Raw genomic sequence first — 224518 nt, 5'->3', positions numbered from 1 at the left:
TCAAACCGCTCATCATTCCCAGCGCATCCTGAAGGCGAGGAACACCATGTCGGAAACACCAAGCACCCCGTACGTTGGGGGCGTGCCAAAACGGAAGTTCTCCAATGAGGAGCTGCGGGCGCGTATTCCCGGCTGGGGCGCGGACCTGGATCCAGGCGACCGGCCCTCGGTGCCGAAGGAACGCACGGATCTGGTGACCGGTGCGCACTGGGACTTTCCGGAGCGGCAGCCGGAGAAACAGCCGAGGGAACGCTCCATCGAACATCAGTTCGTGACTCCCGTGTTTGGGACCGCCGTGCCGCTCAAGGGAGTTTCCGGCGCGATGCGGCGGTATGCCTACCGCTACGGTGAAGCCCGGGCAGCCCACTGGCTTATCCTGATCGCCGCCGACCGCGTGGACGCAGGCGGGAGCCATCTGCGTTCCTTCCTCACCTTGCATCCGGACAACCCGGTCACCGAGTCGGGTGTGCGAAGCGAATTCACTGCCCACGGATTCTCCTCCCGGTTCGGGAGGAAACGGGCGGATTTGAAAGAACAGGCAGTGGTTCCCTTTGTTGCTGCAGGACCCTGGATTCTGGGCGGGGCGGCGGCCTTCGCCGGTCTTCGAGCCCTCGTCCGCGCCGCCAGAAGCTGAGGTTCGGGCGGGACTGATGTCAGACTGGGGGGATGCGAGAATCCCGGGGGCTTGATGATGTGCGGCTGGTCCGAGAAGTACGGGTTCGGCAAGACGCAGACATCCCGAAGGACCGCTGGCCGGCGAACATTCCCGCAGTGGCCGCCGTCGTGGACTCCGGTTTGGAACTGCCCCCGGGGGTAACCTTCCTGGTGGGCGAGAACGGAAGCGGAAAATCCACCCTTGTGGAGGCAGTGGCGGCAGCCTACGGTCTCGGGCCCGAGGGCGGCAGCGTTCATTCGGCCCACTCGACGCACGGAACCGAATCACCGCTGAGCAGCTGGATTTCACTGGTCCGGCAGCCGGGTGCGCCCAAGTGGGGGTTCTTCCTCCGGGCCGAGACCATGCACGGTTTCTACACCTTCCAGGACCAGCTTGAGGGCGGCCACGATTTCCACACCATGAGCCATGGAGAGTCCTTCCTCGCGGTAGCCGAGACCTACTTGGATTCCCCCGGCTTCTACTGCTTGGACGAGCCGGAGGCGGCGCTGTCCTTCAGCTCCACGCTGGCCATGATCGGCGTGTTGGACGATCTGGCGGCCAATGGCTCCCAGATCCTGTGCGCAACCCACTCCCCCGTGCTGGCTTCCCTGCCGGGAGCCACCATCTATGAAACGGGCGAGCATGGAATTGCCCGGCGGAACTGGGAGGACCTGGACCTGGTTTCGAACTGGAAGTCCTACCTGAACGAGCCACGCCGGTACCTGCGGCATATTCTGGACCGATGACGGAGCACCGGGCAGCTCATGCCTGGACCGCGTTCTGTTCCGGACTTTTGACATTACGGGTATGTTCCCGATGTGATGGGGCTCATGACTGACCGCTACCGCATTGCACTCATTCCCGGCGACGGCATTGGGCACGAGGTGCTGCCGCCTGCCCGCGCGGTGCTCGACGCCGTCGCGCGCCGCCACGGCATCGACCTCACCTACGACGAATTCGACTGGTCCTGCCAGCGCTATCTGGAGCAGGGCGCCATGATGCCCGCAGACGGACTGGACCAGATCCGCGGGCATGACTCGATTCTGCTCGGTGCGGTCGGCTGGCCCGGGGTGCCGGACCATGTCAGCCTGTGGGGGCTGCTCATCCCCATCCGCCGCGAGTTCCGGCAGTACGTGAACCTGCGCCCTATCCGGGTCCTGGACGGCGTTCCCAGCCCGCTGCGAAGTGAGCTGACGGACCCCGGCGTCGACTTTGTGGTGGTGCGTGAAAACAGTGAAGGCGAGTACTCGGAGATCGGCGGCCGGCTGAACCGCGGGCTTCCGTCTGAAATGGCCATCCAGGAATCGGTCTTCACCCGCGAGGGTGTCACCCGCATCCTTGATTACGCTTTTGACCTTGCGGGGCAGAGGCGGGGTGTACTGACCTCCGCCACCAAATCGAACGGCATCATCCACACCATGCCTTTCTGGGACGAACTCCTGCAGGAACGCGCGGCGGACTACCCCGGGGTGCAGTGGAACCAGGAGCACATTGACGCGCTCGCCGCGAAGGTGGTGCTGAACCCGTCCCGCTTCGATGTGATTGTTGGCTCCAACCTGTTCGGGGACATCCTCAGCGACCTGGCGGCGGCCATTGCCGGCAGCATCGGCATCGCCCCCTCCGCCAACCTCAACCCCGAGCGCGAGTTCCCCTCCATGTTCGAGCCCGTGCACGGCTCCGCTCCTGACATTTACGGCCAGGGTGTGGCCAATCCGCTGGGGGCGATCTGGTCCGCATCCATGATGCTGGACCACCTCGGGCATCCGGAGGCCGGAGCCGAGGTGCTCGAAGCCGTGTTCGGTGTGCTGGCGGAGTCGCCGGTGCGGACCAGGGACCTGGGCGGCACCGCCGGCACCGAGGAATTCACCCGCGAAATCCTGGGCCGGATCGGTTAGCCGGAAACCGAACCGGACAGCTCGGTGAGTCGCAGCGCCTCGATGACGGCGTTGGTGACCTCTTCGGTGTCCGCGGATCCGCCGACGTCGCGGGTACGGATGCCGGCGGCCGTGACTGCTGCCACCGCGGCTTCCAGCCTCCGGGCCGCGGCGGGCAGGCCCAGATGGTCCAGCATCAGCGCGGCACTCAGGATGGCTCCCACGGGGTTGCAGATCCCGCGTCCCGCAATATCGGGAGCCGATCCGTGCACCGGCTCAAACATGGACGGAAACCTGCGCTCCGGGTTGAGGTTCGCGCTCGCCGCCAGGCCCAGGCTGCCTGCGAGCGCCGAGCCAAGGTCTGAGAGGATGTCGGCGAAGAGGTTGGATGCCACCACCACTGAGAGGTCCTCCGGATGCAGGACAAACTTGGCGCTCATCGCATCCACCAGGACGCTCTCGGTTCCCACGTCCGGATAGTCGGCAGCCACGCGCTTAAAGACATCGTCCCAGAGCACTGAACCGTACTGCTGGGCATTGGACTTGGTGACACTGGAAACCTTGCGCACCGGGCGGGTTCGGGCCAGGTCAAAGGCGAAACGGATGATGCGCTCGCAGCCCTTTTCCGTGAACAGCGCCGTTTGTACGGCCACTTCGTTGCCCGGTCCCCGGCCGGAGAGATTGCGCCCTCCCAGGCCGGCGTATTCGCCTTCGCTGTTCTCCCGGACCACCACCCAGTCCAGCGGCACCCGGTCGGCCTTGCGCAGCGGGGACTCGATGCCCGGCAGGAACGTCACCGGGCGCACATTAGCCCACTGGTCAAAGTTCTGCGTGATGTTCAGCCGCAGCCCCCACAGGCTCACATGGTCCGGAACGTTTTCCCACCCCACGGCTCCGAAGTAAATGGCGTCGAAGCCGCGCAGCACATCAAGCCCCTCCGGATCCATCATGCGGCCGTGCTCGGCGTAATACTCGGAGCCCCAGGGGAACTCCCGCCACTCAAAACCGAAGGAGCTTTCCGCGCCCCCGGCCGGATTTCCCCCGGACTGATCAGCCAGGGCATCCAGGACCCGCCGCCCTGCGGCAATCACTTCCTTACCCACTCCGTCGGCCGGAATGGCGGCTATTCGAAAGCATTTTTGTGCCCGCATCATTTGCTCCTTTTGGCTCTTTCTTCAAGAAAGTCCATAACAGGTTCTGGACGCAGCGCAAGGTACTACGCCATAGTGAACGCATTCAACGAGGAAGGACCCCGATTGTGTATACGCAACAGCCGGCTCCAACCGAAGATTCGGGCGCCCCGCAACGCACAGATGTACGCGCAGCGCTTCTGGGCGGGACCACCTTCCGCAGCCTCAGCGAACAGACGCTCTCGCCCCGGGAGGAGAAGTTTGAACGCGTCCGCCAAACCACCGGCCTGTTCCTGGCCCCCGTCGTCGCCGTCGTTTTCGCCCTGCTCCCCCTAAACCTGGATCTACAGCAGCACATGCTCGCCGCAATTCTGCTGGGGGTCATTGTCCTGTGGATCTGCGAACCCGTACCCATCCCGATCGGCGGGCTCATCGGCGTCGCGGCCATCGTAATCCTGGGCGTGGCCCCGGCCAGCGCCGTCCTGGCTCCGTTCGGATCCACCACCATCTTCACCTTCATCGGCGCCTTCATCCTGGCGCAGGCCATGCTCAAGCACGGCATAGCGCAGCGCCTGGCCTTTGCCGTGCTCTCCGCGCCCGGGGTAGGGAAATCCACCTATCGGGTGGTGATCGCCTTCGGTGTGATTACCTGCCTGCTGTCGGCCTTCGTTTCAAACACCGCCACGGTCGCCATGCTGATGCCCACCGCGCTGGGCGTGCTGGTGGTCATCGCCAAACTGATGCAGGACCGGGGCATCGTCAAAGCTGATTTCGATCCGCTGCGGATGCGCGTCGGTGCCGCCCTGCTCCTGATGCTGGCCTATGGCGCCAGCGTGGGCGGACTGCTCACGCCTGTCGGATCGCCACCGAACCTCATTGGCCGCGGACTGATCGAAGAAGCAACCGGTGTCCGCATTTCCTTCGCCCAGTGGATGGCCATTGCCGCACCCGTGTGCCTGGCGATGTTTGTGGTGCTGTCCCTGGTGATGCTGCTGCTGAACAAGCCGGAAATCCGCCGCTTGGAGGGAGTGGAAGACTATGTGCGCGAGCAGCGCGAGGCCCAGGGAAAAATGACACGCGCGGAGGTCAACACGCTCATAGCCTTCGGCGTGACCGTCACCCTGTGGCTGGCCCCCGCCGTCGCAAGCCTGATCGGTGGCACGGAATCCGAGGCGTACATCTTCCTGGACGACCGCCTGGATGAAGGAATTGTGGCCGTCCTCGGCGCCTCCCTGCTGTTTATCCTGCCCGTGAACTGGAAGCAGCGGCAGGCCACCCTGACCTGGTCCGACGCTGCCAAGATCGACTGGGGCACCATCCTGCTCTTCGGAACCGGCATTATCTTCGGTGCGCTGCTTGCCTCCACCGGCCTTGCCGAGACGATCGGCAAGGGTGCCTCGGAGAACCTGAACATCACCAACATCGTGGCCATCACAGCGTTCTCCGCAATCCTGGCCATCCTGATCTCGGAAACCACGTCCAACACCGCTTCCGCCGCGGTGATCGTGCCGATCGTAATCCCCCTGTGCCAGGCCATCGGCGTCGACCCCTTTGTGCCGGCTCTGGCAGCCACCTTCGCCGCGTCCTTCGGGTTCATGCTGCCGGTGTCCACACCGCAGAATGCCATCGTTTACGGAACCGGCGCCGTACCCATCACGCGGATGATCCGCACCGGACTGTTCTTCGACATTCTTGGAGCCGTCCTCATTATTGCCCTCGTGCCCGTGATGATTGCCGTCGTAGGAATTGGCGGTTAACTCCCGCAGCGCAAAGTCAGGACACTGCAGTCTTCACCAGCCCGAAATGACGTCACCCTCGAAAGGAACAGCCATGCCCCATGTCACTGTAGGGACCGAGAACACCGGAGACATCAACCTCCATTACCAGGACCAGGGGTCCGGCCGGCCGGTGCTGCTGATCCACGGCTATCCGCTGGACGGAGATTCCTGGGAGCGGCAAACCCGTGCCCTTCTGGGCGGAGGCTACCGGGTGATTACTTATGACCGGCGCGGATTCGGACGGTCCAGCCAACCGAACTCCGGCTATGACTACGACACTTTCGCCGATGATCTCTCCACGATCATCAATGAACTGGACCTGCGGGACGTGGTACTGGTGGGCTTCTCCATGGGCACCGGGGAACTCGCCCGCTACGTTGGCCGGCACGGCACCGAGAGAATCGGCGGCCTGGCCTTCCTCGCCTCGCTTGAACCGTTCCTGCTGCAGACCGATGACAATCCAACCGGTGTGCCGGCCGAGGTCTTTGAAGGTATCGCAACGGCCGCCCAGGTAGACCGGTTTGCCTGGTTCAACAGCTTCTTTTCCGACTTCTACAACCTGCCGGAAAACCTGGGCACCCGCATCAGCGAAGAGGCCGTCCGGGGCAGCTGGAACGTGGCCGCGGGAAGCGCGCCGCGGGCGGCATACGCCGTGGTGCCGTCCTGGCTTACGGATTTCCGGGACGACGTCGTGAAGGTCCGGGAATCAGGGCTTCCGGTCCTCATCCTGCACGGCACTGCCGACAACATCCTTCCCATCGACGCAACCGGCCGTCCGTTCTCGGAGGCGCTTCCCGACGCCCGCTACGTGGAGGTTGAGGATGCGCCGCACGGCCTGCTCTGGACCCACGCCGACGAGGTTAACGCCGCCCTGCTGGACTTCCTGGACAGCTGAAACAGGAAGTCCAGCTGAACAGGAACTGCAGCGGCCGGACGGCTAGCCGGTGATCTTGTACTTCTCCCGGTCCTGTTCATCCAGGACGAGCTGCTCTTCCACGGTCATGGCGCTGCCGCCGCGGCTGACGGGCATCCACCAGGCGCCCGGTTCAGGTTTCACCGGATAGGTGTCGATGCAGTGGTCCATGCCGGCCTGGAGGGTTTTCTGGAGCAGCTCGGTTGCTTCGGGTACCGACGCATCAGGGGAAACCCGCATCATCGGACTGACATGGATCCGCACCGGGTTCTTCCACACGGATTTCAGGCTCAGTCCGTGTCCGCCGCGGGTGAGCATGCGGTGGCTGCCCCAGACCGAGACGGGGATGATGGGTACGCCGGCTTCGGCTGCCATCCGGACCGCACCCGTCTTGAGCTTACGCACGCTGAAGCTGCGGCTGACGCCGGCTTCGGGGAGCACGGCAAGATACTCGCCGCGGCGCAGGGCCTCGACGGACTCGGTGTAAGCGGCGGCGCCGTTGGACCGGTCCACAATGATGTGCTCACACATCTCACAGACGGCTTTGACGAAGGGTTTACGTGCCGCTTTCTTGGTGACCAGGAAGCGCATGTGTGCCCGGAGCTTCTTCCACACCAGATACTCGGCGAAAACAAAATCCAGATAACCGAAATGAGTGATGGCCACCACCGCGCCTTTGCCGGGAACAGCTGTCCGGGTCAGCCCGTGGATCTCTTCATCACGGGGAAGGTTTTCGAGGCCGGAGGGCAGGACGGGTATCCGGAAGACCTTGGTCGAGGCGATCCCGGTCAAAACGATGCTGCGGTAGACGTACTTGTTGGGGGGAAACTTCAACGTCATCTCCTCGTGAATTATCCGGGCAGGACAATGATTCTATCTGCTTCGGGGCCACACTCCCGCACGGAAGTACCGGCGGTCACAGCCGGCTTTTGGTCGTCCTCCCTGCCCCCGGGCCATGCTCCGTGGTTACTGTGGCGTATGGCATGGCGAAACCTGGCACGGGTGCGCGGAGGCCGGGGTGCTCTCAAAGCACATCCGGTCCTTCTCGACGACGCCCAGCGGCTCGATGCCCAGCTGGGAGAGATCGACTGGGCAACGCCCCCGGCAGGATCTGTTGACCGCCCCTTTTCAGCGCCCAGCGGAACACTGGCCATGCGGACCATGGGAGCGCCGGCAGATCCACCCGTGGTCCTGGTGCCCGGAGCAATGGGATCCAAGGAAGACTTTTCCCTCATGATGCCGATACTGGCTGCTGCGGGATACTACGTCATCAGCTTCGACCTGGCCGGGCAGTATGAGTCAGCCGGGGCAGGACCGGAGAACTTGACGCCGCCGCAGAGCCACTACGAATATGACCTGTTCGTGAATGACGTCCTAACCGTCCTGGATTCCCTCAGCGGGCCGGCGCATGTGCTGGGCTACTCCTTTGCCGGCATCGTGTCCCAGATTGCCCTCACCCGCCGTCCTGACCTCTTCCGTTCCCTGTGCCTGCTGAGCTGTCCTCCGGTTCCGGGCCAGAGCTTCCGCACCGTGAGCCGGGTGGGCAGGTTTAGCCCCCTGGTCAATGACAAGATGCAGGCCGGACTCATCGTCTGGGGCATCCGCAAGAACTTTGTCGGGGTGCCGGCATCCCGCATGGACTTCATCAGTCACCGCTTTGACTACACGCGGAATGACTCGCTCCGGGACATTGTGGGATTGATGAAGCGGTCACCGGACCTGCGTGCCGCCCTCAAGGCGGCTCCGCAGCCCAAGCTGGTGGCTGTGGGCCGCGCGGATGTGTGGCCGCAATATCTGCATTACTCGTTCGCTGAATCCATTGGCGCCCGCTTTGCCGCCTACGGCGCGGGTCACGGACCCTGTGAGGACGCGCCGCACCAGCTCAGCCGTGACCTTCTGGCGCTCTATGCTTCTGCGGGTTGATCCGGCGGAGCGATTCCGGTCTGTTGGCGGGCACGACGGCGGGCACGTCTGCGGACGCGCGGTGATTCGGCGCGGAAATCCAGGTCGAAAGTTTGCCAGGCCATGACAACGCGGCGCTTCAGCCCGCTCCAGCTGTCGAAGGGACGGGCTGAAACTCCCACCCGCAGGGTCGGGTCGTACAGCACGGACATCCAGGGGCGGATCTGGTAACTCAGGTCCAGATCGTCATGGACCCGGCGCAGGTCCCGGTGCACCAGCGGGCGCAGCTGCGCCCACATCGAAGCGGACATGCCAAAGTTGGATCCAAAGAGCGGCGGGTGGCCCAGGAACGCTCCCACGACGTGAATGTAGCCCGCTATGTAAATGTTCTCGCCAATCCAGCGTGTGAGACGGTTTCCGCCGTAAAAATCTCCCGGTCCGGTCACCGCAGTCATGGGACCCTGGGCAACCAGGATCCTCTCGACGCGCTCAACCCAATCAGGCGGCGGAACCGAGTCGGCATCCAGCCGGGCCAAAAGGTTGCCGGAGGCTGCGTCGAACCCGGCCGCTGTTGCTCCGGCGATTCCGGGAACCGACAGGAACAGGCGCCGAACGCCGGCAGCAGCACAGACGGCCGCCGTGTCATCGGTGCTGCCGTTGTCCACCACCAGCACCTCGTCCGGCCGCCGTGTCTGCCGCTGGAGCGCAGCCAGGCAGGCAGCGAGCATGGTGGCGTCGTTGCGGGACGGGATAACCACAGAGATAGTCGGCATGGTGCTCCGACTGTAGCGGCGTCCGTCCCCGGCGGATATGCCCCTGCCCGTTCTGTGCGTTCGGACCCGTAATTCTCCCTGACGCGGGGCCTCAGCCCTGGCGGCCCTGCTGGTAGACGTCGGGAACGCCGTCGGCATCGGCGTCGACGTTTTCCTCCGCCTCGACGGTGCGGTAGTGCCGGTTGCGCGGCGTCAGCACCAGGGAAGCCAGCAGTGCGGCCACGATCGATGCCGCCAGGATGCCCACCTTGGCGTGGTCGTTGGGGATGGTGCCGTGGCCAAAGCTCAGGTCCGCAACCAGCAGCGAGACCGTGAAGCCGATACCGGCCAACACCGCCACGCCGAAGAGATCGACCCAGTTGAAGGACGCATCCAGCTTGGCGCGGGTGAGCTTGGTGAGCAGCCAGGTGGTTCCCAGGATCCCGATGGGCTTACCCAGCACCAGGCCGGCAATGATGCCCAGCGAGATGGGATCGGTCAGCGAGGACATGAAGCCGTCCCATCCGCCCACGGCGACGCCGGCGGAGAAGAACGCGAAAACCGGTACCGCAAATCCGGCCGAGAGCGGGCGGAAGCGGTGTTCGAAGATCTCCGAGAGGCCGGGGCCTGCCTCAGGACCGCCGCTGGCCTGGCTGCGGATCACGGGTACCGCGAAGCCCAGCAGCACCCCGGCCACCGTGGCGTGGATGCCGGAGGCATGCACCAGAGCCCAGACGACGACGCCGATCGGCAGCAGGATGAACCACGCGGCGGAGGCTTTCAGCCCGAAGAAACGGCGGTACTTTTGCGCCAGGAAGGTATAGAGGGCAAGACCGGCGACGGCGAGGAGCAGCGGCGTGATTTCGAGGTCTTCGGTGTAGAAGACGGCAATGATGGTGATAGCGAGCAGGTCGTCAACCACGGCGAGGGTCAGCAGGAAGATCCGCAGGGCGGACGGCAGGTGGGAGCCGATGATGGCGAGCACGGCAACGGCGAAGGCAATGTCAGTGGCGGTGGGAATGGCCCAGCCGTTCAGGCTTTCGGGGTGACCCCAGTTGATGGCGGCATAGATCGCGGCCGGGACCACCACACCTCCCACGGCAGCCGCCACCGGCACAATGGCCTTGCTGATGTTCCGCAGGTCGCCCGCGACGAACTCCCGCTTGAGTTCCAGGCCCACGAGGAAGAAGAACACGGCAAGGAGCCCGTCGGCTGCCCAGGCGCCCAGGCTCAGCTGCAGATGCCACGGCTCGTAACCTATTTCAAAGTCACGCAGCGCAAAGTAGCTGTCCGACAGCGGTGAATTGGCCCAGACGATGGCGATCAGTGCGGCCGCCACCAGCAGCATGCCGCCGACGGTTTCCTTGCGCAGGATCTCGCCGATGCGGACTTTCTCGCTGTAGCTGCCGCGGCTCAGGACGCCGGGGCGGTCAGCGGAGGTCTTGGATCCGGGCGACTGAGGCTCCGGTGAGGTGTTGGACGGCATGAAAGCTCCTGAAAAAGCGGTCGACAATGTTGTTGCCGACCAGACTTCCCGGCGCACCTTCGCTCCACTTTACGGGAAACTAAGCCTTCTTGCGTGCACGGCTAGTCCTTTTTGCGTGCACGGCTGGGCTGGACCCGCATCGGTTCACCGGGCATCTTGGGGTAATCCGGCGGGAACGGCATCTCGCCCAGACCGTCGTCCACGTCCCGCTGCCACCACTGCAGCAGCACGTCAATGCTGCCGGGGCTGGAGCCCATGTCTGCCCATGGGTCCCCCACCGTTCGCAGGCGTTCCGGGACTGTGAGGACGGTGAACTTCCGGGGGTCAGCCTTCTCCAGCTCATCCCAGCGGAGCGGAGTGGACACCGGTGCATGCGGCAGCGCCCGCGGGCTGTATGCACCGGCAATGGTGCGGTCCCGGTTGGCCTGGTTGAAATCCACAAAGATCTTCTGGCCGCGCTCTTCCTTCCACCAGGCCGTGGTGACGTGCTCCGGCATGCGGCGTTCAAGCTCACGTGCCGCCGCGATGACTGCGTGCCGGACGTCGAGGAACTCGTGGTCGGCGGTGATCGGGGCATAAACGTGAAGGCCGCGGTTGCCCGACGTCTTGATGAATGCTTCCAGACCGGCTTCGGCCAGGACCGCACGCAGCTCAAACGCGGCGGGAACGGCGTCGTCGAAGTCGGTGCCGGGCTGCGGATCCAGGTCTATGCGCAGCTGGTCCGGATTGTCGGTGTTCTCAGCCCGGGACGGCCAGGGGTGGAACACCACAGTGTTCATTTGCACGGCCCACACGGCAGCCGCAGGCTCGTCGAGCACCAGTTGCGGGTGGGACCGGGCGCTCGGGTAGGTCACGGTGACGGCGCGGATGAAGTCCGGTGCTCCCTTTGGCGGGTTCTTCGAGAAGAACTGTTCGCCGTCGATCCCTTCCGGGAATCTCTGCAGTGACACCGGGCGGTCACCGTTGGCGGTGATGAAGGCGTCACCAACCTCCGCCACATAATGCGCGAGGTCAAGCTTGGTTAGCCCCTGTTCGGCCCACAGCACGCGGTCCGGACTGGAGATGCGCATCTCGCGCTCGCCGTGGGGGCCAGGGACAGTCAGGGTGGTTGCTTTGCCGGCCATGGCCATAACCTACTCGGAAATGCCGGTGCCGTCACGGTTCGGCGCCGGTGGGTACGCGCCGGTTGCCTGCCGGGGGTCAGACGGGGGCAGGTCAGGCAGGTACGTCAACCGGCACTTCAGTGCTGCGGCGGTAGCGCTTATGGCCGTGGACAAAGTGGTAGAGCACCGTGGCGGCTAAGATGCACCCGGCCAGCAGCCAGTACATGCCGTGGAACCCGGTGACGGACACCAGCGCACCCAGGGCAAGCGGGCCGAGGCCGACGCCGGCGTCCATCATGATGAAGTAGGTGGAGGTTGCCAGGCCAATGCGGTGCGGCGGCGCCATGGTCACGGCGATGGCCTGGGCGGTGGGAACCAGGGCACCGAAGCCGATGCCCACAAACACTCCTGCCGCTGCCAGCACCAGGCCGTTGGGTGCCCAGGCCAGCATGGCCAGGCCGGCGGCAAAGGAGACGAGCGTTGGATAAATGACGGCGTTGTCCCCGTACTTGTCCTGCAGCCGTCCCATGAACAGCCGTGAAAGCAGCACCACGGCGGCGTACACCAGGAAGAAGGCGCTGGCTGCGCTCACCAAATTCTCCTCCTTGGCATAGGAGTTCAGGAACGTCAGGATGCCGGCGTATGAGGCACCTGCCACAAACATCACGGAGGCAATGGGCAAGGCTGCAGGATCCAGAATGTCCGCAAAGCGAAGATGCCACTTACGCGCCTGTTCCGCCGCCGTCGGCGTGCGTTCGGGCAGCCGAAGCATCAGGGCAACAACCAGGGCCAGGGCTGCGCAGGCGGCGCTGGTCAGGAACAGGAAATCGTAGGTCATGGTGTCCACAATCAGCACGGCCAGGAAGGGGCCGACGGCGGTGGCCAGTGTGGTGGAGATGCCGAAGTACCCGGTGCCTTCTCCGCGGCGGCGGACCGGAATCAGACCCATGACGGACGCGGAAATGGAAGTGCTGGCTGCACCGAAGGCAGCACCGTGGAACAGCCGGATGGCCAGCAACACGGCCAGGCTGTCCGCCAGCGGATAGAGCAGGGCGGCCGCCGTGAAAACCGCCAGGCCGCCCAGCAGCAGGCGCCTCCGCCCGATGAAGTCCAGGAACTTTCCGCTGAAAACCCGGGCCACGAGAGCCCCGATGACGAAGGAGCCGGAGGCAAAACCGGCGGCGCTGTCCGAGGCGGAGAACTGCTCAACGGCATAAAGCGCCATGGTGGTCATCAATAGGTAGAACACCAGGGAGAGGAAAAAGTTGGTGATAATGGCCAGGACGAACCCCTTGGTCCACAGTCTCTGGCCGGATTCCGAAACGCCGCGCGTCACCGCATACTCCTGTTGTCTTGTCCCGGGGTCATGGTGAGAAGGATATTGTGCCGGGCAGGCCCCTGATGAACCGGCGGAACAACGTTACGCCTCCCGAAAATCGAGAGTGAAACAAAGACCGGTAAGTGTGGCTCTTCTCTCATGCCTGCGGGGGGACCGGCCGCAGGTTTTCTCCGGGCAGCAGACGCCGCAAGACTCCCCTTCCCTGTTCGGTGAGCTGCCGCGGACATAAACTTCTACCCATCCGGCCTGCGAAAGGACCGCCGCCCCATGAGGAACCCGTATCTGCCGGCATGGTGGACCAGCGCCGTCGTCTACCAGATTTACACCCGGAGTTTTTCGGACAGCACGGGGGACGGCATCGGCGATATCACGGGTGTCATTGAGCGTCTGGACTACCTCAGCGAGCTGGGGGTGGACGTCATCTGGCTCTCCCCCATCCACCAGTCTCCCCAGCATGACAACGGTTATGACATCTCCAACTACCGGCGCATCGACCACCTGTACGGCACCGAAGAGGAGTTCGACCATCTGCTGGCCGAAGTGCACCGGCGCGGCATGAAACTGATCATGGACCTGGTGGTGAACCACACCTCCGATGAGCACTCGGCCTTTGTGGTCTCATCGTCATCCCGCAGCAACGTGTCGCGGGACTCCTACTTTTGGCGGGATCCGCGGCGGGGATTCTCTCCCGATAACCCGGGCGCCGAACCGAACAACTGGGGATCCATCTTTGGCGGCAGCGCATGGGAATATGACCCCCGAACGGAGCAGTACTACCTGCACCTGTTCAGTCCCCACCAGCCGGACCTGAACTGGGAAAGCACCCGCGTCCGTACCCGTGTCTACGAAATGATGAACTGGTGGCTGGACCGGGGCATTGACGGGTTCCGCATGGACGCCATCAACTTCATTTCCAAACGGCCCACCCTGCCGGACAGCCCGGTGGGAAGCGGCGGGATGTACGCGAACGGGGCTCCTTTCTACGTCTCCGGTCCCCGGGTGCACGAGTTCATCCAGGAGATGATGCGGGCGGTCTTCGATTTCCGGACCAGCGAGTATCTGGTGGTGGGAGAGACCGACGGCGTGACGGTGGAGGAGGCGGTGCTGTTCACCGACTCCCTGCGCGGGGAGCTGGACATGGTCTTCCAGTTCGAGCACATGCGCCTGGATCACGGGCCGGGCGGCAAGTGGGACCACCTGCCCATGAAGCTGCGCGACTTCAAGACGATCGCGAACCGGTGGCAGCGCTCGCTGGCGGACCGCGGCTGGAACAGCCTCTATGTGGGAAACCACGACCAGCCCCGGTCGGTGTCGCGTTTCGGCGATGACGCCGAGTACCGATATGAATCAGCCACCCTGTGGGCAACGGTGATCCATCTGCAGCGCGGCACGCCGTTCATTTACCAGGGCGACGAAATCGGAATGACCAATGCCGGCTTCACGTCACTGGACCAGTACCGGGATGTGGAATCGCTCGCCTACTATGACTACGCGGTCGCCAGGGGCATAAACGAGGAACATGTGCTGGACACACTGGGAAAGGTCAGCCGTGACAACGCCCGAACTCCCATGCAGTGGGATGACTCCCCCAATGCGGGTTTTAGTGCAGGCAAACCCTGGATCGACGTCAATCCCAATTACCGGTCCGTTAACGCCGCGGCGGACAAGACCTCCGAAAAGTCAATTTTTCGTTACTATCAGCGGCTGATCCAGCTGCGTCACGAATCCTTGGTGGTATCCCTGGGGGACTTTGAAATGCTGGAACCCAACGACCCGCAGCTTTTTGCCTTCCGGCGCCGCCTGGGCAACGAGGAACTGACCATCATGTGCAACGTCTCCGCCGGTTTGCTTCCCGTGCCCGCCTATCTGGGCGGTCCGGAACTGGTGCTGGGTAACTACAGGGAACCCGGCGACCCCAAGGTGCTGCGGCCGTGGGAAGCCCGAGTGCACCGTCTGACGCGGGTTTCCCCCACTGCCCGGGTCTGAATCCGCTGGGCTCTTAGCGCCGGATGATCCGCCGCTTCCGCGCTTCATTGACGGCAGCCGTACGGTTGTCCACGCCGAGCTTTTCGTAGATGTGCACCAAATGCGTTTTGACCGTGGCCTCGGAAATGAAGAGCTGCCGGGCCATCGCGCGGTTGGCCATTCCATCGGCCAGCAGCTGAAGCAGTTCCAGTTCACGCGGACTCAGCGTAGTTTCCGGACTGCGCAGCTGACCGAGCAGGCGTCCGGCAACCTGGGGAGCAAGCGCCGTCCGCCCCTGCGCAGCTGCTGCGACAGCAGCACGGATTTCTTCCGGAGCCGCGTCCTTCAGCATGTAACCGGCGGCGCCGGCGTCGACGGCGGCAAGAATGTCTGCGTCGCTGTCATACGTGGTGAGAATAAGGACCGGCGGACCGCCCGCTGCCCTGATCCGCCGCGTCGCCTCCGCGCCGTCCAGGCCGGATCCCATCTGCAGATCCATCAGCACCACATCAAACGGCGTACCCAGGGCTTCCTGGCGGGCCACCTCTGCGATGGCTGCAGCTCCGTCAGCCGCTTCTGCCGCTACCTCCAGTCCGTCGAAATCACCGAGCATGGCCCGCAGCCCGGCCCGGACCACCGGGTGGTCATCCACCAGCAGGACGCGGAGGCCGGTCATGCGTTAGCCCCCGGAATCACGGCGGAGTCCGTGGCTGCATCCAGCGGAAGCCGCAACGCCACCACAGTTCCCTCGCCCGGCGCCGACTCCACGCTCAGGGAGCCGTGCAGGTCGGCTATCCGCTCGCGCAGGGAGAGCAGGCCAAAGCCCGAGCCGTCAGCCCGGGGGCCGGTGGGGAGCGCCTCCGGATCAAAGCCTCCGCCGTCGTCGAACACATCCAGCGCCACGGAGTCCGGTGAGTATTCCAGGGTAACCACCGCGTTGGACGCGCCGGCGTGGGCCTCAATATTGGCCAGCAGCGACTGAGCTGCCCGCAGCAGAGTGGCTTCATAAGCGGGATGCAGGGGAACCGGCGTCCCGTCCACCCGGAACATGCACCGCAGTGACCCGACGCCGGCAGCGGCCCGCCGCGCAGTATCCGAACACAATGCAGCGAGGCGCGCGTCGAGGGAACCCCGCTCCAGCGGCGCCGCAGCAAGGCCGCGGACAAACCTCCGGGCCTCGGCGAGGTTCTCCGCTGCGGTGCTCTGGACCAGCCCGATTCGTTCTTTGGCCAGCGCCGGGTCACCTGCATCAAGGGCGCTTCCGGCCGCACGGGAGAGCAGGACGATGCTGGACAGGCCCTGGGCCAGGGTGTCGTGGATTTCCCGGGCCAATCGTTCGCGCTCCGTCAGTACTCCGGCATAGTGCTGGGACGCGGCCAGCTCGCCGCGCGTGCGGTGCAGCTCCGCGAGCGCAAGGCGCTGGTTGACGCTTTCACGGTGGAGGGATGAATACGCGCTGCCCATGACGACCGCGAACAGTGCACCGATCACCGGGCCGAGGAAGGCGGCTGCACTCGGCTGCCCGGTGCGCGCCCACTGCGCCAGAATCACGGCGGCAGTGGTGACCAGAACGGCGGCGAGCGCCGGGATGGTCCGCAGCAGCTGAAGGTCCAGGAAGAACAACGGGAAGGCCAGCCAGGAGAACTCCGGGCTGATGACCAGCAGGCACAGCCACAGCACTGTCACCACAGCGAGCCAGGCTGCGCCGTAGCGGCGGGGATCCGGTCCCCTGCCGGTGGAGGCGTGCCGGCTCTCAATTACGGTGCCTGCGACGTACACAGCGGCCAGCAGCGCACTTCCCGCATAGGCGCACGCGCGCACCGGCCAGGCCTGCGCAGTCATGCTCATCTGGATCACCGCCAGCAGGAGCAGACCGGCAAACGCGGTGTGCAGGGCGATGCGCAGTGCCCGCAGCACCACGTCGCCGGGGGAAGCGCCGTCGGTCCGTGGGTAGGCAGCACTCATATGGTCCAGCCTAGGCTCCCCCGATCCCGGGCACATCAACCGTTTGGTGGAGCGCAGGCTCAGCCCAACAATCGGTGCGGATCGACCGCTCGTCCGATGGAACGGTGCCGGTTTAGCGGGACGGTGGAAGACAAGGACAACAGGCCGGACATACCGGCCGACGATCTGGAAGGAACTGCCGTGTATCTCGCACTTCGTGACATCCGCTTCGCCAAGGGGCGTTTCGCCCTGATGGGAAGCGTCGTGGCGTTGATTTCGCTGCTGTTGGTTTTGCTTTCCGGGCTGACTGCCGGGCTGGGCAACCAAAACACCGGTGCGGTGGCCGGGCTGCAGGACCACGGAATCAACTCCGTTGCCTTTGGCGCTCCCGGCAACACCGAGGCCAAGGCCTCCTACACCGAATCTGTGGTCACTGCCGGGCAACTGCGGGACTGGCGGAACACCGAAGGGGTTCAGGGAGCTGAGCCCCTCGGCATTACCCAGACCCGGGCGGTGGCACAATCCACCGCGAACGTGGCCGTCTTCGGCGTCGAGCCCGGTTCCGCACTGGCTCCCCAAAGCGTGGACGACGGCGGAGTCATCCTCGGTGCCTCCACCGCACAGGACCTGGGTGTGGAGGTGGGCGGAACCGTAGCCCTGGGCGGCCGCACCCTGACCGTAAGTGCCGTCACCGAAGACTCCTGGTACAGCCACACCCCCGTGGCCTGGGCGTCCCTGGAGACCTGGCAGCAGGTGGCCCACACCGATGATGCGTCCCTGCCGGAAGCCCCCGTTGCCACGGTCATCGTCTCCACCGCCGCGTCCGACGCCGCAGAGGCCGCCAATGCATCGGCCCGGACCGTGTCCACCGACGTTCGCGGTTCCTTCAATGCACTCGGATCCTACCGCTCAGAAAACGGATCACTGCTCCTGATGCAGGCGTTCCTCTACGGCATCTCCGCGCTGGTGATTGTCGCGTTCCTGACCGTCTGGACCGTGCAGCGAACCCGGGACATCGCAGTGCTGAAGGCTCTGGGCGGTTCATCGTCCTATCTGCTCCGGGATGCACTCGCCCAAGCCGCAATCGTACTGGTCAGCGGTGCGCTCCTGGGCGGCCTGGCCGGCGTCGGCATCGGCGCTGTTGCGGCTCAGTTGGCCCCGTTCAGCGTCACCGCAGCCACCACGGTCCTGCCCGTTCTGGGAATTGTCCTGCTTGGCCTGGCCGGAGCTGCGCTCGCCGTCCGAAGCGTGACCAAGGTGGACCCGCTCACCGCCCTGGGCGGGAACTAATGATGGCCGCCTCAGCAAGCCCCTCTCGAAAGGACTCAACAATGTCTGTTTTCCCTGCCCTGTCACTGACCGGCGTCACCCTGGAATACCCTGACGGCGGGGGAACGCTCAAGGCCCTGGACAATGTCAGCCTGAACGTTCCGGCCGGCGGGATACTCTCCCTGGTGGGACCCTCAGGCTCCGGCAAGTCCTCCCTCCTGGCCGTGGCCGCTACCCTGATCCGTCCCACAGCCGGCCGGGTCGAAGTGGCCGGCGTGGATACTTCAACGCTGGACGACGCCGGCCGCACCACCCTGCGCCGCGGCCGGGTGGGACTGATTTTCCAGCAACCCAATCTGCTGCCCTCGCTGACGGCGGTGGAGCAGCTGATCATCACTGATCGGTTGCGCGGACAACGCACTTCAGCATCCGGACCGCGGGCACTGGACCTGTTGGATCTGGTGGGCCTTACCTCCGCGGCGGACAAGCGCCCGCACCAGCTCTCCGGCGGCCAGCGGCAGCGGGTCAACATCGCCCGTGCCCTCATGGGAAGCCCGGCGCTGATGCTGGTGGATGAGCCTACAGCGGCACTGGACCATGAACGCTCCGAGAGCATCGTGAAGCTGCTGGTTCACCTGACCCGGGAGTTTGGCTTCGGAACGGTCATGGTCACCCATGACATGGACTTTGTGCCGCTGACCGATGCTGTGGCCGGCATGCGCGACGGCCGCCTCAGCTCCGCTGTGATGTCGTCCGCCGCGGCGCAGGAGTAGGGTCTCCACAGGTAAACTCCAAGGTGCGCGGAGAATGCGCTCCTTCCGCACCTTCAAACCCCGCCCCGACAGGAATCGCCTTGAATCGTGCAATCAGCCCCAATGGCCGGATCATTTCGCTGGAGGCCGGTGCCTACACGGCTGGAATAGCCACGGTGGGTGCCGGGATCCAAAGCCTGTCCTACGGGGGGCATTCCCTGGTGCTCCCCTTTGATCCCGACAAAGTGCCGCATGCCTATGCCGGAAAGACGCTGGCTCCGTGGCCCAACCGGATTGGCGGCGGCAAGTATGTTTTCCGGGGCCGGACCTACGAGGTCCCCGTCAACGAGGCATCCACAGGCACCGCCCTTCACGGCCTGGTGGTGTGGGACGAGTGGCAGGTCGCCGGGGAGTCCGCCGGTTCAGTGATCCTGACAAATGTGCTGCACGGGCAGCCCGGTTATCCGCACCAGCTGCACCTGTGGGCGGAGTTCTCGCTTGATGCGGACAGCGGCCTCACCGTGACGATCCAGGCCACCAACGCGGGCCGCACCGCCGCCCCCTACGGAGTCTCCTCACATCCGTATCTCGTTGCGGGAGACAAAGCCGTGGACGAGTGCGAGGTCAGCTTCACGGCAGCACAGGTCCTGATGACCGATGACCGGCTCCTGCCGCTGGAGCTGAAGGAAACCGCTGGGTCGGAGTTTGATTTCTCGCTGCCCCGGATCCTGGGCGGGATGAGCCTGGACCACGCGTTCACGGGATTGCCCGACGACGGCTGGCAGGTCACCCTGCGCGATCCCGCCACCGGCGCGGCGACGGTTCTCTCAACTCCGGCCGGCCGCGAGGGATCCGTTTGGCTGCAGATTTATTCCGGTGAAGAACTCGGCCGGCGCGGTATGGCTGTTGAGCCGATGACGTGCCCGCCGGACGCGTTCAATACCGGTACGGATCTGATCGTGCTGGAGCCAGGCGACGAACACAGGTTCTCCTATTCGATCAGCGCCGGATAGTTTCACGGCAGCCAGCCACCGCAATCCGCAGCAGCTGATGACAGCCCCCGGCTGATTCCGGCTGTGCCTACTGGAAGAAATCAATGCCTCCGTCACGCCGCGCCCTGTCCCGACCTGTCCCGACCATGGAAGACGTTGCCCGGGTTGCCGGTGTCTCCCACCAGACGGTTTCCCGGGTGCTGAACGATCACCCCAATGTCAGGCCGGACACCAAGGAACGGGTATCGGCTGCCATAGATGAATTGGGTTACCGGCGGAATGCTGCGGCCAGGTCACTTGTCACCCGCTCCTCCAAGGTCATTGGCGTGATCATCACGGAACTGGAGCAGTACGGACCGGCGAGTACTCTGCTCGGCCTGCAGGAGGCGGCTTTCCGGAACGGATACTTCGTCAGCGTGGCAGGGCTTCGTGAGATGACCCGCACCGCCATGGTGGAATCAGTCAACCACCTGCTGAATCAGGCCCCGGACGGCATTGTGGTGGTGGCTCCCGTCCAGGCCGGGGTCGATCTCTTCCGCACCCTGGAACTGAAAATCCCGCTTGAGATTGTAGCCAGCGGTTTGGCGCCCGAGGGCAGCCAGGAGCACGCCGCGCGGATGGCCGTGGCCCACCTGGCCGATCTGGGACATCGCTCGATTGCCCATTTATCCGGACCTGCACAGTGGATGGACGCCCAGCGGCGGGCCGCGGGCTGGCGGGACGAATTGGAGGAACGGGGGCTGGCTGCTGCCACGCCCATAGCCGGCGACTGGGGGGCGGAATCCGGCTACCGGATCGGCCTCGAGTTTGATGCGGCAACCTACACGGCTGTGTTCGTGGCCAATGACCAGATGGCACTGGGCTTCATGCGTGCCCTGCACGAGCGCGGCATCAGCGTACCCGGCGACATCAGCGTGGTGGGTTTCGACGACCAGCCCGAGGCAGCGTACTTTCTGCCGCCGCTGACCACCATCCGCCAGGACTACCGCCGTATGGGCAGCTACTGCATCGATCTGCTCCTTGAGGAAATCGCCGGGGCCGGTGATCCAGCGGTGCACAACCAGGAGGGTCCCGGCATACCGCTTCCGGAGCTTGTCATCCGGGCCAGTACTGCTCCCCCGCGCCCCTAGGGAGGAATAGGCGCACCATCACCGCCCTTGACATCGTGACGCAGCCCACGTCTAATTGTTAGCGCTAACACGACTGATCAATGACGATTTCTGCGGACCCCGCGCCAGGAGGCACCATGAGTAACCCCCAACCGGACGAGAAGTACGTGCTGGGGGTCGATTACGGCACCTTGTCAGGACGTGCCGTGGTGGTGCGGGTCTCGGACGGAGCGGAACTGGGCTCCGCTGTTCATGAGTATCCGCACGCCGTCATCACACAGACCCTTCCCGGCTCGGACGTCCGGCTGCCTCCGGACTGGGCCCTTCAGGTGCCGCAGGATTACGTGGAAGTGCTGCAGAGTGCTGTTCCGGCAGCACTGCGCAGTGCCGGTGTCGATGCCGCGGACGTCATTGGCATCGCCACCGATTTCACTGCCTGCACCATGGTTCCCGTCATCGAAGACGGAACACCCCTGAATGAGCTCCCGGAATTTGCCACACGGCCGCACGCATTCGTAAAGCTCTGGCGCCACCACGCTGCCCAGAGCCAGGCCGTGAGGATCAGCACCCTCGCAGCCGGGCGCGGTGAGTCCTGGCTGGGACGCTACGGCGGCCTGATTTCCTCGGAGTGGGAGTTCGCGAAGGGCCTGCAGGTTCTTGAAGAGGACCCCGAAGTGTACGCCGCCATGGACCACTGGGTTGAGGCTGCGGACTGGATTGTCTGGCAGCTCACCGACACCTACGTCCGCAACGCGTGCACCGCCGGTTACAAGGGCATTTACCAGGACGGCCAGTATCCGTCGGAGGATTACCTCGCCGCCCTTAACCCGGGATTTGCCGGATTCGTCCGGGACAAGCTGGAGCACACCATCGGCCAGCTCGGCTCCCCCGCCGGCACGCTGTCGGCCCGTGCAGCGGCCTGGACGGGGCTCCCCGAGGGCATCGCCGTCGCCGTCGGAAACGTGGACGCCCACGTCACAGCGCCCGCAGCCAACGCCGTGCAGCCCGGTCAGATGGTGGCCATCATGGGCACCTCCACCTGCCATGTGATGAACGCCGAGGAACTCGCTGAAGTCCCTGGCATGTGCGGAGCTGTGCAGGGCGGCATCGTGGAAGGTCTTTGGGGCTACGAAGCAGGACAGAGCGGAGTGGGTGACATCTTCGGCTGGTTCGTGAACAACTGCGTTCCGCCGCGGTACGTGGACGCGGCCGCCGCAGCAGGCCTCGGAGTCCACGAGTACCTGACTGAACTTGCCTCCGAGCAGGTCATAGGCCAGCACGGTTTGGTGGCCCTGGACTGGCACAGCGGGAACCGCTCGGTCCTTGTGGATCACGAACTGTCCGGCGTCTTTGTGGGACAAACCCTGGCTACCCGGCCTGAGGACATGTACCGGGCGCTGTTGGAAGCCACGGCCTTCGGCACCCGCACCATCATTGAGGCGTTCAACGCCAGCGGTGTTCCGGTCACGGAATTTGTGGTGGCCGGCGGACTGCTAAAGAACCCGCTGCTGATGCAAATCTACGCTGACGTCATCAACCTGCCGCTGTCCGTGATCGATTCGCAGCAGGGCCCCGCGCTGGGTTCCGCCATCCATGCCGCAGTTGCCGCCGGCGCGTACCCGGACGTCCGCACAGCCGCTGCCGCCATGGGACGGGTTCGCCGCGGCGTGTACCGGCCCATTCCGGAAAATGTTCGCGCCTACGACGAGCTCTTCGCCGAATACACCACCCTCCACGACTACTTTGGCCGCGGCGCCAATGAAGTCATGCACCGGCTCAAGGCCATCCAACGCACAGCTGCCGGCCATGCCCCAACAACCGCCTCAGAAGAAATGGAACCCGCGCTGTGACGGCCACTCAGGACGTATTGGGCACTGTTGACCGGCTCCGCAGGCAGGTCAGTGATCTGCACGGCGAACTGACCCGCAACGAACTGGTGGTGTGGACCGCAGGCAACATCTCCGCCCGCGTACCGGGCCGGGATCTGATGGTCATCAAGCCCTCCGGGGTCTCCTACGACGAGCTCACTCCCGAGAACATGGTCCTCACCGATCTGTTCGGCACAGCGGTCGACGGCGGGGGCTCGCCGTCGTCGGACACTGACGCCCATGCCTACGTCTACCGGCACATGCCGGCTGTCCACGGCGTCGTGCACACCCATTCCACCTACGCCACCGCCTGGGCCGCCCGAGGCGAAGCCATCCCCTGCGTCCTGACCATGATGGCCGACGAATTCGGCGGGGAAATCCCGGTGGGGCCGTTTGCCCTGATCGGTGACGACTCCATTGGCCGCGGCATCGTGGACATCCTGGACGGGCACCGTTCCACCGCCATCCTCATGAAGAACCACGGGGTATTCACGATCGGCAAGGACGCCCGGTCCGCCGTGAAATCCGCAGTCCTGTGCGAAGAGGTGGCCCGCACCGTTCACATCAGCCGCCAGCTCGGCGAGCTGCTGCCCATCGCGCAGACGGACATTGACCATCTGTACCAGCGCTACCAGAACGTATACGGCCAAAAATAGCGTTCCTCCCCACCCCGCTCACGAAAGACACCATCATGACCATTGACACCATTCCTGCCCGCGAAATCTGGTTCCTCACCGGAAGCCAGGGGCTCTACGGCGAAGACACCCTGGCCCAGGTCCGCGAACAGGCCTCCGACATTGCCCGCCAGCTGGACGACGCCGAAGCCATCCCCTACCGCATTGTGTTCAAGCCTGTCCTCAAGGACTCCGATGCCATTCAGGACACCATCCTTGAGGCGAACTCCTCGGAGGCCTGCATCGGGCTCATCACGTGGATGCACACCTTCTCCCCCGCCAAAATGTGGATCCGCGGACTGACCAAGCTGCAGCGCCCGCTGCTGCACCTGCACACCCAGCACAACGTTGAGCTGCCGTGGGCGGACATTGACATGGACTTCATGAACCTGAACCAGGCCGCCCACGGTGACCGCGAGTTCGCCTACATGGCCTCCCGCCTGGGCATCAGCCGCAAGACCGTGGTGGGACACGTCTCCAGCCCCCGCGTTCAGGCCAAGATCGATTCCTGGGCACGCGCCGCAGCCGGATGGCATGAAATCCGCAACCTCAAACTGGCCCGCTTCGGCGACAACATGCGCAACGTCGCCGTCACCGAGGGTGACAAGACCGAGGCCGAGGTGAAGTTCGGGGTCTCCGTCAACACCTGGTCCGTGAACGAGCTCGCCGAGGCCATGGACGCGGTGAGCGAAGAGGCCATCGATGCCCTGGTTGCCGACTACGAAGAGCAGTACGACGTCGTTCCCGAACTGCGGCGCGACGGCGGACGCCACAAGTCCCTGCGCTACGGCGCCCGGCAGGAGCTGGGGCTGCGCTCCTTCCTGGAGAGCGGCAACTTCGGTGCCTTCACCACCAACTTCGAGGATCTGGGCGCCCTGCAGCAGCTCCCCGGCCTGGCCGTGCAGCGACTGATGGCCGACGGTTACGGATTCGGCGCCGAGGGCGACTGGAAGACCGCTGTCCTGGTCCGTATTGCGAAGGTCATGGGTGAAGGCCTGCCCGGCGGCGCGTCCCTGATGGAGGACTACACCTACAACCTGGTTCCCGGGAGCGAGGTCATCCTCGGCGCCCACATGCTGGAAATCTGCCCGTCCCTGACCACCTCCAAGCCCGCGCTGGAAATCCACCCGCTGGGCATCGGCGGCAAGGATGACCCGGTTCGTCTGGTGTTCACCGCTGACCCGGGCCCCGCCGTCGTCGTTTCCCTGGCGGATATGCGCGAGCGGTTCCGGCTCACCGCCAACCTCGTGGAGAATGTGGTGCCCGAGCAGGACCTGCCCAACCTTCCGGTGGCCCGCGCCGTCTGGAAGCCCGCTCCGGACCTCGAGACTTCTGCCGAGTGCTGGCTCTCCGCCGGCGGCGCGCACCACACCGTCATGTCCACGGCCCTGGGACGGGAAGTGTGGGAGGATTTCGCGCAGATTGCGGATGTGGAACTGGCTATGATCGATGACTCCACCACCACGTCCGCGTTCGTCAACGAATTGAAAATGAACCAGGCGTACTATCGCCTGGCACAGGGGTTCTAGGGCCTGCGGCACTGTTTATCGCGGCACATTCAGTCCGGGTTGCCGGCCTGCACATAGGGAAGGCATCAAAAATGCTTGAGGAATACAACTGGGCCGGCAACCTGCGCTACTCCGCGGCGGAAATCGCGCAGCCCGCCACCGTGGAGGAACTGCAGGCACTGGTGGCCGCAGCTCCTGCCGTGCGGGCCGTCGGCACCCGGCACTCGTTCAATGACATAGCGGACTCCGCCGGCCTGATGGTCAACCTGGAGAAGCTGACCGGTACACCGGTGCTGGATGAGGCTGCTCTGACGGTGACGGTGCCCGCGGGCATCCGCTACGGAGATCTGGCCGGCTTTCTCGTGGAACGCGGTTATGCCCTGCATAACCTGGCCTCGCTGCCGCACATTTCCGTAGCAGGTGCAGTGGCGACGGCAACGCACGGGTCCGGCAACCGGAACGGGAACCTGGCCACCGCCGTGGCCGCGCTGGAACTGGTGACCGCCGACGGCGAGCTCCTGCAGGTGGATAGGTCAAGTCCCGATTTCAACGGCATGGTGGTCTCCCTTGGGGCGCTGGGCATCGTCACCCGGATAACCCTCGATATTGAACCGGCGTACGAGGTCCGCCAGGATGTCTTTACCGATGTGCCCTGGAGCTCGGTGGCAGAGAACTTCGATGAGATCACGTCTGCGGCCTACAGCGTGAGCATCTTCAGCTCCCTGGCCGGGCCAAACGCTTCACAGGTGTGGCTCAAGAGCCGCACGGATGCCGAACTGCCGTACGCCGGGAAACCGGATTTCTTCGGCGGGACTGCCGCAGTTGAACCAATGCATCCGCTGCCGGGCATCAGCGCCGTGAACTGCTCGCAGCAGATGGGCGTGCCCGGTCCCTGGTCGGACCGCCTGTCACACTTCCGGCTCGCCTTTACGCCAAGCAACGGCGACGAGCTGCAGAGCGAGTACCTCATGGACCGCCGCTTTGCCGTGGAAGGGATCGAAATCCTGCGCGGAATGGCAGATCAGATCGCTCCCCTGCTGCAGGTCTGCGAAATCCGGACCATGGCCGGTGACGACCTGTGGCTGAGCACCAATTACGGACCGGACTCAGTGGCGTTCCACTTCACGTGGAAGCCGATGCAGGCGGATGTCGAGGCCCTGCTGCGGCGCATGGAGGCTGCTCTTGCTCCCCTTCGGCCGCGGCCGCACTGGGGGAAACTGTTCACCCTCCAGCGGCCGCAGCTGCAGGAACTCTATCCGCGGTTCGGTGACTTCTCCGATCTTGCCCGCCGCATGGATCCCCAGGGCAAGTTCGTTAATTCGTTCCTGACGCGGACTGTTCTCGGCTAAGTACTAGCGCTAAGTACTAGCCTCGAACCTGTCCCTTGCCGCGTCCGGACATAGTTTCGGCGACGCCGACCAGCAGGACTGAAGCAATCACGGCAACAATGAAGCCGAAAACGTTGAGCTCGAAGATGTCTCCGGTGCCCACCAGATTCGCGATCACACCGCCAATGACGGAGCCGGCGAGACCGAGCAGCAGCGTTGCCAGCAGGCTCAGGTTCTGCTTTCCGGGCTTGAACAGCCGGGCGAGTGCGCCGATGATGAGTCCTGCAACAATGAAACCGATCATCTTGAATTCCTTTACTGAAGGGTCTGAACCCCGCCGGTAAGCTCCGGAGGGTGCTTAGTGCCCCTGCCATCTTAGGTGCAGGCGGGCTTTGGCCACGAACGGGGGGCGGCGTCTCTGACCGGCCAGGGGAAGTTGTTACAGTCCCAGCTCGGGTCCGGTGGACTCCACCACCACGAGCTCGTCCACCTGGAGCCGCCCAACGTACAGCTCCTTGATGTCGGCCCGGCCGACGGAGGCTTTGCCGATGGCCAGGGCTCCTACCGCTACCGCGCCCATGGCAACAGCTCCCAGCGAAAACGCACCGATGGCCAGTGTCTTGGCACTGACTGCGGGCAGGACGAGCTCCCGGCGCTGGGACGGGACAGGGAAGTTGCCGTGGTGCTGCATGAGTTTCATGCATCCAGAGTGCGGGGAGTTCCACTGCGGCACAAGGCACTGCTTTCCACCGGTGGCGTCCGGAACAGCAAAATGCTCCGCAGCCTGATGGCTGCGGAGCATTTTTTTGCCATGACCGGCGCCGTTAAGGACCATCCGCAGGCGCGGGTGCCGGTGCGGGGTCGACGGGAGGCTGCACCGGCGCAGGAGCGACGGGCGCAGGCGCGGCCGGAGCAGATGCGGCGGGCGCAGACGGTTCCGGCGTCTGCGGGGCTGCCGGCGCAGGTTCGCTGGTCGGAACCGGGGCAGGTTCGGTTTCCGGCGAGGCTTCCGGGGCAGGCGCCGGATTATCCTGTTGTTCTTCCTGCGGTGCCTGCTGCTGTTCCGGCTGCGGGGACGGAACCGGAACCCGGTTGGGATCTGTCAGCTCACCGGTGGAATAAAGAGGAGCCACGGCCCGCATGTATTCAGTCCACTGCGCGCCTGCGATGGTGGAGCCGTCCACGTAGCTGCGTGCGACGCCGTTGATGGGCAGATTGTTCAGCGATGAATAGGACGTCCAGTTGCCCACCCATGAGGCGGTCGAGATGCCCTGGGTGTAGCCCACGGTCCAGGTCTGCTCGGAGACGTCGGTGGTGCCGGTCTTAGCGGCCGCGGGAACACCCAGGGGCTCCAAGGCGCCGGGACCGCTGTTCACCAGGTTCTGCAGTGGTTCTGACACTTCCTTGGCAATCTCCTCGGAAATGGCACGCTCGCACTGTTCCTCGGGGACTTTGTAGGCATTGCCCCGGGAATCGCTGACCTGGGTGAGCGCGATGGGTTCGCAGTACTCTCCGCCGCTGGCGAAGGTCGCGTAAGCAGCCGCCATGGTCAGCGGCGTTACTTCCTGACTGCCCAGGACGAAGGAGGGATTATTCACTTCCAGGGGTTCGCCGTCGACGGCGCGGTGCACGCCCATGCGGGTGGCGGCGTCACGGATGTCGCACAGGTCCAGCTGCGAGGCCTGGGCCACGGTGGCCGTGTTAGCGGACCAGGTCAGCCCGTCACCCACGGTCATGGAGCGTTCGTAGCCGTCCTGCGCGTTCTTGAACTTCCATTCGTCGAAGTATGCATCTTCCGGCAGGCAGCTGGCAGTCCAGTCATAACCGGCCGGGTATGTGGTGCGGGAAGCATCAACAACGTCGTCGATGCTTCCACCGGCCTCAAGGTAAGCAACAGTGGTGAACGGCTTCATCGTGGATCCGGGCTGGAAACCATTAGCGGTGCCGCCCATTTCCGAGTCAACGTTGAAGTTCAGCTGCGTGTTTCCGGCGCCTTCTTCAGGCGTGTAATTGGTGTTCTGGGCCATGGCCAGGATTTTTCCCGTTCCCGGTTCCACAGAAACCATGGCCGAGCCTGCTCCGGATTCATCACCAACGGGCACCTGGGCCTCGATTTGGGTCTGGGCCTGTTCCTGGAGCCGCGAATCAAGCGTGGTGGTAATCGTCAGGCCGCCGCGGGCCAGCAGTTTGGCACGGGCTGTTTCATCCACGCCAAACTCTTCGGACGACAGGATGACCTGCTCCACGTAGCTGCAGAAGTACTCGGCCATGTCGGCACCCACGCAGCCGGAGTGGGCTGCGGGCTGGGGGTTCAGCTGCAGATCGGAGGCAACTGCGGCGTCGTACTCCTGCTGCGTGATCTTGTCGTAGCGCAGCATCGCAGCGAGCACCGCGTCGCGGCGGTCCCGGGTGCCTTCCGGGTTGGTGAACGGGTTGAAGTTATTCGGTGACTGCACCATGCCTGCGAGCATGGCCGACTGGGCAACGTTCAAGTTGGCGGCGGGAATACCAAAGAAGTTCTGGGCCGCGGCTTCAATGCCGTAGGTGCGGCCGCTGAAGAGCACGATGTTCAGGTAGCCCTCCAGGATCTCGTCCTTGGAGTACTCCTTCTCTACGGCGAGGGAGAGCTTTGCTTCACGGATCTTGTCGGTGAAGTTCTTGGTTCCGCTGATGGTGAGGTCTTCGCCGCTCTTGCCTTCAGCAACACCCTGATCGATGAGTACGTTGTTCACGTACTGCATGGTCAGTGTGGAGGCACCCTGTGTGCTGTCCTTGGTCAGGTTGGAGGCCAGTGCGCGTGCAACGCCCTTGGCATCAACTCCCCCGTGTTCGTAGAACCGGTTGTCCTCGATGGAGATGATCGCGTCCTGCATGGACGGCGAGATCTGGTCCAGCGTCACCGGGATCCGGTTCTGGGCGTAGAACGAGGCAAGCAGCACGCCGTCTGCCGAGTAGATCTTGGAGCCCTCATCCAGCGGTCCGGTTTGGAACTCATCGGGAAGGTCTTCCATGGCATCGAGGACGATGTTTGCACCCGTGGCACCGACGGCAGCCGTGGGGATGAAAATCCCGGCCACCAGTGCGCCGCAGAAAGCACTTACCAGCAGGAACAACACCAGCCGGCCGGAGGTGCCGAGTCTGCCCAGCATGGAGGAGTTGTTTTGTCGCATCCGCCCAAGATACAACGGGTTTCTGTGATCTGTCTTGACGGCGGCACTGTTACAGATGTAGAAGCCGGCCCGCATTTGGCTGACCCGCGCGCATTTCCATCTGCTGGACCCAACATGAGCGCAAAGTTCCGTGAGAATAAGATCACATCACCGGAGGCGTGCCGGATACAAAAGGGGCCGCCTCCGGTATACGCTGTATACATGTTGACGCCCCCTGGAGCACAGCACCGCCCCGAGCTGTCCGCCCGTGCCATCGCGGCGTGCGGCGTCTCCCTGGCCGACCAGGAGGGGCTGGAGTCCGTCTCCATGCGGCGCATCGCCGAGACACTCGGCGTGTCTCCCATGGCCTTGTACCGGCACGTAGGAAACAGGGAGTCCCTGCTGCTGGCAATGGCCGGCCTGGCTGCCCGCCGCACTGAGCTCATCCCGCCTCCCCCGGCGTCCTGGCAGGTAATGCTTCGGACCATGGCGGAGTCGCTTTGGGAGGGATTCGTACAGCATCCCTGGCTGCTGCAGATTGTCCTTGGTCCAAGCCGTCTTCTGGATATGGCCCCGACCGGTGAGCTGGAGCATCTGCTTCGTGCGCTGCAGGACGCCGGATTGTCCGATGAGGAGTGCTTCGACTGCGTGGTGGGGATCTCCGCTGTCGTGATAGGAACGTCAACCCTGGCCCTTGCTGCCAACCCGGGACCCGGCGTGCACCGCCCGTCCCGGCCCAACGCCGTCGTCCGCTTTAATGATGACGACGACGGCGGTGCGGGACCTGAAAGCATGGCCAGCGCTTTCCGGAGGCGCGGCATCACCTATGACGCTTCCCGAAGGAGCCTGGACTATGCCGTGGACAGTTTTCTGCGCGGCATACAGGCTCGTACCCATGAAAACCTCCGGACAGCGCAGAATACGCCGTCCGACCCGGAGAAGGAGCAACAATGAAACTCAGCAACAAAACGGCCATCGTCACCGGCGGTGCAGGCGGGATTGGCCAGGGAATTGTCCGCCACTTCCTTTCCGAAGGTGCCAAGGTGGCCATTGTGGACATCAACCAGGAACAGGGCGACAAGCTGGTGGCGGAGCTGGCCGATCTGGGTGAAGCCATCTTCATCTGCAAGGACATCTCACTGCCCGAAAGCGCTGCGGAAATCGTCGCTGAAACCGTGGGGCGCTTCGGCAAGCTGGACATTCTGGTCAACAACGCGCATGCCTCAAAGCAGGCTCCCATTCTGGAAACGACCCCGGAAATCTGGAACCTTTCCTTCGGCACCGGAACCATGGCCACCCTGTACCTGATGCAGGCCGCGCACCCCGAGCTGAAGAAGACTCACGGCAGCATCATCAACTTCGGGTCCGGTGCCGGCATCAAGGGTCTGCCAAACCAGGTTGCCTATGCCGCGGCCAAGGAAGCCATCCGTGCGATCACCCGTACGGCAGCGAACGAGTGGGCGGCGGACGGTATCCGCGTCAATGTTGTCAGCCCGGTGGCGCTGACTCCCGGCATCGTCCAGTGGAGCAAGGCCTACCCCGAGGCGTACCAGGAAGTTGTGAATGGTGTTCCGCTGGGACGCCTGGGTGACCCGGAGACTGACATTGCTCCGATCGTGGCTTTCCTGGCCAGCGACGAGTCGCGCTACCTGACGGGACAGACGCTGATGGCTGACGGCGGCAGCATCAAGCTCTACTAAAACAGCGTCAAGCTCTACTGACGGGAATCATTCAGCGGATGTGCCGGATCCGGAAGATCCGGCGCATCCGCTGAATACCATTCTGCTTAGTTCCCTGCCCCTCCGGGAACTAGGTAGTTGCCGAGAAAAGACGGGTATTTGCAAAGCTCGGAAGAGGCCTGTTTTCCGGCTTTTGGGGCTGTTTTCGGGACAGAAATGTCGGTGGCAGGTGAAAGCCTGAAGACATGGATCAGAACGGATCTTTTCGACGCGGCGGCACCGGTGATTCCGCCGGTACCGGCCAGCATGGTGTGTCCAGCCGATCGGTCTTTGACGCCGCGCTCGGTGCCGGTCAATCCGGGGTCGTTCAGTCCGGGGTCGTTCAGTCCGGGGTCGCTGATCGTGGAACTGTTCAGAGCCTAGAGGGTTTGACCGGAGCTATACTCCTGCAGGGTACGGAGTCCCTGACCCAGGACGAAGCCGGGGCTGTGTTGTCCCGGTTGGATGCTTTGGTGCGGTGGGCTCAAGCCCAGCAAGCGAAAACCCTGCACCGGATGGAAACAGTCTTCCGCGATGACCTACTCGAAGACATCGGTAGGGAGGATCCGGGACTGACGTTCAGTCTTGCTGCGGAGGAAGCCGCCGCGATCCTGCGCTTGCCCACCAACACCGCGAAGATGCTGATGAGCGACGCCGGACAGTTGTGTTCCACCCACACTGCAACGCTGGCCGGCCTGGAAGCGGGCACCCTCAGTTACGGGCATGTGCAGACGGTGCTGGACCAGTCCCAGAATGTCCCCGAGGCTGAGCTGGCTGGCTTTGAAAAGGATCTGCTGGCGGTTGCGGCCGCGGGTCAGACGCCGAGCCAGTTCCGGGTGAAGGCCCGCCGGATGCGGGAAAAGGCGCATCCGGAAACAATTAGCGTCCGGCATAAAACAGCGTTTGAGCGGCGAAGGGTTTGTCTGGCGCCGGATGAGGATGGCATGTCATGGTTGTCGGCGTTGTTGCCGGCGGCACGTGCCCAGCTGATTTATACGCAGCTGACGACCGCTGCCCGGGGTGAACAGGCTGCCGGAGATCCGCGGCGGGTGGATGAGCTGCGGGCGGACATCCTGGCTGACCTGCTCGACGGTGGAGACTGCGGAAGCAGAGAAGGCGGCCATGCGGCTGCTGACGACGGGGCTGCTGTGGTTGTTGGTGTTGACACCCACGAAAACCCCATCAAGGGCACCAAAGCCCGGGCCCGAACCGAAATCCTGGTCCTCATCACCGCCGAAACCCTCTTCGGTGCCGACGAACAACCGGCCGAACTCCACGGCTACGGGCCCATCAGTCCCGAAACTGCCCGCCGACTTGCCCGGCAGGCAGCGCACTGGACGCCGGTGGAACGGCATCCGGACACCGAGGAGATCCTGCGGGTCGGACGCCGCCGGAAAGTCCCGGCCGGACTGCAACGCTGGCTCCGTGCCCGCGACGGGACCTGCCGGTTTCCCGGCTGCCGGACCAACGCCGTGATCGCCGAGATTGACCACACCAAACCCTGGTCCCACGGCGGAACCACCGACCATGACAACTTGGAACATCTCTGCCGACGACACCATATGTTCAAAACCCGCGGCTTCTGGAAAGCCCGACAACACGCACCCGGGATCATCGAGTGGACCTCACCCGGCGGGCGGACCTACCGCACCGATCCACACCTCACCCTGGCAACGGGGGGACTGCAGCCTGCCATGCCTCCCCCGAAAGGGCTCCCGGCATTGAAACGAGTGGATGCGGGCGGGGCAGGTTCAGGTCCGGACGATTACGGGGATACTCCCCCGCCCTTCTAATCATTCTCCTCATCTCCGTAACCGGCCGGCGGTAAGCTCAAGACATGGCACGATATTTCGACATTCACCCTGAAAATCCGCAGCAGCGCACCATCGGCCAAGTGGTCGCCATCCTGCGCTCCGGCGGGCTGATCGCCTACCCTACAGATTCCTGTTACGCATTTGGCGCCCAGCTGAGCAATAAGGACGCACTGGATCGCATCCGCTCCATCCGTAATCTGAACGACAAGCACCACTTCACCCTGATGTGCCATGACTTCGCGCAACTCGGCCAGTTCGTAAAGATGGACAATGACATTTTCCGCAGCATCAAGGCCGTCACACCGGGCAGCTACACCTTTATCCTGCCGGCGGTAAAAGAAGTTCCGCGCTGGCTGTCACAGCCCAAGAAGAAGACAGTGGGTGTGCGCATTCCGGACAACAAAGTTGTTTTGGCGTTGCTGGAAGAACTCGGCGAGCCGCTGATCTCCAGCACCCTCCTGCTGCCCGGCGAGGAGGATCCGTTGACCGAGGGCTGGGAAATCAAGGAACGGCTGGACCACCAGGTGGACGCGGTCCTGGATGCTGGGTTCTGCCCGCCGGAACTCACCACCGTCATCGACTTTTCGAGCGGTGAACCGGAAATCGTGCGCTACGGTACCGGCGACCCCACACGCTTCGAGTAGGACACAGCGCGGGCAAACGGTAAACGGCGAGGCAGGCTAGGGGCATGGTTCTATACATCGGCACTTCCGGGTGGAGTTACACCGATTGGCGGAACGTCCTGTACCCGCCTGGACTGCCAAACCGTCTTTGGTTGGAGACCTACGCCGCGGAGTTCGACACCGTCGAGTTCAACGGAAGCTTCTACCGGTGGCCGCGCGAGCCCGCCTTTGCTGCCTATCGGGACAGATTGCCCGAAGACTACCGTTTCTCAGTCAAGGCACCCAGAGGCCTGACCCATGCGCGAAAGCTGCGTGAACCTGAAGAATGGATCGGCAGAATCAGCCGATGCTGGAATGAGCTGGGGAAGAAAGCCGGCGTCCTGATTGTCCAGTTGCCTCCCAACATGGAGCGCGACGACGCCCGTTTGGACTACTTCCTCAGCTCCCTGCCCGACGGGATAAGGACCGCGGTCGAATTTCGGCATCCGAGTTGGGAAACCGAAGACGTCTACAGCCTTCTTGAACTCCATGATGCCGCATATACCGTTATGAGCGGAGCCAACCTTCCCTGCAACCTGCGTGCCACGGCGTCGTTCGTTTATTTGCGTATGCACGGGCCTGATCATGAGCACCTCTACGCAGGCTCCTACAGCGACGATGACCTGCAGTGGTGGGCGGACCGGATCCGGGAGTGGGAGTCCATGGACAAGGATGTGTACGTCTATTTCAATAACGACGGCGAGGGCCACGCCGTCCGCAACGCCAGGACACTGCGGTCCATGCTTGGGGTCGGGGACTGACGGCAGACAGGCGGTTGCCGGACCGCGAGTTCGCGGAGCACAAACGGCGCACCAAAGGACACACAGAAAAGTTGCTGCCGGTCGTTGGCGGCGACACCTTCTCCGAGTATCCTCAAATGCGAAGAGTGACCGTTATGAACACTGCGGACCACAACTCTCGATATTCAGGCCTAACCGTCTGCAGCTGCCGCGGCAGCCCCGGAAGCATCTCCGTTCCTCTTCGTCGACGTCTGCCGCACCGCGGCGCGTCCAACCCTGATTGGTGCCATGACTTTCTCCAGCAGACTCACTCCCCAGGACCAGTTTCCAGAGCAGCTTGAGGCCCTGACTACAGACGCCCTGGAAATCCTCAACAGCAAGCTCCACCGCCAGGCCGAACTCGAATACCAGCAAGAGGGGGAGCCGGAACTGGAAACCCGGTTCCGGCTGGAGTTCCTCGCGGAAGAACTCGACAAGCGCGATTCTTCGGGAACTGAGTCCGCACAGGATGCCGGCTGTCATGGAACTCAGGCGCCGGCAAGCCCGGAGTCCGCCCGCATGGCAAACGCGTAGCGTTCTTCCGGCACAACCAAACTGAGCAGCTATTGCCGCTCGGCCGCCTGCCAATTTGTGTCATTTCCCTTGACACTTCTTCACTGCATACAGACTGTTGACGCCACAGGGCATCGGGGGCGCCCAACGGCCGGGACACTGCCGGCCGCCGTCGCATTCTGGGAGGTCGTCGCTGTGAAGTATTCAAACGCAGGAAAGAGTATGGTCCGGGCGGTGACGACGGCGGCCGTCGCCGCCGTCGTTTTGTCCGGAACGGCTCCGCTAACCGGGCTCCAGCTGCCCGGCCAACAACCGGCAGTAACAACGGTTGACGGTAAGGGCCACGGCAAGGGCAACGGGCACGGAGGCGGACACGGAGGCAGAGACGAATCCCCCTCGGCCCAAAATGTCATCCTGATGGTCGGTGACGGGATGGGACCAGGGCAGCGGGAGGCCATCCGGCTGGCGCTCGTGGGCCTTACCGGAGAACTCGAGATGGATTCCATGCCGGCGGCCGGCCGAGTGCACACCAACTCCGCCGACCCGGGCACATTCGTCACCGATTCAGCCGCGGCCGCCACCGCAATGGCCACCGGAGTGAAGACATACAACGGTGCCATCGGGGTCGACATCGATCAGCGCCCCGTTACCACCGCACTTGAGGTGGCTGAGGAACTGGGCAAGTCGACCGGCCTCGTCACCACCAGCAACGTCACCGATGCAACCCCGGCTGCATTTGGTTCGCACGTGCTGGACCGGGATGAACAAAGCGCCATTGCCCGGCAATTCCTGGAAAGCAGCCGCCCTGAAGTGATCCTTGGCGGAGGCGAGGACTACTGGTATCCGGAAGGTCATCCGGGCCGTTACCCGGACAACCCGGCCGAAGACCCGTCCGAGGAAAGCGCCGGCACCGAAGGAAACCTGGTGGAGCAGGCTCAGTCCATGGGGTATGAATATGTCTGGGATCTGGCCGGCCTGCAGGCAGCGGATTCCTCGAAGGTGCTGGGCCTCTTTGCCAATGAAGAAATGTTTCAGTACGGGGACGAGTTCGAAGCCCGGTACCAGCCCACGGTGCCGCTTACGGACATGACCGCCAAAGCCCTGGAGCTACTCACCTCGGGCGACGAGGGCTTTTTCCTGATGGTGGAGGAGGAAGGAATTGATGCCTTCAGCCACGTCAACAACGCCGAGCTCACCATCGAATCAGGCATCGAGTTTGACCGTTCGGTGGCGTTGGCCAAGGACTTCGCGGAGCAGGACGGAGAAACCCTGCTGATTGTGGTGGGCGACCACCAGACCGGCGGAATGACCATTGAATCCGTGGACGTCCCGGAACCCGGAGAGGAACCCGATGAGTCGGGAGACGGTCCTTCCGCTGAAGACGGGCCACTGCCCGTTGCCGGAGCGGAGCAGGAATTCATGGTGGATTGGAGCACCGGAGGGCACACCGCACTGGATGTTCCGCTCACAGCCATGGGGCCGGGGTCTGATCTGCTGACCGGTGTCTATGAGAACACCCGCATCTTTGACATCATGGTCCAAATGATGCGTGCAGGAAATGAAACTGGCGATGACGACGGCGACGGCAACAATCCGCCGGCTTGGCATCCTGGAAAGACCCGCTTTGATCTGCAGGCGCACCGCGGCGGACGCGGTGAATATACGGAAGAATCCCTGACCGGCTTTGCTCATGCATTGGAGCTGGGGGTCAGCACCCTGGAACTGGATCTCCACCTCAGCAAAGACGGCAAGGTGGTGGTCTGGCACGACGACACCATTGATGCCGAAAAGTGCCGGGACACTGCACCTGTGCAACCGGGAGATCCTCAGTTCCCGTACGTCGGCGCCCGTGTGGCAGATCTGACCCTGGCGCAGTTGAAGACCCTGGACTGCGGCTATCAGCAGCTTCCCGGGTTCCCCGAACAGGAAGTGGTGCAAGGCAACCGCATTGCCGAACTGCGCGATGTCTATGAATTGGCCGATGCCTACGGTGCCCGGAAAATCCGGTTCAACGTGGAGACCAAGGTTGAGGACGGCCAGGCCGGCGGTTCGGGCATGGAAGCCCTGACGCGGGCGGTGGTGGCTGAGGTCCAGGCATCCGGGCGGGATCGGTACACCACCATCCAGTCCTTTGACTGGGCTTCCCTGAACCTGGTGAAACAAATTGCACCTCGGCTGACGCTGGTTGCCCTGGCCGGAGATGCCGCCGAACTCGGGGTGGGCCAGCCGGGAGCCGCACCCCAGCTGGGCGGCATCGACATTGACGACTATGACGGATCGGTTGCCCGGGCAGCCGCTGCTGCCGGATATGACGTCCTCTCCCCCATCGCCACCACCGTTACCGCCGAAATGATCCGGGACGCCCACCGGGCCGGCCTTCCTGTTATCCCCTGGACCGTAAACACTGCCGAGGACATGAACGACCTGATTGACGCGGGCGTGGACGGCATCATCACCGACTACCCCACTCTGCTGCGCGCAGTCATGGAGGAACGAGGCATGAAACTGCCGAAGGCTTACAGCATCTCTTGACCGGTACCGCTTGAGCGAACCAGCGAACTCCAGGAGCACGATGGACAAGAAACCTTCCCACCAGGAGCAGAGTCGTCACCAGGAGCAGAACCAGGACCAAGAGCAGGACTTGGCCGCCCTGGCTTCGCTGAGTCCGTTTGAGCTCAAGGACCGGCTGATCGCTGCCGCCTCCGGAACCGAGCGGTTGATGCTGAACGCCGGGCGCGGCAATCCCAACTTCCTCGCCACTCTTCCGCGACGGGCGTTCCTGGCGCTCGGAGACTTTGCCGTGTCGGAGTCCGAACGTTCATATTCATACCTGGACAGTGGTTTCGGCGGGCTGCCGGAGCAGAAGGGGATGCTGGGGAGGTTCAACGCGTTTGTGGTGCATGATCCGCAGCGGGAGGGTTTGCACTTCCTGCGGTCCGCAGTGAGCTACGTGCACGATCAGCTGGGCTTGGACCGGGAGGCGTTTCTTGAAGAGATGGTGACAGCCTTCCTGGGCTGCATCTATCCGACACCGCCACGGGTGCTGCCCCAGACCCAGGAGGTTCTGCGCGCGTATCTGGGGCAGGAACTGTTCGGCGGGCAGATCCCTGCAGGCGCCGTCGATGTGTTCCCCACCGAAGGCGGAACGGCGGCGATGACCTACATTTTTTCTTCGCTTGCCGTTAACGGACTCATCACCCCCGGAGACCGGATTGCCCTGGCCACTCCAATCTTCTCGCCGTACCTGGAAATCCCGCTGCTGCCGGATTACGGCCTGGACGTGGTGCAGGTGGTCATGGACGAGTCAGCGGACTGGCAACTGCCGAACACCGAACTGGAGAAGCTGCTGGATCCGGCCATTAAGGTGTTCTGCCTGGTTAATCCGAGCAATCCGCCCTCTGCCAAGCAGCCGCAGGCGGTCCTTGAGCGGCTTGCACGGCTGGTGGCGGATCAGCGACCGGACCTGATCATCATCACCGATGACGTGTATGCCACCTTCGCCGATGACTTTGTCTCCGTCTTTGCCGTCTGTCCGCGGAACACGCTGTGCGTTTATTCCTTTTCCAAGTACTTCGGAGCCACGGGCTGGCGGTTGGGTACCATCGCGCTGCACCAGGAAAACGTGATCGATGATCTGCTGGACGCCTTGCCTGCCGGGGAGAAGCAGCGGCTGAACGCGCGGTACTCCTCCCTGACCACTGACGTGCCCGGCTTGAAGTTCATTGACAGGCTGGTGGCCGACAGCCGTTCCGTGGCCCTGAACCACACCGCCGGGATTTCGGGTCCGCAGCAGCTGCAGATGGTGCTCTTTGCCCTGCACGGCCTCATGGATCGGCTGGACCGCTACCAGGACGCAGCAAAAGCCCTGATTCGGGGGCGGTACAACACCCTGTACCGGAACATGGGTGTGGCGCCCACTCCGGCGCCCGACGACGTGGGGTACTACAGCCTGATAGACCTGCGGAAACTGGGGTCACGTCTCTATGGTGACGAGTTTGCCGCCTGGCTGGTCTCCCGGGAGGACCTCGGGCTCCGGTTCCTGCTGCGGCTTGCCTCGGAGACCGGCGTGGTGCTGCTCCCGGGCAAGGGGTTTGACGTCGTCGTTCCCTCGGTCCGGGTGTCACTGGCGAATTTGACCGATTTTGAGTACCGGGCCATCGGCGCAGCAACGCGGCGCATCCTCGAGGATTACCACCGGTCATTCACGGAGGGCGGCTAGCCTGCCGCCGAGTCCGGTACAAAGCGGCAGCCTAATCCATGCTCGGTGATCAGATGGACCGGAGCCGCAGGATCTGCTTCCAGTTTCCGCCGCAGCTGCCCCATGTACAGGCGCAGGTAACCGGTGTCGGTGGTACCGGGACCCCACACCGCGGACAGCAGGGAGGATTGGCTGATCAGCCGCCCCGGGTATTGCACCAGTGCCTCCAGCAACCGCCACTCGGTGGGGGTCAAGCGGATCGCGGAACCGTCCGAGATGCGGACCACAGCCTTGGCGGCCAGGTCCACCCGTACCCCGCCGAAGACCACTTCGGACTGCTCAGGAGCCGCCGGGCCGCGGCGGGTCAAAGCACGAATCCGGGCCATCAGCTCCTCGGTGGCGAATGGCTTGGTGACGTAGTCGTCGGCACCCAGATCCAGGGCACGGACCTTGTCTGCGGAATCCGTGCGGCCGGAGATCACGAGGATCGGCGCGCGGCTCCAACCCCGAACGGCTTCGATAACCTCCATGCCGCTGAGCCGGGGCATGCCCAAATCCAGCACAATCAGTTCCGGATGTTCCTCGACTGCCTTGCGGACAGCAGCTGCGCCGTCGGCCGCCGTCACCACCTCGTATCCGTATGCGGAAAGGGTAATGCGCAGCGCACGGAGGATTTGAACGTCGTCGTCGGCCACCAGAATCTTCACAGCGTGCCGCCCGAACTTCCGGCACTCTGCTCCGTTGTTTCCTCTACGGCAGCGGCAGGAAGCGAAAGCACCATGGTCAGTCCGCCGCCCGGGGTGTCCTCGGTTTCCAGCGTCCCCATCATTCCTTCCATGAAACCCTTGGCAAGTGCCAGGCCCAAGCCCAAACCGGTCAGATTGTCGGTATCCCCGAGCCGTTGAAAGGGCAGGAACACATCTTCCAGCCGTTCCGCCGAAATCCCGGGCCCACAGTCTATGACGCGAATTTCCACCCTGCCGGCAAACGCACTTGCAGCCAGCACCACTTTGGCCTCCGGCGGTGAGAAACGCACCGCGTTGGCCAGCAGGTTGACCAGCACCCGCTGCAGCAGCACCGCATCAGCCAGCACCGGGGGCAGGGCGGGAGGTATCTCCAGCTCGACTTCCGCAGGACCCAGCCCCAACTCCTCCAACGCCGGCAACACGGCGTCGGCGGTATCGAGCGGAGCCAGGCTGACGCCCAGCACTCCGGCCTGCAGGCGGCTCACGTCCAGCAGGGACGTCACCAGCTCCGAGAGTGTTGCCAGTGACTCCTCGGCAGTGGCCAGCAGTTCGGCGCGGTCCTGTTCGCTCCACTGCACGTCCGGTGCCCGCAGACCGGTTACCGCTGCGGTGGCTGCCGTCAGCGGGCGGCGAAGATCGTGCCCGACGGCGGCCAGCAGCGCGGTGCGGACCTTGTCCGCAGCGGCCAGTGACCCCAACCCTTTGGCTGTTTCGGCAAGGTCTCCAAAGTCCAATGCCGCCTCGAGCTGGGCGGTAATCACCGCGAGGAGGCGGCGGTCTGCCGCTTCCAGATCTCTGCCGTACAGTTCCAGCACCGCGTGTTCCCCCACCGGCAGGACCAGAGATGCGGCGCCCGGCGGCGTGCGGGCTCCCGCTGCGGCGAGTTGAACGCCGTCGGCCATCAGGTGCACCGACTCCAGGCTGAAAGCTTCCCGGGTGCGGCTCACCAGTGCGGCGGTGGCGTCCTCACCGCGCAGGACGTTTCCGGCTACCGATGCCAGCAGTTCGGACTCCGCGGCGGAACGGCGTGCCGCCCGGGAACGCCGGGCCGCGCGGTCCACTACAAAGCTGACCAGCATGGCATTGACGAGGTACAGCACCAGGGCCAGGATGTGCGCGGGCGTGGCAACGGAGACGGTGTACAGGGGCTGGATGAAGAAATAGTCCAGGGTAATGCCGGAGAGCAGCGCGGCGAACAGCGCCGGCCAGATCCCGCCAACGAGCGCAACGAGGATCACCAGCAGCTGGTAGCTGAGCACATCTCCGGTAATGGATTCCGGCGTGCTCATGAGCACCAGCGCCCAGGTCAGGAGCGGACCGCCGGCCAGCGCCAGAGCCAGCCCCCAGAGCCTGCGGCGCACCGTCAGGGCGCCGCCGAGCCGCGGCAGGACCGGCCGTCCGCCAGCAGAGGCATGGTTGACGATGTGCACGTCAATGTCGCCGGATTCACGCACCGCTGTGGCGCCGATTCCCGGACCGGTCAGCAGTGCCTGGATCCGCGGCCGGCGGCTGACACCAATGACCAGCTGGGTGGCGTTGACGCCGCGGGCAAAATCCACCAGTGCGTGCGGAATATCCGAGCCCACCACTTGGTGGAAGGTGCCGCCCAGTTTCTCCACCAGTGCCCGCTGGGAGGCCAGCTCGCCCGGATCTCCGCCGCGCAGGCCGTCCGGGCTGGTCACATGAACCGCCAGGAGCTGCCCGCCGGCGGATCGGGCGGCAATCCGGGCTCCGCGGCGCAGCAGGGTTTGCCCCTCCGGTCCGCCGGTCAGGGCCACCACCACCCGTTCGCGGGCTTCCCACTTATTGCGAATTCCGTTTTCGGCACGGTACTTGTTCAGTGCACTGTCCACCTCATCCGCCAGCCACAGCAACGCCAGCTCGCGCAGCGCCGTGAGGTTGCCCAGCCGGAAGTAGTTGGACAGCGCGGCATCCACCCGCCCGGCGGGATAAATGATGCCCTGTGAAAGCCGGCCGCGCAGCAGCTGCGGCGCGATGTCCACCAGCTCCACCTGGTCCGCTGTCCGAAGCACCGAATCCGGCACAGTTTCGCGCTGCACGGTGCCGGTGATTTGTTCGATGACGTCGTTCAGGGACTCGATGTGCTGGATGTTGACGGTGGACAGGACGTTGATGCCGGCGTCCAGCAGTGTTTGGACATCCTGCCAGCGCTTGGCATGGGCCAATCCGGGAGCGTTGGTGTGGGCGAGTTCGTCCACCAGCGCGTAGTCCGGCCGCCGGGCGAGGACGGCGTTCAGATCCAGTTCTGACAGGACCAGTCCGCGGTGGTTTACCTGTACCGGAGGAACCATTTCCAGGCCTTCGGCCATGGCGGCCGTGGCGGCGCGGCCGTGGGTCTCCACCACCGCCACCGCCACGTCCCTGCCCTCGTCCCGCAGGCGCCGCCCCTCCTCGAGCATGGTGTAGGTCTTGCCGACTCCGGGCGCAGCGCCCAGGAATACCCGGAGTTGTCCTCGTGTCATCTCCTAAGTGTCCAACTCCAGGAGGGCAATATTGAGCTGCAACACGTTGACGGTCTGTTCTCCGAGCACTCCCCCGCGCCGCCCTTCCACAGCGGACTCCACCAGCGCCCGGACATCGACCGGGTCCAGTTCGCGCTCGGCCGCCACCCGGTCCACCTGCAGCAGGGCATATTCCGGGCTGATGTGGGGATCCAGCCCCGACGACGACGCCGTCAGGGCGTCCGCGGGCACGTCGCCGGGATCCACGCCCTCCAGTTCGCTGACCGCGGCGCGGCGCTCATCGACTGCCGCCGCCAGATCCGGGTTTGTGGGGCCCAGGTTGGAACCGCTGGAGGCACCGCCGTCGTACCCGTCGCCGGCGGCAGAGGGCCGGGACTGGAACCACTCAGGCAGGGCGGCGCCGTCCGCATCGGTGAAGGACTGGCCGATCAGGGCGGACCCCGCGTCCTCCCCGTTCACGGAGACCACCGAGCCGTTTGCCTGGTGATTGGCCGCCACCTGCCCCGCACCCGTAACCGCCAGCGGATAAACGATTCCCAGTGCCGCTGTCAGGACCAGGACGCTGCGGACCGCCACTCCCACCTGGCGCGCCGACGTTCGTGCAGTACTCATGATGCTTCCTGTTCGTTGTGTTTGGAGATGTTGGGACCGGTCATCAGAACCCCGGAATCAGGGCCACGGCGAGGTCGATGAGCTTGATGCCGATGAACGGCGCCACCACCCCGCCCACACCGAAGACCAGCAGGTTCCGGGTCAGCACTCCGGAGGCACCGGCTGCCCGGTACTTCACGCCGCGCAGCGCCAGCGGAATCAGGGCAATGATCACCAGGGCGTTGAAGATGACCGCGGAGAGGATTGCCGACGCCGGAGAATGCAGGCCCATGACGTTCAGGACGGCCAGTCCCGGGAAAACGCCCATGAACATGGCGGGAATGATCGCGAAGTACTTGGCCACGTCATTGGCGATCGAGAACGTGGTCAGTGCCCCGCGGGTGATCAGCAGCTGCTTGCCGATCCGGACAATATCGATCAGCTTGGTGGGGTCCGAGTCCAGGTCCACCATGTTGCCGGCTTCCTTCGCTGCCGACGTTCCGGTGTTCATGGCCACGCCCACATCGGCCTGGGCCAGGGCGGGGGCATCGTTGGTGCCGTCCCCGGTCATTGCCACCAGCTGGCCGCTGGCCTGTTCCCTGCAGATCAGAGCCATCTTGTCCTCCGGAGTGGCTTCGGCCAGGAAGTCATCCACCCCGGCTTCCGCGGCAATCGCCTTGGCGGTGCGCGGATTGTCTCCCGTGATCATGACGGTGCGGATACCCATCCGCCGCAGCTCGGCGAAGCGGTCCTTCAGCCCGTCCTTGACCACGTCCTTCAGGTGCACGACGCCGAGTACCCGGCTGCCGCCGTCGGCCTCCCGGATGGCCACCACCAGAGGCGTGCCGCCGCCGGCGGAGATCTTGTCCACCTGGTAGGTCAGGTCGGACAGTACGTCGACGTCGATTCCGCCGGACTCGGCTACCCAGTCCATGACGGCCGAGCCGGCACCCTTCCGGATCTGTGTTCCGGTGGCCCCGTTTGTTCCATCTGCATAGTCCAGCCCGCTCATGCGCGTCTGGGCCGTAAACGGAACGCTGACGGCGTCGACGTCCTTCACCGGTGTGATTCCCATGCCGGCGGCAAGGTCCACAATCGATTTGCCCTCGGGGGTCGGGTCCTCCGCCGAGGACAGGACGGCAGCGAGGATCAGCTTGTTGCGGTCCGCTCCCGCCACCGGGATGAACGCGGCAGCCTGCCGGTTGCCGTAGGTGATGGTGCCGGTCTTATCCAGCAGCAGGGTGGTGACGTCGCCGGCGGCTTCAACGGCGCGGCCGGACATCGCCAGCACGTTGTGCTGGACCAGCCGGTCCATGCCGGCAATGCCGATGGCTGAAAGCAGTGCACCGATCGTCGTGGGGATGAGGCAGACCAGCAGGGCCACCAGCACTGGAATGCTGACCGCTGCGCCGGCGTATCCGGCCAGCGGATTCAGCGTCACCACCACCACCAGGAAGATCAGGGAAAGGGTGGCCAGCAGGATGTCCAGGGCGATCTCGTTCGGCGTTTTCTGCCGGGCTGCCCCTTCCACCAAGCGGATCATCCGGTCCACGAACGTCTCACCGGGCTTGCTGGTTATCCGCACCACAATGCGGTCCGAGAGCACCCGGGTTCCGCCGGTGACCGCAGACCTGTCGCCGCCGGATTCGCGGACCACGGGAGCGGATTCGCCGGTAATCGCGGATTCATCCACGGAGGCAATGCCGTCGATGATGTCGCCGTCGCCGGGGATGATCCCGCCGGCGGTGACCACCACGACGTCGTCGAGCACCAAATCAGCGGACGCAACTTCTTCCACCGCGGTGCGGGACGCGGAGGGGTCGCCGGCTGCGTCGTAGCCGGTCACCCGCTGGGCCGGAGTGGTGGTCCGGCTGGCCCGCAGCGAGGCCGCCTGGGCTTTGCCCCGGCCTTCGGCAACGGATTCCGCCAGGTTGGCGAAGATGACGGTCAGCCAGAGCCACGCCGCAATCAGCCAGGTGAACGCGCCCGGCACCGTGCTGCCGCCCGAGGTTCCCGCGTCGCCGGTGACGGACTCCGCCACTGCAATGACGGTAATCAGCGCGGCGCCCACCTCCACAATGAACATGACGGGGGTGTGCCACATGATGCGCGGATCGAGCTTGCGCAGGGCGCCGGGGAAAGCCTTCCCCAGCTGGGCTGCGGAGAAGCCGCTGCGGGCCGGTGCCCGGTTTGCTGACGCCGCGTCCTGGCCGTCCGGTGCTTCCCCGGATTGTTGTGAGTCCGGCCGAAGCGGGGACTTGTCGGTTTTGCTTGTCACTGTGGACATGGTCAGAGCAACCCTTCCGCCAGGGGACCCAGCGCGAGTACGGGAAAGAAGGTCAGGGCGGTCACGATGACGGTGACGCCGCACAGCATGACCACGGCCTGGGGCCGGTGGGTGGGAAGTGTTCCCGCAGTGACCGGGACACGGTCCTGAGCTGCCAGCGAACCGGCCAGGGCCAGCACAAAGATCATCGGCAGGAACCGGCCCAGCAGCATGGCCAGGCCCAGCGCGGTGTTCAGCCACGGTGTGTTCGCCGTCAAGCCGGCAAACGCCGATCCGTTGTTGTTGGCCGCCGAGGTGAAGGCGTACAGCACTTCGCTGAAGCCGTGCAGTCCGGGATTGTAGATGGAGGTCCCGGTGACATCCTCGCGGATGCCGGGGACAGCGAAGCTCAGTGCCGTACCGGCCAGGACGAGGGTGGGCATGGTCAGCAGGTAAAGGCTGGCCAGCTTGATCTCGCGGGGGCCGATCTTCTTGCCGAGGTACTCGGGCGTGCGCCCCACCAGGAGACCGGCGATGAAGGAGGCCACCAGGGCCAGGACCAGCATGCCGTAGAGGCCCGATCCCACGCCGCCAGGAGCCACTTCGCCGAGCATCATGTTCAGCATGGCCATCATGCCGCCCAACGGACTGAAGCTGTCATGCATCGAGTTCACGGCGCCGGTGGAGGTGGCCGTGCTGGTGGTGCCGAACAGGGTGGATCCGGCTATGCCGAACCGCTGCTCCTTGCCTTCCATGGAACCGGCCAAGGCCGATGAAGCAGAATATTCAAGGGCTGTCATGGCCGCGAGGGAAACGGTGAAGATAGTAGCCATGGCCGCCAGGATCGCGTATCCCTGCTTCCGGTCTCCGATCAGAGTTCCGAAGGTGCGCGGCAGGCTGAACGGAATGACCAGCATCAGCACCACCTGCAGCAGGTTGGTCCAGGCGGACGGGTTCTCGAACGGGTGCGAGGAGTTCGCGTTGAAGAATCCGCCCCCGTTGGTGCCCAGGAGCTTGATGGCTTCCTGGGAAGCGACGGGACCGCCAGGAATCGTCGAGCTGCCGCCGGCGAGGCCGGTTACCTGCGTGAAGCCGTTGAAGTTCTGGATGACGCCGCCCAGAAGCAGCAGCAGCGCACTGACGAAAGCGATGGGGAGCAGCAGCCGCACCACTGACCGAGTCATATCCGTCCAGAAGTTGCCGATCGTCGCTTCCTTCCGGGATGCGAAGGCCCGGACCAGGGCAACGGCCACGGCCAGGCCCACAGCTGCCGAAAGGAAGTTCTGTACAGCCAGTCCTGCCATCTGGACCGTGTAACCCACCGTTACTTCCGGCGAATAGGACTGCCAGTTGGTGTTCGCCACGAAGGACGCCGCAGTATTGAAGGCCAGGCCTTCGGGTACGGCCGGCAGACCCAGAGACCCGGGCAGCAGGTGCTGGGTGCGCTGGAGCGCGTAGACCAGCAGCAACCCGACGGCGGAGAAGGCCAGGATGCTGCGCAGATAGGATTGCCAGGACTGACGCGATCCGGGATCCACTCCGATCACGCGGTAGAACCCCCGTTCCACCGCCAGGTTTTTGTCCGAGGCGTAAAACCGGGCCATGTAGTCGCCCAGCGGCCGGTAAAGCGCTGCCAACAGCAGTGCCACCATCAGGAAAGAGGCCACTGCCGGCCAAACGCCCATCAGAACCGCTCCGGACGGATCAGTGCCGCCAGCAGATAGCCGGCCGCGGCAACGGCCAGGGCAAGGGCAAGAAAGTCGAAGAAGATCACAGCTTCTCCACCGCCCTAATGCTCAGGAACAATGCGGCAAAAAATGCCGCAACGCCCAGGACAACAACTACATCCAACAAGGGAACCCCCGGGAATCGATCTCATGCCGCCGAACAGACGGCATGGACGCAAACGGCGTCTTTTCGATTAGATGCCTTGCCAGAGCCGGTTTTGGATATCCTCATGGTTTCCTCACGACCGAAGGGCGGACCATAACAAAAACCCCTCGATCACCTCTTCGAAGAACCACCCCCTCTGCTCCCGAAAACGGCTTATAACACGATGTGAATGCAGTGACAAGGTATTTAGGACTCGATCCGTATGGCCCCTGACCGGGCATGGGAATCGCGGAGTTTTGTGACATGGTTGGCGGCATGAATGGCAGCGATGGGGACTGCCATCACATGTTAAAAAGGGGTTAGGAATGAGCCAGCTAGCGTCCACCAAACCCGCAGTGCGGCAACAAGCACCGAGGGAATCAACCAGTACGCAAAAAACCAGGACTCTCAGGTGGTGGGTGCTGACCATCAAGCCCACGCACAAGGATTACTGCGATGCCGTCGTGGGGCACATTGTCACACCCCTCGTGGCCCAGGCCCGGTTGTGGGGGGCGGAACGTGGGACTTTTGCCCGGAATCTGGACCCGAAGAGGCCGCAGGTGGAGGTCCACGTGCTGGCCTCCGATGATATCGTGAACCGTTTGCGGACGTTCGCCCTCGCTCTGACCCGCCAATCGGCAGACCTGCTGGGCGACCTGGAAACCTCCGAGGTGCAGCCCGGCTGCTATCCCCCACGCCATGATGAGCAGCCCTTGCCCCGCATTGAAGCGGCGCTGGCGAAGTATGGCGGGATCCAGGGCATTGCGCTCACCTTGGAGGTATCTGAGGTGTCCTGTGACCTGGCAGCCTGGGCCATCGGCCGGTTCCCCAATACCAATACGCGCTCTGCCCTCGCCGCCCTGTTGCTCTTCGATGCCTGCCACTCGATGATGTACGGGCCTCGCTCGGCCGTATGGCCCGATCGCAAAGCCCTGAGCTGGGACTACTACTGGGACAGTCACCTCCGCAGCAGCACCGCTGCCTTTGGGGACCGTGCCGCACACGCCCGCACCTCGCTGACAAGGGCATTGGCGCCGCGCATTGTGCCTGCCCACCGGTCAATGATCGCAGTTGCTTCCGAGCCCTCGGTCGAAAACTGGCGCAAGCGATGGGTCCGGGCCATCGACTCGTATTTGTACCGGGCCGACAAGTCACGCATCAGCCGCAGTGCTCAGCACCTGGCCATGATTCAGAGCCGCCACCTGCTAAACCGGCTGGGCATTCCCCTGCGGGACGAGGCGGCGCTCGGGCTCTACGCCCGGGCATGGAGCAAGGAGCGGGAAGAGGAACTGGTCCGCATGCACTCCTGACCAGCGCTGTCCAGCTGTCCAACACCGCCTGTAGGGTCACTAGCGTGAAGACGACAGCAGAACCGTATCCCTCGGCTTTCGAGGCACCGTTGGCAGCCCAGTTTCAGATGTTCATCAATGAACATCGACAGGCCCTCTATCAGTGTTTGGAGGGGATGAGCGACAGCGAAGCGCGCCGCCCTCTGGTCCCCTCCAAGACCACTCTGCTGGGATTGGTCAAGCACGCAGCCTTTGTGGAACAGGTCTGGTTCAACGAGGCGATCACGGCTCGTTCCCGGGCGGACATCGGTTGCCCCGCCGGGCCGGACGAATCCTTCGACCTCACATCTGAAGACAGCATCGAATCAGTGCGGGCGGACTACCGCCGGATCTGTGCCGAGTCTCGGACTGCAACAGCAGGTCTCGGACTGGATGACGTCGTCAGCGGGAACCGTCGGGGGCCGCTTCCCATGCGGTGGATCTATTTGCATGTCCTGCGCGAGCTGGCCCAGCACTGCGGCCACGCGGACATCCTCCGCGAACAGATCCTTGCAGACCGACCCGGCTAGTCCTGGCCCGGCCCGAGCACGGCCCAGCTGTTGGGCGGCAGGGCCAGCTTCCCGGCCCCGGCGTCCAAGCCGGACTCACCGGCCAACACCTCGCGGGCGGCGGCCGGTACCGGTACGGCAGCCGCCTGGCCTGAAACGTTCAGGGCGACGAACAGCGAGTTGCCGCCGTCGTGCACCTCATAGACCAGCTGCTCGTTGCTGAGCGAATGCACCCGGGTTCGGGCCGCATGCACCCAGGAATGGCGGCGGCGCAGCCCGATGAGTTCCTGGTGCAGCCGGTACAGCGGCTGGCCCACCGCGGAAAGCTCGTCCGGCGTGGCAGGGAAGGAAGGGCGGACGTCGTCGTCTCCCCCGGCCCGGTCCTCCTTGACGCCGCGGTAGCCCTGCTCGTCTCCGTAGTAGACGGAAGGAGTGCCCGGAAGGGTGAAGAGCAGCACCAGGGCCTGAGCCAGCCGGAATGCGCTTTGCCCCGGGGCCGGATCCAACCGGCTGGCAATGCGGGTGACATCGTGGTTGCCCACGAAGCTGAGCGGCACAAAGGTGTCCAGAAACGTGTTGTGCCGCTCCAGGGCGGCAGCCAGCTCATAGAAGTTGGCGTCCACGAGAGAACTCCAGATCGCCTTCCAGAGTTCGTACTGGGTCACCGAGTCCAGTGTTCCGTCCGTTACTTCAGCCGGATAATCGCCGTGAATGTACTCACCCACAAAATAGGCGTCAGGGAATTCGGCACGGACATTGCGCAGCACCCGCGCCCAGAACGACGACGGCACCGCGTACGCCGCGTCCAGCCGCCATCCGTCGACTCCGCGGCGCAGCCAGTGCTTCATCACATCGGCAACGAAGTCCTCCACTGCCGGTTCGTCATGGTTCAGGGCCACCAGCTGGTGGTGGCCTTCAAAGTCCGCATAACCGGGTTCGGTCTCCGGCGTCCACGCATCGGGCCAGGTGAAGGAGAACCACTTTGCCGTTGCCGCGCCGGGTCCCTGCTCAAGAGCCTCGGTGAAGGGCCCGAAGGAACGGCCGGCGTGGTTGAAGACGCCGTCCAGCAGCACCCGGATGCCGCGGGAACGGGCTTCGCGGATGAGTTCGTCAAAGTCGCCGTCATCGCCAAGCCGCGGGTCGATCCGGTAGTAGTCGGCGGTGTCATAGCCGTGGGTCTCCGAGGCGAACACTGGCCCCAAAGCCAGGCCGGAGGCACCCATTTCCACGATGTAATCCAGCCAGGAGGTGAGGTGGGCCAGCCGGTGGCGGGGCTCCGCATCCGCAGGCAACGCCGTCTGTTCCGCGCCGGTGAAGCCCAGCGGGTAGACCTGCCACCAGATGGCGTGCTGCACCCAGTCCGGTGTTGTCCTCATGAGAATTCCCTTCAGCCGCTAATGTCCCTGGAGCCAATGTCCCTGTACCAGTGTGTCATCCGCCAACTGGCCCGGACACCAAAAGGAGGGGACGGCGTCGTCGTCCGACACCGTCCCCTCCTCGGTTTCCCTTCAGCTACCGCTGAGGGAAAGCTGCTGCTTTAGGCATCCACAACAATGGCCGTGATGGCCGGCGTGCGGTTGTAGAAGCGGCGCATCCAGTTTGCCGTGGCGCGCTCAATGATCGCCTCGGGGTCCTCGCTGCGGCCACCGCGGCCGCGGCCGGCGGCGTCGTTGATGGCCTTCTCGATGGCGGCTTCAGCCTTCTTGATATCACCGGGGCTGCAGGCGAAGCCCTTGATGAAGAGCTCCGGCGGCTCGGCCACCGTGTTGGTGTCCGGATCGATGAGCGCCAGGACCGTGACGGAACCCTGCTCGGAGAGCTGCATGCGCTCCTTGAGGTCATCCTCGGTGGTGTGGCCGACGCTGTCGCCGTCCACGAACACCAGTCCCACGGGGATCTTGCCCGAAACCGTGGCACGGCCGCGGCGCAGGTCAACTGTCACGCCGTCTTCGGCGATAACGACGTCGCGCGGGTCCATGCCGGTGGCGACGGCGATGGCTGCGTTGGCCTTCAGGTGGCGCCATTCGCCGTGGACCGGCATGACGTTGCGCGGCTTGACGATGTTGTAGCAGTACGCCAGTTCACCGGCGCTGGCGTGGCCGGAGACGTGCACCTTGGCGTTGCCCTTGTGCACCACATTGGCGCCCAGCTTGGTCAGGGAGTTGATGACGCCGTAGATGGCGTTCTCATTACCCGGAATCAGCGAGCTGGCCAGCAGGACGGTGTCGCCCTCGTGGATGCGGATCGCGTGGTCCTTGTTGGCCATGCGGGACAGCGCTGCCAGCGGCTCGCCCTGCGAACCGGTGCAGATCAGCACCACCTTGTGGTCGTCGGAGCGCTGCAGCTGCTTGAAGTCCACCAGGAGGCCCTTGGGGATGTTCAGGTAGCCCAGCTCTTCGGCGATCGTCATGTTGCGGACCATCGAACGGCCCACAAACGCCACCTTGCGCTTGTAGCGGTCGGCAGCGTCGATGACCTGCTGGATGCGGTGGATGTGGCTGGCGAAGCTGGAGACAATGATCCGGCGCGGCGCGGTGCGGAACACCTGGTCGATGGCCGGAGCAAGTTCCTTTTCCGAGGCCATGAAGCCGGGAACATCGGCGTTGGTGGAGTCGGTCAGGAACAGGTCCACGCCTTCGGCGCCAAGCCGTGCGAAGCCGGCCAGGTCGGTGATGCGGCGGTCCAGCGGGAACTGGTCCATCTTGAAGTCACCGGTGTGCAGGACCATGCCGGCCGGAGTGCGGATGGCAACGGCCAGGCTGTCCGGGATGGAGTGGTTGACGGCCACGAATTCCAGGTCGAATCCGCCCATGGTGCGGCGGTCGCCTTCCTTGACCTGGATCAGCTTCGGGGTAATGCGGTGTTCCTTGAGCTTGGCTTCCACAAACGCCAGCGTCAGCTTGGAACCAATCAGGGGAATGTCAGCGCGTTCGCGCAGCAGGTACGGGACACCACCAATGTGGTCTTCGTGGCCATGGGTCAGGACAACGCCCACAACGTCATCCAGGCGGTCACGGATGTAGGAGAAGTCAGGCAGGATCAGGTTGACGCCGGGGTGGATTTCCTCGGGGAAAAGCACGCCGCAGTCGACAATCAGCAGCTTGCCGTCAAATTCGAAGACGGTCATGTTTCTGCCGATTTCACCGATACCACCCAGCGCAACAATGCGCATGGTTCCATTGGCGAGTTCCCGGGGGGCTTTCAGTGCGGCAGGTGTTCTATTCACGGATGGAGTTTCTTTCGTCGGGTACGGGTTTTGCTGGGGCGCTGCAGCACTGTGCTGCTGCGCCAAAAGGTCTTGGGTCCGTTTCAGAGCCGACTCCGCCGGGCCCGCGCAACCGTGCGCATCCTGGGCCTCAGGCCGCCGCCGGTGTGAAGCTGAGCGGACGGGGGCCATACGGCGAAGTGGTCCAAAACCTATGGACATCTCTTATCATCTCATTATCTTGCGGCTTTACCGCATTGGCTAAATCACGGCGGCGGCACGAGGCCCGGCGCAGGGTCCGTCGCGGGGCCCGGAATGGAGCAGCGGTGGACGGCACGCATCCCCTGCTCCAGGGCGCGAAGGTCCTCCAGCGGCAGGCGGTCAAGGATGTCCGCGCTCAGCTCAGGCCGGGCCGACATGAGGCGCCGCACGAGTGCCTGCCCCAGCGGCGTGGCCCGGACCCGGCGCACACGCCCGTCCGCTTCATCCTGGGAACGGACAGCAGCCCCCTGGGCCACGAGGCGGTCAACCAGTCCGGACATGGAGGCCAGGGACACCCCAAAGGTATCGGCCAGGCCCCGGCCGGTGGCGCCGTTCTCGGTGGTGGCCAGCACTGCCAGCACCTTGAGTTGCTGAATGGTCAGTTCCGTGGAGAGGAGCGAGTCAAGCAGCACGGGAAGCGTGGTTGCCTGGAAGGCGGACCCGAGATTCTCAAGGCTGCGGACCAGCCGCCGGCGTTCCTGCCGGGTATCACTTCCGTCGGTCATGTCCTCACCGTAGTTCGCCGCTGGACGAATCAGGAAACGTTCAGCCCAGATGGTTAGGGTGGCCCTAACCATTTTGTCGTGGTTGTTATCACACGGCGTTCCGGCGACGGGCTGGGGGCCCTGCCGGGAATGCTCTCATGCAACGTTAGGACTACAGATGAGCACGCATGACCCTGTCCAAGATGTCTCAAAAGAACTGCTGCGCAAAGGCTTGGACGTCGACGCGCTGCGGGCACGCTACAAAGCCGAACGTGACCGGAGGATCAGGCCCGACGGCGCCGCCCAGTACCAGCCGGCCACCGGCACTTTCGGTTACTACGCCACCGATCCGTACACCGAGCGCCGCGAGCGGGCGCCGTTGAACGATGCCGTTGAAGTGCTGGTGATCGGCGGTGGATTCGGCGGACTGCTTACGGGCGTGCGCCTGCGGCAGGCCGGAATCGAAAGTCTCCGCATGCTGGATGAAGCGGGCGATTTCGGCGGAACCTGGTACTGGAACCGCTACCCCGGAATACGCTGTGACATTGAATCGTATGTGTACATGCCGCTGCTGGAGGAAGTCGGCACGATGCCCAGTGAGCGGTACGCCCCCGGCGAGGAAATCCGCAGGCACGCGGTGGCAATTGCGGAAAAGTTCAACCTGTACCGCGACGCCCTCTTTCATACCCGGGTCACCAGTCTGGCGTGGGACGCGGATGCCCTGGAATGGAGCGTTGAAACAGACCGCGGAGACCGGATGCGTGCCCGGCATGTGATCACCTCTTCCGGGACCCTCACCCAGCCCAAGCTTCCGGGCATCCCCGGGGTCGATTCCTTCAAGGGACACACCTTCCACACCAGCCGGTGGGACTACGGATACACCGGCGGAGATCAGTTCGGCAACCTGCACAAACTGGCGGACAAGAAGGTTGCCGTGGTTGGCACCGGAGCAACCGGCATCCAGGTGGTGCCCATGGTGGCCCGCGACGCCGAGGAGCTCCTGGTCTTCCAGCGCACACCGTCCTCCGTGGATGTCAGGGACAACCGCCCCACGGATCCTGCTTGGGCAGCATCACTGACCCCGGGCTGGCAGCAGGAGCGCATGGAGAACTTCCTTGCCGTGGTCTCCGGAGAACCGGTGGAACAGGACCTGGTCCGCGACGGGTGGACCTCTGTGCCGCAGCTGCACCGCAAAATGATCAGCGGCGCCGTGGACCGGACGGTCTCCGCTGCGGAACGGGAGCGGCAGGATGAAGTGCTGGACTTCGCCAAGATGAATCAGATTCGCGCCCGGGTGGATGAGGTGGTGAACGATCCCGCCACAGCGCAGATGCTGAAGCCGTGGTACCGCTACATGTGCAAGCGCCCAACCTTCAGCGATACCTATCTGCAGTCCTTCAACCTTCCGAACGTCACGCTGGTGGACACTGCGGACACCGGCGGGATCACCCGCATGACCGAGACGTCCATTGTGGTGGGTAATAAAGAGTACGAGGTGGACTGCGTCATCTTCGCCACTGGCTTCAACGTCGGTGTCTCCGGGGTGACCTCGGGGGCTCTGCCGGTAACCGGACGCGACGGACAAACACTGCTGGAAGCGTGGAGCCGGGGACCCCGAACCCTGCACGGCTTCTACACCCACGGCTTCCCGAACCTGTTCCACCTGGGGTCGGCACAGAACGCAAACTCGGTGAACTTTGTCCACATCCTGGCGGAGCAGGCAAACCACATTGCAGCCGTCATCGCCAAGGGGCGCGAGACCGGAGCCGCCTTCATCGAGCCAACGGCGGAAGCGGAAGATGCGTGGTGCCGGACCATCCGGGAAACGTCGCTGGATAACCGGAAGTTCCAAGCCGAATGCACCCCGGGCTATTACAACCGCGAGGGGAATCCCCCGCCCGTCAGCTTCTCCTACGGGCCGGGTCCGGTGGCCTTCCACCGCCTTCTCGACCGCTGGCGGACCGAAGAAATCTCCCAGGTGCTGGCCGTCGGGGAGCCTCAGAAGGTGTAAGCCCGCAGCTCTGCCGGCGGGGCAAAACAAGACCTCCGGTCGGCGGCCGTACAGCCGCTGACCGGAGGTCTTCCCCTAATGGATTGTTCTGCGGGTTGCGTGAAGCTAGCGTCCGACCTTCCCGAAGAGGGAGGCGATGGGTGCAAGAACCAGGGGGCGGGCTGCGAACCAACCCCCGGCTATCACCAGCAGCGACGCAAAGAACATCCAGAACCCGAACCAGTTGACCGCGTCCTGGCCGCCGTACATGTGGTTCAGATTCCGCAGTGCACCGGTGGACAGCACCAGTGCGACGTGCACAATGATGAACCCCACGAAGTACAGCATCACGGGGAAGTGAATCGCCCGTGCCACCTCAACGGGATACACCTTGCTCAGACCCTTGGCCTTGGCCGGCCACAGGTTGGACATGCGGTACCCGCTCAGCGCAGCCAGTGGAGCCGCGATGAAGATCGTGACGAAGTAGGCCAGAACCTGCAGGCTGTTGTAGTTGACCCAGCCGTTTTCGGTGGGCCAATCCAGCGAAAGATACTGAAGGCCCGCCGAGAGCGCGTTCGGGAACACATCCCAGCTGGTCGGAACAACCCGCATCCACTGGCCGGTCACCGCGAGCAGCACTATGAAGATGCCTCCGTTGACCAGCCACAGAAGGTCCAGTGACTGGTGCAGCCAGAGGGTGATGCTGATCTTCTTTGGGCTTTTCCCCCGCCGCGGGGTCCACGATGCCGGCGGCTTGCGCTGGGTGCGGACCTGCCATCCTGACCGGATGATCAAAACCATGAGGAAAACGTTGAAGAAGTGCTGCCATCCCAGCCAGACCGGCAACCCCACGGGTGCCCCGTCCGGCAGGTGGCTCTCCCCCGGGTAACGGTCAAGGAAGCCCTGCACTGACTCGAGGGTTACCAGCCATCGTGCCAGCAGCACGGCCGCACCAAACAAGACGAGAAGCCCCACGGCCGCTATGCCCGCTTTGCCAAGTCGGCTGCGCACGGGGGCAGGGCTCGACGACGGCTTGGCGGGTGCGGCACCAGCTGCCAAACCGGTGCGGGTACCGCGGGCCGGTGCGGCTGCCTCAGATGAAGCTGCTGAAGGTGCGGTTGCGCCAGCTGCAGGTGCGGCAGGCGACGTACCGGCGGCCGGACGCGGCATGCCCTGGCGCCGGCCGGGCTTAGCCGGAGTTGCGGCCGGAGACGCAGCATTCACTGCCGGACTGGCTGCAGACGCCTCCGGAGCTGCCGGTTGGACAGCAGCGGGTTGGGCAGCAGGTCCAGCCGGCTGGGCATTAGCGCCGGGGCGGGGCAGTCCCTGCCGACGGCCGGCGGGCTTGGCCTGCGGTGCTGCAGCCGCCGGAGCTCCGGCGTTGGCGACGGATCCGCTGGCCGCTGCGTCCCGCACAGTCCCGTTGGATGCGGGCTCCTGCGCAGCCCGCGTTTCACTCTGTTCCGTGGCCGGGCCCGCCCCGGGAGTCCGGGGCAGGCCCTGTCTTGTCAAACTGCCGCCCGTTTCGCTTCGATGGCCTTCACCAGCTGCGGCACAACAGTGAACAGATCCCCCACCACGCCAAAGTCGGCAATCTCAAAGATGGGCGCATCCGCGTCCTTATTGATCGCGACGATGGTTTTGGCGGTTTGCATGCCGGCGCGGTGCTGGATGGCACCGGAGATGCCGAGCGCAATGTAAAGCTGCGGGGCAACGGTCACCCCGGTCTGTCCAACCTGCGAGGTCTGCGGCACGTAGCCGGCGTCCACTGCAGCGCGCGAGGCACCGATGGCCCCACCCAGTGCATCGGCCAGCTCCTCTACCAGCGCAAAGTTCTCAATGGAACCCAGGCCGCGGCCTCCGGAAACCACTACGTCCGCACCGCGCAGCTCCGGCCGGGCGGAAGCGACGGCGGTTTCCTCGTAACTGGAAATGACGCCGTCGGGCACACCGGATGCCTGGACGGAAAGCAGTTCGATGCTCGCTTCCTTCGCCTCGGCCCGCACGCTGGAGGAACCCTGCCGGAGCGTGATCACGAGGGTTCCGGTGGTCGCCGCGGAATCCACGGAGTAGGCCCCGCCGTAGACCGAATGGTGGGCAACGATGCCCTCTTCGTCACGCGAAACCCCAACCGCATCCGCCGCCAGTGCGGAACCGGAACGGGCTGCGAAGCGTGCTGCGGCATCACGGGCCTGGATGGAGTTGGAAACCAGCACGGCTTCGGGAGCGACAGCGGCTGCCGCTGCACTGAGCGCATCAACCACGGGGGAAACCATGGCGGTGGCCAGCTCGTCGGATTCAGCAACCAGGACGTGTGCCGCACCGAGAGCGGCCAGTTCGGCACCGATGAGGTCTGCGCTTCCGGGGGCTGCTACGGCAAGCACAACAGGCGTGCCTACCGCTGAAGCCGCACCGATTACTTCGGCTGCGCTGGAGCGGAGCTTGCCCGACGGCGCAACGTCAACAAGCACGAGTACGGAGTCACTGGGGTAGCCGGTCATTCTGAGCGTCCTTTGATGAGTTGGTTCTGGGTGAGGAAATCGGCCAGCTGCTGGCCGGCGTCGCCGTCGTCTTCAATCTTGATGCCGGCCGTGCGTGCCGGGCGCTCGGCCACAGCCAGGATGATGGACCGCGAGGCGGACTCATCGGGGGCCAGGCCCAGATCCGCGAGGGTTCGGGTTTCGAACGGCTTCTTCTTCGCAGCCATGATGCCCTTGAAGTTGGAGAAGCGGGCATCCGGAAGTGCTTCCGTGATCGAGATAACCGCAGGAAGTGCGGCACTTACTTCAAACGTTCCCGATTCAATATTCCTGCGCCCGGCAACAGCGGAATCGCTGATCTCTACGGTGCTGAGGGAAGTGAGGCCGGCGACGCCGAGCAGTTCGGCAATCATCGACGGCAGAACGCCGCCTCCGCCGTCGGTCGAAATGTTGCCTGCGATGACCAGATCAAAGCCGATCTGCCGGACAGCTGCAGCGAGCACCTCGGCAGTGAGGGTCATGTCTGCGCCCAGCAACGCGTCGTCCTGCACATGGACGGCGCGGTCCGCTCCCATCGCCAGCCCCTTGCGCAGGCTGGCAGGCACTGTTGACGGGCCGACGGCGAGCAGGACCACCTCGGCGTCTTTCTGGCTGTCGCGGTGCGTCAGTGCAACCTCGAGTGCCCGTTCGGTGATCTCATCAAGCACCAATTCGCTTCCGGCCCGGTCCAGCAGGCCGGTCTCCAGATTCAGGGTGCGGTCCCCCCAGGTATCCGGAACCTCTTTCATTAGAACGATAATCTTCATCATTTTCCCTCTCGCATCGTCGTCGACGACTCCTTGTTGAAGGCCTTTGAGACCTCAGTCACCGTTCGGCAGACGTCGCCGCGATCGTATCGCAGACCGGCCAATTCTTTGTGATCGGGGTCATACCCCTTGATTGTTCCGTGACCTTTCACCGTCACTGGAACACCGCCAATCCATCGCTGATGACGGGCTTGTCCCCCACCAGGGCGTCGAAGCGTCCGTTGTCCCACGCCCGGACGGTCATCTCATCGCCGGGAAAGACGACGCCGGAAAACCGGCCCGCCAGCTGGACGAGGTCCGCCGGGTGGGCTCCGGCCATGCCTGCCAGCGGCAGTGTTGCCGCAGCCAGTGAGGCAAGCCCGTGCAGGATCGGACGGTCCTGGCCAATGCGCTGCGCAGCCTGCGGATCAATGTGGATATGATGCCGGTCCCCGAGGAGGCGGTACAGAGCGGCCTGGTTGAGGCTGGACTGAAAACCTGCGGTGCCGGCGGGCTCACCGAGAGGTGCCGGGGTTCGTCCGGGGCCTCGGTCCCCGCCGTAACCGCCGGTTCCCGGGGCGAAGATGCTCCAGACGGCCACAAAATAGTCACACTCCACGAGCACATTGAAGACGGCCGCCGAGCCCTTGTCCCATACCTCGCCCACCCGGGCGGCCAGCGTGAGCTCGCCGGAGCGCGGGAGCGGCTTGAGGACCGTCAATTCCTGGGAACCGTGGACGGCGCGGTTGTCGAAGGCGCCCTGCCCGGCCAGCACGTCGGGTGCCCATTGGGCCAGGGTCAGGCCGAATGAGGGAAGGACGCGCAGCCGGTCCTCAAAGACAAGGTCGAGTTCATTGGCGGGAGCGCCGACCGCCAGGGCGTAGAGGATCGCATCGGTCTCGGAGTAGCCAAGGGTGCGCTCTCCCAGGAAGCGCCCTGCCCACGCGGCCGCCGTTTCGCGCCGATCCGGAGTGGGGGTTTCCTCGGCCCGCGTCTGCGCGCTCATGCCCCGTACACCCCTTCGGGCAGGGCGGCGTCGACAAGCAGTTTTTCAATGGCTTCACCGGCAGCCGCGGCCTCCCAACGCTCGCCCGCATCGATTGCAGGACCGTGGTTCCAGCCCTCTTCGATGCAGATCCGGCCGCCTTCAATCTCAATGACGCGGCCGGTGACCGCCGCGGAAGAGCCGCTGGCAAGCCATGCCACGACGGGGGAAACATTCGCCGGGTTCATCGCGTCAAAACCGCTTTCGGGAACGGCCATCGCCTCGGCAAACGCACCTTCGGTCATCCGGGTCCGCGCTGAGGGGGCAATGGCGTTCACGGTGACGCCGTAACGGCCCAGCTCGTGTGCGGCTACGAGCGTCAGTCCGGCGATGCCGGCTTTTGCAGCCGAGTAACTCGCCTGCCCAACACTGCCCTGCAGACCTGCGCCGGAAGAGGTGTTGATGACGCGGGCATCCGGCGTCCGCCCGGCCTTGGCCTCCCCGCGCCAGTATTCGGCTGCGTGGCGCAGCGGCGCAAAATGACCCTTGAGGTGCACGCGGATGACCGCGTCCCATTCCTCTTCCGAGGTGTTCACCAGCATGCGGTCCCGCACAAATCCGGCGTTGTTCACCAGGACATCCAAGCGGCCGAAAGTCTCAATGGCCTGCCGAACCAGTCCGGCGGCCTGCTCGAAATCCGCAACGTCGGCACCGTTGGCCACAGCTTCTCCGCCTTCGGCCCGGATCAGGGCAACGACGTCGTGGGCCGGGCCGGAGGCTTCCTGGACGCCGTTGAGGGTGGTGCCGAGGTCATTGACGACAACCTTGGCGCCCTGGCGTGCGAGTTCAAGGGCGTGTTCACGTCCCAGACCGCGGCCTGCCCCGGTCACAATGGCGACTCGTCCTTCACAGATGCCGGTCATGTCTTTGCTCTCCTTTGAGATTGTTGCGGTGCCTGGAGTGTACCGTGTACCAAGCAAATGCTAGGGTATCAAGCAAACGTTAGGTAGGTACAGGATGTCAATTACATCGAAGATGCACCACGACGGCGTGCGTGCGGTAACAATGAGCTATCCCCCGGTGAATGCGCTGCCCGTTGCAGGGTGGTTCGCTGTTGCCGAGGCAATTCAGGCGGCCGGTGAGGATCCGGACACGCGCGTGGTGGTCCTGCGGGCTGAAGGGCGCGGGTTCAACGCGGGCGTCGACATCAAGGAAATGCAGGCAACGGAGGGATTCGATGCCATCCTCGCGGCAAACCGGGGCTGCTATCTCGCTTTCAAAGCGATTTATGAGTGCCCGGTTCCCGTCATCGCCGCGGTCAACGGCTTTTGCCTTGGAGGCGGAGTGGGCCTGGCCGGAAGCGCCGACGTCATCGTGGCCACCGAGGACGCCTACTTTGGCGTCCCCGAAGTTGACCGCGGCGCACTTGGCGCGGCAACCCACCTTTCGCGCCTGGTTCCGGCACACCTGCTGCGCACGCTCTACTTCACCAGCCGCACGATCACTGCGCAGCGCCTGGCCGAATTCGGCAGTGTTGCCCAGGTGGTTCCCGCCGACCAACTCGATGAAGCGGCCTTTGCCATTGCCGATGAAATCGCGTCCAAGGACACCCGGGTGATCCGTGCCGCGAAGGAAGCCCTGAACGGCATCGACCCGGTGGACGTGGTGAAGAGCTACCGCTGGGAACAGGGTTTCACCTTTGAGCTCAACCTTCGGGGTGTTGCCGATGAACTGCGCGACGACTTCGTCGCCACGGCGCCCTCCTCCGCCGAGTGAGCAGCAAAGTCCTCGGGGCTGAGGACGTCCCCGGGCTGTTCAGCGACGGAATGACCATCGGCGTCGGCGGCTGGGGGTCGCGGCGAAAGCCCATGGCCCTGGTGCGCGCACTGGTCCGTTCCGGCGTGCGCGGCCTCACCGTTGTCAGCTTCGGCGGTCCGGATGTTGGGGTGCTCTGTGCCACCGGGCAGGCCAAACGCGTGATGTTTGGGTTTGCCACCCTCGACTCCATAGCCGTCGAGCCGCATTTCGCGGCTGCCCGGCAGGCGGGCGGCGTCGACATCGTCGAACTGGACGAATCCCTGCTGGTCTCCGGGCTTCGTGCCGCCGGGCGCCGGCTTCCTTTTGAGGTGACGCGCTCCGGACTGGGATCGGATGCCCTGGCGGGCAATCCGCAGATCCGCACCGTCATCTCGCCCTACGACGACGGTGAGGAGCTCGTGGCCATGCCGGCGATTCACCTTGACCTGGCCCTGGTGCACCTGAACCGCGCCGATGAATTCGGCAACGCCGCGTGCCTGGGGCCGGACCCGTACTTTGACGACCTGTTCGCGCGGGCGGCGTCGCGCACCGTGGTGAGCGCGGAGGCCGTGGTTTCGACGGCGGAGCTCACCCGGGACGCGCATCCGTCCACGCTGCTGCTGAACCGCACCATGGTGGATCACGTCGTCGAGCTCCCCCGCGGCGCGCACTTCACCTCATGCCTGCCGGATTATGAGCGGGACGAAGCTTTCCAGCGAGAATATGCACAGGCCGCAACATCAGCACCGGCGTGGCAGCAATTCCGTGCCCGGTATCTCGACGTCGACGACGACGCCTACCGGGCGAATGCGGGGGTGGGCAATGCGTGAGATCACCACGGCCGAAGTGGCCGTTGCGGCCTGCAGCGACCTGTTCCGCGGCCAGGCGGAGATCCTGGCCAGCCCGGCCGGGATCGTGCCCACCGTCGGCGTGCGGCTGGCGCTGCTCACTCATGCACCCGACCTGATGATCAGCGACGGCGAATCCACCATCCTTGGCGACGTCCCCGCCGTCGACCGGCCAAGTACCGTCTCGGCCGGTTACCTGCCGTATCGGGAGCTGTTCGAACTGATCGCGGCAGGCCGCCGCCATGTGGTGATGGGCGGCGCGCAGCTTGACCGGATGGGCAACCAGAATCTGTCGGTGATTGGGGACCATGCCAAACCCGCCAGGCAGCTGCTGGGCACCAGGGCAGCTGCAACGAACACCGTCAACCATACGACCAGTTATTGGATTGCCCGCCACAGCCGCCGGACCTTCGTGGAGAGCGTTGATTTTGTGACCGGTGTCGGAAACGACAGGGCGTGTGCCGCCGGTCCGGCTGCTTCCCGGTTCCACCGGCTGCATCGCGTGGTGACGAATCTTGGTGTCTTCGATTTCAGCGCTCCGGACGGCGGCATGGCCGTGGTGTCCGCTCATCCCGGCGTCAGTTTCGACGAGATCCAGGCTGCCACCGGGTTCCCGCTGCACACCGCGGGAACCGTGCCAACCACCCGCCTCCCGGATGAGCGGGAACTTCAGCTCATCCGGGAGGTTCTCGACCCCCGTAAGCGCAGAGAAGACGAGGTCCCAGCATGAGCACCGAGAACCGCATCAAGACTCCCCTGACCGAACTCGCCGGCGTCGAGCATCCGATTGTGCAGACGGGCATGGGCTGGGTGGCCGGACCCCGGCTGGTCACGGCCACGGCAGAAGCGGGAGCCCTGGGCATCCTTGCCTCCGCCACCATGACGCTGGACCAGCTTGAGCACGCCATCGTGGAAGTGAAGAGCCATACCGACAAGCCGTTCGGCGTTAACCTGCGTGCGGACGGTGCTGATGCCCCGGACCGCGTGAACCTGATGATCAAGTACGGGGTGAAGGTAGCCTCCTTTGCCCTGGCTCCCAAGCGGGAACTGATCGAGAAGCTGAAGGAAAACGGCTCCGTCGTAATCCCCTCAGTGGGGGCGGCACGGCATGCCGAGAAGGTGGCCGCCTGGGGCGCGGACGCCGTGATGGTGCAGGGCGGGGAAGGCGGCGGCCACACCGGCGCCATCCCCACCACACTGCTGCTGCCCTCGGTGGTGGATGCCGTGGACATCCCGGTGATTGCCGCCGGCGGCTTTTTCGACGGCCGGGGGCTGGCGGCGGCCCTGGCCTACGGCGCAGTGGGCATCGGCATGGGCACCCGGTTCCTGCTCACCAGCGACAGCTCGGTGCCCGAGGACATCAAACAGCGCTACCTCGGCTTCGGGCTGGACGGAACGGTGGTCACCACCAAGGCTGACGGCATGCCGCACCGGCTGCTGCGCACCGAGTTCGTCAAGGGACTCGAGGACGGCGGCCGGCTGCGCCAGCTGCTGCCGACCCTGCGCCGGTCAGTGCAGTTCAAGGAGATGTCCGGTCAGTCCTGGCTTGGCCTGGCGAAGGACGGCCTCTCCATGAAGCGCGGCACCGGCAGGAGCTGGAACCAGATGATGCTTGCGGCCAACACGCCGATGCTCCTGAAGGCCGGCCTCGTGGACGGCGACACCTCCGCCGGAATGCTGGCCGCCGGGCAGGTTGTCGGGATGATCAACGACCTGCCCTCCTGCCAGGAACTCGTGGACCGCATCATCGACGAAGCCGTGGAGCGCCTGAAGGCTAACAGTGCAGCGATGGCCGCCTAGGCCGTTAGCTCAAGCCCAAACAAAAGAGGGATGCTGCAACCGGTTCGGTTGCAGCATCCCTCTTTTGTCATTCCGGGCTGATGTCTCTTCGGCTCAGCCCCGGCTTAGAGCCGGCTCAAAGCCGTTCGATGATGGTGACGTTGGCCTGGCCGCCGCCCTCGCACATCACCTGCAGGCCGAAGCGTCCGCCCGTGCGCTCCAGCTCGTTCAGCAGCGTGGCCATGATGCGCGTGCCCGTGGCGCCGATCGGATGGCCGAGGGCGATGCCGCCGCCGTTGACGTTGATCTTGTCCTGCTCGATGTTCAGCTCCTGTGACCAGGCCAGCACCACGGAGGCAAAGGCCTCGTTGCACTCGAAGAGGTCAATGTCGGAAACCTTCATGCCGGCGCGCTCGAGTGCGTAGTCGGTGGCGCGGATGGGACCGGTGAGCATCCATACCGGGTCATCGGCGCGAACCGAAATGTGGTGAATACGTGCCCGGGGCGTCAGCGAATGGGTGGCCAGTGCGCTCTCGGAAGCAATCAGCAGGGCGCTCGCGGCGTCCGTGATCTGTGAGGCAACTGCCGCGGTGATCCGGCCTCCCTCAGTCAGGACCGGAAGAGTGGCCATCTTTTCCAGCGACGTGCCGCGGCGGGGTCCCTCGTCCTGGGACAGTCCGGCGATCGGAACGATTTCGCGGGCAAAACGACCCTCGTCGGTGGCAGCGATCGCCCGCAGATGGCTTTGCAGGGCAAACTCTTCCATGGCTTCACGCGAGATGTTCCACTTTTCGGCGATCATTTCGGCCGAACGGAACTGGGAAACCTCCTGAGTTCCGTAGCGTGCCACCCAGCCTGGTGACTGCGCAAAGGGAGTGGTGAACCCGTATTGTTCGCCGAGCGTCATGGCGGCCGAGATGGGGATGGCCGACATGTTCTGCACTCCGCCGGCCACGATGAGATCCGCAGTTCCCGACATCACGCCCTGGGCGGCAAAGTGCACGGCCTGCTGGCTGGAGCCGCACTGCCGGTCAATGGTCACGCCTGGAACGTGGTCCGGCATCCCGGCGACCAGCCAGGCGGTGCGGGCAATGTCGCCGGCCTGCGATCCCACCGTGTCCGTGCACCCGAAGATGACGTCGTCAACGGCGCCGGGATCAATTCCGGTGCGTTCCACCAGCGAGGCAATGACATGCGCACCCAGATCAGCGGAGTGGATGCCGGCCAGGGATCCGCCCCTGCGGCCGCCGGGCGTACGGACAGCGTCAACAATATATGCGGTACTCATTTGGTTGCTCCCCTTAGGCTTGCTGGCTGCTGACGGACACGACTTCGCCCGTCATATAGGACGAATAGCCGCTGGCGAGGAACACCATGACATTGGCGATTTCCCATGGTTCAGCCGCACGGCCAAACGCCTCGCGCGAGGTGAGCTGCTCCAGCAACTCATCCGAGGTGACCTTTGCGAGGAACGGGTGCATGGCCAGGCTCGGTGAGACGGCGTTGACCCGAATTCCGTAGGGTGCCACATCGAGGGCAACGGAACGGGTGAGTGCCATGACTCCGGCCTTGGCTGCGGCATAGTGGGCCTGGCCCTCCTGTGCCCGCCAGCCGATGACCGAGGCGTTGTTGATGATGACGCCCTTTACGTCGTTGCGGACCATGCGCCGGGATGCAGCGCGCACGCTGCGGAACGTTCCCGTCAGGGTGACGTCCAGGACCTTGCTCCACTGGTCATCTGTCATTTCCAGGATGGAAACCGTGCCTCCCAGGCCGGCATTGTTGATCATGACGTCAACCCCTCCGGCGTCCTCGGCCAGATCCAGGAGGGCCTCGATCTGGTCCTCCACGGTGACGTCACAGACCGCCCAGCGGACGCGCTCGGCACCGAACTCGGCACCGAGCTCCGCTGCAGACGACTCCAGCCGTCCGGCATGGGTGTCCCCGAGCACCACCAGGGCGGCTCCTTCTTCCAAGCAGCGGCGCGCTGCCGCTGCGCCGATTCCGGCGCCGGCCGCAGCGGTGACGACGACGCGGCGTCCCGTCAGCAGTCCGTGGGCGGGGACGTAGTCGGGTACGGGCTGTGCGACGCGGGATTCAATCATGCTCGTGCCTCCTTCGGCAGGCCGAGCACACGCTCGGCAATAACGTTTCGTTGGATTTCGTCCGAACCGCCGTACAGGGTGTCCGCGCGGCTGAACAGGAAAAGGGTCTGGAGTGCGTCCAGTTCGTAGGGAGCTTCGGCGACAGTGAGCCCGCCGGGGCCGGCAACAGCCATGGCCAGTTCACCGAGGGAGCGGTGCCACGGCGCCCAGAGGAGCTTGGTGATCGAGGCTTCGATGCCCTGTTCACCGCTGAGCGTGCGCAGCCCGTGCAGGCGCAGCATGTCCAGGCCCATGTGTGCGGAAACAATCCGGTCCTGGATGATCGGGTCATCGATGGCACCGTTGCTGCGGGCCAGGTCGACGACGGACTCCAGCTCGCGCTGGAACGCAATCTGCTGCGCCAGAGTGGAGACGCCGCGTTCAAAACCCAGCGTGCCCATCGCCACCGACCAGCCGGCACCGGGCTCCCCCACCACCAGGTCCGCGTCGGTGACGGCGCCGTCAAAGAACACCTCGTTGAACTCCGAGGTGCCGGTCAGCTGCAGGATCGGGCGGATCTCGACGCCGGGCTGGTCCATCGGCACCAGCAGATACGAGAGCCCGTCGTGCCTGCGGGGCCCGGATCCCGTGCGGGCGATCACGAAGCACCAGTTGGCATTGTGCGCCAGGGAAGTCCAAACCTTCTGCCCGTCGATCACCCACCGCCCGCCGTCGTCGAGCCTGGCTTTGGTGGACACGTTAGCGAGGTCCGATCCGGCACCGGGCTCGGAGTATCCCTGGCACCAGAGATCCTCAACCGCCACAATGCGCGGCAGGAAACGGTCCTGCTGCTCCTTGGTGCCGAAGGCAATCAGTGTTGGTCCCAGCAGTTCCTCTCCAAAATGATTGACGCGGGCAGGGGCGTCGGCCCGGGCGTACTCCTCATGGAAGATGACCTGCTGCAGAAGGCTCAGCCCGCGTCCGCCGTATTCCCGCGGCCAGCTGACACAGCTCCAGCCGTGTTCGGCAAGGTGGCGGTTCCACTCAAGGCGCTCCTCGAAAGCCTCGTGCTCACGGCCGGATCCGCCGAGTCCGCGCAGCTGCGCAAACTTCCCGACAAGATTGGATTTCAGCCAGCCACGGATCTCCTGACGAAACTCCTCGTCCTCCGCTGAATAGTTCAGATCCACGACACACCTTTCATCGCCCACCGCCATTGGTCATAAAGTCGAGCTTCGCCTATGCTAGCAAACCAAGCACTTGTTTGGTGAACTCCATCACAGCGGGAAGTGCCTCAGAGAGGAGCCACGATGAAGAATGATGATTCCGGCGAGGTTGTAACGTACGAGGTGCGCGGTTCCGTGGCAGTCGTCCGGCTGAACCGGCCCGAGTACCGCAACGCGCAGAATTCCAAGGTCACCTATGCACTGGATGCCGCGTTCACCGCCGCCGTCGAGGACGATGCCGTAAAGGTCATCGTCCTGGCCGGAAACGGAAAGCACTTCTGCGCCGGACATGACATCGGCTCCCCGGAGCGGGACATTGACCAGAGCTTCGAGCGCAAGGCCGTCATGTGGTGGGACCATGTGGGGGCAGCAGGCGTGGACTCCCGCCTTGCCCGGGAATCCGAGGTTTACCTGGGCATGTGCCGCCGCTGGCGGGAGATCCCGAAGCCGATGATCGCAATGGTTCAGGGTGCGTGCATTGCCGGCGGCCTGATGCTGGCCTGGTCCTGCGATTTCATCGTGGCCAGCGACGATGCGTTCTTCTCGGACCCCGTGGTCCGCATGGGCATCCCGGGCGTGGAGTATTTCGCCCACCCGTGGGTGATGAATCCCCGTGCTGCCAAGGAGTTCCTCTTCACCGGTGACCGCTTCACCGCGCAGCGCGCCCATGACCTGGGCATGGTCAACCACGTGGTGCCGCGTGAGGTCCTGGAGGACACGGTGATGGCCATGGCCGAACGCATCAGTGCGATGCCCCGTTTGGGCCTGGCGCTGGCCAAGAAGGCAGTAAACCAGTCCGAAGATTTGCAGGGCATGCGGGCCGGGATGGATTCCGTCTTCGGGCTGCACCATGCGGCGCACGCCCACAACGCGGAGGTGGGCGCCGACTCCCTGGCCGGAATGAACGTTCAGGGCATGCGGAACGCGGCGGTGGCCAAATGAACCTCGACCTGACCGAAGAACAGCAGGCATTCGCCGCTGAGGCGCGGGCCTGGCTGGCCGAAAACGTGCCGTCCACACCGCTGCCGTCAATGGATACGGAAGCGGGTTTCGCCGCCCACCGCGAGTGGGAAGCCACGCTGGCGGAAGGCCGCTGGTCCGCCGTCGCCTGGCCGGAGGAGTTTGGCGGCCGAAGCGCCGGCCTGGTCGAGTGGGTCCTCTTTGAGGAGGAGTACTACCGCTCCGGAGCTCCCACCCGCGTAGCCCAGAACGGTATCTCGCTGCTGGCCCCGATTCTCTTTGAACACGGAACGGATGACCAGTGCAACCGGTACCTCAACGCCATGACAGACGGCTCCCTGATTTGGGCACAGGCCTGGTCCGAGCCGGGAGCCGGCAGTGACCTGGCCTCCATTCGGAGCACCGCCCGCCGCGACGACGAGCGCGGCGGCTGGCTGCTCAACGGCCAGAAAACCTGGAGTTCACGCGCAGTCTGGGCCGACCGCGGATTCGGACTGTTCCGCAGCGACCCCGCCGCGCAGCGCCACCGCGGCCTGACGTACTTCCTTTTTCCCATGGACGCCCCCGGACTCACCGTGCGCCCCATCGCCCAGCTCGACGGCTCAACGGGTTTCGCCGAACTGTTCTTCGAGGATGTCTTTGTGCCTGACGCAGACGTCCTTGGAGCTCCGGGAGACGGCTGGCGCGTGGCCATGAGCACCGCCGGCAACGAGCGCGGCCTCTCGCTGCGGGCCCCGGGACGCTTCTGTGCTGCCGCGGACCGGCTCATCGACCTGTGGGGCACCCACCAGCAGGAAGACCCCTTTGCCCAGGACGCCGTCGTGGACGCCTGGATCAAGTCCGAGGCCTATCGCCTCTACACCTGGGGCACGGTGAGCACACTGCAGGACGGCGGCGACATTGGAGCCGAAGGCAGCGTCAACAAGGTGTTCTGGTCCGAGCTGGACATCGCGCTGCACGAGACGGCACTGGATTTGCTCGGTCCCGCCGCGGAACTGCGCGGAGGTCCCGGGGTGGCCGGCGGACGGTGGATGGATGACTACCTTTTCTCCATCTCCGGACCCATCTACGCAGGCACTAATGAGATTCAGCGCAACATCATTGCAGAACGTCTACTTGGCCTCCCACGCGGCGGCGACGGCAGGAGAGCGTCATGAAATTCGCACTGAGTGAAGAACAGCAGTCGCTGGCCGAGGCCCTCGACGAAATCATTGAGAGCGCCGGCGGCACCAAGGTCGCGCGGACCTGGGCAGAGGGGAACACGGAGCCCGGCCTGGCGTTGTGGAACCAGCTGGCGGAACTGGGGCTGTTTGGCCTGTGCCTCGCAGAGGACGACGGCGGCATGGGCGGCACCGCAGTGGACCTCGCCGTTGCTTTCGAGCGGCTGGGATATCACGCGGTTCCCGGACCGTACATCGAATCCGCCGCGCTGCTGCCCGAGTTGGTCGACCCCAGTGTGCGCAGCGGCATCCTGGACGGATCACTGGTTGCCACGGCTGCAGTACCGGGACTCGTTCCCTACGCACTTGACGCCGCGGCGGGCAGCCGGTGTTTCGTCGTCGGCCCCGATTCCCTCTCCGGCGCCTCTGCCGGACCCGGCGCCGCCTCCGTGGACCGGACCCGGAAGCTGAGCGAACTCACCGCCGTCGGCTCCGAAACCGCACTGCAAACCGCTGCGGTGGACCTTGCCGTGGACAGGGCAACACTGGCCTGTTCGGCCATGCTGCTCGGCGCCGGAGAGCGCCTGCTGGAGGAAGCCGTCAGCTATGCCAAGATCCGCGAACAGTTCGGCAGGGCCATTGGCGAATACCAGGCCCTCAAGCACCAGCTCGCAGACGTGCGCATCGCCCTCACCTTTGCACGTCCGCTGATCTACGGCGCAGCCCTGGACCTCGGCGGTCCTGACGGCGCCCGCAGCGTCTCCGCCGCCAAGGTAGCCACCGGTGATGCGGCCAACCTGGCAGCACGGGTTGCCCTGCAGGTCCACGGCGCCATCGGCTACACGGAGGAACACGATCTGGGGCTCTGGATCACCCGGGTCCGTGCGCTGCAGGGCGCTTGGGGAACGCCGCGGCACCACCGCTCCCGCATAGCCTCCCTCCTGCTTCCTACAGCCCGCTGACCTTCCACACCCTGACCTTCCACACCTCGACCTTCCACACCTGAGGACACCATGGACTTCTCACTGACCGACGAGCAGAACGAGCTCGTCAAGACCCTGCGCGCAGTGCTCAACCGCCATGCCGCCTCCGCTGCCGTGCGCAGTGCAGCAGCCTCTGCGGTCGGCTACGACACGGATCTTTGGCGCACCTTGGCTGAAGAGGTGGGCGTGGCTTCCCTCGCCATTCCCGAAGAATACGGCGGGGCCGGATTCACCTGGTTTGAAACCGGCCTGGTCCTGGAAGCACTCGGTTACCAGCTGTCCCCCAGTCCCCTGCTGGCCTCAGCAGTACTGGGAGCATCCGCCCTCCTGGAGTCGGCCGAGGAAGAGCCGCGTGAACGCCTGCTGCCCGGGATTGCCGAGGGAAGCAGCATTGCGACCCTGGCCTGGGCGGATGAACGCGGCGCCTGGAGCACCACCGGTTCCGGCATCACCGCCACGCCGGGCGAACAGGGGCCCGAGCAGTGGACCCTGGATGGAACGGCAACTCTGGTGCTCGACGGCGTTACTGCCGACACGGTCATTGCCGTCGCGTCTACGCCGGAGGGTGTGGGTCTGTTCGAGGTTCTGGACGCCGCCGCGGTCCAGCGGGTGAACACCCCGGCCGTCGACACCACCATCCGGTTCGCGACACTGACCTTCAACCGGGTTCCGGCCCGGGCGCTTCAGCTGGACGCCGAAAGGTCGCTGGAGAGAATCCGCGACATCGCCGCCGTCGCGGTGAGCTGCCTGCAGGTGGGAACCGCGCAGCGCGGGCTGGACATGAGCGTTGAATACTCCAAGCAGCGCGTGCAGTTTGGCCGGGCAATCGGCTCCTTCCAGGCCCTTAAGCACCGGATGGCCGACATGCTCGTGCAGGTGGAAACGGCGCGCACCACTGCCTGGGCTGCGGCCTGGTCGGCCGGAACCAATGCTGCGGACCTGCCGGAACGCGCGGCGTCAGCCGCTGCGTGGTGCGCAGACGCCCTCGACAAGGTGGCCGCTGAAACTGTGCAGATTCACGGCGGAATCGCGATCACGTGGGAGCATGACGCCCAGCTGGTCTTCAAGCGGGCGCATTCCACGAGCCAGCTCTTCGGCTCTGCGCGCGAGCACCGGCGCCGGCTGGGAAGGCTGCTGGGAATCATCCCCGCACCGGCGGCCAGCGCCGAGCCCCGCCGGAGGCAGGAAGCTCTCGCTACGCTGTGAGCCCTACGCCGTAACCCCGCCGTCCACAATGAAGTCCTGGCCGGTGCAGTAGCTGGCGGCGTCACTGGCGAGAAAAGCCACCATCGTTGAGATTTCCCCGGGCCGCCCGGCCCGGGGAATCGGAAGCGTAGCTATGAATCCGGTGCCGGCACGGGTCTCCTCGGTGATCATCGGGGTGTCCACGGCACCAGGGCACACCGTATTGACCCTGATGCCGTACGGGCCGTATTCCCTGGCCGCGGACCGGCTGGCCCCGCGCAGCCCCCACTTGGACGCGGAGTACGGCACACGGTTGGCATAACCGGCGACGCCGGCCGTCGACGCGATGTTGATAATCGACCCGCCGGCGCCGCGCATGGCGGGAAGAACTGCCTGCATGCCAAGGATGGGTCCGATCAGGTTAATGTCGATGGCGCGGCGGATGATGTCCTCGCTCGTTTCCGCCAGCGGAGCAACCGGACAATAGCCCGCATTGTTCACCAGGACGTCCACCCGGCCGAACGCAGACACTGCCGCGTCCACCACCCGGGTCCAGTCTGCCGGTGAGGATGCGTCGTGCCGAAGGCCAAGCGCGTTGGATTCGAAGGTCCGGGCCAGGGCCGAAACCCCGTCGGCGTCCACATCGGTCAGCACGAGGCGCGCACCCAGACGGTGAAGCAGAGCCGCATGCGCGCGGCCCTGTCCGCCCGCAGCGCCCGTGAGCAGCACGACTTTTCCGTCCAGGGAGATAACCGGTTCAACTGCGTTCATGGAAGTCCTTCACTGGTATGGCGTGCATCAACAAATCGGCTTGTTCGTACTGTTCGTACTGTCGGGGTTTCACTTTCCAACGGCTGTCCAGCCGCCATCAACAGCAAGGCACTGGCCGGTCACGAAGGTTGCGTCCAGAAGGAGGAAGACAATGCAGTCCACCACCTCCTGCGGCGTCGCGAAGCGCCCCAGGGGTGTTCGGGCGAAAACGGAACCGGCGTCGTAACCGCCGTCGAGCATTTCCTGCACCATGGGCGTGAGGGTATGCCCTGGAGCCACTGAATTGACCCGAACACCGCCCGGCGCCCATTCGATGGCCAGATTTTCGGTGAGCTGCCGGACGGCCGCCTTGGCTACGCCGTAGTCAGCCTGTTTCTCCCATCCGCCGAACGCCGTTGAGGATGAAACCGTCACGATTGACGCCGGAGTCCCCGCGAGCTGCTGCACCACCGCGCGGCTGACCACGAGCGTACCGAGCACATGCACGTCCAGGACCCTGCGTGTGTGCTCCACGTCCAGGTCCGCCGCGGGCAGGAAAGCGCCGCGGATGCCGTGACAGGTCACCAACCCCGTGACGACGCCGCCGCGCGTCCGGGCACGGGCGATTGCCTCCTGCACGGCGGGCTCCTCCGACACATCGACCGCCATGTAGTCCACGTTTTCGGGCCGGCTCCCGGCCACCGGATCCTGCAGGTCGAATACCGTGACGCGGGCACAGCGCCCGGCAAGCTGCTCGACGGCGGCTGCACCGATCCCGCTGGCGCCCCCGGTCACAATAATGTGCCCGCCCCTGCTCTGCCCCATGCCTGTCCTCCGCGACGTTAGTTTGTCTTCTGCGCGGCACCGGTACGGCGCCATGGGGTCATGCTAGTCTAGCTACCAAACAAGCGCTAGGTTTCGCAATGATGCGGGAAATGAGGACCGGATGCCCGACAAGAGGATTGGACTTAGTGAGGCGGTTTCGTCCATTGAGTCAGGAATGACCATTGGCATCGGAGGGTGGGGATCGCGGCGCAAGCCCATGGCGGCGGTCCGCGAACTGCTGCGCAGCGACGTGACCGACCTGACCGTTGTCGCCTTCGGCGGCCCCGACGTCGGCCTGCTGGTTGCCGCGGGCAAGGTCCGCAAGCTCATCTACGGATTCGTCTCGCTGGACAGCATTGCCCTGGATCCCCTGTTTACCGCAGCGCGGGAACGCGGCGAGCTGGAGATCAACGAGTATGACGAAGGCATGTTTGTCACCGGACTGCGCGCCGCAGCCTCGCGGCTGTCCTTCCTGCCCACGCTGGCAGGCATCGGGTCCGACGTCATGGCCGCGAATCCGCATCTGAAGACCGTGGCATCCCCCTACTCCGATGACGAGTATGTTGCGGTGCCGGCGACCCCGCTCGACGTGGCCCTGATCCATGTGAACCGCTCGGACAGCGGAGGCAACGCGCAGTTCCTCGGCCCGGATCCGTACTTTGATGACCTGTTCGCCATGGCGGCAGCGCGCACCTTCGTCACCACGGAGCGGATCGTGGAAACGGAAGACCTGCTGGACGAAGGCTCGTTCCACACCCTGATGCTCAGCCGCATGTACGTCACCGGTGTCATTGAGACCCCGCGCGGTGCTCACTTCACCACCTGCGAGCCGGACTACGGCCGCGACGAGGCATTCCAGAAGCACTACGCCGCCTCCGCCAAAGACCCCGAAAGCTGGCGCGCCTTTGTCGCCGAGTTCCTCGGCGGCGACGAAGCCGGCTACCACGAGGCGGTTGCCCGCTTCCACGCAGTACAGGAGAAGAAGTAATGACCGCAGACGCCACCACCGCCGAAATCTGCATCGCGGCGTGCTCAGACACCTACCGTGAGTCCGGCGAGATCCTCGCGCACGCCGTGGGCACCATTCCGACCATCGGTGCCAGGCTCGCCAAGCTCACCCACTCCCCCGACCTGGTCCTCAGCGACGGGGAAGCATTCATGATGAGCGAGCCGCCGCCGCTGGGCAAAACGGCTGCCGGCGGCGGGACCATCGAGGGCTGGGCGCCGTTCCGCCGCATCTTTGACATCGTGGCCAGCGGCCGCCGGCAGAGCATGATGGGCGCCAGCCAGATTGACCGCTACGGAAACCAGAACATCTCGCTGATCGGCGACTGGAACAAGCCCAAGCGCCAGCTCATCGGCGTACGGGGAGCTCCGGGCAACACCGCCAACCACCGGGTGGACTACTGGGTGTCCCGGCACAGCGCCCGCCTGTTCGTCGAGTCCGTGGACATGGTCTCAGGCGTTGGCAACGACCGCGCACGTGCGGCCGGCACCTCCATGCGGTTCCACCACCTGGGCGTGATCGTCACCAATCTTGCTGTCCTGGGCTACGACGACGACGGCCGCGTCACGGTGCTCTCCATCCATCCCGGGGTTGATCCCCAGGAGATCATCGACAACACCGGCTTCGCGCTGGAGGTGGAGGGTGCTCCGCTTACCCGCGTTCCCACGGACGAGGAGCTGCACCTCATCCGCGAGGTGCTGGATCCGCGCGGGAGCCGGTCCCGGGAAGTCCCGAACTAGACCGGCTCCTGAACGGATCAGTCCTGCAGGAGGCCTGAGTGGATCAGCTCAAGGAAGTGGCGGCCGGCACTCTCGGCGGAGTGCCGGCCGCCCGGGCGGAACCAGCGCACCGTGGACCAGACGGCGTCACGAATGAAGCGATAGGTAATTGCCGAGTCAAGGTCGGCGCGGAAAACACCCTCGCGCTGGCCCTCCTGGATCACGCTGAGCCAGATCGATTCAATACGGGCTCCTTCTTCGGCCACAAACTCGAAGCCTGGAAGGTTGGCCAGAAACGCCGCCTCATTCTGGTAAATGCCAACGGCGTCCGGTTGTTTCTCGATGGTGACAAAGGCAGTCCGGACGAGTTCGTCAAAGACATGCCGCGGCCCGCCGCCGGCAGCGGCAATCTCCTCCGACCGCTGCCGCAGTCCACCCTGGAAGGACCGCAGGATTTCCTCCAGGATCGCTTCCTTGGAGGAGAAGTGATGGTAGAGGCTGCCCGAGAGGATGCCCGCTTCATCGGCAATGTCACGCACCGTCGTCGCGGAGTATCCGCGGGTGGCTATCAGGTGGGCGGCAATGGCCAGTAGCTGTTCCCGCCGGTCGGAACCCTGCTCACTGGCTGCTGATTCCGGTTTCTTGCGCGTTGCCATCATTTCTCCTCATCTACGAATTCACCCAAGCATTTGCTCAATTCTCCCGCATTTTAGGCACGTTACTGTATTAGCCGCGCCATTGCGTTTTTTGTCACATGGAATGAAAGGATTCCTCGATGCATCTCTCTGACGCACGGACCATTCCCCAGCTGCTTGCCGACATGGCGCGGCTCGGCGACCACCCCGCCGTCGTGGCCGCAGACACTGCCGTTTCCTACGGTGAACTCAGCGAACGCATCGCGGAGGCCGGGCGCGCCTACCTGGCACACGGTGTGGGCCCGGGCGACAGGGTGGGCCTCTGGGCCCCGAACCGGCTGGACTTCATTCTCGCCATGCTGGGTGCACAGTCGGTCGGAGCGGCGGTGGTGCCGCTGAACACCCGCTACACCGGCCATGAGGCTGCCATGATCCTGCGGCGCTCCGGCGCGTCGGTACTGGTGGTTGCCGATGATTTCCTCGGCCGACGGCCCCTGGAAACGCTCCGCACTGCAGCAGTGGATGCCGTCAGCGACGGTGCTGAAGAGCCGGCCCCTTCAGTGCCGGTGCCGGGCCTGCCCTCGGTGCGGCTTGTCGTGCGGCTCGACGGCACGGCCGATGAGCCCGGCGAAAGCAGCTGGAAGTCCTTCCTCGCCGACGGCGCGGGTGAGGAGGAGCGCTTCACTGCGGCGGCTGCAGCCGTGCAGCCCGACGACGTCGTCGACATCCTGTACACCTCCGGAACCACCGGCCTGCCCAAGGGGGTCATGAGCGCGCACCGGCAGACACTGGGCGTTGCCCGGGCCTGGGCAGCGGGTGCTGAGCTGTGCGCCGAGGACCGGTACGCCATCGTCAACCCGTTCTTCCACGGTTTCGGCTACAAGGCGGGGGTGATCGCCGCACTCCTGGCCGGGGCCACGATCTATCCGGTGGAAACCTTTAATGCTTCGGCACTGCTGGAGCTGGTCCAGAAAGAGCGCATCAGCGTCCTGCCCGGCGTGCCCACCATCTTCACCTCGCTGCTGAACCATCCGGACCTGAAGAGCTACGACACCTCATCCCTGCGTTTCGCCATTGCCGGGGCCGCAACGGCCCCGGAAACACTCTTCCGGGACATGTCGGAGGTGCTCGGTTTCCGCACCGTGGCGCAGGCGTACGGGATGACCGAATGCGTGGTGGCAACGCTGTCCCGGCCCGGGGAATCCCTGGAGCACGCAAAGCAGACCACGGGACCGGCAGTGGCCGGCGTCGAGATCCGGGTTGCCGATGCAGCCGGGAACGATGTGCCTGTCGGTGACGACGGCGAAATCCTGCTCCGCGGCGAGAATGTGATGCTGGGGTACTTCGATGACCCCGAGGCCACTGCCAATGCCGTGGACGCCCAGGGCTGGTTCCACACCGGCGATATCGGCCGGCTGGACGAGCACGGCTGCCTGAAGATCACTGATCGTCTGAAGGACATGTTCATTGTCGGCGGCTTCAACGTCTATCCGGCCGAGATTGAAAACGTGCTGCGGCAGCACCCCGCCGTCAACGAATCCGCCGTGGTAGGCGTCGACGACGAGCGGATGGGTTCAGTGGGCAGGGCCTACGTTGCCCTGCTGCACGACGCCGATCCGATGCCGACGGCTGATGACCTGGCCGCGTTCTGCAAGACCCGGCTGGCGAATTACAAAGTTCCCCGCAGCTTCGTCATCGTCAACGATTTCCCGCGCAACAGCACCGGAAAGGTGCTGAAGTCAAAGCTGTGAGCCGGTAAGCCGGACCGGATCACCGGCACACATGAAAAGGGCGGCTGCAGGGAATCCTGCAACCGCCCTTTTGTGCGCACGCTGGAGTTTGTGCGCCGGCAGTGGCTAGCTCAGCCGTTCCAGGATCATGGCCATGCCCTGGCCGCCGGCCACGCACATGGTTTCGACGGCGAACTGTTCGTCGCGCTCCTGCAGTGCGTGGATCGCCGTCGTGGTCATGCGCGCCCCGGTCATGCCGAAGGGGTGGCCCAGCGCGATGGCACCGCCGTTGACGTTCACCTTGTCCGGGTCGATGCCGATGTCGTCGATGGAGGGCAGCACCTGGGCGGCGAAGGCTTCATTGAGCTCCATGATGTCCATGTCGCCGATGGACATTCTGGCATTGGCCAGCGCCCTGCCCACGGCGTCAACGGGACCCAGCCCCATCAGCTCCGGCGTCATGGCTGCAACACCCGTCGAAACGATGCGGGCCAGCGGAGTCAGTCCCAGTTCGGCGGCGCGGCGGTCGCTCATGATGACCAGGGCGGCGGCGCCGTCGTTCAGCGGGCAGCAGTTGGCAGCCGTGACGGTGCCGTGCTCGCGGAACACCGGCTGCAGCGTTGAGAGCTTCTCGAGCGTGACGCCGGCGCGCGGACCGTCATCAGTGGAGACTACGGTTCCGTCGGACAGGGTAACCGGGGTGATGTCGGTCTTCCAGAAGCCGCGCGCTGCGGCGGCCTCGGCGAGGTTCTGGCTTCGCACCGCCCACTCGTCCTGCGCTTCGCGGGAGACGCCGCGCAGCTGGGCCACGTTTTCGGCAGTGTCGCCCATGGCAATGTAGATGTCGGGGTGTTCTCCGCGTTCGCGGGGATCACTCCAGCGGGCTTCGGGGTCCTTGGCCATGGCCTTGGTGCGCTCCATGCCGTCAAAGTACGCGGGGTTCTTGGTGTCCGGCATGCCGTCGGACTTGCCGAAGCCGAAGCGCGAGACAGTCTCCACGCCGGCTGAAATGAACACGTCGCCCTCACCGGCCTTGATCGCATGCAGCGCCATCCTGCTGGTCTGCAGGGACGAGGAACAGTAGCGGTGCACCGTGGTGCCCGGAACGGAATCCAGGCCGAGCTGCATGGCCACCATGCGGGCTATGTTGTAGCCCTGCTCCCCCGCCGGCTGGGCGCAGCCCATCATCAGGTCATCGATGGTGGCCGGGTCGAGCCCGGGAACGGCGTCGAGGGCGGCCCGTACCATTTGCGCGGCGAGGTCGTCACCGCGCATCCCGCGCAGGGAGCCCTTGTTGGCCCGGCCAATGGGTGAACGTACCGCAGAAACAATTACCGCTTCGGTCATCAGTGTGCTCCTTCTACTTCGTGAGGTTTGAGAATGTCGGCGTGCGGGGTGTGCGCCAGGAAAGCGGGCCATTCGCCGCCGCCGTCGACGTCGAGGACTGCTCCGGTGATGTGGCTGGCCAGCGGCGAGGCCAGCATGACGCAGGCGGCACCAATCTCGTCCGGACGGGCCAGCTGTCCGCGCGGAATGGTGGCTGCCACGCGGGCATAGCTGTCCGCATCGCCGTAGTGGTCCGCGGCGCCCTCGGTCGCCACCAGTCCGCAGCTCACCGCGTTAATCCGGATCCGCGGCGCCCACTCGACAGCCAGGCTGCCGGTCAGGCTTTCCAGTGCAGCCTTCGCCGCCCCGTAAACCGCAGTGCCGGGGCTGGGGCGGCGGGCGCTGATCGAGGTGATGTTGATGATCGATCCGCCCTGCTCCTGCGCCATCATGACCGGGTGCACCGCGTTGGCCAGCTGGGCCGCCGAAAGGAAATTCAACTCGGTGATTGCGCGCTGGTAGCGGGCTGAACCGCTCTCGAAACGGCCGAAGGGCGAGCCGCCGGCATTGTTGACGGCCACGTCAATGCGCCCGCGGCGCTCGACGACGTCCGCAACCCAGGCACGCACCTGCGCATCATCGCGCACGTCAACGGCGCTGAAGTGCACCGCCTGCGATGCGGTTCCGGACGGCGGTTCGGGTTCTGTCCGGCCGCAGATTTCGACGGCGGCGCCGGCGTCGACGAAGGCGTCAACAATGCCGGAACCCACACCGCGTGCGCCTCCCGTAACGAGTACAACCCAGCCTGTGAGATCGATAGTTATCGACATCGGTTCCCTGCCCTTTCTTCGCGACGGCGCGAATGGTTCACACTGTACCAAGCAAACGCTAGGTTGTCGTTAAGCGGTCTTGCGTGGTGGCTGCCAGCCGTCACGGGTGGTGCGAAGGCGCACCAAAGTAGGCCCGCTTCAGGTCCTCAAGATCAACCGAAGCAGCCGGTCCGGCGAGAACGTTGCGGCCCATATCCACAACCACCACGTCATCCGCGATGGCCACAGAGGCTTCCACCGCCTGTTCCACCAGCACTATGCCGATCCCGGTCTCCTTCAGCTCGGCGACCCGCTGCATTACTTCCTTCACGACAACCGGAGCGAGCCCGCCGGAGGGCTCGTCCAGGAGCAGCAGCCGCGGCTTGGCCATCAGTGCGGACCCAATCGCCAGCATTTGCTGCTGGCCGCCGGACATGCTGCCGGCCGGCAGGGAGCGCTTCTCCTTGAGGATCGGAAACAGCGAGTAGATGCGCTCGATTTCCTCGTGCAGCACGGCACGCCGCACTTTTCGAATGCGCCCGCCCAGCAGCAGATTCTCCTCGATGGTTTGGGCGTGGAGGACGCGTTTGCCCTCCTGCACGTAGGACATTCCCATTCGCACGCGATCCGCCACTGAGCGCTTGTCGATCGGCTCACCGTCAAACGTGATGCTGCCGCCTGCAAGTTTGTTCAGCCCTGACACAGCACGGAGAGTCGTTGTCTTGCCGGCACCGTTACGGCCCAGCAGGACCGTCAGCCGTCCGGCCCGCACTTCGAAAGACACGTCCCGGACCACCCGCAGATCCCCGTATCCGGTGACCATTCGTTCGACCTTGAGCAGTGGAGCCTGCGTTGTCGCATTCATCGCTGACCTTCCGGTTCCATCATCGCTTCCTCATCTGCTTCGATGCCGAGGTACTCGTTGAGCACACGCGGATTTGATTCGATCTCGGCCGGTGTTCCGGTGGCCATGACCTCGCCGTGGGCCAGCGCCACGATGGTGTCGGCAAGGGAGAGCACGAGTTGGAAGTTGTGCTCCACCAAGACCACAGTGCCGCCGGCTGCCGTCACCTTGCGGACCACCTCCGAGAGCATCTCCACCTCGTGTTCGTCCAGGCCGGAGGCTACTTCGTCCAGGAGAAGCACTCCCGGGCGGGAGATCAGGCACCGGGCAACTTCGAGCATGCGGCGCATGCCCAGGGGCAGCGACACGGCTTCGACGTCGCGGTACTTAGTGAGGCCCACCAACCCCAGGACGCGATCGGCCTCGCTTCGGTCTTCCCGCCGGATGCGGCGGAACCCGGGCAGCTGGAGGACCGCCGCGGGGATCGATGCCCGGTTGGACATGTAACGCCCTGAAACGACGGCCTCAAGAACGGTGATTCCCTCGGGAATGTTGGGGGTCTGGAAGGTGCGGGCCACGCCGGCCCGCGCCACGGCGTCGGGCCCCGTGGAATCCAGCCGGCGGTCGTCAATGGAGATCGCCCCGGTGTCCGTCCGATAAAATCCGCAGACCATGTTCAACAGGGTTGTCTTGCCTGATCCGTTAGGGCCAATAAGGGCAGTCACCCGCCCCGGCTCGGCAGTCAGCGATACGCCCTTGAGCGCTTTGTTCCCGCCGAAGGCCTTCGAGACGTTGTCGATGACCAGCCGCTTGCCGGCAAAACCGGTGAGGGCGGTATCTGCGGGCGAATCCGGTGCGGCAGGCACCGGTCCTGCCTGCCGGGCCCGTGCATCGAGCCGGCTCACCGCCGTCCGCAGCAGGCCGGCGATGCCGCCGGTCAGGAACACGCCGCCCACAATCAGGAAAATCCCGGTGAAGAGCAGGGAGTATTCCTGGAACTCGCGGGAGCTGTTGGTTGCGAATTGAAGGATTGCCGCACCCACCAGGGCACCGTAGATGCTGGCCGAGCCGCCCAGAATGGAGGCCGCCAGCACCGTGGTGGCAAATCCGAAGGCAAAGGCCTCCGGTGACACGTACAGGTCGACGTTGGCGAACAGCACGCCGGCCAAGCCGGCGGGAACAGCACCCAGCGCATAGGCCGTGAGCTTCATCCGGAACACCGAGATGCCCAGTGACGAGGCCAGCACCGGACTGCGTTTCAGGACACGGAATGCCACACCATGCCGGGACACGATGATGTTGCGGACAATCACAAACCAGACGACGACGACGAGCGCCACCACCATGAACAGCATGTCGTCGGTGATGCGCTGGCCAAACAGGGTGGGCGGCGTGATGCCGCTGAGCCCGTTGCGGCCGCCGGTCACCTCCTTGAAGATCGCCAGTACGTCCGGAAGCAGCAGCACGAGGAAGAAGGAGGTCATGGCGAGGGACCATCCACCCAGCCTGAGGCCCGGCACTCCGGTGATCAATCCGACCACCAGGGCGGCCAGCGCACCCGCGGCCAGCTGGACCAGAATCTCGGTGTGTCCTGCCTTTGACATCAGGCCTGCGGTGTAGGCACCGGCGGCATATACCGCCGGCTGGCCGAGGGCGAGCTCGCCGGCGTAGCCAAGGCTCAGGTTGAGGCCGCTCACGACGAGGGCGAGGATCAGTGTGAGCTGCACCTGCCGCTGCGTGGAATAGGGAATTCCCAGCATGGGAAGAAGGACAATGGTGATTCCGATCAGCAGCGGAAACACCCAGGCCGGCAGTGCGCGAAGTCGAACCCATAATGCCATGGCTAGACCGTCCTCTCTTTGGTGCGAACGAATAGTCCTGAAGGACGCAGGAGCAGGATGACGATCAGCAGGATAAAGACTGCCAGGACGGCAAACTCGCCTCCCAGATAACGCGCGGCCAGCGCTTCGGTCAGCCCAACGATGACACCGCCGACGGCAGCACCGGGCATCGAGCCGAACCCGCCGATCGCGAGGACCACAAAGCCCTTCAGTGCCAGGGCGGTGCCCAGGGTAGCCACGGCAAAGGTTTTGGGTCCGACGATAACTCCGAGCAGGCCGGCGAGGGCACCGGCAAAGATGAAGGTCATCAGCGCAAGGTTGCGCACGTTGACCCCGCGGAGCTGGGCAGCTTCGCTGTCCTCCGACATGCCGCGCAGGGCGAGCCCGGTCAGTGAGACCCGGCCGTAGACGGCGAATCCGATGACGAGCACGGCGACCACGAGAACGAGGGCTATCTCCACCGGATAGACCCGGCCGCCGAAGATGTCGATGGCTGAATCGCCGGCGAAGAAGGGAACCTTAAGCGGCTCGCCGCCCCAGAGAAGCTGGGCCGAGCCGTCCAACAGCACTGCGGCCCCCAGCGTGGTGACCAGAACGTTGTGCTGGTCCTTCACCGGACGGATTGCGAGGACAAACTCGAGGTAGGCGATGCCCGCGACGATGATCATGGCCAGCACTGCAGCGATGACCGGATTCAGTCCGAAGACTGATACTCCGGTGTAGACGATAAACGCGCCGAACATCATGAGCTGGGCCTGGGCGAAGTTGAAGGTCTTGGACGAGATGAAAATGATGTTGTAGCCGATCGCAACCAGCGCGTAGACGGCGCCGAGCGCAAGGCCGCCAAGTATGACGGTCATCGGAGTTCTCCCCTCAGCCCGGTGCAGCCGGCGCTGCTGAACCCAAACGCTGCCTCAGCGGACTGGATGTGCGGACTCATGTTTCTTCCTCTGCGAACACGTTGATTCCTCTGTGAATTGTGATGCCGGATCCCGCTGCCGGGCTGTGCGGCCGCAGACGGGCCGGACGGCACAGCAGGGGCCGTGCAGGTGGGTGGGGAGTCAATCGGAACCTAGTGGTCCCGCGCTGCGAAACTGTGCCGCCGGGGCTCCTGCGGGGCGGAACGCCGGGTTAGTTGCAAACCCCGGTCCGCCATGATGGCGGCGACGTATCCGGGCTGGGAAAGCAGGTAGAACTCTCCGGCGGCGGCCTGGTCGAAGATGGCCCGCGCGGCATCCAGCGGATCCAAGGCTGTGGGAAGCAGGGTCATCATGTCCCTGCGGGCACCCTCTGCTGCTTCCAGGTCGCCCTCGAGAACTGTCCCCGCATCCGAGAAGATGCGGGAGGAGACGGCAGCGGGAAGCACGGCGGCAACACTGATGTCATGGCCGGCATGGTCCATATCCAGCTTCAGTGCTTCGGTGAGGCCCAGGACCGCGTGTTTGGTCGCCAGATATGGTCCCTGGCGGCTGATGCCCGTGACCGCTCCGACTGACGCCGTGTTCCACACGGAACTCCTGCCGCCCGCCGAGATCATCCTCGGCACAAAGGACCGCACTCCGTGAAAAACTCCGCTGACGTTGATGTCCAGGATCCTGCGCCAGTTCGCGACGGGAGTGTCCCAGAGGTATCCGAACTGCTCGATGCCCGCATTGTTGACCAAAAGGTCCACACGCTTGAAGATCCTGTAGGACGCCTCCGCCAGGCTGTCGACCTGCTCCGGATCACGGACATCGACCGCAAGCGCAACAGCGTTTCCGCCGGCCCGAACTATGTCATCAGCGACCTTCGTGGCAGCAGCCTCGTTGATATCGGCAACGACGACGTTCATGCCCAGGGCGGCGGCGTGCCGGACCAGGCCTTCGCCCAAACCGGATCCGCCGCCCGTGATGACTGCGGTTTTGCCGTTGTATAAGTGCTCCGCACTGCTCATGGTTGCCCCTTGGTGCTCGCCCGATTTCCGCTGCGGTTCCTACTTCGCGACGTGGAACTGTCCGTCCTTGACAGCCGACGGCGGAATGAACTGGAACTCGTCGCCGGCAATGGCCGGTGAATGCTCATCCGCGCTGAAGACGTATTCGTTCAGGATGGCCGTCTCTGCTGTTTTGGTGACCTCAGGGTCCTCCAAGGCAGCGGCAAGTGCTTCGGGGTCATCCGTGCTTCCGACCGACTCGGCAGCTGCCTTGAGCAGCATCACGGCGTCGTAGTTGTAAGCAAGAATCAGGGTGGCCTTGATGGGGTCAATGGAGAGCATCGCTTCCACCGCACGGTTGGTTACTTCCGCTTCGGGGTTGTAAACCGTGCTTCGGTAGACCTCCATCACGAGGTTTTCCACTTGCTCCGTTCCCAACACCCCCGACGGAGGCGGAGTGTTGACCAGTCCGGTAGCGGCAACTGAAACATTGCCCACGACCGGTACATCCCAGCCCAGCTTTTCAAGACCCTGCAGTATGTACCCCAGCGGGGCTCCGTATGCATCCAAGGCCAGTACGTCCGGGTTCTTTGCCCGGAGCGCCTCGAGCTGCGGCGTCATGTCGAGCGAGGCGACGTCGTATTCTTCATTTCCGACGACCTTCATACCCCCGTCTGCAAACCCCTCGTCGGCCAGGTTGCCGTATGACTCGCCGTAGGAGCTGCTCCCGTGCAGAACGCCGACCGACGTGTACCCCATCTCTTCGAAGTGGTTCGCCTGGCCGGCCACGTGATGGCTGGGACCGGCAGAGATGTCAAAGTTCAGTGGAAAGACCGAGGGATCCAGCGAAGTTTCGGTTGGTCCAATGTTGAAGGAAAGGATGCCCGCCTGGTTGATGATGGGCAGCGTGGCATCCGCCACCTGCGACGGCCCGGAATTCAGGATGGCGTCAGGAGGCGTGTCGGAGTTTATGGCTTCGCGGACCAGCGTCACGGCAGCCGTAGGGTCGCCCTGGTCATCGGCAACCTCGACTTCGATGTCGCGGCCAAGAATACCGCCGTCTTCGTTTGCCACCTGAGCTCCGGCCTGAGCGGCAAGGACCGAGGTTGAGGCGTTGATGCCGAGCGCACCCTCGGCGCTCAGCGCGCCCAGGACGAGGATGCGGAACGGTTCGTCCCCTGCCTCTCCAGCTCCGGCCTCGCTGCCGCAGCCCGAGAGGATCAGCGCGGTTGTTGTTGCTGCTGCGGCAACCATTAGTCCGCGGCGGCCGCGGAACGGCAAAACATTCATTGAACTTCTTCCTTGAAGACAAAACACGGCCCGGAGTTACAGAGAATCTCCGGCATCCACCGGATCGAGGAGATAAGAGAAACCAAGCGACTGCTAGGTTTAGGATGCTACACAGAAAGACTCCGCTAGACAAGCGCTTGTTAGGGTCCGTGGTCGCTAGACGATGAATTGATCAACGTTACTTTTCAACGCGAAACTGGCCATCCACCATGGCGGCCGGTGGAATGAACCGGAAATCTGTCCCAACAATGGTCGGCGAGTGCTTTTCTTCCGAGAACACGTAATTCTCGAGAACAGCAGTGGCTGCGCCGTCGGTCACCTCCGGATTGACCAGCGCGGCGGCAATGGCCGCCGGGTCATCCGCATCTCCAACCGACTCTGCAGCAGCTTGGATGAGCAGGACGGCGTCATAGTTGTAGGCGAGCGTCAGCGACGCCTTAATTGGACCTATCCCAAGCATCGCTTCCACCGCACGCGTGACCGGCTCGGTGTCAGGGCTATAGACGGCGCTCTGCAGGATTTGCATAGACAGGTTGTCGACCTGCTCGGTGCCCAATACACCCGAAGGTGGCGTACTGGTGACGATTGAGGTAGACGCGACCGAGATATTACCGACAATAGGTATATCCCAGTCCAATTTTTCCATTCCCTGAAGGATATATCCGAGTGGGGCGCCGTAAGCATCGAGTGCAATGACGTCAGGATTTTTTGATCGGAGGGCTTCGAGCTGCGGTGTCATGTCGAGTGAGGCCACGTCGTACTCTTCATTGCCGAGAACGTTTATTCCGGCGCTATTGAGACCCGCTTCGGCCAAATCTCCAAATGTTTCACCGTAAGAACTGCTGCCGTGAAGGATGCCAACAGACCCATACCCCTCTTCCTCGAAGTAGTCAACGAAACCGACAACATGGTCTCCAGGGCCGGTTGCAATATCAAAGTTCAACGGAAACGTACTTGGATCAGCCGAAGTCTTGGTCGGTCCAATATTGAACGACAGAATTCCCGCTTGGGAGATTATTGGTAGTGTCGCCTCGGCGATCTGCGATGGGCCGGAGTTGAGTATGGCGTCTGGCGGGGTGTCTGAATTTATGGCCTCTCGTATCAGTGTCACCGCTACCGTCGGGTCACCCTGGTCGTCTGCCACTTCGAGCTCGATGTTGCGCCCCAGAATCCCACCATTTGCATTTGCGACCTCCACACCAGCCTCTGCCGAGAGTACGGATGTTGACGCATTTATTCCCAATGCCCCCTCGGCGTTCACTGCCCCTAGAACCAGAATTCGGTAGGGAGCGTCGTCGTCAGCAGTCGCATCCGCACCTGCGCAGCCAGTGAATAGAAACGACGCTGTGGCTACCGTGGCCGCCAAAACGAGACCTCGACGGGTATGGGCTATACGAGTGTTCATGGTGCCTCTCCTCGAGGAGCATCTTCAATATGGTTGCGCCCACGTTGTGAGTTTGTCAGTGCAATCCGCGGAGCGTCCGGGTGTCACGGACCATACAGGCACCCCCTAAATCTAGCAACTGCTTGCTCGGTAGCAGGTTTCGGATTACTTTGTGTCACCTAGGTCAGATCGCGTGAAGATTCCCGTTTCGCCATACCAATTTCAACAGGAGGATCCAGATGAGCAGGGTTGAGGGCAAGGTCGCTATCGTCACTGGAGGTGCTCGCGGGCTCGGCGCGGCAATCGCCACCCGGTTAATTGCAGAGGGAGCCTCGGTGGTTATAGGAGATGTCCGCGAGGGTGATGGAGAAAACCTCGCCAAGGAACTTGGTAAATCTGCCCGATTTGTCCGGCTTGATGTCACGAACGAGGCGGCTTGGGAAAACGCTGTTTCAACCGCTGTTTCCGAATTTGGTCATCTTGATGTGCTGGTCAACAATGCGGGAATCAGCAATAAGGGTCTACTAGGTCAATACCGACTGGATGACTGGAATTCGATCATCGCCGTCAATCTCACGGGCACCTTCCTCGGCATCTCTTCGGCCGTTGAGGAGTTGAAAAAATCAAGCTTAGGACCGTCCATCATTAACATCGCTTCGACTGCCGCATTTGTTGCGTACCCGGGGATTTCAGGCTATGTTGCTTCGAAATATGGGGTACGGGGCCTCACTAAGGCAGCCGCCCTTGAGCTTGCCCAATTCGGGATCAGAGTTAACTCCGTGCACCCCGGTGTCGTCGAAACAGACATGACTGCAGCCGCAGACCTGCCCCAAACCCATGTAGCCATGAAGCGCCAGGGTCAGCCGGAAGAAATTGCCAACCTTGTCCTCTACCTTGCCAGCAATGAGGCCGCTTACTCGACGGGCGCGGAGTTTATCGCCGACGGCGGGGAGCTTGCGGGGCAGGTGAAGTAGCACGGACGAAAGGCATCCCGCCTTCGCTGGACTCAGTGAGAAGGAATTATGGAAACGAAGGCACCCTCTGAGGATAGAATCCCCGCATCCCCGGAATTCAGCGCGAAGCCCGGTGTTGCCCTGGTGGTGGGCGGTTCCGGCGGCATCGGTGCAGCCATTGTCCGCAGGCTGGCTGCCGGGGGAAGCAAGGTGGCCCTGACCTACCGAAGCAATCGACCCGATGGCCTGCTTACAGAGCTGGGTTCGGGGGCCTCGGCCCACCACCTTGACGTGACCGACACCGCCGCCGTCGATGCGCTGTTCACGCAGCTCCTGGCCAGGCACGGTGCAATCCACACGCTCGTGCATGCTGCAGGACCGCATGTACCCATGGTTCATCTTTCCCGGGTCTCACCTGCGGAGTTCGCATCCCAGGTGGAGGCTGACCTCGTTGGCTTCTTCACCGTGGTGTCGGGCGCGCTGCCGGCACTGCGTGCCTCTGCCGGCTCCGTTGTTGTTGTCACCACCGCCGCCACCCGGCGTTATCCGGTCAGGGACGGTCTCTCCGCAGCGCCCAAGGGTGGAGTTGAGGCCTTGGCCATGGCACTGGCGGCCGAGGAGGGCAGGTTTGGTATCCGGGTCAACTGCGTCGGCCCGGGAATGCTGACCGAGGGAATGTCGGCGCGGCTCATGGAATCCGGAGATCTCGACGAGCGGGCGCTTGCCGCAGCCACGGCAAATATTCCGCTTCGCCGCTTCGGCAGCGCCGGAGACGTTGCCGAAGCGGTCGTTTTCCTGGCGTCGGACCGCGCCGGGTTCATCTCGGGGCAGAAGCTCGACGTCGACGGCGGGTACGGCGTCTAGCGCCGCTGACTCCGGGAGCAGGCACCGCGCTCCCCCGCCCGTCAGCGCTCGGCCGCTGCGCCTCCGCCGTCCCGTTCCGCCGCCTCCAGTTCAGCCAGGCGTTCGAGTACCCATTCCGCCCGGGCAGCTTCATCGCGGTAGTACTTTTCCGCCCACTCCAGTGCAAGTGCAGGAAAGCGCCAGGCCGGCACTTTCTCTGCCGAAAGGGCATGTGCTGCGGCACGTGCGGCAGTATCCCTGGACTGGTCGGCATAGTCGGCCCACTGCTCGGCGAGCCGTTCGACTTCCCCGTTGTGTCCGGCCCAGAGCCGGAGCACCATGGACTGCTTGAGCACAACGGGGTCCGGCGCCTGCCCGTCAATCCATTCCCTCATGCGGCGGCGGCCCACACCGGTAATCGAATAGAGCCGCCGGCTTTTTGCCGCATGGGTCTGCTCGACCCGGGATTCAACCAGACCCTGATCCTCCAACCGCCTGAGTTCGGAATAAATCTGGCTCTGGGACGGCGCCCAGTAATAAAACGCCAGGCTCTGTTCAGCCCACCGCTTGATGTCGTAGCCGGAGAGCTCCTCGCCGAAGGAGAGGATACCCAGCACAGCCCGGCTGGTGGCGGGAAGTTCGGCCGCCTGGGCGCCGTCCGCTTCGGGTTCAGTCTTCATTGCTCTTGACCCCCTGCTGGTCGTGTGTCATATTTCAAATCGTACTATGACTATTAGTCATAGTCTCCAGATTACTGTCCCCCGGATCAAAGGAGATCAATGGACGAGACACAAACCATGCTGGCAGCTCTGAATGCTTCCTTTCCCGACATTGCCGGCATGGACCCACTGGCAGCCCGCGCGGCTGTCGATGCGCGGATCCCTCCCGCACAGAACCTCGATGATGTTGCGGCAGCGGAGGATGCACTTGTTCCGTCGGAGCACGGCGGCATTCCCGTGCGGATTTACCGCCCCCACGCACCGTCTCCGTCCGCCCCGGCCACGGTTTACGCCCACGGGGGCGGATTCCTGCACGGATCGATAGCCGGGCACGATCGTTTCTGCCGGCTGTGGGCGGCGGGGACGGGTTCATCCGTTGTCTCCGTTGAGTACCGCCTGGCGCCCGAGCATTTGGCGCCGGCCCCGGTGGCTGATGTCGTCGCGGTCGCGCACTGGCTGGCTGACAGCGGGGAAGCGGCCCGGGGCCTGGTTCTGGCCGGGGACAGTGCGGGCGCCAATCTGGCTGCCGCAGCTGCCCTAACCCTACGGGACCGCGGGTCGGACCTGGTTGCCGGTCAGGTGCTGATCTATCCCATGCTCGATCCGCGCATGCAATCCGAAAGTTACCGGCTGAGGGCAGAGGGTTACTTCGTCACCGCCCGTGCCCTGCGCTTCTACTGGGAGACCTACCTTGGCGGACCCGCCGCGGAGGCCGCTCCGGATTGGCGGTTCATGCCGCAAACGGCTGAAGACCTCTCATCCCTGCCGCCGTCGATCACCGTCACCGCCGGGCTCGATCCCCTTGGCGACGAGGGACGCGACTATGCTGCACTGCTGCGCGGGGCGGGAAACACTGCGTTGCACCGCCACTACCCGGACCAGTTCCACGGCTTCCTCACCATGCCCGGCTACGGACCGGGAGCATCCGCCCGCTCCATCCTGTGGGCCGATTTCACCAGGCTGTTCGCCGGCCAAAACACCGTCACCAAGGAGCACACCCCATGAGCAGCAAGAACACCGCCTGCTGCGACGTCGTCGTCGTAGGCGCAGGTTTTGCCGGCCTGTACACAACCATTCATGCCCGGCGGGCCGGGCTGAACGTACTTGGCATCGAGGCCGGCAGTGACGTCGGCGGAACCTGGTACTGGAACCGCTATCCCGGGGCACGCTGCGACGTGGAAAGCATCGACTACTCGTATTCCTTTGACGAGGACCTGCAGCAGCAGTGGCGCTGGAGCGAGCGTTACGCCACGCAGCCCGAGATCCTGCGCTACCTCAGCCACGTTGCCGACAGGTTTGATGTGCGCCGGGACTACCGCTTCGACACCAAGGTTGCCGGCGCACGCTGGGACGAGGACGCCCAGGTGTGGCACATCTCCACCAGTGCCGGTGACACCGTCACGGCCCGGTGGCTGGTCATGGCGACCGGGAGTTTGTCCCAGCCGAACCTTCCGGATCTTCCCGGCCGTGATTCCTTCGCCGGCGCCGTGTACCTGACAGCGAACTGGCCGGCCGAAGGCGTGGACTTCACCGGCCTTCGTGTCGGCGTCGTGGGAACCGGCTCCTCCGGCGTGCAGTCGATCCCACTGATTGCCGATCAGGCCGCGGAGCTGACCGTGTTCCAGCGCAGCGCCAATTACAGTGTTCCCGCCTACAACCGTCCCCTCGCTGACGAGGAATGGCAGCAGGTACTCGAGGAGTACCCCCGCCGCCGGAAGGAGTCCTGGAACAGTGCGGCGGGGAGCCCCTGGGGATCCTATTCGGTTCCCTACGAGAATCTGGCCCCGGAGGAACGTGAGCGGGTCCTGGCTGAGAGTTGGACGCGCGGCGGCGTGCTCTACGGCAAGGCCTTTGAACGCCAGACAATCGACACGGAAATCAATGATGCGGCTCGCGTCTACTTTGAACGCCGGCTCCGGAACATCGTGCGGGATGAGAATTTGGCCCGAGACCTCACGCCGACGGACCATCCCATCGGCACAAAGCGCATTTGCACGGATTCCGGGTACTTCGAGACCTATACCCGGCCGAATGTACACCTCGTGAATCTGCGCCGGGACCCGATCACCGCCATCACGCCCGGGGGTGTTCAGACGGAGTCCGGGTTCCACGCGTTGGATGCCATTGTCTACGCGACGGGTTTCGATGCGCTCACGGGCGCGCTGACCGCCATCGACATCATTGGCCGGCACGGACGCACCGTACGCGACGCCTGGAAGGACGGCGCACAGACCTATCTGGGTATCGGAGTTCCCGGCTTTCCGAACCTGCTCACACTGAACGGACCGGGCAGCCCCAGCGTGCTCTCCAACATGGCACTCGGTTCCGAGCAGCAGGGATCCTATGCACTCCGGCTCATCCTGCACGCGGCCGAGCACGGGTACTCGTCAGTCGAAGCGCGCAGCGACGCGGCCGCCGCGTGGACGGCGCATCTGGGCGAGGTTGCCGGGAAGACGCTGTTTGCCGACGCGCCGTCATGGTACGCCGGGGCGAACATCCCCGGAAAGCCGCGCACTTTCATGCCCTACCTCGGCGGCTTCCACACCTACACCGCCCGCCTCGACGAAGTGGCCGGCAACGGGTACCCCGGGTTTGTGTTCAGCGAAAACTGAAGGAGGTGCGGCCCGGTCCGTCTGGTCCCCGGGCCGCCGCCAGCCGGGCCGCCTACTGCGTAATCGTCCACCCGCCGTCGACCGGCAGGAACACGCCGTTGATGTAGGAGCCCAGCGGCGACAGGAGGAAGAGCACTGCATAGGCAATATCGTCCGGACTGGCCATCCGGGCCAGCGGAATGCGGCTGAGGACAGCCTTCCCGCGCTCGCTGTCAGCAAATCCCTGCAGCCTGGGGGTGTCCGTCATGCCGGGTGCGACGCCGTTGGAGCGGAACTCACCGGCGCGGTGGGCCGCCGTGTGGCGCACGTACCCCATCAGTGCGGCCTTGGCCGCTGAGTACCAGTCAACCTCGGTGCCCACCAGGTTGCCGGCGACGGAGGTGGTGACCACCATCGCCGCACCGTCAGGGAGTCCACCGGCGGCCCAGGCCTCGGTGAGCCGGCGAACACTGCCGACGCTGATGTTCAATGCGTCGTCGAAGGCCAGCGGAGCTCCGGATGACGGACCCGCATTATTGTGAAGGTAGCGCAGCCCGCCCAGCGTGCTGCGCGCCGCTGCAAGCCCTTCCTGCACAACGTCCTCGGAAGCGACGTCTCCGACCACCGTGTGCACTTCCCCGCCGCGGGCGCGGATAACCGCGGCAGTCTCCGATAAGCCGTCGGCATTCAGGTCCCAGGCGCTCACCCGCAGCCCCAGCTCCGAGGCCCGCCCCGCGGTGGCACGGCCGATGCCGCTCCCGGCGCCGGTGATAAGGATGGCGTCGCCCCGGCGGAATCCGAAATCAGGTGCTGTCATGGCTGCTCCCCTGCAGTGGCAATAGAAAACGAGCACTTGCTTGTGTAATGTTGCCAGCATAGCCCGGAATCGGAGGCCGGGACGGCCGGAGCGGGAAACAGAGGATGACGGGGAGCTGATGGCGGAGAACCGGACGGAACAGGCGCACAGGGAGCGGCGCCCGGTGCTGCACGAGCACACGCAGCGGCTGAGCTATGCGGATACCGATCCGGCGGGAATCCTGTATTACGCGACATGGTTTCCCCGCATGGAGGCCCTGCAGACGGAATATCTGTTCCTGAACGGCCTGCGGCAGGACACGCTCTTGGACCGGTTCGGCTGGTGGACCGTATCCAGGGCAACCCACTGTGACTACCTGTTGCCGGCCAAACTCTTTGAGGAAATCACCATCGAACTCAGGGTGGGCGAAATCGGTACGTCCTCCGTACGGTTCGACTTTGAGATGTGGCGCCGCGCCGACAACGCCCTGGTGGCCACCGCGTCGAACTGGCTCGTGACCGTCTCCCCGGATCAGCGGCCCATTCGGCTGCCGGACATTCTGCGGGAGTGCCTAGCCGGCCCGACCGGCTGAAGCAGCCTCCGTGAGTGCGCCGAGCACCGCAGGCCCGCTCCGGGCCAGGTCCAGCTGCATTTCGGTCTGGCGCAGCGCTGCGTGCAGGAAGAATCCGGACAGACGGGACCAGCCCGGTCCGTGGGTCCGCCGCGCGTAGTCCCACACTGGCGCATCCCCCAGTTCGGGCAGCAGATCGGCAATGCGCTGCGTACGCCGCAGGTGGTGCGAGCAAATGTCAGCGGCCCGCGCGTCAAGTCCGCGGAAGCGGAACTCGTGTCCCGGCAGCACCTCGTATCCGCCGAACCGCTGCAGGGACTGCAGCGACGTCAGGTAATCAGGCAGCGGCTTGTCTCCGGGGCGGGAGCCGAGCCCGAACCCGGAGTGGATCTGGGGCAGTACGTGGTCACCGCTGTAGAGCAGTCCGCGCTCATCGTCGGCGAAACAGAGATGCCCTCCCGTATGACCCGGCGTCGCGACGGCCGTTAAGGTGTGGCCGCCCAGATCCAGCACGTCGCCGTTGTCCAGCATCAGATCCGGCTCAATGTCGGAGAATACCGGCGGCCGTGCAAAGGCCGCGAGTAGCTCGGCGCGGCGTGCAACGGGTACTCCCCATGCCTCCAGGACCGGGGTGTACGACGCCGGGCTCCGCAACTCAGGGCTGAGCTGGTGCGTCAGGACAGCCCGCTCTTCTCGGGAGAGCACCACCCTTGCACCCGTCATGGCTTTGAGCGTGGCTGCAATACCGAGGTGGTCGGGGTGGTGGTGGGTGGCGACGATGGTGGAGAGGCGTTCGAGGGTAAGCCCGATCAGCCCCAGGGACCGGTGAAGGGCGTCAAGGTTAACGGGTGAGTCCCAGCCCGGGTCCAGGATGGAGAACGACGCCGAATCGGCGCTGACCAGGACATAGCTGAGAGTGTAAGTGACGCTGCCTTCGGGGATGGGCGCGGCTATGGCCCACACTTTGTCCGCAACACGTTCAGGCCGAGGCAGTTGTCCGGACTGCAGTGCGGCCAGTTGCCCGGCGCTCGTCGGGCGGACGGTACGCACTCCGTTGCTGCTCATGGCGAGAGTCTAGCAAGCGCTTTGTCCACGACGGCGTCCGCGTCACGGGACGCCTCAAGGGCCGCGGGATGCGATGCTGACGGAGAGCTACCAGTCCTGCCACGGAATGATGGTCTGCAGCGGCGAGGCGAACAGCACCTCGCCCGTGTTTCGCGGTGCTTCCGGTGCCGCGTTGACGGCCTGTTCAGCCTGCGTGACGGCCTCAGCCGTTGGACCCGGATCTTCGTCCAAGTAGAGCATCCGGACCCGCAGACCACCCGGAGGCGCGGACACCGACCCTTTGAACGGCAGCGTTCCGTGCTGCTGGGGATGGCTGAATGAGAAGGTCCAGGCCCCGGCCACCCCGTCCACCCCGAGCAGTTCCGGAATCAGGCGGGTATCTTCCCAGGCGAAGGCGTCGTGTGCATCCCGGCCGTGGGGCTCGGGATAGCGGGTCAGGGTCAGATGCAGCCCGCGGTTCGGACGGTAGGGCAGGACGTCCGGATCGACCAGCACGCGCGGCGCTGCGTAGCCCTTGACCGGTCGAAAGAAACCGAGGAGCGGCCGCCGAACTCCCGGAATGATGGGACCCCGCCCCCATTGAAATGATGCTTCCCCGAGACGGTCCCATGCCGCGACGCTCTCCTCCACGGGCGGCCGGAACCAGTACATTGCCACGTAGTCAGTGCCGTCCACGGCCGTTCCTCGGACAGGCTCCGTTTCCTTGCCGGTGCGTGCCCAGCGGTCCCCCCAGGCCACGCCGGGAAGGGCGAGGTTTTCCGGCCGGTGGTCGAGTTGATGCCACCGGTTGTAGGCTCCGTGCGTTGTGGGGTCCGTGAGTTCCACAAATGAGAAAAAGGCCATCTCGGCGAGCATGCAAACTCCTTTGTCAAGCACTTGTTTGGTTACCGTAGCAGAGCCGTCTTTCCGGTTTCACCGCGGCAGGCTTCGCGTCCCGTTACCCGTCCCGTTACCCAGCCCGGCGCCAATGGCCTCGGCCGCGCGCAGCACCAGCGGACCGGTGACCTGCTCGGGGATGGCTCCCCGGTGTGCAACCGACACCGCGCCCACCGGTCCCCCGGGACCGATGATGGCCGCACCCACCGAGCTGACGCCGCTGGCATGGCGGCTGCCGTCCCGGCAGGCCAGGCCTCCCCGGCGCCGTACAGCGGCAAGCTCACGGTGAAGTTCCTCGCGGCTGCCCGTGCGGTTCACTCCGGCGTGCTCAATGGCGGCGTCAACTTCCTCGGGGTCCATCCAGGCGAGGATCGCCATGCCGGAGGTTGATTCCGGAGCAAAGATTCTGGTTCCAATCCGGGTGGGCACGCTCGATTGAGCGCCCGTGCCGGTCCTGTCCACGTAATCCACGAACCCGCGGTGCATGATGCCAAGATGCGCAACGAAGCCAGTCGCGGCTGCCAGCTCAGCCAGTACCGGTGACGCCGCCGCCCGGAGCCCGTCAAAATCAGACAACACTCCGCGGTACGCCAACCGCGGTCCGAGCACGTAGCCTTCAGCGTCGTGGCTGACCCAGCCCAGATCGCTCAGCTTGCGGAGCAACCGGAAGGTTGTCGACCTTGCAAGACCGGTGATGGCGGCAACGTCTTCGAGTACGAGGTGGCCGGGGGCCTCGCCGAGGCAGTCCATGATCAGGGTGACGCGTTCCAGAACACCGCTGCGCGGTCCCGCGCCGTCCCGCAGCGCATCACCAAACTGCTGTGCATCAGTCATGGGTACAGTTTGCCGCCCTGTACGCCCGGTGCCGTGGCGGTTCCGCCCAGCGGGATTCCACCCAGCGGATTCCACTGGGTGGGACAGCGGCGGAGCGGGGCTGAAGTTCACCTAGCGTAGAGCCAAATGCTGGGACAACAAGGAGAAGATGCGGTGCGAACGTACGCAGAAGTGGTGAGAAGCCGCGCGCAGGACGAGCATGAGGGCCTTCGCTTCGAGGGGCGGAGTTGGAGCTGGGCCCAGGTCATCGACGAGGCATCCACCCGCGCCGCCATCCTCGGGACCATTGAGCCCGGCACCGGACGCCACCAGGTGCATGTGGGAGTCCTGCTGCAGAACACCCCCGACTATGTCTTCTGGCTTCTCGCGGCAGCACTGAGCGGCGACGTCATTGTCGGCATCAACCCGACACGGCGCGGTGCTGAACTCACGCATGACATGCAGCACGCGGACTGCGATCTCCTGATCAGCGAACCGCTCTATCTGGCGTCCGATGACTGCCCGGAGCTGCCGGTGCCGGCAGGCCGCATCTTCGACGTGGAGTCTGAGGCTTACGCTCAGCTGCTCGAATCCCATGCCGGCGCTCCCCTGCCCGCAGAAATACCGGCCCCGTCCGCGATCTATCTGCTGCTGTTCAGCTCCGGATCCACCGGAGCCCCCAAGGCCGTCATTTGCACGCAGGGACGCCTGGGCACAGTGACTCCCAGCCTGACGGAGCGTATTTCACTGCACCGCGGGTCCGTCAGCTACCTGCACCTGCCGCTGTTCCACGGCCACGGCATCATGATGAACCTGGCCACGGCGGCCGAGGCCGGGGCCACAGTGGTCATGGTCCGCAAGTTCTCGGCCAGCCGTTTCGCCCGCGATATCCGCGAGCACAAGGTGACGTTCGTAAACTACGTGGGACGCGTACTGAGTTACATTCTGGCTCAGCCGGAAGATCCGGCCGACGCCGACAACTGCCTTGAATCAGTCTTCGGCTCCGAGGCATCTCCTGCCGAAGCGGAAAGCTTCCGGCGGCGGTTCGGCTGCGAGGTCCGTGAAGGCTTTGGGTCAAGCGAGGGCATCATCCGCATCGTTCCCGTACCGGGCACGCCCGCCGGCGCCCTCGGCCTCCCGGCTGCCGGCATGGCGGTGGAGATCCGCTCCGCCGACGGCACGGAATGCCCCAGGGCACAGTTCGACGACACCGGACGTCTGCTCAACGCCGAGGAAGCCACCGGGGAGATCGTCGTAGTGGGAGCAGGTCCTCGCTTTGAGGGTTATTACAAGAACCCCGAGGCGATGGCCGAACGCCTGCGGTTCGGTGGAGAGGACTTCTGGACCGGGGATCTTGGGTACCGCGATGAGGAGGGCTACTTCTACTTCGGCGGCCGAACCTCGGACTGGCTGCGGGTGGACGGTGAGAACTTCGGCACCGCTCCCATTGAACGCATTATCTCGCGGCATCCGGCCGTCTCCGGAGTCCATGCCTATGCCGTACCGGACCCGCTGACGGGCGATCAGCTCATGTGCACCGTGGTGCTTCATCCGGGCGCCGAATTCGATCCCGTTGATCTGGCAGCCTTTCTCGATGCCCAACCGGACCTCGGCACCAAATGGCGTCCCACCTTTATTCGAGTAGTTGACGAAGCGCCCACCACAGCAAACGCGAAAATCGACAAGGCTCCACTGCGCAAGGTGGCCTGGGAAGCGGAGAACGTCTGGTGGGCCCGGAACCGCAGCAGCGCTTACATCCGCATGGAGGATGGACACCGTGAAGCACTGCGCAATGAATTCATCGCGGCGGGGCGTATCAATTCCCTGCCCGCAGCATCTGCTGCCCTCGTAGAAACTGTAGGAGCTGGTACCCGATGACAACTGCCCAACATGTACTGCGCGCTGAGGATCTGCAGCGGTTTGTTGGAACTGTAGCTGAGCCTCCACGGGTGGCCCGCTACGGGGTGTCGGAAGCGATGATTCGCAACTGGGCCGAGGCCCTGGACGACCGGAATCCGGTCTACGTCGACGAGACAGCGGCACTGGAGAACGGCCGCAGCGGCATCATCGCTCCCCCGGCCATGGTTTCCACGTGGGTGATGTCCGGATACCGCCGCTGGCGGGAAGTGCAGCGCGCGCGGGCGGAAGGCGTCGTCGAGGCCACCCCCTACGCGGAGCTGCTGTCCCTGCTGGACCAAGCCGGGTACACCTCGGTGGTGGCCACCCAGATGGAGCAGGAGTATGAACGCGAACTGACGGTGGGAACACAGGTCAGCTGCCACATCACCATCGATTCCGTCGCCGGGCCCAAGAAGACCGGACTCGGCGAAGGGTTCTTCCTCGTTCTGGGCAAACGGTATGTGGACGCCGAACAGAACACCATCGCCACCGAAAAGTTCACGCTGCTGCGGTTTCGTCCCAAGGAGGACTCATGACTATCCCGGGCACTGCTGTTCCGCATCTGGTGCGGACACATGACAACGTGTTTTGGTTCGACGGCGCCGCGGAGGGCCGCCTGCTCGTGCAGCGGTGCACGGATTGCGAAACCCTGCGCCATCCGCCCGCACCAAGCTGTCCCCGGTGCCGGTCGTTCGACTGGGACTCGGTGGAGTCTTCGCGGCAGGGAACCCTCCACAGCTGGACCGTGGTCCACCATCCCCAGGATCCGGCCTTCACCTATCCGCTCCTGGTGGGGCTCGTGGACCTGGATACCGGCACCCGTCTGGTGGCGGACTTCGAGCCCACCGACCACGATGCCCTCGCCGTCGGCTGCCCGGTGGAGGTCTACTTTGCCGAACACGCCCACGGCGAGATACTCCCCCGTCTGAGGCTTCGGCCCGGACACGGGGAACCAGACGTTACTCAGCAAGGAGTGTCATGAGCAGCAACGGATTCACGCCGGGAGAAACGCTTCCGGTGCTGGACGTCCCGATCGACCGCGCCTTCATAGTTGCCGGCGCCATCGCTTCGCAGGACTTCGAAGATGTGCACCACGATCCGGATGCGGCCATTAACCGGGGAACGCCGGACATCTTTATCAGCATCAATACCACCAACGGTGTTGTGGGACGCTACGTCACCGACTGGACCGGACCGGCTGCGCGGCTGCGCTCGGTCTCCCTTCGTCTGGGTATGCCGCTGCACCCCGGGGACGTTCTGCACCTGACCGGAGAAATCATCGCCGCGGATGCCGCCGGGACCACAGTCAAGGTGACCGGCTCCCATGACCGGGGCATCCATGTCACGGCAACGGTGAACCTGACCCGCCAGGAGGCCGCGGCATGAGCGGGTTCTCGGGGAAGGCAGCCATTGCCGGAATCGGCGCCACCGAATTCTCCAAGGACTCCGGACGCAGTGAATGGCGCCTCGCCTGCGAAGCAGTGCTGGCGGCGCTCGCCGATGCGCAGATCCCGGTTGAGGAAGTCGACGGCTTCTCCCTGTTCTCCATGGAGAACAATCCGGAAATTGCCGTGGCCCGGGCGTTGGGGATCCCGGAGCTGAAATTCTTCAGCCGCATCCCGCATGGCGGCGGCGGAGCCTGCGCTCCCGTGCAGCAGGCAGCCATGGCGGTAGCCAGCGGAGTGGCGGACGTCGTCGTCGTTTACCGTGCCTTCAACGAGCGTTCCGGACACCGTTTCGGCTCCGGTCCCCCGCAGTTTGCCTACGCCACCACCACGGACCAGGAGTACCGCAACTGGATCAATCCGTACGGACTGCTCACCCCTGCGGCACAGGAGGCATTCCTCGCCCGGCGTTATATGCAGGAGTTCGGCGTGACCAGCGCTGACTTCGGGCAGATCTCTGTGTTGTCCCGCAAACATGCGGCGAACAATCCGCTGGCTTGGTTCCACAACCGTCCCATCACGATTGAGGACCACCAGGCCTCCCGGATGATCGCGGATCCGCTGCGTTTGCTGGACTGCTGCCAGGAGACCGACGGCGGGCAGGCACTGGTGATCGTCAGTGCCGAACGCGCGCGTGACCTTCCGCATCCTCCGGCGATCATCACTGCCGCCGCGCAGGGCGTGGGCCCGCAGCAGATCTCCATGAGCAGCTATTACCGGGACAACATCGATGAGATGCCCGAAGTTGAACTGGTAGCCCGGCAGCTGTGGCAGCAGGCCGGACACGGCCAGGAAGGCATCGATGCAGCCATCCTGTATGACGCCTTCACCCCCATGGTCCTGCTGCAGCTCGAAGAATACGGTTTCTGCAAGCGCGGCGAGGCCAAGGACATGATCGCCGACGGCCAGCTGGAGCTCACCGGTTCGCTGCCGATCAACACCCACGGCGGCCAGCTTGGCGAGGGATATCTGCACGGTGTGAACGGAATTGCCGAAGGCGTGCGCCTGATCCGCGGCACATCGGTCAACCAGCCGCCCAAAAACCTCGCGAACGTGCTGGTCACCGGTGGTTCGCCCGTGCCGCACAGCGCACTCATCCTTGCTACCGACCACTGAGTCCCAGGAGTGACAATGAATCCAGATCTTTCACCGGCCTCGAAGCAGCTGCGCGCGGAGCTGCGCGCCTACTTCGCCAAGATCATCAACGCCGACGACGCCCGCGACCTCGTGGACCAGACCGAGGGCGGCCCGACGTTCTCCCGGATCCTGAAACAGATGGGCGCCGACGGCTGGCTGGGCCTGGGCTGGCCCGAGGAATACGGCGGGCGGGGCGAGGACCCCGAAGCGCAGTTCGTGTTCTATGACGAAGTGATCCGCGCCAACGCGCCCCTGTCCCTGGTCAGCCTGAACACGGTTGCTCCCGCCCTGATGAAACACGGCACCCAGGAACAAAAGGAGTTCTTCCTCCCGCCGATCCTTGCCGGAGAGCTGATGTTCGCCATCGGCTACTCGGAGCCCGGTGCCGGCACCGACCTCGCCTCGCTGCGCACCACCGCGCGGATCGAGGGCGACGAGCTGGTCATCAACGGCAACAAGCTCTTCACCAGCGCCGCCATCTTTGCGGACTGGATCTGGCTGGCAGTGCGCACGGACCCCGATGCACCCCGGCACAAGGGTATTTCGGTAGTCATGGTGCCCACCACGGCCCCCGGATTTTCCGCCACCGAGATCCACACCGTGGGCGGCATCAGCACCGCCGCCACCTACTACGAGGATGTCCGGGTCCCGCTGAGCAACGTCGTCGGCGAACTCAACGAGGGCTGGCGGATGATCACCAACCAGCTCAATCATGAACGCGTTGCCCTGGCCGCACGCGGCGGCATCGCCAACGAGCTCTTCAGCCAGGTTCTGGACTGGGCCCGCACCGAACCGTACGGTGACGGACACGTCCTGGACCTGCCCTGGGTCCGCTCGACACTGGCGGAGGTTTACGCCCTGCTCTCAGCGGCGGAGCTGGTGAACCTTCGGCTCGTTGCCGATGTTTCCGCCGGCACGCTGGCCGGCGGAGACGCAGCCGCAGCGAAGGTGATTGGAACGGAAACAGTCGTGGAGGTTTACGGCAAACTGCAGGACGTGCTGGGTGTGGCAGGCCTGCTGCGCCCGGGATCCCGCGGTGCCGCCATCAGCGGCCGGGTCGAGACACTGGCCCGCCGCGCGCAGAACAATACCTTCGGTGGGGGCAGCAACGAGGTCCTGCGGGATCTTGTTGCCGCCAAGTCACTGGGAATGACCGTAGCGGTCCGCCGCCAAGAGAAGAAGGAAGAGGCACATGCAGTTCGAACTCGATGAGGATCTGCGCGAAGCAGCCCAGCTGGCGGAGGAAGTCTTCACGCAGATGGCCACCACCACGCGCGTGAGGGACGTCGAGCGCGAAGAAGGCGGGCACGACGACGCACTGTGGAAAGCCCTCGCGGAGACAGGAATCCTGGGGCTGGCACTGCCCGAAGAACACGGCGGTTCCGGTTTGGGCGTCCTCGGCCTGGTGGCGGTACTGGAGCAGCAGGGCCGGCGGGTTGCCCCGGTTCCCTTCGCCGCCGCCGTCGCCATGGCCGCGCTGCCCATCTCCTGCTGGGGAACGGACGCGCAGCGCGACCGCTGGCTGCCCGGATTCCTTGACGGATCGCTGTTGATTACCGGTGCCATTGACGCGGCCGTTGACGGAGACAACACTGTACGCGGCGAACGCGACGGCAGCGGGTGGCGGATCTCCGGCACCTTGCTGGCGGTCCCGGGTGCCGGTAATGCAGCTGCCCTGCTGGTGCCGGTGAAGACAGACGACGGCGTGATCGCCGTTATCCTGCCCGTGGACCGGGAGGGGGTCAGCCGCGAGAGCGTTTCCCTGACGAGTCACGGTGCGGCCGCCAGTGTTGTTCTGGATGCGGTGCATGTCGGTGACGACGAAGTGCTCACCGGCGGATCCATGCCGGTGCAGCAGGCACGCATGCTCGGACGCATCGCCCTGGCGGCAGTCCAGGCGGGAATCTGCGAAGAAGCCATCGCCATCACTGCGGCCTACACCTCCGAGCGCATCCAGTTCGACCGTCCGCTCTCGGCCAATCAGGCCGTCTCGGCCCGGGCTGCCGACGCACACCTTGATGCCGAGCGCATCAAGCTCACCACCCGCCGGGCCGCCTGGCTCGTTGACCGAGGCGACGACGGCGCGGAATCCGCGTCGCTCGTTGCGTCCTGGTGGGCGGCACACGGCGGCCTTCGTGTCGTGCTGGCGACCCAGCACCTGCACGGCGGCATGGGCGCGGACATCGATTACCAGATCCACCGCTACTTCCTGTGGGGACGGCAGAACGCCTATTCCCTGGGCAGCGCTCCGGCCCTGATGTCCGAACTCGGATCAATGCTGGAAACCGTACCGATGATCGGAACCCCGGCCTAACTCTCCTACACCTCCGGCCGGCTGCCGTGACAGGCACCGGCCGGGGGCTTAGGCGACCCGCAGGTCGATCTCGCCCGGCCGGGCGCCGTCGGCACCGAACACCAGATGCCGGTTGGCGATCTTGTCGGTGAAGAACCGGTCGTGGCTGACCACCACCACAGCTCCCGGGAAGTGCAGCAGCGCCCGTTCCATGACCTGGGTGCTGGAGAGGTCCAGGTGGTTGGTGGGCTCATCGAGCAGCAGCACGGAGGCGCCGGAAAGCAGGCACTGGGCCATGGCCACGCGTGCCTTTTGCCCGCCGGACAGATTGCCGATCTTCTGCTTCAGATCTGCTTCGGAAAACTGGAACATGGTGAGGAACCGGTTCACCGATTTCTTGGTGGCCGTCAGGGCCAGGCTGTCCGGCATGGCGTTGACCGAGTGCGTAACGGTGTCGCCGTCGTCCAGCTCCGCCAGCACCTGGTTGTAGGAAACCATCTTCGCCCCGTTCGCCCAGGCAACCTTGCCGGCGTCGGCCTTTTCCTCGCCCGTCAGCACACGCAGCAGCGTGGTCTTGCCGCTGCCGTTGGAACCGAGGACCACCAGCCGGTCGCCGCGGCGGATTTCAAAGCTCAGGTCCTGAAACAGCGTCCTGTCACCGTAGGACTTGGCCACGGACTCCACCCGGCACAGGTTGTCCTTGACGTGCAGACCGCCGTAAATCTCCGTGATGATCTGGTCCACCGGACGCGGAGCCCGGGCTTTCTTGATCTTGGCCAGCTTGCTGCCCAGGCCGTCGCTGCCGGCTTTTGCTGCTTCGCGCCGGTCGGAAATACCTTCCGCTTCAAACGCCAGCAGCTCGGACTCATGGACAAACTGGCTTTGCAGCGCCTTGAGCCGGAACTGCTTCTGGATCACGTATTCGCCGAAGTTTCCGGGGTACTCGTGCAGGTGGTAATTCTCCACCTCAATGATGCGGGTCACCACGGCGTCCAGGAACTTCCGGTCGTGGGAGACGACGACGGCGGCGCCCCGGAAATCGCGGAACCAGCCTTCCAGCCACTCCACGCCGGCAACGTCAAGGTAGTTGGTGGGTTCATCCAGCAGCAGCACATCCGGTGCTTGAAGCAGGATCTTGGCCAGGGCGGCACGGTTGCGCCAGCCGCCGGACAGGGCATCGATGGGACAGGTCCGGTGTGCTTCGCTGAACCCCAGCGTGGTCAGGGCGGCGTCGATCCGGCGCGGATAGTCCCAGCCGTCCAGCCGGTCCATGGTTTCGAACAGTTCGGACTGCCGGCGGATCAGCTTATCCAGCGCCTTGGGCTCGGGATCTGCGGCAATGGCCTCATCGATGGAGGCAAGCTCGGTTTCAGCGGCCTTAATCTCCACGAACAGGGCGTCCAGGACCTCGGTAATAGTGGATTCACCGTTGAGCTCGGAGAACTGGGAGAAGTAGCCAATTTTCAACCCCGTCTCTACGCTGACCGTGCCGGAGTCCGGCTGCACCTGTTCCAGGATCAGTTTCAGCAGGGTGGATTTACCCGAACCGTTTTTGCCGATCAGTCCCACCCGGTCCTTTGGTTCCAGCCGGAAGAACGCCTCACGCAGGATCTGTGTCTTGTCGAAGCCAACATTGACGTCCTGCAGCCGGATCAGGCTCATTCGGGGATTTCCTCTCGGGGTGGGAACTGGTGAACGGTGCCGGCGGCCGGATGGGACGCACGGCTGGTCTTGCATCCGTTGACCAGCCACTCATCTTATCTGTTGCGGACTCTCCCTGTTCGAAGCCCGGCCGCAGCGGCATACTGGACATTCCATGGCAGGTTCACCTTTACCGATTAAGAGAGGTGTTCGATGTCCGACGCGAAAACCCTTGTGTCCGGGCTGGGAATGGGCGAATCGGCACGCTGGCACGGCAGCGAACTGTGGTTTGCCGACTGGCTGGCCGGCACAATCTCCGCCCTCGACGCGGCGGGGAATGTCCGGCGGGTTACCGGCGTGCCGTCAACACCCATTTGCTTTGACTGGCTGCCGGACGGCCGGATGGCGGTGGTCTCCGGCAGCGATGCAGCCGTCCTGCTGGAGGTGCCGCATGCAGGCCTGGTCCCTCTGGCGGACCTGCACGGAATCTCCGAGTACCCGTGGAATGAAATCGCGGTGCATCCCGCGGGCAACATCTATGTCAACGGCATCGGCTACGACTATTCCGGGGAATCAGCCGACAACGGCGCCATTGCCCTCATCCGGCCGGACGGTTCCGTGGAACAGGTTGCCGGCGGCCTGGCCTTCCCCAACGGCATGCTGGTGAGCGGGGACGGCAGCACGCTGGTGGTGGCGGAGTCCAATGCCGGGCGCCTCACCGCGTTTCCTATCCGGGAAGACGGAAGCCTCGGCGCAGGCTCACTGTGGGCTGATCTTGCCGGCGGTGCTCCGGACGGTATTTGCTGGGACGGCACCGGCGGGATCTGGTTCGCCGAGGTCCCCGGGGAACGCTGTGTCCGGGTGGCCCAGGGCGGCTCGGTGCTCGAAACCATCCAACTGGACCAGGGCTGCTTCTCGTGCGCTGCAGGAGGTGAAGACGGCGGACTGCTGTTCATGATGACGGCGCAGTGGCCTCAGGCCATGGACCCGGCCGCCGAGCGCACCGGCCACGTCATGGGGTTGCGGGTGAAGTAACTGCGGACGAAGTAACTGCCGGGCCCGGATAGGGCCGCTGTTACGCTGGTTGCTGATCGCTCATTCAGCGACACATCACGCACGCAGAATACGGAGCAACGGCCATGACCGACACAGCACAGCGGCTGCTCTCCTCCGCCACTGCCGCCTTCGCCGCGAAAGGTTTCCACGGCACCACTACGCGGGACATCGCCTCCGGCGCCGGGGTGACCCCCGGAGCCGTCTACGTGCACCACAAGTCCAAGGAAGATCTGCTCTACTGCATTTCCAAGGTGGGGCATGAGAAGACCTTGGACTTGGTGCGGGCCAGCGCGGGCAGCTCGAAGGACGACAGCCCGGTGGACCGGATGGCAGTCCTGGTCCGGAACCTGGTGGAATGGCAGGCGGTCAACCACACCAGCTCCCGTGTAGTGAACTTCGAATTGCCGGCGCTGAGCACCGAGCATCTGGCCGAAGTCCTGCAGATGCGCCACCAGGTGGAGGATGAATTCCGCTCCATTGTTGACGACGGTTTGAAGCAAGGTGTGTTCAACGTTCCGGACGCAAACATGGCGGTGGTTACCCTGCTTTCCCTGTGCATCGATGTAGCACGCTGGTACCGCGGTGACGGACGGCTCAGCGCGGCAGAGATTGGTGAGCACCATAGCCTCATGGCTCTGCGGCTGCTCGGAGTCGACAACCTCTGAGGGATTCGAACTCCGAAACCTGTCCCCCGGTTGCACCCTTCCCGTCCTTGATGGGTTTTGAACGTGTTGGTGGTGCGGCAAGGGGGTGATTTTGTATGGGTTGCGGGGACTACGGCGCATATCCGGAAAATTTTATATGAGTGGATACTAGTGGATAGTAAAACTCCAAGCAGCGGATCCCAAAAGGCGCTCCACAAAAAAAGGAGGGCGGCGCTTCAGCGCCACCCTCCCGCTACTCCGCTCCCACTACGCCCCTCGCGGGCCGCCGGTTACGCGAACGCCGAGAACCCCGTGATATGCCTCCCCAGAATCAGGGACTGCATGCTGTCGGTGCCTTCATAGGTGAAGACCACCTCCATGTCCGTGAGGTGCCGGGCAACATGGTTTTCCAGCAGCAGTCCGTTGCCGCCCATAATGTCCCGCGCCTCCGAGCAGATCCACCGGCCCTGGCGTGCGGCAAACATCTTGGCCATGGAGGCCATGGGGCTGGTCATGCTTCCTTCATCGGCCAGCTCGTTGAGCCGGAAACACGTCAATTTGATGGCGGTCAGCTGTGCAAGCATGTTCGCCAGCTTGTTCTGCACCAGCTGGAACCGGCCAATTTCCTTTCCGAACTGCACACGCGTCTTGGCGTACGCCACGGCAATCTCGTAGGCCGCAACCGCATGCCCGAGCGCCTCCCACGCCACTCCCCCGCGGGTGGCCGCCAGCACTTTGTTGACGTCCTTGAACGAATTGCAGTTCTCCAACCGGTTTTCCGCCGGAATCCGCAGGTCCTCAATGGTGATATTCGGCTGCAGCACGGCGCGCTTGCCCATCTTGCCGGTAATCACTGTGGCGTTATAGCCGGCCGGATGGTTGCCCTCCCCGTCCTTTTCCATCACAAACGCCTTCACCGCACCGTCGGCTTCATCCCGGGCATAGATGATGACGACGTCGGCGAAGCTTGCGTTGCCGATCCACCGCTTGCTGCCGTTAAGGACGTATTCGTCCCCTTCTCGCCGCGCAGAGGTCTCCAGTGACACGGAATCTGAACCGTGTTCCGGCTCGGTCAGCGCAAAGGCGCCGATTTTTTCGAACCTCGCCATGGGCGGCAGCCAACGCTGCTTCTGTTCCTCGGAGCCCAGCATGTCGATGCTGCCCATGGCCAGGCCTGAATGCACACCAAAAAACGTGTTGATGGATCCGTCCCCGCGGGCCAGCTCAGCCGCTGCGGTGGAAGCGGCAAGCCGGGTCAGCCCGGGGCATCCGTGACCCTGGATGGTTCCGCCGGCAATATTCAGGGCCGCCAGTTTCGGGATCAACTCATACGGAACCTCAGCGCGCTCCCAGTAGTCATTGATGACCGGCAGAAGATCATTGTCCACAAAGGCGCGCACCCGGCGCTGGACATCCCGCGCCTGCTCATCGAGGAGGTTGTCCAAAAGGTACAGGTCACTGTCAACGTCCTGCACCGCGGTCGGATCGAAGCTGAAACCGGTCGCCTCCGGAGTTTCCACGGCTTCGCTCGGCTCAGTAATTTCCGGTTGGTTTGCAATTCCTGCGGTCATGTCGGCTCCGGCCTGTTGTTCGGCAACTAAATGATCGTTTAGTAACCGAGTATGTCCGCGGTGCAGGACCTCGTCAAGGGTGGCGCACTAGCTGGTGGAAGACACCCCGGCGAACAGGCGGCGTCCGGCAAGCTGCGCGCCTGCGCCCAGTGACTCGAGTTTCGCAGCGGCAATATCCGGATGGATCCGGCCGCCCAGACCGCAGTCGGTCCCGGCAATGACGTTCTCCCGGCCCACGAGCCCGGCAAAGCGTTCAATGCGCTGGGCTACCAGTTCCGGATGCTCCACCACGTTGGTGGCATGGGAAACGACGCCGGGAATCAGGACCTTGCCTTCCGGCAGCTGCCTGTCGCGCCAGATGGTCCATTCGTGCTCGTGCCGGGCATTGGCTGCTTCAAAGGAATAAACGCCGGCGTTGATGCCCAGGACCAGGTCCACGATGGCGCTGAACTCGATGTCGGTGGTGTGCGGTCCGTGCCAGGATCCCCAGCACACATGGAATCGGATCTGCTCCTCCGGCAGCCCGCGGAGGGCATAGTTCAAAGCCTCAACGCGGATTTGGGTGAACCGAAGGTAGTCTTCCACGCTTGGCTCGGGATTGATCTGGTCCCAGTTTTCGGCAATGGACGGATCATCGATCTGCACAACAAGACCGGCATCGACGATGGCCCTGTATTCCTCCCGAAGGACATCGGCCCACGCGTAGATGAATTCTTCTTCACTGCCGTAGTAGTCATTGCCGATGCGGCTGGCAGATCCGGGCGACAGCGCCGTAATAAATCCGGTGGGAAGATCGGCGGCTTCCAATCCTGATTTGAGGTTGTCAATGTCGCTGGCCAAGGCTGCGTGGCCGGTATAGCTGATGGGTCCGGTGGCTGTGGGAAACGAGGTGGCGTTCCTGCCCAGGTGAATTCCGCTTTCCGGATCCGAATAAGCTGCGGCGAATCGGGTCCAGTCCCTCCTGTCAGCGAACGACGTCAGCCGGACGTTTCCGGGTTCACTGCGCAGCGGACCGGCAGTGATGGGATTGAACTCGGTGAGTTCCAGACCTGCGGTGCGCTGGAAGCTGTATGTCCACCACGCCCCATAGTCCACCGCATTGGACATCGCCTTGCCGTATTCGCCGTCGCCCGGAATGGTTATGCCAAGATCCTTTTGCCGCTGCACCAGATCGATTACCGCTCCGGTAAGCAACCCGTCGAATTCGGAGGTTCGTTCCAGGGTGAACCCGTCGTCTGCGAAAGTGCGTGCGGCGTTGGCTGCAATCAGTTCCGGCGTCCGGGGCAAAGAGCCGGCGTGGGTGGTGGGAATGTGATCATGCGTCATGGGGCTTCCTTCCATCGTTCCTGCCGTTAGCACCTTTCCGAAAAGGAAGTTCCGGGGGAAGCTGCAGCGTCGCGGAGGCAGGTCTCTCAGCTGCTCTGGATGGTGTGGGTAAAGCTCTATCCACTGGCAACGCGTGGGGCGCCCCCTCCCCGGCGGGTGCCGGGTGCCGTGCGGAGGGGCTCACATCCCAGCATGCACGTGCAGGCAGCTAAATCCCAGTGGCGCGTTATATGACGCCCGGAAGCCGACATGTGGCGGAATGTTGCGCTGGTTTGGCGTCCGGACAGACCACGACTGGAAGCCACAGCAATGACCTCGGATCTGAATCAATGATCCGAGGTCCCTCCGGCGCAGCTCTGCGGAACTGCCCCAAACGTTCAGCTCTGGGCAGCGTTGTACGCGTCCCGGATTTCCTGGCTGATGCGGCCGCGCGCGCTTGGTTTATAGCCGTTTGCAACAGCCCATTCACGAATCATTCGGCTGTTGTCGCTGCGCGGCGCACTGTCGCGCCGGGAGCTGCGCCCGCTGGAACCGCCCCGCAGACGGCGTCCGCTGGAGATATAAGGGCTCAGCTTTTCCCGAAGCTCAGCCGCATGCTCCGACGTCAGGTCCACTTCATACTGGGCCCCGTCCAGGCCGACTTTCACCGTTTCCTGAGCGTCTTCACCGGTAAGGTCATCAATCAACAGAACTTGAGTTTTCTGAGCCACGTGGTTTCTCTCTTTTCCGCTAATTCTGGACCACCCCTGCCAATCAGTTTAGTCAATCGGCTTCCCGGGAATAGGCTGCCGGGCACATTTTGCTTTCAACAGGCACAAGTAATTCTTCGCGGCGGTTTCAATGCCCCGGGCGATTCGGTCAGAGTATGCGTAAAACGGATTCCGTCCCCTTGCTTTGCACAACGGCATCCGCGGCCCGGAATGCCCGGGTCCTGCACTGCGCGGGCGTTTAGTGGATGGTCACGCCGGCGGGCAGTTCATTGGTGGGCCAGCGCACAAAGAAGGACGCAGCCAGGGCCACCAGCGAGATGACCGCACCCCAGAAGAATGCAGTGTGCACACCGGCCGCAGCGGCCGGAATGCCCGCCATTCCATCGTTGACCGCAGCCGTGGTTCCGGTGGTCATGAGGGTGATGAAGACTGCTGTGCCCGCGGCACCGGCCAGCTGCTGAAGCGTATTGATGATCGCACTGCCGTGGGAGTAGAGCGATTTGTCCAGGGAGCCCAGGGCCGAGGTGAACAGTGGCGTGAAGATGAAACCCAGGCCGGCGTTGAGCAGGCAGTGGAGCACGATTACTACGGGCACGGGGCTGGACTCGTCCAGCGTAGTCATGCCCCACAGCGCGCCGCTGAGCACCAGTGCACCGGGGATCACCAGCGGGCGGGGACCAAACTTGTCGAAAAGTCCCCCAACAATGGGGGAAAGGATCGCCATGACGGCACCGCCGGGCAGGAGCAGCAGACCGGTGTTCAACGTGCTGAGGCCCAGGACATTCTGCAAATAGAGCGGAAGAACAATCAGACAGCCGAACAGGGCCATCATGCTGACCAGAACCAGGACTATGGCGACGACAAAGGGCTTGCTGGCGAAGGTGCGAAGGTCCATCAGGGCACGGTCCGTGCGCTGGAGTACCAGCTGGCGGAAAACAAATCCGGCCATGGCCAGGACCCCAATGGTCAGGGGAATCCACAGCGGCATCAGGGCCTCGCCCTGGGCGGCTTCGCCGATGCTGCTCAGGCCAAAGATCAGCCCGCCGAAGGCCAGAGTGGACAGCACGATAGAGAGCGCATCAAAGGGAACCTTCTTGGGTTCGGTCAGGTTTTGCACCTTCAGTGCACCCACCACGAGGGAGAGCACCGCGATCGGCAGAACCAGCCAGAACATCCAGCGCCAGTCCAGGGCATTGAGGATGATGCCTGAAACGGTGGGGCCAATGGCGGGGGCGACGGCGATGACGATGGAAATGGTGCCCATCATGCGTCCGCGCCGGTGGGCCGGGACGGCGTTTAGCACCGTGGTCATCAGCAGCGGCAGCATGATGGCGGTGCCGCCGGCCTGAATGATGCGGCCGCAAAGCAGCGTTCCGAACCCCGGGGCCAGTGCCGCGAGCAGTGTTCCCGCGCTGAAGAGCGACATGGCGGTCATGAAGAGGCCGCGCATGGAGAACCGCTGGAGCAGGAACCCGGTGGCGGGGATGACCACGGCCATGGTCAGCATGAACCCGGTGGTTAGCCACTGGGCCGTACCGGCGGTGATATTCAGATCAGCCATCAGGCGCGGCAGTGCAACGCTCATGATGGTTTCATTCAGGATTACCACGAAGGACGAGACGAGCAGCAACCCGATCACGGTCTTGGTGCGCGGGTCCAGGGCGTCGGGTGCGGCCGGTTTACGGCTTTTCGATGCGGTGGACGACGGCGGCGCGGAAGTGGCGACGGAAGACGGGTTATTACTCAAAAGGGTGGAGTCCTGTTCACGGTGTTGGGCGTTTAAAGCGGGTCTGGCCAGGGGTGCAATCCTATGCGGGCCCCTACGGGGACCCGCAATCGGACGCAACCGGCCCCTCGGCTGGATTATTCCCGCACCTGCCGCAGTGCGGCACGTGTGGCCACGGCGATGGAGCCCAGCCCAAGTGCCGTCGTCGTCCCTGCCAGTGCGAGGAATACCCCCGGAACAATGGTGGGAACAGGCTGCCCGGAAACGTTGAAAGCGATGCCGATCAGCGGCGGCAGGGCGAGCAGGCTTCCCAGCAAAACCGCGGTTGCCACCATCAGCGCCGCCTCCACGCCGGTCATACGCCGCAGTTGCCGGTCCGTGGCCCCCAGCGCACGCAGCAGCATGAGCTCCGGGCGCCGGCGGGCGGTGGCCATGACCAAGCTGTTGACCACGGACAGACCGACATATCCCAGCAGGACCAGCAGGCCAACAACGGAAATCCAGGACTCGGAACTTCGTTCGGCAGCCCCGGCAGCACCCAGCGCGTCACGGTCCAGCATCGTCAGCCCCAGGTCTTCCATGGCGGCACTCAGCCCGCCGGTATCCGCACCGGAGTCCGCAGTGATCAGCACATAGTCGTTGAGTCCCGAGGTGGTGTGTTCCCGCAGGGTTCCGTTGTCGATGGCCAGATCACCGAATCCCAGTCCCCGCTCATAGGTTGCAACAACGACGGCGGCGGCCTCGGTACCGTCCCCATAGTGGAAGGAAAATTCTTCGCCCACCCTGGTGCCTGAGGACCGGGCCAGGTCTTCACTGAGCGCTACGGTGCCGGGCTCTGCCAGCCTTTCCAGTGAACCCTCACGGGTGCCCAGATCCAGCGTTGAAAACAGGTCCTGTTCGCCCAGCCCTGAGATCATGTACGCCTCCACGGTGTCTTCCATCCCCAGGAAGGTGGTTTGCGCGAGAACCGCGGACCTGGCTACGGGTGTTGCGGCCTGCACGCCCGGCACTGCCGCAATCCGTGCGGCAAGATCCGCGGAGATACCGGCGGGTGCGGAGACCAGATAATCGGCCGTGATTGAATCACGGGACTGCTGCGCCGCTTCGGCCTCCACCGTGGGCGCCATGAATAACTGGACAGACCCCAGGGCCACCGCCAGAGCCAGCGGAACCATGCCGGCTGCCAGCCTCCGGGGAAAGGCAGCAGTATTGGCCTCGGCCAGCACCATGGAAGCGGATGGGCTGCGCCGAAGCAGCGGCCGTACCGCTTGGAGGACACCAGCCACAATCCGGGGGCCCAGGACTCCCGCCGCGGTGATCAGCAGCAAGGCGCTTCCCGCGGCCGCCGTCAGGCCTGCCAGTCCGGGAACGGCCAGCGGTGTGAGTGCTGCAACCAGACCGGCGCCCAGCAGGACCAGTCCGGTAATGGTCCGCCGCCGACCCAGTGCCTGGTTTTCGGTGACAGCTTCACGCAGGGCCGTGGTCGGTGTCGCCCGTACGGCTCCGCGGGCAGCCACGAGCGAGGCTCCGGCAGCGGCAGCGACGCTCAACACCATGGCCGCGAGCGCCGGGAGCGGACTGTAGGCCAGGGCAAAGTCTGCGGAAATAATTCCGCCGGTTGTAAATTGCCGTGCCAGCAGCTGTGCAAGCCAGAATCCGGGCAGTGTGCCCAGGAGCGCGGCGACTCCCGCGACGAGCACCACTTCGCGCAGAATCAGCCCCAGGGTCTGTCGGGTTCCGGCGCCGACTGCACGCAGGAGCGCGAACTCCCGGCGGCGCGACATGATGGACAGGGACAGGGTTCCCGCCGTGACAAAGACAGCTGTCATGACCGCCGTCCCGGCCAGGGACGCGCTGAGCAGCAGCAACATGGACCGGCCGGCGGCACCGCCTAAGGCCTCCGCATCTCCGCGGCGCTCTCCGGTGTAGCCGACGACGCCGTCCACTTCCGTTTCGATGGCGGCTGCCAGTTCCCGGTGGTCAGCGCCGGGTTCCGCGATCACCCCAACTGTGGTGACGGCATCCCCGTGCGGCCACAGGGCTTCCGCGCCGGAGGAACTGAGGAAAGCTGCGGGTTCGCCGGACACGGCGCCCTTGCTCCCGGAACTCCCACCAGCTGCGACGGTACCGGTCACGGTGTACTGAGCGGACTCTCCCCCGTGGGACAGTTCAATGCTGGACCCCGGTCCTGTCCCAAAGGAGCCGTCCAGCACTACCTCGTCCGCTGCCTGCGGAGCCCGGCCGGACACCAGCGTGTAGGGTGCCAGCGCCGCCGAATCCCACGCGGCTGCCTCGATACGCTGCCCGCCTCCGGTAGCCAGCGGGATGCTAACGTTCCCTACCGCCCGCTCCACCCCGGGCACCGAAGCAATTTCGGCCACCTTGTCTTTGGGAAGCAGCACGCGCTCGGGAAAGGGCACGGCAATATCCTCAGGCACGGGCATGGACTGCGGAGCTCCGATGACAACGTCGGCACCGGCCAGGCGCTGCGGAGCGGTACCGCCGCGCAGTCCCGATTCGATGAGGACCCCCATGGCGGTCATCAGCCCCGCGCACAGGAACACGGCAACAAAGACACCGGCAAAACCGCCGCGGTTGTGCCGGATGGATGACAGAGCAAGTGCAAACATGTTCACCGCTCCCCCAGGTAGGCCACACGCTCGGTGATGTCCCGGACGCTGGCATTGGCCATACTGCCGTCCAGCTGCCCGTCGGCGAGGAAAAGGACGTTGTCCGCCGAACAGGCCGCCGCCGGATCATGGGTCACCATAACCACGGTTTGGCCAAGATCGGTCACCGTGTGCCGCAGCAGGTCCAGGACCTGCCGGGCGGCGGCGGAATCCAGGGCACCGGTGGGCTCGTCCGCGAAGACGGCCTCCGGGCGGGTAATCAGGGCCCGTGCGATTGCTGCCCTCTGCTGCTGTCCGCCGGACAGTTCCTGCGGCTTCCGCTCATCGAGCCCGGTCAGTCCCACAGCTTCCAGAACGTACTTGAGCCAGTCCCGTTCCACGCTGCGCCCGCCCAGCAGCAGCGGCAGGGTCACGTTGCGGACGACGGAAAGTTGGGGCAGCAGGTTGTAGGACTGGAACACAAACCCGACGTGGTCGCGGCGGAAAGCCGGCAAGGCCCTCCTGCGCAGGCGGGACATGTCAGTGGATCCCAGCAGCACCCGTCCGCTGTCCGGGGTGTCCAGTCCGGCGGCGCACTGCAGCAGCGTGCTCTTACCGGAACCGGAGGGTCCCATGACGGCGGTAAAGGTTCCGGCCGGCACCGACAGGGAGACCTCCCGCAGGGCCGGAACGCGGGCGTTCCCGGTGCGGTAGCTCTTGGACACGCTCTCCAGCCGCAGAGCAACCGGTCCGGGGATTTCACTGGCATCGGTGTACATGGGGAATGATCCTTCTCTCGGGGTCCAGCGGCCGGTTGCCGCTGCGTTTTCGCTGTCTACGACGCTACGGAGAAGGTGTTCCCGGTCCGATACGGCCAGCACCCCAATCGGAGGTATAGCTGGCTATACCCCCGCTGGAACCGGAGCAGGGCATAATCGAGCAGGTGAAGCTTCCTGCCCGTGCCAGCCTGGAGACCCGTCTGAGCGCTGTTCGTTTCCTCCTGCGTGAGGCGATGTCCTGGCCCGCCTCACTGGGAGTCCTTGTAGCCGCCGTCGTCCTGCTTCCGTTCCTGCCCCTGGGCGTGGGCTTGTATCCCGTTCCCCGCCTTTTGGCAGCCCTGAACCTGCTGGCGTCCCGGGCGCAGGCCCGTGCGGCCGCCTACAGCTGTGCCGTCGTGCCCTTTGACCGCCGCCGACTGGAGGACAGATATACCTTCGGGGAGCTGGCGGTGCTGGTGAGTGCGCCCGAAACGAAGCGCGACGTGTCCTGGCTGTTGTTCCACGGGGCTTTCGCCCTGCTGTCCGGCTGCCTGGCCGTGGCGCTGCCGCTGGCCGCGGTGCTCTACGTATGCGCGGCGCCGTTATGGATGCTGTTTCCCCCGGCGACGCCGCTTGAGCTGGCCTTTCCGGTGACCAGCTGGCCTGCGGCAGGAGCCACCGTCCTGCTGGGCCTGATCTACGGATATGCAGCCTGGCTGCTGCCTCCGTGGCTGGCGCGGCGGCTCAGCGGCGGGACGCTGGCCATTCTTTCGCCCCGCCGGTACGACGAGCTCTCCCGCAGGATCCAGGATCTGTCCGCTGCCCGTGCCAGCGCTCTGACCGCCCATGCCGCTGAGTTGCGCCGAATCGAAAGGGAACTGCACGACGGCGCCCAGAACCGGCTGGTGGGCGTGGTGATGATGCTCGGGCTGGCCCAGCGCGCAGCGGAGAGCGATCCCGCCGCCGCAGCGCCGTTCATCAGCCGCGCCCAGGACGCCGCCACCGAGGCACTGGCCGGTCTGCGCGAGGCCGTGCACGATATCTACCCGCCCATCCTTGATGAGCTGGGCCTGGGCGGAGCTGCTTCAGCACTGACCAGCCGCTCTCCCATTCCGTGCTCCCTGGACGTGCACGGCCTGCTGCGCGCTCCTGCGGCAGTGGAATCAGCTGCTTACTTTGTGCTGGCTGAGGCGCTAACCAATGCGGCGAAGCATTCGAATGCGTCGCGAATCGAGGTGGTCCTGCGCACGGAGGCCATACCGCGCGAAGATGTACTGGTGATCCGGGTGACCGACGACGGCGACGGCGGGGCTGCAGTTCCGACGTATGGTGCGGTGCCCGGTGCCCCTGCCGGTCCCGGCCCCGGCAGGGGCACCGGGCTGGCGGGAATTGCCCGCCGGGCCTCCGCTTTTGGCGGCAAGCTGATCCTCAACAGTCCGCAGGGCGGACCAACCGAGCTAAGGGTGGAACTACCATGCGCCTTCTGATCGCCGAAGATGATGCCCTTCTGCGCGCCGGACTGGAGCTGTTGCTGAAGGGCGAGGGTTTCGAGGTGGTCGGCTCGGCCGACAACGCTGAGGACCTGCTCGCCGCCTTTGAGCCGGGGAGCGCAGACGGTGCGGTCCTCGATGTCCGGATGCCGCCGTCGTTCACTAATGAGGGGCTGCGCGCCGCGCTGGACCTGCGATCGCTGGTACCGGACTTTCCGGTCCTGGTCCTGTCCTCCTATGTGGAGGACAGATATGCCAGCCGGCTCCTGGCCTCCGGTGCGCAGGGCGTGGGCTACCTGCTGAAGGAACGCGTGGGCAAGGTGGGCGATTTCGTGGACGGCCTGAGGCGTGTCCTGGCCGGCGGAACGGTGATGGACCCGGAAGTCATTGCCCAGCTCTTCAGCCGCCGCGGCACGCAGGACCCGGTGAGGTCGCTGACTCCGCGGGAGTTCCAAGTGCTGGGGCTGGTGGCCGAAGGACTCGGCAACACTGCCATTGCCCACGCCATTTGCGTTTCCGAAACCGCCGTCAGCAAGCACATCGGTAATATCTTCGCGAAACTCGGTCTTTCTCCGTCTGACAGCGGCCACCGCCGGGTTCTGGCCACTTTGGCGTACCTTCGGTCCTAATTGCCTGGGATTTACGGAAAGCATTTGCTGACCCAAGCATTTTTTCTCCTGTGCACCCCGCCGGCACTCTGGACAAACGTGTCATCGGACTGTACCGCTGATCCTTCCCTCCAGTCCGCTGCTGCACAGCGAACAGGACAGGTAGGCTAAAGAGTGCCCCGGTCCCGGTTGATGTATACCCGGTCCGGCAAGATGACGAGGAAGAGATGAATATGCCAGAGCTTCAAGGGAACGATCCCGACAGTATTCGCCAAGAATTCGGTTACCTCACCGTCGCGGAAATCCTGCAGCTCTGTGCCACCCAGAAGATCCTGGACCCTTCATCCACATTGATTTCCCGCAAAGCACAGCTGGGCGAGGGTAACGTGTTTTATCCCGGAACAGTTATTGCCGTCGACGAACAGAGTTTCTGCGTCATTGGAGACCGGAACATCTTCTATCCTGGTACTTTCCTGTCTGCGGTGGACGGCGGAATGCTTCTGCTCGGCTCCGAAATCGCCCTGGGGCCGGGCGGCGTCCAGCTCACGGCGGGCCGGTCGGATGCTGTTGCAGTGGGCGACCGCGCCCGGCTCACCAATGGTGCCGTCGTGACGGGAAGGTCAGTGCTCGGCTCCGGATCGCAGATCGTTGGCGCCATCCGTGCAGAGTCAGTGGTACTGGCCGACGGCGGGGACCATGCCTCGCTGCCGGCCGAGAAGCGCGGTTCAGTGCTGAAGGGATCCGGTGTGGCCCGCGGGCTCCGGCTTGCACCCGGTGACCTGGTGCATGGATTCGGGGAGTTGACCTCCGCCACGCTCGAGCGCCAGACGGATTCGCCTGCCTAACGGTCTCCGGCGGGCTGATCGCGGGGATCCGACGGCTCTCCATACCCCCCGGTTTCCGGGGGCTTGGCGGCCTATTGTGCCACCGGCCACCTATACCATGCAGCGGCGCCACTCACGCGCCCGTGCGACCTTCGTTACTAAATAGTTATCTTCTCGTAATCGGCTTGTACTGTTGATGCCAAGCCGTTACCTGAAACGGCGCCCTTGACTTGTTACCTAGCTCTGCCGCTGGTCAAGGTCCACAGATTTCACACTTCGGCAGAGGCGGGGGAACCACTTACGGGTTCCTTGAATCCTTGGGGTTAAGTCAGCCGAGGTTTCTTCGGCGGACCGGATGACTCCCATCCGCATCCGACAGCTCACCTCGCAGGTATCGGGAGAGGTAACTCTAATGTTGAACAATACTCGTGGACGCCACCGTGCCGGAAATATCGGACTGTTGGCCGCAATCGCAAACACCGCAAGCAGCAAGGCCCGCACCGTGGGCAGCGCCGCTGCAGTCATGGCGGCAGGCTCCGGTCTGGTGCTGAGCATGGCCGGCCCCGCCTCGGCAGGCGTCATCGCAAACGACTCAACCGAGTCTTACAGCGCTCCTGCGGCTGTCGCCGCACCCGTGGAAACTCCGGCACCCGCCGCAGTCTCCACCGCGTCAACTCACGTTGTCCAGTCGGGCGACACCCTGAGTGCAATTTCAGCCACCTACGGCGTCAGCCTGGACACCGTCCTGGCGCTGAACGGCCTTTCGCTGGAATCCATCATCTACCCCGGTGACGTCATCACGTATGCCGGAGGCGCTGTTGCTGAGGTAGCTGAAGCTGCCTACGCCGCACCCGCCGAAGCTGCCTACGCCGCACCCGCCGAAGCTGCCTACGCTGCACCGGCTGAGGCCGTCTACACCGCACCGGCTGAAGCCAGCCCGGCCGCAGCCGACTTCAGCACCTTCAGCACCCCGGCGTCCTCCGTGACCCCGGTTGCTTCCACGGGTGCAGCTGTCACCGGCACGAACTCCATCATGCTGAACTCCGCCTACGCCCAGATGGGTGCCGCCCAGGACTGCACCGTCCTGGTGGAGGTTGCCCTCCGGGCAGCCGGCTACTCGGTGGGCGACCTGGCACCGGCACAGCTGGCTGCTTACGGAACCCCGGTTTCTGACCCCCAGCCCGGCGACATCATCTACTACGCCGACGGCGGCATGGGCCTTGCCCACATCGCCATCTACATTGGTGACGGCCAGGCCATCCACAGCGGATGGAACGGCAACCAGACTGTCCAGCAGAGCGCCAACGTCGGTTCCGGCGCTGTCTACTACCGCGTAGCGTAATCACGCAGCAGTAGCTCCTAATGGGGCGCAGGAAGCGAACGGACCTGCGCCCCGATAAAGGTAAGAGAACGCCCGGCCAATTGGCCGGGCGTTCTCTTTTTGGTTAGGGCACGCACCCGGTTGGGGTGCGCCGGTGGACTGAAAAGTCAGGCCGCGGGCTCGTTCTCAGTGTTTTCGCTTCCATCGTTCCCGCCGTCTTCATGGTGGTCACCGTCGCTGTGTCGGTCCCTGGCCGGGCGGTCTTCGTCCGGGGTGCCACCGTCGAACTTGCCATCGTGATGGCGCCCGGCGTGCCCGCGTTCCGGTGCATCCTCGGTGGTGCCGTCCTCGGTGGAACCGTCGTCGGTGCCCTCCTCAGCGCCCTTCTTGTCTCCGTTGTCCGGCTCCTGTCCGTCGCCCTGGGCTTCATTGTCGTCGCCACGCATCTTGTGGTCGCCGTCAGGCATACCCTTTTCCGGCTTCGAATCAGAGTCCTGGTCCGTGTCCGGGGCCTGCTGGTTTTCCTGCTGTTCGGTCACTGACGCCTGTTCCTGGTCAACACTGTTGTCACCAGTGGCCAGTCCGGCAAAGAAGGCACCAACCAGCAGTGCCAGACCTCCCACGACACCAAGAATCCAGCCGAGCGGGCCCCTGACCTTGTCCCGGAAAGCCATTGTGTTTACTCACCTCCAATAGTGGTTTACCTACACAACTATTTTCGGAGCTGATTCTTCGAGGATTCTTAGACTTCCACGGCTCTCTGGGTTCCGCTGCTCAGAACGGGGAATGCTCCCGGGCTGCCGGAAGCCGCACCTCCAGCACACCTCCGGACCCATTCACCGCCGGCAGGGCCTGGACGCTGCCGCCATACCGTGCCGCAATTTCCGCCACGAGGGCCAGTCCCAAACCGTAATGCCGTGGTCCCGGCGTTTCTTCAGCCCTGTCGCGGGCCGAAGCAAACCGTTCGAAGGCGTGCCGGCTGAAACCGGGAGGAAAGCCAGGTCCGTCGTCGGACACACGAATGACCGCTTCTCCGCCGCTTTTTCGAACCGAGAAGCGCACCTGTGAACGGGCATAGTCCAAGGCGTTGGCGCCGAGCGCAGTGAACACCCGCTGCAGCGCGAACTGTCCGCCGCGCACCAGCACCTGCGGCTCGGGGGCTTCAAGTTCCAGTGTCAATCCCCGCCGATGAGCCGCGGGTTCCAGGGAGTTGACGGTGGAGCCGGCCAGCGACACCAGGTTTACCTCCTCCAACGGTCCCGATTGGCGGGGATCAGCAGACATCAGCAAATCTTCGAGGATTCCGTTGAGCACCTTGGTGTCATCCACCACCTCGTCGGCAGCGTGGACGGCTTCCTCGATGGACTTCGGCGCATCCGGTTCCGCGGCCAGCCGACGGCGCAGCATCTGTGCGCGCATGCTCAGGAGTGTGAGCGGTGTCCTCAATTCATGGCTGGCATCGGCGACAAAGCGCCGCTGCAGGGCCAGGGCTTCGGCCATCGGACGCATGGCGGCCCGTGCCGCCCAGGCCGAAAGTGCACCGGCGGCAAGCCCCGCCGCCAGAACCGACACCACCAGCGCCAGAGCCAGGCGGCGCAGCTGTTCGGTGGCCGCCCGTGTGTCGACGGCAGCCTGCACCACATCGCCGCCGCGGCGGGCAGTAAGGACTTCATAGCTGCGGTCCCCGGCGGTTACCGTGTCCCGGCGGGACTCCCCGGTTCTTGCCACTTCAGCCAGCGCCTCTTCGTCCGGCAGACCCGAGGGCATGTTGCGGGACACGGCCAGCCGGCCGTCGTCGTACACGGCCAAAAACACATCCAGCGGAGCTTCCCGCGGAGAGTCGGACTCCACAGCCGAAATGAGGGTTTGCTCCGCAGCGCTCCGGGTCTGGGCGGACACGAGTCCGTACACGAGAACGCCGGCCAAACCCAGCAGCACCACGGTCAGTGCCGTGAACTGTACCGCCAGCCGCAGCGCGGCCCGCCGCAGTTCAGTGTCCTCCAAGCTGCGCGGTTTCCCGCTCAACGGCCGCCGAACCCTCATGACCTGGCACCGAGCCGATAACCGATTCCCCGCACCGTCAGCACTGCCTGCCTGCCCAGCTTGCGCCGAAGGTAATGCACATATGTGTCCACCACCCCGTCGTCGTCCGCTTCCGGAAAGACTGCGCTCAGCAGGTCAGCCCGCGGAAACACCTGACCGGGCCGGCGGGCCAGGTGTTCCAGCAGCGCACTCTCCCGGTCCGAGAGCACCACCACTTCCCCGGCGTCGGTTGTTACCGTGCGGCCCGCGGTATCGAAAACTCCGCCGGGCACGGACAGGACGGGAACACGGGCGATGTTCCGGCGCCGCAGCGCCCGAAGGCGGGCCAGCAGCTCGTCGATGTCAAAGGGCTTCGCCAGGTAGTCTTCGGCTCCGCGGTCCAGCCCCTCGACGCGGTCCGCGGGGTTGCCCAGGGCGGACAGGACCAGGGCCGGTGTCAGGATCCCGCGGCTGCGGAGCCGCGACAGCACATCCAGTCCCTCGATCGCGGGCAGCCCGCGGTCCAGAAGCAGAACGTCGAAGGGGTGGGTCAGGCCCTCGTGGAGTGCGCGCTGCCCGTCAAAAGCCAGGGTCACGGCGTAGCCCTCCGATTCCAGGAGGTCCGCCAGCATCCGGGACAGCTGCCGGTCATCTTCCACGACGAGAATCCGGGGTCGGTCCGTCATGCCGAAAGTCTATTGGCCGGGCGCCCGACGGGCCCGGGGTCAGCTCGGGTTTGGGTACCCGTGGCCCTCGATTGCTGCTGAATCGTTCGCTGTGGAGGACGCCTGCGTTCCCCTTTGGTGCGTGGTAAGCAGGACGACGACGACGGCGACCACCGCGCCGATGGTGGTTTCCACCGCCCGGTCAATGGTCAGTTCCCAGACCGGCTGAGTGGACACAAAGCTGCCCATCAGCAGGGCCACAGGGGTCAGGAACACCATGGCCAGCGCATAGTGCCGGATCACGTAGATCTCACCGGCAAACTGCAGCAGGGTCAGCAGGACGGCCAGCTGCACCGGGGTCCAGTCCGGCTGGAGCAGCAGTGCGGAGAGCAGCACTCCGGCGTAGGTTCCCAGGATGAAATGTGCCGCCCGCAGCGGAGCACGTGCCGCGTTCACGGCAGCAATCGGGGCGCATGCGGCCAGCATCGCCCAGTAGCTGTGTCCGGGTCCAACCAGTACGGCAAGGGAACCGGCCGCCGCCACAGCGGTGACGTATCTGCCCGAATGCTGCAGGATCGCTGGCCAATCCGGCGGCGCCACGGACGGTCGGTGCCACAGCGGGCTGTGGCGGCGCGCGTGGGCACGGCCGGCGATGCCCAGGACCATTGCCGTCACCGCGCCGCCTCCTGCGGCCAGGGCAGCTTCACTTACGGCTCCAGTAAAGGGGGCAGCGGCAGTTGCGGTGAAAGCAAAAATATAAGTGAACGGGCCGGCGGGCCGGACCCGCAGATAATCGGCGGCAACGGAAATGATGCCGGCGATGACTGTCGCGGCTGCAACGACTTCCCAGTCGCCTCGTCCGGCCAGGGACATCCAGACGCCTGCAACCACGGTCAGGATCATGAGTACCCCGGACTGTGATTGATGCCGGAGCCGGCGCCAGTGGGGTTCACTGCGGCCAAAGACTCCGGTCAGCGAACCGAAGATGGCGCACATGGTCAGGTCCGTGCGGCCGAGCAGAATCAGCACCAGCAACGGAACCAGAAGGCCAGCGGCTACCCGAACTGCCGGAAATCGGTGGCCACGGCCTGCCGGGACCGCCAGGAAATCTCGAATTGCCACCCAACCAGCCTATGAGCGGACTTGACCGCAGCCGCGGAGTCACCCACGTGATACCCGTCGCAGCTACATCCTTGCCTTCGTTTTTGCCGTGGCCTTCGCCGACCAGGGATCCTCGGGCCAGGGATGTTTGGGATATCTGCCGCGCATCTGTGCCCGGACCTGCTGATAAGGCCCGGCCCAGAATGAGGCCAGGTCATCCGTTACGGCAAGGGGCTGGCGTGCCGGTGAGAGCAGGTGGAACAGCACCGGCACCCTGCCATTCACCAGCCGCGGGGTTTCTGCCCAGCCGAAGCACTCCTGCAGCTTGACTGCCACCACCGGGCGGCCGTCGTCGTCGGGGTCCGGATAAGTGATCCGCACATGGGAGCCGCTGGGAACGGCGAGCCGCTCCGGTGCAAGCTCGGCCAACTGTGAGGCCTCGGGCCAGGGCAGCAGCCGGCGCAGCGGCTCGGTAAGATCGATGCCGTTCACGGAGGCACCGGCGGCCAGGGCGTTCAGTTCCGGTGCCAGCCAGTCCTCCAGCCTGGCCAACAGCGCCGGCTCCGAAACATCCGGCCACGGCTCCCCCAGCTCCCGGCGGATCAGGGCCATGCGGCGACGGAGGGAATCCGCGGCGGGAGAAAACCCGATGACGCCGAGGCCCTCCGATGCCAGGGCACGTGCCACTGCCGGTTTCCCTTCCTCAGCCGACGGGCGGACGGGCGTTGAGGACAACACGATCGCTCCCAGCCTGCGTTCCCGCCGCGCCGTGACGCGGCCGGACACAAAGCGTGCCTCCACCGTGTCCGTGAGCAGGTGCCGTGCCGCAGAGGCAGCAGCTTCCTCGCTCAACGGAGCGGCGGAACGGATCACGGCTCCCGTTCCTGCCGCGTCCCGGCCTTGGGCGCGGGTCACTTCGGCAACTGCCAGCCATTCATGGCCTGTCAGCGGGCTTCCGGCCGGCAAGCCGGCACGTGTCCCGGAGGAGAGCAGATAGCGCTCAGGTCCTTCTCCGGGCACCCGGCGGGCGATGCGGTCCGGAAACGCGAGCCCGATCACGAAGCCAACGGCGTCGGTGGCTGCCACATCAAGAGATTCTTTACGGCGCGCTGCTTCTTCACGCCGGGCGTCACGCCGGGCGATGGACTCCATGCGCCGCACGTCCTCCGACCAGCGTCTCTCCCCGGGATCCCGTCCCAAGCGCAGGGCGGCGAGAAGGCGTGTGAGGTCGGCGCCCGGAGCGCGGTGGTCTCCGGAAACCAGGGCCACGGTCTCTGCCGCCGCGCGAACGCCAACAACACCGGATCCGTCCAGCAGGGCCCGCGCCAAGCGGGGATCGGCGGGTATTCCTGCCAGCGTTTTACCCATCGGGGTGACGGCGCCGGAGGTTTCCACGGCACCAAGATCCCGCAGCACGGTTTGAGCATCTTCCATGGCCCTATGCGGCGGTGCATCCGGCAGTGCCAATCCTTCACCGCCCGGCGCGCCCCAGCAGGCCAGGACCAGAGCTGCAGCCGTCAGGTCTGCAACGGAGATCTCAGGTGTCTGGTGTGCCGGCGCGGCTCCGAAGGTTCGTTCGTCATAGCACCGGACAACGCGTCCCGGTCCCTGGCGGGCGGCACGTCCGGCGCGCTGTTCAGCGGATGCCCGGGAGCAGGAAACGGTCACCAATCCCGACATGCCGCGTGCCGCGTCCCGGCGCGGTTCCCGTGCCAATCCGGAATCGATGACCAGCCGGACCCCAGGGACTGTTAGGGAGGATTCAGCCAGGCTGGTGGAGACGATGATTCGCGGCTTGCCACCGGCTGACCTCCCCGAGACGGCCCGATCCTGTTCCCGCGGGTCAATCTGCCCGTGCAGCTCCAGCACCTCGGTTCCGGCTCCGGCGCTACTGCGGATGCGTGCGGCCACATGGGAGACTTCCCAGGCGCCAGGTACGAAGACGAGGGCGTCGGCCTCCGGATTTCCGGCCAGCAGTTCGCTGTGTGCAGTGGCCGCCGTATCAGCCACGTGATGCAGGAAACTACGGGTCACTCCGTGCTCGTCCAGACGCAGGGACGGCGCCGGCGCCCACCGAACGTCCAGCGGATACAGTGCCGAGGCGCAGCCGACGACGGGAACCGGGCCGGCCCCGTCTCTCTCACTTCCATCCCCGCTGCCAATCAGCGCAGCAAAGCGGGGTGCATCCAAGGTCGCCGACATGGCGACCAGAGTCAGGTCATCGCGCAGTTGCCGGACTTCGGTGAGCATGCCCAGCAACAGGTCTGTTTCCAACCCGCGCTCGTGCACTTCATCAAGGACGACGGCGGATGTTCCTTCCAGCCCCGGGTCAGCGAGCAGCCGGCGCAGCAGGATGCCGGGGGTCACGAACTCGATGATGGTTTCCGGGCTGGTGTGGCTTTCTCCCCGCACTGTGTAACCGATCCGGGCACCAACACGGCTGTTGTCCAAAGCAGCGAGCCGGCGCGCGGCCGAACGCGCCGCCACCCGGCGCGGCTGCGTTACGACGATTCGCTGAGGCCTTTCGGCGGTGGCCGCCGGAGCGGCGCTCCCTTCGCCGGCGCTCTCCTGCAAGACCAGGAGATTGGCGAGCAACGGAGGAACCAATGTGGTCTTGCCGGTTCCCGGCGGGGCCTGCACCACGGCGGCGTTCTTCCCGTTTCCGGGGTCCAGGGCCGCCGCCAGATCCGGGAGCGCCTCGGCAAAGACCAGCCCCGCGCCGATGCGCTCCAGGTTGAAGGGAGCCTTGGCCAGAACGTTTGAACGGTCCGGATTGCCGGTTGAATGCTGTGTGCTCACCGGTCCATTCTCCCGTGTCCGGACCTGTCTTCTGCCAACACCTTTACTCCAGAGCCGGCGGAGAAGGAGCAATGGACCGATAGACATGCCCTGTAGTCGTAGTGGTCACAACCGTGTGCCTGTCGTCCGGCGGCTGGTCCGCGATGTCCTGCGTGGTTCGGGCGGTCCAGCCGGGTGCTTCCTTGGCCTGGTTGCAGGCCTCACACAAACCCTGAACATTCCCCGCCGACGTCAAGCCACCCTCACGAACCGGCACAACATGGTCAAAATGCCGGATCGGAGCACCACACCACGGCATCCGGCACACCCGGTCCCTAGCAGCGATAAACCGTGCCAACCCCTTCGGCACCAACCGTGCCTTCGAATCCATCGCCACCAACCGCCCCGACCCGGGAACCGCATACAACCGCCGCAACCACACCTCGGTCCGCGGATCCGGCCGCACCCGCGCCCTGCCCCACCCCGACAATGTTCCTTCAACGCCATGAAGGTCAACCGCGGCGGATAATCCTTCAGCATCGGAACCCGAACCAATATCCGGCTGGCTGCCGCGGATCAGATCCCGCGCCCACTGCGCCGGCACCACCCCGTACCCTGCCAACACCGCCGGCTCCGAACCATCAGGAACACCGGCATCCGGGGCACCGGCGTCCGGGGCACCGGCGTCCGGATCACCGGAATCCATGACAACGGCATCCATGACACCCGCGGGCAGCACCCCGGCCAGCAACGCCCGGTCCGTCATGATCAACTGCACTTCCACCCGCACATCCTCCGCCCGCGCCTGCCCCGTGACCCGCTCCACCAACGTATCGGCCATAATCTGACCCCGGCCCCGGCAATCCCCGGCAGCACGCAACCGGTCAGCTTCCCGCGACAACGCCGCGAACACCCCCACCCCCTGGGCCACCGGCAACAACCCCGTCAAATACGTCATCGTGTCCGGCGCCGGACGACACGACACATACCGGCCCTCAACCGCCTTCGCCGCTCGGTTCACCACCGACTGCGGATCCAACCCGTACGCCACCGACCTCACCCGGGCTATCAGTGCCCGATCACCCAGGGCCTCCAACCCCGCCAGGTTCCCGGCCACCACCTCGTCCACCCGGCCCCGGTCCTGCCGGGACAGGCACGCCGTCTCCCGCACCAACAATGTCGCCCGCCACTCACTGAGCACCCCCACACTCAAAGCGTGCAGGGTATGCGGCATTTCCGTGGTCAGGATCTTCGCCAAACCCAGCAACCGGTTCCCCCGGTGCGGGGACTCCCGGCGGGCCAACCCGATCTGCGCGCCCACACCCCGGCCCAACTCCTCCGCCGTCAGCCCCGCCCGGGCCTGCGCCCGGCGGGTCGAGGCATCAAACGCCGCCGCAGCCCGAGCCTGCGCCGCTGCAGCCGCGGACTTCAACTCCTCCAGCAACCGAATCTCATCAATCAACCGCACCCGCTCAGCAGCCTCCAACACCTCCACCGACGCCGACTCAACAGCCGGGGCAACAGCCTGCTCTCCGCCGTGACCGCAGAGGCGAGCGCTGCCGACAGAAGTCCTCCCTTCAAGGGGAGGCTGACCTGGGATGACTGCGGTCTTCAATCTGGAGCCTCCGTGCCGTTCAGTCTTCACGAGTAGTACATATGTTCTATTTTAGCTTCTGGGCCCGGCACAATTGGATGGCGGCCCTACTCAAGTTTCTTCGAAAAAGTACTGGTTTTCTGGCGCCCGGACTGAGTGCCGCGGGTTTCATAACGTTTGCCCTGAGGTACCTTTCACGTACATTTCACCTAACGTCGAAAACCCGTCGCATGGAAGAAGGCCCAGTGGACCACCGTCGCGTTCCCATCCCCGTCCGGCTGTTTCCCGGATGGGCCGAATCTCCTGTTTGGCTCCCTGGCGGTCCCGTCGACTTCGGGGACTCACAGCTTAGTGAACAGCTCAAAGCGGACCTGGCCGCTTGGGAAACCCGCTACTACGCCTCGCTTACGGATGCGACAGCCGACGGTGACAAGACAGCACCCCAGCGTAAGGACCGAGCCCACGGGGAGCGGGGAAGAACGTTGGCCGCTCAAATTGCAGCAGAGCTGGGGAGTGACTTTGTTGTGAAGTTCGAGAACGGCAAGGGAAAGAGCCGCACAATTCGCAGCAGTGCGCCTGCAACAAATCCTGCGGCCGCGCGAGCCTTCACCTCCAGATATGAGGACGCAAATTCCGATGCCGAAAAGCTCGGAAGTGCCGGTGGACAGTGGGAAGCCTATGCACCGCTGTCCGGTGCCCGCCTCGGCAACCCCACCGGCAGCAGTCCCAACAACGGCGTCACCCAAGCTCTGGCCGGTTTGAACGGCCTCAGCGCCGGAACCACCTCCAGCGAAGCCCTGGCGTTTTTCGATTCCCTCCCGCCGGTGGGCATCAACGAACTCACCGGCTCATGGCAGGGAGCAGAAGTGCCAACCGGTCATCCGCTCGACGGCGTTCTGGGCAGCTTCGGGTGGCAGGGAAAGAGATTCGAGGGCCCCGAGTCCGCACACCCGCTGGTCTTCAGCGGCAGGGACGGTCACCTCTTCGAGGTGAATCCGTGGTTTGTTCCGCTGCGGACAGCCCTGAAGCTCGGCCCCGTCCTGCGCCGTCCGGCCGCCGGCCGCGTCATCCGCCCGTTGCTGCGCCTGCTCCGAACGACACAGCCGAAGGCCAGACTCCGCATGATGGAGTACCGCGGCGTGGTCTCAGCCACCATGATCTACGATTCCCTGCCAATCAACGATGCCTTTCGCAGAGTGGACGCGAACACGCTGCTCGGGGCAATGGACATGCCTGGACCCCATCCTCCCTTCATGTTTACGCTTGTGAGGATCAGCTAGCGGCAGCTTCGCGCCCGCCTCTGTCCCTTGCCCCACGCTGCCGCAGCTGTGACAGTATCCCTGTGCACCGGAACCTTCCCGAAGAACTGCTGGCCGCACGGCTCCGAGCGTCCGGTTGTGTTTTCGCCGAGGAGGAGGCCAGTCTCCTTCTCGCCGAAGCCGTAAAGCGCAGCGCCGAAACTGCAGGCTCCAAAAATCTGGAGCAGATGGTCCTGCGGCGGTGCGCCGGTTTTCCGCTTGAACAGGTTCTCGGCTGGGCCGAGTTTTACGGCCTGCGGATAACGGTCTCCGCCGGCGTCTTCATCCCCCGCCGGCGGACGGAACTGCTGGCCGCTCACGCCGTAGCCCTGATCAGCGCCCTGACCAACCCGGTGCTCGTCGAGCTTTGCTGCGGCTCCGGAGCCGTCAGCCTGGCCATCGCCTCACGCACCGGCCATTCCCTGGAGGCCTATGCCGTCGACATCCACCCCGCAGCGATCGAATGTGCACGCAGCAACCTTGGCAACCGGGCAACCGTCCTGGCCGGTGATCTGTTCAGTGCGCTGCCGCAAACCCTGCTCGGGCGGGTCGACGTCGTCGTTGCGAATGCCCCCTATGTCCCCACTTCGAAACTGGACACCCTGCCTCCGGAAGCGCGCGACCATGAACCTGCAATTACCCTCGACGGGGGCGCCGACGGCGTGACTGTTCTCCGGCGCATCATCAGCGCAGCACCGGCATGGCTGCGCCCGGGCGGATCACTGGTGGTGGAGTGCAGCAGGGAGCAGTCCGCCACCGTGGCCCAACTCATGGCGGCGCAGGACCTGCGGCCTGAAATCATCACCAGTGAGGGCCCCGAGGCAACGATCGCCGTCGGCCGCGGACCGGCAGATACAGGGGTTGGTACGGCACAGGCCCAGATATAGGGAAGACTGGAACCTCATCATCTCTAAAGGCGGAAACACTTGATCTCTCTTCAGCAGGACAACGACGGCTTCATCCGCATGGACCGCCACTTCCCCAAATCGGCTCCCGTCAGTATCACGTTTACCGACGGAACCACCGAACTTGTCACCGGCGCACAGATCAATAAGGCGTACGACGACGCCCTGGCAGATTTCCGCGCCAAGAACCACTTGGACGCCAAGGGTTTCACCCGCATCGCCAACAAGCGGGTCCTGGACAACAACAAGATCAACTTCGTTCCGGTTTCCCCCGGTATGGGCCAGTAGGACAACTCAGTACGCGGACTCCTCTGCCGTCCGTCCCGCCGGAAGATGCCCGATCATGAGCCGCAGCAGCTCGGGCACCACGGCGGGGTGGAAGTAGTGGCCCATGCCGGGCACCGTCACCAGGCGTGAGCCGGCAATGGCCGCAGCGGTTGCCGCTCCCCCGCTCGGATGCACAATGGGGTCCCGGTCGCCGTGGATTACCAGTGTTGGCGCCTTGATTCCGGCGAGGTCGGCCGTCCGGTCCGCAGAGGCGTTGATGGCACCGAGGTGCCGGGAACGTGCAGTTCCGTTGTCCGGATAAATGCCCCGGTCCCAGGCCAGTCCGCCGATCCTGGCCTCTTCGGCCGGGTCCGCAGGATTCACCGGCCCGGAAAGATGGCGCATCATGCCCACCCGGTCCTTAATGAACTCATCCCGGGTCCGCGGCGGCCGGGCAGCGAACCGGCGTTTGGTTGACAGCGCCGCGGCGCCGATTTTCCGGGCTCCGGTGGTGGAGATAATCGAGGTGAGGGTCAGGACCCGGTCCGGATAATGGGCCGCGACGGACTGGGCAATCATGCCGCCCATGGACATCCCCGCCACGTGTGCCCGGTCCACCTGCAGGTGATCCAGCAGGCCGATGACGTCATCCGCCATATCCTCGATCCGGTAGGCGCCGGGCACGGGCCGGGCCAGGGCTTGGTGCAGCAGGCTGGGCACGGGGGTATTCATTCGACTCGAACGCCCCGCGTCACGGTTATCCAGGCGGATCACCCGGTACCCGGCGGCTGCCAGTCCGTCCACAAACGCAGCGGGCCAGGACATCAGATCCAGCCCGAGGCCGGCCACGAGAACCACCGGCTCACCGTCGTCGGGCCCGTCAACGCGATAGCACAGCCGCACCCCCGACTCCAGATTCACGAAGCGATCTTCGTCCTGCGGACCGGGCAGGGACCCCTGCGGACCAGTGAACTGCAGGTGCTCATCAACCAGTGCGGCCTTTTGCAGGTCCCGGCGGTCGGCCAGGAAGTTCATGGTCATGAGCCAGGGCGCCTTCGTTCCCTGCCGCGGCAAGTCAGCCATGCTGCGCTGAATATACCCGGCGCCAAAGTCCAGCAGCGGCCGCGTGGGCATGCCGGCGGGGGCCACCGGTACTGCGGCAGTGTGGCCGAGGCGGTCCATGCGGGTCAGCAGCCGGGAGATCCACCGGGTCAGCAGCCCGACCTTTAGGGTCCATGACGCGTTGGTGTATCCGATGGCAAACGCCATGTTCGGGATGCCGCTGAGCATGACGCCGCGGTACGCCACGGTCTCCGCAAGGTTCACCGGCACGCCGTCCAGGCGCAGTTCCATCCCGCCCAGGATCCGCAGGGCCAACCCGGTGGCGGTCACGACGACGTCGGCCTCCACCTCTTCCCCCGATGCCAGGCGCACGCCGTGTTCGGTAAACGCGGACGTCTGCCCGGTGACCATGGTGGCGTTGCCGCTGCCCAGTGCCCTAAAGAAATCGCCGTCCGGAACCGCGCACAGCCGTTGGTCCCACGGCCGGTAGGGCGGATTTAGGTGCGTGTCCAGGTCGAAATCCTCCGGCAGCACCTTGGCTTGAATGCCGCGGATGAGTTTCCGGGCCAGGTTGGGCCAGCGCTGGCAGAAGGACCAGATGGCCCGCTGGCGGCGGGCACTGACTTCGGCCATGATCTTTCCGGTGCGCTCGGGGCCGACGACGCCGCGCAGCCGCCGCGCGATCGGGTCCTCCGCGGGAATGGGCAGAATGTAAGTGGGAGTGCGCTGGATCATCGTCACCCGGGCACCAAGTTCTGCGAGCGCCGGCACGAGGGTCACCGCGGTGGCGCCGCTGCCGATTACTGCAATCCGTTTGCCGGACACATCAAGATCTTCCGGCCAGTGCTGCGGATGCACAATCCGCCCGGAGAACTGCTCGCGCCCGGGGATCTCGGGGGTGTACCCCTCTTCGTAGCGGTAGTATCCGGCAGCGTTGAAGATCCAACCCGCGGTCAGGTGCAGTGTTTCTCCGGTTCCCACCGGTTCGGCAGGCGTTGAGTCCGGTGCTGAATCCGGACCGGGTTCCGGAGTCCTGGTCCGCTCCACGGTGATGTTCCAGCGTGCGTCCCTGCTGGACCAATCTGCGCAGATCACCCTGTGGTGGTAGCGCATCAGGGCGTCCACTCCGTGTTCGGCGGCTGTCTCCAACAAATAAGAAAGGATGCTCGGGCCGTCCGCGATGGCCTTCTCCTCGAGCCACGGCCGAAAGTCATAGCCGAAGGTGTACAGGTCTGAATCGGAGCGGATGCCGGGGTAGCGGAAAAGGTCCCAGGTCCCGCCCGCCCGGCCGCGCGATTCCAGCAGTGCGATGGACCGGCCCGGATGGTCCTGCCGCAACCGGCAGGCAGCACCGATCCCGCTTAGTCCAGCGCCGATGATCAGCACGTCCAGATGTTCAGCTTCGGTTTCCATGAGTCCCCCGTTTTCTGCCCCTGTTTTGCGGCTCCGCTGCCCGCTGCCGGCACGCCGTTGTGCCTTTGCATCCGACACTAGCGGACCCGGGTGACGTTATCGGGTTCAGCCGAAGATCAGTTCATGCCCCGAGCATCCACGGCCCAGCTTGATGACCCTGCGAACCCGCGGGCTTCATCGAACCCACCGGCTCCACCAGCCAGCACATACTCGTCGTGCAGGTTCACGGCGTTGCAGGCGTGGTTGGGCACCACCAGTACCCTGCTGCCCAGGTCCGGCAGCGGCCCGGGCATTTCCACCGTGGCGTGATGCTCCGAAGCGGCGGTGATCCGTGCGTCGGGATGCTCCAGCAGGCGCCCGTGCCCGGTGGCCCAGACCGGACGATCAGCACCCAGCGTTTTGGTTCCGGAGTCCAGGACCACCCGCCCGACAGGCTTTGACACCACGGTGGCCACAACGGTCAGGGCAATGTCCTCCATGGAGCAGGTACCCAGTTCCAGCTGCTGGGCATCATTGAACACATATACGCCGGGCCGGATGTCGGTCAGCATGTTCCGGGAGTAAGCGGCGGACGGGCTGGAACCGCCGCTCACCACCGGTGCCGTAACACCTGCACTTTCGAGGCCGGCCACCGCCTCGGTGACCGCCCGGCCTTCGTCGTCGGCCGCTGCACGACCGTTGCCGGGAGCGTAGCTGTGGCCGGGGAAGGTTAAAACGCCCGCCACCTTCAGCCCCACACGCCCGGCATGTGCGGCAAGCTCACCCGCGTTCCCGGGCTGGCAGCCGCTGCGGTGGTGGCCGGAGTCCACTTCGATCATCACCTCAGCGGGAATGTCGAAGCGCGCCAGCTGATCAGCCGCTGCCGCAGAGTCGACGCCGATGCGCAGCAGCGTTTGGCTGGCCACCGTGCGCAGGCGTTTCGCCCGTGCCGCCGTCATCCAGAGCGGATAGGCAATGAAGATGCCCGGAGCACCGGCAGCGGCAAACACTTCCGCTTCCCCCACTGTTGCCACGGTCAGGCCCTCTGCGCCCGCAGCCGCCTGCAGGCGGCCAATCCTCGCGGATTTGTGCGTCTTGGCGTGCGGCCAGAGGCCGAGCCCCCGGGTTTGAGCGGACGCTGCCATGGCACGGATGTTCGCTTCCATGACGGCGGTATCCAAGCGGAGATACGGGGCATCCAGGTCCGGGTTCACTGCACTCATCTGAGCAATTCAACACCATATGAAACGCCCACTTCCCCTTGCCGCCCCTGCCATTGGCTTTGTGACGCTTCTACCGTGGAGAAATGGAGAACTGCATCGCTTGCGCTTCGAATCCGTTGAGGACCTAAGGTGCTTGGCTCTGAGCTGGTGGTGATCCTGTGCACGGCGGTGCTGCTCTGCAGTCTTGCTGCGCGCAGGTGGGGGCTGCCGGCACCGGTACTGCTGCTGGCCTGCGGCATCCTGCTGGGCCTGATTCCGGCCCTGGCTGAGGTGGAGCTGCCGCCCGAGGCCGTGCTGTTTTTGTTCCTGCCGGTCCTGCTTTATTGGGAGAGCATCAGCACGTCGCTGCGGGAGGTCCGGAGCAATCTGCGCGGCATCGTGCTGATGGGCACCCTCCTGGTGATAGTGACAGCCTGGGCCGTGGCCGCGGCAGCCCATGCCCTGGGGCTGCCCTGGGGACCGGCCTGGGTGCTGGGCGCCGCCATTGCGCCCACGGATGCCACCGCCGTCGGCGCTCTGGCGCGCGTGCTGCCGAACCGGTACGTTACTGTCCTGCGCGCGGAGAGCCTGATCAATGACGGAACCGCGCTGGTAGTTTACGGCGTGGCCGTGGCGGCCACTGCCGGCACCGAGACACTGGATGCGGCGGATGTTTCCGGGCGCTTCCTGCTCGCTTATGCGGGCGGGATTGCCGCCGGGGCTCTCACCGCCTGGGCGGGGGTGCATGTCCGCCGCTGGATTCAGGATCCGCTGCTGAGCAACGTGGTCACCATCCTGTCGCCCTTCACGGCTTTTGTGCTCGCCGAATCGGTGGAAGCCTCCGGTGTTCTCGCCGTCGTGGTGGCCGGGCTTGCGATGGGCAGGCTGGGGCCGAGGGTTGTGCAGGCCGACACCCGCCGTCAAATGACGGCGTTTTGGTCTTTGGCCACCTTCCTGCTGAACGGCGCATTGTTTGTCCTGGTTGGACTGGAGCTTCCCAGGGCAATATCCGAGCTGACCCGTGGTGAGCTGTTCCGCGGCCTGGTCCTGGTCGGCGTGGTGACGGTGGTGATCGTTGCCGTCCGTTTGGCCTATCTGTTCGGCACCACGTATCTGATCCGGCTACTGGACCGCAGAGAAAGCCAACGGGCCCGCAGAATCAGCAACAGGGCACGTGTCGTCAGCGGATTGGCGGGCTTCCGCGGTGCCGTCTCGCTCGCGGCTGCCTTGGCGACTCCGCGTTCCACGGCAGCCGGCACACCGTTTCCGGACCGGGATCTCATCATCTTTGTCGCAGCCGGAGTGATTGTGGTGACCCTCGTCCTGCAGGCTCCGCTGCTGCCGGCAGTGGCGCGCTGGGCACGGCTGCCGCAGGATACCGAGGCCCGTACCGAGGAACTGCGCTTCGCCCAGGCAACGGCCATCAACGACGCGCTTGAGGCCATGCCCCGGCTGGCCGCCGAGCTCGGCACCGACCAGCAGGTGGTTGATGAGCTGGTGACGGAATACAACCAACGCCTGGGTGTCCTCAGAGCGCTGGCGAATGAAACGGACGCAGACGACGACGGCGCCGCCCGTGCCCTGACCCGCGCTGGCCAGTACCGCGAACTGGGCCTGGCACTGATTGCCCGAAAAAGAAACACGCTGATCCGCCTGCGGGACGAGCGTCGGATTGATGACACGGTGCTGCTTCAGCTCCAGGCACGGCTGGACCTGGAGGAAGTTCGACTCGCAGCTCCGCACGATGCAGCTGACGAAGAATAACTGCGAGGGGCGGGCAGCAGCTGCCCGTCAAACGCAGCAGCAGGCGGGACACCTAGGCACCGCCGCGGGAAGCGTCTGGGTCCGCGGGGGCCGCATCACGGCGTTCCTTCAGCAGCTCTTTCGTCCGGACCAGGCGCAGGGCCGTGACCAGAACCAGTCCGCCCAGCATGTTGAAGAGCAGCGTGTAGCTAAACCAGCTGAGCCATTCGAGGTAGGTGATGCCGGCACCGGACTGAATGGCCCCGAAGATCAGCAGGGAATCGAGAATGGAATGGAACATTTGGAGTCCGGCAAGAAGGAACCCGCCGATCACGGTGGCTACGATCTTGGCCGGATCCGACGAGGTGCCCTGCTGCATGCGGCTCATCAGGGTAATCGTGCTTCCGCCCAGGACGGCCAGGGCAACGGTCTGCAGGGAAAACGGGGCGTCGGTGAAGTGCCGTGCCGATTCCTCGATGAGGCTTTCCCACTGTGGAAAGGCCTGCATGACAATCCACATGATGATCCAGCCGCCGGCCAGATTGCCCAGCAGTGTGACTCCCCAGAGCTTGGCGAGCTGCCGCAGGCTGGCCTCTTTGGCCACCACGGCCGCCACCGGCATCAGGAAATTCTCGGTAAAGAGCTCACTGTGGGCCAGGAACAACGCAATTAGACCAACGCTGAAGGCTATTCCAGCCAGCAGATGGTCTCCGGTTTGATGCATCACGGCCAGATAGGCCATGACGCCCAACCCCACCTCGAGTCCACCGAACACTCCGGTCACCAGGACCGCGCGGAATGTGCGGTGCAACCGTTCCGCCCCTTCGGTGATGGTGTTTTCAAAGGACTCCTGCAGTTCGTCCTCAACGGGGGCTTCCGACTCCCCGATTTCCCTGCGGCGTTCCTCGCTCATGCCGTTCCTTTCGCTGCGTTGCATCCTGCTGCCCAACGGGACACCGGATACAACAGTAAGCCTGCTGAGGAATCTACGGGGGACGTTGGGAGATCACCGGCCAAACTAGACTGGCAGGCATGGCTTTATCGACGACTGCTCACGGCACGCGGCACCGCACCGCGCTTCTCTGGTTGATCCTGGGCGTACCCGCCGCTCTCGCGCTCGTAGTTTTCGGCGCGCAGATCCATGGGCTGGATTTCACCGTGTACCGCGAGGGTGCGCTGGCGTTCCTGGGAAAGAGCGAGCACCAGCTGTATGATCCGAGCCTGGTGGAGACCGACACCCGCGGGCTGCCGTTCACATATCCGCCGTTCGCCGCGCTCCTGCTGGCCCCCTTTGCCTTCCTGCCCGAAGCTGCCGGACTGGTGCTGCTGACCGGAACTTCCTGCCTCTGCCTGCTGGTGACTGCGGTTCTGGTGTCCCGCTATCTGCAGCTCAATGACGCCGTCCCCGCACGGCTCCAGGCCGTGCTTGGCGGCCCGGCAGGAGTCATTGTCCTGGCCATCGTGTTGATCGGTCTACTCGGGCCGTGGCGTGAAGGCCTGGGCTTCGGCCAGATCAATCCAATGCTCATGCTGCTGATCGTGGCTGACCTTCTCCGTCCCGCCGGCCGCGTGCCGCGCGGTGTCCTGATCGGGCTGGCGGCCGGCATCAAGCTGACTCCGCTGGCCTTCGGGCTCATTTTCCTGGTGCGCCGCGACTGGCGCTCCATCTTCACCATGGGAGCCACTTTTGCTGCCACTGTGGCCGTGGGCTGGATTGCAGCACCGGCGCAGTCGCGCACGTTCTGGTTTGATGCGTTGTCCGACCCCGCGCGCGTGGGCGACACCACCGACATGTACAACGTGTCGCTGAACTCGCTGATTGTGCATCTGGGCACCCCCGAGTTCCTGCAGCGCCCGCTGTGGCTCCTGGCCTGTGCCGCCGTCGTCGTGCTGGGTTTCCTGGCCATCCGCCGCGCTGACGTGCGCGGGGACAAAGTCGCGGCGATCAGCGCCAATGCCGTGGTGATGCTGGCCATCTCCCCCATCTCCTGGTTCCACCACTGGGTCTGGATTGCCCTGATCCTGCCGGCACTATGGGTGTCAGCACGACGGCGGCGGGCCGGCGTGCGCGCCATGGGGACCGCCCTGGCGGTGGCCATGGTGCCGGTGTTTATGCTCTCTTCCATCACGGTCACGATGACCCTGACCGGCGAGGTCAGCGGGCAGGGACCTGCCGCGCTGGAGCTGTTCACCAGCCTGGGCGTGATCCTTCCGATCCTGGCCCTGGTTTACTGGGCAACGGACCCCGTCCCGGACGCGGGCGGTGCTGAAACCGTTGCCAGGTTCCGTTCCACCCGGGCACGCAGCGTGGATGCCCCTGGTCCGGTGAGCTGATCCAGATACGCGGCGCGGCCGGCCAAGCTCATGACCAGGGCAAGGACCGGCCCCGTGACAAGGAATCCGTAGCCTGCGTTGAAGGCGCTGTCCGTGGCCCGGAGCTGAAGACCCTCGGCGTAGGTTTTGCTGGGAACGGCGAAGTCGCGGGAGGCAAAAAACCCAGCCACCGGATCCAGCGCCTCCGGACCCGGGGTCCGCGTCAATCCCAGCGGATGGCGGATGTCCTGGGCGTGCACCAGCACTTCACCCAGGTACGCTGCGGTGTGGGCGGAGGGCGCGGTGGTGCTGTTGATGACGGCCCGGAACCCCTGCAGTGTTTGCGCCGGAGTGGAGCCCAGATGTTCGGCAAGCCGCCGCTGGTTATGGACGTCGGGACGGAAGCGGGCGCCGATCATGCTCCGCATCCACTGCCGCTGGTTGGTGCCTGCTGCTGCGGTGAGGTGTGCCAGGACCTGCTCAACCGTCCAGCCGGTGCACAGTGTGCCGTGCTGCCACTGTTCCTCGGACAGGTTCTCTAGATCCTCAGCCAGTTTGGCGCGCTCCGCGTGGATAAGGGCCCACAATTCCCCTCCGGTGCTCTTCCCTGTACTCATGGCTTCACTTCACAATCCTGGCTTGAATGCTGCGTCCGGACGGCTGCCCTCACCACGGCAGTTCTAGCAAAGGTCCCGCACCGGCAAAAGGTTCACCGCCAAAAGTGCCCCCGCGGTCACCAACTAATCCCCGGAGGACGCTTGTTGCGAACCCGGCTGAAGGGTTCCCAGAAGAAATCGAACGTATCGTTCGGTCCGGCCATGAAGCGCTGGGTGAAAATGACGCCAATATCCCCGTTGGGACAGACGGCGGCGCTGACCCCGGAGCCGCCGGACCAGCCCCACATGCCCGGTTCGGACCACGGAGCGCCCGCGCCGACCTGCACCGCCGTCATGAAGCCCCAGGATTCGTCCGGGCCGGACATCTCGATCATGCCGGCACGCTGCCGCGAGGTCAGCTGGTCAGCCGTCATCTGCGCCCGGAGGTGAGGCGAAAGCACAGTGTCATCGGCCAACCCGGCCAGGAAAGCCAGATAGTCCGGAACCGTGGAGACCAGACCTCCGGCGAGCGAGCGGAACACCGGAGGAGCCGCAAAGACGTCCCGGTAGGACACCGCTTCCCGCAGGCCGCCGTCAACTGCCTCATACACGGCGGGAAACTGCTCGTTCCCGGTGGGGAATCCGGTACCGGACAGCCCAAACGGCACGGCGATCCGTTCCTCCAGGAGTTGCCCCAACGGCGTGAGCGCAACGGCCGGCAGCAGGACCGAGAGAACATCCGCCGCGGCGTGGTACATCCAGCGGTCTCCCGGCTGATGCGCCAGGGGCAGGTCCGCGACCTGCGCCAGATACTCTTCGGGTGCCACCGCCGGCGGATTCGGTCCCCATAAAAGCTCGCGTGTGGCCGCCGCGTAAGGAGTGCGTCCGAAGTCGATGCCAAGCCCGGCAGTGAACGTGAGCAGATGGCGGACAGTGATCGGACTGCGGGCGGGCACGGTCAGGGACAGCGGTGCATCGGGGGTGGCCAGGACGCGCGGGGCCGCCAGCGCCGGAAGCCACCGCGCGACGTCGTCGTCCAGTTCCAGCATTCCGTCCGCCACCAGGGACAGGGCCAGCGCCCCTCCCATCAGCTTGCTGAGCGACGAAATCCGGAACGGCGTGTCTTCTCTCATCGGGGCGGATGCGGAGGTATCGAGGGAACCGGCGGCGAAGACCTCAGTCTCGCCGTTGATCCGGACCCCTGCCACCAGCCCCGGGCACCAGCCCGAACGGACCGTTTCGGCGAGCGCGTCCCACAACGGTGCAGCTCTTCTTGGCATGCGTCCACTGTCCGGCACCGGGAGACGGCGAGTCAACGCTGCCCGACTGGTTCTTACCGGGGCCGCTTCCTATCGGGCCCGTCCAGCCAACCGAGGGTGAAATAGATGTCCACGTCGCGCCCAATCTGCCGGTCCAGCGAGCTCCGGCGCTGCAGCCCCGCGGCCCGGGCTGTTTTCACAGAGGCAAGGTTCCGGTCCGACATGCTGGCCAGCACAGGCAGTTCAGGCAGCAATTCCCTGCCCCGGCGCACCGCTTCCCGGGCTCCTTCAGTGGCATAGCCGCGGCGCCAGACGGACGGATCGTAGCGGTAGTACAGGTTCAGCACCTCCCTGCCGGCAACCACGGCCCGGTGCAGCCCGGTGAACCCGATGACGGTCTCCGGCTGCTCCCGTTCCGCCACTGCCCAGTAGCCAAAACCTTCCCGGTTCCAGTGGCCGAGGAAGAACTCCAGAAGCTCTTCGGCCTTCTCAATAGTGGGCGGCTTCCGGTTGTATCTGGTGGTCCTGGGATCCGTGTGGATGCGGACGGCTGCACTGTGGTCCGTGTCCATGATGCGGCGCAGCAACAGCCGCTCGGTGGTGACCGGGGTCCATCGAGACGTGTCTTGGCGCATCCGCCCAGCATAGGCGCAGCTGTGCCCGCATCCATTGCGCGGCGGCCGGGGCCTGACATCCACCGACTGATCTTGCTGCTTGGCCTGGGTGCGGCACTCGGGGATCATATGCGTCTAGAAGGGAGAGAGGCACCGCTATGAAGGCATCCCCTGATCCGCTGGAGGTCGCGCTTCCGTTCACCGGCACCTGGAAAGTGGAGAACAGCCCGCTGCGCCGGGTGCCCAGTCACGGCACGCATCTGCTCGCGACAACGTACGCCATCGATTTTGTGGGCGTGGACGACGACGGCCGGACAGCTCCCTCGGTCAGCTGGCACACGGTCCTGGGCACCGAACCCCCGGACCTCTTCTTTTCATTCGGCCGCCCGATCCTGGCCCCCGTCAGCGGCCAGGTGGTGGCAGTCCACGACGGCGAACGCGACCATGAAGCCCGCCGGTCCCAGCTCGCCCTGCTGCCGTATCTGCTGGGGCAGCAGGCCCGGCTGCGCCAGGGAGCCGGGGCCATTGCCGGCAACCATGTCCTGATCCAAACGCCCGACGGCGGCGCAGTGGTTGGCGTGATGCACCTGAGGTCCGGTTCGCTCCGGGTGAGTTTCGGCGAGCAGGTCCGGGAGGGCCAGCACATCGGAGACTGCGGCAACTCCGGTAATTCCACGCAACCGCACGTGCATGTGCAGGCCATGGACCGGGCGGACCCGTGGACCGCCCGCGGGCTGCCCCTGGTTTTCCGTGCCTTCGATGAAAGACCGGCCGGCAGCACCGGCTTCATCCCCCGCCGAAACGCGCTACCGCAGGAAGCCTCAACGGTCCGGGCACCCGCACCACGTCCTTTTCAGTAACTGGCGCGGGCGTCGTCGTCCGCGGATGAAATGTAGGTGGCGGCCAGGGCCTCGCTCCCCCGGGCCAGAAGGGCGACGTCGGCGCCCACCAGGATGAAGTCGACGCCTGCCGCGATATAGCGGCGGGCGGTGGCCTCGGCGAAAGCGTTCACGCCCACAGGTTTGCCGGCGGCCTTGATCTCACGGATGCAGTGCTCGACGGCGGCCACCACGTCGGGGTGATCCTGCTGGCCCAGCAGGCCCATGGAGGCAGCCAGGTCAGAGGGTCCGATGAAGAGCCCGTCCACGCCGTCGACGTCGGCAATCGCAGCAACATTCTCCACGGCGGCAGCCGTCTCGATCTGCACCAGCAGCGTGAGGGTGTCCTCAGCGTTCTGCAGGTAACCGTCGATCCTGTTCCAGCGGGACGCCCGGGCCAGGGCGCTGCCCACGCCGCGGATGCCGTGCGGCGGGTAGCGGATGGCCCGGACCAGGTCGGCGGCTTGTTCCGGGGTGTCCACCATGGGGATCAGCAGATTCTGCGCGCCCAGGTCCAGGTACTGCTTCAGCAGCACGGGATCACCCGACGGCGGGCGCACCACCGGGGCCACCGGATAACCGTGCACGGCCTGCAGCTGGGCGAGCAGGGATTCGAGCCCGTTGGGACTGTGCTCGGCGTCGATCAGCAGCCAGTCCAGGCCGGAACCGGCACAGATCTCGGCAATCAGGGGGCTGCCGGAGCTGACCCACATGCCGGTCTGGCGGCCGCGGGCGGCGAGCCGTGCGGCGAAGGTTTCCTCTACTCGAAGCGGCATGTGATGGTTCCCAACGGTCCGTAGTCGGCGAACACGGTGTCGCCCTTGTAGACCCACATGGGCCGGGTGAAGGAGCCGGCGAGGATGATTTCCCCGGCTTCCAGCGAGGTCTGGTGCGCAGCCAGTTTGTTTGCCAGCCAGTACACGCCGGCAGCGGGGTGGTTCAGCACGCCGGCAGCCACTCCGGTTTCCTCGATGCCCTGGTTGCGGTAGAGCAGGGCGGAAACCCAGCGCAGGTCGACGTCGGCCGCCTTCACCGGGTTCCCGCCCACCACCATGGCGCCCATCGCGGCGTTGTCCGCGATGGTGTCCACAATGGTCCGGCCTTCCATCTCGATCCGGGAATCCAGGATTTCCAGGGCGGGAACCACGTAGTCGGTGGCATCCAGAACGTCGAAGATGGTGCAGTGCGGGCCGGCCAGCGGTTTGCCCAGCACAAAGGCCAGCTCCACCTCGATCCGGGGGTGGGTGTATTCATCCCACTGCACGGTGCAGCCGTTTTCCAGCACCATGTCATCGAGGATGACGCCGTAGTCCGGTTCGGTGATGCCGGTGGCGGCCTGCATGGCCTTGGAGGTCAGGCCGATCTTGTGCCCGGCGAGCCGGCGGCCGGAGGCCATCAGCCGGTCCGCCCAGAGGTTCTGCACCGCGTAGGAATCCGCGATGGTCATCTCTGGATAACGGGCGGTCAGCAGCGGAACCGGGGTCCGGGTCCGCTTGGCTTCGACCAGCTCATCGGCGACCGCCTGGAGAGTTGATTTATCTAGCACCGCACTGCTTTCTGTTTGGATGGCTGTTCGGAGTGAGCCTGCTTAGAGCTGGGAGCCGACCTTGTAATCGGTCTCGTCACCGCGGGTGTAGGAGAAGCCGTCAGCGCCCACGGTCACTTCCATTTCCGAGGAATCGGTGCGGGCCACCAGCGGCTGCGGGTTGCCGTCCAGGTCCAGGACCAGGGAGGCCTCGGTGTACCAGGACGGAACCACGGGGTTGCCCCACCAGTCGCGGCGCTGGTTGTCGTGCACGTCCCAGGTGATGGTGGGGTTGTCCGGATCGCCGGTGTAGTAGTCCTGCGTGTAGATCTCGATGCGGTGGTCGTCCGGATCCAGGATGTAGAGGTAGAACGCGTTGGAGACGCCGTGGCGGCCGGGGCCGCGCTCAATCCGGTCGGAGATGCGCAGGGCGCCCATCTTGTCGCAGATCTGGATGATGTTGTGCTTTTCGTGGGTGGCAAAGGCAACGTGGTGCATGCGCGGGCCGTCGCCACCGGTCAGGGCGGTGTCATGGACGGTGTCCTTGCGGTGCATCCAGGCGGCGTAGGTGACGCCGTCGGAATCCTTGATGTCCTCGGAGACGCGGAAGCCCAGGTCCTCCAGGTAGGCGCGGCCGCGGGGAACGTCGGGGGTGACCTGGTTGAAGTGGTCCAGGCGCACCAGTTCGCCGGCGGAGTAGAGGTCGTAGCGCTGGGTCAGTCGCTCCACGTGGTCCACGGTGTAGAAGAACTCGTACGGGAAGCCCAGCGGATCCTCCACGCGGACCGAGTCGCCCACGCCCTTGGTGAAGCCCTCGGCCCGGCGTTCGGTGCGGCAGCCCATTTCCTTGTAGTAGGCCTCGGCCACGTCCACGTCTTCGGGGGTGCGCACCCGGTAGGCGAAAGATGCGACGGCGGCGACGGGTCCCTTGCGCAGCACCAGGTTGTGGTGGATGAACTCCTCGAGGGAGCGCAGGTAGATGGCGTTCTCATCCTCTTCGGTGACGTGCAGGCCCAGGACGTCCACGTAGAACTCACGGGACTTGGCCAGGTCGGTGACGATGAGCTCCATGTAGGCGCAGCGGACAATGTCCGGCGGCTGGATGCTCGGCGTCGGGATCGGGTTGGGGTTGATGGCTGAAACGCTCATGAGGTTGCTCCTTTGCAAACGGGGTAAAAGTGTCGGGGAAGCTTAGCCGGCGACCGTAGCGGCGTCGTCGTTCCCGAACTTGGGCGTGTGGACCTTGCCGAGGGTGATGTGCACGGCCTGCTGGTCGGTGTAGAAATCGATGGAGCGGTAGCCGCCCTCGTGACCCAGGCCGGAGGACTTCACGCCGCCGAACGGGGTGCGCAGGTCGCGGACGTTGTGGCTGTTCAGCCACACCATGCCGGCCTCGGTGTTCTGCGCGAAGTTGTGCGCGCGGGTGAGGTCCTGCGTCCAGACGTAGGCGGCCAGGCCGTACTTGGTGTTGTTGGCCAGCTCCAGCGCCTCGTCTTCGGTGTCGAACGGGGTGATGGCGACGACGGGGCCGAAAATCTCCTCCTGGAAGATCCGCGCGTCGGGCTTTACGTCGGCGAAGACGGTGGGGGCAATGTAGTTGCCCTCTTCCAGGCCTTCGGGGCGTCCGCCGCCGGCGAGCAGGCGGCCTTCGGTCTTGCCGATCTCCACGTAGGAGGCAACCTTCTTGAAGTGCTCGGGGTGCACCAGGGCGCCCACCTGGGTCTTCGGGTCATGCGGGTCGCCGACGACGATGGTCTTGGCGCGGGCGGCGAAGCGTTCGCAGAACTGGTCGTACACGGGGCGTTCCACCAGGATGCGGGAGCCGGCGGTGCAGCGTTCGCCGTTGAGCGAGAAGACGCCGAACAGGGCGGAATCGAGGGCGGCGTCCAGGTCTGCGTCAGCGAAGATCACGCAGGGGCTCTTGCCGCCGAGTTCCATGGACATGCCCTTGAGGTTCTCCGCGGCGTTGCGGAAGATCGTCTTGCCGGTGGTGGTCTCGCCGGTGAAGGAGATCAGCGGTACGTCCGGGTGCTTGACCAGCGCGTCGCCGGCTTCCTCGCCCAGGCCGTTGACCAGGTTGAAGACACCGGCGGGAACGCCGGCTTCGGTGAAGATGTCGGCCCAGAGCGAGGCGGACAGCGGGGTGAACTCGGCCGGCTTGAGCACCACGGTGTTTCCGGTGGCCAGGGCCGGGGCGAGCTTCCAGGACTCGAGCATGAACGGGGTGTTCCACGGGGTGATCAGACCGGCCACGCCGATGGGCTTGCGGTTCACGTAGTTGATCTGCGCGCCGGGGACCTTCATGGCGTCGTCGAACTGGGCGACGATCAGGTCAGCGAAGAAGCGGAAGTTCTCCGCCGCGCGCAGGGCCTGGCCCTTGGCCTGGGTGATGGGCAGGCCGGTGTCGAAGGTTTCCATTTCGGCCAGGCGTTCTTCCTGGGCTTCCACGGCGTCGGCGATCTTGTTGAGGATGCGGGCGCGTTCGCGCGGCTTCATTTTCGGCCACGGACCGTTGACGAAGGCTTCGCGGGCGGCAGCGACGGCGGCGTCGATGTCTTCCTTCTGGCCTGCGGCGGCGGTGGCGTAGGTCTGGTTGGTGACCGGATCCAGCACGTCGAAGGTGGCGCCGTTGACGGAGTCCACAAACTTGCCGTTGATGAAGTGCTGGATGTGGGTGGGAAGGTTCTCGGGGACAAAATGTTCAGCCATGGGATTTCCTTTTTCTGCGTTGAAAGTTCTTGGTGGATCTACATCAGATGGGTGACGGAGGCTGGCCGTTCTGGGCCAGGAAGGCGTTGAGCGTATTGGTGCGGTGCGCGCGTGCGGCGTGCTCGACGTCGGACGCTGGGGCGCCGGATTCGATCAGGTTCAACAGGTTCTCGTGTTCATCCACCGAGGCGTGCGCCCGGCCCGGCACGTACCGGAAGGTGGAAGTGCGCATCCGGCCCAGCCGGGCCCAGCCACGGTGCACGAGGTCCAGAATGTGCGGGTTGGGGCAGGGCCCGTACAACAGGGCGTGGAACTCGGTGTTCAGCTGGGTGAACCGGATCGGGTCGAAGTTTGCCAGGACCTCGTGCATCTGGTTGTTCAGGTCCCGGGCCTGCGCCAGATCCTCGGTGCTGATGCTCGGGGCAGCCAGCGCGGTGGCGGCACCCTCGATGACGCTGAGGGTCTGCATGGTGTGCAGATACAGGTCCGGATCGATGCCGGCCACGGTGGCGCCGACGTTGCGTTCGAAGTGCACCAGGCCTTCGGCTTCGAGCCGGCGGATGGCTTCCCTGACCGGCACCACGCTGAAGCCCATGTCGTTTGCAATGCTGCTGAGCACCAGGCGGTAGCCGGGGCTCATTTCACCGCCTAGGATGCGGGTCTTCAGCTGTTCGTAGGCCTGCTCCGATTTGGAGCGGGTGCCTGTGCCGGTGCTGCTCATGCCTGTTCCGCCGCCCAGGCTTCGTACTTTTCCTTCCAGGCAGCGTTCATCGGGTAGAGGCCGTCCACGCTGTTGCCGGCCTTGACCATTTCAGCGATGAACTCTTCCTGGTGTTCCTGGACGATGCAGGCTTCCACCAGCTCTTCGGCGATGGCCGGCGGGATGACCAGGATGCCGTCGTCGTCGGCCACGATAATGTCGCCGGGCTGGATGGTGGCGCCGCCGCAGGCAATGGTGATGTCCGTATCCCAGGGGATGTGACGACGGCCGAGGACGGCGGGGTGCGGGTTGGCGCAGTACACGGGCAGGTCGAAGCTAGCCACGGTGGAGTAGTCGCGGACGCCGCCGTCGGTGATGATGGCTGCGGCGCCGTTGTACTGGGCGCGCAGCGCGAGGATGTCACCCAGGGTGCCGGTGCCCTTTTCACCGCGGGCTTCCATGACCAGGATTTCGCCGTCGCGGACGGAGTCGATGGCGCGCTTCTGTGCGTTGTAGCCGCCGCCGTGGGTCTTGAAGAGGTCCTCGCGGTTGGGGACGTAGCGCAGGGTGCGGGCGGTGCCAACGACCTTGCGGCCGGTCTTGGTGCCGGTGAGGCCGTCGATGGAGACATTGTTCAGGCCGCGGGCGCGCATCTGGGAGGACAAGGTGGCGGTGGCGACGGATTCCAGCTTCGCCTTCAGCTCAGGGGTAAGGGTTTTCTGCTCTTCCTCGGGCGCCAGGCCTGCCTTCTCGGCGGAGCCCCAGGCTTCTTCGCGCTGCTTGTCGTCGATCTTGGGCTGCGCGCCGAAGGTGGCCAGCGCCGTCGTGCCTTCGGTGACGGTGGTGGTGAGGCGTCCGGTGGTGGCGCCCGTCGCGGGGACGTCCACTTCGATTTCCAGGACGTCGCCGGGGACAGCTACGGAGGCGCCGGCGGGGGTTCCGGTGAGGATGATGTCGCCCGGTTCCAGGGTGAGGAGCTGGGAGAGGTCGGCGACCAGCTGGCTGAACGGGAAGAGCAGGTCTGCGGTGGTGTCGTCCTGGGCGAGCTCGCCGTTGACCCAGGTGCGGATGCGCAGTGCTGCGGGGTCAACGTCGGCGGCGTCGAGGATGGCGGGGCCTACGGGGGTGAAGCCGTCGCCGCCCTTGGAGCGGAGGTTGGAGCCTTTGTCTGCCCAGCGCAGGTCGTAGACGCCGAGGTCGTTGCTGGCGGTCACTCCCCCGACGTAGCTCCAGGCCTCGTCGATACTCACGCGGCGGGCGGTCTTGCCGATGATCAGGGCGATTTCGCCTTCGAAGCCGAGCAGCTCGCAGCCTGCCGGGCGCTCCACGGTGCCGCCAGTGAGGGCGAGTGAGGAGCCGGGCTTCAGGAAGTAGGAGGGCTGTTCCGGGGTGCGTCCGCGTTCTGCTGCCCGCGAGGGGTAGTTGATGTGGACGGCGATGACCTTGCCGGCCTGCTTCAGCGTGTCAGTGGTGGCGACGTTGCTCGGGGACATGTCTCTCCTGGATCAAGTACGAAATCGTATATGATGAGGATGGCATGTGCGGTGGGTCACGTCAAGCTCTTTCCGACTTCTGTTCCTGGCTGGATGCCTACGGGTTGGACCTGCTACAGGTGCAGGGGTGCAGATCGACGGATACCGGCACACCTTGGCGGGTGCCCGGGCCACAGTGGCACGCCAGCTGGCAGCGCTGTCCAGCTTTTACCGGTATGCGCTCGCAGAGGAGCTGGTGCAGCGGAACCCGGTCGAGACTATCTCCCGGCCCAAGGTGAACGCCGACCGCAGCGCCACGCAGGAACTCACAAAGGAGCAGGCGTAGTCCCTGTTGGCGGCAGCTCGGAAGGACAGCCCTCGCTCACATGCCCTGGTCAGCCTGCTCATGTTCACCGGCATGCGGGTCAGTGAGGCTCTGAACGCCACCACAGCCGACTACGGCCACGACTGCGGGCACCGGACCCTAACGGTCCGGCGCAAGGGCGGACACATTGCCGTGCCGGCACCGGCAACTGACGCTCTGAACGCCTATCTCGGCACGACTGGAGCTGACCTGGTCACGGCGGCAGGCGAAGGCCTGCCGATCTTCACGACCACCACGGGTAAGCCCTGGAATCGGTCCGAGGTGTTCCGCACTATTCACCGACTGGCCCGCGCAGCGGGCATCGAAGGGTAGATCAGCCCCACAGCCTGCGGCACACGTTCGCCACGATTGCCTTGGACAGCGGCACCGCCCTGCACGATCTGCAGGACAGGATGGGACATTCGGATCCGCGCACCACCCGGCGCTATGACCGTGCCCGGAACAACCTGGCCAAGTCTGCCGGGTACGACGTGGCAAAGGCGCTGGCCTGACGGCCGGGCCATTAGTTCTTCTAAGCGTCTGGGAAAGGCTGTTTCTCTTCACCATCTGGACAACGGTCCGTTCCATCCACGGTCACCGCCCGCTGACCACCTGAATGTTTCCCCCAACCCCTGGAGTTCGGTCAACGGATAACGAACACTGACCTGGGCATCCGCTGCTACAGCAGCGTGAGTGATGTTCTTTTGGCTGTAGTCAGTGAGGTTGTACACGAAGTTGGCAGTCTGCTGGCCACCTTCGAACTTCACCCCCCATTTGGAAGCCAGTCTCCCCATCCTCACTCCATGCGGTTGCCGAATACAGGATGGTCCCTGTCTCAGGAACATGGACGACAATAACCATGACCCCCTGGAAGACTCTTACGTCCATCGGCCGTGCACTTCCGTTGGCTTCGAAGCCACTTCCGGTAGTGGCGTTCACATCAGCCCTTGCGCCCACCGCGATCCTGACAATCGTCCTCGATGCATGTCTTCGGCTGGCTCACAGGGCTCCTCATCGTGTCCCATAATTATCGGACCTGTAAGCGTATCGCAGCCCCGTGAAGCGCAGTTACGGGGCGGAGTTGCATGCTCCAATCGGATGCCTCCAGACAGGCACCCTACAAGGGTTTTTATCTGACTCTGCAGGCCCCCTGCCCGCGTAGCCCTCAGCGAAGCGGGACTTGATTGTTCCGTCATCCGTAAGGAAGGCCAGCGTGCCGCACGCGGAATAGCACAGCCGGTCTTCCCAGTCGTATGGCATAAGCAAGACAGAGAGGTTCCACTATGCTGAAGACTCGCTTCGCAATAGGGGGATGTAAGACCTTGGCAGCTACTGCTACACAATCTGACGTGGAACCATACGCCGAAACTTGCTCGGCGGCCATCACACATACGCCCTCTGGTCGTGGCGGAAATGAAGAAGAGATCATTGAGACAGTTCTCTGCTCCCTCAGACGAGTGGGCTACCAGACTGCCAAGCACCCCTTATACGGCTTTGGGTCGGCGACCGGCGGCATGCCCGACGTGTCGGTTGGTACAGTTATCACGGTAGTTCGGTGGGTGAACCGCTGGATATCTGAACGGCTCGAGGAAAAGCGGCAGCGGGCAGTCGACGCTCTGCTCCCCCGATGCGTCGTCCAGCTCTCTGTCACTGCCAACGACGGAACACATTATGGAACTCCCAACCTCGCCGCAGAACTGGTTGCCACACTGCCAGCCGTCCTTGCCGATTTGAAGGCGGCGGACTACCGCCGTCGCTATACCTTCATGATTTACGCCAGCGCCCCTGAATACGTGCGAGTGACGGTGGATCTGTCGGATGACAACATGAGCAACAAGGACCTTCTCAAGGTAGCGCGGGCTTGCGCAGCGAAGCCTGCCGTTTCGTACGGACCCGCAGGAACAATCCTGAACCTCTGGTTCGTCAAAAAACACTGGTGGATACCAAAGAAGTTGAAAAAGTCTTTCTCTCCTGACAGTACGGGCGTGCCCGCGATCAGCGGGCGAGGCCCCCGCTACACCTGAATGGACCAGCGGAACCTCAGCGGCTCTACGAGCCGACGGGCGGTTTCGCAGTGTGCGTGAACAAACTTCGGCAGGCCGGAAATGCACACATTTCACTAAGTAGCGCCATGCCTTCAGTCCGAGGCCCACATCCCGTCCGCTATGCCCGCATACGTGGCTTTTGTGGAGTCGCTGTCCTGTGCCGCATCTTTGTACTCAAGCACGATCCAGTCCGACTGGTACCCGTTCTGGCCAAGGTCCTGTGCGAACGCTGCAGCTTCGTCCATATCGGTCAACTTGTAGACAGTCAGCTGGTCAGTCATAACCGCAGACTTGCACGGAATTTCCTCACCACACTTTTCCTCAGTAATACCCCTTGAATTGGTGGCTGGAGTTCCGGTTCACTCGGTGTCCCGCCTCCAACGGGAGGCACGTTCAGTGATATGACCCGACAGCTTGCCGGAAACCGACCTGGCCCGACCGACAGCGTCTGTTCCTAGCCTCTTCACCGTATCGACCCCGTCTGTACCGGTCTCCATGAGACGGTCCCGCACATCCTCTGCGGCATCCATCCAGCGCCGAGCTTCCAATGCTTCCCGTTCAGCGTCAATCCCAAGCAGCTCTTGGAACTCAGCGACCCCGCTGGCAACCTGGTTACTGGATTTCACCACCGCGCGTGCCGACGCAGGATTAAGCAGCACCTTCGCGTTCGCCGTACCGGCAGCAGCATCCAAACGATCCATCAGCCGCTCAGTGCTCCGCGCGATCGTCTCCATGCGATGCCGGCGGGCAGTCTTCAACCCAAGGCGATGCTGCTCAAGCTCCTCCGGTGACGTATCAAGGACCCGGTCCAACTCCAGTACAGTCAGGGCATCCTGAAGCTGGAAACACCGGGCCAGAACCGCAAGCCATTCACGGACCTTGTCCTCTGCGTCCTTGGTCGCCCTTGCCAGGTCTCCGACGGCACTTTTGCCCTCAAGCTTTTCTGTCACGGCCTCAATCTGACGCAGGGCATACGTCTGGGTCCGTCCGATCGTGACAGACGTTGACTGCACTTTGGACCAGGTGACTTCCGAAACCCGGCCCACTTCATCACGGACAACAAGCGCTTCTTCGATAGCGAAATCCACTCCCAGCATGTCCGCCAGAACTGCATCCTTCTGGGCCCGAAGAATGTCGTCGACTTTTTCATCAACCGCTGCAAGGTAATCGGTGATTTCATCCATGGTCTGCTGCATGGCGACCTGGGCCATTACTCCCGCCGCACCCGCCAGCAAAGCGGGATTAGCCAGTTGAGAGGCGGGCCCCTTTGAGAACTGGACAATTGCCTTGATGCCGCCTGACTGCCCCTTTGCCTGAACTACGCCCATGCTGAGCCCCGTTTTGGAGTTTGTCATGAGGCCGTACTTCTTGATGGCCTGGGCAGACCCCTCAGTCAGTTTCACCCAGCGGCCGGAACTCGCGGCAATGTGAGATCCCATTTCTGTCATGCCTGCCGCCTTGCCCAGTTTTGGGCCGATCCGGTGCAGACCGAGGTCCTTGGACTGCAGATTTTCGGATGCAAGGAACCGTTCAACCACAAGCGGGTCCCCGATGACCGCAAGACCATCTCCGTCATTGATCAGCTGGATCGAATCGTCCACTGGCCGGCTCCTGTGTTCTGAGGAAAATGCTTAATTGCTGGAACATTCTCTCCCAGACAATCCAAATGCCAGGTTCGAATCGCCGCCGCCGAGCGACCCGGTCTGCAGGTCAGGGGGTCAGCAGCACCTTGACGGCGCGGCGCTCATCCATGGCCCGGTAGCCCTCCGCGGCGTCGGCCAGGGGCAGCGTGAGGTCGAAAACCCGGCCCGGGTCGATCTGCCGGTCCCAGATCCGCTGAATTAGATCGGGCAAAAAGCGGCGCACGGGAGCGGGTCCGCCGAGCATGTGGATCTCGGCGAAGAACAACTCCAGCCCGGGAAGAGCGACGTCATGGGACACGCCCACAAAGCCCATATGGCCGCCCGGCCGGGTGGAGCGCACAGCCTGCATCATTGACTCCTGCGTACCCACGGCCTCCACTACCGAATGGGCGCCGAGCCCATTGGTCAGGTCCTTGAGCGCAGCCACCCCCGCATCACCGCGTTCGGCGATGATATCGGTGGCCCCGAATTCACGGGCCAGCTGCTGGCGTTCAGGATGCCGGCTAAAAGCGATAATCCGCTCGGCACCGAGCTGCCTGGCGGCCAGGACTGCCAAAACGCCGACGGCGCCGTCCCCCACCACGGCGAAGGTTTTGCCCGGGCCTGCCTCAGCAGCCACAGCGCCGAACCAACCGGTGCCCAGTACATCCGAGGCCGCCATCAGTGAAGGCAGCAGGTCCGCCGACGGAGCTTCCGGGGTGGTCACCAAGGTGCCGTCGGCCAGCGGAATCCGGGCGAACTGCGCCTGGGTTCCCATCATGCCCATCGGCACCGCATTGACGCATCGGCTCTGGTAGCCGGCCCGGCAGATTTCGCACGTGTTGTCGGAAGCCCAGAAGGAACCGACGACGAAGTCCCCGGCCTTGATGGTCCGCACCTCGGGCCCAACCTCCTCCACCCAGCCGATGTACTCATGTCCCATGGGTGCGTTATGGGCGTCCTCCACACCCCGGTACGGCCACAGGTCCGATCCGCAGATGCAGGTCGCTGCCAACCTGATCACGGCGTCGGTCGGTTCTTCAATCACTGGATCAGCCCGATCCTCGACGCGCACATCTCCTGGTGCATGCATTACTACGCCACGCATGGTCTCTCCTTCTCCGGCAGGATTCTCTCCCTTCCAAGGACAGCACCCGCACAGACGCATGGGTAGGTGTTCGGGACTCCTGAGTTCCCGTTAGCCACGCGGAACAGGCATCGGCGGGTCGCGGTTCACCTATGACTTTCGCCGGAGCCGCCGGCAGCGAAGCATCCAACAGGAGTGATGGTGGCCTACCGTTTACGAAACGGCATGGATCACACACACCTCCGCATAGTGTGGTGACGCAGACCACGAAACCCTTTACGTAAACCGTTTGCGTTCAGCATCCAAAGGAGGATGACCTTGGCAACCATCAGGGATGTCGCGAAGTATGCCGGTGTATCACCGGCCACCGTGTCCCGGGTCGTCAATGATCTTGTGGGCTACTCCGAGGAGACACGGCACCGCGTCGAAGAGGCGGTAGCCCGCCTCAACTACGAGACCGATTTCATGGCACTCGGACTGAAGACACGACAGACCTCGGTGATTGGACTCCTCGCCCCCATGTTGTCGGACGCTCTTGCCTCCCAGATTATGGTCCTCATCTTCCAGCGCCGCATCGTCGAAGGACTCATCTCCAGAGGTACCAAATGACCGGATCGATGCCCCGGGACCCGAGGCCCGGCTGGTGGCAGGATGCCGTCATCTACCAGGTGTACCCGCGCTCCTTTGCCGACGGCGATGGGGACGGGGTCGGCGACCTAGCGGGCCTGTTGGACCGTCTGCCGTACCTTGCCTCGCTGGGCGTGGACGGCATCTGGATGACCCCGTTCCATCCCTCCCCGCAGGTGGACCAGGGATATGACGTCAGCGACTACTGCGGAGTCGATCCGCTATTCGGCACCATGGAACAGTTCGACAAACTGCTGGAGGCGGCTCACGCCCTGGGGCTCCGGATCTTCCTCGACGTGGTGCCCAACCACTGCTCATCGGAGCATCCCCTGTTCCAAGCCGCCGTCGCCGCCGGTCCCGGCTCACCCGAACGGGCGATGTTCCACTTCGAGAACGGGGGCGACGGCGGAGCCCCGCCGAACAACTGGCAAAGCGTCTTCGGCGGCCGTGCCTGGAGCCGCGTGAATCCCGGTTCGGGCTCGGACCGGCAGTGGTACCTGCACCTCTTCTCACCGGAGCAACCGGACTGGAATTGGCGTAACCCGGCGGTGGGCGACTACTTCGAAGGCGTGCTCCGGTTCTGGTTTGACAAGGGCGTGGACGGCCTGCGGGTCGACGTCGCGCATGCCTTGTTCAAGGCGGACGGACTGCCTGACGCTGAAGGCACTGACGCCGTCGTCAACGGCCTGCGCTCCAACCCGAAAGTATCCGATCAGGAGGACGTGCACGAGGTCTACCGGCGCTGGCGCCGCATTGCCGATTCCTACTCCCCCAGCCGGGTGCTGGTCGGTGAAGTGAATTTGGCACCGGGCCGCGCCGCCCGGTACACCCGGCATGACGAGATGCATCAGGCCTTCGCGTTTGCGTTCGTCAAGCTGGGCTGGGATGCCGCTGCTTGGGCAGCGGTCGGCACTGAACTCGAAGTTGCCCGCCGGACCCACGGGGCGCCGCCAACCTGGGCACTCGAGAACCATGACATCAGCCGTTCCGTGACACGGTTCGGCGGAGGTGAACGCGGAGCTCTCCGAGCACGTGCCGGCCTGCTCACCATCCTCGGACTGCCCGGCGGAGCGTACATCTACCAAGGCCAGGAGCTCAACCTTCCCGACGTCGAGGTCCCGCTTCACGCTCGAGCCGATCCCATGTGGACACGGGGCGGGGTCTCCCGTGACGGGGCTCGCGTCCCGCTGCCTTGGACCATCGCTCCCGACAACGCCTACGGCTTTTCCCCTGCCGCTGCAGCGCAGCCGTGGTTGCCTACACCTGCCTCGTGGGGGTCGCTATCCGTGGAGGCGCACCGCAGCGACCCCAGTTCGACCCTGCATCTGGTGACCACCGCACTCGCATTGCGCAAGCAGCTGATCGAAAAGGAGATCTTCTCACAGAACGACGCCAGCACCTGGCACGTCCACGACACAGGATTGCTTATCTGCGAGCGCGAGGAGCAGATCCTGCTTGCCGTGAACATGGGCGGCGAACCCTCCCGCCTGCCCGGCGGAAGCGTTCTGCTGGCGTCATTCCCCCTGACCCCGGAAGGGCTCCTTCCACCGGACAGCGCCGCCTGGATCCTCAAAGACTAATCCTGGGTATGCCTCCGCACTGTCGTTTCACTGTTCCTGGGATTCTGCGTACCGCGCCCGTATCTCCGGCCCGGCTGCGGGACCGGAGGAAAATACAAACCGGGGATCGGCCCAGCCCGGTGACCAGATCGATCACCGCCGGCTCCACCTCCCGACCGGTCTCGGAGTCCATCAGAATCATCGCCCGCTGCTCGGGCGAAAGCTGGGAATTCCGCCAAGCCGCCATGGCCACCAGAACCGGCCGGTGCGAACGCCCGAAGTCGGTCTGCACATACTCGTGGCGCACCGGCTTCTCCTGGTAGGGACGCTTTTCCAGGATGCCGTTATCAACCAGCCCTTTGAGCCGGGCGGTGAGCATGCTGGAGGAAAGTCCGAGTTCGACTGGAACGGGTCGAAGCGGGTGTAGCCGTCGAAGCAGTCGTGCAGGATCAGAATGGTCCACTACTCCCCCACATAGGACATCGCCATGGACAACGAGCACTCCCGGTCCTCCATACGCACGCGTGCCGGCATCTGCATCTCCTTCAAGACCGGGCACCTCGACCGACGGCCCGGGGTCGCAAATTCCTCCACGGAGTTCGAGTACACCGTCACCGCATCCGGCTGGACGGCAAATGGTTGATGCCCGGCCGGAGGTGCTCGTCCGGCTGGACGGCAACTTTCCCGGTGGCACGGCCGCTTTGCGGCACCGCTTCATACTGGCGGACGGCATAATCTGCGCTCTGACGATCGAGCCCTGACCGCTGTCGGGGCCGACGTTCACCTTCATCAGGCTTCCACCGGCCCCGGTCTTTCCAGGAAGGGACTCCTGTCAGGACGTAGCCAAGGACATTTCCGCTATCCGGCCCACGTGGTCGGTCGCCAGCTCGTAGGTGCGGGCGACCGTCAGGATGGTGGATTCTTGAAAAGGCCCACCGATGATCTGCATGCCCAGCGGAAGACCGGAAGCTGAGAAGCCACAGGGCACGGACACCGCGGGCAGGCCGGTGAGGTTGGCGGGTGCCGACAGCCGAACCATCGCGTCCGTCGCCGGCTCGACGGTCCCGTCCGGCCAATACACCCGTGGATCGTCAGCGGAAACGGCCGGCGCGGCGACAGACGGGGCCATCAGCACGTCAATGTCCGCGAACATCCGCTGCCACTCCTGCTTCATCAGCTGCCGCACCCGCAGGGCGTCAATGTAGTCCGTGGCCAGGATGGTTTCGCCTATCTCCAGAAGTGCACGCACCTCCGGTGTGAACAACTCCGGCGTGGTCCTGAGCGCGTTCCGGTGGTAGGCACTGGCCTCCGGCATCATGATCCCCCACTCAGCTGCTCGGATGCTCTCGGCCCGCGGCACGCGGACTTCCACCAGCTCAGCTCCTTGTTCCTCAAGGACACTGACTGCCGCGGCAACCGCCGCTGCAGTCTCCGGATCGACACGTTCCGTGTAAAAGTTCACCGGAATGCCGATCCGCAGGCCCTTGACGCCACGCTCCAGCCCGGAGGTGAAATCCGGGACGGGAAGATCCACCGAAGCGGGATCCCTGCTGTCGTAGCCGGCCATAGCATTCAGCACAAGGGCAGCGTCAGTGGCGTTGCGGGTAAGCGGCCCCACATGATCCAGTGACCAGGACAGCGAAGCCACCCCGAACCGGGACGCGCGCCCGTAGGTGGGCTTCAACCCCACTGTCCCGCACAAAGCCGCCGGAATGCGGATGGATCCGCCAGTGTCGCTGCCCAGCGCCACCAGGCAGGAGCCGGATGCGACGGCGGCCCCGGACCCTCCGCTGGAACCACCCGGGATAGCGGTCACATCCCAGGGATTCCGGGTTGTCGGCGTAACTGCACCGAAGGCAAATTCGTGCGTGTGCGTTTTTCCCACCATGACCATCCCGGCGTCAGCGAGCGCCGTGACGGCGGCGCTGTCGGTGTCGGGGATGAAATGCTCCCTCACCTTCGAGCTTGAGGTCGTGGCAATACCGGCCGTGTTGTACAGATCTTTGACGCCCAGCGGGATTCCGTGCAGCGGTCCGCGGTACTTACGCGCAGCAATCTCCTCCCCGGCTGCCCGGGCCTGTGACATGGCCAGGTCGGCGGTCACAGTGGCGAAGGCGTGGATCTGCGGCTCGACGGCGGTGATTCGATCCAGCGCGGATTCAGCCAGTTCCAGCGGCGACAGAGTTCCGGAGGCGATGGCGGCGGAGGCGTCAGTGAGCGAGAGTTCGTACGGTTCCATCGTGTTCCTACTTCCAGGAGGCGCTGAAGGCTGTGGCGGGCGGTGTTTCTCCCAGGTCCTGGCTGCTCAGGGTCCTGAGCAGCGTGTGGATCGGCGCTGCCGCTTCCGCAAGGGCGAGGGCGCGTTCAGGGCTGAGCTCCAGTCCGGCCAAGGCGGCCATGCTTCCAAACAGCTCATTGTTCTGATCGGGTGTCTGCATCGTGGTCCTTCGGGTTGCTAACGGTGGGGTGGTGGACGGTTATTGGGTGCCTCCGGGGTTGCGGGCAAGGGCGGAGAATACGGTGGCTGGACTTTCGTACTTGGCTTCGGCCAGCTCAAACATAGAGTCTGCGGCTGCCCGGGCCAAGGGGTACCTGCCCGCAAAGCGGGCCAGTTCGGCATCGGTCAGCGGGATTCTCTCGGCTGCGTATACGCCGGACAGGAATTGGGTGGTTTGTTGCGTCATGGCCATGAGCCCTTTCGAAGGTCGGAGGTGGGTTAACCGGCGGAGAGAACTGGGTCCTCGAGGATGGCCGGGCGCTGAAGATGGTGGTCGGTCACGGTCTGGAAGGCATGACCCACCCGCAGGACTGTGGATTCATCGAAGGCCCGGCCGGCGATCTGTACGCCCAGGGGCAGCCCTGCGGCTGTGAACCCGAACGGAACGGAGAGGACGGGATTCCCGCAGGCGTTCCAGTATCCGGTGAGGTTCACGGTGCTGGGACCGTCCCAGTACCGGTCAACCGTTTCAAAATCGAAGCCCCCGGCAGAGATGGTGGGCGTGATAATGACATCAACGTCTTCCAGCAGGGCACCCACGGCGTCGCGGCCCACGCTGCGGACCCGCTGGGCCTGGACCACGTCGGCCGCTGTGTAAAACGGTCCCATGCCCAGGCATTCACGCAGCCCCTGGGAGTAGTCGCTCCAGCGCTGCTGAAGGTCCTGCCGGTGGTACGCGTATCCTTCGGCGATCATCAGCACGAGCCCGGCCGTTGCAACTACTTCGTAGTGCGGCAGGGTCACCGGTATGACGACGGCGCCAAGCGAGGTGAGCGCTGCTGCCAGTTCGGCGAATCCGGCGTCCAGCTCGCTGCTGGCGGAGAACTCGCCGTCGCGCTCCGCCATGCGGGCAATACCCACGCGCATGCCGGTGAGGTCACGGCCCAGGCCTGCCGTGTAATCCTGGGTTGGCACGTCCGCGGAAGTGGGGTCCGCCGAGGAATGGCCAGCCATGACGTTGAGCATCAGTGCGCAGTCATAACTGGTGCGGGCCATGGGACCAATGTGGTCCAGGGAAAACCCGAGCGGGGCGCACCCGTCCTTGGGTACCCTGCCGTAGGTGGGTTTCAGGCCGGTGATGCCGCATGTGGCCGCCGGTATCCGGATGCTACCGCCCGTGTCGGTGCCCAGCCCGGCGAGGAACATTTCCGCGGCCACGCCGCCTCCGGTTCCGGAGCTGGATCCCCCGGTCCAGGTCTTGGTATTCCAGGGATTACGCGGAATCGGAAAGGGCTTCTCGAAATCGGGGGTCCCGATCGCAAACTCCATGGTGCTGGTCTTACCCACGATCACCGCGCCGGCGGCGCGGAGACGGGCGACAACGGTGGCATCACCGGAGAAGGACGATTGGTCAAAAACCAGGCTTTGCGCCGTCGTCGGCCCCTCCTTTGTGGTGATGATGTCTTTGACGCCAATAGGAATTCCCTCGAGCGGCCCCATGGGGCGCCCTTGGCTCCGGGCCTTGTCGCTGTCCCGGGCTGCGGCAATGGCCTGCTCGCTGTAACGGGAGATAAAGACTCCCAGTTCGGTGTCCAGCGCGTCGGCTTTTTCCAAGGCTCCGGCAACGAGTTCCTCGCTGCTCAGTGCGCCTGATTCAAGGAGAAGCAGTGCCTCGTGGACGGTTACGGGGTTGGGATTCATGGTGTCTCCTGCTGGTGGTCGGGTGATGTGTTGGCGAAAACTGTCCGCGGGCTCCTAGGCGGCTTCGGGTTCCAGGACCGCGTCTAGGAGACTGCGCGTTATGTCGCTTTGCGGGCTGCTGAACATCGTGTCTACGGGGCCTTCCTCGATCAGGTTTCCGTGGTTAAGGACTGCCGCCCGGTCGCACATGAATTCGACGAGCGACAGGTTGTGGGTGATCAGCATCATGGTGAGGCCAAATTCTGCCTGCAGGTCTTTGAGCAGGTTGAGGACCTGGGCCTGCACGGAGACGTCCAGGGCTGCCGTCGGTTCGTCGAGCACAATGAATTCCGGGCGGGTTGCAAGCGCCCGGGCTATGCCCAGCCGCTGTTTTTGTCCGCCCGAGAATTCGTGGGCATACCTCGAGTAATGGCTTTCATCAAGGCCCACGCGCTCCAGGAGTTCAACCACCTGTTTCCGGCACTCCCGCGGCGCACAAATGTCGTACAGCCTGAGTCCGAAGGCGATCTGCTCTCCCACCGGCCGCCGGGGATTGAATGCGGAGCCAGAGTCCTGGAACACCATCTGCATCCGGCTGCGCATTTTGCGCACGTACCGGGCATCCAGCACATTCAGGTCATTGCCGTCGAAGAGCACCGTGCCCGAAGTTGGTGCAACGAGTGACAGGAGCATGCGGCCAATGGTCGACTTGCCGGATCCTGACTCGCCGATCAGCCCCCAGGTCTCCCCCTTGCTGATATGGAAGGAAACATCGTCAACGGCCACAAACTCCGCCTGCGGCGACCGGCGGGACCCCTGACGGTAGGTCTTGCGCAGGTTTTCGACGCGGATCAGTGCATCATTTTCCAGCATGAACAGTCTCCTTTCCCGGGGTGGTTGCGGTGGCCGCTTCAGGCGGAACGGCGGGACGCAGTTCAAAGAGCCGACGCTCGGAGCGGGGCACGCTACGCTCCTCGTCGGTAAGGTGCAGGCGCGGCACAGCTTTCATCAGGGACTCGGTGTAGACGTGCTGCGGGTTGGTCAGCACGTCATTGACGGTGCCCTGTTCGACTACCCGCCCGTGCCGCATCACCGCAACCGTGCGGCACATGCGTGCCACCACCCCAAAGTCGTGGGTGACCATGAGGATGGCCGTTCCCAGGGTGCGGTTAATGTCGATCAGCAGGTCCACGATCTGTTTCTGGACCGTCGCGTCCAGCGCCGTGGTGGGTTCGTCGGCAATCAGCAGGTCCGGTTTCCCGGAGAGTGCCATCGCGATCAACACCCGCTGGCGCTGACCTCCGCTGAGTTCGTGGGAGTAGCTGCGCAGTTTCCGCTCCGGATCGGGCATGCCCACCAGATCCAGGGATTCCAGCGCGAGCCGGTGTGCCTCGGTTTTGCTGACGCCCTGATGCCGCCGGATGACCTCGATCATTTGTGAGCCAACACGGAACGAAGGGTCCAGTCCTGTCAGTGCGCCCTGGAAAACCATTCCGATTTCGCTGCCGCGCAGCGCCTGGACCTCGCGGTCCGAGAGCGTCAGCAGGTCCCGTCCCTTGAAGAGGACGCGCCCTCCGGCAACCCGTGCCCGCTTTGTGCCGAGCAGCCGCATGATGGTCAGCCCGGTGACACTTTTGCCCGAGCCGGATTCGCCCACCAGCCCCAGGATTCCGCCCGCCTCAATCTTGATGTCCACTCCGTCAACGGCCTTTACCAGCCCGCCGTCCGTGTGGAAGTGTGTCTGCAGCCCTTGGACGTCCAACAGTGTCTGTGCCATGTCCGCTCTCTCCTAGCTCGTTTGCTTCCGCGGATCGAGGGCATCCCGCAGCCCGTCGCCGAGAAGGTTGAACGCCACAGCGGCCAGCAGGATCGCCAGACCGGGGACCGTTGCCACATGGGCGTATCCCTCCAGCAGCACTTGATTTCCGTCGGCCGTCATGACTCCCCAGTCCGGGGTCGGCGGTTGGATCCCGACGCCGAGGAAGCTCAGTCCCGCGCCGACGACGATCATCAGGCCGCAGTTCGCCGTCGCGTAGACCACCAGTGGCGACATCACGTTGGGAAGCAGTTCCCGGAAAAGAATGTGGGCGTTGGACGCTCCCTGGCAGCGCGCGGCTTCAATGTACTCCTTGCCGGACTCCTGTACGGCCGCCGTGTAGGCCACCCGAGCCATGTACGGGATGAGGGTGATGAAGATGGCCAGCATGACGTTTGACATTCCACCGCCGATGACCGCGGCAATGGCCAGCGCGAGCAGCACGATGGGAAAAGCAAACACAGCGTCCAACGCCCGCATCATGGCGCTGCCCAAGCGGGTGCGCCCCGCGCCGGCAAACAATCCGACGGCCAGGGCAAGCGGGAACGCCAGCAGCACCGGGACGATTGCCACGCCCAGGGAGTAGCGCCCGCCATAGAGGAGCCGGCTGAGGATATCCCTCCCCTGCCCGTCCACTCCAAGGATATGTCCGGGGGTCAGAGGCGGAGCCAGACGCTGCGACGCATCGCCCACCAGCGGATCGTGGGGGGCCAGCAGCGGTGCAAACAGCGCCGCCATGCCCACGAGCAGCAGCACTGTCAGGGACACCAGAGCAGCTTTGTCCCTGCCAAAGGCGCGCACGGCCAGCCGCAGCCGGGTTGGCTGCGCCGGCTGAGCCTTCCTGAGCGGTGGGCTGACCGAGCTTGGGTGGACCGGGGCCGGGTGCGAAACGGGGAGGACTGAGACGCTCTGGGTCATGATGAGGCTGCCTTTCCGCGTGGGTCAAGGGAGGCGACTGCTACGTCGGTGAGGAGGTTTACGGCTACAAAAACCAGGGCGATAAAGAGGACCCCGGCCTGGATCACGGGAAGATCATTTGCCGTGATCGAGGTGTAGAGCTGCTGTCCCAGGCCCGGCCACTGGAAGACGACTTCAACAAAGATGACACCGCCCAGGAGGTAGCCAACCTGGAGCCCGATGATATTCACAGCCGGCGGCAGCACATTGCGCAGGGCATGCCGCCAGAGGATGCTCGCCTCGGAAATGCCCGATGCCCGCAGCACCCTAATGTAGTCCTGGCTGAGGGTTTCCAGGAGGGCGCTCCGAGTGAGCCGGGCAATGATGGCCAGCGGCACCAGGGCGGAGATGGACGCAGGGAGCACCAAGTGGATGAGCAGGTCCGCTGGCCCGCCGGGGTTGCGTGCGTTGTACATGCCCCCGGTCGGGAACCACTGCAGCGAGAGGCTGAAGACGGCGATGGCGGTCAGTGCCGCCCAGTACACCGGCAGGCTCGCTCCGGCCACCGCCAGAAACGTGGAAATGCGGTCAAACAGCCCGTGCGGCCTGCGGGCCGCCAACACCCCCACTCCTACGCCGGCCACGACGCTGATCAGCAGCGCGGCCATCGCCAGGATCATCGTGTTTCCGAGCCGGGGAAGGATGATTTCGGTGACGGGCTGCCCCAGGTTTACGGAAGTCCCGAGGTCTCCGGCAAGCAGCTGTCCCAGGTAGGCCAGATACTGCATCGCCAGGGGTTCGTTCAGCCCCAGCTCGTCCCGCAGCTGGCGGACCGATTCCTCGGTGGCGCCGCTGCCGAGTACCGCACGTGCCGGGTCGCCGGGAACGAGCTGAACCAGCAGGAAAACAATAATGGTTACGCCGACCAGGATCAGCACTGCTGATCCGCTTCGCCTTAGCAGAAGGTTAGTCATGGTTCAGGCTCACTTCCGTCAGGTCGTACCATTCCTCGTTGGCGAGGGCGAAACCCTCAACTTGGGGCGAGACGATGTACGGCGACTTGTCGTTGACGATGGGGATAAGGGCGAGGTCTTCAGAGGCAACCGCGTTGGCCTGCAGCCAGTGCTTGTTGGCTTCGTCCTCGTTGCTTGCTCCAATGGCCTTGTCCATCGCTGCATCCAGCACAGGGTTGGAATACCGCCCGGCGTTTGGTCCCGCGGGACTCGCCAGGTCCGACGATGTGGTGATGTAGAGCCAGAAAGGTGTGGACATGCCCCATGACATTTGCGCCATCCCGACGCCCGGTTTCAGTCCTGAGTTGTAGTGGGAGATGTAGGAGATCCATTCGTACGTCTTCAAATTGACGGTGATTCCCACCTCCGCGAGGTTTTGCTGGATGTACTGGGCCATGGGGACGGGCATGATTTGTCCGGACCCGTCTACCGAGGTTTCCAAAGTGGTGGTGAACCCGTCTGCGTACCCGGCCTCGGCGAGCAGTTCCCGGGCCAGCTCAGGATCATGCCTGAAGTTCTCCGGATGTTCCTCGTAGCCGGGGTTCGCCGGTGCCTGCACGGAGGCAGCAGGGGTGACCGTGTCCCGCAGGATGTATTCTGCGAGTCCTTCCCGGTCTATGGCCAGACTGATGGCCAGGCGGACCCGATGGTCTTTCATCGGTTCCTCGTTCATGTTCGGTGTGAGGTACCAGGAGTGCGGCGGGGCCGCCTCTACAACTTGGAAGCCTGCATCCTTGAGGTTGGCAACACTGTCCGGGCTGGGCACGGCGATGATGTCGGTTTCCTTGTTCCTGATGGAGGCGATGCGAGCCGCGGCATCGGGAATGGGACGAAAGACCACCCGATCCAACTCGGCCTTCTTGCCCCAGTAATTTTCGTTTCGGACCAAGCTGACCCGCTGTCCGCGGATCCGCTCTTCAAAGACAAAAGGCCCAGTGCCCACCGGGTGGTCCGCGATGTCGTCCCCATACGTTTTCAGTGCCGTGGGGCTGATCATGCCGGTGGATCCCGATCCACCCTGTGCCATCACCCGGAGAAAAGGGGAGAACGGTTCGGACAGAATCAGCTGCACAGTTAGCGGGTCGACAATCTGGATGTCGTCAAGATGCTGCCATAGGAACACTGTCTGTCCTGCTGCCCGTATGTCGTACTGGGGAGCTTCGGTGTCCCACATACGTCGGATGTTGTAGTCAACCGCTGCCGCATCGAATGCCGTTCCGTCGGTGAATTCGACGCCTTGTCGCAGGTTGAACGTGTAGACCAGTCCGTCCGGTGAGACACTCCATGATTCGGCAAGACCGGGGACGAGCGCGGGCACCGCTGCCTCGTCCGCCGGAGTCTTCAAGTCCTCAGTCACTAAGGACTCAAACATCTGTGAAGTGATTCTGTGGGTAACCCAGCCCCCCGCTCCCTGCGGATCCAGGATGTCAGGCTCGGACTCTATGCCTATCACCAGTGTCTTGTCTGAAGCCCCGGCGTGGGCGCTTCCGGAGCAACCAGCGAGCCCCAACATTGCGGAAACAACCAGCGCCGCCAGCCGTACTGATTTTCGCGAACCTGCCATCGGCTTTAGCCCTTCCCTAGTTCCTCAACTCCATCCTGAGCGAGCAATATTTCGGGGAAATTACAGTAGCAATAATATTGTCTTGCCTACATAGAGGGCGTTGAAGATCAGGACTTCAAGAAAGACCTAAAAATGAATTGTGCGCTCTAAGGACGTTTACATAGATTTATTGTGACGATATGAACACGTCATCGTTAGGTAAACCAAAGGCAACAAATCCTTGAAACAAAACACGCCGGGAAGCCCTCCCGAACAGGTCGGAATCTGGGACCACCTCTCAGCTCCTGTCGTATTACCTGACACGCTGTAGTGGGTCAGCAGCACGACGGCGCGGCATTCATCCATGGACCGGCAGCCTTCCGCGGCGTCGGCCAGTGGCAGCATGAGGTCAAAAACCCGACTGGATCGATCTGCCGATCCCAGATTCGCCGAATGGGATCGGGCAAAAGCTCCGCGCGGGAGCGGGACCTCCGAGCCCGTGGGCCAGATCCTTGAGTGCAGCCACCCCCGCGTCACTGCGCTCGGCGATGATATCGGTGGCGCCGAAGTCACGGGCGAGTTGTTGGCGTTCGGAGTGCCGGCCAAAGGCGATATTGCGGTCGCTGCCAACTTGATGACGACGTCCGTCGGTTGTTCAATCACTGGATCGGCCAGGTCCTCCACTCCGACATCCCCGGGGGGCGGACATCCCCCAAGGGCATGGCAGGCAACCCCGCAAGCCCGTCGATGGTAGTTCCCAAAACCGGCCGCTGAGCTGGTTGCACCTCGAGACGTGCTTTCTGGGCCATTGCCTCCGCGGGTACGGCACCGGTAATGGAAAACCTAGCGTGACAAACGGATCACACGCTACGCTCTCGTCACCTTCGTAGGACGGCATCCTTGACGGCCGAGAACCGCGTCTCGGGTCGGTGATGATGAAGCTGCTTGATCCCACGCACTGCACCAGACAAAACCCCATCAATTTCAACTGAACAGAGGGTGACTCAAATGAGAGACTCCGGCAGAATCTGTTTACCGCTTGTCCTGGTTCTGACCGTGAGTGCATGCAGCTCAGGGGCTGATTCAGATGTAACGCCCTCGCCGCCGAATCCACAAACATCCACAACGACCCTAGAAGAGGTCCCGTCACCCGCCGAGGCAAAGGAAACGACGACTCCATCTGAAACCGCCCCAACACTGCCTCCAACCATCGAACCAACAACACAAGTCATGAGCCCGAAAGACATTGCGCTTGCCTATACGCCAAGTGTCGTGCATCTATTCACGGATACCGGCAGCGGAACGGGATTTGTGATCGATGCCGCCGCGGGTCTTGTGGTGACCAATGCCCACGTCGTGAGCGGAGCCGGAGTGCTCAAGGCGGGCCTGTCCAGTGGCGAGCAGGTCTCCGCAAAAACGTTGGGCACTGCCCCCTGCGAGGACCTCGCCGTCGTGCAATTGAATGAGGTTCCGGAAACACTAGTAGAGGTAACACTTGGTGATTCTGAGGAATTGGTAAGCCAGGACACGGTAACCGCTATCGGCTATCCGACCGCCTTCGGAGATTCCCAAACCCAGGACGCGGTCACGACCTCCGGGGCCGTGCAATCGCCGAATTTGTCCGCTGCGCCGGATTCTTCTCTGCCCAACTACTCCTCACTGATCCAGCATGACGCCACCATCAATCCCGGCAACTCGGGTGGCCCTTTGTTCAATGACAAGGGACAGGTTGTGGGCATCAACACGCTTGGCAATACATTGGCCAATGGACGGATTGTCCAGGGGCAGTACTACTCGATCTCGGTTGACAGAGCCGAGCAGTTTATTGACAGGTTGACCGCGGGTGAGTCGATTTCAGACATCGGACTTACGGGGTTCGCCTTCTCCGAAGCTGACATTTCAGGTGTTTACAGCGACGGTTCACAAGTTCAACAAGAAATCCTCGATAAGGGCTACGACGGACTATTTGTCGATTCAGTCACCTCCGGAAGCCCGGCTGACGATGCTTCCATCTTCGTCAACGATTTGATTCTTTCCGCTAACGGTGTGGAGACGAATAGTTTTGCTGAATTGTGCGATGTCCTGGCATCCGCATCGTCCGGCGAGACAGTGAACTTGAGAGGCATGTACCTCCAGGATACGGGGACCAAAAGAGTGGGCGACCTGTGGGAAGCAGAGGTCGAGCTGCAATAGCGTGCTCGTTTGCAGCTGGCAGAGGACCGCCACGAACCCCTGTCGAGCACCAGAAGGGGATCAGGCGGCGGACTTGTTGATCGGCTGGTCCAGTGACAGGCTGATGGTCTGGCCCGGCAGAAGCTCGCCGGACACCCCGTCCACATACCGATACCAGACGGGAACGGTCTCGGTCGTGTCCCGGTTGGCGTCGTACAGAGCCGTGACGCCGAACCGGGCCGAGATGCCGTCTTCGGTGTCCCCGGGGACGGTGGTGTAGGTCAGCGGAACACCGTCGGCATCCGCAGTAAACGTTCCCCGGGCGCCGTCGACCGCCAGTTCACCTGGAATCAGCCGGAGTTTGGTGCCGGCAGGAATCGGGGCGTTCTCAACGAGCGAGGGGTTGTACTGCAGCAGCTCGTCCGTACTGACACGGAACTGGTAGCCCACACCGTCGAAGGAATCGCCGTCGACGGTGGTGTAAAAGAGCCCAGTGCCCCAGGAGTTCCGAACAGCGTCACCGGTGCCGGACCGGCTATCCACCGGGTTCTTCTGCAGTGCGATGGTCCGCCCGGGTTCCACGAAGTAGATGTTGCCCACCTCATGCACGTACGGCACTTTGTTTGCCTCCGCGAGCTGATCATTGGTCACGTTGAACCGGTACGTGATCCCGGCCAAGGTGTCCTCGGGTACAACGGTGTAGCTTGTGGGGATCCCGTTCGGGTCCTCCGTGGAGGCCCCCATGGCACCGACGCCGGGGCCGGCTGGCAGCAGCCGGAGCCGGGTGCCAGGCGCCAGCGGCGTCCCCGGCGCCAGTTCGTTGAACCCGGCAACCTTAGCTTCCGAAAAACCGTAGACCTCAGCCACCGCGGCCAGGGTATCGCCGGTGACGGTGACGTAGAAATCCGGGTTGCCGAACGAATCGGTGACGGTTTCTCCGGCCAGGGACGGCTTCGCGTTAGCGGCAGGCTCCGCTGTGACGGTGGGCGCCGTCGTTGCCGTGGCGGCGGGTGTTTCTGGAGCTGCGGGAGGCTCCGAGGAAGTGCAACCGGCCAGTCCCAGTGACAGCAGCACTGCGGTAGCTGCCGCAGTCCGGCCCACCCAGTGTCCGGGCCGAGGTGAAACACTGTCGGTTTTCGCCATGGTCCTCCCCCGGTTAGCCCGGAGCAAACCGGAGCGCAGTCATTTAGGCCAGAGTGTATCGGACGCCTCTTCTTTGTGCGCCCGATGACGGCGCGCGGTTAGTCCTCGACGCTGCGAATAACCCGGGCCGGGGATCCGACCACCACGGAACGGGCCGGCACATCCTTGGTGACCACGGCTCCGGCGGCCACAACGGCGTCGTCGCCGATGGTCACCCCCGGCAGCACCGTGACGTTGGATCCGAGCCAGACATTTCGGCCAATCGTGACGGGCGCCGGGTGCATGTCCGCTCGCCGGCCGGGCGACAGATCGTGGTTCAGTGTTGCCAGGACGGCGTTGTGGCCAATCAGGCAGTCGTCGCCGATGCTGATTCCGCCCTGGTCCTGGAACCGGCAGCCGGAATTGATGAACACCCGTTTGCCCAACGTGATGTTCCTGCCAAAATCTGCGGAAAACGGCGGGAACACGGCAACCGTTTCATCCACCGGTTTGTCGATCAGCCGGGACAGCAGCTCCCGTACCTGTTCCGGTTCGTGGTAGCCACTGTTGAGTTCGCCGGTAATCCGCAGGGCGGCCTGGCTGGCATGGTGCATGGCCTCATGCAGGGGCGAGCCGGCGGTTATGGTCTCGCCGGCGTTCAACGCTGTGAGCAGTTCATCGAGTTCCATTGGCTCAGTATGCATTGAGCACCAAGCTGTCGAACAGGAGTGATGCAGCCAGCCGAACCGAACGCCGATCTGCGGCTCTGGAAGGGCCCGCGGTCACACCATGCGCTGATCCGGAGCAGGGAATGATTCCCGTCCCCAAGGCGCCGGTATACAAGGTTGCCTCTAGACGGAGATTGCCCTGTGCGCCAACCTGTGGTGGTAGGGGTCGCCGGGAAGAAGCAGCGGAGGCCGGACTTTAGCGTCGTCGTTCCCTGACAACTGTGAGGCCGCATGAGTGATCGTGAGCCACCCGGGTCATCCGGACTTGCCAGGCCAACGCGGATTCTGCTGACCCTGGCGGCTGCCGGTGGTGCCTGCTGGACGGTATGGGCAGGCCGATCGCTCCTGGGACCGCTGGTGCTGGCCGCGGCGCTCGTCATTATCGCGCTGCCCGCACGAAAACCCTTGGACCGGCGCGGCACCCCAGGCTGGGTAGGCACGCTCGTCGTCGTGTCAATCTCGTGGGGAATCCTGCTGGTTCTGGCCGTGCTGGTCCTTCTGGCTCTGGGGCAGTTCGCGCGCATTCTGGCCGACTACGCCGGCCAGCTGCAAGAGAGCGCCGAGACGCTTGAGTCGTTTTTCCGAAGCCTCGGGTTCAGCACCGTATCGATGGACGACTTAACGCGGGCAATCCAGCCCTCTGCACTCCTGACGACCGTTTTCAATGCCGGCACGCAGCTGCTGGGCCTGGGCACGGCCGTCTTTTTTGTCTTCGCCTACGCGATGTTCCTCGGGATGGATGCTGCACGGTGGCAGAATCCCCCGGCCGAGCTAGCGGAGGCGAGCGGCCGGCGGCTGCAGGCCTTCAACCGGTTCACCGCCGCATCCAACCGGTACTTCCTCGTCAACTCAATCTTCGGGCTGATCGTCGCGGTGATTGACGGACTCGCCCTCTGGGTCCTCGGCGTACCCGGTCCATTCGTCTGGGCGGTGCTCGCGTTCGTCACCAACTACATCCCCAATATTGGTTTCGTCCTGGGCGTGGTGCCTCCCGTCGTGCTCGCTGTCGCCGTCGGCGGATGGGGGCTGGGACTGCTGGTGCTGGCCATTTACTGCATCGTCAACGTCACCCTCCAAGTGCTGATCCAGCCCCGGTTCGTGGGTGAATCAGTAAGGCTGAGCGTCACGCTGACCTTCGCCTCGGTGGTTCTCTGGACAACCCTGCTGGGAGCAGTCGGCTCGCTCCTGGCTGTGCCGCTTACCCTCTTCGCCCGCTTCCTGATCATCGGAGGGGATCCCGGTGCGCGCTTCGCGCAGTGGATCAGCGGCGATGACGGCCCGGAGGATCCCTCGCCGAGACAGCTCCCCTCATGACCCTTTCTTCCAGAGCGCTGCTTAGACCAGTTCTCCCGCCGGCTCCAGCGGGATGTCCACGCTGCCGCCGGGACGGAGCTGGAACAGGGCATTCCCCACCCGGATCCGGACCGGGGGCAGATTACCCGGAGCGGCCGATACCCGCAGGACGGTGCGTTCCAAGCTGATATCCAGCAGCACCCCGCGGTAGCGAACCCGGAAGGACACCCGCCGGAGCCCTGAGGGCAGCCTGGGGGTGAAGACCAGGTCCCCGGATTCCATCCGCAGCCCCGCAAAGCTGCGCTGCACGACGTCGATGGTTCCGGCCATGGCGCCCAAGTGCACTCCGGTTCGGGTTGTGCCGCCCTGGGTATCGTCAAGGTCTGCGTCCAGGGCGTCCCTGAACGTGTCCCACGCGCGTTCCGGATCGGAGGCGGACAGAACGGAGGCATGGGCGACCCGGCTGAGCGTGGAACCGTGAATGGTCCGGGACAGGTAGTAGTCCACCATTGCCCGGATCTGTCCCGGCCCGACGTCGTAAGCCATCCGCCGCAGGAGGCGCACCAGGTCCTCTTCACCCAGGACGTAGAGCAGCATCAGCACGTCGGCCTGTTTGGAGAGCTTGTAGCCGTTGGTGCTGTCTCCCTCCGAAGCGAGGATCAGATCCAGCCGTTCGATGTTGCCGTAGCGCCGCCGGTAATGGTCCCAGTCCAGCTCCTTGAGCCGGCCGTATCCTTCGAACTGACTGATCATGCCGTCATGGAAAGGGACGTAAAGCCGCCGGCCCAGCTGCTTCCAAAACGTCAGTTCGGCCTGGGTAATCCCCAGCTTCTTCCGCAGATACTTGCTGTCCTGTCCGTGCAGTTCCTTGAGGATCCGTGCCGGGAGGGCGCACAGCCAGGCGGCCATGATGTTGGTGTACGCGTTGTCGTCCACCCCGGAGCCGGGGTGCTCCGGGTAACCGTCGTGGTACTCGTCCGGCCCCACCACGCCGCGCAGGTGGAACCGTCCGTCCTCCCCCGTTTCGGCCATGGACGCGATCATCCGGGCGACCTCCACGATGATCTCCGCTCCGCGGCTGATCAGCCATTGCCGGTCCTCTGTGGCCTGGAAATACTGCCAAACGTTGTAGGCGACGGCCAGGCTGCCGTGGCGCTGAAGCCGGGAGTTGTCCCTCATCCATTTCTGGGAAAACCTGTTGTACAGCCACCGGGGCGTTTCTTCGGTTCCATCGCTGCCGCTGCGCCAGGGAAACAGTGCGCCGGACAGCCCGGCCGAGCGGGCCGTATCCCGGGCGGCGTTCAGACGGCGCCACCGGTAGTTCAGCACCGAGCGCGTGATGGAGGGCAGCCGCGAGGTGACCAGCGGCAGGACAAACAGATCATCCCAAAAAATGTGTCCCCGGTAGCCTTCCCCGTGCAGTCCGCGTGCCGGAACACCCACGTCCAGTTCCTCAGTGATCGGGGTGAGCACCTGCAGCAGGTGGAACACATGCAGGTTCAGGACCAGCTGCGTCTGACCGTCCGCGTGCAGGTCAAGGCTGAACAAATGCAGCAGCCTGCGCCAGGCAGCCTGATGGCCGGCAAGGATTGCGGTGAAGTCGACCGGGGTGCGGGCGAGCACGGCGTGCGCTCCGGAGGCCGGCGTGGAAATGGCCCGGTCATGGGAGGTGACGACGGCGGCGGTTTTGAGGACACTCAAAGGCTTTCCACCGCGCAGCTCCCCGCGATGGTACTGCAGCCAGCGGGAGGAATCCGCTCCCGCCCCGGATGCTCCGGGCAGCGGGCTGCTGTCCACCGGGGTGTCTGCACGGAAGGTGACCCGCACGGCAACAGCGATCCGGATCCGGCTTTGCGTGGTTTCAGCTTCAACGCTTTCCGTGCCGGACTGCAGGTCAACGGCAAGGGTATTGAGGTGGCGGTTTCCCAGCGAGGCATCCTCGGCGACATTCGCGTTGCGGATGTCGTAGTCAATCCCTGTCCTGAACTCCACCGGCCCGTCCCACCCCCGGGCAGTCACCGCGGTCTCCAATACGGCGAGCGCGGGAGAGGCCATGGACACGACGCGCTGCTGGACAACGTCGAGCTGCCGTCCGTTCCCGTCCTCCAGCAGGACACGGCGGGTCAGGACGGCACGTTGCATGTCCAGCGACCGGTGTTCCCGCCGCAGAATCAGCCCGCCTTCGGACCACCAGCCGCCGGAGCCAAAGCGAAGGTCAACCGGAAGCCAGTTCGGCAGATTCACCATGTGCTCGTTCCATGCCGTCTCACCGCCGATGGCCTCCGGAACACGGTTAAAGATGCCCGCAGCGTAGGTTCCGGGATAGTGAATGGAGTCCGCACGGGCTTCGGGTGCTGTTCCCCGGGTTCCCATCCGGCCGTTGCCGAGCGTTGTCAGCGCCTCCCGGTGCCCCTCGTGCCAGGGATCAAAACCGTCGTAAATCAGCTGCCAGGGGTGGGACAGCACAAGGCCGATGTCCAGCTCCCCGGGATCCCGGAGCACCAGATCCGCCCCGGCAGCCTCCAGCTGGGTGCGCTGTTTGGCCCGGTCAATCCCGACCACCAGTCCGAACCCGCCGCTGCGCGCAGCTTCAACGCCTGCGGTGGAGTCTTCGATCACCACGGCCTGCGAGGGGCTGACGCCGAGACGGCGTGCGGCTTCGAGGAACGTCGCGGGGTCCGGCTTGCCCTCCAGCTGCAGGTCCGCCGCAACAGAACCGTCGACGACGGCGTCGAACTTGTCCTCCAGCCCCGCCGCCGCGAGGACGGCGGGCGCGTTGCGGCTGGCCGTAACCAAGGCCACCGGCACCATGTCCGTGCGCAGCCGGTCCAACAAACCCACCGTTCCGGGATAGGCACGAACACCGTCCTGCTGAAGGGCGGCCAGGAACAGCACGTTTTTGGCCGACCCGAGGCCGTAGGCGGTCCAGGACCAGGGCGCGTCATCCGGGGACCCCAGGGGAACGTCCACTCCGCGGGAGCGGAGGAACCCCAGGACTCCCTGTTCGCGCGGGCGCCCGTCAACGTAGGCGTAGTAGTCGCTGTCCTGGAAGGGGCCGCCGGAGGCTGCTTCGGCTCTCCTGTCAGCGAGGACGGAGTCGAAGAGGGCTTTCCATACTGAGCGGTGCACCGAAGCTGTGTCGGTGACGACCCCGTCCATGTCAAAGATGACGGCCTGATAGCGCAGGGGTGTCACCGCGGCAGGCAGCGGCAGCGCGGGTGACGGGACGGCATCCGGCCGCGGTTCAGCGGGCATCGGCCGGTGAAGCGGCTATGTGGAGGACGGCGGCTCCGGAGACCCGGTCAGCTGCCAGGTCCGTCAGGGCACGGTCCGCCGCGGAGAAGGAGTACGGCGTGGTGCTCACGCGGACGGGGATTCGGGCCGCGAGCTCCAGAAACTCGTTGCCGTCCTGCCGGGTGTTCGCCGTGACGCTGAGCAGCCGGCGTTCCTGAAAAAGCTCCGCGTCGTAGTCAAGCTCCGGAATGGCGCTGAGGTAGATGCCGGCCACGGCAAGGGTCCCGCCGCGGTCCAGGGCGCGGAGGGCGGGCGGCACCAGCGTTCCAGCCGGCGCGAAGATGATTGCCGCATCCAGGAGAACGGGAGGTTCATCTGTTGTTCCGCCGACGGACGCCACGCCCAGTTCACGGGCCAGACGGCGGCCCTTCCCTGAACGAGTCATGACATGGACCTGAACATCCTCGAACATGGCAACCTGTGCGGCGAGATGGGCCGAGGCACCAAAACCGTAGATGCCCAGGTTCCCGCCGGGCCGGATCCCCGACCGGCGCAGGGCACGGTAGCCAATGATCCCTGCACACAGCAGGGGCGCTGCTTCCTCGTCGCTGAACGTATCGGGCAGCGGGTAGGCGAAGCTCTCCGGAACCGTGGCCAGCTCAGCGAACCCGCCGTCGTCGTCCCATCCCGTAAACCGGGGAGTGAGGCAGAGGTTCTCCCTCCCGCTGAGGCAGAACCGGCACCGGCCGCAGGTGGACCGCAGCCAGGCTATGCCCACCCGCTCACCCCGGGTGAAGAGCGTGCAGCCAGGACCCGTCCCAACCACCTCGCCCACGACTTCGTGCCCGGGAATCACCCCGTGCCGTTTTGGCGGCAGGTCTCCTTCGGTCAGATGAAGGTCAGTCCGGCAAACACCGCAGACGCGGACACGGACCAGCAGTTCCCCGGGACCCGGTACCGGATCCGGGCGCTCGCCGTAAACCAGCGGCCGGCCGGCAGCTGGACCGGTCAGCGGGCCGGGATCATCAACCCACCAGGCGCGCATGTTCCTCCCTATCCGACCGCAGGGATGTACGCGGATTATCGGCCCGCCCCCGTCCTGCAGGTGATTGCCAACTCTAGCGGCGTGAGCATCCGCCGGACAGGTTGGCCCGCCCCGACGGGTCCTATCAGGAAAGGTTTGTGTTCTCCCCCACCGAATCCCGGAGACAGGCATACGCTTGGAGGGGTAGTGTTCCCCTGTTCACAGCACGCCTGACCTGCGGTCCTCACCCGCCCTCCTGACGGGTGCAGCGGCGCCGGACACCGAGTGAATCCGGCGTCTGCCCCTTCCGCTATGCGGGGAGTCGTTTACCCTGCATTGCCACAAGAATGCAGCACCGGAACCGAGATCAAACGAGGCAGTCATGGCAGGAAAATTCGAGGTCTATCAGGACAAGTCCGGCGGGTACAGGTTCCGCCTGAAGGCAGGCAATGGCGAAGTCATCGCTTCGTCGGAAAGCTATAAGTCCAAGGCATCGGCGCTGAAGGGCGTGGAATCCGTCCGAAATAACGCCGCGTCCGAAATCACGGACCTGACGGCCGTCGCGACCTAGGCGGCCCTGGACCCTTTTCGGGCCTACTTCGGGTTTGAGTACATCACCATCAGAAGGCACACCGCGGAGAACCCTGTCTGTGCCAGCAGGAGCACACCGGGTGCATAACCCAGGAACAGGCCCAGCAGCAGCGGAACCAGCGCCAGCAGCGTGGTGTCCAATCCCCTGATCATGGCCCCGGTCTGAGCCGTGGGCACCGGACCGAACACGGTGTCCACCGGCGGAGCCGTCCAGTCCGGCTGGACCCGGTACGCTCCCCGCACGGCCGACGCACCAAACCCCACGCCTGCCAGCGCACCCAGAGCAATCAACTCCGGGCTGCCGGCACCCAGCAGCACCAGCACGGCGCAAGACAGAGCGGACCACAGTGCAAGGGCAGCTGCGGGCAAAGCCGTCCGGCTCAGCCGCACCATGCTCAGCGACAGCGGCAGCAGCAAATCCAGTCCCGGCATGATCGCGGTCCGCCGCGCCACCGCACCCAGCGCCGGAACCACCGCAAACACCGTGGCGGCGATCAGAGCCAGCTGTACCGGAACCGGTTGCCTCCCGCCGGTCAGCAGCAGAGTCATACACAGCGAAAGCAGCAGCACCGGGCGGACCCACAAACCCGGTGTCCGCAGGAACGCGGCGGTATCGGCCCGCAGCAGCGCTCCAAACGGCGTCCGGCCGCCCTTCGCATACCAGCGGCCGGCGCGTGCGGAAACAACGACGCCGTAATCGGCGGACAGGGCACGCGCCACCTCGTTCGGGTCCATGAGATACACCGCTGCCCCGGCATGCCCGGACACCGCGCCGCCGCGGATAAGATCCCGGCCCGGAATGTCCCCCAACTGGGGCCGGCCGACCAGCCACAGCGCGACGGCGGCAGCCAAAGTGACGAGCGCAGGTCCCCACAGGCCTGCTGCGGCCTGCCGGGGAACAAAGCTCAGCACCGCCAGCAGCAACAGACCGGGCAGCTGGCCTGACACCATTCGCCGGGCCAGCCCGCGCGCGGTCCGGCTTGCCATCGTCGGTTTAACAGTTGCCGGTCCCCCAGATGTGGCGGGTCCTGCCCCGACCTGCTGCAGGAGCGCGAGCAGCACCGCGCAGACAGCTGCCAGGCCAAACGCCGCGGCTGCTCCGAATTGTCCGCGCACGCTGGCTGCAAGGTCCGTGATGAAGCCGAACGGCAGATACAGTACAGATGCTCCTGCCCAGACCAGGACCAGGCGGCGGATCAGCCGTCCTGACACCATGCGCCGCCGGTCCAGTGGCAGGCTCAGCCACCAGTACCCTTCGGGTCCGCTGACCGCGGCCGGACCAAGTTTTCGGGCCACCACCATGATCGCCGCCAACGCGGCGAACAGCAGCACGGTCGGTGCCGCGCCGTCGGGCAGGGAGAACGACGGCGGGTCCACCAAGGTGCGCCCCGCCGAGTCCGCGGACCAGGCCAGGGCTACCTGCTCGCGCAGCGCCAGGACCAGTCCCGCCGCGAGTGCTCCGATCGTTCCCGCAGTCAGGAGAGCTGTGTAGACATCAACGAAGACATCCCGGATCCGGCTCCGGTCCCGGGTGTAAGCGCGGGATGCCTGCCGCGTGAAGCGAACGGGATCGAAAACTGGTGCCGTTCTGACGGCGGCTCCGGAGGTCATCGCTAGCGTCCCGCGATTTCGGAAGCGGCACGGTCGGGGGCGATCTCTCGGACATCGTCGTCAATCAGCAGGCACCGGCCGGCAGTGGCCAGGAGCAGCGCCGGGTCGTGAGTGACCAGCAAAACGGTGCCCCCGCCGTCGGCGTACCCATTGATCCGCTCCCCCAAGCGTTCGCGCATGACCGGGTCCAGACGCTGCTCGGGTTCGTCCAGGATCAGCAGCGAAGAAGGACGTATCAGGGCGGAGGCCAGCAGCAGGCGGCGCCGCTGCCCCGATGAGACGGAGGCGGGAACGGCGTCGGCGCGCTCCTGCAGGGCGAAGAAGTCCAGTTCGGCGTTCACCGCTTTGTCCGGGTCCGGAACGGAGTGTCCGCGGGCCACCAGCTGGAGGTGCTCGCGCAGCGAGAGCGACCAATCTAGCGGACGGGACAACGCGGCCAGGGGCCGCGCAACATCCATGCAGAACTCCGCCGGTTGTGGTTGGGTGGCCTGATGGATGAATACGTAAGCACAGGAACGTTCTGGTTCACGGTAGCCCTGATCAACGCCGGTCTCGCCGAACAGAAGAACCGCTCCCGGTGGAACTGGTTCCTCGTTTCCCTGCTGCTGGGACCTTTTGCGACGCTGCTGATCGTCGTGTGGCGGGCGCCGGAGCCGGTGCCTCCGTCCATGACCCGCCGCGGCGGATGGCAGGAACCGGCCGCGGACCGTTAGCCGGCAGCGCCAGGAGCGTCTGGACGGCGGGCAGGTCCTTCCGCAGCGGACCGTTTCGGGAATGACGGCGGCGGAGCGCGCGTTACCGCAGGCATGACCTCTTCACCGGCAGACACCCCGGACACTTCCTTGGATCAAACCCCTGCAGCCGCCTCTGAGCACCTGCACATTGCGGTGGTGGGCGCAGGAAAAGCGGGCACCGCCGTCGCCCGTTCACTGCTCGACGCCGGGTACCAGGTTTCACTCTCCGCCTCCGGTGATCCGCAGGCCCTGGCACTGATGGCAGGCATCATCACCCCGGGCGCGGAGCCAAAGTGGACCCGGGACGCCGTGGCCGACGCTGACCTCGTGATCCTCGCGCTGCCGCTCCACCGGCTCCACCTTGTGGACCCGGCCCTGCTGGAAGGCAAGGTGGTGGTGGACGCGATGAACTACTGGCCTCCTGTGGACGGGGACATTCCCGGGTTCGCGGCGAAGGATCTTGGCTCATCAGAGGTGGTGCAGGAGATGCTTCCGGGCGCCGCCGTGGTGAAGACCTTTAACCACACCGGATACTCAACCCTGGAGCCGGACCGTCGTCCTGCCGGGCATCCGGAGCGGCTGGGCCTGGCGGTGGCGGGGAATCAGCAGGACGCTGTCGCGCTCGTCTCGGCGGTGGTGGACCGGATCGGCTACGACCCGGTTCCGGTCGCCTCTTTGGCCGGGACCCTGTTCCTGCAGCCGGGCGGATCCGCGTTTGGTGCCCGGTTGACCGCCGCGCAGCTGAAGGAATTAGCGGTCGTGGCCGTGCCGGCGATCTGAGCCGCACTGTTCCTGCGGGAATTTTCCGGTTCCGGCCATTGCACACACCACAACACCTCCGAAGGGATGAGCAACATGCCAACACTGGGAATCATAGGAAGCGGAAACATCGGATCGGCTGTGGCGAGACTGGCGGTTGCTGCGGACATGAACGTGGTCATCGCGAACTCACGGGGACCGGAATCACTTCGAAGCCTGGTCGCCGAACTGGGCCCGCTCGCCCAGGCCGGAACTGTCGAAGAGGCAGCCGGCCAGACCGACGCCGTCGTGCTTTCCATTCCGCTCAAAGCGGTGAAGGACCTGCCGGACGGGCTGCTGGCCGGCAAACTCGTCCTTGACACGAGCAACTATTACCCGTCACGCGACGGACGCATCGAAGAACTTGATGAGAGCACCGTGACCACAAGCGAGCTGGTGATGCGAATGCTCGGTGACACCCGCTACGTGAAGGTGTTCAACAACATCACTGCGGCGCACATCCCGGCCCTCGCCCGCCCGGAAGGTGCGCCGGACCGTTCAGCGCTGCCCATCGCCGGCGACGACGCCGCTGCCAAGACGCAGGCAACGGCCATCATCGAGCGGCTTGGCTATGACACCGTGGACGCAGGGACACTGGCCGAGAGCTGGAAGTTCGAGCCCGAAACTCCGGCCTACGGGCTGATCTACTTCGCGGACCCCAACGCGTCCGAGCAGCAGCTGATGAACACCTCTCCCGGACCGACCCCGGTGGATGAGGTCCGCTCCGCGCTCGACGCCGCCACCCGGGTCAACGTGGCAGAGCGGAAGTTCTAGGCTCTTCCCCTGAATCATGACTCCCGGCCTTCGCCTACAGTGTCCCTTGCCGGGGGATATCTTCCCTGACACTTCAACGGGCACGACGAGAACGGGGCTGGCGCAGTGGAGGGTTCAGACAGTTTCAATGCAATCCTGGCAGTCATAGCGATGACCCGAGACGCACGGATGTCGCCGCCGCTGGCATGCACGGCAGTCACGACGAATGAGTCGGGCAGCACGACAGAAGAGGCCGTCAAGGTGAACCGCAGCCGCAGCACCTGGTCACTAACCGACAGCACCGGCGGCTCCAGCTGCGATCCAGTCAGGGGGCTGGTCATGTGGTCGCCGTCCGGAGAGGAAGTCGGCGGCCTGGAAAGGGCGGACTGGATGCCTCCGCAAATAGCACTGTTCCACCCGTTGCAGATGCGGATTTGGGACGGTGCGGCCGATCAGATGCGGGTCATCGCCGCGTTCGAAGATGATGTTTTTGTGACTTTGAAGCTGGAACATCGGGAAGCGCCCGGAGAAACCGGTGAAGCCATTATCAACCGGGAGTTCGGGGTGGTCACCGAATACCGGGACGCGTCCACCAAAATACTGCTGACGAATCTGCATGTCGATTTGTAGCGCTTCCGCAGGGACGCCCCGGTGTGAGCTCGCTCGCTTCGCGGAATAGCACCGATGCCTCCGCCGGTTGTCGCTGGAGATACGAACTTCAGCTCAGGCCATTTCAAAGGGCCTGAGCGACGCGACAAAAGGAAATCCTGAGTGAAACTCTTTACCCCGCTCACCGTCGGCACCATGGAACTGCCCAACCGCCTCGTCATGGCACCGATGTCCCGGGTGCGCGCCGACCGCAACGGCGTGCCCACCGACATCATGATCGAGCACTACCGCCAGCGCGCCTCCCTGGGCCTGATCATCACTGACGGCATCTACCCCTCCTTCCCTGGCCAGGGCAACCCCCTGATGCCCGGCCTGGTCACCGAAGACCACGTCGCCGGCTGGAAGCGCGTCACCGACGCCGTCCACGCCGCCGGCGGCCGGATCGTCGCCCAGCTCATGCACTCCGGACGCGTCGCTCACGAAAATATCAACGGCGGACACCAGCCCCAGGCCCCCAGCGCCATCGCGGTTGAAGGCATGGCACACACCTACGACGGCAAGCAGCCCTACCCCGTCCCCCACGCCCTCACCGAAGACGAGCTTCCCGGCGTCGTACAGGACTTCGTCTCCGCCGCGCAGAACGCGATGAAGGCAGGGTTCGACGGCGTGGAGCTGCACGGTGCCAACGGCTACCTGCTGCAGGAATTCCTCTCCCCTGTCTCCAATACGCGCACCGACTCCTACGGCGGCTCCCCCGAGAACCGTGCCCGGATGGTCATCGAGACCTTCCGCGCGGTGGCCGAGGCGATCGGCGCCGAGCACACCGCCATCCGTATCTCTCCGGAACACAACATCCAGGGCGTGCTGGAAACCGACCGCGCCGATGTCACCGCCACCTACACCGCTCTGGTGGACGGCATCGCGGATCTGAAGCCGGCCTACCTTTCCATCCTGCACGCGGATCCGGCCGACGAGATGATCCAGGACCTGCGCCGCCGCTTCGCCGGCCCGGTCCTGATGAACACCGGCTTCGGCACCGTCACCACACGCAATGACGCGATCATGCTGCTCGAAGAGGACCTGGCCGATGCCGCCGTCGTCGGCCGCCCGGTCATGGCCAACCCGGACCTGGCCCGCCGCTGGCAGGAAGACCTGCCGCTGAACGAGCTGGACCAGGCCACCGTCTACACCGACGGTGCCGCCGGCTACACGGACTACCCGGTGCTGGCTCCGGTTTCCTAGCCCAGGCGAACGATGACGGCAGGCCTTCCGCGTGACGCGGGAGGCCTGCCGTCGCCTACCGCTTTGACGGTTGCGACGAGCGCTCCTCGCCGGAATATTGCGCTTCTTTATCCTTACTCCAGGCACGCGCGTACAGGCCAAGGGCCGCCTGCTCCCTGAAGGTGAAGCCCAGCCCGTTGAGTGCCATCTGGCTTACCCCCGTAGCCAGCCGCTGCGCACTGCGACTGATGCGTTGTTTGTCCGCCCGGTACAAATAGTCATCGATGGCCCGTGCCCACCGCTTCCGCCCGATATCCACTGCCGGCTCTGAGGCAAGGGCGGCCATCATCCTGTGTGCGGGCACAATCCGGGGTGCAATCCGGGCCCCGCATGAAAGGCCCAGTCCGAGAATCGCGGCCAGATTCTTGAAAGATTATTGCTGGGTTACTTGCCCGTGATGATCACGTAAACCAAACACAACAAAGCCCGCACCACAGCGAATGCATCCTGGCTGCTGGCCGGCCGGACCCCCGGCGTCGAACTCGATCAGGTGGGTCGGGACCAGGCTGCCTCGACGGGCGCGGCCGACAGAACGTGTCAGACAGTGGGCGTGGGCGGCGCGGACAGGACGGCGTTGCCCATCCAGCCGACTTCGCTGAGGAACGAGCGGATCACCGCCGCCGCCGCCTCGAGCCCGGACTCAAGCAAGAAGTGCCCGCCGAGGTGGAGCTCAATGTGCGCGTTGGGGAGGTCCCGGGAGAACGCGTGCGCGCCCTCCGGCCCGAAGATCTCATCGCCTTGCCCCCATACGGCCAGCAAAGGGACCTGCGTACTACGGAAGTACTCGTGTAGGCGGGGGTATAGCGGAATGTTGGATGCATAGTTACGGAACAGGGCGAGCTGGACGAGGTCGTTGCCCGGTCGTCCGATCAGCGAAGCATCCCGTTCCCAGGTTCCGGGGTCCACCAGGGTGGGGTCGGCAACGCCAGTCACGTACTGCCAGCGGATGGCCTCACGCGTGAGCGCGGCCCGCACGGCCGCCTCTGGGCGTCGAAGGAGTACGAAAACTCGTCGACGCTCGGGGCATCGGATAGCCCGAAGCCGAGATGGTCTGGCGCGACGACGTGGTAGCGGTCCGCGAGCAACGGGATCAGGTTGCGGTACATGGCCGAACTGGTCGGGTACCCGTGGAGCAGAACGACCGTTGGTGACTCGGGAGATCCTGCCTCACGGTAGAAGATCCGGCGGCCCTCGATGGTCGCAAAGCTGTGGTGGACTGCAGAGATGACACTAACCTCTCTAGGGGCGGTATGTACTTGATCGATCAGCCGGCCCTTGCGCGGCCCGTCGCACTGCCGCGAGATGGGCTGGGCGAACCCTGTTGACGGCGTCGTCGACGTCCCGATGCGTCGTGAGCCATCTCGCAACGTAGGGGCAGACCGCCACCAGGCGATACCCCTCCTGGACGCTGGTTCTCAGGGCAGTGCGGGTGAGGACGCTGGCCAGGCCCCGCCCGTCGAACTGCTCGTCGATCACGGTGTGGTAGAAGATGCGCTGCCGCGATGGACCCTCGTCATGGTGGGTATACATCGAGAACCCCGCGCAGACGCCCCCTACCAGAATGTCGAAACGGCTCTCTTCAGAGTTGTTGCGCACCTCGACGGGCTGGGTCTGAGTCGTGCTGCGTTCACTTTCGGTTGTCATTGCTGTCCTCTCGCTCGTGTACGGGGTCTGATCTGGGCATTGGGTAGTTCAGGTGCGGGCAGCGCACCCGAAGGCTCGGAGGGGTATGGGCCGAAGCGCACCGGTCCCGGTGCAGGACCCGGCTCGGCGCCGATTTCGCGCTGCCATTGGGTGCGGTAGGCGACGATCTCGGCGTGGCTGCGGGCCACGAAGTTCCACCACAGGACGATGTCCTCGTCGAAGGGTGGGCCACCCACGATCACGACGCGGGCGCCTGGTCCGGGCCTGGCGTGCAAGCGCACGCCAGGCAGCCCGGCGGGGAGATAGTGCAGCGCGCCGGGCGACAGTGCGGTTCGCGCAGAGGCCTCGACGCCGTCTGCTTCCCACGCCGTGAGGGAGACCGACCCGGTATCGAGAAGTAGTCCGTGCTCGCAGTTCGGGTCCAGCGGCAGGTCGAGGCTTTCACCGGGGTTGATGAGGGCTTCGGCGGCGTGAGCCGGCGTCCGGGTGTCGATCGGTGAGCAGGCGCCTGCGATGCGCCCGACATATGTGCGCACGGTACCCCCGGGCCTGATCTCCGGCGTGGGGACATGATGCTGGGCTTCCGGTGGCCCGTGGCGGAGGTCGTCCGGCAGGGCATACCAGAGCTGGATCCCGTGCAGGCGGGTGGTGTCCGGGGTGGAGAACTCGGAGTGGGAGATGCCCCGGCCCGCGATCATGAGATTCACCTCCCCAGGGCGCACAGTGTTGGTGAACCCGGTCGAGTCGCGGTGCAGGACCTGCCCGGAGAACAGAAGGGTCACGGTCGCGAGACCGGTGTGGGGGTGGCGGGGCACGGCCATGCCGCCGTTGGCGGAGACGTCGTCGGGACCGAAATGGTCGACGAAACACCACGGACCGATGAGGGACCGGGTCCGCTGCGGCAGGGTGCGGCGCACGGTCATGGCCCGCGGCCCGCCCAACGGCACGTTCCGCGGGGTGAGGCGCTCTCCGAGATCGGGGGGAGGGCCGGGGACGGTGCTGTGTCCCAGGGAGTTCAGAGCGTCGTGGGTCATGGCTGCTCCTGTTGGTGGGTGAGGGGCGCTTCGCCCCGGGCACGGGGTGGTGGGAGGCGATGGAGAGACGGTTGTAGCCCTGCGCCTGTCGCTCTGGCTCGGGGAACTAACGCTGTATCAAGGTGCCGGGGTGAGCGCAGGCCCGGTATGCCGCGTGCGGTACCAGATCACCCCGGTGATTACCGCCAACAGGACCACGGGGATAAGGAAAGCCATGGAACCCACCCCGGAAGAGCGATCTGTCGTCGCATTGAGGTCGGCGTGAAGCACAAGTGCCAACATCAGGCCAAGAGAATTATTGGCCGCGTGCAGCACGACTGATGTCTCAAGACCACCCGTACGCCACGTGATCAGCGCGAAGGTGATGCCCACGGCCAGGAACTGAAGATTGAGCCAAAGGTCGGTGGACAGGTGGATCGTCGCGAACAGCACCGAAGAGACGACCACCCCCAAGGCCAGGGCTGAGCGAGGGCTTCTCCCCCAGCTAGCAGCCACGCGAAAGATCAGCCCCCTGAACCCATACTCTTCGCCCGCGGTCTGCAGCGGCACGATCAAGACCGTGACCACGAACATGAAGAGGAGGTCGCCTACGGCCCAGTCGGTCATTACGGAAGGCTGAAGAATAGTCAGGACGGTCTATAAACGGCCCAGACGGGCACAAGAACGAGTACTGCCCGACCCAGCACTGCCGCTCGGAACACTCCGGTAACGGAATGCATCGTGCGCCCCTTGACACCGTAGAGCCAGCGCTGGATGAGCATGCTCCACGGAATGAGTAGCGCGCTCGAGGCGAAGGTAGCAGCCAGCGTAACGGTCGTGAATTCCGTGCCGCCAGTGACAATGCTGTCTCGGCCAAGCAAGAGATCAATCTGTCCACTGATCTGCGCGGCGACGGCACCAAATCCCAGCAATCCTCCAAAAAGAAGCACGATGGCAAGAATGCCACGCGGTATTCCGCGTCCTTTGGTTTTCCGGTCGAGCACCCGGTGGTACGGGGTGCCAGCCGGGATGTCTCCCCCGGCGCGGCTGGTGTCGTGATCGGTATCGCGGAGTGTGGATACCTGGTTGATGACATTCTCATTAGGACCCATGACTGACCTCTACTTTCGTCTTGTGTGTGGTGGGATGGCCCGGTTCAGCGGTGGCGGAGCCGTCGCCGGGCGAACCTAGGAAGGTGCGCAGGGCGTCATTGACGTCGTCGGCATGCGTCCAGAGCAACCCGTGAGGGGCGCCCTCCACCTCGACGTAGTGAGCAGCGGGCAGTGACCGGGAGAACCGGCGGGCCGTGTTGTCGATGGGCAGGATACGGTCGGCAGTGCCGTGCAGGATCAAAACCGGCTTCCCGCTCCGGCGCACTGCTTCGACATCACGCCGAAAATCCTCGATCCACGAAGAGACGACGGCGTAGGCCGCCACCGGGGCGCTGGAGATTGCGGTGTTCCAGCTGCCGCTCACCGCCTCCTGGCTGACCCGGGTACCGAGGTTCTCGTTGAGGTTGTAGAAGTCCGTGAAGAACTGCGTGTACCAGGCGTACCGGTCGCTCCTAGCCGCAGCTTCAATTCCATCGAACACTGCCCGCGGCACGCCCTCGGGGTTGTCTTCACGCGCAACAAGGAAGGGCTCCAGCGAGGCGAGGAATGCAAGCTTCGCCACCCGCTCGTGGCCATACTGGGCGACATAGCGAGCGAGCTCGCCGGTCCCCATCGAGAAGCCCACCAGGACGACGTCCTGCAGATCCAGGGCCTCCAGCAGGATGCTCAGGTCGGCGGCAAAGGTGTCGTAGTCGTAGCCGACACTGACCTTCGATGACTGGCCGAAGCCGCGCCGGTCGTAGGTGATGACCCGGTACCCGCTGGCCAGGAGCTCCCGTGTCTGATGCTCCCAGCTGTGTCCGTTCAACGGATACCCGTGAATCAGGACGACAGGCTGCCCCGCACCCTGGTCCTCGTAATACAACTCGATTGGCGTGCTGTACTCTGATCCAACGCTGATAAACGCCATGGTCTTCCCTCTCGGTAGTGTGCCCAATGACATGAACGCCCCAGCCTGTGGAGCTCCGCCCCTAGGCCGCGGCTGTGCCGGGATCGGATACCCGTTCACGGCGATGTTGCCAGACTCCCACCGGCGTCGGAGCTCTCGCGTCGGTGGCGAGCACCTAGAATCGGCCACCAGGCATTACCTAGAACGGCGACAGCAACCAAGAAGGAGCAGAGCTATGCCGCGCTGCGCCCAGGCCCCGTCCGCCGCGCCGTCGGACCCCGCGGCTAGGCTGGAGGAATGGCAACAGTAATCCTCGTGCGGCACGGCCGCACCACAGCGAACGCCTCCGGGCTGCTGGCCGGCCGGACCCCCGGCGTCGAACTCGACGCCGCCCGGCGAAGCCACCGTCACCGCTGTCGACGTTGCGGCACTGCTGGATCCGGTGGAATGGACCATTAGGTCCGCCGACACGCAGTTCCGCACCGTCACGGCGCCGGACGGACAGACCGTCACCCTGCCCGACGTCGTTGTGCAGGCCGCGCGCCGGAGCTAGAGTCCCCCGCCGGAGCTGCGCCACCCTCCAAGACCCCGTGCCCGAGCTCGCCGCCTGGCCGCACCTAGCCGTCGCGCCAGGAACCCCGCAGAACCTCGATGCCATCCAGCAGAACGTCCAGCCCGACGCCGAACTCGGTGTCGTAGTCGTAACCCTCCTTAGCCAGCTCCTCCACCACTTCGAGCAGGTACGGATACCGGGCAGCAGCCTCCGCCGACTCAGCATCGCGGGTGGCAGCGGCGGCCTCGGCCGACTCCTCCGGGGTCTCGAAGGACAGGGTCTCCTGCTGCAGCGCGAAGCCGTACACATAGGCGTCCAGCAGGCTGGCGACGTGGACGGTGGCCCGGAAGGAAAATCCGTTCTCCCTTAGGCAGCCCAGCAGCGCGTTGTGTTGGCGCAGGTTCTCCGGCCCCGGCCGGCCGGCCGCCTCCATCCGCCCCACCGCCCAGCGGTGCCTGAACAGTGCGTCCCGGAGGGAGACAGCACGGTCCCGCATGGCCTGCTTCCAGCCGTACCCGCCCTCCGGTTCCGTGACCTCCGCCCAGACCAGGTCCACCATGCCCTCGAGCAGTTCCTGCTTGTTCGCCACATGCTTGTACAGCGCCATCGGCACCACACCGAGTTTCTCCGCCAACGTGCGCATGGTGAAACCGTCGATCCCCACCTGGTCGGCCAGGACGACGCCGGCGCGCAGCACGGCGCTCCTGTTCAGGCGCTGGCGGCGGGCGGACGGTTCCTCCTGCCGTGCCTTCGGTACCTGTCCCATAGAGCCGCCTTCCGAGAATCGATGCTTGACAGAGTGTACGACATACACCTATGTTCATCGCATCAGGTGTACGCAGTACACCTTTGCTGACAGGAGCGTCATGCAGACCTCTCACCGCACGGCCCGGACCGCCGGGTCCCTCTTCCTCCTCACCTTCGTCTCGGCCATTGCCGGGGCCGCGCTGTATGCGCCGCTACTCACGGACCCGGACTACGTCACCGGTTCCGGTGCCGATACGCGGGTCCTGCTCGGCGCCGTCTGCGAACTGGTGCTGATCATCGCGAACATCGGCACCGCCGTCGTACTGTTTCCCGTCCTCCGCCAGCACAGCGAGACCGCTGCGGTCGGGTATGTTGCGGCCCGGATCATGGAGTGCGCCCTGATTGCCGTCGGAATCCTCAGCGTGCTCACCGTGGTGACACTGAGGCAGACCGCCGGCGCCGATGAGTACCTGCCCGTGGCGCGGGCGCTGGTGGCGCTGCACGGCTGGACTTTCCTGCTCGGCCCGGGGTTCGTGGTGGGCATCGGAAACGGGCTGCTGCTCGGGTTCCTGATGTACCGCTCGCATCTGGTGCCGCGGCCGATGGCACTATTCGGCCTGATCGGCGGTCCGCTGATGTCGCTGTCCGGCCTTGCCGTGCTTTTCGGTGCCTATGAACAGTCCTCGGTTCCCTCCGCGCTGGCCACCCTTCCTGAGATTATTTGGGAAGCGTCGCTGGGTATTTACCTGACGGTGGTCGGCTTCCGCCGGCCGCGCCCGGTCCGTGCCTTCAGCCCGACGGGAAACGTTGACGCCGGCGCGTAGGTTACCCCTTCGGGATGGAGCCGCCCGGGGGAATTCCTCCGCCTCGGCCGCAGTTACCCCCTTGAGGGACTGCCGGAGTTCACCCCCGCCGGTCCAGCCGAACATCATCGAAGGGATTTATCGTGGCCACATTGGGAATTATCGGAAGCGGTAACATCGGATCCGCGGTCGCACGGCTCGCGGTTGCGGCGGGCATGAACGTTGTCATTGCTAACTCGCGGGGACCCGAAACGCTGACGGACCTGGTCGCCGAACTGGGCCCGCTGGCCCAGGCCGGAACGGCGGAGGACGCAGCGAAACTCGGCGACGCCGTCGTGCTTTCCATTCCGCTGAGCGCGGTCTCCGGCCTTCCCGACGGGTTGCTGGACGGCAAGATCGTCCTGGACACCAGCAATTACTACCCGTCCCGGGACGGGCGCATTGCTGAGCTTGATGACAGCACGGTGACCACGAGCGAACTGGTACAGAGCCGGCTTCCCGAAGCGCAGTACGTCAAGGCCTTCAATAACATCCTGGCCCACCACCTTCCGCTGCTGGCCCGCCCTTCCGGGTCCGCAGACCGCTCCGCACTCCCCGTTGCTTCCGACAATCCGGCCGCAAAGGCTGAGGCGGCGGCGCTCATCGATGCGCTGGGCTACGACGTGGTCGACGCCGGCCCCCTTGCCGACAGCTGGCGGTTTGAGCCGGACTCCTCGGGCTACACCCGCCTCTACCTCGCGGATGCCGGAACGCCCGACGACCAGCTGATGACCTCGGTTCCGGGCACAACGCCCAAGACGAAGGTCGAGTCCGCACTGAAATCCGCCTCCCGGGTGAACGTGGCCGAGCGCGTCTTCTAAGCCGGTACCCGTGCCCGGCGGAACTTATTCCGGCGAGACTTTTCGCCCGATCATGATGTCTCGGAGCTGATGGAAGCAGATGACGACGGCAGCGCCCGCTGCCACGGCCGCTTGTCATAGATCGCCAGAAGCTGCGCGCCGAGGCCAAAGAACACCATGGCCAGCCAGACGGCGATGTTCAGCCACGGGATATGCAGCGCCACAATGAGGATCACCCCGCCAACAAGTGATTTGACCACGGGATGCTGATTGCCGCGGAACAGGAGCCTGCCGATGTAGTACGCACCGAAGACGAATGTTGCGAGCGTGAGCGTAATCCAGACCAGCAGGCCGGCCAGTGCAAGCGGGGCTCCGATGACCGTCACCAGCAGGACGAGCAGCACCACGGGAACGGCAATGGATGCCACGAAACCTACCAGCAGCGCTTTCCACGGCCGTGGCACCAGCTGATCGGTCACCCGGTGCAGCAAACGGGGCAGGAGCCAGCCGGCGAACACCGTCACAAGGCTCAGGGCGACCAGCGCATAAAGCAGGCCGAGCAGCCACCCGACAAACCGCTCCCCCACAGACGGCTCCTCGGGGGTCTCCGGTGCGATGCGTTCCACGGTGCCGCTGACCGCGCCCTGGGCGATCTCTGCCTCGTCATCGGAGGTATACGTCAGGTTGCCCCCAACCACTCCGTCGATGGTGAGGTCTCCAACTCCCACCTTCACATCACGGCCCACCGCCCCGGCTATGTCGATGTCACCCGCGGCGCCCACCAGGTCGGTTCCCAAGGCGCCGGTGTCGGTCACGTTGAGTGTCGAGGCGAAGATGGTGCCGCTGCGCGCGACCTCGCCGCTGATGGTCACATCCTGCCCGGCGAGACGCACATTGCCGTCAACGTTTCCGGTGATGTTGATGGTCTGGCCGGCGGCGATGACATCGCCCGTGACGTTGCCGGAGATAGTGATGGTCTGGCCGGACGCGTACACGTCTCCGAAGACGTCATCCGGGACGTCGATGGTCAGTCCGCTGTAGAACTGCGGACCTGCGTCGTCGTTCACCACCGCCGGTACAGCGGGGGCTAGCCGGGAGTTTGCGGCCGGGGAAGAGGCCAAGGCTCCGGTGCCGGTCAACAGAATCAGTAGCACAGCGGCAAGAACTGCGGAGAAAGCCCGCCGCGGAGGTGAAGGAAGTCTCATGGCAGGGACGAATCTCCCCCGGGAGCGTTGGGACCGGTCTGCCAGCGCAGCAGAGCCGCAACGTCGCCGGCGCCCGGGAGCACACCGTTAGGCACCAGCAGCAGGCTCGCGTCCGTCAGGGACGCCGCACGCAGCAGCGCAGCCGAGGCCGGAACCTTGCCCAGCACTTCGGCGCCCAGGGCCTGTTCCTCGGCCGTTGCCACCCAAGGCTCGGCGCCGAGAGCCAGCAGCGTCCGGTCCGCAAGAGCATTGTCGTTCAGGATCAGCACGTCCACCTGGGCCTGCTGGAGTGCATGCACCACTGCACCGATGCCCGCGGCCGATTCGGGATTGGCCTGCCCCTGCTGCAGGGCGAGGCGGTCTATGATCTGCTCCTGCTCGGCCGCCCATCGAAGCGCAATCAGTTCCCGGACCCGGTCCTCGAAACTGTCCTGGTGCGGCCCCGCCGTGCTGGCGTGGGAGTCGAGCATGCTGACCAGCGGTTTATGGGCCTCTGCCAGTTGATCCTGGACCAGGCCCCGGGCGCGGACATCTCCGGCCAGCACAATCAGCCGCACCCCGCTGGCGTCCACGATGCGGTCAATCTGCGCGGCCACCTCGTCCGCATTCCGGCGCCAAACCTGTTCGGTCCGGCGCTGCATCTTGTCCTGCCCCCAGGTGCCGGCGGACAGTTTGTGGATGTCCTCGGTGGACCCTTCAACGTCCTCCACGCTGGCGCCGGGACGGCCGACGTACTCCAGCCGGATTTCCCCGCCCTCCCGGGACACATCGGCAACGATGTACGGGAACTCCTCCGGGCGGTGCTTGAACAGCGGCAGCAGATCCGGCACCGGTCCCACATGGATTTGTTTCGGAGTGACCAGCGGCCCCGGCAAAAGCTCATTCAGCTCCACGTTGCCGTCCCGGACCAGGACAAACCGGGACACGGGACCGGGCACACCGCGGGCCGGGTCCACTGCGGTTTCGAGGGCCTCCAGGTCCGCGGGCGGAGCGCCCTGCGCAGCCGCGGCGTTCCTGACGTTTCCGGGACGGACTTCGGCGGCTTCCATGCCCTCCACTGTTCCGGCGCCGGCGTCCACGTAGGCAACGCACCAGGGACCGGATTTCCGGTATAGATCCGCAAATCTGTGGAGCTTCTCCGTCATGTCGATCTCCTTCCCGCCCAGGGCGGCCGCGCATCGATTCAATCCGTGTCTCCAGCTAACACCGGTTCCTTCGCAGGTTGAAGAGGGACCGCACCTCAGCGGCCGCTTCAGCCTAAGGACGGCACCAACGCATCAGCGGCTACGGCGGGTACAGCACTATCCCCGTCTTCAGCGGCACATAGGGGCGGTGCTGCTCAGCTGAGGGGATCATCCTGGAACGCACGCACCTCCTGGGCGCAGCGGCAGGACCCCGCGAACCTTGCGGCCCACTCCAGGGCGGCCTCGCGGGACGGCAGGTCCAGCACTGCATAGCCGCCGTCAATCTGCCGGGTCTGCGGATACGTCCCCTCGATGACTGTTCCCGCGCCGTCGACCATTACCGGCGGAACGCTCTCATCGATGCCGCCGCCGAACACCCACACACCGGCGTCCTTGGCCTCCTGCATCACTGCATGAGCCGCTGCCGAGACGGCAGGCAGGTCCTCCAACGGGAAAACCATGGCACTGCTGGGGAACGAGATCAGGTACTTGGTCATCGTGTCGGCTCCTTTTTCGTGGTGCTGCAGACTACCGAATGAACTGGGTCAGAGACTCTGGTAGGACTGGCCGTGCGGACCCGCCAGGCCGCGGGCGCGGCCGTTGACGGCCACAATGGTACGCCCGTTAATGGCCCTGTGAACCTGATCGGTGACGGTTGGCAACACGCCGGCGCCCTCGTTGCTGATCCAGACGACGTCCGGATAGGTCCCCATCAGCTCCACGAAACGTTCCCGGTCCTCGGACCGGAGATAGACGAGCACCGCACTGTGGAACACCACAACCCTGGATCCGGCCGGTGCCTGATCGATGAGCCCGGGGATGGTATCCAGAAGGTCTCCCCGAACGAGGTGTGCCGGTTCTGACGCCGCAAGCCGCGCAGCAGCGCGGAGACGATGGCGCCGCTCGTCGTGTTCCGGCCACACCAGTGCCTCGAGCCATTCGATCTGGTCCGAGTCGTTGACGTTCAACGGGTTGAGGTCCGCACCGGCCCGCCAAACGACGGCGGGCAGCCGCGCTGGCAGCGCAGCCGCGTTAATGCGGCACGGCACCACGACGTCGCTCGACCCGGTGCCCGGGTCAAGGGCCTCGGTCCGGCCGCCGACGTCGTAGCGGTAACTGTACCGATCGGGATACAGGCACAGCCCAGCAGACGCACCGGCCTCAATCAGGCTGAGCGCGCCCTCGAGCCGGCTCAGGACCGGCAGCAGCACGGCACACCGTGCAGCTTCGTTGGTCTGCGTTGAACGGGTCAGGATGACCGGGACCACCTCGGCCCAGTTTTCGATCAGCCAATCCCTCAGCTGTCCGTATCCCTGCTCGGGCGCACCCCTCAGGCGTGCGGCGGCGAACACCAGGTTTGGTTGACGCTTGATCGGGGGCAGCGAGGAAATGAGGGTACATACCGCCGGATCTTGGGAGATTCCCCGTCCCCACTCCTCGTAGATCGGTGACACTCCCCGGGCTTCGATCTCCGCGAAACGCTCATATACTCCGGCCACCCCATCCATGCGATCACCATAACAGCGGAGCGTTAGTCCCTCAGCGCTGACGAGATCGGCCGTTTAGCGGGACCCCCGCACGAATCCCTCCATGACATAGCCTCCGGCTTGGCGCAGGACCTCGGAAGTTATCCGTGCCAACGCGAGTTCATCGTGCTTACCGGATCCCGCCCACGCCAGAAGCTGGCGGGCCACCTGGTTCTGCGGAAGCGGGTCCAGACGGCGCACCATCCACTTGCCCTTGCCGAGCCAGGCGTTTTCGTGCAGCAACAGGAGTTCGACAGCCTGGGTAAAGAAATCGGCGGAGATAGCGAATTTTTCCGCAGGGTCCGCGCTGCCGTTCAGATCGTCAAGGGAATTGCTGAGGCCGTAGAGGCGGATCCCGCGCTCAGTTTCACTCAGGGGTTCCGGACCTTTTTCCATGTAGCGGCGTGCACTGTCTTGAAGTGATTCTCCAGCCCCCTGATCCGTCAGGAGCACACCCTGAGCGACGATGTCGCCCAAGACGGCGCACCGGGCGGCCCTTTCCTTTTCGTACCAGAAGGACATTGAGTCGGGTGTGAACAAAAGCTTCGACAACCCAGCCTTGGTATCGAGTGGTTTCGGCATAGTTACTGTGTCCGTTGGGGTACAGAATGACGATGTCGAGGTCAGAGTTGGCTGTGGCTTTTCCGGTCCCCGCGCTCCCGCCCAGAATCGAACATTCGGCAGCCGGATGGGTGTGGTGAACGAACGCGCGCGCGACAGAGACGGGATCCATTGCTGAATCCTAACGGGATCCTGGCGCTGTCCCGCAAAGGATCGCCCGCTTAGACGGACGGTGGGGGAAGCTGAAAGATGAACCGGTCCGCGGGTGACCACAGATGTTGGTCGTCGCACCGATACCCTCGCAGCCACGAATGCCCGTCAACGACGCGGAGATAAAAGCCCTTCGGATACTCATGGTCAGCGCGAAAAGCTTCGGCTGCCACGGTGAGACCGCCTTCGGGCGCCCGTCCGGACGACATGACGGAGTCGCGGGAAGCCGTCTGATCGGTCCACACCATACGCAAGTAGGGTCCGGCGTCCATCGGGCAGAGCAGTAAGCCCTGTCGCTGTGCAGCCTCGAAGATTTGGGGAAGGGTCGCCCCGTGGGAAAGCCCCAGCTCGGCGACCGTCCGCTCCGTGACCATCACGGGATGAGAGTCCCGCTCATCGAAGACAACGTCCTGCAGCAGGGTTTCTGCATGAACGTTGAGCAGAATGCTATGCGAGTCCAGGCGTCTCATCAGCTCAGGACGGGAAAGCCCACCGATCTGCACTTCGCGTCCTGCGATGCGGGTCCTGCCTGGCATGCGGCTCCTTGACTTGATGATGTTCCGGTTGCTAACTGGGTATTTTGTCACGCCGCCCGTGAACTCAGCGCCCTTTCTTCCTGCCTCGTCCGGCAAACACCTGCTTGGAGTTCGGCGCATAGGCCACCAGGTCCTCGTGGCCTAGCCGCTTAGCTTCTGCCGCCGCCTCATAGAATCTCGCGGCAAAGGCCTGTTCAGCTTTCGGGTTCGCTGCAGGCCTGCTGCTGCGGATAAGGACCTGTTCCCCCTGATCTCCGCTGTCGACAGAGACAGAAAAGCGCCACCCCAGCTCCGCTGACAGTCTTTCGGCCAGCTCGCGTCCTCTGGCGGTATGGCCGGCAGGGCGTTCGCTCTTCTCGCTGGCGCTGCCTGCGTAATAGTCTGCCTCCCAAGCAGCCAGATCTGACTTGAGTTCCACACTCAGGTTTGTATCCGGATATTCCATTGGCCCCCCTGGGACCCAGATAGGGGAATCGCCATACCCTACAAAGAGACGAACAGTTCCCTCAGCTTCATCTGACCCATCATGCACTTTGATACGCCCCCTGGCCCTGTTCTGACATCCAATAATGCTGGTACCGATAGTTGTGCCGTTACGAGCGAGGGTATCTCAGCGGAGCCGGCTCATAGCCGTTCCTGCATTCCCGGTACGGCGTCCGACCACTGCACGGCTGGTACGAGGCGATGCTGGAGGCCGCCCCTTGTCAGGCGACCAGCCGGAAGGAAGAGTTGTACGGACCTCGCGGTGGCCGGCCCGGCAGTTCCACGGAAAGGACAGACCGTTCATGACTGAGCGAAAAGCGTGCAGGAAATGCAGCAACCCAAGGAGCGCGACGCGGTGAGGATCCTGGTCACGGGGTCAGCCGACGGCCTGGGCAGATCAGCAGCGGAGTCGCTGCTCGCCGCAGGGCACGACGTCGTCGTCCATGCCCGCAGCCAGGAGCGTGCAGCAGCGCTCGAGCCGCTCATCACTCGCGGGGCGGAGCTCGTCGTCGGCGACTTCAGCGATCCGGACGCGGTGCGGCGAGCCGCCGCCGAACTCAATGCCGGTAATCCGCTGGACTCCGTCATCCACAACGCCGGAGTTGCCCGCAGCACGGCAGTCATGCCCGTCAATGTTGTTGCCCCCTATCTTCTGACCGCTCTGCTCGACGGGCCGCGGCGGCACGTCTACCTAAGCAGCAACGACCACTATGCCGGGCGCGCCTCGCTTGCCGGGGTTGACTGGCAGGGCAGGACGGCCGGTTCGTACGCGGACAGCAAGTTGTACGTCACCGCGTTTTCTGCGGCGCTGGCCAGGCTGCGGCCGGATCTGTTGAGCAACTCGGTGGATCCCGGCTGGGTTCCCACCAAGATGGGCGGCCCCGGAGCACCTGACGATCTGGCACTGGGCCACCAGACCCAGGAGTGGCTCGCATCCAGCGAGGATCCCGACGCGCTGACCAGCGGCGGCTACTGGTACCACCGGCGGCAGCGGCAGCCGCACCCGGCAGTGAATGACGTCGAGTTTCAGGACAGTCTGCTGCACGCCCTGGAAGACGAAACCGGAACGCCGCTGCAGGATTCCGGAAGGTGACGGGATCCCTGTTCACCTCCGCAAAGCGGCTTCAACTCATTGACTCGCGCAGAGGCGGCAGGTCAGGGTTTTGAGCATGAAACAGGCAGCGGACGACGGCGGTGCCGGGTCCGGCGCCGCCTCCACCTCCGCTGGGGGAACGGGGACGGCTCTGGACTGGGCCTTCTTCGTCTTCAGCAGTCTCGCGTCCATCTGGTTCGCCGGACTACTGCTGTTGCGGGGCTCGTTTGAGCTGGGTTACGTCGGCTTTCTGGTGGTGTTTTGGGCTGTACTTGCCTATCTGGTGTTGCCGCGCGTTGATCGGGTGCTGACGCAGATCTTTATCCCGGACTATTTCATGGGCCGCACGCGTACCAGCGCGGGCCTGTTCGGGGACGCCGTCAACCTGGCGTTTCTGGGCAGCGAGAAGCAGCTGCGTGGAGCATTGGAGCGGACGGGCTGGGTGCTCGCTGATCCGGTGACGCTGTCCAGCAGCTGGCGGATTGTCACGTCCACGCTGCTGCATCGCAGCTACCTCCAGGCACCGGTCAGCCCGCTGCTGCTGTTCGGGCGCCAGCAGGACTTTGCCTATCAGCAGGAGGTCAATGGCAATCCGCGGCAGCGACACCATGTCCGGTTGTGGCGGTGCCCCGAAGGGTGGATGCTGCCCGGCGGCATCGCATCGGACTGGTTGGGCGCTGCTTCCTTTGACCGTGCTGTGGGACTGTCCCTGTTCACCCTGCAGGTCACGCACCGGGTGGGCGAGAACATTGATGCTGAACGGGATTATCTGGTCTCCTCCATTCAGCAGGCTTTCCCCCAAGCGTCCGTGAACGTCATAAAGAACTTTTCCACCGGGTACCACTCCCGCAACGGCGGCGGTGACTCCATTGTCACGGACGGCGACTTGCCGGTAACCAACCTCACCGCAATATCGGCGGAATCTGCGCCCTCCCCCGGGCCTGCATCCTCCTCAACCTCCGCGCCCGGCCGCGCACGCATCCACCGCCCCGCACCTGTCATCTTCGGTGCCGGTCTGGTGTTCCTGCGCGGGCTTGCTGCTCTGACTGTGGCGGCCCCGTTCCTGGCGCGGCTCACCGAAGTGCCTTGGGTGAGCAGACTGGTGAACGACGTATTGGGCCAGCAAAGCTCCGAACTCGCGAATCTCGGCAGCGCCTACGCGCCAACCAGCTTCACCCTAACGGTGTTCGCCTGCGTGGAAGCTGCGCTGGCTGTGTTGATTCTGCGCGGAAGCAATACAGCGCGGGTTACGGCGATGTTCCTGAGCTCGGCCGCCATTATTCTGCAGGTTACTGCCGTGCTCTCCGGCTCGGTATCCGACCTTGGCTCGAACCTGTTCGGATATTCCTTCGATATCCTGCTAATCCTCGCCCTTTCCAGTGAGCGAGCCAGGATCTATGCACGCACGCACAGCCGCCGCCGGGCACGCAGCCCCTGAGCCAAACCGGGTTTATGCGCACCACCGAACGGCAGCACCCGCTCACCGGCTAAGGTGCTGAGCGGCCCGTCAGGCGTCCGCCCGCCAGACCACCCTGAACCGCTCAAGCACCAGCTCGTCGGACTCGGACCAGCTGATCCCCCGTGCCGCAGCGGTGCGCTCCCAGTACCTGCGGTGTTCGCGCCGCCAGGAATCCAAGCTCAGGTCATCCTCGCCTTCGTCGCGCGCAAAAGCTGCATCGACGTCAAGAAAGGTGCCCAGGCGAAGTTCCGTGGTCCGCAGGATAGCCCGCGGGGCACCGGTGCTGTCACAGACAATCCAATGGATGCCGATCCGCGGCAGCTGATCCCCTTCCTCCGCATATTCGGCAACGAGCGAAGAGGTGGCGGTTTTCCTGCCGTCCAGCACCAGTGCGAGGAGCTCATCGGCCAGCCTTGGGGAATCCCCGAAGGTTTCCACGTTGTACTGGCTGTCAGCGGCAGCCTGCTCGGGGTTGGCGGCGGCGTAGGCATCCCAGAGAACGGCCGCGGCGTCGAAGTCCGGTTCAATCGAATCAGTCGGGGTGTCCATGGTTCCCAGTCTGCCACTGCGGCGGTGCCTGCGCCCACACCCTTACGCAGGGATCGAAACTAGACCTGTGACTGCCGGGCCGGCAGCAGCGGGGCGAAGAAATCCCCGAGCTCCGCCGTTGCCGTCAGCGGCAGGACGTTGGCCACGTACTGGTCCGGGCGGACCACCACCATCACGCCGCCGCGGTCCAGGCCGCGTTCCTCGAAAATGTCAGCCTTTGGATCGGCACCGTAAACCTTGGCGAGGTCCGTGAGCTGGTAGGGGCCCACTTCGGGCTTGAACACTGACGGCACAGCGTTGAGGTCGATGCCGGTGTGGTCCTGCTGGTAAATGACCTTGACGTCAAACCAGGCGTCGCGGTCTGCACCCTCCGGCGTGGCTGCCAGCGGCGACCCGGGAGCAGTGTCCAGCCACCGGGCCAGGTCGCTGACCGGCGAGGCAGCTCCGGCCGGCGCCGCGTCGGCGAAGACGTAGATCCGCCAGCGGCCGTCCGCCTTGGCCTGGTGTCCGAGGTGAACCGGATTGGTGTCCGAGACGCGTCGCACGGGTGCGGACTTGAAGCGCTTGCCTACGGGAAAACCGGCAGCCAGGTCCTGGTGCTTGGCTTCGGCGATGACCATCGACGGCGTGTACTCCGTCATGAAACCGGCCGGGAATTCGGCGGTGCGCACGTAAAAGTCCTCAAGGTCCGAGGGGTTCTCGAACTCCTCGGGCCGCTTGGCCATCAGCGTGGACCATTCCTTATCGAAATTGATGAGGTTCTGAGCCACCACCTGGCGCTCGGCTGAATAGGTGGAGAGCAGGCTCTCCGGGCTGCGGCCGTCCAGTACATGGCCGAGCTTCCAGCCGATGTTAAAGCCGTCCTGCATGGAGACGTTCATGCCCTGGCCGGCTTTGGCGCTGTGCGTGTGGCAGGCGTCGCCGGTGATGAACACGCGCGGGGTGCGGGTGCCGACGTCGGCGGGCAGTACGTCGTCGAACCGGTCGGTGAGCCGGTGGCCCACTTCGTAGACGCTGTGCCAGGCCACGTTGCGGACGTCGAGCGTGTAGGGGGCCAGGATGCCGTTGGCCTTGGCGATGATCTCGTCGATGGTGGTCTTGCGGACAGCACCGTTGTCATCCTCGGGCACCACACCGAGATCCACGTACATCCGGAACAGGTGCCCGCCCTCACGCGGAATGAGCAGGATGGAGCCGCCGTTGGAGGACTGGATGGCGCACTTGGTGCGGATATCGGGGAAGTCAGTGTTTGCCAGGACATCCATCACGCCCCAGGCATGGTTTGCCTTGTCTCCTTCGAGGGTGCAGCCGATGGCGGAGCGGACCTTGCTGCGGGCGCCGTCAGAGCCCACCACATACTTGGCCTTCACCGTGCGTTCGGTGCCTTCATCCGGACCTGCAGTGCGCAGGAGGGTGACGGTCACCGGGTACTCGGCGTCGTCGTCGACCTCCAGGCCAACAAATTCGAAGCCGTAATCGGGAGCCATGCGGGTGGGCGCGTAGGCCATGACCCGGGCGAAGTAGTCCAATACCCGGGCCTGGTTCACGATCAGGTGCGGGAACTCGCTGATGCCGGCTTCATCATCGAGGGCGCGCCCGGAGCGGACAATGCGCGAAGGGTCCTCGGGGTCGGGGCGCCAAAAGCACATCTCGGTGATCCGGTAGGCCTCAGCGGTGATCTCCTCGGCGAAGCCAAACGCCTGGAAGGTTTCGACGCTGCGGGCCTGGATGCCGTCTGCCTGGCCCAGAACCAGCCGTCCGTCGCGGCGCTCCACGATCCGGGTGGTGATGTTCGGGAACTGTGACAGCTGCGCGGCGGTGAGCATGCCGGCCGGACCTGAGCCGACAATCAGGACGTCAACCTGATCCGGGAGTTCCGCAGGGCGGTCAAGGCCCACGCCTGCGGCCGGCTGAATGCGCGGGTCTCCGGATACGTAGCCGTGGTGGTGGAACTGCACGGGTGTCCTCACTTCTTTGTGTCTGCGGACCGACTGGGGTTTCACGTTTCAAACAGCGACTAGTGTTCGTTATTTGAACAGCCAGTTCAGTATTCGAATCAAGCTGGTGTTCACTGTACTGGAAGTATGATCCGCGTCACAAGCAGGTTGCCAGGTGCGACGGTTGGGGAAACTGCCGCTTGCGGGACTGCTAGCAGCCGCGGAAACTTTGCAGTCTCCCTTGGCAGGCCTCAGCCGTCAACGGTGCGTGCCTGCAGCCCGGCTCTTTAGACGCTTTTGACCCGTTCCAGCCTTGCAGCCTTGTCTTTGCGCAGCACCCCTGTGAGCGTGGCGGCCCGGGCGTCCTTCACTGGGACATGCCGCCGCACCGAGAGGGAAGCACCATGCGCACCCCTACACCCCGTGACCATCAATCGTTAGCCGGCGATCAACATGCAGCGAGCGTCCGGCGCAGGACATTCCTGGGCGGCGTAGCCGGAACCACGGCTGCCGGGCTAGCGGGCCTGAGCCTGCTCACGGCACCTTCGGCCGTTCCTGCACCGGCCGCCCCCGCCATCCCCGGCACGGACACCGATCCGCTGGACCTGCTAAAACGGATGCTGTCCTTCGATACCCAGAATTTCGGAACAGGAGCCAACACCCGCCCCCATGCCGAAATGCTGAGGGAGGTCTGGACCCGCGCGGGAGTTCCGGTCGAGATCATCGACACGCCCCAGCCAAACAATGTGCATCTCATCGCGCGAATCCCGGGCACCGGCCGGGCCGACCCCCTCCTGCTGCTGGGCCACTCCGATGTGGTGCCGGTGGAGCTGGAGAACTGGACAGCCGATCCTTTCAGCGGCGAGGTGCGCAACGGTGAAATCTACGGACGCGGCGCACTGGACATGAAGGGGGCAAACGCCGCTTCCATCGCGGCCCTGCTGCGCCATCTGAGCGAAGGCGCCCGTTTCGACCGGGACATCATTGTGCTCACGGACTGCGACGAGGAAGCGGGATCCTTCGGTTCGCGCTGGCTCGCAGCTAACTACTGGGAGAAACTCGACGCAGGTTCCGTGCTTACGGAGGGAGGCTGGTTCCTGGCCCAGGAGGACCAAACCACCCCCATGCTCATCAGCGCAACGAGGCAGGACAAGGTGTACTTCAATATCGACCTCATCGCACGGGGCACCGCCACCCACTCCTCCAAACCGCTCAGCGATGCCGCCATAGTCACCCTGGCACGCGCCGTCGCGAAGCTGGGCGACTGGCAGGCTCCGGTCTATCTCACGGATGTGACCCGCGAATATTTCAGGGCCCTGGCGGAGGCCACCAGGAACCGGGGATTCGCCCAAGCACTGCGGAGGATGCTGGAGGCACGGAACCCTCAAATGCTGGACCGCTGGGCACGCATGGTGATCGCCAAGTCGCCCTACCCGGCACTGCACAGCGCACTGCTGCGCACCACCCACGCCTTTGTCATCCAGAACGCGGGCTACAAGGAGAATGTCATTCCGTCCTCTGCCGAGGCACGCTTGAACTGCCGCGCCATTCCCGGGGGCCAGAAGCCGCGGGAATTCCTGACCCAGGTCCGCGACCGGCTGTCCCGTAAGGACGTGGAAGTAAGGATCGCGGCCCCTGAAGGCGTCTCCGAAGAGGATTATCTGGCCACGCTGGACCAGACTTGGGCCATTCCTCCGGCCGACACCAACACCGATCTGTTCCGGGCGCTGAAAACAGCGGCCCGGACCACCTACCCCGGCGCCCGCTTCACTCCGGCCCTGTTCGAGGCGGGGACCAGCCTGGCCCCGTGGCGCGACCGCGGAATCCCGGGCTACGGCGTCTACCCTTATGTCCTCAGCAACGAACAGCTGATTGGGATGCACGGCAATGACGAACGCATTTTCACTGCTGCGCTGGAGCAGGGAACAAACTACATGTACTCAGTCTTTTCCGGCTTCAGGGTTTAAACGTCCGAATACAGAGAGGCTGTGCCCGGCCCCAGCTTGGCCGGGCACAGCCTTTGTCGTGTTTGTTGGCCTTATGACCGCCGCGGCCGAGCCAACGCCAGGGCAAGAAATGCGCCCGTGCCGGCGAGCAGCAACAGTGAGAGGACAATCAGGGAGATCCTGAAATGTCTATCAAGCCTCAGCTAATGTCAATTGCATCGCCACCCCGCCGCAAAGGAAAAATGCATGCTTGTGAAATGTGCAGTGCTCGACGATTATCAGCATGCCGCCACCCGGTTTGCCGACTGGGGTAGCCTCGGCGAACAGGTTGAGCTGACTGTCTTCACGGATCACCTCACCGGGGAAGATGCCGTGGCAGAGCGCCTGGCCGGGTTCGACGTCGTCGTCCTGATGCGCGAACGGACGCCCTTTCCAGCCAGTCTCCTGGTGCGGCTTCCCCGGCTGAAACTGTTGGTGACCACCGGCATGCGCAACGCGTCCATCGATGTGGAGGCAGCCCGCAACCAGGGCGTGACAGTGTGCGGCACGGCGAGCAACTCCTCTCCCCCGGCGGAGCTGACCTGGGCCCTGATCCTGGGACTGGCGCGTCATCTGGTTCCCGAAGCGACGGCCCTCCGGGACCGCGGGCCATGGCAGCACACCGTCGGCACGGACCTGCACGGTGCCACCCTCGGGATGCTGGGACTGGGCAAGATCGGTTCGCAGGTTGCACGCGTCGGAACGGCATTTGGCATGGACGTGCTCGCGTGGAGCTCCAACCTCACCGCAGAACGGGCCGAGGCAACCGGTGCAAGGCTTGCAGCTTCCAAGGAGGAGCTGCTGGCTGAAGCCGACGTCGTCTCCGTCCATCTGGTTCTCAGCGACCGCACGCGGGGCCTGCTCGGCGCCGAGGAGTTGGCCCTTATGAAGCCGACGGCGCATCTGATCAACACATCGCGCGCCGCGATCGTGGATCAGTCAGCCCTTCTGGAGGCGCTGATGCAGGGGCGGATTGCCGGCGCCGGACTGGATGTTTTCGAGGAGGAGCCGCTGCCGGCGTCGTCTCCGTTCCGGGATCTGCCCAATGTCCTGGCGACCCCGCACCTGGGTTACGTGACGGAGCGGAACTACGCCACGTTCTTTCCGCAGGTGGTGGAGGATATTCAGGGATTCCTGGCCGGCGTTCCCCTGCGGATGCTGTAGGTCGCCGGGGCCGGGGCACCTGCGGAGGGATCCCCGGCGAGATCCCTCCGCTTTAGGGAAAAGCGCCCCGGTTTGGGCAAAGCGTCCGGTTTGGGCAAAAACTGCCGGCTCGCAACGGCAGGGATTTCCCAAAACGGAGGGAAATGCCCCAAGTCCCCCTAGGCCGGCTGGTAGGCGCCCGCCACCCCTGCCATGGCGTCCAGCGAGGAGATCACCACGTTGGCCGACTGGGTTGCCGCGTCATCCACCTGGTCCCGGAAATCATCCTCCGCTGCAGGCCCGCACAGGTCGGAGATGCCGCGGACAGAAATGAACGGGGCCCCAAAAACGAAGCATGTCTGAGCAATGGCAGAGGACTCCATGTCCGTTGCCAGCGCACCGGGGAAACTACCGGTAATCAGTTCGGCCCTGGCCGGAGTGACAAAGTTGTAGCTGGAAACGATCAGGCCGTGGTGCATCGGAATGGTTCCGCCGGACCGGGCCAGGCGAATGGATTCGGTCAGCGGCTCAGGGGCCGGGTAGGTGTCGGGCATTCCCGGTACCTGGCCGAGCTTGTACCCGAAGGCACGGGCGTCGGCGTCCACATTGATGTACTGGGTTCCCACCACGACGTCTCCAACACGGACACCGGCTCCCAACCCGCCGGCGCTGCCCGCGCTGATCACGACCGGATGCTCATTGTTTCCGCCGGCACGCTGTGCTTCGAGAAGTGCCGAGGTTGCTGCTCCGGCGGCGTTAACGAGGCCGATGCCGGTTCGAACGAGCACAACGGGGTGGCCAGCCAGAACAGCATCGCGGTGAACCGCATTTCCGATCTGCCGGGCCGGGCCAATATCCTCTGCCCGTTCGATAAAGGGGACAAGCTCGTCTTCCATCGCTACGAGGATGACGAATGCAGCTGAACTCACGCGTACACCACATCCCAGCCGGCGCGTTCCGCAAGGAAGCCCGAAGCCGCCGCCTGCGCCGCTTCGAGGGAGTGGTTGGCGCCCCAGCCGCACTGAACCTCATTGGCGGCAGGCACTGAATCTGCGCGCAGAACGTCGTTCAACGTCACCTCGATCAGAGCAGCGACCTCTTCAAAGGCCGGAGCGCCCTGCATCATCAGATAGAAGCCCGTCTGGCAGCCCATCGGAGAAAAATCAATCACCTTGTCGGAGTGATTGCGTGAATGTTCGGCGAAAAGGTGCTCCAGGGAGTGCACGGCGTCCATTTCGAGGTGGGCCGCGTTGGGCTGGGTGAACCGAACATCAAACTTGGTAATCACGTCACCGCCCGGAAGCTGCTTTGTGTCGGCAACCCGGATATACGGTGCCGCAACAAGACGGTGGTCGAGGTTGAACGATTCCACATTCATGCGCTCTTGATCCATCTTCATCCTTCTGTTCTGTTCGAGGGGGCGTTCCGCCGTCCGAGCCCAGGGATCCCCCGGCCCCGGCAGCCGCAGTGGCGGCAGGGACAACAGACCAGACTATAGGGTGAAGCTGTTCAAGTTTCTGAATATCGCTGACGCACGGCGTAAAGGTGACCAAGAACGCAAACCCCGGACCCATCGCGGGTGCGGCAGGATGTTCGTATGACCACTGCGAAAACCGTGCTCTTATTCCTCTTGGCCGCCCTGGCCGAAATCGGCGGCGCCTGGATGGTGTGGCAGGCCGTCCGGGAGGATCGCGCCTGGTGGTGGGCCGGTCTCGGAGTCATTGCCCTGGGGCTCTACGGCTTTGTAGCGACACTTCAGCCCGACGCACATTTCGGGCGGATTCTGGCGGCCTACGGCGGAGTGTTTGTTGCCGGGTCGCTGGCGTGGGGCATGGTCTTTGACGGCTTCCGGCCCGACCGCTGGGATGTCATCGGCTCGATCATCTGCCTCGCGGGAGTAGCGGTGATCATGTTTGCGCCGCGCGCGTCGGCGGTCGCCTCGTGACGGCCGACCGCCGGCAGACTGGCCGCGGTGTATGCCGACGTCGTCCTGGACAACCTGCGCCGCCCCTACCCGTACGCCGGAGCAGCAGTCATTGACGGATCCGTGTACCTGACTGACGAAACTCTGTGGTGGACCATGTCACCATGCGGAACTTGTACATTGTCACCCACCCCGAGGCGACCCACCACGTCGAGAACATTGTTGGCGGCTGGCATGACTCGGCACTGACCCCCCGGGGCGTGAAGGACGCGGGCCGGATAGCTGCCACGCTGGGTGATCTTCTATCCGGATCCCTGCCCGACGGCGACGGCGGGACGCTGCTCATCAGCTCAGATCTGCGCCGGACGCGGCAGACGGCAGAAACCATCAGCGACCGGCTGGGCCTGGAAATAACTTTCGACCCGGACCTTCGCGAACCGTTGTTGTAACCCACGGCGGTTCAGCCACTTACCTCATTGCTGCCTGGGTCAATTTGCCCCTCCACGCCGCCGGCTACGTGAAATTTCGACTGTCCCCGGGCAGTATTACGCATTTGAATGAAGACGATTTCTATCATGACCGGCGCGTTCTGGACCTGAATCTCACCGGTCACCTGGGGATACCCGAAACCCGGTCCTGATCTGTATATTCAAGCCAGTCGCAACCGGACCGGTTGCCAACTTCCGGGAAGGTGCGGACATGGCGAAGCTGGATTTGCGGGTGCGGTTGATCGGACGGGCCCTGCGGAGGATCTCAGTCACCGGCAAGAGCGAGGAACAGATCCTCACCGATCAGCAGCGCACCCTCGAACACAACCCGGTGCTGGACTGGCTGCTGGGCGGGCTCGCAGCGGGCGTTGACGTCACCGATGACACCGCAGACGGCGGTGAGGGCCGGATCCCGGTCCGGGTTTACCGCCCGCACCACACCCAGGGCCTGTTGCCGCTCGTCATCCTGGTTCACGGGGGCGGCTGGACCAGCGGAACCCTGAACACCTACGACTGGCTGGGCAGCAACATTGCGAAGGAAACCGGCGCCGTCGTCGTATCCCTCGATTACCGGCTGGCACCGACGCACCGCTGGCCCGCTGCGGCCGAGGATTGCTACGCGGCCCTCGTGGATGTGGCCGCGCGTGCGGCGCAATGGCAGGCCGACGGCGGCAGGATCGCCGTCGTCGGCGACAGCGCCGGAGGGAATCTTGCCGCGGTTCTGACGCTGATGGCCCGGGACAGATCGGGGCCGCCGATCACCTTTCAGGGCCTGATTTACCCCGCCACCGACCTGACCCTGGGCAGCGCCTCGCTAGAGGAAAACGCGGACGCGCCCGTGCTCACCAAGAGCGATGTCCTCGCCTTCCGCCGCCACTACGTGCCCGACGACGGCGACCGCAGCAATCCCTATGCCTCGCCCCTTCTTGCCGCAGACCACAGCGGACTGCCTCCGGCACTCATCCAGGTGGCCGAGCATGATCCGATCCGTGACGACGGGCTGCGCTACGCCGAAGCCCTGCGCGCCGCCGGCGTTCCGGTCCGTGTCACCACCTATGTGGGGATGCCGCACGGGTATCTGGCGTTTCCCCGGCTCTGCCGCAGCGCCCCGCAGGCCCTGGCGGAACTTTGCAGTGAATTGCAGCTCGCCCTGGCCCCTGCCGGGGTTCGGTAGCAGCTTTGGAGGGGACGGAGAAAGAAAAAAGGCGTCAATAAGGTCTTGACAGCGGATATATGTCAACTTCTAATTGACACATGAAATCTTCACGAGCTGTCATAGCCCTTTTGGCCTTCATCATGCTGGTGGCGGCACTGGCGCTGATCGCCCTGTACCTCATCCTTGACTTGGACGGATTCCTCAAGGGCATGTGCCAGGGGGCAGCGTTCATGCTGATCGTCCTGAGCGCCTATTTTGGCGTTCTCTGTGTCCGCAGACACGGGCTAACCAGCACCCAGACCGACGACTGGCTCCCCAGTCGGGACCGGACGGACCAGCAGTGACGGACCAGCTTGGCGACACAGATCTTCAGGAGCAGATCGGAGCCCTGATACTCGGCGATTACGACGACGCCGGCAACCTCACCGAGGCGGACCATCTCGCCCTGGTGGCGCGGACTGGTGCGGCTGAACGCGCCAGCCAGCAACTACAGCACCAGGCGGTCGCTGCTGCCCGAAGCGCAGGCGTCAGCTGGGCTGCACTAGGCCGTGAGCTGGGATTGACCCGGCAAGCTGTCCAGCAGCGTTTCGGCGGCCGCACGGAGGAGGGCCTCCCCGATTCTCAGGAACGATGGCTCGGACCGGTGACTGCCTTCGATGAGATGGGTGAACTGGAGCTTGCCGGGAGGATGGGCTGGCGCACCATCGGCGTCGACTGGCTGCGTCACCGCGTGCTGCGCACCGATACCCAGTGGGAGCACCGTCGGGTGCTGTGGACAAAGCCGTCCCACCTCTACGAGACAGACGGCTGGGAGGTCGGCTGCCGGGCCTTCCCCTGGCTTTACCTCGTGCGCGACCTACACAAGGCGCCCGAAACTGCCGCAGCCCCCGAGTCAGAGTGACCCGGGTGGTCTGCCGCGGCGGGGGCCGGGCTACTCCATCTTTACGCCGCTGAGCTGGCTGACGGCCTCGGGGTCACTGTGGTTGAAGAACTGGGTCTTGCCGGTATCGAGGTCCGCGATGGCTGCCATTTCCTGAGGGCTCAGCTCAAAATCGAACACGTCCATGTTCGCGGCCATCCGGTCCACCTGGACGGTTTTGGGGATCACCACAATTTCACGCTGGATCAGCCAGCGCAGCACCACCTGGGCCACGGACTTGCCGTGCTCGGAACTGATGGTGCCAAGGGTCGGGTTCTCGAAGAGGTTGTTTTTCCCCTCCGCGAACGGGGCCCAGGATTCGTGCTGAACCCCGTGGGTATGCATCAGTTCGTTTTCGACCGCCCGCTGGTAGAACGGGTTTGTCTCAATCTGGTTCACGGCCGGGGTGACGTTGTTATGGAGGATCAAATCCAGCAGCCGGTCAGATCCAAAGTTGGAGACACCAATGGCACGGGCGCCGCCGTCGTTGAAGATCTGTTCCATCGTCCGCCACTCGCCGTAGACATCACCGAAGGGCTGGTGGATCAGATACAGATCCACGTATTCCATGCCCAGGTTCCGCAGCGAGGTTTCGAAGGCCTGCATGGTGGTGGCCTCGCCGTTGTCCTGGATCCAGAGTTTGGTGGTGATGAAGAGTTCGTTGCGGGGGATGCCGCTTTTGTGCACGGCCCGGCCCACGGCTTCCTCGTTCTGATAGGCGGCGGCCGTGTCCAGTGAGCGGTAGCCGGCGTTGAGGGCATTCGTCACGGCCGCTTCGGTCTTGTCCGGCGGGATTTGGTACACACCGAAGCCAAGGATCGGCATAATCACGTCATTGTTCAGGGTGACGTATTCCATCGGGTTTCCTTTCAGTGGCAGCGTTCCTGCCGTTTACGTGCGGGAACGGTATTCCTCGTCGGTGACCAGGTCTCCCCATTCCGATTCGGCGCCTTCCTCCGGCGCCTCCCACATGGCCAGATGAGTCATAAGAGTGTCGGGGGCTGCACCGTGCCAGTGCCACTCCCCCGGCGGGGTGTAGACGGTGTCGCCGGGACGCATCTCGGTCACCTCGCCGCCGCGCGACTGGATCAGACCGCAGCCCTCGGTCACGTGCACGGTCTGCCCGACGGCGTGCACATGCCAGGCGGTCCGGGCTCCGGGGGCGAAGTGGACGGAATTCACCCGCATACGCGAGGGCGCGGGCTGAGGTGCGGCGATGACTTCGAACCAGACGTCGCCGGTGAACATGTTGGCAGGTCCCTTGGTGCTGGGCCGGCGCGGTTCCAGTCTCATCGCAGCTCCCTGATGGTGTGCCGGCAAGCGGGGGCCCGTTTGCACCCCTTCGACGTTACAAGCGTGAGGTCTCCTGTGGGAGGTTGGAGGTTCCATTCCAGCCTCGGTGGCCCGAAGTTTTTTGCCGCCTGGGGCAAAGAATTCGCAACACCCGTGGGGTTGGACAGACTCAACACAAGAACAACACTCAGAAAGACATGGCACGCAGCGGCATCCGGGCACGCTGTAGGTTTGAAGCCATGACTGAACGTGTGGGACAGCTTGCGTCCATTTCCCTTGATTGCCCTGATACCGATGTGCTGGCTGAGTTTTATTGCGCGCTTCTGGGACTTGTTGAAGCGTTTGCCACCCCGGACCGCGGCGTGGTGGCGTTGTCCGGGGCCGGCCCCATGCTGACGCTGATGCGTGCCGATGACTACATCCCGCCTTCCTGGCCGGATGGTCCCCAGCGCCAGCAGATGCATCTGGATATTGCCGTGGACAACGTGGACTCAGCAGCGGACGCGGCAGTACGGTTGGGCGCAAAGCCCGCTGACCACCAGCCGGCACCCGGACAGTGGCGGGTACTTCTGGACCCCGCGGGCCATCCGTTCTGCCTTACCGCTGTCCGGCCAAACTAACCCACCCCACCTTGATCCCCTCACACGCGAAGGAAGCCCTCATGAGCGATCGACTTAAAGACAAAGTAGCCCTGATCACCGGAGCAGCAAGCGGCATGGGCGCCTCCCATGCCCGCGCCTTCGTGCGCGAAGGTGCCAAGGTGATGATTGCGGACATCAATGACGACGCCGGTACGGCCCTGGCGGAAGAACTGGGTGAAGCCGCCCGTTACGTGCACCTGAATGTCACCAGCGCCGGGGACTGGGCCGCCGCCGTTGCCGCCACTCTTGAAGCCTTCGGCGAACTCAATGTCCTGGTGAACAACGCCGGGATTCTCGACGGCGGGGCGCTGGGCGAGTATCCGGTGGAGCGCTGGCAGCGGGTCCTGGACATCAACTTGACCGGACCGTTCCTGGGCATGACGGCGTCAGTCGAGGCGTTGAAGGCCTCCGCTCCGTCATCCATCATCAACATTTCCTCCACCGCAGGATTGGAAGGCATTGCCGGGATGCACGGCTACACGGCATCGAAGTTCGGCGTCCGGGGCCTCACCAAGTCCGCCGCCATGGAGCTGGCCGGCTCTCGCGTCCGGGTCAACTCGGTCCACCCGGGATCCATCCAGACTCCGATGACAGCCGTGATGGGCGAACAGAAGCCGATCGACTTCACCGAAACCACACTCACCCGTCCGGCCGCTCCCGAAGAGGTCACCAGCATGGTCGTGTTCCTCGCCAGCGACGAATCCAGCTTCTGCACCGGGGCCGAATTTGTTGTGGACGGCGGAATTACGGCGGGGAAGATCTATAACGTCTGACCGTGTTCGGCGGACCGGCACTCTTTGCCGGTCCGCCGAACATCAGGCCCGCTCAACCGGCTGCTGCAGCTCAGTAACCCAGTCCTGCTGGTCATCGGACACGGCCCGGACATAGACCTCCCGGCACGGACCGGACGGCGAGAAGCCGCGGGCAATCATCTCGGCGTGAACGGCCTGCCAGCTTTCCCCGATCCGGTCCATACTGCCCAAGTGAACGCCGCAGATGGCGACCGGCACCGAGGGCAAATCCACTGCGTCCACACCGTCGGGCGCGTCCGAGCTGATGGCATAGCCGGCGAGGATGCGCAAGCCGTCTTCGGTCATTTCATACTGGGCAATCGGCTGGTCCAGCCGAACACCTGCGGAAGTCAGGATGTCCCCCACGGCATCGAACAACGGCCCGACGACGCCGGCGACCTCCGGCTGTTCGGCAACCACGGCGCCGCGGGCAGCCAGCCGGACGGCAGGCAGGGACTTGGAGACGATCTCGATCTGTGACATGGCATGTTCCTTTTCAATGAGGTGGAGCCGGCGCTCAACATCGATGAGCCGGGCCGAAGCCGTCCGCTGCTCGCGTTCCACGTCGGCGCGCCGGATGCGGAGCATGTCTGCAATCCGTCCGGCGTCCACACCGGCGTCGAGAATGGAGCAAATGTCCTCCAAACCGAAGCCGAGCTGGCGGAGGGCAACAATCCGGTGCAGCCGTTCCAGCTGCGCGGGATCCTAGGAACGGTAACCGCTGAACTCATCTACGTGGGCAGGCACGAGCAGCCCGGCGGCGTCCCAGTGCCGCAACATGCGGTGGGTGACCTGGCCAATCTGCGCGAACGCTCCGATGGATAACATGTTCCAGTTCTCCCGTCTGCCACTGTGTCAGGGTCAAGTATCGCCTGTGAGCCGCCTTACCCGGGGGATATCCCCACCAGGACGCGGCGGCATGCCCCGTGCCGGCGAACCCCGCGTTACCGGCAGACTTGGGCCATGACACAAACGCTGCCCCGTGCCTCCCGCCGATCAGGGATCCCCGCGCTGTTCCGCGGAAAGACCTGGCTGGCCTTTGCCTACCACTGGATTTCGATCGTGCTGACCACGGCGGCCTTTTTTTACTTTGTGATCACCGTTTCCCTGGGCGTCTCGCTGTTGTTTACGTGGGTCGGGCTGGTGATTCCCGCGACCATGGTGGTGGCCTCCAGGGGCTGGGGCTGGCTGAACCGAGGTCTGGTCCGGCACCTGCTGGGCACTGATCTGCCGGGGCCCGTGCCGTTTGCGCCGAGGCCCGGGTTCCTGGGTTTTCTGCGCAGCGCACTGCTGGACGGGGCCGGTTGGCGGGCGCTGCTGCACATGGTGCTCTCCTGTCTGCTGTCCATCGTCGCCTTCACCCTCAGCGTCACCCTCCTGGCAACCGGATTGGGCGGGGTTACGCACTGGTTTTGGTACCGCTTTATACCGCTGCAGCAGGCCGCCGACGGCTCGTGGCGCCGGGGCACGCAGGTCTTTCCGGAGGTTTACGCGGATACCCCCATGTGGCAGTGGATTTACGCCGGTACCGGCCTGCTGATCCTTCTCTTTGTCTGGCCTTGGATTAACAACGTCACGGCCCGCCTGCAGGCGGGCCTTGCAGCCGCCCTGCTCACCCCCACCGCTTGGAGCCTGCGGGTACGCACCCTGGAGCAGTCCCGCAGCGCCTCGGTAAAGGACGCCGATGAGCGGCTGCACCGGATCGAGCGTGACCTGCATGACGGCACGCAGGCGCAGCTGGTGTCCATCGCCATGAAAGTGGGCGACGTCCGCGACCGTCTGGCCGGAGCAGAGGCCAGCCCCGAAATCCTTGCCCTGCTGGACAGTGCCAACGGTACCGCCAAGGAAGCCCTGGCGGACCTGCGCGGCCTGGCCCGCGGCATCCGGCCCGCCGCGCTCGAGGACGGACTGGATACCGCGTTGGAAACCCTGGCCGCGGGCGCGGCCCTGCCTACCTCCGTGACCTATCAGCTGGCCCGCCGCCCGGACCCTGCCATCGAGGCGATTGCTTATTTCTGCGCCAGTGAACTGGTGAACAACGCGGTCAAACACTCCCGCGGCACCCGGATCGACATCACGGTAGCGGGGAACGACGACGACGGCCTGCGCCTCACCGTGAGCGACGACGGCCGGGGCGGCGCCGTCGGGCACCGCCCCGCAGACGGCACCCGCACCGGCCTGACTGGACTGCGGGAGCGCGTCGGGTCCGTGGACGGCCTGCTGGACATTCAGTCCCCCGCCGGCGGTCCCACGCTGGTCATGGTGGAGCTTCCGCTATCCTCAAAGGCATGATTCCAGCACTTTCCGTTGCCTTGCCCGTCCCGGGCACACACCTCATGCGGATAGCGCTGGCCGAAGACTCGGCCCTGCTGCGGGCAGGCCTCACCGAACTGCTCACCAGCCGCGGGCACACCGTGGCCACCGCCGTCGACAATGCCGCGGATCTGCTCGACGCCGTGGCCGCGGCGGACGACGGCGAGCTGCCCGACGTCGTCGTCCTGGACAATCGGATGCCCCCCACATTCACCAATGAGGGAATCCGCGCCGCGCTGGAACTGCGCCAAACGTATCCACAGATTGGGGTGCTGGTGTTGTCGCAGTATGTGGAGACCCGCTATGCCGCTGATCTGCTGGCCGGGCATCCTGCGGGCGTCGGCTATTTGCTGAAGGACCGGGTGGCCGATGTCGCCGATTTTTTGGACGCCCTGGCGCGGCTGGCGCGAGGCGAAACCGTGCTGGATCCGGAGGTGGTCCGGCAGCTCATGGGCGCCTCCCGGCACCGATCGGACCTGGACCGGCTGACCCCGCGCGAGCAGGAGGTGCTGGCGCTTATGGCGCAGGGCCGCACGAATGCCGCCGTCGGCAGCACACTGTTCCTTTCCGCCGGAGCGGTGGAGAAAAACATTACCTCCATCTTCGCCAAGCTCGGGCTGGAACAACGCCCGGCCGACCACCGGCGGGTGCTGGCCGTTCTGGCCTATCTACAGTCGGCCTAGGGGCTTCACCTGCGTATGCTGTGCGGCATGACTACAGCGATGGATGATGACACCCGTTATGCGCCGGTGACCGACCAATGAGCGGGCGTATCGTCCTGTTCGGAGCCACCGGATATACCGGTGGGTTGGTGCTGAGCTCACTGCTGCAGCGGGGTATGCGCCCGCTTCTGGCCGGACGCAACGTCGATGCCCTGTCCCGGCTGGCGCGGGAACACGCCGGCTTGGAAATCGCCGCCGCAGACGCCGGGGATCCGGAGAGCATCCGCCGGCTGCTGGGACAGGGTGACGTGCTGATCAGTACCGTGGGCCCCTTCGAGCGGTTCGGCCTGGGAGTTGCCGAAGCAGCGGTGCGGGCCGGTGCCCGCTACATCGACACCACCGGGGAGGTGGGGTTTGTCCGCACGCTGCAGGACCGCTTCGGGAGGCAGTCGGAGGAAACCGGCGCCGTGCTGTTGCCTGCCTTCGGGTATGACTATGTCCCGGGAATCCTTGCCGGCGCCCTGGCGGCGCAGCAGGCGGGGGATGCCGGACGAAAGCTCGACGTCGGATACTTCACGTCCGGCTCGCTGCGTCCCGGACTGAGCCACGGCACCCGCAGCACACTGCGCGACGGACTGTTCCTGCCGGCAGTGCGCTTTAGCAACGGACGCCTGATTCAAGTGCGGACGGCGGCAGACGTCCATGATTTTCCGGTGATCGGAACGCGCCGGGGACATAGAACGGGATTGCTGGTCCCGGGCACGGAAGTTCTTTTCCTGCCCGATGCGTTTCCCCAGCTGGACAGCGTATCGGTTTACAACGGCTGGTTTTCCCCGTTCAGCCGTGCCATGAGCCTGATGTCCGCGGCCTCTTCGGCGGTAGCACAGTCCCCTCGGGGCCGCCGCGTCATGGAGAAACTGTCGGCACCGATCGCCGGGAAACCGGGTGGACCGGACAGCGCCAGGCGGGCAAAAACCCGTACCGAGGTGGTGGCCACCGTGGCGGGAGCGGACGGGGGCCTGCTGTCGTCCGTACAGCTGACCGGCCCCAATGTCTACACGCTGACCGGCGAGCTGGTCGCCTGGGGAGCTGAGCAGCTGCGTGACCGGCGAGACCTGTCACCGGGTGTGGCCAGCCCCCTCAGTGCCTTCGGCCTTGAGGGCCTGACGCTGGGATGTGCCGACGTTGGGTTGGTGCCTGTGGACAGGCGCCGGCCCTAGGGCTTCGCTGGGCGCGGGACTTTCCCCTATCTCGCCGCGGCCGCGGTCAGGGCCGAAGGTTGATCAACTGACGGACGGTGTGCCGCAGAGAATTCGACCACTTTGGGTTGCTGCTGCCGCGGCTACACCGAACGGGTCTCTCCCGACCGGTCGGTAAAGGCCGCCTCCAGGTTCCCCGCGAGCGCCTCCTCCACCCGTCGTCCCATGTCACGGATTTCCTCGTCGTCCGCGGCCACCATCTCGTTGCGTGCCGTCTCGAGTACCAGCGAGCTCTGCCGTCGGATCTCTTCGCGCTGTGCATCGTTGACGGCGGTGGCGGCGCAGTCGCGCAGGAGCCGCAGCACCGCGGTGAGCACAATGGGCTCCGAATGGGCGAACCGGCGGACCGGACCGCAGACAAGGTCAAGAAAATACCGGTAGTCCCGGCCCGTGGTCACCAGGCGGAGCACGCCGTCGTCATCCCGGTGGGCCTCCGGCCCCAGCCGGCGCCGCTGCAGATCCACCAGCAGGTCTGCGCAGTACCCGGTGGCGTGGGCCGCAGTAATGGGGTCATTGATACTGGGAGAAATGGCCTTCACAGCTATGTCGGTCAGTTGCCGCAGCCCCAGGGCGGCGTCCTGTTCCGGCGTGCGCTCATAGCCGATGTCCAGGGCCACTGCCAGGGACTTCTGCACGGCACTCAGCGGCACCGGCCCGCCGTCGTCGGTCCAGACCCGTGCCACCGGGGAGCCAACCGTAACGTGGTCACCCGGCTGAACCATGATCCTCATGGCCAGCCCCCGATCCTGCAGTACTTTCATCAGCGGCTGCCGGTCAATCCTCTGGATGATCCCGCTGCGCCCGCCGGGAACAAGTGTGCCTCCCGCAGGCTGGTCAAACTCCTGCACTTCACCCGTTTCGGACACCGGATAAGTATCCCGAAGGACCGCCAGACAGTCCTGATGTGCGTTGAGCATCATGGTGTCCACCCGTAAGGACCGGGCGATGTGCCCGATGAACAGCAGCAGCACAATCCCGGAAGCAATTCCCAGCACATACACCATGCCGACCACCAGCACCGGCACCGGGCGGTTGGCATCCATCCCGTGCAGGCCGGTGATGCTGACCAGGAATGTACCCAGCAGCACGCCCAGAACAGCCTGGGTCCGTGCGTCACGGGCGAATTCACGCAGCAGGCGGGGCGAGAACTGCTGCGAGGCCAGCTGCAACGCCACCACGGTCAGCGAAAACGTGACCGTTGCGGCCGTCATCACGCTGGTGGCGACGGTCTGCAGCAGGCTGGACGCGGCGTCGACGCCGGTGGGCCAGATCCGCTGCGCCCAGGCCACGTCATCGCCGGGGCGAACCTGCATCAGCAGCAGGGTCAGGAGCACTGCCGCCAGCGAGGCGCAGCTGGGCCAGAACCACAGGGATGCCCGCAGTCCCTCCCGGGTGACCCGGAACCGTGGCTGCGGTTCGTGCGGATGGCGGGCGGCAGATGTTGAACCATGAGCCATGGGAACCTCTCAGAACAAGGAAAATAAGCGTGATCCCAGTCTGCCCCGGAGGCCGATGCGCTTCCAATTGGCTGCCGCCCCGCCGCGCCTTTAAAGAGTGTGCCTCACGGGCACGGTTAGGCTGAAACCCACCCGCACCGCTACTGAGAGGCACCTCCTTATGAGCCCCGGCTCCCGCCGCCTATCCAAACCCATGGCCGTCACGACATCCCTGATGCTGGCAGGACTGCTCACGGCTGCCCCGGCGTCTGCCGTGGAACCGGCGCCGGTCCCTGCGCCGGCAGAGCTTGCCGCACCCCAAAGCACCCCCGCTCAGAGCAAGCAGCAGATCATCGACGTGTTCAACGGAATCAATGCCTTCCGTAAAGGCAAAGGCCTCAAGCCGCTGCGGATCGGTGCGAACGCTTCACTCGTGGCCCAGGAGTGGTCCACCCGCATGGCGGACACAACAACGCTGGAGCACTCCTCAGGCTATGCCAAGGACAAGCGGATTGAATCCGGTTTTGTCTCCGCTGCCGAGAACGTCGCCTACAACAGCTACGGCACGGGCCAGTCCATGGTGGACCAGTGGATCAATTCCCCCGGACACAACGCCAACATGAGCCGGCCCGCGGACAACGTCATGGGTGTGGGAATCGCGTTCGACAAGCAGGACGGTTTCATGTGGGGAACCACCACGTACTACCAGTACGGGCAGGTGCCGCAAAAGACTTTTGCAACGGCGGAAGAGTATCTCGCCAGCCTTGCCCCCATGCCGCCGGCCATTTTCAAGGACGTCCCGAACGGTTCAGCCTTTGCCGAGGATATCCGCTGGATGACCGAGCAGGGCATCACCACCGGCTGGCCCGACGGGACCTTCCGTCCACTGGACACTGTGCGCCGCGACGCGATGGCGGCTTTCCTGTACCGGCTGGCGGAATCACCCCAGCACAGGCCGCAAAACATCTCCCCTTTTAAGGACGTTTCCGCCCGCCAGCAGTTCTACAAAGAAATGACCTGGCTTGCCGGAACCAGGATCACTACCGGTTGGCCGGATGGCACCTTCCGTCCGCTGGACACCGTGCGCCGCGATGCCATGGCCGCCTTCCTGTACCGCAGCGCCGGTTCACCGGCGTACACCCCGCCCAAGACATCCGTCTTCACTGACGTCACCCCGGGAAACCAGTTTTACAAGGAGATCTCGTGGCTCGCGGACCAGGGCATCTCCACCGGCTGGTCCCAGCCCAACGGCACCAGGACCTTTGCTCCGGGGCAGGCTGTGGCCCGTGATGCCATGGCCGCCTTCATGCACCGCTTCGATCAGCGGGGCTGGTAAACCCACGCCGGGTCGGGAGGGACGCCACCGCTCCCAACCCGGCGTCGATCATGTACCCTCAGCGGCATGACGGCACCCATGGTTTACATCCTTTTCCCGGGGACTGCGCGCGAAGCCCTGACCTTTTATGCCGACGTGTTCGGCGGAGAGCTTTCCCTGCACACCAATTCGGACTTCGGCAGCGGCGGTCCGCCTGGTGCCATCGCCCACGGTGTCCTTGACGGTGTGGTTACGCTGGCCGGGGCGGACGCCGGCCGGCAGGAAAAGAGCGTTCAGGTTCAGGGGGTAATGCTCTCCCTGCTGGGAACCGCCGAACCGTCGCTCCTGCATGAATGGTTTGCACAGCTGTCCGACGGCGGCCGGATAGTTGATCCGCTGGCCCCCAAGGCGTGGGGCTCCTCCGACGGGCAGGTGGTTGACCGGTACGGCCTGCACTGGCTGATCGGGTACGAGCCGGCAGCAGCTTCTGCAGTCAAATCCGCAACCGAAGGGAACGGGCTCCATGAATCTTGATGCCAATCCGCAGCGCGCATCGGAACTGTGCCAAGAAGCTCACACACGGCTCCTGCGGAGTGCGGACAAGCTGACGGACTCCGATGTCCGAGCTGCCAGTCTTTTGCCCGGATGGACCGTGGGACACGTTCTCACGCATGTGGCTCGCAATGCCGATTCCCACGCCCGGCGAATAACGGGGGCGCTGGACGGACTCGATCTGCCCAAGTACCTGGGCGGCAGCAAACAGCGGGAGGAGGAAATCAAGGCGGGTGCCTGGCGATCAGCGGACGAGCTCGTTGCCGACTTGGAAGCCAGTGAATCCCGGCTTGAGCAGGTCTTCGACCGGTACGCAGCGGCCGGATGGCCCAACGGTCATTTCCTCGGTGGATCGGACTACGGCGTGTGGGCGTGCCCGGCACACAGGTTGCGCGAAATCGAGATGCACCATGTGGATCTGGGGCTTGGCTACACCCCCGCGGATTGGCCGGAGGAATACGTGGCGTGGGATTTACAGAATTTGCTGGCCGGCACTGCCGACCGGCTCATTTCGTCCGGTGACCGGCGAGCGTTCATGGCCTGGCTGTCCGGCCGGGGACCCCTGGACCCGGAAACGGAACTGGCACCCTGGTGATGACGGTCCCGGGCTACGGCACTGCCTCCCGGACAACGGCATAGAGCAGCATGTTCCTTCTGGCTCCCGAAATTTCCTGGTGGCTGCGGAGCAGTCCCTCGCGGGAGAAACCGGCGTTTTCCGCAGTGCGGACGGAGGCCGTGTTCCAGGGTTCGATATACAGCTCAATCCGGTGCAGCTCGGGAATGGTCCAGGCGAAACCGCACAGTGCCAGCAACGCATTGGCGGCCACGCTGCGGCCGCGGGCGTCCGGGCTGACTGCATAGCCGGCCTGGGCACGGCCCGCTCCCAGCTCTCGGAGCCACAGTCCGATCTGGCCCAGGCAATGATTGGTCCCGGCGTCGGCGATGGAAAAGGCCAACCCCGTTCCGCGGATGTGGTGCTGCCGCTGCCGTTCGACCCACGCGAGGGCTTCGTCCTGAGTCGCGTTGGCCGGCAGAGTTCCCACCGTGGGTACGTAGGGGTCTGTGGCGAGTTTCATCGCCATCGCGGCGTCCTCATCCTGAAACCGGCGAAGGATCACGTCTCCGTGGGACGGGTCGATGGCCGGCCAGGGCGGAGTCTCCGGGCTGATATCCATCCCGCCATTCTGACGGGTCGAAGCCCCGCTCCCTGAAACCGGCAGCCCGGTCGGCGCGGCAACCGCGCCGGACCTGACTTAACCCTGCACCGCGGTTAGCGGCCGAACAGTTTCCCCAGCCAGCCTGCACCGGACTTTCCCGCGGCGGGAGCCGTTTTCCCGGTCTTTGCTGTGGAACAGGTACAGCGATCGTTTTTTGCCACGCCGCGCATGACCTGATCCACGTGGTTTCCGCAACCCGCCCAGGTGGTTTTGCCGCACTTGCGGCACGTGACTGCTCTGCACATTCTTGCCAACTCCAATTCGCTTGCTTCAGGACGCTGCGTCCCCCACTAGCATGACAGATACCCCCTCGGGTATACAAAACGGAATTGCTGTCTGCCGCAGGTCACCTCACGGGCAGGGTGACGGTGAAAGTGGAGCCCCGCCCGGGTTCACTGGTGAATGTCAGCTCACCATTGTGGTCCTCCACAATATTTTTGGTGATGACCAGACCCAGTCCGACGCCGGGAACCGCCGAAGCCACCGCCCTGCGACTCCGGAAGAACTTAGTGAACACCTGTTCCCGCTCGGCCGGACTCATCCCGATACCGGTATCGGACACAGTCAGACGGATCGATTCGTGTTCCTGCCGGAGACGGACGCTGACGGTGCCGCCGCCGGGCGAGTATTTCACCGCATTGGAGAGCAGGTTGTCGACCACCTGTGCCAGCCGCTGCGGATCCACTTCCACTGTCAGGCAGGCAGGAAGATCCTCTTCCAGCGCCACAGCATTGGCCCGGGCTTTGGGCGTCACGGACACCAGGCCCGCGCGCACGATCTCGGCCAGGTTCACCGGCCGGCGTTCCATCTTCCTGCTCCCGGAGGCCACCGACAACAAATCGGAGACCAGGCTCAGCAGCCGTTCGGAATTGCGCAGCGCCACCCCTAGGATGGTGCTGACCTGCGGGGACAGGGTTTCGTCCTCGAGGGCAAGGTCGAGGTATCCCATGATAGATGTCAGCGGGGTCCGCAGTTCGTGGGAAACACTGGCCACGAACTCCTCCTGCGCCGCCACCGCCTGGACCAGCCGGGTGACATCATTGAAGGCAAGCACCGATCCGGAGAAAACGCCATCGGTCCGGATCGGACGGGCCGAGATGTCGACGGCCATTTCCTTATCGCTGCCAGGGGCCAACCAAATCACTTCATTGGAGAAGGACTCCCCGGCAGCAGCCCGATGGAACGGCTGTCCCGGAGTTGGAACCAACGTCTCCCGGTCCGGCCGGTAGACCAACTGCTCCATCTCGGCAACGGAGGCATTTCCTACGGCCGCACGCCAGGTGGACACCAGATGGGCGTTGGTGAGCACCACCTCCCCCTGCTCCCCCAGGACAAGCAGCCCGACGTCGGCAGTGTCCAGGAATGTGGCCAGCAGTGTCTCACGCTTCCTACTCTCCGCCAGATTGGCCTCCAGGATGCGGTCCTTTTCTTCGAGTTCCCTTTGATTTGCCCGAAGTTCAGCCTCCACTGCGGCACGCGACGCTTCTGCGGCCTCCGCCTTGCGCAGGGCGGCAAGCAATTCCTGCTCATAGGATCGGCGCTCAGAGGCATTGAAGACGGAAATGCGGTCCAACCCACCGTCGTCGCCCTCGGAACGGACCCCGGAAAGAAGGGCAGGGATCCGTTTCCCGTCAGCGGAAAGCAGCTCCACTGCCATTTCATTGAAACACCCGGATACGGCCAGCTGGGGCGCTGCATGGGAGGCGAAGAGAATCCGGTCCCCAACCGGCAGCAGGTCCACAATGTTGCCGCCGATCAGCCCGTCACGGGAATGCCCGGTCCAGGAGACCAGTGTCCGGTTGACATCCAGGATCGTGCCGTCTGTTGCCAGGACGAGATATCCGGACGCAGCCGCGTGGAAATGCGCCTCATAGCTGCTATCCACGAGGGTCGCTTTCGATGTAGGCCAGAATGGCCGACGCGGTTTGGCGAGGGGCGTTCAGATGCGGCATGTTCCCGCGGATGTCCAGTGGCATCAGCGTGCTGCCCGGCAGGTGCTCGTGGAGGTAGCTGGAGGCGGCTTCCGGAGTCAACGGATCAGCATGTGTTTGAAGGATCAGCGCCGGAGCCGGAACCCGCTCCAGCAACGGCCGGACATCCGCCGCAAAGGACATCCGCAGAAAATCCCGGACGTATTCGGGTCGCAGCCGGCACATCCGCTCGGCCAGTTCGATGCTGAGCCCGGAGCCGGGCTCCGTTCCCGTGATGCCCGGAGCGGAGGCGGCGGCCCACAAGGGATAGTTGGCTTCGACGGCCCGCAGCACGTCCTCCACGTTTTCCGGGTCGAAGCCGCCTTCATACCCCTGATGGTTGAGATAGCAGGCGGAGGCGCACAGCAGCACCAGCCGCCCGATGCGGGAGCTTTCCACGGATGCGGCCAGGGCCATCATTCCGGCGACGCTGTGACCCACCACCGTGGCGTTTTCCAGTTCCAGGGCGTCCAGGACCTCCAGCAGGTCAGCCAGATAACCCTTCAGCGAAGCATATTTTTCCGGTGAGTAGGCGGCAGGCTCGGCCCACCCTGTTCCCACATGGTCCAACAACACCACTTTGCAGGTTTGCGTGAACTCCGGCAGAATCCGGTCCCAAATAACCTGGTCACAACCGAAGCCCTGCACCAGCACCAGGGCCGGTCCGTCCGAACGTCCCAGCACCTTCACGTTGTTTCGACGGAAAACCGTATCCGCGCTCACCGGGTTGATTGCTGCATCCTCGTTCATCCTGCACCTGCTTTGGGTTGATTATGACTGTTCGTACAGTGGTGGTTTCTGAACACAAGACCACGGCAGACTAAACATCCGCAGGACGACTGGAATAGCACGGGCGTTTCGCCGGTGCGAAGCAGACAAGGGATTCCCCCGCCGGGAGAAAATGCGTCCGCGGGGCGAAACATCCGCTAAAGGGCGGAGTGCGTCGGGCGGTGAAGTTTGTCATCGATACTGAAACGTTCCCCGAAGCGAGTCGCGGAGAGCATGGGAAATGCGGGGTGATGCACGCATGGAAACGGAGACCTTTTTGTTTGAGACCGCCGATCACCGGTGAGAATTCCAATGACCGACAGGGGACGCCCGGAGAAAGCGCTCTTAGATCCCCCGCTGGCAATCTAACAGAATAAGGAGCGAGGCAGAAGTTCATGCACCCGCATGGGTCTCCCCTGCGTCCGCCAGGCCGTATCTACCCGCGCTCCGGTACCAGTTCACCCAGAATCCGAACCAGCTCAGCTCGATCTGCGGGCTCCAACACCGAGAAAAACTCATCAGCCTCACGCTTCCGGTCCGCCAGAACCTGCTTCCGCAAACTTTCCCCTTCAGCGGTCAGCGCCAGCAGCGTCGCCCGGCGGTCCGTCGGATGCGGCGTCCGTTCAATCAGACCCTTCGCAGCGAGCTGGTCGACCACCTCAGTGGCTGACCGCGGAGCGATCCGCAGCCTTTCCGCCAGCTCCTTCAGCCGCAACCCCGGAGTCTCCCCCGGCCCCGGTTCACCCTTCGATCCAGAGGATGTGAGGGCAGCACGCGCCACGGCATTCAGCGCACGGAACTGGTGCGGCGTCAGATCGAACGGAGCCAGCTGGAGCATCCAGCGCTTCCGAAGTCCGCGGAACGCGGCGTGCATCAGGTCTCCCAGGGCCGCCGGATCGGCGGAGGCATCTATCATGAACCCAGTCTACCCATTTCGCGGTAACCACATAGTGAGGTAACCTCTGTATTAGCTGCCGAGTACAACACCGGCAGCATCAGGAGGACCTTTGGCTATATCAGGAATCGAGAGCCCCGGCGTCGACGGCGGAGGTGGCGGCCGCGGAGGCCGCGGACCCGCGAAACTCAACCCGGCGGACAAAAAACAGCTCAAGCAGCATCCCGCTTCACTCTCCCGCATCGCGGCGCTGTTTGCACCGCACAAGGGAACCATCGCCGTCGTCGTCCTGCTCATCACCGCAGCTTCTGTGGTGGGGCTCGCGCAGCCGTTCCTGGTGCGCGCTGTGATTGACGACGCGCTGCCCAACGGCAACGTCCGCCTCCTGGCCTTCCTCACCGCTGCCATGGTGGGCGTTGCCGCCGTCACGTCGGCGATCGGTGTGGTGCAGACCTGGCTGGCCACGGCCATGGGCCAGCGTGTCATGCACACCCTGCGCGTGAACCTCTTCACCCACCTGCAGTCCCAGTCGCTGGGCTTCTTCACCCGGACCCGGGGCGGCGAAGTCCAGTCCCGCCTCACGCACGACATCTCCGGCATGCAGTCAGTCGTCACCACCACCGCCACCGGTGTTGCCTCCAACCTCACGACGGCGGTTGCCACCGCGGTGGCGATGGTGGCCCTCTCCCCCGGGCTGAGCCTGATCTCGCTGATCGTACTGCCGCCGGCCATCTGGCTATCCCGCCGCGTCGCCAAAATCCGCCGCGAGGTCACCGACGAGCGCCAGCGCGAACTCGCCGCCCTGCACACCCAGGTGGAGGAGGGCCTGTCCGTTTCCGGCGTCCGGCTGGCCAAGACCCTGGGCACCATTCCCCGCGACGCCAGCCGCTTCACCGCCCGCTCGGAGAAACTCGTGGGCCTGGAGCTGCGCAGCCAGCTGGCCGGACGCTGGCGGATGGCCACCATGCAGATTGTCTTCGCAGCCATTCCCGCCGTCATCTACCTCGCCGCAGGTTTCCCTGCCACGAGCGGCGGCATGACGATTGGCACCCTGGTCGCCTTCACCGCCCTGCAGGGGACCATCTTCCGGCCGGTAATGGGCCTGCTGAACATCGGCGTGCAGTGGGTTACCGCACTGGCGTTCTTTTCCCGGATCTTCGAATACCTTGACCTGGTTCCGGCCATCAAGGCGCCGGAACATCCCGTCCGGCTGGACCCGGCCACGGTGCGCGGAGAAGTACGGTTCGAGGGTGTGCGGTTCGCGTACGACGGCGGCTCTGGGGACGGCACTGACGTATTGCGCGGCATCGACCTGACACTGTCCCCGGGTACCGCCACCGCCGTCGTGGGGGCAACCGGTTCCGGCAAGAGCACCTTGGCGTCGCTGCTGCCGCGGCTCAACGATGTCAGTAGCGGCCGCGTCACGATCGACGGAGTGGACCTGCGGGAGATTGCGCCGGAGGATCTGGCAAGAATTGTCGGCGTAGTGTCACAGGAGACCTACCTGATTCATGCCTCCGTCCGTGAAAACCTCCTGCTGGCCGCTCCGGAAGCCACGGATGAGCAGCTGTGGCAGGCACTGGCGGCGGCCCGGATCGCAGACTCCATCGGCGCCCTGCCCCAAGGGCTGGACACCTTGGTGGGCGCACGCGGACACCGTTTCTCCGGTGGCGAGCAGCAGCGCCTGGCCATTGCCCGCACCATCCTGCGCAACCCGCCGGTACTGGTGCTGGACGAGGCCACCTCGGCACTGGACAACACCACCGAGGCGCAGGTCCAGGCCGCCCTGGAGCGGCTGTCCGCCGGCCGGACCACGCTGACCATCGCGCACCGGCTGTCCACCGTGGAGAACGCGGACCAGGTGGTGGTGCTCGACGCCGGAGAGATCGTCGAGCGCGGCACTCCCGCCCGTCTGCGGGAAGCGGGCGGCGCGTTTGCCCGGCTGGCCGCCAGGAGCGCCTCTATTCCTGCTGCAGGGACTGGAATCCTTCAATGAGAGTCCACGCTATGGAGGCGTATTCACGGATGTCCATTGATGGACTGATGAATTCACCGTTATGGGCCAGGAAGTTCCGAAGTAACCGGAGCTGATCGACGCTGTCAGCGATGTATCTGGGGGTGTCGGAATTTCTCAGTGCCCGGATAAGGTCATGACCCTTTAGCGACGCCTCGGGTTCTTTCAGTTTCACCCATCCCTGAGCGGCATATTCCACCTCGGAATAAGCTTCTTTCACCGCAGCTGCCGGGGAGACAAGGTCTGCAATGTCCTGCAGTCTATTGACCCACGTTGCCCACTTTGAGGTTCCGGCCCGAAGCGTGGCAACACTAGCGTCTGCCTGTTTCATTCTCTCGATTGCGTCAATCCAGTTTGCGGCCATCTCGGCATATGCAATAGGACGCCGGTCGGCCAATCCACTCGCTGCCGAATCGCTCCGGTGAGCCAATCCCCTCCGGATATCCGAACCATGGCTCTCCGGGTTATCTCGGTCCGCCCTCCGGACGAGTTTTGGCGTTTCCTCACGGGAGCCGCCGGTGGACGTTGAGGCGGATGCGCGGATACTCCGTTCGGCGGAAGACGCCTCGGCTGCTCCTTCCGTGAGTGTCACGATGGTTTCCTCCACCTGCTCACGGAAAAACTTGACCCCGCCCAGGGGCGACGACACTTCCTTTAACTCCGCTATCCGCTCTGACAGTGCAAGGACAAGACTGATAACCGGCTTCTTGTAGAGAAACAGAAGCACGACGACGGCTGCCGGCCATGCCAGCAAAGAGACCAGACTAGTTATGAAGACAAGCCATTCTGCGGTCATATCTTCGCCCCCTGCCCCGGCTATCCGGCATCTGCGGCACTAACTGTGCCAATGCTGGTATAACTGCCGACCGACTAGCTCCTATTATCCTTTCCAACAGATGAATAAACAGGGTCTGTGGCCATATTCAGGGGTTTTGACTCCACATATTGGTACAGGCCAATGAATGGACGCCCGCCCGCACCATCAGGGGTAATTACCGCTACGCCAGGCAGAGGCAGAACGGGTGTCCGGCCGGGTCCAGAAAAACGCGAAAGGTGGTACCCGGCTGGTACGGATGCTTAGTGGCACCGAGCTGCAGCACCGCCGCCTCGGCTTCATCCAGGTCATCAACATCCACATCAATATGCACCTGCTGCGGAATATCCTGTTCCGGCCAGACCGGCGCCGTGTAGTTTTCCACCTGCTGGAAGCAATAGCGCTGGCCGGTGGCATCGGTAATGTCAGTCCAGCCGTCGTAGGATTCATCCTCATGCAGGTTCACCGTCCAATCCAGCAGGGCACCGTAAAAGGTGGCAAGTGCCGCGGGATCAGGGCAGTCAATGACAGTGGTGGGAGTGCGTGCGATAGCCATGGCTGGAAACATATTCCCTCGGCCTGTATCTGGCAAGATGGAGCCATGAAGATATCCCGCGCCGACACAGCTGCCGACGAAGGTTTCTTTCCGTGGCCCCGTGAGGTGCCCGCGGAATGGATCCTGCGGGCACATCCGATCATCCTCATGGTGTCAGCGCTGGTGCTGTTCCATCAGTTTGCTCCCCTGCCGGCCAGCCCCATGGGCTTCGTCAGCGAGTTCTTTGTGCTGAGCACCGCCTTCTCCATGCTGTCGTCCCGCAGCCGCAGGCGAAACCAGAATGCCAGGGGTCCCGAGGCGCCTCATACCGGGTCGGAGCGCCCCGCGGAATAGGAATGCCGCCCTCCGGGCGCAGCAGTCCCTGCCGGTAAGACAGAACAAGCCGGACCCCTGTCGGGTCCGGCTTGTTCTGTCTTTATCCGTAGGCCTGGCCTCAGCTCGCGTCTGCCAGCGTGCTGGGGCTGCGAAGCCGGGAGAGATAGCCGGCAAATTCATGCAGCTCTTCCGCCGACCAGTCATCCAGGATGTGGCTGTCCAGCATAATGCCGGTTTGGACAGAGCCCACCCGTTCCTCTGCGGCCGGTGTCAGGACCAGCACGCGGGCGCGGCCGTCCCGGGGGTCGGCCTGCACCTCAATCAGTCCCAGTTCCTCGAGCTGTCGCGACTGCCTGCTGATCACGCTTTTGTCCACCATCAGCAGGTCTGCCGCCGCTCCGGAATGCAGCGGACCCTCGCGCTTGAGCAGTTGCAGCATTTTGAGGCCAAACAGGGGCAGGGTCGGGTCGATGCCC

At 64.5% G+C, this 224518-nt stretch carries 218 protein-coding genes, 3 pseudogenes and 1 riboswitch (2 of these 222 only partly in view); of the genes and pseudogenes, 100 read left to right on the top strand and 121 right to left on the bottom strand.

The window, feature by feature from the left end:
* From CXQ89_RS09325 to CXQ89_RS09310, 4 genes are all read left to right on the top strand, one after another.
* Positions 1-32 carry the 3' portion of a zinc-dependent alcohol dehydrogenase gene (locus tag CXQ89_RS09325; RefSeq protein WP_104161063.1) on the top strand. It extends 1117 nt beyond the left edge of the window, so the window shows 32 of its 1149 coding nt (coding positions 1118-1149); the start codon falls outside the window, past its left edge; the stop codon is at positions 30-32.
* 14 nt (positions 33-46) lie between these two features.
* Positions 47-634: a hypothetical protein gene (locus tag CXQ89_RS09320; protein ID WP_104161062.1), complete on the top strand. Its 588-nt coding sequence runs from the start codon at positions 47-49 to the stop codon at positions 632-634.
* 32 nt (positions 635-666) lie between these two features.
* Positions 667-1401, top strand: coding sequence for an AAA family ATPase (locus CXQ89_RS09315; protein WP_104161061.1), 735 nt, complete (start codon positions 667-669; stop codon positions 1399-1401).
* An 84-nt stretch (positions 1402-1485) separates the two neighbouring features.
* Positions 1486-2550 (top strand): tartrate dehydrogenase, encoded by a 1065-nt coding sequence (locus CXQ89_RS09310; protein WP_104161433.1) that lies wholly within the window; start codon positions 1486-1488, stop codon positions 2548-2550.
* Here CXQ89_RS09310 and CXQ89_RS09305 read toward each other — a convergent pair.
* On the bottom strand, positions 2547-3680 hold the full coding sequence (locus CXQ89_RS09305; protein WP_104161432.1) for a tartrate dehydrogenase: 1134 nt from the start codon (positions 3678-3680) through the stop codon (positions 2547-2549). The genes CXQ89_RS09310 and CXQ89_RS09305 overlap by 4 nt on opposite strands.
* Positions 3681-3787: 107 nt before the next feature.
* On the opposite strand from CXQ89_RS09305, the gene CXQ89_RS09300 reads away from it, so the two are divergent.
* Together CXQ89_RS09300 and CXQ89_RS09295 are read left to right on the top strand one after the other, a co-directional pair.
* The gene (locus CXQ89_RS09300) at positions 3788-5416 is read left to right on the top strand and encodes a DASS family sodium-coupled anion symporter (RefSeq protein ID WP_104161060.1); all 1629 of its coding nucleotides are present in this window, start codon (positions 3788-3790) and stop codon (positions 5414-5416) included.
* Positions 5417-5489: 73 nt separating this feature from the next.
* A complete protein-coding gene (locus CXQ89_RS09295; protein ID WP_104161059.1) occupies positions 5490-6332 on the top strand; it encodes an alpha/beta fold hydrolase in 843 nt (280 codons plus the stop codon).
* Positions 6333-6374: 42 nt separating this feature from the next.
* On the opposite strand, the gene CXQ89_RS09290 is transcribed toward CXQ89_RS09295, so the two are convergent.
* Positions 6375-7190, bottom strand: a complete 816-nt coding sequence (locus CXQ89_RS09290) for a lysophospholipid acyltransferase family protein (RefSeq protein WP_104161058.1) — start codon at positions 7188-7190, stop codon at positions 6375-6377.
* Between the two features lie 138 nt (positions 7191-7328).
* On the opposite strand from CXQ89_RS09290, the gene CXQ89_RS09285 reads away from it, so the two are divergent.
* A complete protein-coding gene (locus CXQ89_RS09285; RefSeq protein WP_104161057.1) occupies positions 7329-8273 on the top strand; it encodes an alpha/beta fold hydrolase in 945 nt (314 codons plus the stop codon).
* Here the strand turns inward: CXQ89_RS09285 and CXQ89_RS09280 are convergent.
* The 4 genes from CXQ89_RS09280 to CXQ89_RS09265 form a co-directional block, all read right to left on the bottom strand.
* On the bottom strand, positions 8255-9025 hold the full coding sequence (locus tag CXQ89_RS09280; RefSeq protein ID WP_104161056.1) for a glycosyltransferase family A protein: 771 nt from the start codon (positions 9023-9025) through the stop codon (positions 8255-8257). The two genes, CXQ89_RS09285 and CXQ89_RS09280, sit on opposite strands and share 19 nt — an antisense overlap.
* 91 nt (positions 9026-9116) lie before the next feature.
* The gene (nhaA, locus tag CXQ89_RS09275; RefSeq protein WP_104161055.1) at positions 9117-10490 is read right to left on the bottom strand and encodes a Na+/H+ antiporter NhaA; all 1374 of its coding nucleotides are present in this window, start codon (positions 10488-10490) and stop codon (positions 9117-9119) included.
* A gap of 101 nt (positions 10491-10591) precedes the next feature.
* Entirely contained in the window at positions 10592-11614 is a 1023-nt protein-coding gene (gene ligD / locus CXQ89_RS09270; protein WP_181032283.1) for a non-homologous end-joining DNA ligase, read from the bottom strand.
* A 91-nt stretch (positions 11615-11705) separates the two neighbouring features.
* On the bottom strand, positions 11706-12929 hold the full coding sequence (locus tag CXQ89_RS09265; protein ID WP_237688567.1) for an MFS transporter: 1224 nt from the start codon (positions 12927-12929) through the stop codon (positions 11706-11708).
* Positions 12930-13199: 270 nt separating this feature from the next.
* On the opposite strand from CXQ89_RS09265, the gene CXQ89_RS09260 reads away from it, so the two are divergent.
* Positions 13200-14918, top strand: a complete 1719-nt coding sequence (locus tag CXQ89_RS09260; RefSeq protein WP_104161054.1) for an alpha-glucosidase — start codon at positions 13200-13202, stop codon at positions 14916-14918.
* A 13-nt stretch (positions 14919-14931) separates the two neighbouring features.
* On the opposite strand, the gene CXQ89_RS09255 is transcribed toward CXQ89_RS09260, so the two are convergent.
* On the bottom strand, positions 14932-15573 hold the full coding sequence (locus CXQ89_RS09255) for a response regulator transcription factor (protein ID WP_104103552.1): 642 nt from the start codon (positions 15571-15573) through the stop codon (positions 14932-14934).
* Positions 15570-16862 carry a sensor histidine kinase gene (locus CXQ89_RS09250; protein ID WP_104161053.1) on the bottom strand — a complete coding sequence of 431 codons (1293 nt, stop codon included), beginning with the start codon at positions 16860-16862 and terminating at the stop codon, positions 15570-15572. Before CXQ89_RS09250 ends, CXQ89_RS09255 begins: the two co-directional genes overlap by 4 nt.
* 180 nt (positions 16863-17042) lie before the next feature.
* On the opposite strand from CXQ89_RS09250, the gene CXQ89_RS09245 reads away from it, so the two are divergent.
* The 8 genes from CXQ89_RS09245 (at position 17043) to CXQ89_RS09210 (ending at position 26362) form a co-directional block, all read left to right on the top strand.
* Positions 17043-18131 carry an ABC transporter permease gene (locus CXQ89_RS09245; RefSeq protein ID WP_104161431.1) on the top strand — a complete coding sequence of 363 codons (1089 nt, stop codon included), beginning with the start codon at positions 17043-17045 and terminating at the stop codon, positions 18129-18131.
* A gap of 41 nt (positions 18132-18172) precedes the next feature.
* Positions 18173-18883: an ABC transporter ATP-binding protein gene (locus CXQ89_RS09240; RefSeq protein WP_104161052.1), complete on the top strand. Its 711-nt coding sequence runs from the start codon at positions 18173-18175 to the stop codon at positions 18881-18883.
* Positions 18884-18963: 80 nt separating this feature from the next.
* A complete protein-coding gene (locus CXQ89_RS09235) occupies positions 18964-19875 on the top strand; it encodes an aldose-1-epimerase (RefSeq protein WP_181032282.1) in 912 nt (303 codons plus the stop codon).
* 83 nt (positions 19876-19958) lie between these two features.
* Positions 19959-20984: a LacI family DNA-binding transcriptional regulator gene (locus CXQ89_RS09230; protein WP_104161050.1), complete on the top strand. Its 1026-nt coding sequence runs from the start codon at positions 19959-19961 to the stop codon at positions 20982-20984.
* Between the two features lie 116 nt (positions 20985-21100).
* Positions 21101-22813 carry a ribulokinase gene (araB, locus tag CXQ89_RS09225; RefSeq protein ID WP_104161049.1) on the top strand — a complete coding sequence of 571 codons (1713 nt, stop codon included), beginning with the start codon at positions 21101-21103 and terminating at the stop codon, positions 22811-22813.
* Positions 22810-23487 (top strand): L-ribulose-5-phosphate 4-epimerase, encoded by a 678-nt coding sequence (locus CXQ89_RS09220; protein WP_104161048.1) that lies wholly within the window; start codon positions 22810-22812, stop codon positions 23485-23487. The genes araB and CXQ89_RS09220 overlap by 4 nt, the downstream gene beginning before the upstream one ends.
* A 35-nt stretch (positions 23488-23522) precedes the next feature.
* Positions 23523-25034 carry an L-arabinose isomerase gene (gene araA / locus CXQ89_RS09215; protein ID WP_104161047.1) on the top strand — a complete coding sequence of 504 codons (1512 nt, stop codon included), beginning with the start codon at positions 23523-23525 and terminating at the stop codon, positions 25032-25034.
* A gap of 71 nt (positions 25035-25105) precedes the next feature.
* Positions 25106-26362, top strand: a complete 1257-nt coding sequence (locus tag CXQ89_RS09210; protein ID WP_104161046.1) for an FAD-binding protein — start codon at positions 25106-25108, stop codon at positions 26360-26362.
* Between the two features lie 16 nt (positions 26363-26378).
* Here the strand turns inward: CXQ89_RS09210 and CXQ89_RS09205 are convergent, their stop codons facing one another.
* The 3 genes from CXQ89_RS09205 to CXQ89_RS09195 all read right to left on the bottom strand — a co-directional run bounded on the left by CXQ89_RS09205 (position 26379) and on the right by CXQ89_RS09195 (position 29511).
* On the bottom strand, positions 26379-26645 hold the full coding sequence (locus tag CXQ89_RS09205; RefSeq protein ID WP_104161045.1) for a GlsB/YeaQ/YmgE family stress response membrane protein: 267 nt from the start codon (positions 26643-26645) through the stop codon (positions 26379-26381).
* 135 nt (positions 26646-26780) lie between these two features.
* Positions 26781-27041: a hypothetical protein gene (locus CXQ89_RS09200; RefSeq protein WP_207346806.1), complete on the bottom strand. Its 261-nt coding sequence runs from the start codon at positions 27039-27041 to the stop codon at positions 26781-26783.
* A gap of 124 nt (positions 27042-27165) precedes the next feature.
* Positions 27166-29511: a transglycosylase domain-containing protein gene (locus tag CXQ89_RS09195; protein ID WP_237685153.1), complete on the bottom strand. Its 2346-nt coding sequence runs from the start codon at positions 29509-29511 to the stop codon at positions 27166-27168.
* Between the two features lie 201 nt (positions 29512-29712).
* Here CXQ89_RS09195 and CXQ89_RS09190 point away from each other — a divergent pair, with 201 nt between their 5' ends.
* From CXQ89_RS09190 to CXQ89_RS09155, 8 genes are all read left to right on the top strand, one after another.
* Positions 29713-30444, top strand: coding sequence for a TetR/AcrR family transcriptional regulator (locus tag CXQ89_RS09190; protein WP_181032281.1), 732 nt, complete (start codon positions 29713-29715; stop codon positions 30442-30444).
* Positions 30441-31190: an SDR family NAD(P)-dependent oxidoreductase gene (locus tag CXQ89_RS09185; protein ID WP_104054315.1), complete on the top strand. Its 750-nt coding sequence runs from the start codon at positions 30441-30443 to the stop codon at positions 31188-31190. The genes CXQ89_RS09190 and CXQ89_RS09185 overlap by 4 nt, the downstream gene beginning before the upstream one ends.
* Before the next feature lie 407 nt (positions 31191-31597).
* On the top strand, positions 31598-33001 hold the full coding sequence (locus tag CXQ89_RS09180) for an HNH endonuclease signature motif containing protein (protein ID WP_181032280.1): 1404 nt from the start codon (positions 31598-31600) through the stop codon (positions 32999-33001).
* A gap of 44 nt (positions 33002-33045) precedes the next feature.
* Positions 33046-33666: an L-threonylcarbamoyladenylate synthase gene (locus tag CXQ89_RS09175; RefSeq protein ID WP_104054317.1), complete on the top strand. Its 621-nt coding sequence runs from the start codon at positions 33046-33048 to the stop codon at positions 33664-33666.
* Positions 33667-33710: 44 nt separating this feature from the next.
* Positions 33711-34445 carry a DUF72 domain-containing protein gene (locus CXQ89_RS09170; RefSeq protein ID WP_104161042.1) on the top strand — a complete coding sequence of 245 codons (735 nt, stop codon included), beginning with the start codon at positions 33711-33713 and terminating at the stop codon, positions 34443-34445.
* Positions 34446-34712: 267 nt separating this feature from the next.
* Positions 34713-34997, top strand: a complete 285-nt coding sequence (locus CXQ89_RS09165) for a hypothetical protein (RefSeq protein ID WP_104161041.1) — start codon at positions 34713-34715, stop codon at positions 34995-34997.
* 174 nt (positions 34998-35171) lie between these two features.
* Positions 35172-37508: an alkaline phosphatase gene (locus CXQ89_RS19055; protein WP_308471681.1), complete on the top strand. Its 2337-nt coding sequence runs from the start codon at positions 35172-35174 to the stop codon at positions 37506-37508.
* 40 nt (positions 37509-37548) lie between these two features.
* Positions 37549-39195, top strand: coding sequence for a bifunctional aspartate transaminase/aspartate 4-decarboxylase (locus CXQ89_RS09155; protein ID WP_104161040.1), 1647 nt, complete (start codon positions 37549-37551; stop codon positions 39193-39195).
* Here the strand turns inward: CXQ89_RS09155 and CXQ89_RS09150 are convergent.
* Genes CXQ89_RS09150 through kdpF form a run of 6 tightly spaced genes read right to left on the bottom strand, consistent with a single transcriptional unit; the run spans position 39192 to position 47034 of the window.
* Complete coding sequence (locus CXQ89_RS09150) at positions 39192-39881, bottom strand: response regulator transcription factor (protein WP_104054321.1); 690 nt, start codon at positions 39879-39881, stop codon at positions 39192-39194. The genes CXQ89_RS09155 and CXQ89_RS09150 overlap by 4 nt on opposite strands.
* Positions 39878-42403, bottom strand: coding sequence for a DUF4118 domain-containing protein (locus CXQ89_RS09145; protein ID WP_104161039.1), 2526 nt, complete (start codon positions 42401-42403; stop codon positions 39878-39880). Before CXQ89_RS09145 ends, CXQ89_RS09150 begins: the two co-directional genes overlap by 4 nt.
* A 3-nt stretch (positions 42404-42406) precedes the next feature.
* Complete coding sequence (kdpC, locus tag CXQ89_RS09140) at positions 42407-43015, bottom strand: potassium-transporting ATPase subunit KdpC (protein WP_104161038.1); 609 nt, start codon at positions 43013-43015, stop codon at positions 42407-42409.
* 43 nt (positions 43016-43058) lie between these two features.
* The gene (gene kdpB, locus CXQ89_RS09135; RefSeq protein WP_104161037.1) at positions 43059-45281 is read right to left on the bottom strand and encodes a potassium-transporting ATPase subunit KdpB; all 2223 of its coding nucleotides are present in this window, start codon (positions 45279-45281) and stop codon (positions 43059-43061) included.
* Positions 45282-45283: 2 nt separating this feature from the next.
* Positions 45284-46945, bottom strand: a complete 1662-nt coding sequence (kdpA, locus tag CXQ89_RS09130) for a potassium-transporting ATPase subunit KdpA (protein WP_104161036.1) — start codon at positions 46943-46945, stop codon at positions 45284-45286.
* A complete protein-coding gene (kdpF, locus tag CXQ89_RS09125; protein WP_104054326.1) occupies positions 46945-47034 on the bottom strand; it encodes a K(+)-transporting ATPase subunit F in 90 nt (29 codons plus the stop codon). Before kdpF ends, kdpA begins: the two co-directional genes overlap by 1 nt.
* Before the next feature lie 424 nt (positions 47035-47458).
* Between kdpF and CXQ89_RS09120 the strand changes: the two genes are divergently transcribed.
* Together CXQ89_RS09120 and CXQ89_RS09115 are read left to right on the top strand one after the other, a co-directional pair.
* On the top strand, positions 47459-48442 hold the full coding sequence (locus tag CXQ89_RS09120; protein ID WP_146067220.1) for a lantibiotic dehydratase C-terminal domain-containing protein: 984 nt from the start codon (positions 47459-47461) through the stop codon (positions 48440-48442).
* A gap of 107 nt (positions 48443-48549) precedes the next feature.
* Entirely contained in the window at positions 48550-48990 is a 441-nt protein-coding gene (locus CXQ89_RS09115; protein ID WP_258060077.1) for a DinB family protein, read from the top strand.
* On the opposite strand, the gene CXQ89_RS09110 is transcribed toward CXQ89_RS09115, so the two are convergent.
* The 3 genes from CXQ89_RS09110 to CXQ89_RS09100 all read right to left on the bottom strand — a co-directional run bounded on the left by CXQ89_RS09110 (position 48987) and on the right by CXQ89_RS09100 (position 52941).
* Positions 48987-50345, bottom strand: coding sequence for an alpha-amylase family protein (locus CXQ89_RS09110; RefSeq protein WP_104161033.1), 1359 nt, complete (start codon positions 50343-50345; stop codon positions 48987-48989). The genes CXQ89_RS09115 and CXQ89_RS09110 overlap by 4 nt on opposite strands.
* 161 nt (positions 50346-50506) lie before the next feature.
* The gene (locus CXQ89_RS09105; RefSeq protein ID WP_104054329.1) at positions 50507-52141 is read right to left on the bottom strand and encodes a ribonuclease J; all 1635 of its coding nucleotides are present in this window, start codon (positions 52139-52141) and stop codon (positions 50507-50509) included.
* A gap of 299 nt (positions 52142-52440) precedes the next feature.
* The gene (locus CXQ89_RS09100) at positions 52441-52941 is read right to left on the bottom strand and encodes a MarR family winged helix-turn-helix transcriptional regulator (RefSeq protein WP_104161430.1); all 501 of its coding nucleotides are present in this window, start codon (positions 52939-52941) and stop codon (positions 52441-52443) included.
* Positions 52942-53098: 157 nt separating this feature from the next.
* On the opposite strand from CXQ89_RS09100, the gene CXQ89_RS09095 reads away from it, so the two are divergent.
* Positions 53099-54931, top strand: a complete 1833-nt coding sequence (locus CXQ89_RS09095; RefSeq protein ID WP_104161032.1) for an NAD(P)/FAD-dependent oxidoreductase — start codon at positions 53099-53101, stop codon at positions 54929-54931.
* Positions 54932-55036: 105 nt separating this feature from the next.
* Here CXQ89_RS09095 and CXQ89_RS18840 read toward each other — a convergent pair whose 3' ends face one another.
* The 5 genes from CXQ89_RS18840 to CXQ89_RS09070 all read right to left on the bottom strand — a co-directional run bounded on the left by CXQ89_RS18840 (position 55037) and on the right by CXQ89_RS09070 (position 60083).
* On the bottom strand, positions 55037-56422 hold the full coding sequence (locus CXQ89_RS18840; protein ID WP_258059998.1) for a cytochrome b/b6 domain-containing protein: 1386 nt from the start codon (positions 56420-56422) through the stop codon (positions 55037-55039).
* Positions 56419-57411 (bottom strand): electron transfer flavoprotein subunit alpha/FixB family protein, encoded by a 993-nt coding sequence (locus CXQ89_RS09085; protein ID WP_104161031.1) that lies wholly within the window; start codon positions 57409-57411, stop codon positions 56419-56421. Before CXQ89_RS09085 ends, CXQ89_RS18840 begins: the two co-directional genes overlap by 4 nt.
* Complete coding sequence (locus tag CXQ89_RS09080) at positions 57408-58196, bottom strand: electron transfer flavoprotein subunit beta/FixA family protein (RefSeq protein WP_104161428.1); 789 nt, start codon at positions 58194-58196, stop codon at positions 57408-57410. Before CXQ89_RS09080 ends, CXQ89_RS09085 begins: the two co-directional genes overlap by 4 nt.
* A 154-nt stretch (positions 58197-58350) precedes the next feature.
* Positions 58351-59181, bottom strand: a complete 831-nt coding sequence (locus CXQ89_RS09075) for a MaoC/PaaZ C-terminal domain-containing protein (RefSeq protein ID WP_104161030.1) — start codon at positions 59179-59181, stop codon at positions 58351-58353.
* Positions 59178-60083 (bottom strand): SDR family oxidoreductase, encoded by a 906-nt coding sequence (locus tag CXQ89_RS09070; RefSeq protein WP_104054334.1) that lies wholly within the window; start codon positions 60081-60083, stop codon positions 59178-59180. The genes CXQ89_RS09075 and CXQ89_RS09070 overlap by 4 nt, the downstream gene beginning before the upstream one ends.
* 94 nt (positions 60084-60177) lie before the next feature.
* On the opposite strand from CXQ89_RS09070, the gene CXQ89_RS09065 reads away from it, so the two are divergent.
* The 4 genes from CXQ89_RS09065 to CXQ89_RS09050 are packed head-to-tail and all read left to right on the top strand — an operon-like array spanning position 60178 to position 63605.
* Positions 60178-60936 (top strand): enoyl-CoA hydratase family protein, encoded by a 759-nt coding sequence (locus CXQ89_RS09065; RefSeq protein WP_104054335.1) that lies wholly within the window; start codon positions 60178-60180, stop codon positions 60934-60936.
* Positions 60933-61787 carry a CoA transferase subunit A gene (locus tag CXQ89_RS09060; RefSeq protein WP_219815587.1) on the top strand — a complete coding sequence of 285 codons (855 nt, stop codon included), beginning with the start codon at positions 60933-60935 and terminating at the stop codon, positions 61785-61787. Before CXQ89_RS09065 ends, CXQ89_RS09060 begins: the two co-directional genes overlap by 4 nt.
* A complete protein-coding gene (locus tag CXQ89_RS09055) occupies positions 61780-62535 on the top strand; it encodes a CoA-transferase subunit beta (RefSeq protein WP_237685151.1) in 756 nt (251 codons plus the stop codon). Before CXQ89_RS09060 ends, CXQ89_RS09055 begins: the two co-directional genes overlap by 8 nt.
* Positions 62532-63605 carry a nitronate monooxygenase family protein gene (locus tag CXQ89_RS09050; protein WP_104161028.1) on the top strand — a complete coding sequence of 358 codons (1074 nt, stop codon included), beginning with the start codon at positions 62532-62534 and terminating at the stop codon, positions 63603-63605. The genes CXQ89_RS09055 and CXQ89_RS09050 overlap by 4 nt, the downstream gene beginning before the upstream one ends.
* A 115-nt stretch (positions 63606-63720) precedes the next feature.
* Here CXQ89_RS09050 and CXQ89_RS09045 read toward each other — a convergent pair whose 3' ends face one another.
* Genes CXQ89_RS09045 through CXQ89_RS09035 form a run of 3 tightly spaced genes read right to left on the bottom strand, consistent with a single transcriptional unit; the run spans position 63721 to position 66858 of the window.
* Complete coding sequence (locus tag CXQ89_RS09045) at positions 63721-64872, bottom strand: acetyl-CoA C-acetyltransferase (RefSeq protein WP_104054338.1); 1152 nt, start codon at positions 64870-64872, stop codon at positions 63721-63723.
* Between the two features lie 13 nt (positions 64873-64885).
* The gene (locus CXQ89_RS09040) at positions 64886-65689 is read right to left on the bottom strand and encodes an SDR family oxidoreductase (RefSeq protein ID WP_104054339.1); all 804 of its coding nucleotides are present in this window, start codon (positions 65687-65689) and stop codon (positions 64886-64888) included.
* Positions 65686-66858, bottom strand: a complete 1173-nt coding sequence (locus CXQ89_RS09035) for an acyl-CoA dehydrogenase family protein (RefSeq protein WP_104054340.1) — start codon at positions 66856-66858, stop codon at positions 65686-65688. The genes CXQ89_RS09040 and CXQ89_RS09035 overlap by 4 nt, the downstream gene beginning before the upstream one ends.
* A gap of 120 nt (positions 66859-66978) precedes the next feature.
* Between CXQ89_RS09035 and CXQ89_RS09030 the strand changes: the two genes are divergently transcribed.
* From CXQ89_RS09030 to CXQ89_RS09015, 4 genes are read left to right on the top strand one after another with little or no spacing between them, the layout of a single operon-like run.
* Complete coding sequence (locus CXQ89_RS09030) at positions 66979-67836, top strand: enoyl-CoA hydratase (protein ID WP_104161027.1); 858 nt, start codon at positions 66979-66981, stop codon at positions 67834-67836.
* Positions 67833-69011, top strand: a complete 1179-nt coding sequence (locus CXQ89_RS09025; protein WP_104161026.1) for an acyl-CoA dehydrogenase family protein — start codon at positions 67833-67835, stop codon at positions 69009-69011. Before CXQ89_RS09030 ends, CXQ89_RS09025 begins: the two co-directional genes overlap by 4 nt.
* Complete coding sequence (locus CXQ89_RS09020; protein WP_104161025.1) at positions 69008-69976, top strand: acyl-CoA dehydrogenase family protein; 969 nt, start codon at positions 69008-69010, stop codon at positions 69974-69976. The genes CXQ89_RS09025 and CXQ89_RS09020 overlap by 4 nt, the downstream gene beginning before the upstream one ends.
* Before the next feature lie 51 nt (positions 69977-70027).
* Entirely contained in the window at positions 70028-71203 is a 1176-nt protein-coding gene (locus tag CXQ89_RS09015; RefSeq protein ID WP_104161024.1) for an acyl-CoA dehydrogenase family protein, read from the top strand.
* Positions 71204-71206: 3 nt separating this feature from the next.
* Here CXQ89_RS09015 and CXQ89_RS09010 read toward each other — a convergent pair whose 3' ends face one another.
* On the bottom strand, positions 71207-71953 hold the full coding sequence (locus CXQ89_RS09010; RefSeq protein ID WP_104054345.1) for an SDR family NAD(P)-dependent oxidoreductase: 747 nt from the start codon (positions 71951-71953) through the stop codon (positions 71207-71209).
* Positions 71954-72022: 69 nt separating this feature from the next.
* Positions 72023-72757: an SDR family NAD(P)-dependent oxidoreductase gene (locus tag CXQ89_RS09005; RefSeq protein WP_219815586.1), complete on the bottom strand. Its 735-nt coding sequence runs from the start codon at positions 72755-72757 to the stop codon at positions 72023-72025.
* A gap of 121 nt (positions 72758-72878) precedes the next feature.
* On the opposite strand from CXQ89_RS09005, the gene CXQ89_RS09000 reads away from it, so the two are divergent.
* Positions 72879-73745 (top strand): CoA transferase subunit A, encoded by an 867-nt coding sequence (locus CXQ89_RS09000; RefSeq protein WP_104054346.1) that lies wholly within the window; start codon positions 72879-72881, stop codon positions 73743-73745.
* Positions 73745-74503 (top strand): CoA-transferase subunit beta, encoded by a 759-nt coding sequence (locus CXQ89_RS08995; protein WP_104054347.1) that lies wholly within the window; start codon positions 73745-73747, stop codon positions 74501-74503. The genes CXQ89_RS09000 and CXQ89_RS08995 overlap by 1 nt, the downstream gene beginning before the upstream one ends.
* A gap of 17 nt (positions 74504-74520) precedes the next feature.
* Here the strand turns inward: CXQ89_RS08995 and CXQ89_RS08990 are convergent, their stop codons facing one another.
* Positions 74521-75138 (bottom strand): TetR/AcrR family transcriptional regulator, encoded by a 618-nt coding sequence (locus tag CXQ89_RS08990; protein WP_104104069.1) that lies wholly within the window; start codon positions 75136-75138, stop codon positions 74521-74523.
* Between the two features lie 119 nt (positions 75139-75257).
* On the opposite strand from CXQ89_RS08990, the gene CXQ89_RS08985 reads away from it, so the two are divergent.
* On the top strand, positions 75258-76868 hold the full coding sequence (locus CXQ89_RS08985) for an AMP-binding protein (protein ID WP_104161023.1): 1611 nt from the start codon (positions 75258-75260) through the stop codon (positions 76866-76868).
* 105 nt (positions 76869-76973) lie between these two features.
* On the opposite strand, the gene CXQ89_RS08980 is transcribed toward CXQ89_RS08985, so the two are convergent.
* The 8 genes from CXQ89_RS08980 to CXQ89_RS08945 form a co-directional block, all read right to left on the bottom strand.
* Positions 76974-78194 (bottom strand): acetyl-CoA C-acetyltransferase, encoded by a 1221-nt coding sequence (locus CXQ89_RS08980; protein ID WP_104054350.1) that lies wholly within the window; start codon positions 78192-78194, stop codon positions 76974-76976.
* Positions 78194-79003, bottom strand: a complete 810-nt coding sequence (locus tag CXQ89_RS08975) for an SDR family oxidoreductase (RefSeq protein WP_104161022.1) — start codon at positions 79001-79003, stop codon at positions 78194-78196. Before CXQ89_RS08975 ends, CXQ89_RS08980 begins: the two co-directional genes overlap by 1 nt.
* 100 nt (positions 79004-79103) lie before the next feature.
* Positions 79104-79847: an ABC transporter ATP-binding protein gene (locus tag CXQ89_RS08970; protein WP_104161021.1), complete on the bottom strand. Its 744-nt coding sequence runs from the start codon at positions 79845-79847 to the stop codon at positions 79104-79106.
* Positions 79844-81667 (bottom strand): ATP-binding cassette domain-containing protein, encoded by a 1824-nt coding sequence (locus tag CXQ89_RS08965; RefSeq protein WP_104161020.1) that lies wholly within the window; start codon positions 81665-81667, stop codon positions 79844-79846. The genes CXQ89_RS08970 and CXQ89_RS08965 overlap by 4 nt, the downstream gene beginning before the upstream one ends.
* A gap of 2 nt (positions 81668-81669) precedes the next feature.
* Positions 81670-82527, bottom strand: a complete 858-nt coding sequence (locus CXQ89_RS08960) for a branched-chain amino acid ABC transporter permease (RefSeq protein ID WP_104096793.1) — start codon at positions 82525-82527, stop codon at positions 81670-81672.
* Positions 82528-82739: 212 nt separating this feature from the next.
* Complete coding sequence (locus CXQ89_RS08955; protein WP_104161019.1) at positions 82740-83600, bottom strand: SDR family oxidoreductase; 861 nt, start codon at positions 83598-83600, stop codon at positions 82740-82742.
* 39 nt (positions 83601-83639) lie between these two features.
* Positions 83640-84869: an ABC transporter substrate-binding protein gene (locus tag CXQ89_RS08950; protein WP_104054356.1), complete on the bottom strand. Its 1230-nt coding sequence runs from the start codon at positions 84867-84869 to the stop codon at positions 83640-83642.
* A gap of 178 nt (positions 84870-85047) precedes the next feature.
* The gene (locus tag CXQ89_RS08945; RefSeq protein WP_104054357.1) at positions 85048-86274 is read right to left on the bottom strand and encodes an ABC transporter substrate-binding protein; all 1227 of its coding nucleotides are present in this window, start codon (positions 86272-86274) and stop codon (positions 85048-85050) included.
* 218 nt (positions 86275-86492) lie between these two features.
* Here CXQ89_RS08945 and CXQ89_RS08940 point away from each other — a divergent pair, with 218 nt between their 5' ends.
* Both CXQ89_RS08940 and CXQ89_RS08935 read left to right on the top strand, forming a co-directional pair.
* The gene (locus CXQ89_RS08940) at positions 86493-87227 is read left to right on the top strand and encodes a glucose 1-dehydrogenase (RefSeq protein ID WP_104054358.1); all 735 of its coding nucleotides are present in this window, start codon (positions 86493-86495) and stop codon (positions 87225-87227) included.
* A gap of 48 nt (positions 87228-87275) precedes the next feature.
* Positions 87276-88070 (top strand): SDR family NAD(P)-dependent oxidoreductase, encoded by a 795-nt coding sequence (locus CXQ89_RS08935; protein WP_104161018.1) that lies wholly within the window; start codon positions 87276-87278, stop codon positions 88068-88070.
* A gap of 41 nt (positions 88071-88111) precedes the next feature.
* Here the strand turns inward: CXQ89_RS08935 and CXQ89_RS08930 are convergent, their stop codons facing one another.
* Positions 88112-88729 (bottom strand): PadR family transcriptional regulator, encoded by a 618-nt coding sequence (locus tag CXQ89_RS08930; protein ID WP_104161017.1) that lies wholly within the window; start codon positions 88727-88729, stop codon positions 88112-88114.
* Positions 88730-88828: 99 nt separating this feature from the next.
* Between CXQ89_RS08930 and CXQ89_RS08925 the strand changes: the two genes are divergently transcribed.
* Positions 88829-89773 carry an alpha/beta hydrolase gene (locus tag CXQ89_RS08925; protein ID WP_104161016.1) on the top strand — a complete coding sequence of 315 codons (945 nt, stop codon included), beginning with the start codon at positions 88829-88831 and terminating at the stop codon, positions 89771-89773.
* A complete protein-coding gene (locus tag CXQ89_RS08920) occupies positions 89770-91380 on the top strand; it encodes an NAD(P)/FAD-dependent oxidoreductase (RefSeq protein WP_104161015.1) in 1611 nt (536 codons plus the stop codon). Before CXQ89_RS08925 ends, CXQ89_RS08920 begins: the two co-directional genes overlap by 4 nt.
* A 52-nt stretch (positions 91381-91432) precedes the next feature.
* Here CXQ89_RS08920 and CXQ89_RS08915 read toward each other — a convergent pair whose 3' ends face one another.
* Positions 91433-92176: an SDR family NAD(P)-dependent oxidoreductase gene (locus tag CXQ89_RS08915; protein ID WP_181032278.1), complete on the bottom strand. Its 744-nt coding sequence runs from the start codon at positions 92174-92176 to the stop codon at positions 91433-91435.
* 118 nt (positions 92177-92294) lie between these two features.
* On the opposite strand from CXQ89_RS08915, the gene CXQ89_RS08910 reads away from it, so the two are divergent.
* Positions 92295-92747: a thioesterase family protein gene (locus tag CXQ89_RS08910; RefSeq protein WP_104161013.1), complete on the top strand. Its 453-nt coding sequence runs from the start codon at positions 92295-92297 to the stop codon at positions 92745-92747.
* Here CXQ89_RS08910 and CXQ89_RS08905 read toward each other — a convergent pair.
* The 3 genes from CXQ89_RS08905 to CXQ89_RS08895 form a co-directional block, all read right to left on the bottom strand.
* Positions 92727-93791 (bottom strand): MBL fold metallo-hydrolase, encoded by a 1065-nt coding sequence (locus CXQ89_RS08905; protein WP_104161012.1) that lies wholly within the window; start codon positions 93789-93791, stop codon positions 92727-92729. The two genes, CXQ89_RS08910 and CXQ89_RS08905, sit on opposite strands and share 21 nt — an antisense overlap.
* Positions 93792-93878: 87 nt before the next feature.
* Positions 93879-94646 (bottom strand): hypothetical protein, encoded by a 768-nt coding sequence (locus CXQ89_RS08900; RefSeq protein ID WP_104161011.1) that lies wholly within the window; start codon positions 94644-94646, stop codon positions 93879-93881.
* Between the two features lie 57 nt (positions 94647-94703).
* Positions 94704-95501, bottom strand: a complete 798-nt coding sequence (locus CXQ89_RS08895; protein WP_104161010.1) for an IclR family transcriptional regulator — start codon at positions 95499-95501, stop codon at positions 94704-94706.
* A gap of 153 nt (positions 95502-95654) precedes the next feature.
* On the opposite strand from CXQ89_RS08895, the gene CXQ89_RS08890 reads away from it, so the two are divergent.
* Genes CXQ89_RS08890 through CXQ89_RS08860 form a run of 7 tightly spaced genes read left to right on the top strand, consistent with a single transcriptional unit; the run spans position 95655 to position 102275 of the window.
* On the top strand, positions 95655-97358 hold the full coding sequence (locus tag CXQ89_RS08890) for an AMP-binding protein (protein WP_104161009.1): 1704 nt from the start codon (positions 95655-95657) through the stop codon (positions 97356-97358).
* Complete coding sequence (locus CXQ89_RS08885; RefSeq protein WP_104054369.1) at positions 97355-97915, top strand: MaoC family dehydratase N-terminal domain-containing protein; 561 nt, start codon at positions 97355-97357, stop codon at positions 97913-97915. Before CXQ89_RS08890 ends, CXQ89_RS08885 begins: the two co-directional genes overlap by 4 nt.
* Positions 97912-98361, top strand: coding sequence for a Zn-ribbon domain-containing OB-fold protein (locus CXQ89_RS08880; RefSeq protein WP_104161008.1), 450 nt, complete (start codon positions 97912-97914; stop codon positions 98359-98361). The genes CXQ89_RS08885 and CXQ89_RS08880 overlap by 4 nt, the downstream gene beginning before the upstream one ends.
* The gene (locus tag CXQ89_RS08875) at positions 98358-98765 is read left to right on the top strand and encodes a MaoC/PaaZ C-terminal domain-containing protein (RefSeq protein ID WP_104161007.1); all 408 of its coding nucleotides are present in this window, start codon (positions 98358-98360) and stop codon (positions 98763-98765) included. Before CXQ89_RS08880 ends, CXQ89_RS08875 begins: the two co-directional genes overlap by 4 nt.
* Positions 98762-99940, top strand: a complete 1179-nt coding sequence (locus tag CXQ89_RS08870; RefSeq protein WP_104161006.1) for a lipid-transfer protein — start codon at positions 98762-98764, stop codon at positions 99938-99940. The genes CXQ89_RS08875 and CXQ89_RS08870 overlap by 4 nt, the downstream gene beginning before the upstream one ends.
* A gap of 15 nt (positions 99941-99955) precedes the next feature.
* Entirely contained in the window at positions 99956-101173 is a 1218-nt protein-coding gene (locus tag CXQ89_RS08865; RefSeq protein ID WP_104161005.1) for an acyl-CoA dehydrogenase family protein, read from the top strand.
* On the top strand, positions 101154-102275 hold the full coding sequence (locus CXQ89_RS08860; RefSeq protein WP_104161004.1) for an acyl-CoA dehydrogenase family protein: 1122 nt from the start codon (positions 101154-101156) through the stop codon (positions 102273-102275). The genes CXQ89_RS08865 and CXQ89_RS08860 overlap by 20 nt, the downstream gene beginning before the upstream one ends.
* Before the next feature lie 48 nt (positions 102276-102323).
* On the opposite strand, the gene CXQ89_RS08855 is transcribed toward CXQ89_RS08860, so the two are convergent.
* Entirely contained in the window at positions 102324-103916 is a 1593-nt protein-coding gene (locus tag CXQ89_RS08855) for an ABC-F family ATP-binding cassette domain-containing protein (RefSeq protein WP_104161003.1), read from the bottom strand.
* Between the two features lie 192 nt (positions 103917-104108).
* Here CXQ89_RS08855 and CXQ89_RS08850 point away from each other — a divergent pair, with 192 nt between their 5' ends.
* Both CXQ89_RS08850 and CXQ89_RS08845 read left to right on the top strand, forming a co-directional pair.
* A complete protein-coding gene (locus tag CXQ89_RS08850; RefSeq protein ID WP_104161002.1) occupies positions 104109-104930 on the top strand; it encodes an SMP-30/gluconolactonase/LRE family protein in 822 nt (273 codons plus the stop codon).
* 104 nt (positions 104931-105034) lie between these two features.
* On the top strand, positions 105035-105616 hold the full coding sequence (locus CXQ89_RS08845) for a TetR/AcrR family transcriptional regulator (RefSeq protein ID WP_104161001.1): 582 nt from the start codon (positions 105035-105037) through the stop codon (positions 105614-105616).
* Between the two features lie 269 nt (positions 105617-105885).
* Here CXQ89_RS08845 and CXQ89_RS08840 read toward each other — a convergent pair whose 3' ends face one another.
* From CXQ89_RS08840 to CXQ89_RS08815, 6 genes are all read right to left on the bottom strand, one after another.
* Positions 105886-107166 carry an acyl-CoA dehydrogenase family protein gene (locus CXQ89_RS08840; RefSeq protein ID WP_104161000.1) on the bottom strand — a complete coding sequence of 427 codons (1281 nt, stop codon included), beginning with the start codon at positions 107164-107166 and terminating at the stop codon, positions 105886-105888.
* Positions 107167-107253: 87 nt separating this feature from the next.
* Positions 107254-108492 (bottom strand): cobalamin-independent methionine synthase II family protein, encoded by a 1239-nt coding sequence (locus CXQ89_RS08835; protein WP_104160999.1) that lies wholly within the window; start codon positions 108490-108492, stop codon positions 107254-107256.
* Positions 108493-108869: 377 nt separating this feature from the next.
* The gene (locus CXQ89_RS08830; protein ID WP_104054379.1) at positions 108870-109202 is read right to left on the bottom strand and encodes an Lsr2 family protein; all 333 of its coding nucleotides are present in this window, start codon (positions 109200-109202) and stop codon (positions 108870-108872) included.
* Positions 109203-109440: 238 nt separating this feature from the next.
* Positions 109441-110949 (bottom strand): MDR family MFS transporter, encoded by a 1509-nt coding sequence (locus CXQ89_RS08825; protein ID WP_104160998.1) that lies wholly within the window; start codon positions 110947-110949, stop codon positions 109441-109443.
* Positions 110950-111065: 116 nt separating this feature from the next.
* Positions 111066-113558, bottom strand: a complete 2493-nt coding sequence (locus CXQ89_RS08820; RefSeq protein WP_104160997.1) for an FtsX-like permease family protein — start codon at positions 113556-113558, stop codon at positions 111066-111068.
* A 2-nt stretch (positions 113559-113560) separates the two neighbouring features.
* Positions 113561-114316 (bottom strand): ABC transporter ATP-binding protein, encoded by a 756-nt coding sequence (locus CXQ89_RS08815; protein WP_104160996.1) that lies wholly within the window; start codon positions 114314-114316, stop codon positions 113561-113563.
* A 164-nt stretch (positions 114317-114480) separates the two neighbouring features.
* Between CXQ89_RS08815 and CXQ89_RS08810 the strand changes: the two genes are divergently transcribed.
* The 4 genes from CXQ89_RS08810 (at position 114481) to CXQ89_RS08795 (ending at position 118559) form a co-directional block, all read left to right on the top strand.
* The gene (locus CXQ89_RS08810) at positions 114481-115782 is read left to right on the top strand and encodes a histidine kinase (RefSeq protein WP_219815585.1); all 1302 of its coding nucleotides are present in this window, start codon (positions 114481-114483) and stop codon (positions 115780-115782) included.
* On the top strand, positions 115770-116414 hold the full coding sequence (locus CXQ89_RS08805; protein WP_104160995.1) for a response regulator transcription factor: 645 nt from the start codon (positions 115770-115772) through the stop codon (positions 116412-116414). The genes CXQ89_RS08810 and CXQ89_RS08805 overlap by 13 nt, the downstream gene beginning before the upstream one ends.
* Positions 116415-116626: 212 nt before the next feature.
* Positions 116627-117238 carry a hypothetical protein gene (locus CXQ89_RS08800; protein ID WP_104160994.1) on the top strand — a complete coding sequence of 204 codons (612 nt, stop codon included), beginning with the start codon at positions 116627-116629 and terminating at the stop codon, positions 117236-117238.
* Between the two features lie 236 nt (positions 117239-117474).
* Positions 117475-117625, top strand: a riboswitch (cyclic di-AMP (ydaO/yuaA leader).
* A 52-nt stretch (positions 117626-117677) separates the two neighbouring features.
* Positions 117678-118559: a LysM peptidoglycan-binding domain-containing C40 family peptidase gene (locus CXQ89_RS08795; protein ID WP_258059992.1), complete on the top strand. Its 882-nt coding sequence runs from the start codon at positions 117678-117680 to the stop codon at positions 118557-118559.
* A gap of 146 nt (positions 118560-118705) precedes the next feature.
* Here CXQ89_RS08795 and CXQ89_RS08790 read toward each other — a convergent pair whose 3' ends face one another.
* From CXQ89_RS08790 to CXQ89_RS08765, 6 genes are all read right to left on the bottom strand, one after another.
* Positions 118706-119212 carry a hypothetical protein gene (locus CXQ89_RS08790; RefSeq protein WP_104160993.1) on the bottom strand — a complete coding sequence of 169 codons (507 nt, stop codon included), beginning with the start codon at positions 119210-119212 and terminating at the stop codon, positions 118706-118708.
* A gap of 100 nt (positions 119213-119312) precedes the next feature.
* A complete protein-coding gene (locus CXQ89_RS08785; protein ID WP_181032275.1) occupies positions 119313-120563 on the bottom strand; it encodes a HAMP domain-containing sensor histidine kinase in 1251 nt (416 codons plus the stop codon).
* A 14-nt stretch (positions 120564-120577) separates the two neighbouring features.
* Positions 120578-121246, bottom strand: coding sequence for a response regulator transcription factor (locus CXQ89_RS08780; RefSeq protein ID WP_181032274.1), 669 nt, complete (start codon positions 121244-121246; stop codon positions 120578-120580).
* A gap of 39 nt (positions 121247-121285) precedes the next feature.
* Entirely contained in the window at positions 121286-122347 is a 1062-nt protein-coding gene (locus tag CXQ89_RS08775) for an FUSC family protein (RefSeq protein WP_146067219.1), read from the bottom strand.
* 63 nt (positions 122348-122410) lie between these two features.
* A complete protein-coding gene (hrpB, locus tag CXQ89_RS08770; protein WP_258059991.1) occupies positions 122411-125125 on the bottom strand; it encodes an ATP-dependent helicase HrpB in 2715 nt (904 codons plus the stop codon).
* A 43-nt stretch (positions 125126-125168) separates the two neighbouring features.
* Complete coding sequence (locus tag CXQ89_RS08765; RefSeq protein WP_258059990.1) at positions 125169-126593, bottom strand: HNH endonuclease signature motif containing protein; 1425 nt, start codon at positions 126591-126593, stop codon at positions 125169-125171.
* 587 nt (positions 126594-127180) lie between these two features.
* On the opposite strand from CXQ89_RS08765, the gene CXQ89_RS08760 reads away from it, so the two are divergent.
* From CXQ89_RS08760 to CXQ89_RS08750, 3 genes are all read left to right on the top strand, one after another.
* On the top strand, positions 127181-127978 hold the full coding sequence (locus CXQ89_RS08760; protein WP_219815584.1) for a DUF4334 domain-containing protein: 798 nt from the start codon (positions 127181-127183) through the stop codon (positions 127976-127978).
* A 62-nt stretch (positions 127979-128040) separates the two neighbouring features.
* Positions 128041-128883, top strand: coding sequence for a putative protein N(5)-glutamine methyltransferase (locus CXQ89_RS08755; RefSeq protein ID WP_219815583.1), 843 nt, complete (start codon positions 128041-128043; stop codon positions 128881-128883).
* A 39-nt stretch (positions 128884-128922) separates the two neighbouring features.
* Positions 128923-129189, top strand: a complete 267-nt coding sequence (locus tag CXQ89_RS08750; RefSeq protein WP_104160988.1) for a hypothetical protein — start codon at positions 128923-128925, stop codon at positions 129187-129189.
* A 6-nt stretch (positions 129190-129195) separates the two neighbouring features.
* Here CXQ89_RS08750 and CXQ89_RS18835 read toward each other — a convergent pair whose 3' ends face one another.
* Both CXQ89_RS18835 and CXQ89_RS08740 read right to left on the bottom strand, forming a co-directional pair.
* Positions 129196-131643 carry an alpha/beta fold hydrolase gene (locus CXQ89_RS18835; protein ID WP_181032272.1) on the bottom strand — a complete coding sequence of 816 codons (2448 nt, stop codon included), beginning with the start codon at positions 131641-131643 and terminating at the stop codon, positions 129196-129198.
* Positions 131644-131759: 116 nt separating this feature from the next.
* On the bottom strand, positions 131760-132845 hold the full coding sequence (locus CXQ89_RS08740; RefSeq protein WP_104160987.1) for an alanine racemase: 1086 nt from the start codon (positions 132843-132845) through the stop codon (positions 131760-131762).
* A gap of 129 nt (positions 132846-132974) precedes the next feature.
* Here CXQ89_RS08740 and CXQ89_RS08735 point away from each other — a divergent pair, with 129 nt between their 5' ends.
* Entirely contained in the window at positions 132975-134588 is a 1614-nt protein-coding gene (locus CXQ89_RS08735) for a Na+/H+ antiporter (RefSeq protein ID WP_104160986.1), read from the top strand.
* Positions 134589-134640: 52 nt separating this feature from the next.
* On the opposite strand, the gene CXQ89_RS08730 is transcribed toward CXQ89_RS08735, so the two are convergent.
* Complete coding sequence (locus tag CXQ89_RS08730; RefSeq protein ID WP_104160985.1) at positions 134641-135480, bottom strand: formate/nitrite transporter family protein; 840 nt, start codon at positions 135478-135480, stop codon at positions 134641-134643.
* A 119-nt stretch (positions 135481-135599) separates the two neighbouring features.
* Here CXQ89_RS08730 and CXQ89_RS08725 point away from each other — a divergent pair, with 119 nt between their 5' ends.
* Positions 135600-136901, top strand: coding sequence for a glycosyltransferase 87 family protein (locus CXQ89_RS08725; protein ID WP_104160984.1), 1302 nt, complete (start codon positions 135600-135602; stop codon positions 136899-136901).
* Here the strand turns inward: CXQ89_RS08725 and CXQ89_RS08720 are convergent.
* The 3 genes from CXQ89_RS08720 to CXQ89_RS08710 all read right to left on the bottom strand — a co-directional run bounded on the left by CXQ89_RS08720 (position 136796) and on the right by CXQ89_RS08710 (position 139370).
* Positions 136796-137497: a maleylpyruvate isomerase family mycothiol-dependent enzyme gene (locus tag CXQ89_RS08720; RefSeq protein ID WP_104160983.1), complete on the bottom strand. Its 702-nt coding sequence runs from the start codon at positions 137495-137497 to the stop codon at positions 136796-136798. The two genes, CXQ89_RS08725 and CXQ89_RS08720, sit on opposite strands and share 106 nt — an antisense overlap.
* A gap of 116 nt (positions 137498-137613) precedes the next feature.
* Complete coding sequence (locus tag CXQ89_RS08715) at positions 137614-138756, bottom strand: serine hydrolase (protein ID WP_104160982.1); 1143 nt, start codon at positions 138754-138756, stop codon at positions 137614-137616.
* Positions 138757-138809: 53 nt separating this feature from the next.
* Entirely contained in the window at positions 138810-139370 is a 561-nt protein-coding gene (locus CXQ89_RS08710; RefSeq protein WP_181032271.1) for a GNAT family N-acetyltransferase, read from the bottom strand.
* Positions 139371-139507: 137 nt separating this feature from the next.
* Between CXQ89_RS08710 and CXQ89_RS08705 the strand changes: the two genes are divergently transcribed.
* Positions 139508-140209, top strand: a complete 702-nt coding sequence (locus CXQ89_RS08705) for a M23 family metallopeptidase (RefSeq protein WP_104160980.1) — start codon at positions 139508-139510, stop codon at positions 140207-140209.
* On the opposite strand, the gene CXQ89_RS08700 is transcribed toward CXQ89_RS08705, so the two are convergent.
* The 6 genes from CXQ89_RS08700 to CXQ89_RS08675 are packed head-to-tail and all read right to left on the bottom strand — an operon-like array spanning position 140203 to position 146654.
* On the bottom strand, positions 140203-141003 hold the full coding sequence (locus CXQ89_RS08700) for an HpcH/HpaI aldolase/citrate lyase family protein (protein ID WP_181032270.1): 801 nt from the start codon (positions 141001-141003) through the stop codon (positions 140203-140205). The genes CXQ89_RS08705 and CXQ89_RS08700 overlap by 7 nt on opposite strands.
* Positions 140988-141773 carry a 2-oxo-hept-4-ene-1,7-dioate hydratase gene (gene hpaH / locus CXQ89_RS08695; RefSeq protein WP_104160979.1) on the bottom strand — a complete coding sequence of 262 codons (786 nt, stop codon included), beginning with the start codon at positions 141771-141773 and terminating at the stop codon, positions 140988-140990. The genes CXQ89_RS08700 and hpaH overlap by 16 nt, the downstream gene beginning before the upstream one ends.
* Before the next feature lie 42 nt (positions 141774-141815).
* Positions 141816-142901: a 3,4-dihydroxyphenylacetate 2,3-dioxygenase gene (hpaD, locus tag CXQ89_RS08690; protein ID WP_104160978.1), complete on the bottom strand. Its 1086-nt coding sequence runs from the start codon at positions 142899-142901 to the stop codon at positions 141816-141818.
* 42 nt (positions 142902-142943) lie between these two features.
* Positions 142944-144461, bottom strand: a complete 1518-nt coding sequence (gene hpaE / locus CXQ89_RS08685) for a 5-carboxymethyl-2-hydroxymuconate semialdehyde dehydrogenase (RefSeq protein WP_104160977.1) — start codon at positions 144459-144461, stop codon at positions 142944-142946.
* Between the two features lie 43 nt (positions 144462-144504).
* A complete protein-coding gene (locus CXQ89_RS08680; RefSeq protein ID WP_104160976.1) occupies positions 144505-145182 on the bottom strand; it encodes a GntR family transcriptional regulator in 678 nt (225 codons plus the stop codon).
* The gene (locus tag CXQ89_RS08675; protein WP_104160975.1) at positions 145179-146654 is read right to left on the bottom strand and encodes a fumarylacetoacetate hydrolase family protein; all 1476 of its coding nucleotides are present in this window, start codon (positions 146652-146654) and stop codon (positions 145179-145181) included. Before CXQ89_RS08675 ends, CXQ89_RS08680 begins: the two co-directional genes overlap by 4 nt.
* A 127-nt stretch (positions 146655-146781) precedes the next feature.
* On the opposite strand from CXQ89_RS08675, the gene CXQ89_RS08670 reads away from it, so the two are divergent.
* From CXQ89_RS08670 to CXQ89_RS08650, 4 genes are all read left to right on the top strand, one after another.
* Positions 146782-146979: a hypothetical protein gene (locus tag CXQ89_RS08670; protein ID WP_104160974.1), complete on the top strand. Its 198-nt coding sequence runs from the start codon at positions 146782-146784 to the stop codon at positions 146977-146979.
* Positions 146980-146985: 6 nt separating this feature from the next.
* On the top strand, positions 146986-147330 hold the full coding sequence (locus tag CXQ89_RS08665) for a tyrosine-type recombinase/integrase (RefSeq protein ID WP_181032269.1): 345 nt from the start codon (positions 146986-146988) through the stop codon (positions 147328-147330).
* A complete protein-coding gene (locus CXQ89_RS18580; RefSeq protein ID WP_104160972.1) occupies positions 147264-147509 on the top strand; it encodes a tyrosine-type recombinase/integrase in 246 nt (81 codons plus the stop codon). The genes CXQ89_RS08665 and CXQ89_RS18580 overlap by 67 nt, the downstream gene beginning before the upstream one ends.
* Positions 147510-148346: 837 nt before the next feature.
* Positions 148347-149021, top strand: coding sequence for a hypothetical protein (locus CXQ89_RS08650; protein WP_146067218.1), 675 nt, complete (start codon positions 148347-148349; stop codon positions 149019-149021).
* A gap of 113 nt (positions 149022-149134) precedes the next feature.
* Here CXQ89_RS08650 and CXQ89_RS08645 read toward each other — a convergent pair whose 3' ends face one another.
* The 3 genes from CXQ89_RS08645 to CXQ89_RS08635 all read right to left on the bottom strand — a co-directional run bounded on the left by CXQ89_RS08645 (position 149135) and on the right by CXQ89_RS08635 (position 151772).
* Positions 149135-149323: a hypothetical protein gene (locus CXQ89_RS08645; RefSeq protein WP_104160969.1), complete on the bottom strand. Its 189-nt coding sequence runs from the start codon at positions 149321-149323 to the stop codon at positions 149135-149137.
* Between the two features lie 78 nt (positions 149324-149401).
* Positions 149402-150580, bottom strand: a complete 1179-nt coding sequence (locus CXQ89_RS08640) for a hypothetical protein (RefSeq protein WP_258059987.1) — start codon at positions 150578-150580, stop codon at positions 149402-149404.
* A gap of 172 nt (positions 150581-150752) precedes the next feature.
* Entirely contained in the window at positions 150753-151772 is a 1020-nt protein-coding gene (locus tag CXQ89_RS08635; protein ID WP_104160967.1) for a zinc-dependent alcohol dehydrogenase family protein, read from the bottom strand.
* A gap of 297 nt (positions 151773-152069) precedes the next feature.
* On the opposite strand from CXQ89_RS08635, the gene CXQ89_RS08630 reads away from it, so the two are divergent.
* Together CXQ89_RS08630 and CXQ89_RS08625 are read left to right on the top strand one after the other, a co-directional pair.
* The gene (locus CXQ89_RS08630; protein ID WP_104161419.1) at positions 152070-152360 is read left to right on the top strand and encodes a LacI family DNA-binding transcriptional regulator; all 291 of its coding nucleotides are present in this window, start codon (positions 152070-152072) and stop codon (positions 152358-152360) included.
* Complete coding sequence (locus tag CXQ89_RS08625; protein WP_104160966.1) at positions 152357-153958, top strand: alpha-amylase family glycosyl hydrolase; 1602 nt, start codon at positions 152357-152359, stop codon at positions 153956-153958. Before CXQ89_RS08630 ends, CXQ89_RS08625 begins: the two co-directional genes overlap by 4 nt.
* Here CXQ89_RS08625 and CXQ89_RS08620 read toward each other — a convergent pair.
* Positions 153948-154316, bottom strand: coding sequence for a helix-turn-helix domain-containing protein (locus CXQ89_RS08620; protein WP_219815581.1), 369 nt, complete (start codon positions 154314-154316; stop codon positions 153948-153950). The two genes, CXQ89_RS08625 and CXQ89_RS08620, sit on opposite strands and share 11 nt — an antisense overlap.
* 108 nt (positions 154317-154424) lie before the next feature.
* Between CXQ89_RS08620 and CXQ89_RS18335 the strand changes: the two genes are divergently transcribed.
* Positions 154425-154580 carry a hypothetical protein gene (locus CXQ89_RS18335; RefSeq protein WP_181032331.1) on the top strand — a complete coding sequence of 52 codons (156 nt, stop codon included), beginning with the start codon at positions 154425-154427 and terminating at the stop codon, positions 154578-154580.
* A gap of 189 nt (positions 154581-154769) precedes the next feature.
* Here the strand turns inward: CXQ89_RS18335 and CXQ89_RS08615 are convergent, their stop codons facing one another.
* From CXQ89_RS08615 to CXQ89_RS08575, 9 genes are read right to left on the bottom strand one after another with little or no spacing between them, the layout of a single operon-like run.
* Entirely contained in the window at positions 154770-156176 is a 1407-nt protein-coding gene (locus CXQ89_RS08615; RefSeq protein WP_104160965.1) for an amidase, read from the bottom strand.
* Positions 156177-156183: 7 nt separating this feature from the next.
* Positions 156184-156375, bottom strand: a complete 192-nt coding sequence (locus CXQ89_RS08610) for a hypothetical protein (protein ID WP_104160964.1) — start codon at positions 156373-156375, stop codon at positions 156184-156186.
* A 39-nt stretch (positions 156376-156414) separates the two neighbouring features.
* Positions 156415-156621, bottom strand: coding sequence for a hypothetical protein (locus CXQ89_RS08605; protein ID WP_146067217.1), 207 nt, complete (start codon positions 156619-156621; stop codon positions 156415-156417).
* Between the two features lie 32 nt (positions 156622-156653).
* Positions 156654-158075, bottom strand: coding sequence for an amidase (locus CXQ89_RS08600; RefSeq protein ID WP_104160962.1), 1422 nt, complete (start codon positions 158073-158075; stop codon positions 156654-156656).
* Between the two features lie 54 nt (positions 158076-158129).
* Positions 158130-158927 carry an ATP-binding cassette domain-containing protein gene (locus CXQ89_RS08595; RefSeq protein ID WP_104160961.1) on the bottom strand — a complete coding sequence of 266 codons (798 nt, stop codon included), beginning with the start codon at positions 158925-158927 and terminating at the stop codon, positions 158130-158132.
* Complete coding sequence (locus CXQ89_RS08590) at positions 158914-159831, bottom strand: ABC transporter ATP-binding protein (RefSeq protein ID WP_104160960.1); 918 nt, start codon at positions 159829-159831, stop codon at positions 158914-158916. The genes CXQ89_RS08595 and CXQ89_RS08590 overlap by 14 nt, the downstream gene beginning before the upstream one ends.
* Positions 159832-159843: 12 nt before the next feature.
* Complete coding sequence (locus CXQ89_RS08585) at positions 159844-160788, bottom strand: ABC transporter permease (RefSeq protein ID WP_104160959.1); 945 nt, start codon at positions 160786-160788, stop codon at positions 159844-159846.
* The gene (locus tag CXQ89_RS08580) at positions 160785-161741 is read right to left on the bottom strand and encodes an ABC transporter permease (protein ID WP_104160958.1); all 957 of its coding nucleotides are present in this window, start codon (positions 161739-161741) and stop codon (positions 160785-160787) included. Before CXQ89_RS08580 ends, CXQ89_RS08585 begins: the two co-directional genes overlap by 4 nt.
* Positions 161734-163152, bottom strand: a complete 1419-nt coding sequence (locus CXQ89_RS08575) for an ABC transporter substrate-binding protein (RefSeq protein ID WP_219815580.1) — start codon at positions 163150-163152, stop codon at positions 161734-161736. The genes CXQ89_RS08580 and CXQ89_RS08575 overlap by 8 nt, the downstream gene beginning before the upstream one ends.
* A 1401-nt stretch (positions 163153-164553) precedes the next feature.
* On the opposite strand from CXQ89_RS08575, the gene CXQ89_RS08570 reads away from it, so the two are divergent.
* Positions 164554-165516: a S1C family serine protease gene (locus CXQ89_RS08570; protein ID WP_181032268.1), complete on the top strand. Its 963-nt coding sequence runs from the start codon at positions 164554-164556 to the stop codon at positions 165514-165516.
* 60 nt (positions 165517-165576) lie between these two features.
* On the opposite strand, the gene CXQ89_RS08565 is transcribed toward CXQ89_RS08570, so the two are convergent.
* Positions 165577-166638 (bottom strand): LysM peptidoglycan-binding domain-containing protein, encoded by a 1062-nt coding sequence (locus CXQ89_RS08565; protein WP_104160955.1) that lies wholly within the window; start codon positions 166636-166638, stop codon positions 165577-165579.
* Between the two features lie 98 nt (positions 166639-166736).
* Positions 166737-167306, bottom strand: coding sequence for a DapH/DapD/GlmU-related protein (locus CXQ89_RS08560; protein WP_104160954.1), 570 nt, complete (start codon positions 167304-167306; stop codon positions 166737-166739).
* Between the two features lie 270 nt (positions 167307-167576).
* Here CXQ89_RS08560 and CXQ89_RS08555 point away from each other — a divergent pair, with 270 nt between their 5' ends.
* Positions 167577-168659, top strand: coding sequence for an AI-2E family transporter (locus tag CXQ89_RS08555; protein WP_104160953.1), 1083 nt, complete (start codon positions 167577-167579; stop codon positions 168657-168659).
* A gap of 21 nt (positions 168660-168680) precedes the next feature.
* On the opposite strand, the gene CXQ89_RS08550 is transcribed toward CXQ89_RS08555, so the two are convergent.
* Entirely contained in the window at positions 168681-171893 is a 3213-nt protein-coding gene (locus CXQ89_RS08550) for a beta-phosphoglucomutase family hydrolase (RefSeq protein ID WP_104160952.1), read from the bottom strand.
* Entirely contained in the window at positions 171883-172917 is a 1035-nt protein-coding gene (locus CXQ89_RS08545) for a zinc-dependent alcohol dehydrogenase family protein (protein WP_104160951.1), read from the bottom strand. Before CXQ89_RS08545 ends, CXQ89_RS08550 begins: the two co-directional genes overlap by 11 nt.
* A gap of 361 nt (positions 172918-173278) precedes the next feature.
* On the opposite strand from CXQ89_RS08545, the gene CXQ89_RS08540 reads away from it, so the two are divergent.
* Positions 173279-173467 (top strand): DUF1508 domain-containing protein, encoded by a 189-nt coding sequence (locus tag CXQ89_RS08540; protein WP_104054420.1) that lies wholly within the window; start codon positions 173279-173281, stop codon positions 173465-173467.
* 23 nt (positions 173468-173490) lie between these two features.
* Here the strand turns inward: CXQ89_RS08540 and CXQ89_RS08535 are convergent, their stop codons facing one another.
* The gene (locus CXQ89_RS08535; RefSeq protein WP_104160950.1) at positions 173491-175098 is read right to left on the bottom strand and encodes a DUF6297 family protein; all 1608 of its coding nucleotides are present in this window, start codon (positions 175096-175098) and stop codon (positions 173491-173493) included.
* Between the two features lie 2 nt (positions 175099-175100).
* Positions 175101-175556, bottom strand: coding sequence for an AAA family ATPase (locus tag CXQ89_RS08530; RefSeq protein WP_104160949.1), 456 nt, complete (start codon positions 175554-175556; stop codon positions 175101-175103).
* 33 nt (positions 175557-175589) lie between these two features.
* Between CXQ89_RS08530 and CXQ89_RS08525 the strand changes: the two genes are divergently transcribed.
* The 5 genes from CXQ89_RS08525 to CXQ89_RS08505 all read left to right on the top strand — a co-directional run bounded on the left by CXQ89_RS08525 (position 175590) and on the right by CXQ89_RS08505 (position 179234).
* Positions 175590-175811 carry a hypothetical protein gene (locus CXQ89_RS08525; RefSeq protein ID WP_104054423.1) on the top strand — a complete coding sequence of 74 codons (222 nt, stop codon included), beginning with the start codon at positions 175590-175592 and terminating at the stop codon, positions 175809-175811.
* 93 nt (positions 175812-175904) lie between these two features.
* A complete protein-coding gene (locus CXQ89_RS08520; RefSeq protein ID WP_104160948.1) occupies positions 175905-176612 on the top strand; it encodes an NADPH-dependent F420 reductase in 708 nt (235 codons plus the stop codon).
* Positions 176613-176687: 75 nt separating this feature from the next.
* Positions 176688-177404: an NADPH-dependent F420 reductase gene (locus CXQ89_RS08515; RefSeq protein WP_104160947.1), complete on the top strand. Its 717-nt coding sequence runs from the start codon at positions 176688-176690 to the stop codon at positions 177402-177404.
* A 105-nt stretch (positions 177405-177509) separates the two neighbouring features.
* On the top strand, positions 177510-178013 hold the full coding sequence (locus CXQ89_RS08510) for a hypothetical protein (protein WP_104160946.1): 504 nt from the start codon (positions 177510-177512) through the stop codon (positions 178011-178013).
* Between the two features lie 141 nt (positions 178014-178154).
* Positions 178155-179234, top strand: coding sequence for an alkene reductase (locus tag CXQ89_RS08505; RefSeq protein WP_104160945.1), 1080 nt, complete (start codon positions 178155-178157; stop codon positions 179232-179234).
* 55 nt (positions 179235-179289) lie between these two features.
* Here the strand turns inward: CXQ89_RS08505 and CXQ89_RS08500 are convergent, their stop codons facing one another.
* Positions 179290-179559, bottom strand: a complete 270-nt coding sequence (locus tag CXQ89_RS08500) for a hypothetical protein (RefSeq protein ID WP_146067215.1) — start codon at positions 179557-179559, stop codon at positions 179290-179292.
* A gap of 165 nt (positions 179560-179724) precedes the next feature.
* On the opposite strand from CXQ89_RS08500, the pseudogene CXQ89_RS18825 reads away from it, so the two are divergent.
* Positions 179725-179793, top strand: a pseudogene (locus tag CXQ89_RS18825) (histidine phosphatase); the annotation flags it as partial.
* A 17-nt stretch (positions 179794-179810) separates the two neighbouring features.
* On the opposite strand, the gene CXQ89_RS18820 reads toward CXQ89_RS18825, so the two are convergent.
* The 7 genes from CXQ89_RS18820 to CXQ89_RS08470 form a co-directional block, all read right to left on the bottom strand.
* Entirely contained in the window at positions 179811-180206 is a 396-nt protein-coding gene (locus tag CXQ89_RS18820) for an alpha/beta fold hydrolase (RefSeq protein WP_258059982.1), read from the bottom strand.
* Entirely contained in the window at positions 180203-180379 is a 177-nt protein-coding gene (locus CXQ89_RS18815) for an alpha/beta fold hydrolase (RefSeq protein WP_258059981.1), read from the bottom strand. The genes CXQ89_RS18820 and CXQ89_RS18815 overlap by 4 nt, the downstream gene beginning before the upstream one ends.
* A gap of 133 nt (positions 180380-180512) precedes the next feature.
* Positions 180513-180917, bottom strand: coding sequence for a GNAT family N-acetyltransferase (locus tag CXQ89_RS08485; protein WP_104160943.1), 405 nt, complete (start codon positions 180915-180917; stop codon positions 180513-180515).
* Positions 180914-181951, bottom strand: coding sequence for a pirin family protein (locus CXQ89_RS08480; RefSeq protein WP_104160942.1), 1038 nt, complete (start codon positions 181949-181951; stop codon positions 180914-180916). Before CXQ89_RS08480 ends, CXQ89_RS08485 begins: the two co-directional genes overlap by 4 nt.
* 117 nt (positions 181952-182068) lie before the next feature.
* On the bottom strand, positions 182069-182557 hold the full coding sequence (locus tag CXQ89_RS18575; RefSeq protein WP_219815579.1) for a CPBP family intramembrane glutamic endopeptidase: 489 nt from the start codon (positions 182555-182557) through the stop codon (positions 182069-182071).
* A gap of 20 nt (positions 182558-182577) precedes the next feature.
* Positions 182578-183042, bottom strand: a complete 465-nt coding sequence (locus tag CXQ89_RS18570) for a hypothetical protein (protein ID WP_219815578.1) — start codon at positions 183040-183042, stop codon at positions 182578-182580.
* Complete coding sequence (locus CXQ89_RS08470; protein ID WP_104160941.1) at positions 183032-183952, bottom strand: alpha/beta fold hydrolase; 921 nt, start codon at positions 183950-183952, stop codon at positions 183032-183034. Before CXQ89_RS08470 ends, CXQ89_RS18570 begins: the two co-directional genes overlap by 11 nt.
* A gap of 276 nt (positions 183953-184228) precedes the next feature.
* Here CXQ89_RS08470 and CXQ89_RS08465 point away from each other — a divergent pair.
* Positions 184229-184345, top strand: a pseudogene (locus tag CXQ89_RS08465) (histidine phosphatase); the annotation flags it as partial.
* Between the two features lie 203 nt (positions 184346-184548).
* Here the strand turns inward: CXQ89_RS08465 and CXQ89_RS08460 are convergent.
* Complete coding sequence (locus CXQ89_RS08460; RefSeq protein WP_258059980.1) at positions 184549-185250, bottom strand: TetR/AcrR family transcriptional regulator C-terminal domain-containing protein; 702 nt, start codon at positions 185248-185250, stop codon at positions 184549-184551.
* 100 nt (positions 185251-185350) lie between these two features.
* Here CXQ89_RS08460 and CXQ89_RS08455 point away from each other — a divergent pair, with 100 nt between their 5' ends.
* Positions 185351-186055, top strand: coding sequence for a DUF4386 domain-containing protein (locus CXQ89_RS08455; protein ID WP_104160940.1), 705 nt, complete (start codon positions 185351-185353; stop codon positions 186053-186055).
* 122 nt (positions 186056-186177) lie between these two features.
* Entirely contained in the window at positions 186178-186894 is a 717-nt protein-coding gene (locus CXQ89_RS08450) for an NADPH-dependent F420 reductase (RefSeq protein WP_104160939.1), read from the top strand.
* Between the two features lie 50 nt (positions 186895-186944).
* Here the strand turns inward: CXQ89_RS08450 and CXQ89_RS08445 are convergent, their stop codons facing one another.
* The 8 genes and pseudogenes from CXQ89_RS08445 to CXQ89_RS08410 form a co-directional block, all read right to left on the bottom strand.
* Positions 186945-187994 (bottom strand): polymer-forming cytoskeletal protein, encoded by a 1050-nt coding sequence (locus tag CXQ89_RS08445; protein ID WP_146067214.1) that lies wholly within the window; start codon positions 187992-187994, stop codon positions 186945-186947.
* Between the two features lie 80 nt (positions 187995-188074).
* Positions 188075-189223: a Vms1/Ankzf1 family peptidyl-tRNA hydrolase gene (locus CXQ89_RS08440; protein WP_104160937.1), complete on the bottom strand. Its 1149-nt coding sequence runs from the start codon at positions 189221-189223 to the stop codon at positions 188075-188077.
* 194 nt (positions 189224-189417) lie between these two features.
* Positions 189418-189759 carry a YciI family protein gene (locus tag CXQ89_RS08435; RefSeq protein WP_104160936.1) on the bottom strand — a complete coding sequence of 114 codons (342 nt, stop codon included), beginning with the start codon at positions 189757-189759 and terminating at the stop codon, positions 189418-189420.
* Positions 189760-189807: 48 nt separating this feature from the next.
* Positions 189808-190770: a DUF2332 domain-containing protein gene (locus CXQ89_RS08430; protein ID WP_104160935.1), complete on the bottom strand. Its 963-nt coding sequence runs from the start codon at positions 190768-190770 to the stop codon at positions 189808-189810.
* A 54-nt stretch (positions 190771-190824) separates the two neighbouring features.
* Positions 190825-191310 carry a hypothetical protein gene (locus CXQ89_RS08425; RefSeq protein ID WP_258059979.1) on the bottom strand — a complete coding sequence of 162 codons (486 nt, stop codon included), beginning with the start codon at positions 191308-191310 and terminating at the stop codon, positions 190825-190827.
* A 34-nt stretch (positions 191311-191344) separates the two neighbouring features.
* Positions 191345-191521: pseudogene (locus CXQ89_RS19105) on the bottom strand (nucleotidyltransferase domain-containing protein); the annotation flags it as partial.
* A gap of 49 nt (positions 191522-191570) precedes the next feature.
* Entirely contained in the window at positions 191571-192095 is a 525-nt protein-coding gene (locus CXQ89_RS08415; protein ID WP_104160932.1) for a hypothetical protein, read from the bottom strand.
* A gap of 64 nt (positions 192096-192159) precedes the next feature.
* Positions 192160-192540 (bottom strand): hypothetical protein, encoded by a 381-nt coding sequence (locus tag CXQ89_RS08410; protein WP_104160931.1) that lies wholly within the window; start codon positions 192538-192540, stop codon positions 192160-192162.
* 366 nt (positions 192541-192906) lie between these two features.
* Here CXQ89_RS08410 and CXQ89_RS08405 point away from each other — a divergent pair, with 366 nt between their 5' ends.
* On the top strand, positions 192907-193671 hold the full coding sequence (locus CXQ89_RS08405; protein ID WP_104161417.1) for an SDR family NAD(P)-dependent oxidoreductase: 765 nt from the start codon (positions 192907-192909) through the stop codon (positions 193669-193671).
* Between the two features lie 76 nt (positions 193672-193747).
* Positions 193748-195109 carry an LssY C-terminal domain-containing protein gene (locus CXQ89_RS08400; RefSeq protein WP_104160930.1) on the top strand — a complete coding sequence of 454 codons (1362 nt, stop codon included), beginning with the start codon at positions 193748-193750 and terminating at the stop codon, positions 195107-195109.
* A gap of 69 nt (positions 195110-195178) precedes the next feature.
* Here the strand turns inward: CXQ89_RS08400 and CXQ89_RS08395 are convergent, their stop codons facing one another.
* On the bottom strand, positions 195179-195679 hold the full coding sequence (locus CXQ89_RS08395; RefSeq protein WP_104160929.1) for an ASCH domain-containing protein: 501 nt from the start codon (positions 195677-195679) through the stop codon (positions 195179-195181).
* Between the two features lie 59 nt (positions 195680-195738).
* The gene (locus CXQ89_RS08390; protein WP_104160928.1) at positions 195739-197637 is read right to left on the bottom strand and encodes an FAD-binding monooxygenase; all 1899 of its coding nucleotides are present in this window, start codon (positions 197635-197637) and stop codon (positions 195739-195741) included.
* A 383-nt stretch (positions 197638-198020) separates the two neighbouring features.
* Between CXQ89_RS08390 and CXQ89_RS08385 the strand changes: the two genes are divergently transcribed.
* Both CXQ89_RS08385 and CXQ89_RS08380 read left to right on the top strand, forming a co-directional pair.
* Positions 198021-199583: a M20/M25/M40 family metallo-hydrolase gene (locus tag CXQ89_RS08385; RefSeq protein WP_104160927.1), complete on the top strand. Its 1563-nt coding sequence runs from the start codon at positions 198021-198023 to the stop codon at positions 199581-199583.
* 225 nt (positions 199584-199808) lie between these two features.
* Complete coding sequence (locus CXQ89_RS08380; protein ID WP_104160926.1) at positions 199809-200765, top strand: D-2-hydroxyacid dehydrogenase family protein; 957 nt, start codon at positions 199809-199811, stop codon at positions 200763-200765.
* Positions 200766-200923: 158 nt separating this feature from the next.
* On the opposite strand, the gene mtnN is transcribed toward CXQ89_RS08380, so the two are convergent.
* On the bottom strand, positions 200924-201673 hold the full coding sequence (mtnN, locus tag CXQ89_RS08375) for a 5'-methylthioadenosine/S-adenosylhomocysteine nucleosidase (RefSeq protein WP_258059978.1): 750 nt from the start codon (positions 201671-201673) through the stop codon (positions 200924-200926).
* A complete protein-coding gene (locus tag CXQ89_RS08370; RefSeq protein ID WP_104161416.1) occupies positions 201670-202137 on the bottom strand; it encodes an S-ribosylhomocysteine lyase in 468 nt (155 codons plus the stop codon). The genes mtnN and CXQ89_RS08370 overlap by 4 nt, the downstream gene beginning before the upstream one ends.
* A 204-nt stretch (positions 202138-202341) precedes the next feature.
* Between CXQ89_RS08370 and CXQ89_RS08365 the strand changes: the two genes are divergently transcribed.
* From CXQ89_RS08365 to CXQ89_RS08345, 5 genes are all read left to right on the top strand, one after another.
* A complete protein-coding gene (locus CXQ89_RS08365) occupies positions 202342-202689 on the top strand; it encodes a YnfA family protein (RefSeq protein ID WP_104160925.1) in 348 nt (115 codons plus the stop codon).
* Between the two features lie 143 nt (positions 202690-202832).
* Positions 202833-203117: a histidine phosphatase family protein gene (locus CXQ89_RS18810; RefSeq protein WP_258059976.1), complete on the top strand. Its 285-nt coding sequence runs from the start codon at positions 202833-202835 to the stop codon at positions 203115-203117.
* Between the two features lie 250 nt (positions 203118-203367).
* A complete protein-coding gene (locus CXQ89_RS08355) occupies positions 203368-204330 on the top strand; it encodes an alpha/beta hydrolase (protein ID WP_104160924.1) in 963 nt (320 codons plus the stop codon).
* Positions 204331-204410: 80 nt separating this feature from the next.
* Complete coding sequence (locus CXQ89_RS08350) at positions 204411-204656, top strand: hypothetical protein (protein WP_146067213.1); 246 nt, start codon at positions 204411-204413, stop codon at positions 204654-204656.
* Positions 204653-205213, top strand: coding sequence for a hypothetical protein (locus CXQ89_RS08345; protein ID WP_104160922.1), 561 nt, complete (start codon positions 204653-204655; stop codon positions 205211-205213). Before CXQ89_RS08350 ends, CXQ89_RS08345 begins: the two co-directional genes overlap by 4 nt.
* A 30-nt stretch (positions 205214-205243) precedes the next feature.
* Here CXQ89_RS08345 and CXQ89_RS08340 read toward each other — a convergent pair whose 3' ends face one another.
* Both CXQ89_RS08340 and CXQ89_RS08335 read right to left on the bottom strand, forming a co-directional pair.
* Positions 205244-206089, bottom strand: coding sequence for an aldo/keto reductase (locus tag CXQ89_RS08340; protein ID WP_104160921.1), 846 nt, complete (start codon positions 206087-206089; stop codon positions 205244-205246).
* A gap of 33 nt (positions 206090-206122) precedes the next feature.
* Entirely contained in the window at positions 206123-206524 is a 402-nt protein-coding gene (locus tag CXQ89_RS08335; protein ID WP_104054454.1) for a cupin domain-containing protein, read from the bottom strand.
* Between the two features lie 239 nt (positions 206525-206763).
* Here CXQ89_RS08335 and CXQ89_RS08330 point away from each other — a divergent pair, with 239 nt between their 5' ends.
* Together CXQ89_RS08330 and CXQ89_RS08325 are read left to right on the top strand one after the other, a co-directional pair.
* A complete protein-coding gene (locus CXQ89_RS08330; RefSeq protein ID WP_104054455.1) occupies positions 206764-207144 on the top strand; it encodes a VOC family protein in 381 nt (126 codons plus the stop codon).
* Between the two features lie 41 nt (positions 207145-207185).
* Positions 207186-207938: a glucose 1-dehydrogenase gene (locus CXQ89_RS08325; protein WP_104054456.1), complete on the top strand. Its 753-nt coding sequence runs from the start codon at positions 207186-207188 to the stop codon at positions 207936-207938.
* 42 nt (positions 207939-207980) lie between these two features.
* On the opposite strand, the gene CXQ89_RS08320 is transcribed toward CXQ89_RS08325, so the two are convergent.
* Positions 207981-208544: a GyrI-like domain-containing protein gene (locus CXQ89_RS08320; RefSeq protein WP_258059975.1), complete on the bottom strand. Its 564-nt coding sequence runs from the start codon at positions 208542-208544 to the stop codon at positions 207981-207983.
* 117 nt (positions 208545-208661) lie between these two features.
* Positions 208662-208784 (bottom strand): MerR family DNA-binding transcriptional regulator, encoded by a 123-nt coding sequence (locus tag CXQ89_RS19100; RefSeq protein WP_374952976.1) that lies wholly within the window; start codon positions 208782-208784, stop codon positions 208662-208664.
* Positions 208785-208919: 135 nt separating this feature from the next.
* Here CXQ89_RS19100 and CXQ89_RS08315 point away from each other — a divergent pair, with 135 nt between their 5' ends.
* The 3 genes from CXQ89_RS08315 to CXQ89_RS08305 all read left to right on the top strand — a co-directional run bounded on the left by CXQ89_RS08315 (position 208920) and on the right by CXQ89_RS08305 (position 212151).
* The gene (locus tag CXQ89_RS08315) at positions 208920-210248 is read left to right on the top strand and encodes a sensor histidine kinase (protein WP_104160920.1); all 1329 of its coding nucleotides are present in this window, start codon (positions 208920-208922) and stop codon (positions 210246-210248) included.
* A gap of 44 nt (positions 210249-210292) precedes the next feature.
* Positions 210293-210952 (top strand): response regulator transcription factor, encoded by a 660-nt coding sequence (locus tag CXQ89_RS08310; protein ID WP_104161415.1) that lies wholly within the window; start codon positions 210293-210295, stop codon positions 210950-210952.
* Positions 210953-211029: 77 nt separating this feature from the next.
* The gene (locus CXQ89_RS08305; RefSeq protein WP_104160919.1) at positions 211030-212151 is read left to right on the top strand and encodes a trans-acting enoyl reductase family protein; all 1122 of its coding nucleotides are present in this window, start codon (positions 211030-211032) and stop codon (positions 212149-212151) included.
* 122 nt (positions 212152-212273) lie between these two features.
* Here the strand turns inward: CXQ89_RS08305 and CXQ89_RS08300 are convergent, their stop codons facing one another.
* Positions 212274-213647: a DUF2254 domain-containing protein gene (locus CXQ89_RS08300; RefSeq protein ID WP_104160918.1), complete on the bottom strand. Its 1374-nt coding sequence runs from the start codon at positions 213645-213647 to the stop codon at positions 212274-212276.
* A 193-nt stretch (positions 213648-213840) separates the two neighbouring features.
* On the opposite strand from CXQ89_RS08300, the gene CXQ89_RS08295 reads away from it, so the two are divergent.
* The 3 genes from CXQ89_RS08295 (at position 213841) to CXQ89_RS08285 (ending at position 216088) form a co-directional block, all read left to right on the top strand.
* A complete protein-coding gene (locus tag CXQ89_RS08295) occupies positions 213841-214962 on the top strand; it encodes an S-layer homology domain-containing protein (protein ID WP_258059974.1) in 1122 nt (373 codons plus the stop codon).
* 66 nt (positions 214963-215028) lie between these two features.
* A complete protein-coding gene (locus CXQ89_RS08290; protein ID WP_104160917.1) occupies positions 215029-215475 on the top strand; it encodes a VOC family protein in 447 nt (148 codons plus the stop codon).
* Positions 215465-216088: a maleylpyruvate isomerase N-terminal domain-containing protein gene (locus tag CXQ89_RS08285; protein WP_104160916.1), complete on the top strand. Its 624-nt coding sequence runs from the start codon at positions 215465-215467 to the stop codon at positions 216086-216088. Before CXQ89_RS08290 ends, CXQ89_RS08285 begins: the two co-directional genes overlap by 11 nt.
* 13 nt (positions 216089-216101) lie before the next feature.
* Here the strand turns inward: CXQ89_RS08285 and CXQ89_RS08280 are convergent, their stop codons facing one another.
* The 4 genes from CXQ89_RS08280 to CXQ89_RS08260 form a co-directional block, all read right to left on the bottom strand.
* Positions 216102-216668 (bottom strand): GNAT family N-acetyltransferase, encoded by a 567-nt coding sequence (locus tag CXQ89_RS08280; RefSeq protein WP_104160915.1) that lies wholly within the window; start codon positions 216666-216668, stop codon positions 216102-216104.
* Between the two features lie 388 nt (positions 216669-217056).
* Positions 217057-218595, bottom strand: a complete 1539-nt coding sequence (locus tag CXQ89_RS08270) for an ATP-binding protein (protein ID WP_104160913.1) — start codon at positions 218593-218595, stop codon at positions 217057-217059.
* Complete coding sequence (locus CXQ89_RS08265; protein ID WP_104160912.1) at positions 218588-219430, bottom strand: alpha/beta fold hydrolase; 843 nt, start codon at positions 219428-219430, stop codon at positions 218588-218590. The genes CXQ89_RS08270 and CXQ89_RS08265 overlap by 8 nt, the downstream gene beginning before the upstream one ends.
* A 454-nt stretch (positions 219431-219884) precedes the next feature.
* A complete protein-coding gene (locus tag CXQ89_RS08260) occupies positions 219885-220364 on the bottom strand; it encodes a MarR family winged helix-turn-helix transcriptional regulator (protein WP_104160911.1) in 480 nt (159 codons plus the stop codon).
* A 91-nt stretch (positions 220365-220455) separates the two neighbouring features.
* On the opposite strand from CXQ89_RS08260, the gene CXQ89_RS08255 reads away from it, so the two are divergent.
* Positions 220456-222339, top strand: coding sequence for an ABC transporter ATP-binding protein (locus CXQ89_RS08255; RefSeq protein WP_181032266.1), 1884 nt, complete (start codon positions 220456-220458; stop codon positions 222337-222339).
* On the opposite strand, the gene CXQ89_RS08250 is transcribed toward CXQ89_RS08255, so the two are convergent.
* Both CXQ89_RS08250 and CXQ89_RS08245 read right to left on the bottom strand, forming a co-directional pair.
* Positions 222305-223153, bottom strand: coding sequence for a hypothetical protein (locus CXQ89_RS08250; RefSeq protein ID WP_104160909.1), 849 nt, complete (start codon positions 223151-223153; stop codon positions 222305-222307). The genes CXQ89_RS08255 and CXQ89_RS08250 overlap by 35 nt on opposite strands.
* 202 nt (positions 223154-223355) lie before the next feature.
* Positions 223356-223727 carry a VOC family protein gene (locus CXQ89_RS08245; protein ID WP_104054470.1) on the bottom strand — a complete coding sequence of 124 codons (372 nt, stop codon included), beginning with the start codon at positions 223725-223727 and terminating at the stop codon, positions 223356-223358.
* A gap of 45 nt (positions 223728-223772) precedes the next feature.
* Between CXQ89_RS08245 and CXQ89_RS08240 the strand changes: the two genes are divergently transcribed.
* A complete protein-coding gene (locus CXQ89_RS08240; RefSeq protein WP_104160908.1) occupies positions 223773-224060 on the top strand; it encodes a hypothetical protein in 288 nt (95 codons plus the stop codon).
* 100 nt (positions 224061-224160) lie between these two features.
* Here the strand turns inward: CXQ89_RS08240 and CXQ89_RS08235 are convergent, their stop codons facing one another.
* Positions 224161-224518, bottom strand: the 3' portion of a protein-coding gene (locus tag CXQ89_RS08235; protein WP_104054472.1) for a MarR family winged helix-turn-helix transcriptional regulator. 104 nt of this gene lie beyond the right edge of the window; only the last 358 of its 462 coding nucleotides appear in the window; its start codon lies beyond the right edge, outside the window — the gene reads right to left on this strand; the stop codon is at positions 224161-224163.

It is taken from the genome of Arthrobacter sp. ZGTC212 (assembly GCF_002929255.1).
Taxonomy (GTDB): Bacteria; Actinomycetota; Actinomycetes; order Actinomycetales; family Micrococcaceae; genus Arthrobacter_B; species Arthrobacter_B sunyaminii.
The sequence above is the reverse complement of the archived record's forward strand: the minus strand, read 5'-3'. Positions and strand labels throughout refer to the sequence as shown.

Coding starts and splice junctions, on each gene's coding strand:
- CXQ89_RS09320 (WP_104161062.1), top strand. CDS start 47: ATGTCGGAAACACCAAGCACCCCGTACGTTGGGGGCGTGCCAAAACGG.
- CXQ89_RS09315 (WP_104161061.1), top strand. CDS start 667: ATGCGAGAATCCCGGGGGCTTGATGATGTGCGGCTGGTCCGAGAAGTA.
- CXQ89_RS09310 (WP_104161433.1), top strand. CDS start 1,486: ATGACTGACCGCTACCGCATTGCACTCATTCCCGGCGACGGCATTGGG.
- CXQ89_RS09305 (WP_104161432.1), bottom strand. CDS start 3,680: ATGCGGGCACAAAAATGCTTTCGAATAGCCGCCATTCCGGCCGACGGA.
- CXQ89_RS09295 (WP_104161059.1), top strand. CDS start 5,490: ATGCCCCATGTCACTGTAGGGACCGAGAACACCGGAGACATCAACCTC.
- CXQ89_RS09290 (WP_104161058.1), bottom strand. CDS start 7,190: ATGACGTTGAAGTTTCCCCCCAACAAGTACGTCTACCGCAGCATCGTT.
- CXQ89_RS09285 (WP_104161057.1), top strand. CDS start 7,329: ATGGCATGGCGAAACCTGGCACGGGTGCGCGGAGGCCGGGGTGCTCTC.
- CXQ89_RS09280 (WP_104161056.1), bottom strand. CDS start 9,025: ATGCCGACTATCTCTGTGGTTATCCCGTCCCGCAACGACGCCACCATG.
- nhaA (WP_104161055.1), bottom strand. CDS start 10,490: ATGCCGTCCAACACCTCACCGGAGCCTCAGTCGCCCGGATCCAAGACC.
- ligD (WP_181032283.1), bottom strand. CDS start 11,614: ATGGCCGGCAAAGCAACCACCCTGACTGTCCCTGGCCCCCACGGCGAG.
- CXQ89_RS09260 (WP_104161054.1), top strand. CDS start 13,200: ATGAGGAACCCGTATCTGCCGGCATGGTGGACCAGCGCCGTCGTCTAC.
- CXQ89_RS09255 (WP_104103552.1), bottom strand. CDS start 15,573: ATGACCGGCCTCCGCGTCCTGCTGGTGGATGACCACCCGGTGGTCCGG.
- CXQ89_RS09250 (WP_104161053.1), bottom strand. CDS start 16,862: ATGAGTGCTGCCTACCCACGGACCGACGGCGCTTCCCCCGGCGACGTG.
- CXQ89_RS09240 (WP_104161052.1), top strand. CDS start 18,173: ATGTCTGTTTTCCCTGCCCTGTCACTGACCGGCGTCACCCTGGAATAC.
- CXQ89_RS09230 (WP_104161050.1), top strand. CDS start 19,959: ATGCCTCCGTCACGCCGCGCCCTGTCCCGACCTGTCCCGACCATGGAA.
- araB (WP_104161049.1), top strand. CDS start 21,101: ATGAGTAACCCCCAACCGGACGAGAAGTACGTGCTGGGGGTCGATTAC.
- araA (WP_104161047.1), top strand. CDS start 23,523: ATGACCATTGACACCATTCCTGCCCGCGAAATCTGGTTCCTCACCGGA.
- CXQ89_RS09210 (WP_104161046.1), top strand. CDS start 25,106: ATGCTTGAGGAATACAACTGGGCCGGCAACCTGCGCTACTCCGCGGCG.
- CXQ89_RS09205 (WP_104161045.1), bottom strand. CDS start 26,645: ATGATCGGTTTCATTGTTGCAGGACTCATCATCGGCGCACTCGCCCGG.
- CXQ89_RS09200 (WP_207346806.1), bottom strand. CDS start 27,041: ATGAAACTCATGCAGCACCACGGCAACTTCCCTGTCCCGTCCCAGCGC.
- CXQ89_RS09195 (WP_237685153.1), bottom strand. CDS start 29,511: ATGCGACAAAACAACTCCTCCATGCTGGGCAGACTCGGCACCTCCGGC.
- CXQ89_RS09190 (WP_181032281.1), top strand. CDS start 29,713: ATGTTGACGCCCCCTGGAGCACAGCACCGCCCCGAGCTGTCCGCCCGT.
- CXQ89_RS09185 (WP_104054315.1), top strand. CDS start 30,441: ATGAAACTCAGCAACAAAACGGCCATCGTCACCGGCGGTGCAGGCGGG.
- CXQ89_RS09175 (WP_104054317.1), top strand. CDS start 33,046: ATGGCACGATATTTCGACATTCACCCTGAAAATCCGCAGCAGCGCACC.
- CXQ89_RS09170 (WP_104161042.1), top strand. CDS start 33,711: ATGGTTCTATACATCGGCACTTCCGGGTGGAGTTACACCGATTGGCGG.
- CXQ89_RS09165 (WP_104161041.1), top strand. CDS start 34,713: ATGACTTTCTCCAGCAGACTCACTCCCCAGGACCAGTTTCCAGAGCAG.
- CXQ89_RS09155 (WP_104161040.1), top strand. CDS start 37,549: ATGGACAAGAAACCTTCCCACCAGGAGCAGAGTCGTCACCAGGAGCAG.
- CXQ89_RS09145 (WP_104161039.1), bottom strand. CDS start 42,403: ATGACACGAGGACAACTCCGGGTATTCCTGGGCGCTGCGCCCGGAGTC.
- kdpC (WP_104161038.1), bottom strand. CDS start 43,015: ATGAGTACTGCACGAACGTCGGCGCGCCAGGTGGGAGTGGCGGTCCGC.
- kdpB (WP_104161037.1), bottom strand. CDS start 45,281: ATGTCCACAGTGACAAGCAAAACCGACAAGTCCCCGCTTCGGCCGGAC.
- kdpA (WP_104161036.1), bottom strand. CDS start 46,945: ATGGGCGTTTGGCCGGCAGTGGCCTCTTTCCTGATGGTGGCACTGCTG.
- CXQ89_RS09120 (WP_146067220.1), top strand. CDS start 47,459: ATGAGCCAGCTAGCGTCCACCAAACCCGCAGTGCGGCAACAAGCACCG.
- CXQ89_RS09115 (WP_258060077.1), top strand. CDS start 48,550: ATGTTCATCAATGAACATCGACAGGCCCTCTATCAGTGTTTGGAGGGG.
- CXQ89_RS09110 (WP_104161033.1), bottom strand. CDS start 50,345: ATGAGGACAACACCGGACTGGGTGCAGCACGCCATCTGGTGGCAGGTC.
- CXQ89_RS09105 (WP_104054329.1), bottom strand. CDS start 52,141: ATGCGCATTGTTGCGCTGGGTGGTATCGGTGAAATCGGCAGAAACATG.
- CXQ89_RS09100 (WP_104161430.1), bottom strand. CDS start 52,941: ATGACCGACGGAAGTGATACCCGGCAGGAACGCCGGCGGCTGGTCCGC.
- CXQ89_RS09095 (WP_104161032.1), top strand. CDS start 53,099: ATGAGCACGCATGACCCTGTCCAAGATGTCTCAAAAGAACTGCTGCGC.
- CXQ89_RS09085 (WP_104161031.1), bottom strand. CDS start 57,411: ATGACCGGCTACCCCAGTGACTCCGTACTCGTGCTTGTTGACGTTGCG.
- CXQ89_RS09080 (WP_104161428.1), bottom strand. CDS start 58,196: ATGAAGATTATCGTTCTAATGAAAGAGGTTCCGGATACCTGGGGGGAC.
- CXQ89_RS09075 (WP_104161030.1), bottom strand. CDS start 59,181: ATGAGCGCGCAGACGCGGGCCGAGGAAACCCCCACTCCGGATCGGCGC.
- CXQ89_RS09070 (WP_104054334.1), bottom strand. CDS start 60,083: ATGACCGGCATCTGTGAAGGACGAGTCGCCATTGTGACCGGGGCAGGC.
- CXQ89_RS09065 (WP_104054335.1), top strand. CDS start 60,178: ATGTCAATTACATCGAAGATGCACCACGACGGCGTGCGTGCGGTAACA.
- CXQ89_RS09055 (WP_237685151.1), top strand. CDS start 61,780: ATGCGTGAGATCACCACGGCCGAAGTGGCCGTTGCGGCCTGCAGCGAC.
- CXQ89_RS09050 (WP_104161028.1), top strand. CDS start 62,532: ATGAGCACCGAGAACCGCATCAAGACTCCCCTGACCGAACTCGCCGGC.
- CXQ89_RS09045 (WP_104054338.1), bottom strand. CDS start 64,872: ATGAGTACCGCATATATTGTTGACGCTGTCCGTACGCCCGGCGGCCGC.
- CXQ89_RS09040 (WP_104054339.1), bottom strand. CDS start 65,689: ATGATTGAATCCCGCGTCGCACAGCCCGTACCCGACTACGTCCCCGCC.
- CXQ89_RS09030 (WP_104161027.1), top strand. CDS start 66,979: ATGAAGAATGATGATTCCGGCGAGGTTGTAACGTACGAGGTGCGCGGT.
- CXQ89_RS09025 (WP_104161026.1), top strand. CDS start 67,833: ATGAACCTCGACCTGACCGAAGAACAGCAGGCATTCGCCGCTGAGGCG.
- CXQ89_RS09020 (WP_104161025.1), top strand. CDS start 69,008: ATGAAATTCGCACTGAGTGAAGAACAGCAGTCGCTGGCCGAGGCCCTC.
- CXQ89_RS09015 (WP_104161024.1), top strand. CDS start 70,028: ATGGACTTCTCACTGACCGACGAGCAGAACGAGCTCGTCAAGACCCTG.
- CXQ89_RS09010 (WP_104054345.1), bottom strand. CDS start 71,953: ATGAACGCAGTTGAACCGGTTATCTCCCTGGACGGAAAAGTCGTGCTG.
- CXQ89_RS09005 (WP_219815586.1), bottom strand. CDS start 72,757: ATGGGGCAGAGCAGGGGCGGGCACATTATTGTGACCGGGGGCGCCAGC.
- CXQ89_RS09000 (WP_104054346.1), top strand. CDS start 72,879: ATGCCCGACAAGAGGATTGGACTTAGTGAGGCGGTTTCGTCCATTGAG.
- CXQ89_RS08995 (WP_104054347.1), top strand. CDS start 73,745: ATGACCGCAGACGCCACCACCGCCGAAATCTGCATCGCGGCGTGCTCA.
- CXQ89_RS08990 (WP_104104069.1), bottom strand. CDS start 75,138: ATGGCAACGCGCAAGAAACCGGAATCAGCAGCCAGTGAGCAGGGTTCC.
- CXQ89_RS08985 (WP_104161023.1), top strand. CDS start 75,258: ATGCATCTCTCTGACGCACGGACCATTCCCCAGCTGCTTGCCGACATG.
- CXQ89_RS08980 (WP_104054350.1), bottom strand. CDS start 78,194: ATGACCGAAGCGGTAATTGTTTCTGCGGTACGTTCACCCATTGGCCGG.
- CXQ89_RS08975 (WP_104161022.1), bottom strand. CDS start 79,003: ATGTCGATAACTATCGATCTCACAGGCTGGGTTGTACTCGTTACGGGA.
- CXQ89_RS08970 (WP_104161021.1), bottom strand. CDS start 79,847: ATGAATGCGACAACGCAGGCTCCACTGCTCAAGGTCGAACGAATGGTC.
- CXQ89_RS08965 (WP_104161020.1), bottom strand. CDS start 81,667: ATGGCATTATGGGTTCGACTTCGCGCACTGCCGGCCTGGGTGTTTCCG.
- CXQ89_RS08960 (WP_104096793.1), bottom strand. CDS start 82,527: ATGACCGTCATACTTGGCGGCCTTGCGCTCGGCGCCGTCTACGCGCTG.
- CXQ89_RS08955 (WP_104161019.1), bottom strand. CDS start 83,600: ATGAGCAGTGCGGAGCACTTATACAACGGCAAAACCGCAGTCATCACG.
- CXQ89_RS08950 (WP_104054356.1), bottom strand. CDS start 84,869: ATGAATGTTTTGCCGTTCCGCGGCCGCCGCGGACTAATGGTTGCCGCA.
- CXQ89_RS08945 (WP_104054357.1), bottom strand. CDS start 86,274: ATGAACACTCGTATAGCCCATACCCGTCGAGGTCTCGTTTTGGCGGCC.
- CXQ89_RS08940 (WP_104054358.1), top strand. CDS start 86,493: ATGAGCAGGGTTGAGGGCAAGGTCGCTATCGTCACTGGAGGTGCTCGC.
- CXQ89_RS08935 (WP_104161018.1), top strand. CDS start 87,276: ATGGAAACGAAGGCACCCTCTGAGGATAGAATCCCCGCATCCCCGGAA.
- CXQ89_RS08930 (WP_104161017.1), bottom strand. CDS start 88,729: ATGAAGACTGAACCCGAAGCGGACGGCGCCCAGGCGGCCGAACTTCCC.
- CXQ89_RS08925 (WP_104161016.1), top strand. CDS start 88,829: ATGGACGAGACACAAACCATGCTGGCAGCTCTGAATGCTTCCTTTCCC.
- CXQ89_RS08920 (WP_104161015.1), top strand. CDS start 89,770: ATGAGCAGCAAGAACACCGCCTGCTGCGACGTCGTCGTCGTAGGCGCA.
- CXQ89_RS08915 (WP_181032278.1), bottom strand. CDS start 92,176: ATGACAGCACCTGATTTCGGATTCCGCCGGGGCGACGCCATCCTTATC.
- CXQ89_RS08910 (WP_104161013.1), top strand. CDS start 92,295: ATGGCGGAGAACCGGACGGAACAGGCGCACAGGGAGCGGCGCCCGGTG.
- CXQ89_RS08905 (WP_104161012.1), bottom strand. CDS start 93,791: ATGAGCAGCAACGGAGTGCGTACCGTCCGCCCGACGAGCGCCGGGCAA.
- CXQ89_RS08900 (WP_104161011.1), bottom strand. CDS start 94,646: ATGCTCGCCGAGATGGCCTTTTTCTCATTTGTGGAACTCACGGACCCC.
- CXQ89_RS08895 (WP_104161010.1), bottom strand. CDS start 95,501: ATGACTGATGCACAGCAGTTTGGTGATGCGCTGCGGGACGGCGCGGGA.
- CXQ89_RS08885 (WP_104054369.1), top strand. CDS start 97,355: ATGACAACTGCCCAACATGTACTGCGCGCTGAGGATCTGCAGCGGTTT.
- CXQ89_RS08880 (WP_104161008.1), top strand. CDS start 97,912: ATGACTATCCCGGGCACTGCTGTTCCGCATCTGGTGCGGACACATGAC.
- CXQ89_RS08875 (WP_104161007.1), top strand. CDS start 98,358: ATGAGCAGCAACGGATTCACGCCGGGAGAAACGCTTCCGGTGCTGGAC.
- CXQ89_RS08870 (WP_104161006.1), top strand. CDS start 98,762: ATGAGCGGGTTCTCGGGGAAGGCAGCCATTGCCGGAATCGGCGCCACC.
- CXQ89_RS08865 (WP_104161005.1), top strand. CDS start 99,956: ATGAATCCAGATCTTTCACCGGCCTCGAAGCAGCTGCGCGCGGAGCTG.
- CXQ89_RS08860 (WP_104161004.1), top strand. CDS start 101,154: ATGCAGTTCGAACTCGATGAGGATCTGCGCGAAGCAGCCCAGCTGGCG.
- CXQ89_RS08855 (WP_104161003.1), bottom strand. CDS start 103,916: ATGAGCCTGATCCGGCTGCAGGACGTCAATGTTGGCTTCGACAAGACA.
- CXQ89_RS08850 (WP_104161002.1), top strand. CDS start 104,109: ATGTCCGACGCGAAAACCCTTGTGTCCGGGCTGGGAATGGGCGAATCG.
- CXQ89_RS08845 (WP_104161001.1), top strand. CDS start 105,035: ATGACCGACACAGCACAGCGGCTGCTCTCCTCCGCCACTGCCGCCTTC.
- CXQ89_RS08840 (WP_104161000.1), bottom strand. CDS start 107,166: ATGACCGCAGGAATTGCAAACCAACCGGAAATTACTGAGCCGAGCGAA.
- CXQ89_RS08835 (WP_104160999.1), bottom strand. CDS start 108,492: ATGACGCATGATCACATTCCCACCACCCACGCCGGCTCTTTGCCCCGG.
- CXQ89_RS08820 (WP_104160997.1), bottom strand. CDS start 113,558: ATGTTTGCACTTGCTCTGTCATCCATCCGGCACAACCGCGGCGGTTTT.
- CXQ89_RS08815 (WP_104160996.1), bottom strand. CDS start 114,316: ATGTACACCGATGCCAGTGAAATCCCCGGACCGGTTGCTCTGCGGCTG.
- CXQ89_RS08805 (WP_104160995.1), top strand. CDS start 115,770: ATGCGCCTTCTGATCGCCGAAGATGATGCCCTTCTGCGCGCCGGACTG.
- CXQ89_RS08800 (WP_104160994.1), top strand. CDS start 116,627: ATGCCAGAGCTTCAAGGGAACGATCCCGACAGTATTCGCCAAGAATTC.
- CXQ89_RS08790 (WP_104160993.1), bottom strand. CDS start 119,212: ATGGCTTTCCGGGACAAGGTCAGGGGCCCGCTCGGCTGGATTCTTGGT.
- CXQ89_RS08780 (WP_181032274.1), bottom strand. CDS start 121,246: ATGACGGACCGACCCCGGATTCTCGTCGTGGAAGATGACCGGCAGCTG.
- CXQ89_RS18835 (WP_181032272.1), bottom strand. CDS start 131,643: ATGGAAACCGAAGCTGAACATCTGGACGTGCTGATCATCGGCGCTGGA.
- CXQ89_RS08740 (WP_104160987.1), bottom strand. CDS start 132,845: ATGAGTGCAGTGAACCCGGACCTGGATGCCCCGTATCTCCGCTTGGAT.
- CXQ89_RS08730 (WP_104160985.1), bottom strand. CDS start 135,480: ATGAGCGAGGAACGCCGCAGGGAAATCGGGGAGTCGGAAGCCCCCGTT.
- CXQ89_RS08725 (WP_104160984.1), top strand. CDS start 135,600: ATGGCTTTATCGACGACTGCTCACGGCACGCGGCACCGCACCGCGCTT.
- CXQ89_RS08720 (WP_104160983.1), bottom strand. CDS start 137,497: ATGAGTACAGGGAAGAGCACCGGAGGGGAATTGTGGGCCCTTATCCAC.
- CXQ89_RS08715 (WP_104160982.1), bottom strand. CDS start 138,756: ATGCCAAGAAGAGCTGCACCGTTGTGGGACGCGCTCGCCGAAACGGTC.
- CXQ89_RS08710 (WP_181032271.1), bottom strand. CDS start 139,370: ATGCGCCAAGACACGTCTCGATGGACCCCGGTCACCACCGAGCGGCTG.
- CXQ89_RS08705 (WP_104160980.1), top strand. CDS start 139,508: ATGAAGGCATCCCCTGATCCGCTGGAGGTCGCGCTTCCGTTCACCGGC.
- CXQ89_RS08700 (WP_181032270.1), bottom strand. CDS start 141,003: ATGCCGCTTCGAGTAGAGGAAACCTTCGCCGCACGGCTCGCCGCCCGC.
- hpaD (WP_104160978.1), bottom strand. CDS start 142,901: ATGAGCGTTTCAGCCATCAACCCCAACCCGATCCCGACGCCGAGCATC.
- hpaE (WP_104160977.1), bottom strand. CDS start 144,461: ATGGCTGAACATTTTGTCCCCGAGAACCTTCCCACCCACATCCAGCAC.
- CXQ89_RS08680 (WP_104160976.1), bottom strand. CDS start 145,182: ATGAGCAGCACCGGCACAGGCACCCGCTCCAAATCGGAGCAGGCCTAC.
- CXQ89_RS08675 (WP_104160975.1), bottom strand. CDS start 146,654: ATGTCCCCGAGCAACGTCGCCACCACTGACACGCTGAAGCAGGCCGGC.
- CXQ89_RS08645 (WP_104160969.1), bottom strand. CDS start 149,323: ATGACTGACCAGCTGACTGTCTACAAGTTGACCGATATGGACGAAGCT.
- CXQ89_RS08635 (WP_104160967.1), bottom strand. CDS start 151,772: ATGCGTGGCGTAGTAATGCATGCACCAGGAGATGTGCGCGTCGAGGAT.
- CXQ89_RS08625 (WP_104160966.1), top strand. CDS start 152,357: ATGACCGGATCGATGCCCCGGGACCCGAGGCCCGGCTGGTGGCAGGAT.
- CXQ89_RS08620 (WP_219815581.1), bottom strand. CDS start 154,316: ATGCTCACCGCCCGGCTCAAAGGGCTGGTTGATAACGGCATCCTGGAA.
- CXQ89_RS18335 (WP_181032331.1), top strand. CDS start 154,425: ATGGACAACGAGCACTCCCGGTCCTCCATACGCACGCGTGCCGGCATC.
- CXQ89_RS08615 (WP_104160965.1), bottom strand. CDS start 156,176: ATGGAACCGTACGAACTCTCGCTCACTGACGCCTCCGCCGCCATCGCC.
- CXQ89_RS08610 (WP_104160964.1), bottom strand. CDS start 156,375: ATGCAGACACCCGATCAGAACAATGAGCTGTTTGGAAGCATGGCCGCC.
- CXQ89_RS08605 (WP_146067217.1), bottom strand. CDS start 156,621: ATGACGCAACAAACCACCCAATTCCTGTCCGGCGTATACGCAGCCGAG.
- CXQ89_RS08600 (WP_104160962.1), bottom strand. CDS start 158,075: ATGAATCCCAACCCCGTAACCGTCCACGAGGCACTGCTTCTCCTTGAA.
- CXQ89_RS08595 (WP_104160961.1), bottom strand. CDS start 158,927: ATGCTGGAAAATGATGCACTGATCCGCGTCGAAAACCTGCGCAAGACC.
- CXQ89_RS08590 (WP_104160960.1), bottom strand. CDS start 159,831: ATGGCACAGACACTGTTGGACGTCCAAGGGCTGCAGACACACTTCCAC.
- CXQ89_RS08585 (WP_104160959.1), bottom strand. CDS start 160,788: ATGACCCAGAGCGTCTCAGTCCTCCCCGTTTCGCACCCGGCCCCGGTC.
- CXQ89_RS08580 (WP_104160958.1), bottom strand. CDS start 161,741: ATGACTAACCTTCTGCTAAGGCGAAGCGGATCAGCAGTGCTGATCCTG.
- CXQ89_RS08575 (WP_219815580.1), bottom strand. CDS start 163,152: ATGTTTGAGTCCTTAGTGACTGAGGACTTGAAGACTCCGGCGGACGAG.
- CXQ89_RS08570 (WP_181032268.1), top strand. CDS start 164,554: ATGAGCCCGAAAGACATTGCGCTTGCCTATACGCCAAGTGTCGTGCAT.
- CXQ89_RS08565 (WP_104160955.1), bottom strand. CDS start 166,638: ATGGCGAAAACCGACAGTGTTTCACCTCGGCCCGGACACTGGGTGGGC.
- CXQ89_RS08560 (WP_104160954.1), bottom strand. CDS start 167,306: ATGGAACTCGATGAACTGCTCACAGCGTTGAACGCCGGCGAGACCATA.
- CXQ89_RS08555 (WP_104160953.1), top strand. CDS start 167,577: ATGAGTGATCGTGAGCCACCCGGGTCATCCGGACTTGCCAGGCCAACG.
- CXQ89_RS08550 (WP_104160952.1), bottom strand. CDS start 171,893: ATGCCCGCTGAACCGCGGCCGGATGCCGTCCCGTCACCCGCGCTGCCG.
- CXQ89_RS08545 (WP_104160951.1), bottom strand. CDS start 172,917: ATGCGCGCCTGGTGGGTTGATGATCCCGGCCCGCTGACCGGTCCAGCT.
- CXQ89_RS08540 (WP_104054420.1), top strand. CDS start 173,279: ATGGCAGGAAAATTCGAGGTCTATCAGGACAAGTCCGGCGGGTACAGG.
- CXQ89_RS08535 (WP_104160950.1), bottom strand. CDS start 175,098: ATGACCTCCGGAGCCGCCGTCAGAACGGCACCAGTTTTCGATCCCGTT.
- CXQ89_RS08530 (WP_104160949.1), bottom strand. CDS start 175,556: ATGGATGTTGCGCGGCCCCTGGCCGCGTTGTCCCGTCCGCTAGATTGG.
- CXQ89_RS08525 (WP_104054423.1), top strand. CDS start 175,590: ATGGATGAATACGTAAGCACAGGAACGTTCTGGTTCACGGTAGCCCTG.
- CXQ89_RS08520 (WP_104160948.1), top strand. CDS start 175,905: ATGACCTCTTCACCGGCAGACACCCCGGACACTTCCTTGGATCAAACC.
- CXQ89_RS08515 (WP_104160947.1), top strand. CDS start 176,688: ATGCCAACACTGGGAATCATAGGAAGCGGAAACATCGGATCGGCTGTG.
- CXQ89_RS08500 (WP_146067215.1), bottom strand. CDS start 179,559: ATGGCCGCCCTTGCCTCAGAGCCGGCAGTGGATATCGGGCGGAAGCGG.
- CXQ89_RS18815 (WP_258059981.1), bottom strand. CDS start 180,379: ATGTACCGCAACCTGATCCCGTTGCTCGCGGACCGCTACCACGTCGTC.
- CXQ89_RS08485 (WP_104160943.1), bottom strand. CDS start 180,917: ATGACAACCGAAAGTGAACGCAGCACGACTCAGACCCAGCCCGTCGAG.
- CXQ89_RS08480 (WP_104160942.1), bottom strand. CDS start 181,951: ATGACCCACGACGCTCTGAACTCCCTGGGACACAGCACCGTCCCCGGC.
- CXQ89_RS18575 (WP_219815579.1), bottom strand. CDS start 182,557: ATGACCGACTGGGCCGTAGGCGACCTCCTCTTCATGTTCGTGGTCACG.
- CXQ89_RS18570 (WP_219815578.1), bottom strand. CDS start 183,042: ATGGGTCCTAATGAGAATGTCATCAACCAGGTATCCACACTCCGCGAT.
- CXQ89_RS08470 (WP_104160941.1), bottom strand. CDS start 183,952: ATGGCGTTTATCAGCGTTGGATCAGAGTACAGCACGCCAATCGAGTTG.
- CXQ89_RS08460 (WP_258059980.1), bottom strand. CDS start 185,250: ATGGGACAGGTACCGAAGGCACGGCAGGAGGAACCGTCCGCCCGCCGC.
- CXQ89_RS08455 (WP_104160940.1), top strand. CDS start 185,351: ATGCAGACCTCTCACCGCACGGCCCGGACCGCCGGGTCCCTCTTCCTC.
- CXQ89_RS08440 (WP_104160937.1), bottom strand. CDS start 189,223: ATGACGGAGAAGCTCCACAGATTTGCGGATCTATACCGGAAATCCGGT.
- CXQ89_RS08435 (WP_104160936.1), bottom strand. CDS start 189,759: ATGACCAAGTACCTGATCTCGTTCCCCAGCAGTGCCATGGTTTTCCCG.
- CXQ89_RS08430 (WP_104160935.1), bottom strand. CDS start 190,770: ATGGATGGGGTGGCCGGAGTATATGAGCGTTTCGCGGAGATCGAAGCC.
- CXQ89_RS08425 (WP_258059979.1), bottom strand. CDS start 191,310: ATGTCCTTCTGGTACGAAAAGGAAAGGGCCGCCCGGTGCGCCGTCTTG.
- CXQ89_RS08415 (WP_104160932.1), bottom strand. CDS start 192,095: ATGCCAGGCAGGACCCGCATCGCAGGACGCGAAGTGCAGATCGGTGGG.
- CXQ89_RS08410 (WP_104160931.1), bottom strand. CDS start 192,540: ATGGAATATCCGGATACAAACCTGAGTGTGGAACTCAAGTCAGATCTG.
- CXQ89_RS08405 (WP_104161417.1), top strand. CDS start 192,907: ATGCAGCAACCCAAGGAGCGCGACGCGGTGAGGATCCTGGTCACGGGG.
- CXQ89_RS08400 (WP_104160930.1), top strand. CDS start 193,748: ATGAAACAGGCAGCGGACGACGGCGGTGCCGGGTCCGGCGCCGCCTCC.
- CXQ89_RS08395 (WP_104160929.1), bottom strand. CDS start 195,679: ATGGACACCCCGACTGATTCGATTGAACCGGACTTCGACGCCGCGGCC.
- CXQ89_RS08385 (WP_104160927.1), top strand. CDS start 198,021: ATGCGCACCCCTACACCCCGTGACCATCAATCGTTAGCCGGCGATCAA.
- CXQ89_RS08380 (WP_104160926.1), top strand. CDS start 199,809: ATGCTTGTGAAATGTGCAGTGCTCGACGATTATCAGCATGCCGCCACC.
- CXQ89_RS08370 (WP_104161416.1), bottom strand. CDS start 202,137: ATGGATCAAGAGCGCATGAATGTGGAATCGTTCAACCTCGACCACCGT.
- CXQ89_RS08365 (WP_104160925.1), top strand. CDS start 202,342: ATGACCACTGCGAAAACCGTGCTCTTATTCCTCTTGGCCGCCCTGGCC.
- CXQ89_RS18810 (WP_258059976.1), top strand. CDS start 202,833: ATGCGGAACTTGTACATTGTCACCCACCCCGAGGCGACCCACCACGTC.
- CXQ89_RS08355 (WP_104160924.1), top strand. CDS start 203,368: ATGGCGAAGCTGGATTTGCGGGTGCGGTTGATCGGACGGGCCCTGCGG.
- CXQ89_RS08350 (WP_146067213.1), top strand. CDS start 204,411: ATGAAATCTTCACGAGCTGTCATAGCCCTTTTGGCCTTCATCATGCTG.
- CXQ89_RS08340 (WP_104160921.1), bottom strand. CDS start 206,089: ATGGAATACGTCACCCTGAACAATGACGTGATTATGCCGATCCTTGGC.
- CXQ89_RS08335 (WP_104054454.1), bottom strand. CDS start 206,524: ATGAGACTGGAACCGCGCCGGCCCAGCACCAAGGGACCTGCCAACATG.
- CXQ89_RS08330 (WP_104054455.1), top strand. CDS start 206,764: ATGACTGAACGTGTGGGACAGCTTGCGTCCATTTCCCTTGATTGCCCT.
- CXQ89_RS08325 (WP_104054456.1), top strand. CDS start 207,186: ATGAGCGATCGACTTAAAGACAAAGTAGCCCTGATCACCGGAGCAGCA.
- CXQ89_RS08320 (WP_258059975.1), bottom strand. CDS start 208,544: ATGCTCCGCATCCGGCGCGCCGACGTGGAACGCGAGCAGCGGACGGCT.
- CXQ89_RS19100 (WP_374952976.1), bottom strand. CDS start 208,784: ATGTTATCCATCGGAGCGTTCGCGCAGATTGGCCAGGTCACCCACCGC.
- CXQ89_RS08315 (WP_104160920.1), top strand. CDS start 208,920: ATGACACAAACGCTGCCCCGTGCCTCCCGCCGATCAGGGATCCCCGCG.
- CXQ89_RS08310 (WP_104161415.1), top strand. CDS start 210,293: ATGCGGATAGCGCTGGCCGAAGACTCGGCCCTGCTGCGGGCAGGCCTC.
- CXQ89_RS08305 (WP_104160919.1), top strand. CDS start 211,030: ATGAGCGGGCGTATCGTCCTGTTCGGAGCCACCGGATATACCGGTGGG.
- CXQ89_RS08300 (WP_104160918.1), bottom strand. CDS start 213,647: ATGGCTCATGGTTCAACATCTGCCGCCCGCCATCCGCACGAACCGCAG.
- CXQ89_RS08295 (WP_258059974.1), top strand. CDS start 213,841: ATGGCCGTCACGACATCCCTGATGCTGGCAGGACTGCTCACGGCTGCC.
- CXQ89_RS08290 (WP_104160917.1), top strand. CDS start 215,029: ATGACGGCACCCATGGTTTACATCCTTTTCCCGGGGACTGCGCGCGAA.
- CXQ89_RS08285 (WP_104160916.1), top strand. CDS start 215,465: ATGAATCTTGATGCCAATCCGCAGCGCGCATCGGAACTGTGCCAAGAA.
- CXQ89_RS08280 (WP_104160915.1), bottom strand. CDS start 216,668: ATGGATATCAGCCCGGAGACTCCGCCCTGGCCGGCCATCGACCCGTCC.
- CXQ89_RS08265 (WP_104160912.1), bottom strand. CDS start 219,430: ATGAACGAGGATGCAGCAATCAACCCGGTGAGCGCGGATACGGTTTTC.
- CXQ89_RS08260 (WP_104160911.1), bottom strand. CDS start 220,364: ATGATAGATGCCTCCGCCGATCCGGCGGCCCTGGGAGACCTGATGCAC.
- CXQ89_RS08250 (WP_104160909.1), bottom strand. CDS start 223,153: ATGACCGCAGAATGGCTTGTCTTCATAACTAGTCTGGTCTCTTTGCTG.
- CXQ89_RS08245 (WP_104054470.1), bottom strand. CDS start 223,727: ATGGCTATCGCACGCACTCCCACCACTGTCATTGACTGCCCTGATCCC.
- CXQ89_RS08240 (WP_104160908.1), top strand. CDS start 223,773: ATGAAGATATCCCGCGCCGACACAGCTGCCGACGAAGGTTTCTTTCCG.